Consider the following 230,686-nt stretch of genomic DNA (forward strand, 5'->3'; position numbering starts at 1 on the left):
AGCGTATTGGTCCCTGCATTCCAGGTGTAATTGACCGTTTCTGTGCCAACGGTGCCGCTGGTGCCATTCAGATTGGCAAAGCTGACCGTGCCGCTATCGCCGCCGAAGTCGACCGTGATCTTGCCGCTGTAAATCGCCTCGCTCGCGGTCAGCGGGTTGTCACCCACATTGGCGTCGATGTCATTGGCCGCAGGTGCCGGATTAGCGCCTGCAAGACCATCATCATCTGAAAGTGCGGTTACATTGACCACAGCTGGGGTGGAATCCGGCTGCAGCGTAATTGTCACCGTGGCGGTCGATGCATCACCGTCACCATCAATGATGGTGTAGGTGAAGCTGTCCGAGGTGCTGGTGCTGCCAGCGCCCGCATTGGGCGTATAGGTGAACAGGCCTGTGACAGGGTCGTAGGTTACGACGCCCTGCGATGCCTGAGTGGCTACAAACACATCGGTGATGTCGGTCGTATCAACACCATCGGCGGCGAATACGTCATTGTTTAGCGCATCAATCGTAAATGGCTGATTCTCTGTCGTCTGCGTGGCGGTGTCATTATTCGCGGTTGGCACATCGTCGACAATATTGATGACGATAGTGCCAGTGCCAATCAGATTGCCGAATGTGTCGGTCACCTGATAATCGAATTCTTCAGCGCCATTGATCGCGCCCGACACGGTGTTGCGGCCATCATCACCGGTTGTATCGGTGACGGGTGTGTCGAGCGTGTAGGTATAGGCACCTGTCGCGCTATCCAGCACCAACGTGCCAAATGTGCCATCAGCGGGATCCAGCAGCGTATAGATCAGCGTGCCCGACGCACCTGTGACGATGATCTGGCCGTCTGCATCCACTTCGCTGTCGGTTCCGCCCTGGCTGCCATTGGCGTCCAGACCGGCTTCATCAACCAGCACGTCATTATCTGATACATTGCCCGTAACATTGTCGACCGAGATGGTCAGGGTCTGGGTGGAGGTATCACCATCAGCATCCTGGATCGTGTAAACGAACGTATCGGTCGTGTCGGAATTGGTCGAATTCGCCTTTGAGGCATAGCTGTAGCTACCATCGGAGTTGAGCGTGAGGAAGCCCAGTGCGCTTTCGATGGTGGTTCCCGGTGTTCCGGTTGCCGGCACCGAAATGTCGCTGCCAGCCGCAAAGCCGATAACGCCGCCAGCAGGCGATGTGAGCGTAGGTCCGTCTGCGCCGAAGCTGTCGTCGATGCCGTCTGTCAGCACATTACCGCCGACATTGCTGCCTTCAGTGACCGAATTTGTATCAGCCACTGCAGTCGGCACATCATCATTGAAGGTGATGGAAAGCGTGCCATCGGTGCTGCTATCGCCGTCGCTGTCAGTGGCGATGTAGGCCAGCACCACAGGTGGTGCACTGGTTTCACCATTGCCGGCAGCATGGAGCACATTGTCGATCTGGGTCAGGACGTAATTGCCCGCCGCATCCAGCGATACGGTAAACAGGATGCCGCGTGGGCCAGTGGCCGTCAGCGTATTGGTCCCTGCATTCCAGGTATAATTGACCGTTTCTGTGCCAACGGTGCCGCTGGTGCCATTCAGATTGGCAAAGCTGACCGTGCCGCTATCGCCGCCGAAGTCGACCGTGATCTTGCCGCTGTAAATCGCTTCGCTCGCGGTCAGCGGATTGTCACCCACATTGGCGTCGATGTCATTGGCAGCAGGTGCCGGATTGGCGCCTCCAAGGCCGTCATCATCCGACAAGGCTGTTACATTGACCACAGCAGGAGTGGAATCCGGCTGCAGCGTGATTGTCACCGTGGCGGTCGATGCATCACCGTCAGCATCGATGATGGTATAGGTGAAGCTGTCCGAAGTGCTGCTGCCACCAGCGCCCGCATTGGGCGTATAGGTGAACAGGCCCGTCACAGGGTCGTAGGTTACAACGCCCTGCGATGCCTGCGTGGCCACAAACACATCGGTGATGTCGGTCGTATCAACACCGTCAGCGCCGAATACGTCATTGTTCAGCGCATCAATCGTAAATGGCTGATTTTCTGTCGTCTGCGTGGCGGTGTCATTATTCGCGGTTGGCACATCGTCCACAACTGTAATTTCCAGCGAATCTGTGGCAGTCGAACCATCCGTATCGGTCACGACAACACTGAAGCTGTCCGTCAGCGAAACATCGTCTGCCGCAGTATGCGTCAGCGTATTGTCATCCAGCTGATAGCTGTAGGACACTGTCGCCGCAGTGACGTCACCATTGGCATCGGTGGTCGTCGGCGTCACGCCAGTGATCGTCAACGTGCCATAGGCCGTGCTGAGAGTCTGGCCCGGCACAAACGCGCCGCCAGTGTAGATTGTCGTCCCGCCCACCGTAATCGTGGATAGACCATCAGGCGATGTGAGGTCGAACGACCCGCTTTGGGTCAACCCGGCTGGATCAGGCGACGAGCCGTCCAGCAAATCATCTTCGAACACGGTTTCTTCCGCGCCCTGCCCGTCCAGGCCATTGATGGTCACGCCATCATCTGCACCCTGGATGGTGATGACCAGTGTCGTCGTGCTTTCATCACCATCACCATCACGGATGGTGTAGGTATAGGTTTCGGTCAGCGTTTCGGTGGAATCCAGCCCCTGAACGAGCGGATTATTGTTGTCGAGCACATAGCGATAGTCGCCATTGTCATCGAGAGTGAGCGTGCCATAGGCGCTGACCAGCCCTGTTCCCACAGAACCGCTGGTTGCGCCAAGCGAAACAGCAACCACCGTTGCGCCATCAGCGCCGGGAGTATCAGCCACACCGTCTGTCTGATTAGCGTCGCCCAGGTCAGCGCCAGTAATGACGTTGCCATCAGCGGTCAGCGGGCCATCTTCGGTCACGCTATCTACATCGGCGCGCGCGGTTGGCACATCATCGACAATGTCGATTGTGAGCGTGCCGGGCGTGCTGTCGCCATCCACATCGGTCACCACCACGGCAAAACTGTCTGCCGTGCTATCGCCGTTGGTGTTGGTCGTCAGTTCATAGCTGTAGCCGATCACACCATTGGTGACAGATGTGATGGTCAGCGTGCCGAAGCTGCCGGTAAATGTCTGGCCAACGCTGGCAACAGCCACACCGTTGATGGTGACTGTGGCCGGGCTGTCAGGCGCGGTGAAACCTATTGTGCCAGCAGTGAATTCGCCATTGCTGGCCGCATTGGAACCTGCGGGCAGGCCTTCTTCAAGAACCTGCGTCCCTGCTTCGCCCGTGGTGGGAAGGTCAAGCGTGGTTCCGCTGTCGGCAATTGAAATGACCAGACTGGCCGTGGCCACATCCCCGTCACCATCGGTCACCGTATAGGAGAACGTGTCGCTCACCCCGCCTGGCGTACCAGGATCGCGGGTGTAGCTGAAGTTGCCATCTGTATCGATGGTCAGCTTGCCATAAAGGCCCTGCACGACGCCGCCAGCAAGGCCGGTATCGCCCGCACTGCTGTAGGATGTGACAGCAAAATCATCTGCGCCTGACACATCATTGGCAGTGACATTGCCTGTTACCGGACCGTACAGTCCAGCCGCGATGCCCGCGGCATCATCTGCTGCCGATGGTGCATCATCTGCGATCGCAATTACCAGCGAAGTGCTGGCCGTATCGCCATCGCTATCCGTCACTGTCAGAGCGAATGTGTCACTGTCCGGGTCGCTCAGCGTATTGTCAGCGAGCGTGTAGGCATAGGTGTATTGACCGGCATCGAGCGTAACCACCAAAGTGCCCTTGGCAGTGGTGACACTGCCGCCATTTGTGACATTGACGCCATTGATGACCAGCGAACCGATCGCGTCGCCGCCCGTGGTGATGCTGATGGTGCCAACAGCGGTTTCGCTGTCACTGGCTTCCTGCGAGCCTGCAGGTTCTGCGCCGCGTGCGGGCAGGCCAGCTTCATCAACGGCCCTGTCGCCAGCTGTGTCGATGCTGGGGTTGGAATCCTGGTTCAGCTGGATGGTGACTGTCGCAACCGACACATCGCCATCGCCATCAGTGATCGAATAATCGAAACTGACGGAACCTTCTTCACCCGGTGCAGGCGTATAGGTGAATGTGCCATCGCCATTATAGGCGACTGTTCCACCGCCGGTCAGCGTGCCGGGCACTGCCGCAATGGCATCCAGCTGCACACTGTCTGCGCCCTGGATATCATTGGCAAAGACATTGACTGTGACAGGCGAGTTCTCACCCGACTGCACCGCGCTATCATCCACCGCAAGGGGCACATCATCCACGATGGTGATGGTGAAGGAGCCGCTGTCACTGTCGCCATCCACATCGGTAACAGTCACATCAAACGTGACCGAAGTATCATCACCGCCAGTATTGTCGGACAGCGTGAAAGTATAATCGATCGTGCCAGTCACCGGATCATATTTGGTGATCGTCAGCGTGCCTTCGGGCGTGGTGATGACCTGCCCTGTGGCGGTGATGACTTCACCATTGATCGTCACTGTCGCAGGCTTGTCCGGCGCGACATAGGTGATGGTGCCCGAAGTGGTTTCGGCCGGTGTGGGCGCTTCTGTGCCAGGCGCTTCGTCATCACGGCGCGGCAATCCGGCCTCGTCAACGATGGTACCCGGATCGCCAATGCCCGGAACGGAAATGACCGTAGCAGGGCTGTCACCGATATTGATGGTCAGAACCGCAGTGGCAGTGCTGCCATCGCCATCGGTCAGCGTGTAGGTGAATGTGTCGCTCACCCCGCCCGGCGAACCTGCTGCGCGCACATAGGTGTAGCTGCCATCAGGGGCGATGGTCAGCGTGCCATAGGCGCCGGAAATGATGGTTTGCGCAGTGACGCCGGAAGTTACGCCGGAAGAATTGGCGATGCCGGACAATGAAGCGCCATCCGCGCCAACATTGTCAGCGCCGGCCTGGCCCGTCACCGTGCCTGTGCCGGTAATCACATTGCCACTTTCCGGGCCATATGTGCCCGCGGCAATGGCATCGGAATCGTTGCGCGCAATCGGCGCATCATCAATCACATTGATCAGCAGCGATGCCGATGCAGTGTCGCCATCTGTGTCGATAACGGTGACAGTGAAGAACCCGTCCTGGGTGACCCCGAGCAGATTATCGCCCAGCGTATAGCTGAAACCGATGGCGCCTTCGGCAATGCTGGTAATGGTCAGCGTGCCATCAGGCGAGACAAATTGCTGGCCGATGGCGGTGATCGCCACGCCGTTGATCTGTACCGCAGATGTGCCGTCAGGGGCGGTGTAGCTGATGGTCCCGGTGGTGGTTTCGGACGTGGTTTCCTGCTCTGTCCCGGCAGGTTCGCCATTGCGGGCCGGCAGCCCGGCTTCGTCCACCTCGGCCACAGCGTCAGTTGCGCCCGCCGGGTTGTTCGGCGTGATGACGATGACAGTCGGATCGCGGTCGGCGAGATTGGGAATGATTTCCTGATCTTCAGGCTGCGGGAATGTCAGTTCAGTATAGGGTAGCAAATCGCCCAGGGCGTAAGCTGCCTGAATGTCGCCGGGAGCCGTGGCGAAATTGCCGCCGGAACTCTGGACGCCGGGGCCCGCTGCTGGAACAGGCTCGTTACCGATCAGCAGGGCTGCAAGGTTGAGCGGCGGAACAGTGACACCATCCACCACCAGCTGCGGCACAATGATCGCGCCATCGGGAATGACATAGGTGATGCCGCCTGCCTGAATTATCAGGTTGCGGCCATCAGCAACGATGTTGTCGAACGAAACGCCTTCCGGCAGCGTTACGACATTATTCGCGTCAGGCTGGAGAACGACGGTCCGACCGTTGGCGCTGGCCGGAGACGCATTGGCGCCTTCCGAAGCGTTCACGTCGCTGTCGTTAACATTGTTCCGGTCCTGAAAGTCCATGTTCCCTCGCGCAATCCGCGGTTAATCCGCGACAATACTGGGGGCGCAGGACGGGCCAATATTACGTAACCCCGGCAGGATCATACCTGCCGGTTGTACCGTCATGCGCCCGAATGAAGCAGAACTCTTTTTATGTAGCCGGAAGCTTTAGCGACTCGACTGACGATTCTGCCTGTCCACGAAATAGAACAGCTTGCCGCAAAGGTTTCAAGGTCGTTTACCTTATCGTTTAACCCAGATGCCGTTGGAAACTGGAGTTAATCTCGGCAAAAACCTACCTGCTTATTCAAATTATGCCGACTAATCATTAGCTTACCGGACATCTCTCAGCATTGCGCCTACAAAGCAGTGGCGCGGTCGCAGAATAACAATTCATACGTTAACCATAAATTTCAAAAACTTTGCCAACGTTTCTATGACAATTGCAGCCGGATCAGCCGCCTTTTACTAAGGGGCGGGCTATGGATTTGAGCGCTTCGTAGACGCCGAAAAAAGCATACCGTTTGCTCATTGTCAGGCAGCCAGCCGACAATCCTTGCGCCGGTCTCAGTCCGCCGGGCCTTCATTGCTTGCAAGCAGGAATGTCCGCGTCTGTTCTGCGCGGCTGGTCGAAATCACTTCATCAACGCCCTGAATGGTAATTGCCAGGGCCGAGCTTTCCATGATCTCGATAAAACCTTTCGATTTCAGATACCAAATGTGAAACTCGAACTGCTCCTCTGGGCATGCCAAGGTCTCCTGAAGCAACCACTGCAAAATTCCTGGATCCGAGGCCATTTCCCTTCGCCGCTTATACAGCGTCAACAGGATCCGGTCCTTCATCTCGGCATCAGCGATGGCAGTCTTGTTGTCGACGAGGCCAAACAGATCTGTATGCGTATCAATCGGCGGTTTGCGTGTATCGGGAAAATGTTGCCGATCATAGGCATCGCGCCTGCCCGGGTCCCGGAGCACGTGGTATGCCTCGATTATCTCGCTGAAGCTTTCGAAATCCGCAGTCAGGGGATTGTCAGGATGAAACTTCTTGGCCAGCAAATGCCAGGCAGACTCCAGCTCCCGGAATGAAGACGAAGGAGCCACGCCCAGCTTCTTGTAATAATCGACGAACTCGTGCGAATTGTTCACCGTGGCCCCCTGGCGTTCAGACCTTGCCGCAATGGAGACCGGGCGAGATGCGCTCTGCCGTCTTGCTGTAAGCCGGGGAGCGGCCCTGTCAGGTAGCCGGAACGGCGAGCTGATTTCGATTTCTGACATGCTTCTTCAGCCGCCGTGCTGCAAAAATCGGCACGATAACCGACAGTGCAATGCCGCCCAGCGATGAAACGCCCAACCAGATCGCGGTCCACGTTCCCCCAGCTTGGTACATCCCATAGAGGACTGGCGCTGCCAGGATGATGCCGCGTATCTCGTTGAAGACGAGGCCGAGCGCGCCCAGTTTCAGGACCACGCCGAGAATGGAAGAGATAGAACCCAACATAGGTTCGAATATCTCTTGGTTTGCCTAAAATAACGTTAACCTCCGGGCTCAGCGCGCTGCCAGCGGATCGATGGCACGTCCGTTGTGGCGCATTTCGTAATGCAGGTGTGGTCCGGTAGATCGGCCAGTCGAACCAACAAGGCCAAGAAGTTGCCCGCGAGCAACCTTTTGCCCGTTGCTGACCAGCAGGCGGGATAGATGGCCGAAGCGTGTCTGCATCCCGTTACCGTGATCCACGGCGACCAGCAGGCCATATCCCCCGCTCCAATTGGCAAAGGTCACGACCCCGGCCCCGGTTGCGGACACCGGCGTTCCGGTGGGCGCCGCCAAATCGACGCCGCTGTGCATCCGATAACCGCCGAGGACCGGGTGCGAACGCATGCCGAAGCGGCTGGTCATAGCGCGCGCCGCAAGTGGCATGGCGCTTGGCGTGTCGATAGCGCTGGTTGAACCGATCACACCTACCGATACCTTGGGCCACAAGGCGATCGGCGCGCCAAGGCCATCTCCGGCTTTGCTTACGATGATGATTGGCGCCGCTTCTCCGGACGGGGCCGCAGCCTCATCCTTATGCAAATCCTCCGCATAACCCGCCTGCGCGCTCATCAGGAACGGACCGACGAGCCAAAAGACGCCAGACCGTCGGAAAAGCGCGCGACCATTCATGCAAGCGCGACTGCCAGCAGGCCGCCGAGGCCAATGGCAATTCCGTAAGGAAGCTTGTCAAAATCAGACTGCCCAGCAGATGTGCGGGCGATGCGGCCGCGGCGCTTCATCGAAAACGCGACAAGCAGGACGAGCCCGGCGAGCGCCACGCTGACCAACAGCCAGAGCCCAAGCTGGATAGGCAACCATGCCGCGATTGCCGCGTAGAATTTGGCATCGCCCGCTCCAATCCAGCGGAACGCCGTAAGGATCATCCCGGCGACGAGGGCGACGGCGAAATGCGCAGCAGACCAGCCCAATTGCTCAATCCCGCCAACGGCGAATGCGGCCGACAGTCCGGCGACGAGAGTAACAGCTGAAACCCAATTGGGGATGCGTCGCTGCTTCACATCGGTCCACGACGCATAAGTCACCAGTATGGCGAGCAACGCTAGCAGAGCGCTGGACGATAGGTTGGCTTGGTCAAGCATCGGACGCTCAGCGCGGTGCCAGTTTAATGCGGATCGGATAATCCGGCTTCTGTGCCAGTTTCACGCGGATCGGGTAATCCGGCGCCTGTGCCGTGTTGGCAGCCTGCGTGCGGATACGGATGGCGGTCGCCTGCGGCCTGCGGGATCCCACCTCAATTACCGCCTGCCTCTCTCTGGATGACGAAACGTTCTGCGGCGCAGTCGGCGCATCAGAAATGAACACCTCATTCCGGGACACCCGGCGCATGCGGGTGCCGGCCTGCTCGACCGTGATGCCGCCCCCGCGTGCCACCACGGGCAGCGCCTGCTCTTCAATGGCGACATCAATCGGCGCATCGACGGGAAGCGGGCCAGACGCCAGCAGCGTGGCAAGCGCTGCGCCGGGATCCGCTACGCGCGGGATCGGGTTGCGCGTGTAGAAACGGGCCAGGTTGGACCGATAACGATCATCCTCTGGCGCGAGAGAGACTGCGACTTGAAAATACCGCTCGGTCAGGTCGGCGCGGCCCAAATGGCTGTAAGCGACTGCCAAGCCGTTCGAAGCGGCCGCAGCATGAGCGGGATAGAGCTTGGCCAAATGGAAGCTATCGATGGCGCCCATCGTATCGCCATCCGCAAGGGCCTTGCGGCCAGCGGCAAGTTGCTCTGCGCCAAAGTCGTCGGGCAATCGCTGATCGAGGCTGGAACTGGATGCGAAACCATTGCTCAACCCGAGCATCTTGCATCCTGCCAGCGCCGGTACGACTGCCAGAAACAGCGCGACATTACGCGCACGACTGTATTTCTTGGTCATCATTCTAGCCTCCAGCCATCAACGGAAAGATCCTGCGAACCATCAGAATAGCCGCAGGTAACATGAGCGTCCCGATCATCGTCGGCAGCATGCAGGCGACGAGCGGGATCGAGATAAGCACCGGCAGGCGGTGCGCTTTTTCTTCGGCGCGCATCTGCCGGCGTTCGCGCATTTCGGCTGCGTAGACCCGCAATGTCGTGGCGACGCTGGTACCGAGCTTGTCCGACTGGATAATCAGCGTCGAGAACGAGCGGATCTCGTCGACGGCGGATGCTTCCGCCATCTTGCGAAACGCCTCGTCACGCGACGACCCGGCACGCAGTTGCAATGTGGTGATCGAGAGAAGTTCGGCCACCAAGGGATGCGAATTGACCATTTCCCGCCCCACCCGGTCCATCGCTGCCTCAAGACCAAGCCCGGATTCAACGCAAACAAGCAACAGATCGAGACAATCCGGGAAGCCGTTGATGATTTGCTCGCGGCGCCGGTCGGCCCGCGCACGGACATAGAGGTTGGGAAGATACAGTCCGATCAAAGCGAGGATCGAGCCGACGATATAGACCTTCAGAAACGAGGGCGGATCTTCGCTCGAAAAGGCGAGGACAACGTAAAGGATCGGCAGGACAAAGATCAGCACCAGACGGACAAGGGTGTAGATGCGCGGCGCCGAAGCCGACGTATAGCCCGCCTGACGGAGCAGCTGCGTCATGCGCTCGCTCTTCGTGTCAGTCAGGTTGAGACCGGCTTTCTCCACGAATTCAGCCATCTTCGTCCATGCGGTCGCCGTATCTCGCGAGCGCAGGCTCTGCCCGTGCGTGGTCGCGATCAGGTCCATCGATTCCAGCTTGTCCAGCTGCGCACGTACCGTCATGCGCCGGTTTATTACGGCGAGCGCAACTAGCGAAATCGCGGCGATCAAGCCGAAGATCACGAGCAGAACAAGGGCTCGGAAGGTTTGGTTCTGGGCGGCGAGTTCAATCATGTCAGACCTTTATGTCCACAAGCTTGCGGATCCAGAAGACGCCGATGAAATAGATGATCATCAGCGACGGAAAGCCGATGATGAAGATCGAATCGCGGGCCACGTCGGTGTAGAAGCCGGGGTTGATCAGGAACATGCTGACGAAGGTAATGATTGGCAGGACGGTCAGGATCCAGCCGGTCATCCGCCCTTCCGAACTCAGCGCGCGCACTTTCATGAAAAGGCTGGCCCGGGACCGGATGATGCCCGACAGGTTTTCAAGAATTTCAGCCAGGTTACCGCCGGTTTCCGACTGCACAGCCAGGGACACGACAAACATCCGTATGTCTTCCATGTCCCACCGGTCGGCCATTGCCTCGAGCGAATCGGTCAGTTCCGCCCCGTAGGATATCTCATCGGAAACGATCCCAAACTCGCTGCCGATGGGATCTTCCATCTCGTTGGTCAGAAGATTGATAGCACCGGCCACCGGATGTCCCGAACGCAAGGCGCGCACGAAGATATCGAGCGCAACTGGGAATTGCTGCTCCATCTTCTTGCGGCGGCGTTGGGCGAAAATATTGATGATGACTATCGGCAACCCCACCGCCACGCTCGCAGCAAGAGCCACCACGAGAATGATGACGCCAGCGGTGATAGTCCCGCCGGAAAGCGAGATAAAAATCATCATGCCGACACTGAGCAGGGCAAGGGCAAACGCCATCCAGAACAGCATCTGGCCCAGCGTGAAGCTGACTGCAGAGGCGAACAGCGCTGCCTGCAACGCTCGCAGCGGACGAGCAATGAGCGAGGGGTACCGGGAAAAATCGCTCGGCGCGTTCTTCCGCAATTGGGCGGCAATCGCAGCCCGATCGGACCCGCGTTTGATTAACTGGAGCCGGAGATTGACCGCCGCAACCCGCGACCGGCTTTGCCATGCCGCCCCAAGCACGATCTGCGACACGATGAAGACTGACGCGAAGACCGCGAGCAGAACCGAAAGGCGAAGGATCAGGTCGAACATGTCAGCCCAGCTTCAGCTCTGGCCGAAACAGTTCGGACGGCAGGTCGATACCGGCCGCCGATGCATCTGCAAGCAGTTTGGGCCGGATTCCCGTCGCCTCGAAATGCCCCAGCACGTCTCCGTCCTCGGACCTTCCCGTGGTCTTGAAGCGGAAAATCTCCTGCATGGTAATCGTGCTGCTCTCCATCCCGGTTACTTCGGCGAGGCTGACGATCTTGCGCTTGCCGTCGGCCAGCCGGGCGACCTGGACCACGACTTCGATCGCCGACGCAATTTGCGCGCGCGCTGATGCGGGCGAGATCTCGATCCCGCTCATACCGATCATTTGCTCGATACGGCTGAGCGCGTCGCGCGGCGTGTTCGCATGGACCGTCGTCATTGATCCATCGTGTCCGGTGTTCATCGCCTGCAACATGTCGAATGCCTCGCCAGCGCGAACCTCGCCGATGATGATGCGGTCGGGCCGCATGCGCAGCGCGTTTTTGACCAGGTCGCGCTGCGATACCTCGCCGCGCCCCTCGATGTTGGCCGGACGGGTTTCCAGCCGTGCGATATGCTCTTGCTGGAGTTGAAGCTCGGCCGAATCCTCGATCGTCACGATGCGCTCGCGATCGTCGATGAATGATGACATGGCGTTGAGCAGCGTGGTTTTGCCCGAACCGGTGCCGCCCGAGATGAGGACGTTTTTGCGCGACCGCACCATTGCCTGCATCACTTGCGCCATCTGTTCCGGCAGACTGCCGAATGCGATGAGCTTTTCCATACCAATCGGCTTCTTGGCGAACTTGCGGATTGAGAGCAGCGATCCATCGATGGCCAGCGGCGCGATGATGGCATTGACGCGCGAGCCGTCCGCCAGGCGGGCATCGACGAATGGCGAGGACTCGTCGATCCGTCGTCCAACAGCGCTGACGATTTTCTGGATTATCCGGATAAGATGTTTTTCATCCTGAAAGCGCGTTGCCACTTTCTCGAGCAGTCCGTTGCGCTCGACGAACACCGTCCGATAGCCATTCACCAGGATATCCGTGATGGTGTCATCCTCTAGCAATGGCTCGAGCGGTCCAAGGCCAAGTAATTCGTCGAGCACCTCGACGACGAGTTCCTGGCGTTCCTGCGTATTGAGCACTTCGGTGCGCTCGATCAGCAATTCCTGGACGATGTCGCGAATTTCACTTTCGATCTGCGCGCGCGGCAATTGGTCGAGCGCGGCGAGATTAATCTTGTCTAGCAGTGCGCGGTGGATCGAAACCTTGAGCCCAAGCTTACGCTCGATTGCGGTTTCAACCTTCGTTTCGCTAACGACCGCAGGCAACGTCGCGATGGGGGCTTCGACCGAAGCATTGGTTCTGATGGACCAGATGTTCATTCTATACCCTCCGCAAACGCTGGCACATGCTGTTCGCCAGCGCGTCAATCTGGGATCCGAACCGCGATTTGGCGCCGCCTTCGTAGACGAGCCTGCCTTCGTCCTGAGCTGCCGAAATGGCTTGGCTATCGGACGGCAGGGTGCAGGAAATTGCCGCGCCCAAAACATCGGCGATGGCATCTTCGCTCACTGGCCGGAAAAGCTTCCGCTCCATGCGGTTGATCGCCACCTCGATTTGCGAACCTGGAAAATCAATTTCGCCGAAAAGGCGGATCCGGCGCTTCGCCTGGCGCAGGCTATTGATCGAAGCATCGCTCACCAGCAGAATCCGGTCCGACGCATCGGTCACCGACAGGGACCAGCTGTTCCAGACCGGAGGCAAATCCACCAGGACGTAGTCGAACAAGCTTCGCGCCAATCCCAAAACCGACAACATCTGATCGGTATCAACGCGGTCGATCGGCTTGATATCGTTGGGCGCGGCAACGAGCGAAAACCCGAGATGTGTGTCGATGACGGCACTTCGGAACAGCGCTGCATCAATCCTCGAGCCGGCATCAAGCAGTTCATCAACGGTAACCTTCGGGTTGACGCCGAGGTAAGATGCCGCGTCCCCTCCCTGCAGGTCGAGATCGATAAGGCACACGCCGCGACCGCCTGTATTGGCCTTGGCGATAGCATGCGCGAGGTGGGTTATAACGGTTGTTGCGCCGCATCCACCAGTTGCCCCGGCCACCGCGATCATGGGCGCAAGATCGCCCTTATCAGCGCGCTCGGTTTGGGCCGAGAGCGCGTCGAGAATTTGCGCTGCCAGGTTATCAGGTTGGAAGGGGAGTTGGGCCACGTCGGCCACGCCCTGTCGAATCAGTGTGCGAACGAGCGATACGCTTGCGTCGCGCAGCGCAACAATCAGGGAAATTCCGGGATAATCGATCCGCGTCGTTGCCAGCCGCTGCAGTGAGGCATTGCTTGTCGGATCAACCTCAAGCACCACCACAACCGCGCCTCTGATCTCTCCGGCAGGCAAGGCTTGGTCGGCGGGCAGCGCGAGAAAGCGAGCAGCGGCACCTTCGCCCAGTGCGCCGTCTAACCTCAGTGGAAATAGATTTTCTTCAGACGCAATGATGAGCGCCCCCCCGGAAGTGGTGAGGCTTATACTGTCTCGCAGTTCAAGAGGCAGATGATAATTTCCCATGGTTTTTCCGATTTAGTACGATACTACCCCGTCCCCATCTTCGAGAGTTTGCGAATAGCTGAAGCCGGGCAGAGGTATCCGTCCACCCAGCAGGAACAAGGCGCGCATCTGGGCGCGATTAATGCTGACAGTGACTACCGGAGCGGCATCCGCAAGCGCGTTGCCGCCATCGTCCTTCGATGGGTCACCTGCATATCCGATCCCTGAGCCGCTGTAGGTGATCGAGACCTCATCATCGCGGATTGAAGGATCAACCACCCTCATCCGGGCGAGTATTCGATCGAACGCTGGCTGACTTCCGGCCTCCCCCCCGCATGTCACCGCTTGGCCGGATTTCGTGCATATGAGCGTGGGGACGGCTTCTTTGCAGATCGTGTCACCCTTTTTAATCGGACTGACGTCGATCACACTTCCATCGGTGTCGTAAACCGGGCATTCAAAATCGACGTAGTCGGCAGAGTTTAGTTCCGAGGCCACGACACTGGTGACGACAGCCGTGCGGGTACCCATCTGCACCGCCTTCTCCATGCGGTTCACCGCCCACAGATAGCGGCCCCCATCGATCACGCCGAAGAACAGCAGCAGTGTGGCCGGAAGCACCAGCGCAAATTCGGCCGCCGCGCCACCGCTTTGCGAACGCGCGAAATTAGCCAACCGGTTCACAGTCCAATCCCCGGAGAAACCGAAGTGGCACTGAGGCCAATATCCAGCGGATCAGTGCCATTCCCGCTGATGCCTGACATCAGGCTTCCCAGCATCCCGAACATCCACGGGTAGGCGACATCGTTCGCGGACACGACCAACACCGGCCCCTTGGCTCCAGGATAAATTGCGGAGTATTCGGCATAAAGGCCGGTATCAACAAACTCGGTATTATCGCAGTTGGGTTCGACCGTGACCTGGGCCGCACTCCAACCGGGCACCTTTGGCTGGGCAGCAGCGTTGATGACTTGTCCGGTGCGCGTAAGCAGGATGATATCGTCGCGAATGCCCTGCGACAACACTTCGGTTGTGCCCTCGCAGACTGAGTTCGTCGGAATGCGAGCCGCATAGCGGGCGCCGTCACGTACAGCCTCGGACAGTTTGTGCTGCGTCCAGACGAAATGGCCCGCTTCCATTCCGCCAAAAAGCAGGATCAGCATCATGGGCAGCGTGAGCGCGAACTCCACCGCCGCCGAGCCTTTTTCAGACTTCAAGGCATGCCGGTCGATCATCGCAGCAGGACAGCCTTGCGCCGTCCGTAATACTGGAACGCCGGATCTCTGTCTCCGCCCTTAGCCGCTGGCCCCTTGATCTCGGTGAAGAAATTACGGTCGTCAGCAGTCGTATTTACCGGTTGAACGAGAAACAGATCGACCCAACGAACTATATCCACCACATTTTTCCCATTGAGATTGGTGCAGTCGACAGCAGCCACCGTGATAATCCGCCGGTCTTTCTGATCACCGCCTGATGGCACCCCCGGCGGAGCATTTTTCGGTTGAGGGAATGCGCAATAATGCTTGGTCTGACCATTATTGCCTGCCACCATGCCGAGGTATTTGGGCTTCAGGCGGTTCGCTTTGTCCGCAAGCTCCCATTCATAGACCTCGTAACGCGATAGCTTACCATCATCGTTGAGATCCCATGAGTTACCGCTTGAGTCACTCGTCGCGAGAATCGTCGCCTGCGACGTACCGTGCCATGTGTTGAGCCAAGTATCGGCACTCCAGTTGCCGTCACCGGTCACATTGCAGGGAAGAATGGCGTTGTTAAAACAGTTGTCCTGCGGATAACCCGGCTTGCTGAGGCCTGACGGCGGGGGCTGGAGGCCAGCAGGAGGCTCCTCGAAATCAGTGTTTTTGCCATTGCCTGGCAACGGGTCGCAACTGGCATTCTGCACCTCGAGGACCCGGTTCTTCGTAGTATTTTGTGACGGACAGAAGTCGCCAGTCGCGGGATTGCACGACTGGGTTGGCGCCGGGAAAATGTCGAATCGCGAATTGAGTGCGCTACCTTCGGGCGTGCGGAAACCCGGGTTGCTCTTTGGCGGCTCGCCAGTACAGCCGAGGAAATCGGAATTCAGCCCGGTGGTCGAATTTTGCCCCTTGCCGGCCTTATAATAATCGAGGTCGAGGAAGCCGAAGTTACCCGGCGCCCAGTCGGTTTCGTCGATTGTGTCGTCTTGTGGCTTGTTCGGGTTGTCCTTGACATCTTTGGACTTAAAATGGAGCTTCATGCCGCTACCGATGTCAGTGGCGCGCGGGAAGCTACGGTCCGCGGTGCCCAGAGCAGTGTTGGGAACGCAGAACATCAGCGGAGGCACGTTGCAGGTCGCGGTTTGGAGTGTCGCCATCGCGCTGCTGCGGGCCACGCCGCCGCTGAAAGTTGCCATGACAGGCGTCAAGGCATAGCGTACGGCCCGGTCCTCGACGTTGACGAGTACCACCTTGGCGTCCTCGGGCACGGTCGTCTCGTTGACGGGCGCATCGTCTTCGTAGCCGTTGAAGTACACAAAGCTCAGTCCGCTCGTCGGGATGGCGCGGCCGCCCCCGTCGTTGGCGAAGCGGGTCTGGTTGCCAAGAGCGTTGGCGGCGGCGATCTGCGAATTTGTAATGGCATCAGTGCTGCCATCAAGCTGGGTCGCGGCGGCGAGTGCGGCCTGGTCGGCGGCGTTTTGGAGTTCGGTATCGAGCCCCATCATGCGGCCGTAATCGAATGCGACTCCGGCCATGACCACAAGAGGAAGTATGGCAATGGCATACATCGCCGAAATCGCGCCGCTCTCGTCACTGCGGAAAAAGGTCGAAACGCTAAATGCCATGATCCTCCTCCATCTGTATTAGCTTCCGCCGCCGGGACCTTGCGTGCTTGATGTGCTGACCGGCTGTTTGACCTTATCGGTGCGATAACGTTCAGCAGCCTGACCGGAATGTTCGCCGCTGGTGGGCGGATTGAGCGTGTCATATTGCGGATCGGGATCGACGACCTGCGCGGCCATCGTCATCCGGTTGGCATCGCCGAAATTCGACGCCGCAGGGCCGGGATACGTATGAGTGCACCCGGCAAGGCCGGATACCAGCAGCGCGGCAAGAGCGATCCGGCGAGCCTTAATAATCATATCCGTCTCCATTAAGCTCGGTTGTGGCGCCCTGCTCCAAACCATTTGCTGCAGCCGCGTCGGCCGGCAGTGCGCCCGCGATGGGAGGCAGCTGCACCGGGCGGTAGCTGTCACCGGTGGTGAGCACGTCGATCGGCTGCGGATCGGCGATGCGGTCCGTCGGCAGGCGCACCTGGCTGGGCCGGAGCGGCGCGACCAGACGCGGGGTGATCACTATCAGCAGCTCGGTTTCGCCCTTCTGAAAACTGGACGAGCGAAACAGCGCGCCCAAAATCGGGATGTTGCCCAGCAGCGGAAGCTGACGCACCGTTGTCTGGTAGTCCGAGCGCAGCAGGCCCGCGATGGCGAAGCTCTCGCCATCACGCAGCTCAACCGTCGTACTCGCGCGGCGGGTTTGAAGGCCGGGAACGACCAGCCCGTTCACCGTCACCGATGCCGAAGGGTCGATCGAGCTGACTTCGGGCTCGACGATCAGGCTGATAACCTTGTCGCCCAGCACGGTGGGTGTGAAGGCAAGGCTGACGCCGAACGGCTTGAATTCGACAGTGATCCCATTGCCGCCGCCGGTGCCCCCGCCGCCGTTACCTTGAAGCACGGGAACCGGAAACTCGCCGCCTGCAAGGAACGAGGCGCGTTCGCCCGACAGCGCGACCAGCGTCGGTTCGGCAAGTGTCTTGGAAAGGCCCTTACGCTCAAGGATGTTAAGCGTCGCATCAAGGTTGAGCGAGCCGATGCTGAATGCCTTGCTGAAAATGCCGAAGGCATCGCTGATTGCACCCAGGGTCGCCGGTCCTGCGCCGGTAAGGCTTGCGCCTTCACCCAGCGCGCCGCTGAATGTCCCGCCGTCCGACAGCCCGAAGCCGCTGACTCCAAGCTTCTCGCCCATCTGGCGGTTAATCTCGGCAAATTTCACCTCGAGCATCACTTGCTGGCTGCCGCCCACGGTGATGAGGTTGATGACATTGTCACCGGCATAGGCCTTGGCCAGCTGGGCGGCGCGGTTGGCAGCGCCGGGATCGTTGACCATGCCGGTCAGCAGCAGATTGCCTGCCGAAATCCGCGCTTCGATCGGCTGGCCGGGCACAAGGTCGGCCATCTGCGTGCGCAGCCCCTCGACATCGGGGCCGACTTCCACGTCCATCACCGCGATCACGCGGTTGGCCCGGTCATAAAGGGTGAGGCTGGTGGTGCCGAAAGCCTTGCCCAGGACATAGACCGAGCGTTCCGAAATCGGCACGACATCGGCGATTTCCGCATTGCCGATCATGGCGCGGAAAATCGCGCGTTCGGCAGACACCACCTGGCTCTTGTTCACCGGCACTTCCATGGTGCCTGCGTGGACGCCCTGGTCCTGCGCGATGGCAGGCGTTGCAAGGCAGGTGGAGCCAGCTAGCGTGAGCGCGGCGAGCAGAATACGGGCGGATTTCATCGTGAAACTCCCATCGTGCCGACCTGATAGCTGGTAGGCTCTGTGCCCCGCACGACGGTCATCGAAGGGCCGGTATATGCAGGTGCCACCGCGACCGAAGAAGGTGGGTTGATTGATGCAAAGGCTGGGGCGGGCGGCGCTGCAGCGCGACTTCCGCCGCCGCCACCGCCGCCGCCACTGTTGCCGCTGCCGCCGCCAGAGTTCTTGCGGCCAATAACCAGGCGCGGCAGGCCGAGCTGGCGGCTGGTGGTGGTGCGCGCGGCGCTTGCCACGCCGCCTTCGCCTTCAATGTTGAACTGCGGCTCCATCTTGCGCAGGGTGAGTTGCAGCGTGCCCATGCGGTTGGCAATTGCGAGGCGCGAGGCGTCCTGCGGGGTTGCGGCCACGGTAACGCTGCGGCTGACCTTGGGCTTGCCGGTCTTTTCATCCGCCAGCTGGTCAACCGCGAGAACCTGGACGCTTTCCATGACGAGGTCGGCGCGCTGGTCACTGGCATCGGCGCCGTCGCCTTCGATCTGGCGCAGCAGCAGGATGTCAACCATCATGCCGGGCAGCACGAAGCCGGCCACGCCATTGATGTTGTTGACCGGAATGGTGATTGCGCGGAAGCCATCGGGCAGCAGCGCGGCGAGCGTGGCGCGGCCATCGGTGCCGCTGACTTTGCTGCGCAAAATGGGTTCGCCCGGAACAATCGGGCGAAGCGCCACGCGATTGTCCTTCAGGACGTCCTGAATCGTGAGAAAAGCCCCCTCGGGAACCGAGTTGGACGGGAAATTCTGGAGGCGGATGTTTTCCGCAGTCAGCGGCTGGGCAAATTCAAGCGGCTGTGTCGCGACGACGATGCGGGTAAGTGCCTGCTGTTTAGCAACGGCTGCCTGTTTTTCCTCGACACCCGAAAAGTAGGCGTTCGCGAGGATGACGGCGATAATGCCGAGAACCAGCGCTACGCCGACCATGATCATGTTTCGCCCCTGCACAGTGCCCCTCCCCCGGGTATAATGAAATAATTGAGATTGCCTGGCCACCCTGCACAAAGACAGGGTGACCAGACAACATCGTACTTGATTATGCGGTGCCGCCGGTGTCGGTGCCACCGCCACCGCCAGCTGGTGCGCACTCATCAGTAGCAGACCAAGGCGCCGACACGCCGGTGCCAGTGGCAGTATTACAATCGTTGACATCATTGGCAGCGTTACCAATGGCAGCGGTCACGTTGTTGCCAAGCGCCAGAGCGGCGGCGCCAATACCAACGCCAACGATGGCGATGATCAGAGCATATTCTGCGGCCGAGGCACCCGATTCGTCGGTAAGGAAGTTTTTCAAGAAGGTCATGGTAATATCTCCGGTTAACCACGCTGCGGTGGAATAACCGTAGCGTATGATGTTCAAAGGCCATTCGGGAAAGTAAACCCGGCAAGCCAGCCAGAAGATTGATGTTCGAAGCGACCCTGTTGTTATTTCGATTATCAAACCGAGACTTAAATCCTCGCTTCGACATCACGCTTCGTAACTGCCCTTAGTTTCCCGATAACAGCGGCAAGGGTCAACATAAAACAGTTACCTATAAATTAACGCCGATTCTCAATTGGTTAAACGCGACTAAGATTAATATTTAGCCTTAATGAGTATGCGTCCGTTGTATTTGCGACGCGTCTGAGACTCGGTGGACATACGCGATTTATGCGCCAAAAACGAATCACTGTGGAGTTCCAGTTTCATGGCCGCAAATAGTATTGGCAGGTTTTGGTCGTCATATCGACAGCGCCTTATTGCCCGCAGCGAGGCAATCCCCCGTGCACTCGGGCAACTGACAGTTGCGCTCACAATCGGTTGGGCGGGCATATTTGTGGCATTGGCATCGTTCCGCATCCTCGCCTCGCCGCGATTTGCCAATGATCCGGGCGACTGGCTGGGTTTGCTGGCCCCCTACGCGGCCATTGCGCTGGCCCCGCTCGCCGGTTTCCTGCTGGGTCAGGCGTGCTTCCCGCAAGATGCCCGGCTGAGCCCGCCCGGCGTGCGCCTGTCCACCTGGGGCCGTTGGCGCCAGCTGGCCATCAAGGAGGTGCGGGCCCACCCGCTGTTCGGGCCGGCGGGCTTCATGGCTTCGCTGCTGATCGGTCTGCTGCTCAACGTCGTGCTACGCAGCGTTGAATTCCTGATCGCCATGCCCGCGCTGAGCGCGCAGGCGCCCAGCTGGGGGCGCGAACTTTTTCTGCTGATGGCGGGCGATGTGGGGGTGATGGCGTTTTTCTACATGGTTGCCTTCGCCTTTGCGCTGCATTCCGTCACGCTGTTTCCGCGTATGCTGGCGTTTTGCTGGATGCTGGACATACTGATCCAGCTTCTGATTGCGCGCTACATCGGTGCCTTGCCCGAATTGCCCGCCGATGTGGCCTTGGCACTGGGCGATCTTTTGTGGGGCAACGTTGCCAAGGTGCTGATCAGCGCGTTCGTCTGGCTGCCCTACCTCTTGCTGTCCGAGCGGGTGAATGTCACCTATCGGCACCGGACCACCCACGACCTGCGCCGGTTCCCGATAGACAGCATCGAGGAAGCGGCCGACACCGACCCAGCAGCCAGGCATCAAGGTCCGCCAGCGCCGGGTCGAGGCAGTAAGGATTAAGCGCCGGGATTGCCGATTTCAGAACGGTGAAGGATTTCGCCATTGCGGGATATCAGGCGAGAATGAGCCGCCTGCGAAGTAACCATCCCGGCAAGGTTTTGCGAAAATCGCCAACGACAAACAGGTTGAGCGGGGATGCATCAAAAACGAGAACACCACTATCGCCGCCGCAATGATCTCTGCCAGAAGCACCAGACCCAGCGCGGCGAAGGCCCAGTGATAGCCGCGGAAGAATGGACGGCGGCTTCCCGCTCTTGCAAATTTGAAGTGCCGGGAGATTGCTGAACGCGCTCGTTTTTGCTGTAACGGGCCATGGTCACTGGCCGCGTTGTTCGAGCTGAGCGCGTCCAACTCTATTGCTCCATCAACCAGTGGCAACCGGGCCAGCCGCTTCTTTAGCTTCCCAGCGGCGGCTGAGCGATCATCGTTCGGTCCGCCAGCGGCGCACCGTCTCTTCCAGCAGCGCCGCCCCGGCATTGTCATGCGACCAGCTCGCGCTGAAAACCGGATCGTCCGAAGCGGGTCGTTTGCCCGCTTCGAGGTGGTCGATCATCACCCGCATGGGGATTGGCACGCCTTCGCCGCTGATGATGCATTCGCGGTTGCGCAAGCTGCCGACGGTTCCGGCGATACCGCGCGCACCCTCGGTCAGCGCGGCGACCAGATCGCGCTGGTCGGACTGATTGTTGAGGCGCAGCGACATGATCGTGCCGCATTGCGACAGCGCGGTTTCCGACAGTTCGGACGGACGCTGGGTCACCATGCCAAGGCACACGCCATATTTGCGCCCTTCGCGCGCGATGCGCTCCAGCTGTTTCTCGACCGATCGCGTCGCTGGCGACTTGACGCGCGGCAAGTAGCGGTGCGCCTCCTCGCAGACCAGCAGGATCGGGGCGCGCGTTTCGCGGGGGGCCCAGATGGCATAATCGAGGATCAGCCGGGCGAGCGTGGAGACCACGACGTTGACGATCTCGGTCGGCACACCTGCAAGGTCAATGATGGAGATCGGCTTACCGGCATTGGGGATGCGCAGCAGATCCCCCAGCAGTTGCTGAAGGGATGCGCCGGCATGGTCGGGGTTGAAGATGAAGTTGAACCGCCGGTCGTGGAAGAACTGTTCAATCGTCAACCGCAGGTGGGTATAGCGGTGCGCATCGGCGAGCTTCTCCAGCCTGCCAGCTTCTTCCTCAAGCGCGTCGGTCAAGTCTTTCAGCTGGTAGGATACCGGCGTATCCGCAGTGATCCGGCCCGGCATCTCGGCGTGGATGTTGCGCTGGCGGGCGCGCAGCAGGACCTTGGCCATGATGTTCGCATCGACCGTGCGGTCCTCGCCTGATGTGGCGATGAAGGCATCGCAATGCTCGTCGAGGTTCATCGCCCAATACGGAAGCTTCAGGTTGGATACGTCCCACACCTGTGCCTTGTCACCGAACGCATGGGCATATTCGCCGTGGGGATCGAAGATGACGACATGGCCGTGGTTGGCCTGCGCGACAATCCGGTCCAGCATCAGCGTGACGGTGGTGGACTTGCCCGCGCCGCTCGACCCGACAACCGCGAAGTGGCGGCCCATCAGCATATCGAACAGCACCGGGGCGCGGACGCCCTTGGTCGGGTACACTGTGCCGATCTGGATATGGGGCACGGCAGGCGGTGCGAAAATGACGGCAAGCTCGCTCTCAACCGCGAACCGCAGCCTATCGCCCGGCTGGGGAAAAGCGGTAACCCCGCGCCGGAAGCCGGTCAGACTGCCGTCGGCATCGTGAACGCCTTCCCCGATGTATTCTATCTCGGCAAGCGTTCGGCCATGGTCGGCACCGTCGCTGCCCAATTCGACCAGGACGCCGAATATTGTGTGCTGTTCGACATCGATCCGAACGAAACCGCCGATGGACGTATTGTCCGTCTCGCCAGCGTGGGCCGTCCGTGCGCTGGTCAAACGTTCACGGTCGATGAGGCACATCGCCCTTGACCCGTTGGTTCCAACGACATGTCCGATCGATGCTTCAGCCATCTGTTCCAAGCCCCCCTGTCGCCACGTAAAGCAATCGCGAGGATGCACAAGGTATCGGGCGAACGCAAGGCCGGCCATCCTCCGGTCCGATCATGCGACACGCTCGTCGGGATTTTTTCCCTAGGGCGAATTATCTTCGGCTCTTTTCAAGTATGTAGAAAAGTCGCGATTTGCGGCACTGTGAAGAATGGCGCGCAAACTGGCGGCTGGTGACGGCGGGCGATGCTAGGGGACAGGTTCCCGCGGGTCGGGGTGCTCATGAACATTTCCATGGTCGTTAGCCGAAACTCCAGGCGCTGGGCCACCGCGCTTTTCAGATGCATGGCCTATCTGCACAAGCCAGCAGGCATCTTTGCATTAGTCATCCTGCTGGGATCAGGGAACCTTGGGTAAAATCTGGGAATTGATGTGTAGATCGGCGCTGGCACGGCACTGGTGATATGAAAAGTGTGCCAGCATTTGGCCATATGAGCACTTTCGGCAACTCAGCCCTCGCCGTCCACCACCAGCGCATCCCTGCCTGCATCATAGCGGATTTTCAGGCCGGTGCTGCGCAGGTCATCCACGCTGACAAAGCCGTTTTCGTCCATGCCGGCAGGCACTTTCAGCGCTTTGCCCTGCGCTTCCATCAATGATGCCAGCTGCGCGCCATTCAGATAGATATTGGCCCCGCTGCCAATCTTTACATCAATCCTGCCCGGCGCGCCCTGCCCGATGCGGATGGGTTTGCGCACATCCAGCGTGCCCGCCAATGCCCGGGCAGATTGCACGGTGATATTGCCGGCCCCGCCCCCGCCCCCGCCTGTGCCTGCGCCTGTGCCTGAGCCCCCGCCTGCGCCTATGGCCGTGCCAATGTCATATTCAACCGGCATCACATCACCAAGCCGCTGCGGGTTTGCTTTGCCAGTATTTCCCGGGCCACCTGTGCCGCCCGCCCTGATGCCGGGCTGCGTGCTGGCCGGTTCATTGTCGCGGCGCAATAATGCGTCTGCTGGTGACAGGATGCCGGTGATGGACGGTTTTGCATCGTCAGCCATCGCCCCTGCATCCGCCCCGCCTTCCAGCACCACATCAGCCGCAGGCGCGCCGCGTGTCTGGAAGCGGGCGGCATCTGCCAGGCTGATCAGCTGGCCTGTATGCGGAAGCGCAAACCGCACCGGATATGCGGCATTATTCTGCAGTGGCCAGCCTGCTATTCCTGAAACAGGCCGTGCCACCGCCACCGCCAGAAATGCGGCCAGCAGCACGGCAAGAAGGACGTAGGAACGGTCCATCGAAATTCGCATACCCCTCCTTGTTCTGGCTGCTGCCATGCTTTTGATTCGACTGTTGCAGCCGGAATATACCGCAAAACTATGACCGGTAAATTGCCCCGCCCCGCGTTTTCTGTACAAGCTGGGTGCAGCAGCACAATCGGGCCTGCCGTAAATGGGCCTGAATTTTTGGGGAAGCATTCGTGAACATCAGCGTCGCATCGGTTATTGCCAACATTCTTACTGCCAGCATTTTCAGCAGCGCACTCATGCTCGGCAGTCCGGCCTATTCACAATCTGCCGATGAGGTGGAACCTGAACAGACAGAAGCACCCGAAAATGTCGCGGTTGACCCTGACCCCAATGTTCTGCCGGCACCTGGCAGCGGCATTGCCGCGGCCACCACGCCTGTTGCCAGCCCCACTGCCAGCCCAACTGCCAGCGGCGCTCCAGAGGCCGCCAAATGGGACGTGAACGCGCCCGAAGGCGTTACCTTGCGAAACATTCCGATTGCCGTTGATGAAGGCAGCTGGATGGATGTGGACGTCAGCCCCGATGGCGCCACGCTGGCATTTTCGCTGCTGGGCGATATTTACACCATGCCCGTGGCAGGCGGCACCCCGCGCCGCATCGCCGAAGGGCTGGCATGGGAAGTGCAGCCACGTTTCTCCCCCGATGGCAAGCGCATCGCCTTCACCTCGGACCGGGGCGGCGGCGACAATATCTGGGTGATGAATGCCGACGGGTCGGACAAACGAGCCGTCACCAAGGAAAAATTCCGGCTGCTGAACCAGCCCAGCTGGAGCCCGGACGGGCGATTTATCGCCGCCAAAAAGCATTTCACCACCGGTCGTTCGCTCGGCACAGGTGAAATCTGGCTTTATCACGTATCAGGCGGCGGCGGTGTCAAGCTGGTGGCGCGCCCGAATGAAGTGCACCAGAAAGAACTGGGCGAACCTGTTTATGCGCCTGATGGTTCTGCCATCTATTTCACCCGCAACACCACCCCCGGCCCGATTTTCGAATATGCGCAGGATTCCAACACCGCGCTGTTCGATATTGAACGCTATGACCTCAAAACAGGCGAAACCACCACGGCGGTAACCGGTCTGGGCGGATCGGTGCGCCCGACCCCTTCGCCAGATGGCAAGAAGATTGCCTTTGTGCGGCGTGATGCAGGGCAAACCAAGCTGTATGTGAAGGATATTTCATCAGGCGCAGAGCAGGTCGTTTATGACAGGCTGGACCGCGATGTGCAGGAAACCTGGGCTGTCACCGGCGTCTATCCCAACATGGGGTGGACGCCCAATTCCGCCAGCCTCATTTTCTGGGCGGGCGGCAAGCTGCGGTAGGTATCAGCATCGGGCGGCGCGGCCACCGTCATACCGTTCCGGGTGGACGATACCCGCGCCATTGCCACTGCGCCGCATCCGGTAATCGAAGTGGCGCCTGCAAATTTCACCACCAGAATGCCCCGCTTCGCCAGCATTTCGCCCGATGGCAAGCAGGTGCTGTTTGAAACGCTCGGCAAATTATGGGTCAAACCTGCAGCGGGCGGCACTGCGCGCGCATTGGCGTCGAAGGCGGATGGCGTGGCCCTGTTCCCCACCTGGTCACGCGATGGCCGCAGGATTGCCTTTGTCCAGTGGACCGATAACGGCCTTGGGGAAATTATCACGGCTGATGCCAATGGCGCAAACCGGCGCAAGATCACCAGCCAGCCGGGCCATTACGCCCGCCCGAGTTTCTCGCCCGATGGCCAGACCATCGTGTTTGAAAAACGCAGCGGCGGCGGCCTGACAGACGAAGCATGGTCTGAAAACCCGGGCGTTTACAGTGTGCCTGTCAACGGCGGTACACCCCGCCTTGTTGCGCGCGATCTTGGCTCTCCCCAGTTTGGCGCGGATAATGACCGGATTTTCATGACCGGCAGCCAGGATGGCAAGCTGCAACTGATTTCCGCAAGCCGCGATGGCGAAGCGCGGCGCGTTCATGCGCAGGGCGAACTGATCAGCGAATTCAGCGTTTCGCCCGATGGCCGCTTCATGGCGTTCCGCCAGAATTACGAAGCCTATGTCGCCCCGCTGATGCCGGGCGGACAAGCGGTGGATATTGGCGCTGACAGCAGCGCCCTGCCCGTCACGCGCGCCAGCAAAGGCGGGGCGGATTACCTTGGCTGGTCCGGCAATGGCGCGCAATTGCACTGGAGCATGGGGCCCCAGCTTTACACGGCGCAAAGCTCAGCCCTGTTCCCCTCTTCCCCGCCGGCAGAAGGTGCCAAGGGCTTCGTCCAGCCTGCATCGGGCGTATCCCTCGCCATGACGGTCCCGGCGGCGCGCCACGAAGGCACGCTGGTGCTGTCGGGCGCGCGCATTCTGACCATGGCCGGTGATGCCGCAGGCGTGATTGATGATGGTGTTATCGTCATCAAAGGGGACCGCATCGCAGCCATTGGCAAGCGCGGCGAAGTAACCATTCCGGCAGGCGCCAGGATGGTGGATGCCACAGGCCGCACCATCATGCCGGGGCTGGTCGATGCCCATGCCCACGGGGCGCAGGGCACTGGCGATCTGATTCCCCAGCAAAATTGGTCGATGATCCAGAACCTGGCGTTGGGGACCACCACGCTGCACGATCCATCATCATCAGCCAGCATGATCTTTGCCGCTGCTGAACGCCAGCAGGCCGGCACTTTGCTGGCGCCGCGCATCTTTTCGACCGGCGAGATTATTTACGGCGCGAAATCTCCCAGCGTTTATGCCGAAATCAATTCCTATGAAGATGCGCTGGCCCATGTCCGCCGGATCAAGGCGCAGGGCGGATATTCGGTGAAGAATTACAACCAGCCGCGCCGCGAACAGCGCCAGCAGGTGGTGCGCGCCGCGGCTGCGGAAAACATGCTGGTGGTCGCCGAAGGAGGATCGCTTTTCGGCATGGATATGGCGCTGGTGGCAGACGGCAATTCCACGCTGGAACACAATGTTCCGCTCGAATATTTCTACGAGGACGTGCTGCAATTTTTCAGCAAGAGCCAGACCAATTATACGCCCACGCTGGTGGTGACATATGGCGGGCTGGCAGGCGATCCATATTGGCGCCAGGCCACGGATGTGTGGACCAACCCGCTGATGGTCCACACCCCGCCCAGCCAGTTGCTGGCGGATAATGCACGCCGCGTAAAAGCGCCGGAATGGGCCTTTGTCGATGATGACAATGCGCGGGAAGCCAAGAAACTGGCCGATCGCGGGGTGAAGGTGTCAATCGGCGCGCACGGCCAGCAGGCCGGGATTGGCGCCCATTGGGAATTGTGGTCCTTCGTGCGCGGCGGAATGTCGCCGGTAGAAGCCTTGCGGGCAGGCACGATCGCACCGGCGCAGTCGCTGGGAATGGACCGCGACATCGGCAGCCTGGAAGTCGGCAAACTGGCCGATCTGCTGGTTCTCACGGCAGACCCGTCAGCCGATATCCGCAACAGCGACGACATCGCCCAGGTCATGCTCGGCGGACGCCTGTATGACGCACGGACGATGAATGAAGTGGAAAGCGGAACTGCCCAGAGACTGCCCTATTGGTGGGAATGACACGGCTGGTTCAGTCCTACTGGCGGTGCGGCTGCAAACGGCCTCACCGCTACGGGCCAATATTGGCCGCTGGGTCGCGGTTGATTTGCCCCTGTCTGGCAATGCGCACCCGCCTTTGCTAGAGGACGGCTGATGGACCTGCATGACCTTCAGCTGCGCTATTTCGGCAATCAGGACATGGCGCAAATGCCGCAATCCGTGCTTGAGGCCGGGCTGGAGCGGATGCGGGTCGATTTTGGGCTGGAGAGCGACGCAGGTCGGCGTTTTGCCTTGTGGGCGCTGATGTTCATGCTGGGCGACGCACCTGACCTTGACGTGGCGTTCAAAAATGCGGCCGAGCGCGATGCGGCGCGGAATTTCATGGATCTGGCCGCGGGCCTATCTGAAGAATAAGCTGCGCCTTACCTGCCATTCCGGCGATTTGTATGGGGCAGCCTTTATCGACTGTCAGCCAGTCAGGCCCTAATTGCGGCCATATACGCGGACCCAGTCCACATACATCGCAATATCGCCCTGCTTGATCCGTTCGACCGTGCTGGCAGGAACGCCTGAATATGGTTTTTCGATGCCATTGGTCTTGAACGGATAGGCGCCGCCGACGGCGAAATTCAGAATCACGAATTTGGACGTGTCAAAGCTCCACTTGCCGTAATGGTCAGCCATTATGCGTGTGGCGCGATAGGTGAGTTTGCCATCCACCAGAAACAGTATCTGGTCAGGCGTCCATTCCACCGCATATTCATGCCACTGGGTAACATCGGTTTCCGGCGGGAAAAAATGTTTGTCGACCAGCGGTGTCTCGCCGAAATAGCCTTCGCCATGCAGGGCAACGCCGGTCCAGTCAGCCTCGCCCACATATTCCATGATGTCGATTTCGCCGGTTTCAGGCCATTGGTCATTGCCCAGCAGCCAGAAGGCGGGCCAAACGCCGACGGCATCGGGCATCTTGATGCGCGCAGCCGCGCGGCCATAGGTGAATTCAAATTTGCCGCGCGTGTTGATGCGGCCGGAAACGAAATCCACCTTGCGCCCGTCAGGCGTGGCAAAATCCTTGCGGAACACAGGTTGCAGCGCCAGCACCCCGCCATCGGCGTCCGCTACTTCGCTGTTGTTCCGGAAGCGTACGGTTTCAGGGGCATCGATATAGGCCTGCTGTTCGTTATTGACCCAGAAATCCGGACCGACGACATTCCATTTCGTCCGGTCCAGCTGCCCTGAATTGAACTCGTCAGAAAACAGCAGATCCCTGTCCTGCCAAACCTGCGCCTCAGGTTGCGCCTGGGCCACGACAGGCGCGGGGCTGGCCACTGTCTGGCATGATGCCAGACAGAAGGCTGCTGCAAATGTGGTGGCCATCAGGGGCAGGCGCATATTGAGGTTCTCGTTATCTGAGTGGGTGAATAACGCTGGCTATCAGGCGACTGCAGGCCGGCGTGCATAAATGCCAAAACCGGCAATAATGGCATAGCAGATTGCAGGCAGGATGAGCGCGAAGCCGAGGCTGCCGCTCAGATCGGCAATAACGCCTGTAAGAAGCGGGATCACTGCGCCGCCGAAAATGGCGACATTGATGATGCCTGACCCATCGGCAGCCCGGCTACCCAGCTTTTCGCATGCAAGGCTGAAAATGGTCGGGAACATGATCGCATTCATCAGGCCAATCGCCAGCAGGCTGTAACCCGACAGCATGCCGGTGGTGTTGGTGGAAATGGCGATCAGGGCAATGGCGCCCACCGCCACAAAAGCCAGAACCTTGCCCGGGCTGATTACGCGCAGCACGGCTGAACCGATAAACCGGCCGATCATCGCGCCGCCCCAGTAAATGCCGATAAGTTTGCCCGCGGCCTGTTCCTGCAGGCCCATCACGCCGGGCTGCATCAGGTAATTCACAATCAGCGAGCCAATGGAAACTTCTGCACCAACATACAGGAATATGCACAATGCGCCGTAGCCGAAACGCGGGCGTTTGAGCAGATCTGCGCCGCCAAGGCCCGAGCTGGGCTCGTGCTTTTCGCCCTGCAGCTTGTCACGGAACATCCACACCACAGCGGCGACCAGCGCCAGCGCGATGGCTATGCCGATATAGCCATTCACGATCGCCTGGCTTTCCGCCGTCCGGTAGGCATCCAGTTCCGCGCCGGACAGCTGATCTGCGCTAACAGAGGCAAGACTGCCCAGGATCAGGATGGAACCGGCAATCGGAAAAATGGTCGTGCCAAGCGAGTTGAATGCCTGGGCAAAAGTCAGCCTGCTGTGCGAGGTGGAAGATGGCCCGAGCAGGGAGATGAGCGGGTTCGACACCACCTGCACCAGCACCACGCCGCTGGCCAGCACGAACAGGGCAAACAGGAACAGGGCATAAGTGGCCGTTTGCGATGCTGGAATGAACAGCAGGCAGCCGCACAGCATGATGATAAGGCCCGCGACAGCGCCGCGCATATAGCCGATTTTCTTAACCAGTTTCGCACCGGGAATACCGACCACCAGATAGGCCGTGAAGAAGCAGAATTGCACCAGCATTGCCTGCGTATAATTTAGCGTGAACAATTCCTTCAGCTTGGGAATGATCACGTCATTGAGCGAGGTGATGCCGCCAAAAATGAAGAACAGGGCAAAAACGAAGCCCTGCAGGCCTGGCGCGTTAATGGATGCGCCGTCTTCTTCAATTGGTGACGGATCAGTGCTGCTCGAAATACCAGGTGCCAGTGCCATATTCTCTCTCCCCGCGTGCCCTATGTCAGGTGCACGGCTTTTTGATCAATCAACCGCTTCCGGACAAGCCGCCTGTTGCATAGGGCTATCAATCCGGACCGCCATCAGGGTCAATGCAAGGCCGGCTTCGGCTTCCAGTCGGAAGGCTGTGCCCACATTGGCAAGGTCTGCGCCATCGCGCACGAAACACGCCAGCGGGACGGAAAGATTGCTGATCGTGCCAACCGGTGCATTACGCAGATATTCTGTCAACGACACGCTTTTATCGCCGAAGAACAATTGCGCAGGTGCCGCATTCTTCGCGTCAATCCGCCAGTCGATGCTGAGAACGGCACCGCCGCGAAGCTGCTCTTCCAGATTGGCAGATGGCCCTTCAATGATGACAGAGCCATTGCCATTCCAGATGAACGCCTTGCCATCTTCCTGCACCGTCACATCGACGGAGCGGACCGAAATATCGCCGTTCGGGCTAACCATCGAACTGGCGGCAACGGGCCGCTTTCCGCCGGCATCGGCAATGGACAGGCTCCACGGTGCGCGCGCACGGCCGCCGGAGAAATAGTTGGCAACATTCATGGCCGCCGCAAGATCAATGCCGGGGTCTTCCGACAAGGCGCCCAGTTGCGCCGGTGCCTGATAGGTCATGCCAAAGCCCAAGTCGAACAGCGGCTGAGTGACGGGCGCTGCAGCATCGGCCGGCCAGCGGAATGGCAGCGTACCGGTAAAATCACGCGCCGCCTTGCCAGACCGGCCAGCGATCAGAACATCTGCCACACCGTCACCCTGCGTGCCGGGCAGCCAAGCCGCCACAAATGCGTCTGAGGCATTGATTTCAGGGTTGGTGAACATGGGCCGTCCGGAAAGAAACACGGACACAACCGGTATGCCTTGCGCTTTCAGACGTTTCAGCAGGGCAAGATCCTGCGCCCCTGCCGGCTGATAATCTAACGTGGGCACATCGCCCTGATATTCGGCATAGGGCCGCTCGCCGAACACCACGATTGCCACATCGGGCCGGGCCGCAAAATCGCCGGTGGCAGAAAGGCTGGCAGTACCGCCAGCTGCGCGCACGGCATCGGAAATACCGTCCCAGATGGTGCGGCCATTCTTGAAGTCGGCCTTGGTCACATCAGTGCCCTGCCAGCTGATGGTCCAGCCGCCCGACTGCATGGCAATATCATCTGCGCCGGGGCCGGTGACCAGCACTCTTGCGCCGGGTTTGACTGGAAGCACGGAACCATTGTTCTTCAGCAGCACGAGCGATTTTGCGACCGCTTCGCGGGCCAGTGCCAAATGGTCCGCTGCGCCGATTGCCGCATAATTACTGCGGTCGCGCAGCGGGTTATCCAGCAGATCCAGCTTGATTTTCACGCGCAGGATGCGGCGCACCGCATCATCCAGCCGCGCAGGTGCAATGGCCCCTGCCCGCGCCTGCTGCAGCGTGTTTTCATACAGGCCTTTCCAGCTGTCAGGCGCCATGAACATATCCAGCCCGGCATTGATGGCCTGCGCGCATTGCGTGACGCTGCATTCAGCCACCTGCCCATGGCCATTCCAGTCACCCACCACAAAACCGCCAAAGCCCATCTGCCCTTTCAGCACATCGGTCAGAAGGGATTTGTTGCCGTGGTTCTTGACCCCGTTCCAGCTGGAAAAGCTGGCCATGGCGGTCAGCGCGCCGGCATCGATAGCCTTGGGATAGCCGGCTGCGTGGATGCGGACCAGTTCGGCCTCATCAATCACCGCATCGCCAGTGTCCTTGCCCCCTACGGTGCCGCCATCGGCCAGAAAATGCTTGGCCGTTGCCGCCACCTTGCCAGCATCAAGCGGCGCGCCTGCTGCCAATACGCCCTGCAAGCCGTGAACCATGGCAGCGGCATAGGATGCCACCAGCGCAGGATCGGAGGAATAGCCTTCGTAGGTGCGGCCCCAGCGCGCATCCTGCGGAACAGCAAGAGTGGGCGCAAAAGTCCATTCGATGCCGCTGCCGGCAATTTCAGCCGCAGTCGCCGCGCCGATTTTCTGGATCATGGCGACATCGCGCGCCGCGCCAAGCCCGATATTGTGCGGGAAGACCGTGGCGCCGGGAATATTATTGTGCCCATGAACCGCATCAACCCCGAATATGATCGGGATGGCGACGCCATTGGCCGCAGGCTTCATGGAAACGGTGCGGAATTCGCGGACCAGCCGGTCCCAGTCAGCAGCGCCGGCGCGTTCATTGCCGTAAGGCCCGCTATTGCCGCCCGCCAACAGCGAACCAAGCGGATACCGCTCCAGATCGGCAGGGGTGATGGCGCTGATATCGGCCTGGATCAGCTGGCCAACTTTCTGTTCCAGCGTCATGCGCGCCAGCAGCGCGTCAATGCGCCGCTCGGTCGCTGCATCGGTGAATGCAGACGGGCTGGCGGCGCGCGGCCAGAATGCGGGGTTGGCAGTGGCAGAAGCCGGGGCGGAAGCATAGACCGCTTTATCTGCAACTGCTGCCGGTGAGGGGGATGCGCCTTGCTGTAATGGCCCGCTGACGATTTGATTGTGGCTGCATGCCGCAAGCATCGTGCTGCACGCTATCGCGAGTAATTTTCCCTGCATCCCATCCTCATTCAGAACTTTTTTGTGAACGTTCTCACAATCAGGTCTACACCAGAGGCAGGCAAATGCAAGCGCCTATCGAAGATCGCCAAGTGTCAGAAGCAGAACACAAGCTGCCAGCGTCAGGCAGGCCAGCAACGCCAGCAGGATCGGGAAACCGAACACCGGCACAAGCGCCAGAACAATCCACGGCATGACCAGTGACGGGCCCGTGTTGGTCAGGTTGAACAGGCCAAGATCGCGCCCCCGTCGGTGCGGTTTGGGCAGCACCCGCAATGTCTGTCCGGTGTGCAGCGACAGGAACACGGTGGTCGCCAGCCCGAACACGACATAGGCGGCAATGGCCGTGGTAAGGGAAAAGGACACTGCCATCGCCGCGAGGCCAATGCTGGAAAATGCCGCACACACTGCCAGCGGAAAAATCGGCCTGCCCTGCCGGTCTGCCCATTTGCCCGTGATCATGGCTGCCGGAATGGCCGCCACCAGCACCAGGCTGAGGACCTGCGCGGTGTTGCTGGGGCCCATTGCCGTATCCACCGAACGAAACCAGAAATAAAGATAGGCAAAAAGGGCCGCTTCGGAAATCTGGATCAGCAGCCGTGCCACCCACATCCGCACCACCAGACGGCGCGCGCGTCTGCTTTGTTCTGCCGTCATTTGCACAGGTGCAGCGCTGTCATGCAATTCGGGAAATTTCACTGGCTTGCCGAACAGCAGCACGGGCAGAACGCAGACACACACCAACACCGCCACCAGCCACAGCCGTGTGTCAGGGCCGGCCAGCCCCGGCAGGGTGATGAACGCGCCCGACAATGCGCCAAGCGCGGGTGAAAATGCCAGCAAGCCGCCCAGCATCCCTTTCTGATGGTCAGGAACGCAATCCCCCGCCCACGCGCCCAGCGGGCCCAGCATCATGTTAAGCGATAGCTGCCACGCCAGAATGAGCGCAATCAGCGTATTCAGCCGTTCGACATGCGCAAAATTGACCAGCAGGATGCTCGACAGCACCAGTCCGGCCAAAATCCACATCCGCCGGCTGCCGGTAATATCACTCAGCCAGCCAAAGGCGATATTGCCCAGGCTCGCCGCAATGGCGCCGGTAAATGTCACGTAAGCCAGCCACTGCACGTCGCTGTCACCCGCCATGCCGCTGATGCGCACCGGCAGCAGCACCGTCAGGAAGGGCACATAGGCAATCGCCCCGCCCGCCATGGCAAGCGTATAAAGGGCCATGAACCGGGTGCCCTGATGGGCAGATGTGGCTTTATAGCTCACTTGGCTGGCGGCGCTGTCGATTCCCGCACGATCAGTCCGGCAGGCACGATTGTTGGTCCTTCCGGCAGCGCATCGCCGCGCTTGGCCGCGACAATCCGCTCCACCGCCAGCGCAGTGGTGGCGGCAACTGGCTGGTCAATCGCGGTCAGTGCTGGTCGCGTCAGCATGGTCATGGGCGTATTGTCGAAGCTGACCACGGACAGATCGCGCGGCACCTGCATGCCCATTTTGCGCGCCACATCCACCGTGGCCAGCGCCATATGGTCGCTACTGGCGATGATCGCTGTTGGCCTGGGCCTGAGCGCGAGCAATTTTTGCGCGGCATCGACACCTGACCGATAGCTGAAGTCACCTGCCGCACACAGGCCGTCAAACCCGAGGCCCGCGTCTGCCATTTCGGCCTTCCAGCCGGCTTCGCGCCAGTCGCTGAGTTTATATTCAGCCGCGCCCTTGATAAAACCGATGCGCTGATGGCCCAGATCAATCAGATGGCGCGTGGCGGTGCGCGCCGCGCCTTCATCGCCCATGATCAGCGAAATACCGCCTGCCTCACCAGTGGAGCCAATTTGCGCGAACGGGATATTTTGCCGCCGCAGCAGATCCGTGATCAGCGGATTGTCCGAATGAGGCGGGGTCAGGATCACACCATCGGGTTGCAGCGCGGCGATACACCCCTGCAACTCGCGCTCCACATGGTCGGAATGCGTATCGACCAGCTCGAAAATCAGACGGTAGCCATGTTTGGCACATTCCAGCATGCCGCCCATCAGCATCTGGTCCACCCAGTCAGTGCCTTCACGCGCACGCCAGTCGGCAATAGTCCGCTCGCGGTCATTCAGTGCCAGAATGAGGTAGGAGCGCGATCCGCTCATCCGCTGCGCGGCAATCGACGGGACATAGCCAAGCTTGTCGATCGACGCCTGCACCCGCTCGCGCATGGACGCGCGCACATTGGGTTCCTGATTGATGACACGGCTGACCGTCTGCAGGGAAACCCCCGCATCTGCGGCCACGTGCTTGATTGTGACGGCCTGTCGCCGGCGCACCATTGATCCCTGCCCCCGATTGTAAACGGATGTGAGCGTTAGACAGGTCCGTCAAGCATTGCCAGACCTGCGTCAGCCTGGTTGCGGGTGTCCCTTCCGACACGCGACAGAACGCGCTGGAATGCGCCACACTGCTTGCTGCCAACCACTGCCAAACCAACAGCGGGACCTTGCCTGAACAAGACCCCGCCTGATTTGGTTACAAATTCCAGAAGCCTCTAGAAATCGAAGCGGGCGATGAACGAGAAGCGCCGGTCATTGCGGAATGCCGAACGCGTTACCCGTGTTCCGTCAAAATCGACCACTTGCGAAGTCCGCGTCACTTCGTCGAGAAGATTAACACCCTGGACACCCAGCTTGATATTGTCCGTCACCGCATAGAAGATCGACGCATCAAGCTGTCCGGTCGATTCCTGATAGATTGGCGAGAACGGGAAGATGTCATCGCGTGGTGTGATCAGGAATGCTGACCGCCAGTTATAGGCGGCGCGCATTGCCAGCGGGCCCATCTCGTAAAAGACGGTGGCGTTGACAGTGTGCTTGGACAAGCCAGCGAGCGGTTGCTGGGAGACAAATGCCCCACCACCCAGATCGTTGACCCCTGTGACCACCGAAGGCTGGCCGACTGCGGCCAGGTTCGGGTTCGAGAAGTCGCTTCCGTCTACATAGGTGTAGGTAAGCTGCGAACCCAGGCCACTCAGCAGTCCCGGCAGGAAGTCATACGTCTGCTGATAGGCAATTTCGAAGCCCTTCAGATTGCCGCCTTGATCATTGATCGGGCCTTCGACCTGCACGTCAGCCGATACGCCGCTGTCGCTGATGTAATTCACCGTCTCGAAGCCAGTGTTCACAATACCCTGAATGTCTTTCAGGAACGCGGAAACAGTAATCGAACCGACCGCGTCGAAATACCATTCGGCAGACAGGTCGTAATTCCACGCCGAAACCGGACGCAAGTTGCGGTTACCCGTCTGCAAGGCAAACAAGGGGCCACTTTCCAATGTGTTTGCCAGTTTCAGGGCATTGGTGTTGTCGCCAATGCCGCCACCTGCGCGGAATAGTTGCAGGTCAGGGCGCGAAATGGCTTTCGACGCCGCTGCACGGAACAGCAACCCATTGCCTACATCAAGCTTGGCATTGAAGCTGGGCAGCCAGTTATCGAACCGGATTTTGCGGTTGTCGTTGATAATCTCGCCAGTGAACGCCGAAGCGAACTCCGCTTTGCGGGCAGCCGACAAATCGCAATACCCACGGGGAATCCCCGGCACTGCGGGTCCGGCACAGCTTGCGTCGATTTCCGAGACCTGGACAATGCCGTCACCGTTGCCGAAGCCAGCTGGATTATCGAAGCGATCAGCCGAAGGGAAACCGATGCGGCCACCGCTCGACACCGTTGTTTCGACATATCGCAGGCCAAAATTGCCTGTCAGAGCCATGCCATTGGCAAAATCATGCCCATAGTCGATCCGGGCGTATGCCGCTTTCGTGACTTCTGAAACTGTCGAAACTTCACCGGGGCAATAGACCCCTTCGATATCGCAAGGGATGATCTCGCCAGTCAGCGGATCCTGCCGCGAACGACCGTTTACACCATAATTGAAACGCTCGGGCGACTGGCCGAATTCCTGGATCTCGGCAAATTGCTGATCTGTCAGGCCGGACAGATATTCGGCGAGGAAATCATCGCCGCCAAAGAAATAGCCTGCGCCGTTTTCAATCGGCGTTGGTGCCTTGCCCCGCTGGAAACCATCCGCGAATACATCGCGATACTGCGAGTAATTGGGAAATTCGTCCGTGAATGCGCCGCCGGCAATGGCAAATTCCTGGCCCGGCAGGCCAGTGAACCAGCGCCCGGGAACAAATCCGCCCGTTGCAGCGCAACCGGGGCCTTCATTCCACGGCGCACAGCCGGCACGGCCAGCCCAAGGCGCAGAAAGGTTGCCCCAGGTGCTGAAGTTGGTGTTGCGGGTGGTCCGGTCACGGTCAGCCCATCGTGCGCCGAACCGTGCCTGCTTCAAAAACCCGTCGTCGCTGATGTCATATTCTGCGTCAAAACGCAGGCTGTCCATCTCGCCTTCGTTCTTCTCGCGGCTATCCAGCCCGAACCAGTAATAGGTGCTTTCGCCAGAGGAGAAATAGTCTGCCGGCGAACCTGGCGGGGCAATGAACTGCACTTGCGGCGTCTTGCCCGTAAGATCGAGGTCGACATTGGCAAATGTGCTGAGAGCACCGAAGACGGAATCGCGTCGCAGATCGGAATTGATGCGCTGGGCTTCGAAATTTACCCGGAGGCGGTCCGTAATGTTCCAGTCAGCATCGAAGGAGAAATCCTGGGTCACTGACCGCGCGCCGCGAAGGAAGCGCAGCGAATCAATCGGAATGCCGCCGCGGCCAAATGGCGTTGCATAGGCATCGCCAGGGCGCTGCGTCAGAACGCCTTTCTCGAACACGCCATTTTCGTCAAACTGCCATGTGCTGCCGGCAGCAGGCACAGGGAACAGCAGTTCGTCGTCGACGCGCGAAATCAAGGCATATTCTTCAGTATCAAACGTGGTTTCTGACCGCAGCCATTCAAAGGTTGCGGAAAAATCGCCGGTTGGATCTTCATATTGAACAACCGCAGACCACGCTTCGCGATTACGGTCGAGATTGGTCGTGCGCACGCCTGCACCCTTTGGCACAACAAGTGCGCCTGCGGGCGGGAAGTTCGACGCGTCAAAGTTGGGATCACCGACAAAGCCGCCCGACCCGACGGATACCGCGCGAAGGCAGGGCCCATCAAATGTGCTTACACGGTAGCATGGATCGGCAACCTGCGATGCATCCGTCCGGCTCTTCAATTTGGATTTGGAATAACCAAGCTGGAAGCCGAGATTACCTGCATCGGATTCGTAAGTGGTGGACCCCAGCAAGTTGATTGTCGGCGACCATTCTTCACGCAGATCACCATAGTTCGCTTCGATCGAACCAGCCAGATGCGGGCCCCTGCGATCAAGCGGCTTGCGCGTCACCAGATTTACGGTGCCGGCAATTGCGCCTTCAATTAGGTCTGCGGTGGAATTCTTGAACACTTCGACCCGGCCAAGAAGTTCTGGCGACACATCGTCAAAACTGAGGACCCGCCCGCCTGTTGCCGAGAAGATGTCGCGGCCGTTCAGTTCTGAACGCACATAGGGCAGGCCGCGGATGATAACGCCGGTGCCTTCAACCGAGAAGCGATCAGGGTCAGTGGTTTTTTCAAACCGGCCGATATTCACCCCGGGAACGCGCTGCAGCGCTTCGGCCACCGAACGGTCAGGCAAGGCGCCGATATCTTCGGCAGAAACCACATCTACAAATGTGTCGGCATTGCGCTTGATATTCTGCGCGCTTTCCAGCGCGCCGCGGAAGCCCGACACGATGATGACATTGTCATCATCCACAACCACTTCTTCATCAACCGGCGCATCTTGCGCCATTGCAGGCGCGGCCATAACCGCCGACAGAGCAAGGCCGGAAGCCGTGCTGAGCGCGAGAAAACGGCGCGATGACGCCACTCGAATCGAGTTTGTGTAGAACAAGTAACCCTCCCCAGAGACGAGTATAATACCCGTAAATTTGTCTTGTATGCCTTTTGCCTACCGCATAATGTGAGCGTTCACAAGGGTAAAATGAACGTTCACATTACTCATGTTGGCACTTGGCATTGCGCGCGGTCCGGCCCTTGTATTGGCACTGGCGCGGGCGCGGATGAAGTGCAAGAAGAGGACTGTATGGGGATCGAGAAAATCATTATCGTCGGCGGCGGGACTGCTGGCTGGATGGCTGCAGCAGCGCTCTCGCGGCTGAACAAGCCCGGCCGGGCCCTGTCCATCACGCTGGTGGAATCCGAACAGATCGGCACGGTTGGCGTAGGCGAAGCAACCATTCCCCCCTTTGTGGATTTCAACAGCCTGCTTGGGGTCACGGAACAGGAAATGATGGCCGCTGCGCAGGCCACGTTCAAACTGGGCATCCAGTTCGTCAACTGGGGCAACCAGGGTGACAGCTACATCCATCCATTCGGTGCCTATGGTTACACAATGGGCGGCATTTCCTTCATGCAGGTGTGGCACAAGTTTCGCGAGTTGGGCGACAAACGCCCGATCCAGGTTTTCAACGTTGAAACCATGGCTGCGCATTTCGGGAAATTTTCGCGCACGGCGGATTACACCCGCGATGACCTGCCACCTGTCAATTATGCCTATCATTTGGATGCGGGGCGGTACGCTGCTTTCCTTCGCCAACTGGCACATTCGCGCGGCGTGGTACGCCGTGAAGGGCGCGTAAATGATGTGGCGGTGGACGGCGAAAGCGGGTTTGTCACCTCCATCACGCTGGATGATGGGCACACGCTGGAAGGTGACCTGTTTATCGATTGCTCCGGTTTTCGAGGCCTGCTTATCGAACAGGCGCTGGAAACAGGCTATGAGGATTGGTCCCACTGGCTGCCATGTAACAGGGCCGTCGCCTTGCCATGCAACCGCGACGACGGCAGCCCGCCATCCCCCTTTACCCGCGCCACTGCCCATTCGGCAGGCTGGCAATGGCACGTGCCGCTGCAGCATCGCAACGGCAATGGCCATGTCTATTGCAGCGAATATATGGGTGATGACGAAGCGCATGGCATCCTCGTCGGGAACCTTGCCGGCAAACCCACGGCTGATCCTAATTTCCTTCGTTTTACCACGGGCCGCAGAAAGAAATTCTGGAACAGGAATGTGGTCGCGCTCGGGCTGTCGGCAGGGTTCATGGAGCCGCTGGAATCAACCTCGATCCATCTCATCAACACCGGTATCGACAAGCTGATGGCAATGCTGTCGCTGGACGGCATCACCCCTGCCATGGAAAGCACGTTTAACCGGCTGACCGGCAAGGAATATGCCCGCATCCGGGATTTCCTGATCCTCCATTATAATGCCACACAGCGCGACGATTCCGAATTCTGGAATTACTGCCGGAACATGAGCGTGCCCGACACATTGACCGAAAAGATGGAAATTTTCAGGACCAACGGGCTGGTGTTCCGCGAAGAGGATGAATTGTTCACCGAAACCAGCTGGGCAGCAGTGATGATGGGCCAGGGCATTGCGATGCAGGGCCACAATCCCATGGCCGATGTGCTGGACCCGGCTGCAACCCGCAAGGAACTGGACGAAATGGAAAAATCCATCCGCTTCCTGATCAGCCAGATGCCAACGCACGAGCAATATGTAAGCAAATATTGCCCCGCCCCGCCCTTGTGAAACGCTCGACTAAATTATCCATGCCGCGCACATAGGCGCGTAGATGTTGGCTGGCACGAGCGGCGTCGGCCAGCCGGCCAAAAAGAATCATGTCAGCGGCGATCCGAGCCGTCGAAGCAACGCCTCACGGGCGGCCCGTCATGCACCAGCGGACGCAGAATATTGCAGCGCCGTAACCGGCCGCGCAGTTGTCGCGACTGAACCACCAGATTAGCTCATCTTTGCCCTCGTACGTTCGTGGCGGATAAGACGCACGATGCCGCCCGGAGTTCGTGATTGCAGCGAAGGGGGAAATCGTCTGGCGTAAATCTCGAACGATCCTCAGCCTGCGGCAGGCGGCGCACTAATTATCATAATCGAGTGTAGCACCCACAATTGCATCGCGTCTGGATCAACTGGATTGATCCATGAAAATCTGGCGCAGACGTTGGAATTCTATAAAAGCCGTAAATTATTAAATTCTAAATGCTCTTACCTCCCCATCAGAAAATATACCCTACTTTGTGCCCCAGCATTATTGTTAAATTTTTGGGCCATTTAATTCGGCCATGAGATTTCATCTTTCGTCCGCTCGAAGGCTTAAATTAGCTCAAGGATGATCAAACGGCGGCTTTGTTAGACAATGCTGACGCTCGTTTTTACAGCCGGGACGACGATTAGCACCCGTTCGTTCACATGATGAAAAAACAGTGGCTTGCAACCGTTACGACATTCTGGCTGATTTTGCGAAAAATAAAGACACACCGTCTGGAAGCGACCCAATTCCTGATATTCGCTACCACCGCTCACTTTCCTCGCTCACTCAATCGGGACCATAGGTCTGCCGAACGTATCGCAGGTTGATTTTGGCGACTAGGGTGGTGAACAGCCACAACACGCCGCCGCCAATGAAACCGAGGAAAAGCCAAAGCTCAATGGACGAAAAGACCCACTGAAGCCCTGCCAGTTGATCGACTATCCCAACCAACAGGAGTGCTCCAAACGCTGCGGACCAAATAATGGCAAGACCTTTTATGAAACGGCGGTCACGGCGATACGTTCGCTGCAAATCGTGACTTCGGTTTCACAAATAGATCGGATCCTGTTGCATCTGCTGAGCCTAGTTTTTCTGATGGCGGCTAACCACCCAGTTCTTGCCGCTCAACAGCGTTTTCGAATTCACCAAAATCAGCCTGTCCGCTTATAGCGAGTTTCTGATGGAATCAGACTAGCAGCACTCGAAACATGAGCGGTCGTTCGATCCGAGGTTCAGTTCACAAGAACTGGCCGGGCGCGCCCAACAGATTGCGAACACCGTCATGGAAGTGGTCGGCTGGCGGCTGCTTCAGCCTGAATTGCCGCAACACCACTTCGTCTGCAGCAACGCTTAGTCTGAAGTTCCCGCTCTCCAGCAATTCTGCAATCCACTCGAGAAACTGACCGAGAGAATCCGCAAGCACCACTTTTACATCTTCATCACGCCCGAACAGGATTATCTGGCCTACTCGGCCACCGGGCCATGGGTCGAAATCCAGACCGATGTGGCCACCGGACCCATCTGCCGTCAGCGGTATCCAGCCAGGATTTGTGTAGGCTGGATCCACCGCACCCTGAGGCCACGCCCCGCCGCGAATTGCGTAAGGATTGCCGCCGATATCTGCCAACGTCTTTTTCCACTGCCGCCATTCGGTGGCCGCTTGTTGAAGCGGCAGTATTGGAAGCCCGTAGATATGACCCCAGCGGTCGTCGTTTTCGCCATCGTGCCACCTGTATAATTGGCGATATGAGCGCGGCATTTCAAAGCCGACAACTTCCTGGAACGCATTGATTTGCGCATCATCTGCCGGCGGATTGAACACATATTTGTCCGCTGGCAGATTGGCCGCATACCAAGCGTCCAACCGCGCTAGGACTGGCGCGATATCTTCCTCCAGCTTCGGCTTCGCTTCACCTTCTGGGCGCTTAGGAATGCTGTTCATCGTCATAGCTTCATTTCGGTTGATCTGGCGCATTGTGCAGACAAGAGGTAGCAGCCCACCAATGGTGCACACACCAAGCACGGTGCCGCCGATTATCAAGTTGCGCCTAGTTGGGTCCATGATCGTCTACGTAATCTTTATAAGATGAAATTCCTAATGTCAGCTTGCCACCCAATCTCGGCCGCTTATCGCATGATCTTCCCGGCCTGGAAGCGGTCAATCAGAGCTGTTGAGCGACCGCTTCGTGGGCTAGATTTCACCTCGCTCGGCTAAGAGCAAAGCGTTTTCGAAGTCGACGCCCAGATAGCGCGCAGTGCTTTCGATCTTCGTGTGGCCGAGCAGGATATGGATCGCGCGGATGTTCCAGGTCTTGCGGTAGATCATCGCCGCCTTCGTTCGGCGAAACGAATACGTCCCAAATTTCGCTTTGCGATGTGCGAGCGCAGTGACTCATTTGTCTACGAGTGGTGCAGACTGTCGCGTGCTCACATGGCCCGCCTGGTCGGTGCGGCTACAGAACAGATAATTCCCAATTGATCTGCCTCTACGTTCCAGCCACGCGATCAAGGCAAAAGCGGATCGCCCAAATTTGCGGCTGCGTCGGAGGCCGCTTGGTGCCGACGTCTGGTAGCGCTCCAAGCTGCGCGAGTCTGCATAGCGAGGTCAAATCGTGAGTATCCCATGGTTCACCTCCTCGGCGATGATTGGCCGATTAACGCACGCTGGATTGGCAAGATTTTGGGCCGTTAAGGAACGGTCCGCTTTCAGTACAATGTCGAGGTAAAGCAGCCCTACACCCATCGGAGCAGCATGAGTCCTGGAGGGCAAGGGCGCACCCCCGTCTCCATAGCATCGCCTATCAATCAGGCACGGCGGCAAGTCATCCTGTTGAAGGAATGGCTTTCGGCGAACGGGATCTCGACAATTCGGACTATCGTGCCAGTGGTGCTGATCTCACCAACGTCCAGCATCAGTCGCAAGCATTTGGGCCCGGAAGATCATGTCGTGAAGTCTGATAACTTCGGTCAGTGGTGGAACAAGCAGGCCGACGAAAAGGTCGGAGTAGTAGCGGCTTTTGGCATGCTCGGGCGTCACCTCATAAATGGTATGTCAGAAGAGGATTTGCGCACTCTAGGGACAAAGTTTCGCGACGCACACACTCCGCTGGCACGCGAATGGGAGAAGATACTTCGCTTATCGGGTCCTTTGCCCAAATCGGAAGAAGCTTCAGAGCTGCCACAGGTCATTGAGAGCAAGCTCGGAAACGTAACGATCACCCGGCTTGCCGATGGGCGGCTAACTTTGCGCAACGACCCGGGTGACGAGCTGATCGCGGCGGTAAAGGCGAGCTGCAAGGGGCGCGCTCGCTGGAACCCACGTTTTCGCAATTGGGTCTTCGATCAATCGGCTCTTGCGCAGATCGTCAGCAGCCTGGCAAAACTCCTGCCTAATTGAAGGTCGCGAATTGGGCCGATCGCGGACTGTCGGCTTCTGCGTATCGGACCTGCTAACGCAGTCGTGCCCCTGGAGTTAATCTCGCCAGCGCTATCGCCCACTTTATCTGTGGTTTGAGGCATGGTTTCCTGATGGGTCGGCGACGGTCGGCTTTAGAATGTTCAACGTGATCTCATCGAAGCGGTCCAAGAATATGGATGTCGCGGCGTTCATCGTGTCAGCTATCGCCGCATTGACGTTGCGTTCGATGAGGCATTCGCTCGGACGATTTCGATTCCCGATGGCAAACAGGTTCGGCTGCCCCAAGGCGTTATGTACGTCACCTAATCTAATCTCCGACAAAGCACGATTCAAACGCCAGCCGCCGCCATTTCCTCTGCCTGATTGAACAATGCCCGCCTCGCGCAGGCCGGCCATTGTCCGTCGGAATACGGCAGGATTGGTCCCCATGCTTTTAGCGAGCACCTAAGAGGTCAGCGGTTTATCTCCAGTGGCCATGTGAAGGAGCACGTGCAGCACGTCGGAAAGGCGGGTGTCTCTAACGTACCCGGGCTTCACGATCTGCACCGCATGACGGCCCAGCTGCTCGCCGAGGCGGCGCCGGATGTCGCAGATATCCTGGTCGTTGGCGCAGGCGGAGGGATGGAGATCGCCGCGATGGGCGGCACAAGGCCGAACTGGCGTTTCGTAGGTGTCGATCCATCGGCCGAAATGCTCACCCTGGCTTGCCAAACAACGAAGCTCATCAATGAGCGGGTCGAGTTGATCGAGGGGATTGTGGACGACGTTCCCGTAAAAACGTTCGATGGGGCTACCTGCCTTTTCGTACTTCATCATGTCGAAAGCTCTGAGCAGCTGCGAATTCTTCGGTCGATCCGCCGCAGGTTGCGCCCCGGCAGCCGTTTTGTTTTTTCAGAACATGCGGCGATCGGTGTTAATCCCGAAGTTTGGCTCGCGCGATCAGTCTCGTTCAGCCAGGGTGGGGGAATCGAGAGCAGCGAAGCAGCCGCAAGGGCAGCGATGATGCATCACCGCCTTAGCCTCCATACGCCGAACGAAACCGAAGCGATGCTGCGCGACGCAGGTTTTTGCGACCCGGACATTTTCTACGCGGCCTTCAGCCTCCGAGGTTGGGTCGCCACCGCGTAAAGGTTTGCTGGCCGAAAATGGGCCGTTTGCGAATTGTGCGCTTACAGGCGTTTGGAATGGCAAAGCGGCCGCACGGCTGATGGGCAGCTCGTCCGCTTTTGCTCTATCACGCTAATGCAGGGCGCTAGATATCGGGCAACCCTTGCTCCGCAAAACCCCATCCGGCGAGCGATTTCGCAGCACTGCGATCGATCAGCTGCTGGGCATCGCCGATGCCGAAGGCCTTTGCATCTTTCATCGACGTGAGTTCGTTCCAAGCAATCGGCGCGGCAACCGGCGCCCCACTGCGCGCCCGTGCGGAATAGGGTGCGACAGCCGTACTTCCGCGTTGGTTGCGCAGCCAGTCAATGAAGATACTGCCTTTTCGCTTAGTCTTGCTCATCGTCGCCGTGAAGCGTTCCGGCTCGACCAATGAGACCGCTTCGGCGAAGCGGCGGGCGAAATCCTTGTGCGCATCCCATGAGTGATCAGGTGTCAGCGGCACGATCACGTGCACGCCCTTACCGCCCGAGAGCATGGCGAAACTCGTCAGGCCAAGGTCGGCTAGCCGGTCGCGGATGGTCCTCGCAGCGCTTTTCACGCTGTCAAAATCGACGCTCTCGTCAGGGTCTAGGTCGAAGATCATACGGTCTGGCTTGTCGACCGAATCGCTGCGCGACGCCCACGGGTGGAACTCGATCGTTCCCATCTGCACGCATTGCAGAATGCCGCGCGCGTCTTTAACGGAGATATAATCTGCCGTCCCGCCGCCCTTCTCCTGGATGGGAATGTGATGCACCGCATCGCCGAACGCGCCAGTGTCATGCTTTTGGAAAAAGCATTTGCGAGCGCGGCCCTGGGGACACCGAACCAGGCTGATCGGACGGTGTCCTGCGAAAGGCAGCATGATGTCTGCGACCGCTGCGTAGTAATCGGCAAGATCACCCTTGGTTTGGCGGCTGTCCGGAAAGATCAACCGCTCACGGCTAGAGATTTCGACTCCCCCCTCTGCAGCGGGCGTTGGGGCAGCCTTCTCGGGTTTCACCGCCTTGGCAGCCTTGTCGCGGCGCAGGCCGAGATAGCTGCCGTGGCGAATGTTACCATCTGCGGTAAATTCGGCAAAGGCGACTTCGGCAACCAGCTTAGGCGTTATCCAGGTGACGCCGCGCGCGCTGGCCTTGTCGACTTTGACAGGTGGAGTTTTCCGCTCGAGACGTGCGAACTTGGGACCGAGCTCGTCAAAATCATCGCCGGCAAAACCGGTCCCGACATTGCCTTTGTAGACCAGCTCACCGCCTTCGTGCTGGGCCATGAGGAGTGATGAAAAGGGCCGTGCCCTGGCCGATGACTCTTTCCAGCCGACGATCACGAATTCCTGCCGCCGTGTGCACTTCACTTTCACCCAGGCCTTGCTGCGGGCATGGCGATAGGGCGCGTCCATCTTCTTGGAGATGATACCTTCCTGCCCCAATCCGCAAATCGCCTTATAGAGTTTCTCGCCCGCACCGATGACGTAGTCGGCGAGAAAGACCGGGGGTTCAGTGGTCGACAGCAGCGCCTCGAGCCTTTCCTTGCGTTCGATGTTGGGAAGCGCCGTCAGGTCTTCCCCGGCAAGTTCGAGCAGATCGAAGGCATGGAACTGCAAAGCATCGTCCTTCCCCTGCGAGCCATGGCCGCGCTTAAGCACGCCCTGCAGCGTCGAGAAATCAGGATTGCCTTTGGCATCTGTCGCGACAATTTCGCCGTCGATCAGGCAATCGGGCAGGTCGAGCGCGGCGAGTGCAGCGACAAGTGGCGCGACTTTGTCGGTCCAGTCCTTCCCATTACGGGTATAAATCCGAACTTGTTCGCCTTTTGCCGCGATCATCGCGCGATAGCCGTCGAACTTGATCTCATGCATCCAGCTATTTCCGGTCGGCACATCGTCAACCAGAGTGGCGAGTTGTGGCTTGCGGAATTTCGGCAGCGGCGCAGAGCTGTGATTGTCTCGTTTCTCTTTGCCGGCATTGCGCGAGGACGTCTTCCCGATATGGGCGAGAAAGGCATCGCCCTTCATGCCAGCAGGCAAATATTCGCCCCCTTTGTCCGAAGAAATTTCCGCCATCGAGCGCCCGGTCAATACGCTGGTCAGCGCGCGCTCGACTAGCGCTTCGCCTTCCTTGGCGTGGCCGTCCTGCAGCTTCCGCAGCAGCCAGTTCTCCCGTTTCTCTCCCGGCTTTTTCTTCAGCCGTATCAAAAGCCACTCGCCTTTCATTCGCTCACCATGAAGCGTAAAGTGCAAGTGTCCCTTCTCTAAATCCTTGGCCGACTTACCCGTGATCGGCGACCAGATGCCGCGGTCCCATATCATGACCGTCCCGCCACCATACTCATCCTTTGGGATGGTGCCTTCGAACTCGGCATAGGACATTGGGTGATCTTCGGTCAGAACCGCCAGCCGCTTGACTTCGGGATCCAGGGAGGGCCCCTTGGTTACTGCCCAGCTCTTCAGCACCCCGTCGACTTCGAGACGCAGGTCCCAGTGTAGCCGGGTGGCGTCGTGCTTCTGGACGACGAAGATGTTGCCGGCCTCGCTGCTGCGGGCTTCGCCAGAAGGTTCATTAGTGCGCTTGAAATCACGCTTGGCCTTGTAGGTGGCGAGCGGGTCGGCGCTCTTGCTCATTGCTCATCCAGTTCATCGGCCGCTTCACTGTCGAGGTTTCGGTTTCGACCCTTGGGCTCGACCAGCCGCAGTAACGTGAGCATTACAATGCTGATAAACGCAGCAATGGCGACCAGTGGCCATTGTGCCGCCCCACAAGCGATGCCAATTACCGCAGCGAGCCACAGGTGCGCGGCAGTAGTCAGGTTGTGCACCTGACCTCTGTTGAACACTATCAGACCAGCGCCAATGATGCCGATGAATGATCCTGCTGCCTCGTAGACACGCAACGGATCCATCCGCTGTCCGCCGAGATCGGTATAGAGCGCAAGGATCGATACGGTCATCGCGGCGGCGGAGAAGCAGATTAGACCGTGGGTCCTCATGCCCGCGGCATGACCGCGCAATTCGCGGTCAAGGCCGAGAAGCAGACCGAGCACCGCTGCTATACCGAGCCGCGAGAGCAAATCCCAGTCGAACCAGTGGACGAGGACAGGGTCGTTGAGTTCCATCGGATCAGGCACTTTTTTTGCGTTTGGCGGCCGGCTTTGCGGGAGGCTTCTTCTCACCGACAGATTTCTTCAGCGCCGCCATCAGGTCGATCACGTTTGAGCCGTTCGCAGCGCCAGGCTTGTCCAAATCCTCAATGATCGCCTTCTTGCTCTTCGACTTGGCCTTCTTGTCGATCAGCTTGCGCAGCGCGTCGACATATCGGTCCTCGAACTCGCTCGCATCAAAAGGCGCGGTCCTTTGCTCGATCAGGGTAGTCGCTAAGTCGAGGAGGTCTTTCTTCGGCTTCGTATCGTCGATGTCGGCGAAGAACGACTGGCCTTTTCGCACTTCGTCAGCATAGCGCAGCGTTTCCAACAGCATTCCCTTTCCACATGGCTTGATTGCGACCAGTTTCTCACTGCCGCGCATCGAAAGCTGTCCTAGTGCGACTTTCTTTGCCTTGCGCAGCGCCTCGCGCAACACGATGAACGCTTCCTCGGCCAGTTCGTCCTGTGGTGCGACGTAATAAGGCTTGTCGTAATATAAGGGGTCGATTTCGCAGGTGTCTACGAACTGGACGAGCTCGAGTGTGCGCTTGCTCTCGATCTTGACCGCTTCGATTTCCTCGTCCTCGAGCAGCACGTAATTGCCTTTGGAAACTTCGTAGCCACGGATGATCTCATCGCGGTCGACCGGTCCGATACCGGGAACGACCTTCTCGTAAGCGATGCGCTTTCCGCTCGGCTCGTGGATTTGATTGAAGCTGATCTTCGCGCCGGATTTTGTCGCGGTATAAATCTCAACCGGAATCGATACAAGGGCGAGCCTGATCTGCCCCTGCCAATATGCGCGCGCTGCCATGCCTTCACCTTCTTCGGACTGTGTCAGTTGAGTCAGCGATTGAGAGGCGAAATAGTTTCGCGTGCGTAGAATTGGGCCAAAAGTGGACTGTCCTGCCACCACTAGATTTCAGTGATTACTCTTGGCGTAGACAGCCTTGAGCGATCCCGTCGCTTTTCCGCCAGAAGGCTTCGGTTGGCAGCCGATCTTCGCAAATGACGAGATCGCCTTCTATCGAATGAACGGCTTTGTGTGGGGAACCTGGCTGGCTTCCGCTCTGAGCGAGGACATGCAGCGCGCGAATTCCAGCAGCAGTGCTGCGTTTGCACTCGCACACAATGTAACTGCCAAAAAAAGGTTCAGCCTCTCATTGACCGGTTGGTGGCTGCCTGAGGGACTGAACTTCGCGATGGCAACGCGCGCACACACGGCGGATTTCGTGGCTACGTTTCGGACCCGGACGGCAACAGCGGGGAAATTGCGTGGAACCCAGCATGGTCGATTGACGAGCATGGCTATGCTTCATTGGGTGTCCGAAAGCAGTGGCAAAAATGTGGGTGCCGGGTGCCGCTTTCGCCCACCATCAGACAATCACCCAATCTTCTCCGGCAGGCAGAACAGAGCCATAAATTTCTCGGCGATGAGATAATCGCCCTCGACGCGCACGCCCATCTCCTTAGGCGTCTTTCCGACGTAGAACATCGCTGCCAGCGGCGGGCCAGACGGCGCCACGAAGGTAGCGTCGCAATCTTTGGGCTCTTTGCGCCTCACGGGCATAGCGCCGTCAATAATATCGGCGACGAAAGCGACCTCGGGAAAGTCAAAGCCGATGCGCGCGCTCCAGCCTTTCGCGGCTTCCCTGTTCAACATGGTGCGTAGCGAGAGCATGAAGCTGGTCGGCGAGAGCGGCAGCGTGGGATCATGCTGCGACGACATTGCCGCCCAGCGGCCGAGCTCCTGGATGAGCGGCTCGGCGGCATAGCCCCAGTGGGTTAGTTCATAGACCTGCGCGTTTAAGGGCGGCGGCAGCGTCCGCTTTGCCAGCACGCCTGCCCATTCCAGCTTCTCCAGTCGCTCGGTCAGCACCTTGGCCGAAATCCCGGGCAGGTTGGCTCGCAGCGTCGAAAATCGCAGCGGACCGAACATTAATTCCCGTATGATCAGAAGCGACCACCGCTCCCCCACCAGTTCCATGCCGAAGGCGGTCCCGCAGGCATCATTATACCACTTGCCGTGCACGGCGGGACCCTCTTGGGTTTCTTTTTGTAACTCCATAGTTGCTTTTAGTAACTAAATACCTCATCAATTTCAAGTACTGATTCGCGGCACATAAAGAGGAGCCCGCAGTGACAAAGATGATTTTCGTGAACCTTCCCGTCACCGACGTGGCGAAGTCGACCGCTTTCTACGAGGCGCTGGGGTTCGAGAAGAACGACCAGATGTCCAACGAGCAGGCATCCGGCATGGTGTGGTCCGATGCAATCAACGTCATGCTGCTCGATCATGCGTTCTATTCCACCTTCACGAACAAGACGATCATCGACGCGAAGACCACCAGCGGCGTGCTCAACTGTCTGTCCTTCGACGACAAGGGTGCGGTGGATGCGATCCATGTCGCCGCAAAGGCGGCCGGTGGCAGCGAACCCCGCCCGATCGAGGACCAGGGTTTCATGTACGGCGGCGCCTTTGAAGACCCGGACGGTCACACTTGGGAAACGGTCTGGATGGATATGCAGGCATTTGCCGCCGATGCCGTTCAAAAGGCCACCAGCTAACATATCAAACCAGAGGAGAGCAGCCATGTACGTCAACGGTTTCATCGTTCCAGTCCCCGCCGACAAGAAGGACGTTTATCGCGAAGTGGCGGAGAAATACTGGCCGATCGCGCGCGACTATGGCTGCACCGGTCATGTCGAGGCGTGGGAGGTGGACGTAAAGGACGGCAAGCACACCGATTTCCGGCGCGCGGTGGACATCCAGGAAGGCGAGAAGGTAGTCTTCAGCTGGATGCTCTGGCCCGACAAGTCCACCGCCGACGCTGCGCACGAGAAAATCATGCAGGACGAGCGGATGAAGACCGGGTTTGGTGCTGAGGACGGCAGCGACATGCCCTTCGACGGCAGGCGCATGGTTATCGGCGGGTTCGAAACCATCCTCGACGAAAAGGCCTGAACAACGTCGGAGGATCGCGGAGCCTTCGTCTGGTACGAACTGATGGCCGACGACATCGCCACCGCGCGCGATGCCTGATGCGCAGCGCAGGCGATCGACAACTCATGATTGCGGAGATGCAGAATGGCTGAGATCGCGAAGCTCACCAATGTGCTGTGGTACAATGGTGACGCGGAAGAAGCGGCGAAGTTCTATGCCGAGACGTTCCCTGATAGCAGCGTGGGCACGATTTTCCGCGCTCCGTCCGACTATCCCAGCGGCAAGGCAGGCGATGCGCTGACAGTGGAGTTCACCGTGCTCGGACGCGCCTTTTCCGGCCTTAACGGCGGCGACATGTTCACGCCCAATGAAAGCGTCAGCTTCATGGTCGTTACCGAGGATCAGGAAGAAACCGACCGCTACTGGAACGCCATCATAAACAATGGCGGAAGCCCGAGCGAATGCGGCTGGTGCAAAGACAAGTGGGGTTTCTCCTGGCAAATCACGCCTCGCACGCTGCTCGAATCGCAGCAGGCGGGCGGCGAGGAGGCGAGGCGCGCCTTCGCGGCGATGATGGCCATGCAGAAGATCGATGTCGCGATGATCGAAGCCGCACGAAAGGGGGGGTGAGGCAATGGCAAGAAAGATCACGGGTGCCGCGTTCCTGTCGCTCGACGGGGTCATGCAGGCCCCCGGCGGCCCGACCGAGGACACGCAGGCGGGGTTCAACGAAGGCGGTTGGATGTTCAAGATCTGGGATCCGGGCATCGAGGAAACCCTAGCCGACCTTTTCTCAGGCAATTATGATCTCCTCCTCGGCAGGCGGACCTACGACATCTTCGCCGCCTACTGGCCCTATGCTGAGGAGCCGGAGAACAGGCCAATGCGCGATGCCTTCGACGCGGCGAACAAATATGTGCTGACCCGGAACGAGCAGCAACTCGAATGGCAGAACAGCCACCGGTTGACGGGCGTGCAGGATGTCGCGCGGATCAAGGCCGAGGCTGGCTCCGACATCATCATTCAGGGATCGAGCACAATCTATCCCGCTCTGCTCAAGGCCGGGCTCATCGACGTGCTTATCATCATGACCTTCCCCGTGCTGCTGGGCAGCGGCAAGCGCCTGTTCGGCGAAGAAACGCCCGTCGACAAGCTTGAGATGACGCAGCACACGGTTACCGATCAGGGCGCGGTGGTGGCGCATTACAAGCCGGGTGGCATGCTGCCACCCTACCCACCCGAAGGCCCGATCGCCGCGCAGAGCGAACGCGAAGCGGTGCGCCAGCAGCGCATGCAGGAGGGCAGCTGGTGACGGGTCTTGCGCTCTACGGACACGCGTTTTCTTCCTACACCTGGAAAGCGCTGATCCCGCTCTACGCCAACGGGACCGACTTCGAATTTCGCGACGTCGATCCCGGGCATGCAGACGGGCCCGCCAACTCCGAATTCGTGCAGTCTGTGCATCCTGCGGGCAAGTTTCCGGTGCTGATCGACGGCGACGCGGTGATCGTAGAGGCCACCGCCATCGTCGAGCATCTCCAAGTGCACCATTGTGACACCGCCCCTCTCATCCCGAACAATTCCGCCACTGCCGCACAGGTTCGCATGCTCGATCGGGTGTTCGACAATTACGTTATGGGCAGCGCGCAACGTGTTGTGAATGCCTTTATCGCCGACCCCGACAATCCCGATCCAGCCGAGGTCCAAGCGGGCAAGGTCGGCCTGCTGCGGGCGTATCGCTGGATCGAACAGCGGTTCGACGATCTGCCCTTGCGACCGCATGTCAGCCTAGTAACCTGTGCCGCGGCACCTGCCCTGTTCTACGGCGACTGGGTGGAGCGCATCCCCGGCGACTGCCCCGAGGTGGCCGACTACCGGGCCGAACTGCTGGCCCTTCCTGCGGTATCAAGATGTGTCGAGGGTGCGCGCGCCTATCGCCACTATTTTCCGCTCGGCGCGCCCGACCGGGATTGAACAAAACCCCTGACCGGCAGACAGAAGACTGCCAACGATCTCACCGAAATGCGCAAGGGCCGGGACGGCGACAGCGACGAATATCCTGAAAACTAGCTTAGCCTGCTGGTCGAGGAAATCGACGCCCACCGCAAGGCGAAACTATTTTTCTCCGCAATCTGCCCCCACCCGAGCGAACTGACGAACGACCACTTTTGAGGCTGGGGCAGCGGATACTTGAACGACTGACATGAGGGCGCGAAGCCGACGCCAGATTATCCCCCCCTCTAATGTCTGTTATCGCTCTTAGCCTACGAAACGCGGACTGTCGCAGAACGACCCACTTGCGGACATTCGGCAACGTTTTGCACTTTACCGAAAGCAGACTGTCAGCATCTCGCAGGCTTCTTGAAAAATCCGACCGGCAGCCGGCGATCCCATTTCCGATACCTTCGGACCTATTCGGCTGCTTGCCACTGAACCGCGTTCCCGATAATCGCGGGTAATGACAAAGAGGGCGGAGCCGAAAGTATCAATCGTCGGCGAGCGCGCACTCTACTTCTGGGCGGGCTGCGCTGCGATCAGCGTAGGAGTGCTCCTGCATTTGCCAATGTTGGGGATGGCGCACGAGATGGGCAACCGCCTTGCCGGAATGCCAATGGACGTGAGTATGCATGTGGGCATGGCGCTGATTGCCGTCGGCGCCCCCCTGGCATGCTACGGTGCCTTGCCGAAGAAGCATGCCCCTCATGGCGATTACGCCGGGACGACTTTCGAAGCCCCCGATTCGACCCCGCTGAACCGATGGCACGCGGCTACCCTGCTGGTGCTCACGCTTGGCCTGATTATCGATGTAATGAAGCCCGCCACGCTCGGTTTCGTGCTGCCAGGAATGGCGATGGAATATGGCATCGACCGATCGCAGGTAGCGCTGCTGCCCCTGGTTGCCCTGACCGGGACGACTATCGGTTCGTTTTTATGGGGTTGGCTGGCGGACATTTACGGTCGCCGGGTATCCATCCTGCTTTCTACGATCCTGTTTGTTTCCACCGCCATTTGCGGCGCGATGCCGGAATTCGAGTGGAACCTCGTGATGTGCTTCCTGATGGGCATTTCTGCGGGCGGTATGTTGCCGGTGATTTATACCCTGCTTGCCGAAGTGATGCCGCCGCGGCACCGCAGTTGGGTGCTTGTTCTGATAGGCGGAACAGGACTGGTCGGCGGCTATCTCGCTGCAAGTGGCGCAGCCTATGTGCTGGAGCCGATCTATGGCTGGCGCGCACTGTGGTTGCAAGGCTTCCCCAGCGGCCTTTTGCTCTTGGCGCTGGCGCGGTTCATACCGGAAACGCCGCTTTTTCTGGCCAAGCGTGGCAGGGCTGCGGAACTGGCGGAAATGCAGCGCAAGTTCGGCCTGCAACCCAGGTCCCGTCCTGTTCAAACGCCCGCCGATGCCCCGTCGCCCGCGGGCCATCGCCAGTTGACTGCCGCGCTTTCCGTGACCGCACTTTGCTGGAGTTTTGTGAACTTCGGCCTGCTGCTGTGGCTTCCATCGGACCTGCAAGCGCGCGGTTACAGCGCGGAAATTGCCAGCGGCATTCTCGCCAAATCTTCTCTACTCGCCCTCCCCACCATCCTGCTCGCAGCCTTCTTTTATGCCCGGATCAGCAGCAAATGGACGCTGGTCGGAACCGTAAGCCTGACCCTTATTGGCTTGCTGGGTGCCTTGCTACCCGCCGAATTGTTAAGCTGGGAACCGATGCTGGTTGCAGTCATCGCAATTCTCATTGTGGGTACGAACGGCACGATTGCAGTGCTGCTGCCCTATACGGCAGAAAATTACCCTCTCGGCACACGCGGCAGGGCGACTGGGTTGGTGGCGGGAAGCAGCAAATTCGGTGGTGTCGCCGTGCAGGTCGCCGCTCTGTCTGGTTTCGCACCCACTTTGGTCGGAGCGGCGCTCGCGCTGCTTTTACCTACAGCGGCTTCCGCAGGAATGATCGCATGGGCTGGACGCGAGACACAGGGCCGCAGCCTACGTGAGCTAGAAGCCGAGTAAATGCTGAAGATGGGCGTCCGCCGGTAGACAACTTCTATATCGTGGCTGCTTCCCACCCGGTTTCGGACATTCAGCCGTTTCTTGCGCCACACTGAAGGCAGGGCCGCCTGATGCTGCCCGGGCTTCCCATAGCGTCCTGGTTCATTTGTCGCTTTTACCGATATTGCCGTAAGCTTGCCCAATGCACTGCTCCCACACTTACTTCCACATCGAAACGCGGCTGCGCAGGAACAACAAGGGTTAGCGAGTGCCGAATTAACGGCTAATTCCCTCTACTTTAAAAAAGATTTTGAATGACTGAGGATTGCCTGAAACAGCAACTGGCGGAGACGGTGGGATTCGAACCCACGAAAGAGTTACCCCTTTACACACTTTCCAGGCGTGCGCCTTCGACCACTCGGCCACGTCTCCGCATGCCTGACAGGCTGTGCCCCGGCAAGACGCGCGCCCTAGCTTGGCAGCGGGCAATGCGCAAGCCGATGTATCACCTTTTGTTACAGGCCCTTCCCTGATGCGTTGCGCGGTGGCACAGGTTGTTCATGAAAAACATCGTCATCACCGCCCTCGCCCTGTGTCTATCGGCCCCTGCGTTTGCGCAGGAACAGGCAGTAAAGGACGCGCCCGCCCCGTCAGAAATTGTCGAAGCGGCAAAACCAGCCGAGTGGACTGCCATTGCACCGCAGGACTTGCTGGTGATGACGCTGGCGGCTGATGCTGAAGGCACTGCCCGGCAAGTGATTATCCAATTGCTGCCCGCACCATTCAGCCAGCGGTGGGTCAGCAATATCCGCACTCTGGCAAGCGATCATTGGTGGGACAACACCAGCATCAACCGGGTGCAGGACAATTATGTGGTCCAATGGGGCGACCCCACGGAAGAAAAGCCCTTGCCCGAAGGCATTCTGGCCACATCGAAGGATGGCTATGAGACCGGCGCTGACAGCGAAGGGTTCAAGGCCATCCGCGCCCGGCTGCTGGACACTGCCAGAGAGCGCGCCGCGATAGAAACAGCCAATACAGCATCACGGGCCAAGGCCGCATCAGCGAAACGCGCCAATCCCGGCAAGAACACAATCGTCATTACGCGCCCGATTCCGCCACTGGTCACCGTGCGCAAGGACCCATACGCCGGCGCAGCCACCTTTGAAAACGGGTGGCCAATCGCGCTGGACAAGGACGCTGCCTGGCCGGTGCATTGCTATGGCATGGTCGGCGTTGGCCGGGGCTATGCACCCGATGCGGGCAGCGGGGCTGAACTTTACGTCGTGATCGGCCATGCACCGCGCCATCTTGACCGCAATATTGCACTGGTGGGCCGGGTCATCGAGGGGATCGAGCATATGTCCAGCCTGCCGCGCGGAAAAGGCGGGCTGGGTTTTTATGAAGACCCGTCAAAGCGCGTGCCGATCGTGTCCATCCGGCTGGCTAGCGAATTGGCACCTGTGGACAGGCCGGCTTTCGAATATCTGTCCACCCAGAGCGTCAGCTTCGCCGATTATGCCGATGCGCGGTCCAACCGGCGCGATCCGTTTTTCATTGTGCCTGCTGGCGGGGCTGATATCTGCAACATTCCCGTGCCCGTAAGGCGGATGAGCGCGGACTGAATTGCGCGACAGCAAGCAACATAACCAGCGTTTGGCGTGGGTTACCATGGCGGGACTGGCCCTGGCCGCATTTCTCGGTTTTGGCGGGCTGGACCCTCAGCGGCTGGATTTGTGGCACAGGCTGACCGGGCCGCAACTTGATGGCAGCTGGAAGTTTCAGACGATTGATGGAACATCAGTAGCGCAGCGAAATTTCACCGTCGAAATCCGCTGGGGCAACATCACGAGCGGCCGTGATGATTGTAACAGCTGGTGGCGCAGCAGCGGCGAAGGTGCCAGCATCGTCACCACGCTTGCAGCTTGCGAGGATAGCGCATTGCGCAGCGTCTATAACAAACTGGCACGCGGCCCGTTCACAAGGGCAAGCGCCATGTCACTTTCTGGTCCGGACAGGCTGATCATCACCAATGGCGCGCACAGCGGCACATTATCGCGAAGCGAAACTTAAAGCCGCTGCATCAACTCTATGCGGTTGCCGAACGGGTCGTGAATATCGCACCGTTCATATCCTGCCAGAGGCTTGCCTGCCGCAATGGCGACACCGCGCCTTTCCAGCCGGGCAACCATCTGGCCAAGATCATCCACCAGCAGCGCGGGATGGGCTTTTCTGGCTGGAGAAAACGGGTCCTCCACGCCCAGATGAATGTGCGCGGCGCCGCCTGTAAACCAGCACCCGCCCCGCACGGCCAGATCGGCAGGCTTGGAAACCTCGACCAGACCTAGCACATCGACATAAAATGCGCGTGCCTGCTGTTCGCTGCCTGCAGGCATGGCCAGTTGCACATGGTCAATGCCGATGACCGACCCATCCGTCATATCCGGTCCGCTTGCGCCACGGCATCGCTGGCCCTGAGCGCGCTGGTAATGCGCGTGAGATGCGCCAGATCCTGCACTTCCAGATCAACTTCATAGGTCGAAAAGGGATGGTCCTGCTGGACCTGTTGCAGCATTTTCACATTGGCGACATTCTGGGCAAAAATGCCGGCCATTTCCGCCAGCGTGCCGGGCCGGTCATACAAGGTGATCCGCAGCCTGCCGAGCGCACCTACCGACCGGTTACCCCACGACAGGTCCAGCCAGTCCGCGTCAATGCCGCTGGCCAGGCTGAAGCAGGAAATGGCGTGCACTTCCACGCCCTCGCCCGCTTTACGCAGGCCCACAATCCGGTCGCCCGGAACAGGGCGGCAGCATTCCGCCAGCTGAAAACCGACACCCGGCGTCAGTCCGCGGATGGAAATTACGCGTTCCTGCCCTGACCAGTCCGTCCGGTCGGGCAATTCTGCAGTGCTTCCCGGCACCAGCGCTTCCATCACCTCGCGGTCTTCCAGCTTGGCAGAGCCGATGGCATACATCAGCGCTTCTTCATCTTCGAGACCGAGGCGTTTTACGGCTTCGCGGATGGCTTTCTTGCCGATTTTGGCAGGCAAAAGGGCGGCAATTTCATCAAACAGCTTGCTGCCGATCAGCGCAACTTCGGCCCGTTCCTTCAAACGGACAGACCGCCGGATCGCTGCCCGCGCCTTGCCAGTGACGACAAAGCCCAGCCATGACAGCTGCGGTTCTGCCTTCTTGCCCTTGATGATTTCCACCACATCGCCATTCCCCAGCGGGGTGCGCAGCGGCATATGCCGCCCGTTGATTTTGGCACCCAGCGTCTGAGCGCCAAGATCGGTATGTACGGCAAAAGCGAAATCGACCGGCGTTGACCCCTTGGGCAATTGATGCAGCGCGCCCTTGGGGGTGAAGGCGAAAATCCGGTCCTGGTAAATGGCTAGCCGCGTATGTTCGAGCAATTCTTCCGCGTCATGGCTGGCATCGACAATTTCAATGAGATCCCGCAGCCAGCCCACCGCGCCATCGGGCCTGTCGCCCTGCTTGTATGCCCAGTGGGCAGCAAGGCCGAATTCATTGGTCCGGTGCATTTCGCGCGTGCGGATCTGCACTTCGACGCGCATCGAATTTTCATAGATCAGCGATGTGTGCAGTGAGCGATAACCGTTGTTCTTGGGCGTGGAGATATAATCCTTGAACCGCCCGGGAATGAATTGCCACGTCTGGTGCAGCACCCCCATCGCGCGGTAACAATCCGCCTCGTTTTCCGCGATGACGCGGAATGCCATGATGTCGGTCACCTGTTCAAAGCTGACATGGCGTTCAGCCATTTTGCGCCAAATGGAATAGGGGTGCTTTTCACGGCCCCACACTTCCACTTTCAGGCCCGCTTCTGCCAGCGCCTGTTTGATCGCCAGGGCAATCGAATCCACCTGCCCGCCATCCTGCCGGCGGATCTGTTCCAGCCTGCCGGTAATGGTCTGGTAGCCTTCCGGCTCCACTTGCTCGAATGCCAGCAACTGCATTTCGCGCATATATTCATACATGCCCACACGTTCTGCCAGCGGGGCGTAAATATCCATTGTCTCGCGCGCGATGCGGCGGCGCTTGTCGGGTGATTTGATGAAATGCAGGGTGCGCATATTATGCAGCCGGTCCGCCAGCTTGACCAGCAGCACGCGGATGTCCTCGCTCATCGCCAGCAGGAACTTGCGCAGGTTTTCAGCCGCGCGTTCATCTTCGGGCATGGCTTCGATCTTGCTCAGCTTGGTCACACCATCGACCAGCCGCGCCACTTCCGGGCCGAAATTGGCCCTGATGTCATCAATCGTCGCCAGCGTATCTTCCACCGTATCATGCAGCAATGCAGTGATGATGGTTTCCTGATCCAGCTTCAGATCAGTCATCAGCCCGGCCACTTCGACCGGATGGCTGAAATAGGGATCGCCCGAAGCGCGCTTTTGGGTGCCGTGCTTCTGCACGGTATAGACATAGGCGCGGTTCAGCAGAGCCTCATCGGCATCAGGAGCATAGGCCTTGACCCGCTCTACAAGTTCATACTGGCGAAGCATATGGCCCTAAATGTGCGGATTGTTGCGCGCAGGGCAAGCACAAAGCGCATTGTTGTTGCAGGTTTTGCAACAAAATTACTATCTGGTGGGCATTCCGCTGCGTATCGGAATGGTCGGAAGCGCCCCATTCAGGCGGCGACAGCGCCGTGGCGCCGCGCTGCCTGAATGGGGTAATCCGATTTTCAGTTCTGGAGCGCGGATTATTTTTCGGTCAGAACCAGCCTGTCCACCGTGCCTTGCGTCACCGAATGATAGCCGCTTCGCGTATCGGCATAAATCCGCTTCGCAATGGGCCCGCCCCATTCGCCCTCTTTCATCAAGGTTTCGAACAGGGGCGCGACAAATTTGCGGCGGCCCACCGTGGCGAGGAATTTTTCCGCCACCGGCACAGCCGGTGCATACCGGTTGCCCAGAGCCAGTTCGAGCCAGGCAAACAGGATTTCATTATTGCCCGATTGCGACAGTCCCAGATCAGCATCGAGCGCCGCCAGCTTCTGCTGTGAAAGGTCGCGCGGCAATTTGGCCAGCAGACGCATCCGTTCCGCCGTGGTCCACCCAGCCCAGGCTGCCTTGGACACGCGACCAGTGGCACCATAGGCCGCAGCTGCGCTGTCCACTGCGGCAAAGGCGGATGCCTGCGGGCGCGCCACATTGGCAGGAAGGCCGGGTTCGTAAACCCACGCATCCAGCATCAGTTTGCGTTCAAGATCGGCGTCCCCCTTCACCAGATTGGCGCGGATATCGGCCAGGAACATGGCCGATGTGGCAGGCTGGAACGCGTGCCGGTCAAACCAGCTGCGCAGATAGGCGTCGAATTTCTCGCGCCCGACAATGGTTTCTACAGTGCGCATGAACACTGCGCCCTTGTCATAGATGATGCCGCCAGCTCCGCCATCAGGCGTGGCTTGCGCCGGGGCGAGATGCAGCGCGGTAATGGGGGCATCACTGCCTTCTTCTGCCAGCGCTTCTTCGGCAGATGCAAAGCTGAGGGCAGCTTCCTGCTCGGCACGCCGCGTGCCGTACAGCTTTTCGACGATGCGGTTCTCGAAATAGCTGGTCACACCTTCGTTGAGCCAGCTGTCAGACCAGTTGGCATTGGTTACCAGATTGCCCGACCAGCTATGCGCCAGTTCATGAGCGACAAGGCCGGTCAGGCTGCGGTCACCGGCAATGAATGTGGGGGTCAGGAACGTCATGACCGGGTTTTCCATGCCGCCATAAGGGAAGCTGGGAGGCAGAACGATCATGTCATAGCGGCCCCAGCGATAGGGGCCGTAAAGCGCCTCTGCTGCGTCCACCATCTTTTCGGTATCGGCCAGTTCGGCAGCCGCCCGGTCCAGCATGACAGGTTCGGTCCATACGCCGGTGCGCGGGCCCAGTTCGCGAAAGGCAATGTCCCCTGCGGCAATGGCAATGAGGTACGGCGCGACCGGCTTGTCCATTGTAAAGCGGAAGGCACGGCGGCCTGCGCCAGCGGCAACCGGCGGCGATGCGGTGAGGCCGGACATTACCACCGTCAGCGGCTGCGGCGCGGTAATGCGCGCATCCCATGTCTGGCGGATGCCGGGGCTGTCCTGCGTAGGGATCCAGCTGCGGTTGAGCGTGGGCTGGCCCTGGCTGAGCAGATAGGGATGTTTGCCGCCGGCCGTCTGTTCAGGCACCAGCCACTGCAACGCTTCTGCATTGCGGGCAACATAGGTGATCACGATGGTGCGGGCATCACCCATGGTTACCGTAACCGGCGCGCCCTTGCCCGCCTGCTGCGCGCCCACCGTATAAGGCAGCGCCGTGCCCGAACGATCCTTGACCGAGAGGATTTCCAGCCCGTTACTGTCGAGCACCACCGTGTCGGCACCCGTCTTTGCCAGAATGTCGAGCGCGGCTGTGCCGCTGACCTGCCGCGCGTCAAAATCAAGCGCCAGATCCAGCGCCACATGGGTAACGCGGGCAATTTCAGGCCGGGCATAACTATAGGGGTCTGCCGCATCGGCGCTGGCCAGAACCGGCGAAACCATTGGGGTGGCCTTGGACGAAAGGGGTGCAGTTTGCAGCGTGGCTGCGGGCACCGCACAGGCGCTCAGCAAAAGCAGGGACAACGGGGCCAGATTACGCATCAAATTCTCCGGTAATTAAATGGGCTTCATGCCTGCCACACTGCATCTTTCGGGCAGCTGAAGCCAGTTCAGCCATGGGGATGCCGCACCCAGCCACTGTGCGCAAGTGCTTGCAGTGCCTCACGATTGCCATATGCGGGGTGGGTCAGGCGGTCAGCTCCACACCGCTTCTGGCGGCAGGCTCATCAGGATCGCGTCGATATTGCCGCCGGTCTTGAGACCGAACAAGGTGCCCCTGTCATACACCAGGTTGAATTCGGCATAGCGCCCACGCCACTGCAATTGCTGCAATTTGTCTGCATCGGTAAATTCACTGTCCATGCGCCGGCGCACCAGTTTGGGATAAATGCCCAGAAAGGTCTGGCCCACATCCTTGGTAAAGGTGAAATTGCGTTCCCATGATGCATCATCTGTGCATTCCAGATGATCATAGAAAATCCCGCCCACACCCCGGTGGCACTGGCGGTGGGGGATATAGAAATAGTCGTCAGCCCATTTCTTGAAGCGGTCGTAATAGGTGGGATTATGGCCCGCGCAGGCGGCGCGGAAGGCAGCGTGAAAATCCGCCGTATCCTCTTCGTAGGGAATGGGCGGGTTCAGATCGGCGCCCCCGCCAAACCAGCTTTTGCCCGTGGTCAGGAACCGGGTGTTCATATGCACGGCTGGCACATGGGGGTTGGCCATATGTGCCACCAGGCTGATGCCCGTGGCGCAAAAACCGGGGTTATCCGCGCTGGCGCCGTTTACAGAAGCAGCAAAATCCGGCGCAAAATTGCCCCTTACGGTCGAAACATTCACGCCGACCTTTTCAAACACCTTGCCTTTCATCACCGCGCGCACGCCGCCGCCGGGGTCTTCATTGCCGTCCTCCTCGCGCTGCCACGGCGTATATTCAAAGCAGGCATCGCTGCCAGCTTCCCGCTCGATCTGTTCAAATTCCCGACAGATATCGGTGCGCAGGGTTTCGAACCATTCCTTTGCGCGGACGGTATGCTGAATATCAGGATGGGGGGCTTGGGTCATGGTCCTCAAATCTTTTCAGGTCGGGCGCGGCGCTGGCCGCTTTGCTGGTGCAGACCCAATGCAATTTTACACAAGGACGCACTTTGACGCAGGTCAACTCTGCCTGCTGCCTTGCCAATTTGAAACCCCTGCGGCAAGTGGGGCGCATGGTTCCCCTTTCGTTCGCCAATGAAGAATTTTTCCTGACAGAGGGCCGCGCTGTGTTCTGGCCGCGTGAAAATGCGCTGCTGGTGGCTGACCTGCATCTGGAAAAGGCCAGCTTTTATGCGACCCATGGCCAGATGCTGCCGCCTTATGACAGCCGTGAAACGCTGGAACGGGTCGCATTGGCGATTCGCGAAACAGGCGCACGGCGGGTGTTCACCCTGGGCGATAATTTTCATGATAATGCCGGCACCGGCAGGCTGGAGCCCCATGCCGCGGGCATGCTGGCCGCATTGACCAGGGCGACTGACTGGGTGTGGATTACCGGCAATCACGATCATGCGATGGAAGCGCAGGCCGGCGGAACGCTGGCGCATGAACTGGAAGTGGCCGGTATGGTCCTGCGCCATCAGGCCAAGGCCGGCGAAACCCGCCCCGAATTTTCCGGCCACTATCATCCGCGCCTGCACATCACTGTCCGGCAGCGCCGAATCCGGCGGCCTTGCGCGGTTGTCAGCCGGGATGCTTCGGGTTCCGGCCGCATGATCCTGCCCGCTTTCGGCGCGCTGACGGGCGGAATGGACGCGGCAGATCCGGCAATATTGAAAGCGATGCAGCCTGCCAGCACCATTCATGCCATGCTGCCGGCAGGCGGCAAACTGGTGCAGTTTTCCTTGTGGACCAGCCCCCACCCGGCCGGGGCGGCAGAGGGCGCTGCCAGCGGGGCGTAACCCCAATTCAACAGCGGCAGGAAATCGTGCCAAATTCCGCAGAACCCCTAGCGCTTGGGCCGATTACGCATTAAGTAGCAGCCTCGTTAGAAACAAATTCAGGAGACTGCCCCATAGCCCGTCCACCCCGGCGCTCGATGAGCCCGCCCGTAAAGAGCGGCCCGCGCTACGATAACATGATCCAGTCGGACAAGGTCCGCGTCATTGACGAAACCGGCGAAAACGTCGGCGTGATGTACACGAATGAAGCCATTGAGGCAGCAGCGATGCTGGGCCTTAACCTGGTTGAAGTTTCGCCCAACGCCGATCCGCCAGTGTGCAAATATCTCGATGTCGGCAAGCATCGCTTCGAAGCGCAGAAAAAGGCCAACGCCGCGCGCAAGACGCAGAAGACGCAGGACATTAAAGAGGTCAAGATGCGGCCCAACATCGACACGCATGATTATGACGTGAAGATGCGCAATGTGACCAAGTTCATCGACAATGGCGACAAGGTGAAAATCACCCTGCGTTTCCGTGGACGCGAAATGGCGCATCAGGAACTGGGCATGAATCTGCTCCGCCGGGTGCAGGACGACACGGCAGAAATCGCCAAGATCGAAGCGTTCCCGCGCCTCGAAGGCCGGCAGATGCTGATGGTGCTGTCGCCTAAGTAATCCGGAGTAATCCGGTTGAAAAATTCAGGTTTGAAAAGGGCGTGCCGCAAGGCGCGCCTTTTTTGCATTAACCAACGACATCCCTCTCCCCGCCCCCCTTCTGTCGCCCCATGCGTTGGCCTGCCCTGCTGGAAGGCGGTGGAGCAATCCGGCTTTCTTGTTGGCCCCGTGCCTCGCGGTTGCTAGGCACGGGGCACGGGTTGGGGAGAACACGGGTGACTGCACGCCGCATCGGCTTTATTTTCGGCATCTTGGCGTTTGCCATCACCCTCATTGTGCCGCCCCCTGAAGGCATGCCGCAGGCCGCGTGGCTGGTGGCCGGTCTGGTGGTGTGGATGGCCGCATGGTGGATGACCGAAGCCATCCCCCTCACCGCTACAGCGCTGTTGCCTTTCCTCGTGCTGCCATTTGCTGGCGTATTGTCCGCCAATGAGACTGCCAGTGCCTATTATTCGCCCATCCTGTTCCTAATATTGGGCGGCGCGTTCATTGCGCTGGCGATAGAGCGGACCGGCCTGCACCGGCGGCTGGCCGTATGGATTTTGAACACCATCGGTACCGGCGGCGGGCAAGCGCGGCTGCTGCTGGCTTTCATGGTGGCAGCAGCCATATTGTCGATGGTCATTTCCAACACGTCGACCACGCTGATCATGATGCCCATGGCCATTGCCGTGCTGGCCGGCGGCGGGCTTGCCGATGACGACACCACGGGGCTGGCGGGCGCATTGCCTATGGGCATTGCCTTTGCCGCGTCGATTGGCGGGCTTGGCACCATCGTCGGATCGCCCACCAATGCCATTGCTGTCGGCCTGCTGGACAGCACCATCGGCGTGAAAATCAGCTTTGCCCAATGGAGCCTGTATGGCCTGCCAATCGTGATCGTGGGCGTTCCGGTGGCCGCCTATATCATCAGCCGCGTGCAGAATGTGCGCGCGCATCCGTTCGATTTGTCAGCGGCGCGCGATGCCATTGCAACAGACCGCCAATGGACCACGCCGGAACGCCGGCTGGTGCCGGTGATTGCGATCACGTTTCTGCTGTGGATGACCCAGCCGCTGACCGAACCGCTGCTGCCTGAAGGATCACTGACAGACGGCACCATTGCCGTGGCCGCCGGCCTGATGCTGTTCATCCTGCCCGATGGCACCGGCAGAACCCTGCTGGTGTGGAAAGAAGCGGACCGCGCGCCATGGGGCGTCATCATGATGTTTGGCGGCGGCCTGGCACTGGCCGCGGGCATGGGCGCATCAGGCCTTGCCACCTGGCTTGGCGATGCGCTGCTGCCGCTCAGTGCGGTACCGCTGCTGCTGGTTGCCCTCGCACTGGTGGGCATGGTCATACTGATTACCGAATTTGCCAGCAATGTTGCCACGGCCAGCGCCATCATTCCGGTGGTGGCCAGCCTGGTGGCGGTGCTGGGGGCAGACCCTATCCTGCTGGCCATGCCTGCTGCGCTGGCGGCCAGTTGGGGCTTCATGCTGCCGGCAGGTACCGGCCCCAATGCCATTGCCTGGGCCACTGGCAGAATTGCCCTTCCCCGCATGGTGGGCGCAGGCCTTGTTCTGGACGTGATCGGGGTGTTTCTGATTGTCGCAATCGTGTGGATAGTCGCCCTTCTGGCTGGTTGAACAATATCGTTTCAGGCGATACTACTTGCGCAATATTGGTCGTTGGTGGAGATGCGTTCCTGCGGAGGTTAGGAACCCTGGCCGCCGCGCCCTCATCAGCTTCTGCCTTCCTAGGAGCGTAACACCAGGAAGAACGCGTCCATGACCGATGCAACCGATGCTGTCGAAACACCCACTCCGCGCCGTAAACCCAAGCCTGAAATCACCACCATTGCAGGCCGCCCGCTGAAACCTTCAACGCTGATGATGGGCCATGGTTATGACCCCGCCCTGTCCGAAGGATCGCTGAAAGCGCCGATTTTCCTCACCTCCACCTTCGCATTCGAAAATGCCGCTGCGGGCAAGCGCCACTTTGAAGGCATCACCGGCAAGCGCCCGGGCGGCGCGGAAGGGCTGGTCTATTCCCGCTTCAACGGTCCCAACCAGGAAATCCTCGAAGATCGCCTCGCCATCTGGGATGGGGCAGAAGATGCGCTGTCATTTTCCAGCGGGATGACTGCCATTACCGTGATGCTGCTGGCCTATTGCGAACAGGGCGATGTCATCGTCCATTCCGGCCCGCTTTACGCGGCAACCGAAGGCTTTGTAGCCAAGGTTCTGTCCAAATTCGGCATCACCTACATCGACTTCGCCGCAGGCGCGACGCGCGAGGAAATGGATGATGTGCTGGCAAGGGCCAAGGCGCAGGCAGCTGAAAACGGCGGCAAGGTTGCCATGATCTACCTCGAAAGCCCGGCCAACCCGACCAATGCGCTGGTCGATATCGAAGCCATGCACGGCGCCCGCAATGCGGCGTTTCCAGCTGACGGCCCGCCGATTGCCATCGACAACACTTTCCTTGGCCCCCTGTGGCAGCGCCCGCTGGATAATGGCGCGGATATCGTCGTCTATTCGCTGACCAAATATGTCGGCGGCCATTCCGACCTTGTGGCAGGCAGCATAGCGGGCGCGAAAAAATGGATGGACCCGGTGCGCGCCCTGCGTAACACCATGGGCGGCATTTGCGATCCCAACACCGCATGGATGCTGCTGCGCAGCCTGGAAACGGTGGAATTGCGGATGGAACGGGCTGGCAAAAATGCGGAAAAAGTCTGCGCTTTCCTGCGTGACCACCCCAAGGTCGATGGCATTGGCTATCTCGGCTTTATTTCCGATCCGCGCCAGAAGGATATTTTCGAACGTCATTGTTCGGGCGCCGGCAGCACGTTCTCGCTGTTCATCAAGGGCGGCGAAGCAGAGGCATTCCGCTTCCTCGACAATCTGACCATTGCCAAACTGGCTGTCAGCCTGGGCGGTACGGAAACACTGGCCAGCCTGCCTGCCGCCATGACGCATCTTTCGGTGCCGGATGAACGCAAGGCTGCGCTTGGGATTACGGATAATCTGGTGCGCATTTCCATAGGCATCGAAGACCCGGACGATCTGATTGCCGATTTCGATCAGGCGCTTGGCAAGGTCTGACCGGCTTTCCGGCTTGAAATCGCGCCTCCAAAATGCACCGGCCAGCCATCTGGCCGGTGCATTTTTTGTTGCAAAAGCATCACAAAACCCCGCTCATAATAATATTATTTCGCCAAAGCTGTTTTTGGCATTTGAAAACATCACAAATCTTTTAGTTTTGCCGTCATTAATCTGATGGGGAAATCAAATGCGTTCGTCACTCACTGCAACCTCGCGCGCCACAATCTCGCGCACTACGAGGGTTCTTGGCCTTTCTGCCTCTGCGCTGTGCCTGGTCTGGTCTTCTGCCGGTTTCGCTCAATCTGCTGAAACGCAGGAAGACACGGTTGTCACCACGGGTGATTATGCCGATACAATCGTGGTTCTGGGTTCGCGCCGGACTGACCGGACGATTGCCGACAGCCCCATCCCGATTGATGTGATTGGCGGTGAAGCGCTGCAGAATTCAGGTTCGACCGAAACCAACCGCTTGCTCAATAATCTGGTTCCTTCGTTCAACTTTCCCCAGCCATCGCTGACTGACGGCACGGATTCGCTGCGGCCTGCAACGCTGCGCGGTCTTTCGCCCGACCAGGTTCTGGTGCTGGTCAATGGCAAGCGCCGCCATATGTCTTCGCTGCTCAACCTCAACGGTTCAATCGGCCGCGGTTCGGCAGCGGTGGACATGAACACCCTGCCATCCATCGCGATCGAACAGATCGAAGTCCTGCGTGACGGTGCATCCTCGCTTTACGGTTCTGATGCCATTGCCGGCGTGATCAACGTACAGCTGAAAAAACGCCAGGGCGGACGCGCGGTGGCAAGCTACGGCAAATATGTAACGACCCTGCGCGGTGTGGACGAAGTGGCCAGCGTGGCGCCGACCACCACCGCATCAGGCGATCCCGTCATTACCTTTACCGGCGATGATCGCGAACGCCGCGATGGTGAAACCTATACAATCGCAACCAACATCGGCCTGCCAGTGGGCGGCACCGGCTATCTGAACTTCACTGCCGAATATAAGGATCGTTCGCCAACCAACCGTTCCGGCCCGGATCTGCGGCGTCAATATAGCGGCACGGGTGATCCGCGCGAAACCACCATTTCGCGCTATTTGCACCGGTTTGGCGATGGCGAGTCCAAGGACCTCAACTTCGTCGTCAATGCCGGCGCCGACATCGGTGCGTGGGAACTTTACACCTTCGGCACATATGGCGTGCGCGATGCCAACGGCGCCGGTTTCTACCGCCGCTCGCTGGACGCGCGCAACCGCGATTATGCCAATGGCGCGCTGCCCTATTATGCCGATGGCTTCCTGCCGATCATCGTCAGTGAAATCCGCGATATTTCCGGCGCAGTCGGCATCCGCGGCGATCTGGCTGGATTCAATACTGATCTCTCGGTTGTCTATGGCACCAACCGACTGGATTATGATGTCGAAAACAGCTTCAACACATCGCTTGGCGGGATTGTCAGCCAGCGGCGCTTCGATGCTGGCGGGCTGCGTTCGGGCCAGACTTCGTTCAATCTCGATTTGCAGAAAGACATCGAAATCGGTTTTGCCAAAAGCGTATCTTTCGCGTTTGGCGGGGAATATCGGGATGAAAACTACAAGATCATTCCCGGCGAATTACAGAGCTACATCAACGGACCGTTTTCGTTCACCAATGGTGCGCCGGGTGGTTCGCAGGTTTTCCCGGGCTTCCGCCCCAACAATGCGATTGATGCATCACGCGATTCCATCGCCGGATATGTCGAGCTGGATGCAGACATTACCGATGCGCTGAACATGCAGGTTGCTGGCCGGTTCGAACATTTCTCCGACTTCGGCAATACGGTGAACGGCAAGTTTGCGGCACGCTATGAACCCATTGAAGGCATTGCCCTGCGTGGTTCGGTCTCCACCGGCTTTCGCGCACCTGGCCTTGCCCAACAGTTTTTCTCCACCACATCCACAAACAATGTCGGCGGCCAGCTGATCGAAGTAGGTACATTCCCTGTTGCATCGCCGGTGGCAATCGCATTGGGGTCAGAGCCGCTTGATGCCGAAAAATCGCTTAACTTCGGTGGCGGTGTCGCGATCAACCTGGTCGATGGTCTCAGCCTGACAGTCGATTATTACAACATCCGCATCAAGGACCGCATTACCCTTACCGAAAACCTTCAGGGCAACGATGTCGTCTCCACCCTGACTGCCGCTGGCATCACCGGTGTCACATCGGCGCGGTTCTTCATCAACGGCATTGATACGCGCACACAGGGCATCGACATTGTCGGCAGCTACCGCGTGCCTGACTTTGGCATGGGCGATCTGCGGCTGACAGTTGGCTATAACAAGACCGATACGAAGATCATTGATCGGCGTGAATTTTCAGGCTTCACCGCGCAGCGCCTGTTTGCCCGGCAGGAATCGTTCCGCCTGACTGATGGCCAGCCGAAGGACAAGCTGAACATCGGGCTGGACTGGGATTACGGTATTTTCGGCCTGACTGCGCGCACCAACCGCTTTGGCGATGTGTTCCTGCCATCGGGCGTTTCATCCCCGCAGCGTGATGACATTACCGTGGCAATGGGTGATGCCCCTGGTGACATCACTCTCAAGCCGAAATGGGTTACCGATCTGGAATTGCGGGCTAAACCGTCAGACGTCATCGAACTGGCGATTGGCGCGAACAATCTGTTCGATGTCTATCCCGACCGCCTTCCTTTCGGTGTGGTTGATGGCGTGAATTACGGCCTCAACAATTCATTCCTGCCTTATTCCTCGCAGTCGCCTTTCGGCTTCAGCGGCCGGTTCCTGTATGCCCGTGTGGCGGTCAACTTCTGATCCTGCACAGCATCAGCGCATAAGAAAAGGCGGCGGGGACAATGTCCCTGCCGCCTTTTTCATTACTGGCTTTTTCATTACTGGCTTTTTCATTACTGGCTTTTTCGTTGCGGCCTGTTCCTTGACGCTGCTGCGCAATGGCGGGGCTGGCCCTAGCCCTTCCACTCGCGGCGGTCTTCGGCTTGCTTCAGCACTTCATAAGCCACCTGGATGGCCTGAAACTGGGTTGCCGCTTCCTTGTCGCCTGGCTTCACATCAGGATGGACCAGCTTGGCTTTTGCGCGGAATGCCTTTTTGATCGCTTCAAATTCGACATCGGCTTCCAGTTCCAGCACCGCCAGCGCGCGCATTTCGTCGCTGCTGCGGCTGCCATCGCCGGACCCTGCCCAGCCATAATGGGATGCTTCGGCATAGCCTGAATTATCGCGCTGCTCGTTCGCGGCCCGTTCAGCGGCTTCTGCCTTGTCCAGCCCTTCGAAATAATCCCATTTGGAATTATATTCCGCAGCGTGCTTCTGGCAGAAATACCAGCGGTCAGGGCTGTTGGATGCCTTGGGCGCGGGGCACAGGCCGGGTTCGTCGCACAAGTGGCGATCACACGTGCGCTGCGCTGTGGCGGCCTGTTCGCTGCCATAACTGCGCCAGCGCGGAAAGCCCCAGTCGTTTGATCTGCGGGCACCTACCATGGGGAAATTTTTCTGGTCATAGGGGGCTTATAATAGGGATTGCCGCCTATTTTCGCCACCAAAGGTTTCCATTTACGGGAAACAAATCCGATGTTAAGATTTATGTTGCAGTGCACATAAATGGTGCAATCGCACATTCTTCCGGAAAGTTTTGACCATCATGAGCAAACAGCTTGGCACAGCAGTTGCTTTTTCCGTCATGACAATGGCGGCATTCGCGCTGTTTTTTACCGCAACGCCGCATGCGGCGGGAATTGCGAAGCCTGATGCCGTATCCGCTGGTGCCATGACTGGCGCAGCGGGCAATCCCGCCGCGCCATCCATGTTCAGCCCGCTGAAGTTTCGCTGATCAGTTGATCACCACGGTGACCGCACGGCGGTTGCGCGCCCACGAATTTTCATCGGACCCGATGGCAACCGGGCGTTCCTTGCCATAGCTGACAGTGCCGACGCGGCTGGCAGGGATGCCCAGCCCGACCAGATAATTCTTGGCTGCATTGGCGCGTCGTTCACCCAGCGCAAGGTTGTAATCGCGCGTTCCGCGTTCGTCAGCATGGCCTTCCACGGTGACGGTAATGCTTGTGTGCTGCATCAGATATTGTGCCTGCGTCTGCAGGGCCGCTGCATCCACACTGTCGATATTATATCGGTCTGTATCGAAATAGACGACATTCTGGCCATTCACCGCACTTTCGAAATGCGCCTGTGTGCCAAGCGACGCACCTGTTTCCACTGGCGGCAAGGCATCGGTTTCATCAGGCATCGTGCTTGCCTGCTGCGGCGGCAATTGTTTGGGAGCGGCGGTCTTGCAACCTGCCAGCGCGAACGTGCCGGTCATGATGGCAGCGATTACGATATTGCGGTTCATGGGCTTCTCCTTTGACTTTGTTATCGGCCCGACCTGCCATCTGGCAAGGTCAGTATATTATGGCAGCACCGGACCCCATGCAGGGTCGGAAGCATCAGCAGGCGTCGCCAGACGCCGTTCGTTGCGGCCCGTCAGATCAACCTGCCACAAGGATGTCCGGCCAGAACCGCGTTCCGTGCGGAAAAACTGGACGATGCGGCCATTGGGCGCCCAGGTGGGTGCTTCATCCTGCCAGCTATCGGTCAGATAGCGCCGGTTTGCGCCGGTCGGGCTCATCACCGCGACGCGGAAATCACCGGCGATATGGGTAAAGGCAATCTGGTCGCCGCGCGGGCTCCATTCCGGGGTGGCAGCACGCCCGCCAAAGAAACTGATGCGCTTCTGGTCTGATCCATCCGCATTCATCACATAGACCTGCTGGCTGCCTGAACGGTCGCTTTCAAAGACAATCTTGCTGCCGTCGGGCGAATAGGACCCGCCAATATCAATGCCCGGCGTGGTCGTCAGGCGAACGCTTTGCCCGCCATCTGCCGGCACGCGGTAAATGTCGGTATTGCCTGCAATCGCCATGGAATAGAGAATCCACCGTCCATCAGGCGACCAGCGCGGTGCGAAGGTGGGATTGTTGCTCTGCGTCACCAGCGTCTGTTTGCCCGTGCCAATGTCATAGACATAGATTCGCGGATTGCCGTCGACATAGCTGAGATAGAGCAGGCGGCGATAATCCGGCGAATAGCGCGGTGTCAGCGCGGTGGAACGCCCGGTGGTGATGAAGCGGTGGTTGGCGCCATCGGAATCCATGATCGCCAGGCGTTTTGTACGGTTATCCTTGGGGCCGGTTTCGGCGATATAAGCAATGCGGCTGTCAAAAAACGGGCTTTCCCCCGACAGGCGCGAATAGACAAGGTCAGCACATTTATGCGCAGCACGGCGCCAGTCACGCGGCGGGACAACCCAGCCGGCACGGACCAGTTCATTTTGCAGCGACACATCATAAAGATAGCAGCCCACGGTCAATCGGCCATCAGCCCCTGCCTTCACATAGCCATGCACCAGCATTTCGGCGCTGCGACTGGACCAGTTGGACCATGAAGGCGCGGTAATCTGCGCAAATGCGGGCTGCGGCAAGCCATCAGGACCAGCAGGCTTGAACAGGCCATTGTTCTTCAGATCGGCAGTAATGACGCGGGCCAGTTCCTTGCCCAATGCAGCAGTGCCGCTGGCATTGGCCGCAGTCGGCGCATCGCGGTCCGTGGCAAAGCCGGGGATTGCGATGCCCAGATCCTGCCATTCGCTTTCATCAGAAACCGACCCTGTCAGGCCGCCTTCCTGTTCAATCGTTTCCACCTGCCCGTCAGGCGGCAGAACAGAGCCAAGATCCTGCGCCGCCAGCGGAGCAGCGGCAAGGAATGTGAACAGAACCAGCAATTTTCTCATCGATCAAAGTTTCCTGTCGAACCGGAAAGAAGTGACGCGCTTCCACGCTTCGTAATATTCGGGCGGCAAATCAAACGGTGCTGCCAGTTGCACGGCGCGAATGGCCCGTTCGGCGTGCAAGTCCTTTTGCGGGCTGTTGGAATCGGTCACGCCCGACTGGCTTACCACTCTTGGCCGTCCAGACAGACTGCCATCCTGATTGAGATTGAAGGCCAGAATGGTGACCAATTGTTCCGCATCGGCACCTTGCGGCGCATTCCAGTGCGGTTTCAACTGCCGTGCGATGGACTGAGCCAGAGATGCCTTGGCGCTGGCACCGATTTGCGATGCAGGAACGCGGGTTTCTTTGGTGGCCGTATTATCGCCCGCACCTGGCAGGAAATCGGCCCCGATCCTGGAGCCGGTGGCAGGTTTTGCAGCAGCGGGTTTGGCCGGGGCCGCTTTGGCAGGGGCTGCCTTTGCAGATGAAGCTTTAGCGGGCGAAGTTTTGGCCTGAGCGGATTTCACAGGTGCCGGCTTTGCAGGTGCAGGCTTGGCAGTAGTTTTCGCAAGGGCCGGTTTGGGCTGCACCTGCCGGTCTGGCCGCAACCTTGGGACAGGCGGCGCAGGGGCAACGACGGGTTGCGGCGCAGGGATCAGCTCGGCCGGTTTTTCAACCGGGGGCGCAGGCTGCGGAGCGTCAGAAATGACCGGCGCAACTGCCGCCCTGCTGACCGGCACCGGGTCCGGCGCCGTATCTGCCAGGCTGACTTCGGTCGAAAGAGTGACCGTCATGCGTTCAGGCAGCGGCGCGGCGGTGTCATTTTCCGGCTGCAGGACGAGCGCGGCCACCAGCGCCACATGCAGCACCACGGCAATGCCAAGGCCGAGACGTTCATCAGTGCGGAGCGAATTAAGAGCCATGCAAGGTTGGCCTATGGGTCCGAAACTGAACCGTTGGTGACCAGCGAGATGGCATTGAAGCCAGAGCGATTGAGTTCGCCCATCACGGCCATCACCCGCCCGTATTCCAGCTTCTGGTCTGCCCGCAAAGTCACTTGCGGCAGGCTGCCATCAGGATTGGGCTGGATGTTGGCCAGGCGGTCGGGCAGTTCGCCAACCGCCAGCCGTTCTTCGCCAAGGTAGATGTACCCCTGCCCGTCAATGCTGACCGTCACCGGGTCCTGATCCGGCGCCAGCGCATTGGCGCGGCTTTCCGGCAGATCAATCGGCACCCCTGCGGCCAGTAGCGGCGCTGTGACCATGAAAATGATCAGCAGCACCAGCATCACGTCCACAAAGGGAGTGACATTGATTTCTGCCATGGGCGCACGGCGCCCGCCTCTGGCCCCGCCGCGGCGTCCGCGGGCGCCGCCCGATGATCCCCCTGATACGCCCATAGCCATCAGCCGCGTTCCAGCTCGCGGCTGAGACTGGCATGGAACCGGTCAGCAAAGCGGTTCAATTTGGCCTCGAAGGAATTCACCGAATGGCTGAACCGGTTATAGGCAATGACTGCCGGTATAGCGGCAAACAGGCCAATGGCCGTGGCAAACAGGGCTTCGGAAATACCCGGCGCCACCACCGCGAGCGAGCTGTTCTGCTGCATGCCGATCTGGAAAAAACTGTTCATGATGCCCCAGACCGTGCCGAACAGGCCTACAAAGGGGGCCACAGAGCCGACCGTGGCGAGGAAATTCAGCCGGTCTGCAAGGCTGTCTGCTTCCTGCGCGACCTGGCTTTCCAGCGCGCTGGCCAGCCGCTGGCGCGTGCCATCCCGGTCCAGCGCTTTGCCGCGGGTGGAATTGCGCCATTCCGCCATGGCCGATGATGCGACCCGCGCCGAAGGGATATCGCGCCGGCCGCGTTCTTTCATGAACGCATCGAAATCATCGACTTTCCAGAATTCGTCCTCAAACTTGGCCGACCGCCGTTTTACCCCGGCAAAGCGGACGCTGAACGCAATGATGATGGTCCACACCCACACGCTGGCAAGAAGCAGCCCTGCCATCACCACTTGCACGACGATATCGGCATCCAGAAACAGTTTGAGCGGGTCCAGATGGTCGGATGCGCCCGCAAGCGCAGGGGCCGCAGCCAGCAGGGAAAGTTCGGTCATTGGGGTGTATCCGGGGAAAGAACGGAGGGGAAAACAGGGGAAAGAACAGGCAAAAAGGCATCGCGCCATTCCTGCGGCTGGCGGCGGGGCCTGCCATCAGGGGCGACAAAACCGACCCGCAATTGCGCCTCGGCCAGTAATTCGGAGCTGCGAAATGCACGCTGGTGCATCCGCACAGAAGCGGCGCGCAATTGGGTGCAGCGGCTTTCAATCAGCACATCATCATCCAGTCTGGCCGGACGTGCATAGCGGATATGGAGGTCCGCCACTGCATAGGCGCCTTCGCCCGCTTCGATGGCGGCGCGCTGGTCAATATCCAGCACGCGCAGCATATCGGACCGCGCCCGTTCAAACCAGCGAAGGTAATTGGCATGGTAGACAATGCCGGAAAGATCCGTGTCTTCGTAATAGACACGCACCGCAAACTGGTGAAGTGGCCCATCGAAACGGCCGCCTTGAGGCGTGAGGGATTTATCCATGTCAGACAGGCCCCTTAGCGGAAGCGTGTTTGGCAGGGCAATACATTGCCGCGCACTGCCCTCGCTTGTCGCCCACTCGTGCCGATTTCGCGATTATCTGCGAACAATCATGGGGCCCAGCAGCTGCCCGCCAAACAGGTGGACATGCAGATGCGGCACTTCCTGTCCGCCATGTCCGCCAATATTGGCCAGCAGGCGGTAGCCCGGCTCAACCAGCCCATGTTCGCGTGCCACATGGCCTACTGCGCGGATGAACCCGGCGATTTCCTCGGCCGGGGCAGCAGCTGAAAAATCATCCCAGCTGACATATGCGCCTTTGGGAATGACCAGAATATGCAGCGGCGCCTGCGGATTGATGTCGGGAAAGGCATAGGCCCATTCATCCTCGTATATTCTGGTCGACGGAATTTCACCGCGCAGAATTTTGGCAAAGATGTTCTGGTCATCATACGGCCGGGTCGCGTCAATCGCCATCGTTGGCCCCCGCTGCGGAATTATCCTGGTTTTCTGGCTGCCGGGTGGCCTTTTCATCAAGCCCGGACGTACCTTCGCGGCGATCCAGTTCAGCCATCACTTCTGCCAGCGGAACGCCTTTTTCCGCCAACAGCACAGTCAGGTGAAACAATACGTCGGCAGCCTCGCCGACCAGTTCCGCTCGATCGCCGGAAAGGGCGGCAACCACCATTTCGACAGCTTCTTCGCCCAGTTTACGGGCCATGACCGGTAGCCCTCGCGCATGAAGCTGCGCGACATAGCTGCTGCCTGCATCTGCGCCGAGGCGCTGTTTGACAGTGGTTTCGAGGCGGGAAAGCGTATCCATCGGCCATCCATGAATGGCCCTGCCTGCGGGGTCAATACCGGCTTGATGAGGACCTGCTCGATCAGGGCCATCTAGATTAGGGCCATCTAGATTAGGGTCTGGCGGAATGATCCGCGCGGCGGACCCGCGAACGGGCCGCGCGGCGGCCAATGACCATGCCGGCAATGCCCAGCGCCATCAGCGCCAGATTGCTGGGTTCGGGAATATCCGCGAAACCGGCGGCATTTGCCGCAGATGCCCACGACACTGCGACAAACAACTGGATGAACAGGCAAAGGCGGGCAATCAGACGGACGGGCATGGGGGCGCTGTGTGCGAAATGGTAAATTCTGCAATAACCATTTTTCATGAGTCCCGCAGCGGGACCAAACTCAGCCGCGCGCAGGCAGGCCTGCTGCGCGCAGGGCGCTATGTGCCTCGGCAATTGTATAGGCGCCAAAATGGAAAATGGACGCTGCCAGCACTGCACTTGCGTGCCCTTTGGTTACGCCTTCCACCAGATGATCCAGCGTACCCACACCGCCGCTGGCAATGACTGGCACGGAAACCGCATCGGCAATGGTTCGGGTCAGGTCGAGATCATAGCCCGCCCTGGTCCCGTCACCATCCATCGAAGTGACCAGCAATTCCCCCGCGCCCAGCCCGGCCAGGCTGATGGCATGTTCAACTGCGTCAATCCCGGTGGCCTGCCTGCCGCCATGGGTGAAAATTTCCCACCGGCCCGGCGCAGTCTGGCGTGCATCGATGGATGCGACAACACACTGGCTACCGAATTTCTCCGCGATTTCCGCCACCACTTGGGGCCGCGCCACTGCCGCGCTGTTGACCGCAACCTTGTCCGCGCCTGCCAGTAGCAAGGCACGGGCATCTTCCGCCTTGCGGACACCGCCGCCCACCGTGACCGGCATGAAGCAGACTTCTGCCGTGCGCCGCACAATATCGAGCAATGTCCCGCGCCCTTCGTGAGTGGCCGATATATCGAGGAAACATAATTCATCCGCTCCCGCCGCATCATAGGCCTGCGCCTGTTCCACCGGATCGCCAGCATCCTTGAGGTCAACGAAATTGACGCCTTTGACCACGCGGCCATCGGCCACGTCGAGACAGGGAATGACGCGGATACGGACAGTCATGATACGCTCTAGGCCTGGCCGGACCCTGCCCGGCCCGCGCTGGACCGGCCCGCGTTGGACCGGCCCGCGTTGGACCTGCCCGCCATCGCCAGGGCCGCCGCCAGATCCAGCCGCCCGTCATACAGGGCGCGGCCGGTGATCACGCCTTCGATCCCTTCATGCGCGTGGATGGACAGCATGTGGATATCATCCAGCCCCTTGACCCCGCCGCTGGCGATCACTGGCATATCGGTGCGCCGCGCCAGTTCGACCGTGGCGTCGATGTTGCAGCCCTTCAGCAGCCCGTCGCGGCCAATATCGGTGAACAGCAGGCTGGCAACGCCGGCATCTTCGAACCGGCGGGCCATATCCTCTATTCTCACATCGGACACTTCTGCCCACCCTTCGGTGGCGATCAGGCCATCACGGGCATCCACTGCAACCACGATGCCGCCGGCATATTCCTTCGCCATGTCCTTGACGAATTGCGGGTCTTTCAACGCCGCTGTTCCCATCACGATGCGGGACACGCCAAGCTCGAACCAGCCTGCCACAGCTTCGCGGGTGCGGATGCCGCCGCCCAGTTGCACATGGCCGGGGAATGCCTCGACGATTGCTTCTACCGCGGCGCGGTTTTCAGCCCGCCCGGCGAAAGACCCGTCCAGATCGACAACATGAAGATGCTGCGCGCCAGCCTCCGCAAACAGCACTGCCTGCGCCGCCGGATCATCGCCATAAATGGTCGCTCGGTCCATATCGCCTTCGGCCAGCCGCACGACTTGACCCTGCTTGAGGTCGATGGCGGGAAAAACAATCATGCCAGAACTCTTTTCATGGTTTCCATTCCAGAAAGCGTGTGAGCAGGGAAAGGCCGTAAGACTGGCTTTTCTCCGGGTGGAACTGCACGCCGACGATATTATCCTGCGCCACTGCCGCGACAATGCCGCCGCCATGGTCGGTCATGGCGGCAATGTCATGGCCGTTTTCCGGCACGAAATGATAGGAATGGAGAAAATACGCCTCCCCTTCCTCGATCAGCCCGGCCGAACGGTCATGCGCTGGCAGGGCGACATCATTCCACCCCATATGCGGGACTTTGATCGCAGGGTCGGTTACTTCGATGGCGCGCACTTCGCCTGCAATCCAGCCCAGCCCGCTGGTCGCGCCATGTTCCAGCCCGCGGGTGGCAAGCAATTGCATGCCCACGCAAATTCCCAGAAACGGCGTGCCATCACGGCGGACCCGTTCATCCAGCGCATCCACCATGCCCTCTATCGCGCGCAGCCCATTCGCGCAGGCACCGAATGATCCAACGCCCGGCAAGACAATTCTTGCAGCCTTGCGGACCACGGCAGGATCGGCAGTCACGGCAACATCGGTGCAGCCTGCAGCTTTCAGCGCATTATGCACCGAATGAAGATTGCCAGCACCGTAATCAATGAGGGCGATCTGGTCAGCCATGCGCGGGATCAGCCACCAAGCTGGCCCTTGGTGGATGGCACAGCGCCTTCCTTGCGCGGGTCAAGTTCCACCGCGCTGCGCATCGCGCGGGCGAAACCCTTGTAGATCGCTTCGCAAATGTGGTGGTTGTTGTGGCCGTACAACAGTTCAATATGCAGCGTGATGCCCGCTGCCTGGGCCACCGAATGAAACCAGTGTTCAATCAGTTCGGTATCCCATTCGCCCAGCTTTTCCTGGCTGAAGCCTGCACGCCACACCAGATATGGCCGCCCGGAAATGTCCAGCGCAACCCGCGCCAGCGTTTCATCCATCGGGGAATAGACGTTGCCATATCTGCCAATGCCGGCCTTGTCGCCCATCGCCTGTGCCAACGCCTGACCCAGCGCAATCGCACTGTCTTCGGTGGTGTGGTGCTGGTCAATATGCAGATCGCCATCCACCTTCATGGTGACATCGATCAGCGAATGGCGGGAAAACTGTTCGACCATATGGTCAAGAAAGCCGATCCCGGTGGAAATGTCATACGTGCCATTACCATCGAGATTCACTTCGATGGCAATCTTCGTTTCGGACGTATTGCGGGCTATTCTGGCGGTGCGCATGGGTAGCGGGCTATACGCATGGCTGGCATTCGCGCAAGCGTCTGCTGGCGGCAAAAACAAACCTTTCGGACAAAACTCGGCTATTCCGGCTTGACCACAGGCCAACTGGACGCCACCTAGCACCCGATATGAGCGACGATGCGCCAGACAGCCTGATACCGTACGACGAGATCGTGCAGGAAGCCCTTCGTGCCGTGGTTGGCCGTGTCCTGGGAGAAATCCGTGACAATGGCAGCACCTTGCCGGGCAACCATCATTTCTACATTACGTTCAAGACAGCGGCGCCCGGCGTATCGATCCCGCAGCATCTGCGCGAACGTTTTCCTGATGAGATGACCATCGTGATCCAGAACAAATTCTGGGATCTGGGCGTCGATGAGGACGGCTTTACCGTGGGCCTCAGTTTCAACCAGATGCCTGCAAAACTGGACATTCCCTATTCCGCGATCACGGCCTTTGTCGATCCGGCAGTGGATTTTGGCCTGCAGTTTCAGGCGACCGTGTCTGACATGGCGCCGGAAGTTCACGACGATGCCGAGAATGATTTGTCGGAACAGGGCGGCGATGAAGCCGTTATTGGCAGTGAAGACGGCTCCAATGTCGTCACGGTTGATTTTGGCCGGAAAAAATAATCTGCAATGCCAGCATGACGTGCCGGCGGGCGCAGGATGGGGCAAAAATGAAAAAACACATTACTGACAAGGCAGCAGGCAAGTTCAACAAGGCAGCCCGTAAAGTAAACGGCCCGTCCAATGAAATCGCTGGCCCCAGCACCAACCCCAGCACCAATCTGATCATCAACGATATCATGCTTCGCAGTGTCGGCCGGCTTGCGCGCCAGACGGTGGAAAAGGGCATTCTGCGGCGGCGTTACGACCCCGCCAAAGCCAAGGCGATTGTCGAAAACCGCTCGCTGCTGCACACTCTGGCAGCTTACGGCGTGACGAAACTGGCCACGCGTTCCCTTCCCGGTGCGCTCGTCGTTGGCGGCGGATTGCTGGCCAAGACCCTGTTCGATCGCAGCCAGTCACGCCGGTCCTCCCGCAGGGCCGGTGAAAAGGCGCTGGACAAGCAGTCCGAAGAATAAACACCCGGCTGGCATTGCCACGGGGTTGATTTTGCATGGCTGCTCGTCGCAAGAGCAGCCATGACCTCACCGAATCCCGATACGCTGCAACGCCGCGGCCTCATGTTCATTCTGTCGTCCCCCTCCGGGGCAGGCAAAACGACCATCGCGCGGCGTATTCTTGCACAAGATGACGAAATCCGTCTGTCAGTCTCCTACACCACGCGCCCGATCAGGCTGGGTGAAGTGGAAGGGAAGGACTATTACTTTTGCGACAAGGCGGAATTCGAACGCAAGGTGGAAGCGGGCGATTTCCTGGAATGGGCCGAAGTATTCGGCCATTTATACGGCACCCCCAAGGCAGAGCTGAAAGCGGGCCTTAAATCGGGCCATGACTATCTGTTCGACATTGACTGGCAGGGGACCCAGCAATTGTATCAGCGGATGGAAGTGGACGTTGTCCGTGTTTTCCTGCTGCCGCCCAGCATTGGTGAATTGCAGCGCAGGCTGGCATCACGCGGCACGGACAGCGCCGATGTCGTGGCCGCACGCATGGCCCGCGCCCGGTCTGAAATCAGCCATTGGGACGGATATGATTACGTCGTCATCAATGATGATATCGACGCCTGTTTCGACAAGGTAACCGGCATTTTGCATTCGGAACGCATGCGCCGCGCCCGCCAGACGGGTCTGGTCGATTTCGTGCGGGAATTGATGCGCTGAACACAATTCCGCCGCGCTCCTTTACGCAAAGGAACGCGGCGGCAGGATTTGGAAATTAGGTTCAGCCGTTACGGCTTGGCAAAATGGCTTGGCAGATGGGCGTTTACGATCCCGCCATCAATCGCCAGCGTTTCACCGATCACATAATCGCCCGCACGGCTGGCAAGGTAAATCGCGCCTGCTGCCATGTCTTCGGACGTGCCGACACGCTTGGACGGAATGCCCGCCGCCGATTCGTCCGCATGGTCACGCGCAGCCCGGTTCATGGAACTGGGGAATGCACCCGGCGCAATGGCAGTGACGAAGATATTGTCCTTCACCAGCCGTCCGGCAAGCCGGCGGGTCAGGTGGATGATGGCCGCCTTGGACGCCTGATAGGGGTAGGTTTCCCACGGATTGATCCGCAGACCATCGATGCTGGCGATGTTGATGACCTTGCCCGGACGCTCTGCCGTGGCTGCTGCCTTCAACAGCGGATACAGCTTCTGCGTCAGGAAGAACGGCGTTTTCACGTTAAGGTCCATGGTGCGGTCCCAGCCCGCTTCGGAAAATTCCTCGAATTCCTGGCCCCAGGCAGCGCCTGCATTGTTGACCAGAATATCCAGCTTGTCTTCCCGCTCTGCAATCTGGTCCGCCAGTTGCTGGATGCCTTCCATGTTGGAAATATCGCCTGGCAGGCCAATCACCCTGTCGCCGAATTCTTCGACCGTGGCGTTGATTTCATCAACCTTCCGCGCGGTGATGTACACCCGTGCGCAGCCAGCGGCGAGGAAGCCTTCGACGATCATCTTGCCAATGCCGCGCGAACCGCCTGTCACCAGTGCAACGCGCCCTTCGAGGCTGAAAAGTTTACCGATATCCATCATAATCTCTCTCCGAAATGCCTCAATAACCGCTAATCTGGGCCACGCGTTCGGCGTGATAATAGGCATCACCCAGAAATTCCTGCAATGCCCGGTCGCGCTTCATATACAGGCCGATGTCATATTCATCGGTCATGCCGATGCCGCCGTGCATCTGCACGCCTTCGCGCACCGCCAGCCCCGCAACCTTACTCACCTTGGCCTTGGCAACCGACACCATCAGTTCTGCGCTTGGCGCATCAGCGTCCAGCAATTGCTGGGCCTTGATCACCACTGCGCGGGCAATTTCGACTTCGGAATAAAGATGCGCTGCACGGTGCTGCAATGCCTGGAATTCGCCAATCAGCTTGCCGAACTGCTTGCGCTGCTTGAGATAATCGATCGTCATGTCCATCGCGCCGCGCGCCACGCCCGCGCCTTCTGCGGCGGCACCGATGCGGCCTGCGTTGAGCATCCGGTTGAGGATTTCGCGGCCACCATCGACTTCGCCAATCACGGCGTCGCCATCAAGGTCCACCCCATCCAGCGTGAGATGCGTGGCCATGGAACTATCCACCAGCCGCACGGCAACCTGGCTGAGGCCAGCTACGTCCTTCGGCACGGCGAACAGGGTGATGCCGTCTGCATCATCATCAGCGCCCGAAGTGCGCGCCGCCACCACGATCATGTCTGCGCTGGCGCCATGAATGACAAAATCCTTCTTGCCCGAAAGCCTGAAGCCATTGCCGGATTTTTCCGCGCGCGTTTTTATCCGTTCGGGCCGGTGCTTTGCACCTTCATCAATGGCGACGGCAAAAACGCTGTCACCCGACACCAGCCCTGGCAGATAGCGGCCGCGCAAATCATCGCTGGCTTGCCCCAGGGCGGTTGCCGCCAGCACGGAGCTGGTCAGGAATGGCGACGGGGTCAGGTTGCGGCCGATTTCCTCCAGCACGATACCAGCTTCGACATGGCCCATCCCCAGCCCGCCATCATCTTCGGCAACCAAAATGCCAGTGAAGCCCATTTCCCCGAACTGCTTCCACAATTCATGGCCGAAACCATCCTTGCAGTCGCGGTCGCGCCAATGGCGCAGCTGCTTGTTGATCGACCCTTCTTCGGCCATGAACTGGCTGGCGCTATCGGCCAGCATTGCCTGATCTTCGTCGTGGTACAGTGGCATTCCATTTTCCCTAATGTCTTCAATCCGGAGTTGGTCCGGTATTGCGAGCGGCCGCAGCCGCCCGTTATCGCGTCGTCCGGGCACCGGCCCGGGGCACATTGCCGGATACTAGCTTCCCGGAAGGTCCAGGATACGCTTGGAAATCACGTTCAGCATGACTTCGCTGGTGCCGCCTTCGATGGAATTGGCCTTGGTCCGCAACCAGCCGCGCGATGGCTTGCCGCCGCCTGTTTCTTCACTATCCCATTCAAGGCTGCGGCTGCCGCCTGCCGACATCATCAACTCGTGCCGGCGCTTGTTCAGCTCTGTGCCGGCATATTTCATCGTGTTGGGCTGTGCGGGATGCGCCTTGCCCACCTTGATTTCATCGAGGAATTTTTCGCCCATCGCAGAATAGGCCAGTGCATCCACGTCGAACATTGCCAGTTCGGCGCGCAGCATCGGGTCCAACTCGCCCGCATGGCGCAGCATGGCCGCGCCGATGGCCGCCGTGCGGTCCCCGCCGCCTGCGCCCGAAATCATTTCCCGTTCATGGCCGAGCAGATATTTCGCCACGTCCCAGCCGCGGTTTACTTCACCCACGAACTGGTCCTTGGGCACCTTCACATCATCGAAGAAGGTTTCGCAGAACGGGCTGTTGCCGCTGATGAGCAGGATTGGCTTGGTCGAAACGCCCGGTGTCTCCATGTCGAACAGCATGAAAGTGATGCCCTGATACTTGTTCGTCTTGTCCGTCCGCACGAGGCAGAAAATCCAGTCCGCCTGATCGGCGTAGGATGTCCACACTTTCTGGCCGTTGACCACCCAGTGATCGCCCTGGTCTTCGCCATAGGTCTGGAGCGAAACCAGATCGGAGCCGGAACCTGGCTCGGAATAGCCCTGACACCAGCGGATTTCGCCGCGGGCAATCTGGGTCAGATAATGTTTCTTCTGTTCTTCCGTGCCGAAATGCAGAAGCGCAGGGCCGAGCATCCAGATGCCGAAGCTGGACAGCGGCGGGCGCGCATTGATGCGGGACATTTCCTCGCGCAGCACCTTGGCTTCGCCAGCGTCCAGGCCAGCGCCGCCATAATCCTTTGGCCATGCAGGCACGGTATAGCCCTTGGCAACGCAGGCTTCGAACCAGGATTTTTGCGCCTCATTCTTGAACGTCGCGCGGCGGCCGCCCCAATATACGTCTTCCTCATCGCGGACCGGCTGGCGCATTTCTTCAGGACAATTGGCCTCCAGCCATGCGCGTGTCTCGCTGCGGAATGTATCCAGATCTGCCATTTCAGTTTCCTCTCGACTCGGCGGCAGTCCGTCCAAAACGGCTGCTCAATTGCCGCTTACGTTAAAGGCAAAACGGCCGATGCCGCAAGCATGTCGGTGACTTTGCCCTGTGCCGTAGCGTCAACACGCTTCGCATTGACGGGGCGGATGCCAAGCCTAAGCTGCACGGTATAAAAACAAGCAGGAGTGGATGATGCGATTCTCGGGAAAAACCGTGATTATCACTGGTGCAGCGTCAGGAATTGGCAAGGCAGCAGTCATGCTTTTTGCCGGTGAAGGCGCCCATGTCTTTGCTGCTGACATCGATGAAAAAGGCGGCACTGAACTGGCTGCCCAGTCCAACGGATCGATCACATTCCAGCATTGCGATGTCACCTCCACTGAAAGCATCAAGGCGCTGATGGACCGCGCGGCGGCAGACACTGGCGGCATCGATATTGTCTTCAATAATGCCGGTGCCGGCGGCGACATGGCCCCAATCGACGAAATCGAACCGGATGGCTGGGACTGGACGATGGACCTGCTTTTGAGGTCAGTCGCATTTGGCATCCGCTATGCCGTGCCGCACATGATCGGGCGGGCCAATCCATCCATTGTCAACACATCCAGCGTGGCCGCCGTGGGGCCGGGATATTCGCCCAATGCCTATGCCGTGGCCAAGGCCGGCGTGCTGCATCTGACCAAGACATCCGCTGCCGATCTGGCCAGGCACCAGATCCGCGTGAATGCCATCCAGCCCGGTTTCATCAACACCAACATCTTCACTTCGTCGCTGGAAATGCCGGCTGAAATGGTGGGCGATGCCAAGGCAGTAATTGCCCAGATGTCGCAAGCGGCACAGCCTGTGGCCCGCGGCGGCCAGCCGGAAGACATTGCCAAAGCGGCCGCATTTCTGGCCAGCGATGATGCGACCTTCATCAATGGCACCTCCATCATCGTCGATGGCGGCCTGACCATTGGCCCCCGGCACAGTTGGGATCCGGCGGAACCTGACCTGTTCGAAGCGCTTCGTGTCATGCGCGAGGGCGCTGCGTGAAGAACGAAGGATCAGCCACGGCAAATGGACTTTTACCCCTCAGGCTGAAACTGTATCACGGCTTTGGCGCCGTTGCTTTCGGGGTCAAGGATAACGGCTTTTCCGTATTCCTGCTGATTTTCTACAATCAGGTGCTGGGCATGGATGCGGGGCTGGTCAGCGCTGCGCTGGGCCTGGCGCTGATCATCGATGCCATGATTGATCCCATGCTGGGCAACCTGTCTGACCGCACCTATACGCGGTGGGGGCGAAGGCTGCCGTGGCTGTATGCAGCCGCGCTGCCGCTGGCAATTGCATGGGCGCTGTTGTGGTCCCCGCCGATTGACGGGCCGCCCAGTTTCCTTGGTCTGCTGATGGTGTGCGTGCTGGTGCGGATGCTGCTGTCGGCTTGCGAAGTGCCCTCGGTGGCGCTGGTGCCAGAACTGACCAGCGATTATGTCGAGCGCACGACATTGTTCCGCTATCGCTATCTGTTCGGGTGGAGCGGCGGGCTGATCATGCTGCTGCTGGCGTATATCGTGTTCCTGCCTGGCGACGAGATGCTGCAGCGCGAAGGTTATGTCAGCTTTGGCGTGCTGGGCGGGGTTCTTATCTTCCTGTCCGTGGTCATCTCGGCGTTGGGACAGCATAAGCGCGTGGCGCATCTGCCAACGCAGAAACCGCCACCATTTTCGCTCAAAGTGGCCTTTTCGGAAATTTACGAAGCATTTTCAGAGCGCGCATTTCTCATTCTCGCTGCGGGCGCACTGGGTGCCTTCATCAGCCAGGGCATGACATTTGCCATCACCAACTATCTATATCTGTTCGTGTGGGAATTTACCCAGACAGCTTTCATCATTTACCCGCTGGTCCTGTTTGTCAGCGTGCTGATCGTGTTCCTCACCATCGGCAGCCTGCACGAAAGGTTCGGCAAACCGCGAACCGCCTTTTGGGCAACGCTTGTATCGCTGACCTTATGGACCACACCCTATGTGCTGAGGCTGGCGGGCGCGTGGCCGGAAATTGGCGGGACTTTATCGACTGCGCTGATCCTGGGCTTTGTCCTTGTCAGCAATGTCTTTGCCGTCACGGTGATGATTTCTGCGTCTTCCATGGTCGCTGAAATTGTCGAGGCATTCCAGGTTCGCACCGGACGAAGGGCAGAAGGCTCGTTCTATTCAGGAAACTGGTTTGTGCAGAAATGTGCAACAGGCGTGGGCATTTTTCTGGCCGGCATGATGATCAAACTGTCAGGAATGCCTGATAATGCGAAGCCCGGCGAAGTGGCGGCTGCTGTGCTCGATAATCTGACAATCTATTATATCGCCGCGTCGATAGGTCTGGCACTGTTCTCCGCATATTGGCTGCGGCGTTTCCCCATCACCCGCGATGATCACGAAGCGACCCTGAAAACTCTTGATGCTGCGGCCCGCGGCAACATCGACGCAGGCGGCGTAGTTCCCTGAATTCTTTCAAACCAACAGAGGATATCAAATATGGATTTCGATCTTACCGACAGGCAAACGCACTGGCGCGACCAGGTGCGCCATTTCATCGATGCCCATGTCCGCCCACGCCATGGCGAATACAAGCAGCAGAAAGCCGAAGGCGAACGCTGGAAAGTGCTGCCGGTGATCGAAGAGGAAAAGGCCCGCGCCAAGGCGCAGGGCATCTGGAACCTGTTCATGCCGCCGCAGGCTGGCCGCAGCCACGTGGATGACAGCTTCGAATTCGAAGGTCCGGGCCTCACCAATCTCGAATATGCGCTGTGTGCAGAAGAAATGGGCCGCATTGGCTGGGCCAGCGAAGTGTTCAACTGTTCCGCGCCTGATACCGGCAATATGGAAGTATTCCACCGGTATGGCACGCGCGAGCAGAAGGACACATATCTGGCCCCGCTGATGAACGGCGAAATCCGTTCCGCCTTCCTGATGACAGAGCCGGACGTGGCCAGTTCCGACGCGACCAATATCGAATGTTCGATTGTCCGCGAAGGCGACGAATATGTCATCAATGGCCGCAAATGGTGGTCTTCGGGCGCTGGCGATCCGCGTTGCACCATTTCCATCGTCATGGGCAAAACCGATTTCGAAGCCAAGCGCCACCAGCAGCAATCGATGGTGCTGATGCCGCTGGATGCCGAAGGCGTGGTGATTGAACGCCATCTGCCGGTGTTCGGTTATGATGATGCACCCCATGGCCACATGGAAATCGCGCTGAACAATGTTCGCGTTCCGGTTTCGAACATGCTGCTGGGCGAAGGCCGCGGTTTCGAGATTGCGCAGGGCCGCCTCGGGCCTGGCCGCATTCATCACTGCATGCGCACCATTGGCGTTGCCGAAGAAGCGATCGCGAAAATGGCGAAGCGCCTTCAGTCGCGCACGGCATTCGGCAAGAAGCTGTATGAACATTCGGTTTGGGAACAGCGCATTGCGCAGGCACGGATCGACATCGAGATGACTCGCCTGCTGTGCCTCAAGGCCGCAGACATGATGGACAAGGTCGGCAACAAGGCCGCGGCGCAGGAAATTGCCATGATCAAGGTGCAGGCCCCCAACATGGCTCTGCGTATTCTTGACGATGCAATCCAGGCGCATGGCGGCGGCGGTGTGTCCGATGATTTCGGCCTGGCCGAAGCCTATGCCCATCAGCGCACCCTGCGCCTTGCCGATGGTCCCGATGAAGTTCATGCGCGCGCCATTGCGCGGATGGAATTTGCCCGTCACGCCCCCGCCCCTGATGCCGATGCCGGTTTCAGTTCAGGCGATATGGGTGCCACCCGCTGAATAAACGCCTCTGGCAACGGGGGCAGACAAGACAAGAAGGACTATCATGAAAGCTGCCATCCTCGAACAGCCAGGCAAGCCACTCGTCATTTCAGAAGTGACGATTGCCGAACCTGGCCCGCATGAAGTGTTGATCAAGACGGCGGCCTGCGGGCTGTGCCATTCTGACCTGCATTTCATTGACGGCGCCTATCCCCATGCATTGCCCGCAGTTCCGGGCCATGAAGCGGCAGGCGTGGTCGAAGCGGTGGGCAGCGAAGTGAAAACGGTAAAGGTGGGGGACCACGTGGTCTCCTGCCTTTCCGCTTTCTGCGGCCATTGCGAATTTTGCGTGACGGGCCGCATGGCGCTGTGCCTGGGCGGTGACACCCGCCGGCAGGCAGGCGATGGCGCACGCCTGATGGGCAGCGACGGGCAGGTGGTGAACCAGATGCTCAACCTGTCCGCCTTTGCCGAGAAAATGCTGATCCACGAACATGCCTGCGTTGCCATCGACAAGGATATGCCGATGGACCGTGCGGCCCTGCTGGGCTGCGCTGTCACCACGGGCGCTGGCACCATTTTCAACGCCTGCAAGCTGGTGCCGGGTGAAACCGTGGCTGTGATCGGCTGCGGCGGGGTTGGCCTTGCCGCTGTCAATTCAGCCATGATTGCCGGTGCCGGCCGCATCATCGCAGTAGACCCGATGCCGGAAAAGCGGGAACTGGCCAAAGTCCTTGGCGCGACCGATGTGATTGACCCCGGTGCAGATGGCGCTGTAAAACAGATCATCGCCATGACCGGCGGCGGAGTCCATCACGCGATCGAGGCAGTTGGCCGTCAGGCCTCTGCCGATATGGCAGTGCAGATCCTGCGCCGCGGCGGCACCGCCACGATTCTGGGCATGATGCCGCTGGATTGCAAAGTGGGTCTGGGCGCGATGGACCTCCTCAGCGGGAAAAAGCTGCAAGGCGCGATCATGGGCATGAACCATTTCCCCGTGGACCTGCCGCGGCTGGTGGATTTCTACCTGCGCGGCCTGCTTGATCTCGACACCATCATTGCCGAACGGATCACCCTTGATCAGGTGAATGAAGGTTTTGACGCAATGCGCGCTGGCCGTTCAGCCCGTTCGGTCATCGTATTCGATACGTAAGGACAGGGCCGGATAATGGATTACGAAAAAGAAATGGTCGGCACTGTCGAAGTGCCGGAAAAAGACCGGCTGGACGAAGCAAAGCTGACCCCGTGGATGGAAGCGAACGTCGAAGGCTTTGCCGGCCCCATGACCATTACCAAGTTCAAAGGCGGGCAATCCAACCCCACCTACCGGATTGATACGCCGGCGCAGTCCTATGTGCTGCGCCGTCAGCCGTTCGGCAAATTGCTGCCTTCTGCCCATGCGGTGGACCGGGAATATCGCGCCATGGCCGCGCTCTACCCCACCGGCTTTCCAGTGCCGCGGGCCTATGGCCTGTGCGAAGATACAGACGTGCTGGGTTCCAAATTCTTCATCATGGGGCTGGCTGATGGCCGGTCGCTGTGGAACGGTTCCCTGCCCGGTTGCGAGCCCAACGAACGCGGCGCCATTTATAACGCCATGATCGATACAATCGCCGATCTTCACCTGAAAAATCCGGATGATATTGGCCTGTCCGATTTCGGCAAGCCCACGGATTACTGCGCACGGCAGATTTCGCGCTGGTCAAAGCAATATAAGCTTTCCGAAACCGAGAGCATTCCCAAAATGGACCGGCTGATTGAATGGCTGCCCACGACCATCCCGCCGCAGCATGGAAATGGCATTGCCCATGGCGATTACCGGCTGGACAATATGATTTTCCATAAGACAGAGCCTCGCGTTATTGCCGTGCTGGACTGGGAATTATCCACTCTGGGAGATCCGATTGCGGATTTCTCCTACCTCATGCTGAACTGGATCAGCCCGGTGGACGGGCGCGCCGGCATTGGCGGGCTGGATCACCAGGCATTGGGCATTCCGACCATGGAAGAAGCGGTGGACCGCTATGTTACGCGCACCGGTTTTCCGGTGCCGCCGATGGATTGGTATTTTGCCTATAATCTGTTCCGGCTGGCAGGCATCATCCAGGGCATCAAGAAACGCGTCATCGATGGCACGGCATCAAGTTCGCATGCCCGGGAAATGTCCGAACGGGTGGGTCCGCTGGTGGACCGCGCCTATGAATTTGCGATCAAGGCCGGGATGCCCGCCACTGCCGGGCTGGACTGACGCGATCAGAAATCGCGCGTCCATCTGACGGCCACACCGCTATCGTCAGGGCCCGCGCTGTAATGTCCCGGGTCCTTGCGATAGAACAGGCTGGCCGCAGCATTGCCGCCCATCAGCGGCCCGCGCCAGGCAATTTCGCCCATCATTTCGCGGCCCTGCGGGGCCAGCGACAAGCGGCGAATGCCGAAACCGGCGGTTTGCGTGCCATAATCATAGGACACCGGCAGGTTCAGATTGAGCCCGCCCCCGCTGACGCGCAATGGCTGTGATAGGCGCAGGCCCAGCGTATCGCCCGGAACAAACAGGGCCGCACGCGTGATGTCGAATGACCAGCCGTTGCTGGCAAAGTCGGATCCACCGGCGACCAGTCCGCTTTGGCGAGCGCGGGTAATGCCCTGGCGGTAGGCAGCGCCAAGGCGCCATTGCGGCGCGAGCGACAGGCTGGCGCTGGCATCGGCAAACATCGTATCTGCCCCTGATGCGCCCAATGCGCGGTGGAAATAGGCGCCCAGAACCGTGTCGCTTTCCGCCATCCAGCCAAGGCCCAGCGCGGCTTCGACTGGCCCGAACCGGCGATCTGCGGACAATGCGAAATTGCGGACGTTGCGGTCTTCCGGCTGCTGCAAGGCAGGCGTTCCGGCGCGCTGGCGCGTCAGCACGGCAGCACCGCTTTCCGCGCTGAGGGTGAGGCCCCAATCTCCCACCTGGCGGCGCAGGGCGAAAGATGCGTCAGCACTTTTTACAAATCCGTTGTCGCCGCTGGCGCTACTGGCAATCATGAATGCCGGGCGTTCCTGCCCCTGCACTTGCGCCACCAGCCCATCAGCGCTTTCGGCAAAAGCGAAGCCGAGCATGGTCGCAGGGTCGATCTGCAATGCCACACGGGCCGCCAGCACACGCGCGGCATCTGCACCCTCCGGCGTCAGGCGCAATTGGCTGACCGCCGAAACGCTGCTCTGTTGCTGGCTTGTATCGCTGATGGTGAAGGCCATGGACAGACCTTTGGTAGATGCTGCCACGCGCCGCCCGCGTGTTTCCACCGCCGCCAGCAGCCGGGGCCGCAGCGATGCGCCGGTCAAGCCCGCGCCCAGATCATAGGCGTAGGCGCGGTCATATTTGTCGGTCATGATGGTTTCAATCCCGACATTCAGCATCGCATCCCCCATGGGCGAGGATGCCTGACCGGTATTGTCTGCCGGGGCCAGCGCGGTTCCGCTGCCGGCCAGCCGCGTGGTTCCCTGCGGGGCAAAGGCACGCGCAATGTCCAGAATGCCGCGGCCATAGGTGGCATCAATGCCTGCGGCCCCCGCATCGCGCGCGGAGGTGAGCAGGATTTCGACAATCTGCCGCCCGCTCAGATTGGGGAATGCCTGCGCCAGCAATGCCACCGCGCCTGCCACTTGCGGCGCGGCAAAGCTGGTGCCGGAAATGACCGTCACAAACCGGTCGCCACTGGCGTCTGTGGTGATGCGTATCTGGCCGTTGTCATAAACGCAGCAGATCTGTTCGCCCCGCGCCGACAGGAACGATACCGCATTATTGCCAGCCCGGTTGCTGAAGGCAGAAAATTCGCCCGCTTCTGTCACTGATCCCACGATGATGACATTGGCCCCGCCCGCCGCCAGCAGGCCACTGGCGAAGGGATCGGGCTGGGCAGGATCGATCCCCGCTTCGGTGGAATCGCCATCATTGCCCGCTGACACCACGATAACCACGCCAGCAGCCGCGGCCCGGCTGATGGCGTCTGTCACCACGCGGCTGGGGTTTCCGCCGCCCAGGCTGAGGTTGATGACTTTGGCGCCCAGGCTGACCGCGCGGTCCACGCCGGTAGCAATATCGCGGTCATCAAACAGGCAGCCATCCAGCGCTTCGGGCGTTTCGGACGCACAGCTGCCCGGTTCATCCGCCCTCAGCGCAAGGATATTGGCGCCATAGGCAATGCCGACAATGCCGGTGTTGTCCCGCGCTGCCGCGGCAATCATGGCCACATTGGTGCCGTGGTCGTCTTCTGCGTTCACGCCGCGATTGCTCGCCACATCGGCCGACCCTGTATGCACGCGGCCGGCAAATTCAGGGCTGTCGATGTCGATCCCTGTATCAATGATGGCGATGGTCGCGCCCGCGCCGGTAATTCCAGCAGTCCATGCGGTTACCGCATTATGGAACCCGGGCCCGTCTGACCGGCGGAATTCCGCCGTATCGAAATTGGTGGGGGGCGGAGTGGGCGTAGGCGTTGGGGCCGGAGTAGTCGTTGGCGTCGGAACAGGGGTCGGGGCCGGAGCGGGATTGGGCGTGCTGATCACATTTCCGCCGCCGGACCCGCCCCCTCCGCCGCAGGCAGACAGACTAACCAGCACGGCAAGCGCGCAGCCAAGGCGCAGCCGCGCCGATACACCATCAATTGCAGCCATATTCCGGACCCTCAGCTTTGACGCGTAGATATAGGAAGCAAAAGGTAACTACTGCCTGAACAAACCCCCACGCACCGCACGGCTCCTTGGGAGTGATGAGGAACCTTGCCCGCAGTGCCATGGGCGGGTAGCAGCTGCAAAACGCCTGACAAGACCAATGCGGAAGCTGCCATCATGACCAACGAACTTGAAACCGCCATCGAAGCTGCATGGGAAAACCGCGCAAATGTCACCCCTGCCAGCAGTGATGTGGCAGCCGTGGTCAATGACGCGCTGGAATTGCTGGACAGCGGCACGGCACGTGTCGCCCAGCCCGATGGCAATGGCGGCTGGCAGGTAAACCAATGGCTGAAAAAAGCGGTGCTGCTGTCATTCCGCCTCAATGACAATGTCATCATGGACCATGGGGCGGCGGGCGCGCCTGCTTTTGACAAGGTGCCATCCAAATTTGCAGGCTGGGGCGAAAACCGTTTTCGCGATGCCGGTTTCCGGGTGGTGCCTGGCGCAGTGGCGCGGCGCGGCAGTTACATTGGCAAGGGCGCGGTGCTGATGCCCAGCTTCGTCAATATCGGCGCCTATGTTGATGAAGGCACCATGGTGGACACCTGGGCCACAATCGGCAGCTGCGCGCAGATTGGCAAAAATGTGCATATTTCGGGCGGTGCCGGCATTGGCGGCGTGTTGGAGCCGCTGCAGGCAGGCCCAGTGGTGATCGAGGATGGCGCCTTTGTAGGCGCCCGTTCCGAAGTGGCCGAGGGCGTCATTGTCGGCCAGGGCGCGGTGCTTTCCATGGGGGTGTTTCTGGGCGCGTCGACCAAGATCATCGACCGGGCGACGGGCGAAATTCACATTGGCCGCGTGCCGCCCTATGCCGTGGTCGTGCCCGGTTCGCTGCCCGGCAAGCCCTTGCCAGACGGCAGCATGGGCCCATCGCTGTATTGCGCGGTTATTGTTAAGACAGTGGACGCGCAGACGCGGGCCAAGACCGGCATCAATGAATTGCTGCGAGACTGATCGCAGGTTGGCCTGGTGGAACATTCTGCCAGCAAGAACGTAAATGCGACATAATCCGGATCGCGATTAATTTAGGGGACCATTCCGATGGAACGGCAAGGCGACGAAGTTCACATAGAAACAGATGAAGTGCGCGGCGGCGAAAGCACCGGCGTAATGCGCTATGTGCTGGGCATCAGCCTGGTGCTGGCAATCGTGCTGCTGTCAGCCATCTGGATGTTCGGCGCTGCATCGCAGGACGATGCGGAAAGCGAAATCACCGCAAGCGGCACCATGGCCGCGCAGGAAGCGGAAAATGACGGCACGGACAGTATTGTCAGCGATGATGCCAAAACGGTTGGCGATGTTGGCAGCAACAATGACGACGGAAATGCGCCGGTCGGCACCATCGAAAACTGATTTTATGACGGCTCGCTGACTGCGGGCAATGGCGTTTCGACAGGGGGCTGACGGCTTTGCGCAGCAGCGTAGGCTTCAGCCCCTTTCAGCACGCGCATGATGTTGCGTGACGCAATTTTTTCAAGATCAGCCTGCGAATATCCGCGCCGCGCCAGTTCGGTGAATAATGCGGGGTAAGATGCCACGTCCTCCATCCCGACCGGCACAATATCCATCCCGTCATAATCCCCGCCGATGCCGATATGGTCCATGCCTGCCATGGTGCGGATATGGTCGATATGGTCCGCCATATCCGCAATGGTCGCTTGCGGCTGCGGATTGCTTGCCAGCCAGGCAGTGATGTTCGTTTCAACCATGTCCGGTTGCCCCAGAAACAATGCCTTCAACCGTGCGCTTTCGGCAGCCAGCCTGCTTTGCCATTGGCGCAAATCCTCGTCCACAAACGGGGCGTAGCCCACCACCATCACCACGCCGCCATTATCCGGCAGACGGCGCAGCACGCTGTCCGGCACATTACGCGCGTGCCCGTTTACGCCGCGCGCGCCGGAATGGCTGAAAATGACAGGCGCAGCGGCCACATCCAGCGTATCATGCATGGTTTTTTCGCTCACATGGCTCAAGTCCACCAGCATCCCCAGCCGGTTCATTTCGCGCACCACATCGCGGCCAAACGGCGTCAGCCCGCCATGCGCCGGGACATCGGTTGCGCTGTCCGCCCAAGGCGTGTTTTTGGAATGGGTCAGCGTCATGTAACGTGCGCCCAGCCCGTACATCTGGCGCAGGACTGCCAGGCTTGAACCAATCGAGTGCCCCCCCTCCATTCCCAGAAGAGATGCAATTCTGCCTTTGGCCATTGCCGCTTCCACTTGGGCAGAACTGCGCGCCAGCATCAGATCGTCAGGATAGCGGGCAATCAGCCGGTCCATTACATCAATCTGTTCAAGCGTCGCCTGGACAGCCTCCGCTTCGGGCAGACCCGCAGACACGTAGACCGACCAGAATTGCGCGCCGACCCTCCCTTTGCGCAATCGCACAAGATCAGTGTGCATTGCCGCGTGATCGGGCGTTTGGGTGGCGATGCCGCTGGTATCGCGGAAATCGAAATCATCGATCATGTTGCGATATCGTATGCGTAATTGTTCGGGCACGTCATTATGCCCGTCCCACACTGGCGTTGCGGCCAATGCCGCCTGCGCCACCCTGTCCGCACGCTCCGCGTCTGTTGCCTTGGAGGCAGTCTGCGGTGCTGGTTCCACGTTCTGGGACAGGGCAGGCGCTGCCAGCAAAGCCATGAGCAGAAATGCAGCTGTATTTTTCATATCGGACACTCTGCTGTAAGGTGGCGCGGGCAGGACGGATCAATCGAGTGCTATTGGTAACCGTCTTCAGTGCAGCAACAAGGAAATAAGTGCATGATGCAGGCAATGTGGAATGGGCAGGTCATCGCCCGGTCCGATGCGACCGTGGTGGTTGAAGGTAATCATTATTTCCCCGCTACCGCAGTTGATATGGATTTCCTTCGCCCCAGTGACACGGCCACTGTCTGCCCGTGGAAAGGTACAGCGCAATATTACTCGCTGGAAGTGGGCGGTGAAACCAACCGCGATGCCGCGTGGTATTATGCTGAACCCAAGGATGCAGCGGCACAAATTCGCGGGCACATCGCTTTCTGGAAAGGGGTAGAGGTTACGCAGGCGTGACCGCAGGGCAAACATTGGCCCTCAGGCGGGAAGGCCGGGCACATGGCTGGCTCCAAAGGCATACTTTATGATCCGCACGGTCACAAGAACAGTGCTCGCGGTGATTTATGCCATTGCCGGATATCTGCATATCTATGCGCCAGATGCGTTTTTGAAGATCACGCCGGCATGGGTCATGTGGCCCGACGCGGTGGTCTTCTGGACCGGAGTGGCAGAGCTTGTGGGGGCTGCAGGATTGGTCCAGCCCTGGTCGCTGCGCCTCAGGCGCGCGGCGGCCATCGGCCTTGCTTTATATGCGCTGTGTGTGTGGCCAGCCAATATCAACCATTTCGCGATGGACATGGCACGCGCCGATAGCGGGCTTGGTCTTGGCTATCATGTGCCACGGATGATCGCACAGCCGGTGATCATCTGGCTTGCCCTGTGGGCGGGCGGAGTAACCGGGTGGCCATTCCGCCCGCGCAGCAGGTGAAGGGCAGCATCACACCGCCCCCCTTTTGATTATCAGGTGAGGTGCTTGGACACAGCAGCCGTCATCTTGAACATGGAAATCTGTTCTTTGCCGATAACGGCGCCCAACTTGTCATCAGGGTTGATCTGGCGCTTGTCCTTGGCATCCTGAAGATCGTTCGCCTTGATATATTCCCATACTTTCGAGGTTACCTGAGCGCGTGTCAGCGGGCCTTTGCCGATGACATTTTCGAGCTCCGGTGAAACCGTGACGGGTTTTTGCAATGCGTTGTTCTTGCCAGCCATTATTTAGGTCCTTCCTTGTTTGGTAATATCAGCCTGCCATCGCTCCCGTTTCCGGGCCGTGCGCTATCAGGCGTCTTCGTCGTCTTCATCCCACGCGTCATCATCGTCCTCATCCCGGGCGTAGGTCCCGGTAAGCACGGCAGTGCCGATGACATGCCCTTGCATGGCAGCCACCAGTTCCTTTCGCCCGGCGCCCGGCATCAATGTCAGCGGCAGGTCGAGAGCGAAAATCTGGAACACGTAATCATGAGCATCATCGCCCAGCGGCGGGTCAGGCAGCAACCATTCGGAATTCTTCCGGGCATTCTTGCCCACGCGCGGGGGCGCTTCGCCTTCCAGCAATTTGCCCTTTTGCGGGGCCAGCCCCCATACCAGCCAGTGGCACAATGGCTCGCCGCCCGACATGGCATCGGCATCTTCGACAATGATGGCCAGTTCCTGCGTGCCGGCAGGCGGCGCGTTCCATTCCAGCGGCGGCGCAACGGCATCTTCTTCCTGCGCTGTAAAGCATGGGTCCAGTTCGGCACCATTGGCAAATGCAGGGCTGGTCAGGGCAAATCCGGAACGGCCGAGATCACGTTCACTGGCAAGCTGCGCCACAGTCAGCTTGCCATGTCCTGCGCGGACATTTTTGAGCGCGGCAGCAAGCCATGCAGGGACGTGTTCGGGCATTTGAGGCATTCTCCTTACTTATCCACACACTAGGCCCATCAAAGCAACCCGGCGACCCTCGGAGACCCAAAAAACTAGGGTTTTCCACCACAGAGGCCCCGATTTACGCATAATCTGGCGCTTCCTTCATCCGTAAACCATCAAAATTGGTGGAAGTTTCCGACAAAGCCTTGCCCGGCACAATTTACAGCGGCATCTTCCCACGGCAGACAGGCGATGAAATACTGCAGGTCGGGTAGCGGAGAAAGCATATGGGTCTCAGGCAGATAGCGCGCACTTCCATCAGCCTTCTGGTCGCTGGATCGCTGGCCGCGTGCGGCGGCGGCGGCGGTAAAAGCAGCTCCGGCCCCATATCCGGCGGCGGCGGCGGGGTAACGCCCACACCCACGCCCACCACGTCACAATGTTCGCTGGCAAACCGGCAGCAATTTGTCGTTGATGTGCTCAACGAATGGTATCTCTTCCCCGAACTGCTCGACCTTTCGGTAAACAGGTCCAATTACACCCAGCTGCAGGATTATATCGATGCCCTGGTTGCCCCGGCACGGGCGCAATCGAAGGATCGCTTTTTCACCTACATCACCTCGATCAAGGAAGAAAACGCCTTCTTCAATTCAGGCTCCAGCGCAGGTTTCGGCTTCCGCTTGGGTTATGACACCAGCGCCAACCGCGTGTTTATCATCGAGGCGTTTGAGCAAGGCCCCGCATTGGCGCTGGGCTTTGATCGCGGGGTTGAACTTCTGGCGGTTGGGGTCAACGCAGGCACATTGCAGGATATTTCCGCCCTGATGGCGTCAGGCGGACCGGAGGCCGTGATCAACGCCCTTGGGCCTTCCACGCCGGGCGTGAGCCGCGTTTTCCGCATTCGCGACAATTCGGGCATTGTTCGCGAAGTCAGCGTGACCAAGGCGGATTATTCGCTGGATCCTGTATCGAACCGATATGGCGCCAAGGTGCTGAATGATGGTGGCAAGCTGGTTGGCTATGTCAATCTGCGGACATTCATCGACACAGCCGAACCTGATCTGCGCGCTGCATTCGCAGATTTCAGGGCCAAGGGCGTAACCGAAGTCATCGTGGATTTCCGCTATAATGGCGGCGGGCTGGTCCGCATTGCAGAATTGATGGGCGATCTGATGGGCCGCGACAAGGTTGGCCAGGTGTTCAGTTACACCACCCTGCGCCCGTCCAAGGCGAGCGAGAACACGACCGATCTGTTCGGAACCCAGCCGGAAGCAATCGCGCCCACCAAAATCGCCTTCATCGGCAGGGGCGGCACAGCCTCGGCCAGCGAACTGGTGGCCAATGCCTTCATTCCCTATCTTGGCTCCAATATGGCACTGGTCGGGACCAACACATTTGGCAAGCCGGTGGGCCAGTATGGGTTTGATCTTGCCGCCTGCGATGACCGCCTGCGCGCCGTGGTATTCAAGACCGAAAACGCCGATCGTCAGGGTGAATATTACACCGGCCTTGCATCGGTCGTGCCGCAGACCTGCAGCGCGAATGATGACATCAGCGCGCAATTGGGCGATCCTGCCGAGGCATCGGTGGCATCAGCGCTGACCTATCTGCGCGGCGGGGTCTGCACGCCCATTACGGCCACTGCGGGCAAGCAGGGCGCACAGGCCGTAACCCCGCGCCGGGAGATTCTGCAGCCCAAGGCTCCCTCACCCGCACAGCGCGAAGTGCCCGGTCTTTTCTGATACCGGGCCGTATCTGATTACGGGCCTATTTTGGGTTAGGGATAATCGGCCGCACGCCAGATTTGCTCTGCAAGGCCATCCTGGCCTTGGGCGAGAGCGCAAAAGTTGGGTGCTGAAACGCCGGCGCTAAAAAGCTGGCGCTGAAATGCTGTCGCTGAAAAGCTGGGCGCTAAATGAATTCGCGGTAAGTTGGCTCCAGCGCGGGATACCGCGCCGGATGCAGTCTTATTCAGCCAATTCTGCAGCAGCGGCACGCTCTTCAGCGGCCTGGGCTTCTGCTTCGCGCCGTTCAGCGCGCGCCTTATCGGCAATTTTGCGTTCGCGATCGGTTTCGCGGGCACGGTCGGCCATATCACGCCATGCGGATTCGGACCGAAGTGCGCGTTCACGCACATTTTCAAGAGTCGCTTCCTTGGCTTCCTTCGCGGCAGCTTCGGCACGTTCCTGATAAAATTCGAAAGACTGGCTCATCGGTACTTTCCCGGCAGGTGGCAGTTCAAGGGGTAGGCAAAGGTGGTGGGGCCGCAGCGCAATGCCGCAGCCCCAGACCTGTCAAAACCGATTAGGCGTTCGTCAGGTTGACCGCAGAGGTCTTGCCGTTACGACCTGTTTCCAGTTCGTAATTTACGCGCTGTTCTTTATCCAGCGTCTGCATTCCAGCAGCGTGAACAGCAGTGATGTGCACGAATGCGTCATCGCCGCCATCTTCAGGCTGAATGAAGCCGAAGCCCTTGTCGGTATTGAAGAACTTGACTGTTCCAGTAGGCATAGTGGTTTCCCTTCGAGAAACGTAGTGTGCCCGCACGCAGAATTGCGGGGCGGGAGTGCTTATGGTCGTTTCGAAAAAGGAAGTCGTCGCTGTTGGCCCGATGTTTAAACCGGGCCGGTATCGTCGAAGTCCGTCGTGTATTCGACGTCAGCACGGAGTATGTAGCACGCCTTTGCCCAAAACCATAATTTTAAAAGATTCGCGCCTCTTGCCCTGCTTTGAAAGGGCGCGCCATTTGTCGTGACAGAGATTTCATTTACCTTGCCGGTGCTGGACAAAAGGATGAATGACATGGTTGCAAAAACGCATGGTAAAATAACCGGCGGCTGCCTGTGTGGGGCGGTTTCGGTTACCCTTGCCGAGCCGAAATCTGTGGCTGAGATTTGCCATTGCACCATGTGCCGGCAGTGGGGCGGCGGTCCATTCATGGGCGTAAGCAGCTGTTCTTACGCGATAAATGGGCATGGCTTTGTGACGGTCTATCAGTCCTCATCATGGGCAGAGCGTGCGTTTTGTTCCATTTGCGGCAGCAACCTCTATTTCCGATTTTTGCCATCTGATCATTACAGTTTCTGTGCTGGGCTGTTCCCGTTTGACGCTGGGGTCCAGATGGGCAAACAGATATTCATTGATGAGAAGCCGGATTTTTACGACTTCAGCCAAGAGACGGATAAACAGACTGGCGCGCAGGTGATTGCAGAAGCGATCGCGGCCGGTTTCACCTTTACGAAAAGCGAAAACGAATCATGAGCAATGCCGCCGACGATGATTATGTCTATGACGAAGCGACCGGCGAATGGCTGCCAGCCAGCGAAGCGGCAAAGACAGGGGCGGACACTGGCGATGATGCCATTGTCGTGCGCGATGCGGTGGGCAATGTGCTGGCAGACGGGGATCAGGTGACACTGATCAAGGATCTGACGGTGAAAGGCGCCGGCCAGACACTGAAGCAGGGCACCGTGATCAAATCGATCCGCCTGACGGGCGACGAACAGGAAATCGACTGCCGCTACCCCGGCATAAAGGGGCTGGTGCTGCGGGCGGAATTTGTCCGCAAACGCTAGGTCAGAATTTTTTTAAATGCGGGCGGGACTGCAATATCGCTGCCCCGCCCTTGCACTGTAGCAAATTTTGCCAATGCCTGCCGGTACACCGGCAGTCAGCAAAATTTACCGGGTCACGCTGGCATGACAAGCGTGTCGATCACGTGGATAACGCCGTTTGATGCGGCCACGTCAGTCGCAGTCACGGTGGACTTGCCGCCTGCTGCATCGGTCAGGACGACCTTGCCGGCTTCCACTGCCGCAGTCAGCTTGCCGCCGGCAACCGTGGTCAGTTCAGCCTTGCCGCCATTGTCTTCGATCATCTTGGTCAGGGATGCGGCATCCACATTGCCGGACACCACGTGGTAAGTCAGGATGCCGGCCAGCTTTTCCTTGTTTTCCGGCTTGGTCAGTTCGGCAACCGTGCCTTCAGGCAATTTGGCAAAGGCGGCTTCTGTAGGCGCAAATACGGTAAACGGGCCAGCGCCCGACAGGGTCGTGCCCAGATCGGCCGCGGTCACTGCTGCCACCAGCGTGGCAAAGTCAGGATTGCCGCTGGCCACATCCACGATGGTGCCGGCTTCATTGGTCATCGTATCAGCCATGGCAGTTTCGTCGGCCTGGGTATTTTCAACAGGGGCAGGTTCGGAACAGGCCGCCAGCGATATTGCAGCAACAGATGCGAATGCGAGTGAAGAATATTTCATGGTAAGTCCCTTGGATCAAAATTATGTCGAGCGCAGAAAACCGGTCCTGCAGGTAAAGATACGCAACTGGCCGCCTTGCGGATGCACTGGCGCATTCTGTTTCTGCCGCTCTGTTTCTACGGGTGTGCTTTTATCGCAGATAATCGTACAAGGCTGCTGCTACCCTGCGCGCTGCATGGCTGGCTCTGCCTGTCAGAAATGGCTGTAAAGCTGCTTGACCCGGCGCGGCACACTGCCATGCTGGCCTGCATATGCCCCCACAATCACCCCCCACCCCCTCAGGCGCTATCGCTATTCTGGTCGATGCTGATGCGTGTCCTGTAAAGGATGAAATTTACCGCGTGGCCCAGCGCCGCCAGATACCGGTATGGATTGTCAGCAACAGTTTTTTCCGCGTTCCCGACAGCCAGCTTGTCACCCGCATCACGGTATCGGACGCATTTGATGCCGCTGACGACTGGATTGCCGAAGCCGCCAATCCGCGCAGCGTGGTCATCACTTCGGATATTCTGCTGGCCGACCGTGCGCTGAAGGCGGGTGCCAGCGTGCTGGCCCCCACCGGCAAGCCCTTCACCCCGGCATCCATCGGCGGCGCCATTGCCACGCGGGCGATCATGGCAGATCTGCGCGCCGGCTGGGATATCATCGGCGGCCCACCCCCGTTCAGCAAGGCTGACCGGTCCCAATTCCTTCAGGCGCTGGATCTGGCGCTGGTAAAACTGGCGCGCATGCCATGATGTGAACGGCTGTGCGGCTGGGTTGAACGGGCGACACTTATTGACCGCCAGCTTGACCGCCAGCGCCGCGCAGGACATCAACCAGGACGATGTATCTGCAACTTCTTGTATCCACGGTGATGGTGCTCTCGACAGTGGCTTTCCACGGCACGGGGCTGACGGTGCTGCGGCGGATGCTGCGCGAGGAAGCACAGGAAGAACGCGCCCAGCATGTTCCTGAACTCTCCTTCCGCACGCTGTCGGTAACGCTAACCCTGGTGATCGGCCTGTTCGTGCTGCACGGAATGGAAATCTGGCTTTACGCGTTTCTATTTCACTGGATCGGTGCTGTTCCCGATCTTGAGACTGCGGTGTATTTTTCGACGATCAGTTATGCCGGGATTGGGTATGATGACCGCTATATTTCAGAAACATGGCGGCTGGTCAGCGCGATCGAAGGGATAAACGGCTTGCTGCTGCTTGGCTGGTCCACGGCCTTTTTTGTGACCATGGCTTCACGTTTGGCCCGTAAATAGCAGCTACGCTCCATGGAACAGCCTGCACTGCGGCGCATTGTCAGGGTGAACACATTTTACCCAAGGACAATATCCCATGAAAATTCTGATGGTTCTCACATCGCATGACGAACTCGGCGATACCGGTGAAAAAACCGGCTTCTGGCTGGAGGAATTTGCCGCGCCCTATTATGTTTTCAAGGATGCAGGTGCCGATATAACGCTGGCATCGCCTGCTGGCGGCCAGCCGCCGCTTGACCCCAAAAGCGACGCGCCTGACGCGCAGACGGATGCCACGAAACGCTTCAAGGATGATGTAGAGAGCCAGAAGGCACTGGCCAGCACGCACAAGCTGGATGGCATCACCGTGACGGATTATGACGCGGTCTTTTACCCCGGCGGCCACGGCCCGATGTGGGATCTGGCGGAAAGCAAAACCTCCATCGCCCTTATTGAAGGCGCCATCGCCGCTGACAAACCTGTCGCGCTGGTGTGCCATGCACCGGCAGCCTTGCGCCATGTGAAGGCAGCCGATGGCTCGCCGCTGGTCAAGGGGCGGAAGGTTACAGGCTTTTCCAACAACGAGGAAAAGGCAGTCGGCCTGACCGACGTGGTGCCGTTCCTGCTGGAAGACATGCTGGCCGAAAAAGGCGGCACCTATTCCAAGGGTGAAGACTGGTCATCCTATGTGCTGGAAGATGGCCTGCTGATTACCGGCCAGAACCCCGGCTCATCCGAAGAAGCCGCCGAAAAGCTGCTGGCGCGCGTCAAGTAAGACCAGTTGAAAATATGCGCGGCGGCAAGTGGCGAGAACAATCTGGCCACTTGCCGCCATCGCCTTAACTATTCGGGCGGTTTTTTGGCGGTAATCTTGATTTCCACCAATCCGGCCGGTTCATAAAGGCTGGAAATGCCCAGCGCAGTCCAGGCCGGAAACGGGGCCTTGATATAGCGGTTTTTCACTTCCACAAATTCATCCAGCTGCCCGCCAAGATCCATGTGGAACGTGTTGAATTCCACCACATCCTCCCACCCTGCACCTGCGCGTGCCAGGGTGATGGCCAATCGGTCGAACGCGCGGGTGAAAGCAGGCGCCATGGTCGTCTCGCCTTCCTGCGGCACCGCGACCACGCCTGACAGATAGATCATCCCATCCACGATAACCGCGTCGGAAAATCCCACGGCCGTCTGGAATTCCAGCGCTGCGGCATCGTCCGGCATGATGGTATGCCTGCCTTCCTGAGCGCTGCTTGCATTTGGCAGTGCTACCAGCCACCCGGCCAGAAGGGCTGGCACCAGATTGCGATATTTCCTCCGCGCCAGACCAATCATGCGGCGGCGTTGGCGGCAGTTGCCCCACCCCGTGAAAGCACGCCCAGCACCAGTGCCACCAGCAGCAATGCCGGGACATCGCCCAGCAAATGGCCGGTGTGCATTGGATCGCCCATGGCTTGCACCGCCATGATCAGGGCATGGACCACGCTGGACCAGATGGTGAACTGGATCAGCGACCTGTGCGCTGACGGATTGCCTGCCGCCCGGATCAGGAAAATGCCCAGCGTTGCGTAAACGCCCACGATCATCATGTAATATTGGGACACATAGGGCGCGCCTTCGTGCCACTTCCATCCTGCGGGCCACACCAGCCCAAGTGGATAGATCAGGCAGAAAATTGCGCCGAATACCAACAGCGCGACTTGCAGATAGCTATATTTGCCAAGCATGATTGAACCCTCCCCCTAAGGAGCGACCCGGTCAGGTTCATACTCCTCTATTGGCAGGCGTGCAAATCACGGCGGCAGCAATCAGGGCTGGGCATCGCCGCTAAAGGGCTGGCTATCAGTCCAGCCGCAGCCCCGGCGGGTTTCATCCGCGATCCGCAGGGTTACCACAAAAGGATATTCGCGGTCGGACATGCCATCCCCGCAACTGCCCGGTGTTATGGCCATGTTGAACGGCGCACCGTCCAGCGTGCCTGTAAAACCAAGCCCACCATTACCGGCAAAACGGTCCACCAGAAAGGCCGTGCCTTCGGGGTTTTCCGGGGTGGAATAGGTCAGCATCGCGCCGGCGATTGTGCCGCCCCAAAACGGTTCTGTTCCGGCAAAATGCACCGTGTCACCTTCTGCAATCCCGTCATAGGCAGCAGTCGCCGCGCCGCCGCCCGGCACATTGGCCGAAGATCCGGCATCCTGCTGGCACGCTGCCAAAAAAGCCATGGCAGCGCCAAGGCCCGCATAGCGCAAGAAGGAGCCGGCACGCATGGTCAGGTGGTCTTCTTGGCTTTATGGGCAGCAATCTTTTCATCGATTGCGGCAATCCGCTCGCGTTCCGGCGTGTCTTTCGCCAGCCCTTTCAGGCGGCAGGTGGCCCATAGCGCCTTGCGCTCGGATTCCAGGTTCTTGAGATAGAGGTCTGCCATGTGATGTCCTGTTGATTGGCCCTGCCCTATAGGGCCAGTTGACGCTGTGCGATAGAAGGTATGGCTCGTCAGCCTGCTCCTTCACCCTCGCCCGTCACTCTGGCCCGTCACTCTGGCCCGTCACCCTGATCAGGCATGGTCGGAAATACAGGCGCTGCGCCTGTTTCCACCCAATGCTGCTTGCTCTTGCCCCAGATGTGCATGGCAGGGGCAAAGCCTGCGGTATCATCCAAGGTGCCGCTTTTCACAAACACCATGCCCGGCGCATTATCCACCAGGCTGAACAGCGGCGATCCGCAATTGCCGCAGAACTGGCGAATTACCGCGCCGCCGCTGTCGCCAGTGTCGGCATAGGTGCTGGGCGCGCCGTGAATGGTGATATTGCCTTCCGGCACGCCGATGATGGTGGAAAAGGCGCTGCCCGACTGTTTCTGGCAATGGGTGCAATGGCACACGATGGACATGGCCGGATCGCCAGTGATTTCATAGCGGATTGCCCCGCATAGGCAGCCGCCTTCGCTTGAATGTGTCATTGCACGCTCTCCTCAACAGGGCGGCTGGTTGCTAGCAGGAATCAGCCGTCCATCATCACCCTATCCCGGCGATACTTGCCCGCATCGGCCTGTTTGGCAAGGCAGGTGCCATTGCAGCGCCCTGCCCTATTGCACTCATTGTCATTTGCATTTCGGTAATTGCCGTGCATTATCAGACAGTCATGCCGCCCGAAATTATCGCCCTGATTGACAAGCCCTGGCTCCTCGCCGCTGTTCTGGCGGTGGGCGCAATTTGCCGAATGGCGGTGGAGCGGGTGGCTGAAAACATGAAACGGGCCGAACGCCGCGCCTATTGGAAAGGCCGCAATTCAAAGCCGAAAGGGGACAGGAAAGTCGTCCCCATCAAACCTGTAAAGCCAGAACCGACCGATATTGCCGCCGACCAGTTGCGCCACGTAATGCGCGCTCAGTTCACCGCCCGCCCGCTATTGAACAAGGGCGAGCAACGCCTGCTGACCGTGCTGGACAAGGCGCTGGCCGAAGAAAGCCCCGGCTGGCGCGCCATGGGGCAAGTGTCTCTCGGCGAAATCCTCGCCAGCCCCGACAAGGATGCCTATTTCGCGGTCAATTCAAAACGGGTGGATTTGCTGATCGTGGATGCGCTGTGCAAGCCCCTCCACGCGGTCGAGTTTCAGGGCAAAGGCCACCACACCGGCGAAAACACCGCCGCCCGCGACGCCGTAAAACGCGAAGCCCTCCGCCGCGCCGGCATCGGCTACGTCGAAGTCGTCAGCGGCGATACGCCTGCTGAGGTTCGCGAGATGGTGCGGAAGTTGGTGGGGCGGGTTGGGGTTTAAAAAAGCGAAACAGGCGTTGTTTCGGTGCCCCTCTTCTGACAAAATAAAAACCCAAAACCCTGCCAAAGTTGATCGCAAGATCAATGGACTGACGTTAATCCCATCTCCTTTGCTACCATTGAAACTGCACTATCCTCGTCACCTCGGAATATAGGCATAGGGAGGCGGCGGTTCTGTGCGCGTTGGAATTTCTTTCGGCTTATGCCCTTCATTTCAGCGTCTTCGATGACGCCAATAACTTTAAAATCGGAACGATTTTGAATCTGCATTTCTTGCCAAGCCAGAAGGGCCTCGTTCAGTTTGTCATTGGAGTTGATGAGATAGATAGCCGCTGGGTAGCGGCCTAATTCCGCTTTGGGCCGAAAAACCAAATCGGGCGGGAATTCAGAAAAATCTCGAGTGACCGGCCCCTCCTCATCCACGATTATGAAGTCTTCCAAGCGCTCTCTCGACTGCGATAAAAAATCTTCCCGAAAAGTTGACCGAACATTTTCACGACTCAGCAATTCAAGATCACGAACCCGCACAAGCGAGGATAAGAAAGGTACAATTTGGGAGGAAAGCCTACTTTTTTCAACAGTTTCCGATCTGATTTCAAACGTTTCCTGATCCCAATGCGCACCACCTTCAGCCAAAATCCCATCGAGAAGAGTGGACCTTATCCCATCCATGATTGGAACATCGCGCGCGATTAGACCAGCCAAATAGTCGCCATCGTCTTCCAAACGCCAGCCATCATTGGTCTCGACCGCATAGAACGAAATCCGATCTCCCGACGCGTCGGAAAAAGCCGTTGAGATGGCAAGGCCAGAAGGGACATTCCGAACGGTAATTTCTTCGCAAAATGACCGACATAGAAGACTAGAAAGTTCCGAAGAGTTCAAGGTTTCCTCCTTCCGGATCATCATCTCTCATGCGAAAAAATTTCTTCATCGCCGTCCAAAATGATATTTCAGTCCAAGCGTTTTCACGTCTGTGGCGGTTGCCTAAAGGCGGAAACCTATCAAGGCCATCCATTCCGACAGCGCCGATTTCGATACCACTACGTTTGCAGTGGCTATGAACATGCAATCCAGGATGACTATCATGATGCTCAAAACGAGCGACGACGGAAGGGCCATTAGGCGCATTTAATATCAAAACAGCTTTCCAGTTTCCTCGCCCCGAATTTACTTGGGCAACTGCCGTGAAGTCGCCGAATGGGCTGGTCGCGTGCGCTGCTCGCCAATGCCAGCCGCCCCTTATAGGTCGCGTCTTGGAATTGATTGGGCACCACCTAGGCGGCATGTCCTTGTCCGACCACTTCGAAGTGGTAGTGATGACCTTCGTCTCGGTAATTAATTTTCGTACACGCATAGACGATATCGCTCCCCGCTTCGCGTATGCCTGACGGATGATTGAAGACAAACAAGTTTTGTAACCTTGGCCCCTTCGCGTCCACAATCAGCACGACACATTCCCCCCTATCCCCCCGCTCCCACATCGTGCATCCTCCCCGCATGACCAAACCCCACACTCTCCTCGCCCCAACCTTTCCCGTCCGCACTACACTGCTGCCCTTGCTGCTAGCCGCAACGCTGGCGGGGTGTGTCAGCACGCAGTCTTCCGCTCCGGCTCCGCCAACACTCTCCCAGCAGGAGGCGTTTTTCGAGGCGCTCGCGGCGCATTGCGGGAAGGCTTATGCGGGCGCGCTGGTGTCCGATCAGTCGGCGGATGCGGATATGCGCGGGCGGCCCATGGTGATGCATGTGCGCGAATGCAGCGAAACGCGGATCGCGGTGCCGTTCCATGTCGGGAACGCCGATGGCAGCTGGGACCGCTCGCGCACCTGGCTGGTTACGCGCGGCGAAACCGGACTGCGGCTGAAGCACGATCATCGGCATGAAGACGGCACGGCGGACGCGGTGACATTCTATGGCGGGGACACGGCAGCCCAAGGCACCGCGCAGGCGCAGGAATTTCCGGTCGATGCGGAAAGCATCGCGATGTTCCGGGCGAACGATCTGACCGCTTCCGTCACCAACGTCTGGCGGGTGGAAGTGGACCCGGCGGGCGCGGCGGACGGGCAATTCGCTTATCAGTTGCAGCGGCCCGGACGCCTGTTCCGCGTGGAATTCGACCTTACCCGCCCGGTGGCCCTGCCCCCCGCGCCGTGGGGTCACGAATAGCGGTCAACACCGCGCCGTGTACGGAGTAGATCAGGCGGCGTGTACCCGATCCACCGCTACCATGTAATTATGGCCGAAGCTTTCCGCGCATTGGGGACAGGTGGTGTAGAAGACGTAGCTTTCATCCGCCGCCGCGCCCTGCGCCTCCAGTTCCTTCGCGAAGTCGGCGAGCCGGGCCGGGGCTTCCTCGTATGGCGCGTCGAACACGCGGGTGCGAAAATCGCCCGACAGGCGGACCATTTCCTCGCCCTTCACCGGGCCGGTAGCGGCGAACAAATGCTCGGTCTGGTCGGCAGACAGATCGCGGGACAGGACCAGCGGGTGCTTTTCGTCGAGCGCGCCGTCTTCCGCCATGCCGTCATACACGCGGCCGAACACCTCGGTCATGTCCAGCGGCACATGATTTTCGCTGCGGGTGGTGGCGCGCACGAACAGCTTGTTGTCAAAATGCAGTAATTGCTCGTCCCACCCTTCCGGATTGAAGCGTGGGCAGCACCCGGTGGGATTATCGGCCGGATCGATGGCGGGCGTGGAATTCGTTTCCATGCGCTGGAATATGCGCGCGGCGGGGGCGGCGACGCCATACGGAATGGTCCGTAAAACGCCGCTTCGCCATCGCGCAATGCCCGATCATCTCACCCCCGGGAAAGCCGCTTCCGGTTCGCCCGCACCCGCTTGCGATACGGCAGTAACGCCGCGCTGGCGGCGGCGGCAGGGGTCATTGTGGCCGTCAACGGCAACCGGGTGGCGGCTTCAATGTTGGCGGCGATTTTCTCGGTTACCATTTTTTCCGCTTCCCGCGTGGCCGCGGCGCCGCCGGTCATCATGGCCAGCGTGCGCATCTGGATCACGGCGGCGGATTCCATGTAGAGGCTGCCAGCCTGACCCATGAACCGCGCCCATTCGACGTAGGAACTGCCGAAGGCGCTTTTGCGGCGGCTCACTTGGCCTCCTCTGCCGGAAGATACAGATTGTCGCCCTTGTCGTGGTACACTTTGGACATTTCGCGCATGCCTTCCTCGGCTGCGGCCTTGCTGGCAGCGGCCGTGTCTGCGCCCCATTTTTCTGCCGCCAGGAAGCCATCGGCGGTCTGGTTCTGCTTGGCGGCAAAGTCCCGCACTTCCTGGCTGATCTGCATCGAGCAGAATTTCGGTCCGCACATAGAACAGAAATGCGCTGTTTTCGCGCCTTCGGCGGGCAGGGTCTGGTCGTGATATTCCTCTGCCGTATCAGGGTCGAGTGACAGGTTGAACTGGTCGCGCCAGCGGAATTCGAAACGGGCGCGGGACAGGGCATCATCCCGCATCTGCGCGGCGGGGTGCCCCTTGGCCAGATCAGCCGCGTGGGCCGCCAGCTTGTAAGTAACCACGCCCACTTTCACATCGTCCCGGTCAGGCAGGCCCAGATGTTCCTTGGGCGTGACGTAGCAAAGCATGGCCGTGCCATACCAGCCGATCTGCGCTGCGCCGATACCGCTGGTGATATGGTCATACCCCGGCGCAATATCGGTCACGAGGGGCCCCAATGTATAGAAAGGCGCTTCGCCGCAGACCTGCAGCTGCTTTTCCATATTCTCCTTGATCTTGTGCATGGGCACATGGCCCGGCCCTTCGATCATCACCTGCACATCGGATTTCCATGCGCGGTGGGTCAGTTCGCCCAGGGTGTACAGCTCGGCAAATTGGGCCTCGTCATTGGCATCCGCAATGCTGCCGGGGCGCAGGCCATCACCCAGGCTGTAGGCAATGTCATAGGCCTTCATGATCTCGGTGATTTCGTCGAACTTCTCGTACAGGAAGCTTTCCTTGTGATGCGCCAGGCACCATTTCGCCATGATGGAACCGCCGCGGCTGACAATGCCCGTCACCCGCTTGGCCGCCATCGGCACATAGGGCAGGCGCACCCCTGCGTGGATGGTGAAATAATCCACGCCCTGTTCCGCCTGTTCGATCAGCGTGTCGCGGAAAATGTCCCACGTCAGGTCTTCCGCCACGCCGCCGACCTTTTCCAGCGCCTGATAGATGGGCACGGTGCCGATCGGCACAGGGCTGTTGCGGATGATCCATTCGCGCGTGTCATGAATGTTGCGACCGGTGGAAAGATCCATCACCGTATCCGCGCCCCAGCGGATGGACCAGACCATCTTGTCCACTTCGGATGCAACGTCGGATGCCACCGCGCTATTGCCGATATTGGCGTTGATCTTGACCAGGAAATTGCGCCCGATGGCCATCGGTTCACATTCCGGGTGGTTGACGTTGGACGGGATGATGGCGCGCCCGCGTGCCACTTCGTCACGAACAAATTCAGGGGTGACGTTGAGCGGAATGGACGCACCCCAGCTTTCGCCGCCGCTCGATGCCTCGCGCGCGATGGCGCGGCCCAGGTTTTCACGCGCGGCGACATATTCCATTTCCGGCGTGATGATGCCGCGGCGGGCATAGTGCATTTGGCTAAGGTTCGCGCCGGCCTTGGCGCGCAGCGGACGGCGCAGCGCGGTGGGAAATGGCGGGACACCGCCGGACCGGTCAGGGCCGAGCTGGCCGTTATCTTCCGGCTTCACATCGCGGGGGGCATATTCCTCAACATCGCCGCGATCCAACTGCCACTGGCGGCGCAGCGGGGCAAGGCCGGCCTGAATGTCAATTTGCACATCAGGATCGGTGTAGGGGCCGGATGTGTCATAAACGCGCAGCGGTGGTTCGCCGCTGGAAGGTTCCAGATCAATCTCGCGCATGGCGACATTATATGGGCCGACATGAACCTTGCGGCTGCCCCTGATGGGCCCCGTGGTCACGCCTATTTCAAGCTTTGAATTGATGTCGGCCATGCGCGCATTCTCCAGCAGGCGGAAAAAAGGCGGATGCCCCGGATCACATCTGGATCACCGGCCCGCTCCCTCCGCCGATGTTAGTCGGTTCAGGTTCAACGGGTCGGACGGCGTTACCCGTCCCTCTCAGCCTTGCCAGATTCGGCAACGTGGCTCCCCGGGGATGGCGATGGGATTAGACTAATGCGCCAGCCGGGGCAATGTGCACATGGATTTGATTTGGCACTATCGCCGTTTTTGCGGTTAGACATTGGCCGTGTTGGAGTAGATTTACGGGAGAGAGTAAAATGCCGTTCCGGATGACAGAAATGGTGGGCTGCGAATTTCCGCTATTTGCATTTTCGCATTGCCGCGATGTGGTCGCAGCCGCCAGCCGGGCAGGCGGTTTCGGCGTGCTGGGCGCGGTCAGCTATACGCCGGAACAGCTGGAACACGAACTGGCCTGGATTGACGATAATGTGGACGGCAAACCCTATGGCATCGATGTGCTGATCCCGGAAACACAGGCGGTGGGGCGAACGGTCAGCGGCGATGAAATAATCGCCCAAATACCGCCGCAATACCGGGATTTCACCCGCGCTATCCTGCGCGATGCAGGGATCGGCGCCGATGAAGGCGCACCGCATGGCGGATCGCAGGCGCCCAATACGTCGCTGGGTCAGGAACTGCTCGAAGTCAGCTTCAACCATCCAGTGCGCCTCATCGCCAATGCGCTGGGCACTGCGCCGCCGGAAATGATCGCGGCGGGCAAGAAGCACGGCATCCCCGTGGCCGCATTGGTGGGAGCAAGGGAACACGCCCTGAAACAGGTGGCGGCAGGGGTGGATATTATCGTGGCGCAGGGCAGCGAGGGCGGCGGCCATTGCGGCGAAGTGGCCACGGTGGTGCTGGTGCCCGAAGTGATCGCCGCGATTGAACAGGCGGGCGCGGACATACCTGTCCTTGCGGCAGGCGGCATCATGACCGGCAGGCAGATGGCAGGGATGATGGCCATGGGCGCTGCGGGCGCATGGTGCGGTTCTGTCTGGCTGGCATCACCCGAGGCGGAAACCAGCGAAGTGTTCCGCCAGAAAATGGTCGAGGCCGGTTCGCGCGATACCATCCGGTCAAAACACCGGACCGGAAAATACAGCCGGCAGCTGCGGACCAGCTGGCATGACAGGTGGGAAAAAGCGGGCCTGGCCGCCCTGCCCATGCCGCTGATGAGCCTGCTGGTCGAACCTGTCTTGCGCACGATTGATCAGGCTGCCGTCGGCGGAAACGCGGCCGCGCAGGACCTTGCAACCTATTGGGTTGGCCAGGGGCTGGGACTGGTCAATGACCAGCGCGGCACCGCCACCATCGTGCAGGATTTCAAGCAGGATTTCGTGGCCGCGTTCGAAAATCTGGCGGCCAATCTGGACTGATACGCAACCGCTTCCCCGCAACCTGTTTGACGCGGTTGCGGGGAACACTGGCTTTCGAGCAGACTTATTTCTGGCTACCAATCCAATCGTCGATTTTCTTTTCAAGGACTGGCAGCGGCAATGCGCCGGTGCCCAGAACCTGGTCGTGGAAATCGCGGATGTCGAATTTCGCACCGAGCGCGGTTTCTGCTTTCTGGCGCAGCCGCTGAATGGTCAGCGCGCCCACCTTATAGGCCAACGCCTGCGATGGAATGGCAATGTAGCGTTCCACCTCGGCTGTGGCATCGGTTTTGCCCATCGGCGAATTGTCGAGCATGTACTGGATCGACCGGTCGCGCGTCCAACCCTTGGAATGGAGGCCGGTATCCACCACCAGACGCATGGCGCGCAGCATTTCATCGCTCAATGTGCCCATCCGCTGATACGGGTCCTTGAACAGACCCATAGGGTAGCCCAGCGTTTCCGAATAGAGCGCCCAGCCTTCGACATAGGCCGTGTTCCCGCCAAAGCGCATGAAAGCCGGCAATGCCTCGTTTTCCTGCGCCAGGCTGATCTGGAAATGATGGCCCGGCGCGCCTTCATGCAGATACAGCGTGGTGTTGCCCATCAGGTTGCGGCTGGGCAAATCATAGGCATTGAAATAAAACGTGCCGGGGCGCGAGCCATCAGGCGTGCCGGACTGGTAGGAACCTCCCGCCTCGAATTTCTCTCGGAATTCCTCATAGGGTTTGATTTCCAGCGGAGCCTTGGGCAGCACCTTGAAATATTCCGGTGTTTTCTGCGCCACGATCTTGCCGATGCGGTAATAATCCTGCGTCAGCGCGTCGCGGCTTTCGGGCTGCAATTTCGGGTCTGCCCGCAGCGCATCGAAGAACTGTGCCAGCGTGCCGTCAAAGCCCACTTCGGCCTTCACCGCTTCCATGTCGCTGGTAATGCGCGAGACTTCCGAGAGGCCGAGATTGTGCAGGTAATCTGCCGTCAGCGGCAGGGTTGTCGTGCCTTCGATCAGGTGCTGATACAAGGCCGGCCCGCCCTTCATCTGCGCAAGGCCCACGCTGCTGCGCGCAACCGGCAGATATTCATCGCGCAGAAAATCACGCAGACGGCGGTTGCCAGCGTAAATCTCGCCCAGAGCGACGCGATATTCACTGGTCAGGCGGGTCTTGTCAGCTTCCGAAAAATCAGCCGGCATCATGGTGATCGGGCCCCAGAAGGGGGATTGTTCTAGCGGCAGGTCAATCTGCGTGGTCAACTGTTCAATCACATTGCTGATGGTGAGCTGTGTTTCCAGCACGCCAGACGCCATCCCTTCACGGAAACGGCCAATCGCCCGGTCGCCCAGGGCGACATATTCGGCATGGCGTTTCAGATTGTTTTCGTAATCCGTCACCGTCTTGAACGGTGCTGCGCTCTGCCCGCTGGCAAAGGTGGGATAGAACGTATGAAATCCGCTGAAATGGTTGATTGGCCGGACATCATTTACCGCCAGAATTTCGGGCGTCAGGCCTTTGATCTGTTCTTCCTGATTATACTGGAACACATCATAGGCAATCTTGTCAGTCGCGTTCAACGCAACGCGGTCAATGGATTTCAGTGACGCCAGATTGGCCTTTGCAGCGCTGCGTTCGGCATCATTATAGGCATCGGTCATATAATCGCCCAACCGGTCAGCATAGCGCTGATCACCGCGGAACAGGGCATTGAGCGGGTTGCGCTTGAGGCTGGCTTCATCATCGGCTGCGAAAATGGCAAACAGCCGGTCATGCGCGGCCTGAGACGATATTGCCACCGCAGTCGGGCTGGCTGCAACAGATGGCGCTGTGCTTTCCATGCCCGCCTGACCAGCGGCGCAGGCCCCCAGCGACAGTGCAGCAGTGGCAAGCAGAATATGACGCAGTGCGGTCATGGCGAATCCCCTTTTTTCGTTTTGATATCGTTGTTCTGAAATTTCAGTCGTTTTCAATGTCCGGCGGCGCATGGGTCGACATCGCCCGCATCTTGCTGGCTGTTTGATACAGGGCAAATGGCCCTGCACTGTATCCCTTCGACCAATCACCATGCGGCATCGACCGACGGTAGCAGCCTGCGGCACCGCGATCACAGCATTGCAGTCGCTTTAGCGGTCCCTCTAGAACGTGTAACCGATGCCGACTGCCGTAAAGAACTGGTCTGCACTGCCGCGAATGCTGGTGTAGGGCGTGTTTTTCGCCTCCCCCAGCATGCGCGAATATCCGCCAATGAGCACGGCTGCAAAGCCGCCATTTTCCAGATTCCCGTCCAGATCGAAGCCCAGCAACAGATTGGTGCCGACCTTGTTGAAGCCGCCATCTGCCTGATAGGCTGGCAGGCCGCTGGCCAGACTTTGCGTCGGGGTTACGGTGTAATAATAATCGTTGAAATCATCGCTGGCATATTCCGCGCTGAAAGAAAGCGATGCTGCCACGCCCCGGTTGAGCGGGGTGAAATAGGAAACCGATGGTTCAACCACCATGCCGCCATGCGCGCCGGCCACGTCCCAGCGCACGTCGCTGCTGACACTCAGGCTGTCATAGGGGTTCAGCACTGCGGGGAAGCTTATGCCGGCAGCAGCACCCACTTCAAATGCGGCGTCCAGTTCGCCGGCAGCCTTAACTACCGGGTCCTTGATCTGGCTTGACCGGTTGGCCCGGTAACGCAGCGATGGACCAAAGGAGAAATCAGGACCGGACGCTGCACTGGGAAGAAGATCAAAAGCGATGCCCGCAGGCCGCGGCTTGATGCCGATCCCGCCGACACTGCCCTGAATGAGCGGGGCAGGAAAAGCGGCGTAATCGTCAGAGCCGTCATAGCTGGGGCCATAGCCAACGCCTATGCCAAGGCTGATCCAGTCGCCATCATACACACTGCCCGGCCGCGCCGCATCCTCTGTCGCGGGGCCAGCAGTGGTGGTGTCTTCCTGCGCCAAAGCAGGTGCTGCGGCCAGAAAAAATAATGCGCTGGCCGCCACAGAGGCGACCACGCCCAGATTACGCTTTGTCATAAAAATCCCTCGGTCTGTCGTGCGCAAAACGAATGCCTCGCCCCTTCGTTCCTGATCAGCGGTCAACATCGGCAAGGATGATCCCATGCGCCTCGTCATTTCGCCATAACCGAAGAAGATCGGCGAATTATTACGCTACTAGTTCGCAACCCCGCCTTGGCCATGCACCGCCGCTTGAAGCACAGGTTTTCCACCCGCCTTCCCCAGCCTTATCCACCACAGCTATGGAAAAAGCGACTGGCCAACTGCCGACACCCGATTGCGACGTCCGCCGCCAAGACTTCCTGCGGCTTACATCATCCTGAAGTTCTCAAGCACACCTGCTGGTGAGCGCCGATTGTCCGCATTTGGCGAAACTCACCAAATGCTGAATGTCCGTAACTGGGTGGTTTTGCGACTGTCCGCTTTTGACGAACCAAGCACTTGACGTTTATGATAGATATTGAGGTCAAGAGGAGACGGGCAATGTCGAAGATCTTTCGAGGGTATTGGTTTTATTGGCTGCTCGTTCCCTGCCTGCTCGCGGCGTGGCAATTGTCGCTGACGCCCGAAGCCCTCGCTGATCCGTTGACCTTGGAGCGCGTCTATCTGATCGACTGCGCCTTGCTGCTCCCAATCCTGTATTTTCTTTATCTCCGCTCGCGTGCCACGCTCAAAGCAGCAGTCTTCCGGTCTTTAGCGCTTGGGGCTGCTGCTTTGAGTTATGCCGCGTGGCTGATGCCAGAGGGGACGGGGCAGGTGTTGCCCTCCCTGAGTTTGCTGCGCTGGACGGCTTTACCGCTTATCATCGCAATTGAACTTGTCGCGTTCGTTGCGCTCATGCGCTATCTCTATGGATCTGAGCCTAAAGAAGAAGAACTCGTAAATCAGGGTATTCCGCCGCTAGTTGTCAAGCTCCTACTCATGGAAGCCCGTTTCTGGAAGCGCGTGTTCCGCCTGATCACCGGCAAGAGCGACTAGATCATCTCATCCTCATCCAGCTCAGCCATGGTCAACGCATGTTCGGGATTTCTGGCTGAAGACTTCGATGATTATGTGCGTCATCAAGGCGCAAAGTCGACGCGAAATTCTATCGCCTGAACGCCCGCTTCCGGCGAGCCTAGCGTTTGGTCTTATTACCGACTTGGGGTCGCTTTCGGAATGGCGGGAATTGCGCAGCCGTAAGGCAAAGCCGCATGGTTGCTTTCGGGAGCGGGCATTGGATCCGCTGAGAGCCGCAGGTGGGGTGGAAAACCGCCATTAGCATTACCGCGGTTAGTGTGACAGACTGCCCAACTTTGGTGGGAGTGAAAGCGATGAACTGGTTCTGGTTGGCCGCGGCGGGCATGGCTTTCCTCACCTTTGCCATTCATACTTTCGTCGGGACCGGATTTGCCGTGCCGCCTTTATGAGCCGCCACGGCGCATGTCCCAATAGCCACGATCTGGCTCAATTACCTGTGTTGGCACATCGTTACCGGCGTCCTGTTGCTCTTGGCTTTCGGCTTCTTAGCGGTCGGTGCAGGGGGCGCGGACAGCGATGTCGCGATCCTCTGCACCGCTTCATTCGCCTGCGTTTCGGTGGTCAGCGTAACCGCCACGCTCAAGGGGGGAATAGCCGTTCACCGATTTCCTGCCAGCTATCTGGGCGCGACGACGGCGGCGCTCGGCCTTGCGGGATTTATACCGTGATCACCTCGCTACTTATCGCCAACCGGGGCAAACTGGATGCCGGGTGATCCACACCGCGCGGCGGCCTGAAATCCTAATGTCTGCAGTTGGGTCGTTAGCTGACAGTCAGCTTTTTTCCGGGGAACGCCCGAACCGGACAGCTGGCTTCAGGCGCTCGCCGGGCAACCGATGACCATCTCGAAGTAATTAACATTGCTTTCTCCGCGTTCTGTCTGACATCTTGGCAGCGCCCAGTGCTGTAATTTCAAAGTGCCCAATTGTAGAACACACTCGTTTGTGCAGCTTGCGGGTCTGCCTCGTGTCCGCTGCTGGCCAGGGTGTCTTGCCCCCCACACCATTGCGCCTTAGTGCGGCTTGTGATGAGCGGGCGCAGAACCGATGTGGCGATAATAGGCGGCGGCTTGTCCGGCGGGCTGATCGCGCTTGCGCTGAACAGGCAGCATCCTGCCATGGAAGTGACGCTGATCGAACAGGGCGAAAACCTGGGCGGAAACCACAGGTGGAGCTGGTTTGACAGCGATCTTGACGCCGCTTCCCATGCCTTGCTCCAGCCGTTTTTCACCACCTGCTGGCATGGCTATGACGTGAAGTTTCCTGCCTATTCGCGGCAGCTTTCGTCACCGTACAAATCCCTGTCATCGCAGGATTTCGATAGCGGCCTGCGCCGCGAACTGGCAGCTGACACTATCTTGACCGGCACGGCGGTTGCCGCGCTGGATGCGCATGGCGTGGCTTTTGCCGATGGCACGCGCCTGTCAGCCCGCATCGTGCTGGATTGCAGGGGCGCTGTCCCCAGCGCGCATCTGACAGGCGGCTGGCAAGTGTTCATGGGCCGGCATATCCGGCTGGCCCACCCGCACGGCCTGGACCGCCCTGTCATCATGGATGCGGCGATCAACCAGCATGGCGCATACCGCTTTGTCTATGTCCTGCCCTTGTCGACCACTGACCTGTTCATCGAAGATACGTATTATGCGGACGAACCGGCGCTTTACCGCGATATTTTGTCCGCCCGCATTGATGCCTATTGCCGCAGCCATGACTGGAAGGGCGACATTATCGGGGTTGAAACGGGTGTCCTGCCGGTCATCACGGGCGGCAATTTTGCCGCCTATCAGCAGGACCAACGGATAGATGGCGTGGGCATGGCTGGTGCGCGGGGCGGGTTTGTCCATCCGCTGACCAGCTATACCCTGCCATTTGCGGTGGAAACCGCGCTGGCCATCGCCAGCAATGCGCAATTGCCCGGCCCAGGGATGGCGCAGATGCTGGAACAGCGGGCGCGCCAGCACTGGTCCGCCACGGCGTTTTATCGCCTGCTGGGCACCATGCTGTTCGGCGCTGCGCTGCCGGAAGAACGGTACAAGGTGTTTGAACATTTCTACCGGCTGCCTGAAAATCTAATCGAACGGTTTTATGCGGCCCACTCCACTTTGCCTGACAAGGCCCGCATCCTTGTCGGGAAACCACCCGTATCTGTCGCAAAGGCGATTGGCGCCCTGATCGGCCGGGGGCGGCCACTGGTGGCCCCGCAGGAGAATATTTGATGACTGCCACCACCACGCATACGCTGTCGCCGGAATTGGGCATGCAAATGGGCACGGCCACGGCCCCCTTGGCAAAACCTGCGCCCAAACCGCCCACGGGCAAGACTGCCTGCGTTATCGGATCGGGCTTTGGCGGGCTGGCGCTGGCGATCAGGCTGCAATCGGCAGGCATCGCCACCACCGTGATCGAAGGGCGCGACAAGCCCGGCGGCCGCGCCTATTTCTGGGAAAAGGACGGCTTTACGTTCGATGCCGGCCCAACTGTCGTCACCGACCCGCCCTGCCTCAAGGAATTGTGGGAACTGACCGGGCATGACATGGCAGACGACGTTGAACTGATGCCGGTCATGCCGTTTTACCGGCTGAACTGGCCCGATGGCGTCAATTTCGATTATTCCAACGATGAAGCGGGGCTGAAAGCGGAAATCAACCGCGTCGCGCCGGGCGATCTGGCCGGATATCAGGAATTTCTGACTTACAGCGCGGGCGTGCATGATGAAGGCTACGTCAAGCTGGGCACCGTGCCGTTTCTTGATTTCAAATCCATGATCAAGGCAGCGCCAGCATTGGCCAAATATCAGGCATGGCGCTCTGTCTATTCGATCGTGTCCAAATATATCAAATCGGAAAAGCTGCGCGAGGCATTGTCCTTCCACACCCTGCTGGTGGGCGGAAACCCGATGAAGACCAGCGCCATTTACGCGCTGATCCACAAGCTGGAAAAGGATGGCGGCGTCTGGTGGACGCGCGGGGGCACCAATCGCCTGATCGCCGGCATGATCCGCCATTTTGAACGGCTGGGCGGCACCATGATGGTGGGCGATCCGGTGGCGCAGGTGCATACAGTAGGCAATATGGCGTCCGAAGTGGAAACCGAAGGCGGCTTTCGCCAGCGGTTTGATGCCGTGGCCAGCAATGCCGATATCATGCACACCTACCGCGATCTTCTGTCCGGCACCAAGCGGGGCAAGGATTATTCCAAGAGCCTATCGCGCAAGAAATTCAGCCCCGGGCTATTTGTTGTGCACTTCGGGCTGGAAGGCACCTGGCCCGGCATTCCGCACCACATGATCCTGTTCGGCCCGCGCTATAAGGGCCTGCTGGACGACATTTACGACAATGGCGTGTTGCCGCAGGATTTCAGCATCTATCTGCACCACCCCACCGTGACTGACCCGAGCATGGCACCGCCGGGCAAAAGCACATTCTATGCGCTGGTTCCGGTGGCCCATATGGGCAAGCTGGCAGTGGATTGGGACGAAGTCGGCCCAATTCTGGAAAAGCGCATTCTTGACGAAGTGGGCCGTCGCCTCATCCCCGATATTCACGACCGCATCGTGACCAAGTTCCATTACGCGCCCAAGGATTTCAACGCCGATCTCAACGCCCATCTGGGCAGCGCGTTCAGCCTGGAGCCTATACTTACACAAAGCGCGTGGTTCCGCGGCCATAACCGTGATGACAAGATACCCAATTTTTACCTGACCGGTGCAGGCACACATCCCGGCGCCGGCATCCCCGGCGTGGTCGGCAGTGCCAAGGCAACGGCAGGCCTGATGATCAAGGATCTGACTGAATGAATACGCCTATCAAACGTCTGGCAGTCTATTGCGGTTCAGCCAGCCCTGCCGACCCGCGCTATATCGACTTGGCCCGCGAAGTGGGCACGGTGCTGGCAGGACGGGGCATCGGCGTCGTTTACGGCGGCGGCAGGCTGGGCCTGATGGGCGCCGTGGCTGCAGGCGCGCTGGATGCTGGCGGCGAAGTCATCGGCATCATCCCCGAAGCGCTGGCGGGCAGCGAAGTTGCTAATAATGACTGCACTGAACTGCACATCGTTTCCGGGATGCACGAACGCAAGCAGCGTTTCACCGACCTGTCCGACGGGTTTGTCACCATTCCCGGCGGGGTCGGCACGATGGACGAATTGTGGGAAGCCATCAGCTGGGCGCAGTTGGGCTATCATACCAAGCCGGTCGGCCTGCTGAATGCGTTTGGCTTCTACGATCACCTGATCGCCTTCAATCGCCAGATGGCGGATGTCGGCTTTGTCCGTCCGGCGCATCAGGGCATCATGATTGCCGACGAAAGTCTGGACAAACTGCTGGAGCGGATGGCAGCTTATGTGCCGCACACACCGATATTCAAAATGAAGGCGAGCGACCTCTGAGCCCCCCGAAGCAATCCCGTCCACGCCTGTTGGCGCCATCGCGCATCATGCGGTCCACCCCTGCACAGGCAGGCGGTGGCCGTAACCGTGCTGCGCTGGTGGAAAAAGCGCACCAATCCATCATTCGTGGTTCCCGCAGCTTTGCCTTTGCATCATCGCTGTTTGACCGGCCAACGCGTGAAAAGGCGTGGCTGCTATATGCTTGGTGCCGGCGCTGCGACGATATTGCCGATGATCAGGACCATGGCGGGGAACTTGGCCGCCAGTCTGGCGCGCATTCCGGTGCGAAAGACCGGGTGAAGGGCATCCGCATCCTGACCAACCGTGCGCTGGAAGGGATGCCGACTGCGGATATCGGTTTCGATGCGCTGGGCATGTTGGCTCGTGAATGCCCCATCACCCAGGATATGACAGACGATGTCATTCGCGGGTTCGCGATGGATGCGGATGAATGGCGCCCCCGCACCGAAGGCGACATGATGCGCTATTGCTACCACGTGGCGGGCGCAGTGGGCGTGATGATGGCGCATGTGATGGGCGTGGACAGCCGGGACAGCGACACTTTTGACCGCGCCTGCGACCTGGGGCTGGCTTTCCAGCTGGCCAATATCGCCCGCGATGTGGTGGAAGATGATGCCGCCGGGCGGTGCTATCTGCCGGTGGAATGGCTCGTGGAAATGGACCTGTCGCCAGGCCAGCACTGCAAACCTGCCAACAGGTTCGAACTGGCATCGCTGATGCCGCGCATGATTGCGCTGATGGACCATCATGCGGATGCCGCGCGGATTGGCGCTGCACGGCTGCATTTTCGCCAACGCTGGGCCGTGCTTTCCGCGGCGCGCATCTATACCGCCATCGGCCACAAGGTTCTGCGCCGCGGGCAGAAAGCATGGCACAACCGCGTGGTTGTCGGTCCGCTGGCCAAGCTGGGCCATGTCATTGCCGCCTTTTTCGAAGCGTTGGCCAATTCGCCGCCTGTGCTGGATGAAATGCCGCGCTGGACGCGTGCCGAATTGCGCCCGGTAAAAGGCTGGTAGTACGCACTCCTGCTTGAAGCGATCGGGTCGGCAGGCTAGCGCAGCTTCCATGATCAATTCCCTGCTTATCGCCAATCGCGGCGAAATTGCCTGCCGCATCATCCGCACCGCGCGAGAGATGGGTATTCGCACCATTGCCATCTATTCCGATGCCGATGCCAAGGCGCTGCATGTGCGGATGGCGGATGAAGCGGTGCACATCGGCCCCAGCCCTGCTGCCGAAAGCTATCTGATAGGCGAAAAGATTATCGCCGCAGCCCGCCAGGCCGGGGCTGAGGCCATTCATCCAGGCTATGGCTTCCTGTCGGAAAATGCGGATTTTGCTGCAGCGGTGCAGGATGCCGGAATTGTCTGGGTCGGGCCAGACCCTGACAGCATCCGCGCAATGGGCCTGAAGGATGCAGCAAAAAAGCTGATGCAGGATGCCGGCGTGCCGGTAACGCCGGGCTATATGGGGGAAGACCAGTCGCCCGAACGCCTGCAACAGGAAGCCGATGCAATTGGCTATCCCGTGCTGATCAAGGCTGTTGCCGGCGGCGGCGGCAAGGGCATGCGCAAGGTTGATGCTGCGCCGCAATTCGTTGAAATGCTTGAAAGTTGCCAGCGGGAAGCCAGCGCCAGTTTCGGCAATACGCATGTGCTTCTCGAAAAATGGATCACCAGCCCGCGCCATATCGAAGTGCAGATTTTCGGCGACAGTCACGGCACGGTCGTTCACCTGTTCGAACGCGACTGTTCGCTGCAAAGACGCCACCAGAAAGTGATCGAGGAAGCCCCTGCACCGGGCATGGATGACGCCACGCGGGACGATTTATGCTGCGCAGCAATTCGTGCAGCAAAAGCGGTCAATTACAAGGGTGCCGGAACGGTCGAATTCATTGCCGATGCTAGTGAGGGCCTCCATGCCGACCGCATCTGGTTCATGGAAATGAACACCCGCCTTCAGGTTGAACATCCGGTGACAGAGGAAATCACCGGTGTCGATCTGGTGGAATGGCAATTGCGGGTCGCCAGCGGGGAGGCAATCCCCCTGCAGCAGGACGAAATCGTGATTGACGGCCATGCCATTGAAGCACGGCTTTATGCAGAGGATCCGACACGGGGTTTCCTGCCCAGCACCGGCACGCTGGACCATCTCGACCTTGGCGATGATGGCCGGATTGAAACCGGCGTGGAAGAAGGCGATGCCATATCGCCATTCTATGATCCGATGGTGGCCAAGCTGGTGGCATGGGGTGAAGACCGGGACGATGCGATAGAACGTCTGACGCAAATGGCTGAAGATGCCGAAGTCTGGCCCGTGCGCACCAATGCCGCCTTCATCGCCAATGCCCTGGCGGATGATGATTTCATTGCCGGCAGGCTGGATACGTCATTTATCGAAGCCAAGGGCGATGCGCTGATACCGCCTGCCGAGCCTGATGCAGCCGTATTGCGCGGCGCGGCGCAGATCGCGCTGGCCGCCAATGAAGACCATCCTGCGGAACTCGCCGGTTTCCGCCTCAATGCCGCGCCGCGCCTCGGCGTGGCACTGGGGCAGGCAGGCAACTTCACCAATGTCGCCCTGACCGAGACGCAATTGGAACCCACCATGACCGGCTTTGCCGACGGTCCGCAGATTGTCGTGTTCGACAAGGGACAGGCGCATGGGTTCACAATGGATGCGCGCGGTTCTGGTGCCGGTGCTGTGTCCGACGGAGCGATCATCGCCCCGATGCCGGGCAAGGTCATTGCGGTGGATGTGGCCGAAGGCGATCACGTTACTGCAGGCCAGCGGCTGATGGTGCTCGAAGCGATGAAGATGGAACACGCCCTGACCGCTCCGTTCAATGGCGTGGTGGCCGACATGACCGCCAGCCAAGGCGCGCAAGTGCAAGTCGAGGCGGTGCTGGCGCGGATTGAAAAGGCCGAAGAATGAGCTGGAAGCCCGAACTGGACGAGCTGGCACATCGCCGCGCCCTTGCCGAGCAAATGGGCGGCGCTGACAAGGTCGAACGCCAGCACGCCCGGGGCAAACTGGATGCGCGCGCACGGCTGGCAGGGCTGGTTGATGCAGGCTCCTTCCGCGAAATTGGCAAGATTGCCGGCAAAGGCACCTATTCGCCAGAGGGCCAACTGGAAGCGGTCATGCCGGCCCCGTTCCTGTTTGGCCGCGCCAATATTGAAGGGCGGCCGGTGGTTGCCAGTGCGGATGATTTCACCGTGCGCGGCGGCGCGGGCGATGCCGCCATTTACCGCAAGATGACCCAGTGCGAGGCCATGGCCAACCAGATGCGTCTGCCGCTTATCCGCATGATTGACGGAACGGGCGGGGGCGGCTCGGTGAAAACGCTGGAAACCATCGGCGCGACCTATGTGCCCGCCGTGCCGGGGTGGAGCGATGTCGTCACCAATCTCGATACCGTGCCGGTGGTGGCATTGGCGCTTGGCCCCACGGCAGGCCTTGGCGCGGCGCGGGTGGTGGCCAGCCATTATTCGGTCATGGTCAAGGGGCTGAGCCAATTGTTCGCCGCTGGTCCCGCCGTGGTCGAAGCGCTGGGCGAAGCATCCGACAAGGAAAGCCTGGGCGGCAGCGAGATACACACGCGTAACGGCGTGGTGGATGATGAAGTGGCGAGCGAGGCGGAAGCCTTTGCCGCAGCCCGGCGTTTCCTGTCCTATCTGCCCGGCCACGTCGGCGCGCTGGCGGCCCGCACGCCGCCGCACGATCCGGTCGATCGGCGCGAAGAAGCCTTGCTGGAACTGGTCCCGCGAGAAGCAAAGCAGGTCTATTCCATGCGCCGCGCGCTGGAGATGATTTTTGACCGTGGCAGCACGTTTGAAATGGGCCGCCTGTGGGGCCGCGCGGCCATCACTGCCTTTGCGCGGCTGGATGGCTATCCGGTGGCAGTGCTGGCCAGCAACCCCAGTTTTCTGGGCGGTTCGTGGGAAGCGAAGACGTCGGAAAAAGTCACGCGTTTCGTAAGGCTGGCTGACAAATTCCGCCTGCCAATCGTGCATCTGGTGGACAATCCCGGCTTCATGATCGGCAAGCTGGCAGAAGAAACCGCCACCATCCGTTACGGGGTGGAAACGATGAATGCGATCTATCAGGCGAACGTGCCGCTGGCATCGGTCATCATCCGCCGCGCCTATGGCATTGCCGGCAGCGCGATGAGCAATGCCGACCAGTTCCAGTACCGGTTTGCCTGGCCATCGGGCGATTGGGGCAGCCTGCCGATCGAAGGCGGCATCGAAGTGGCCTATAAGTCAGAGATTGAAGCCGCCGACGACCCTGCCGCGCATCTGGCCGCCATTCGTGACCGTCTCAACAAGGTCCGCAGCCCGTTCCGCAGCGCAGAACGCTTCAGCGTGGAAGACATCATCGACCCGCGCGACACGCGGCCCTTGCTGTGCGAATTTGCCGACCTGGCCTGGCGCAAGCTGGAACAGCGCGGCTAGGCCGCAGCAGGCCCAGCCCGCCTTCGGGCTAGATCACATCATGCATGGCGAGATATTTGCGCGCCTGCCGCGGGCGGCGGAACAAGGTGCCCCGTTCGCTGAACAGCACCAGTAGCAGGGCTGCAAAGCTGGATAGAAGCAGCGCCAGTGCCAGCGGCAACGCGCTGTCATTATACGCCTGCCCGATCAACATTCCGATACCGGCACCCATAACCATCCGAATGAAGGACTGCGCTGACGAAGCAGAGCCAGCGGTCGTTTCAAACGGCTGCATCGCGATGGAGCCGAAATTGGCCCCCATGAAGCCCAGCAGACACAGGTTTGCCGACATCAGCGGCACAAACCAGTAAAGCGAGCCCCCGTGGAACAGTGCCGCATAGACCTGCAACGCCGACACCACCAGAAAGACACAAAGTGCCGCATGCGACACCCGCCGGGCGCCAAACCGTTCCACGATGCGGCTGTTGGCAAAACTGCTGACCGCCAGCGTGGAAGCGGTGGCACCGAAGATAAGTGGGAAATTCTCGTCCTGACCGAAATGTTCGCCAATCAATTGCTGCGCGCTGTTGATATAGCCGAACATGGCCCCGAAAGTGAGGCCGCTGCCCAGCACATAGCCAATGGCTTCGCGGGTCCGGAATGTCAGCGGTAGATTGTGCAGGATGGTCCTGATGTCGATTTTCTGCCGGTCCTTGTCAGCCAGCGTTTCGGGCAGACGCACCCAGGCCCAGGCCCATACCGCCCCTGCCAGCACCGCCATGGCCACGAACACCCACCGCCAGTCCGCCACCAGCAACACTGCCTGCCCCAGGCTGGGCGCCAGCACCGGCACCACCATGAACACGATGAAGATGAGCGACATCAGCTTCGCCATCTGGTCGCCTTCGAACCGGTCACGAATGATGGCAGCGGGCAGGACCGACAGGCCCGCTGTGCCAAAACCCTGCACCACGCGCAGCGCCAGCAAACTGTCGAAACTGGGCGCAAGCGCGCATAATAGCGATGTAACGACGTAAAATCCCAAGGCGACAAACAGCACCCTGCGGCGCCCGAACCGGTCCGCGAAGGAGCCGGGCACCAGGCAGCCGACGCCGCTGGCGAGCAGATAAAGCCCGACGACAAGCTGCCGCTGATTAGGGTCTGCCACGCCAAGATCTGCGGCGATTTCATCCAGCGCGGGCAACATTCCGTCAATCGCCAGCGCGCCCAATGACATCAGGGCGGCCATCAGAACGACAAATTCGCGCCGCCCGACGGCGCGCGCGGTGCCATCTGCTGAAGATATCGATAAATCCATCGCGCGGCCATGCCCGCTGCGGCGCAGCATGAAAAGCGATTTGTCAGCAGCTACGGGCATAAGCATGGCCCAGGGCCACAAGCGTGCTTCACCCGCGCGGATGATGGGCGTAACATGGCATGATGGAAGACGCAGACCAGGGCGATAATGATGATCTGGCCCATGAGGAGGGCCATGAGGAGGGCCATGAGGAGGGCCACGAGGAAGCCCATCAAGCAGGCATCGATCCGGACCGGGTTCAGGACGAGGATGGCGAAGCGCCGGGCCTGCGAAAAATCATCCACGTCGATATGGATGCATTTTTTGCCAGTGTGGAACAGCGTGACAACCCGGAATTGCGCGGCAAACCGGTGGCAGTTGGCGGTGCCGGCGGGCGCGGTGTGGTGGCGGCGGCCAGTTATGAAGCGCGTAAATTCGGCGTGCGGTCAGCCATGCCCTCTGTCACCGCCAAACGCCTGTGTCCCGATCTCGTCTTCTGCAAATCCAATTTTGACACATATCGCGAGGTGTCGGGGCAAATCCGCGAAATTTTCCGCGAATTTACGCCTCATGTCGAACCATTGAGCCTCGATGAAGCCTATCTCGACGTGTCGGACGACATTCTCGGCATCGGGTCAGCCACGCGCATTGCCGAATTGATCCGGAAAAAAATAGCCGCTAGAACAGGGCTGACCGCCAGTGCCGGCGTCAGTTACAATAAATTCCTGGCAAAGCTGGCCAGCGACCAGAACAAGCCCGATGGCATTTGCGTCATTCGTCCGGGCGAAGGCGCCGCCTTTGTCCAGTCCCTGCCGGTTCGGCGGTTTCACGGCATTGGGCCGAAAGGCGCTGAAAAGATGGCCCGGCTGGGCATCGAGACAGGTGCTGATCTGGCGGCGCGGGACATTGCATTCCTGCGGGCCAATTTCGGAAGTTTTGCAGATTATCTGTTCCGCGCCGCCCGCGGGATTGACCTGCGCCCGGTGCGGGCCAATCGGATCCGCAAATCTGTCGGCGGTGAACGCACATTCAGCGAGGATATTTCATCAGGCGCGGCGCTGCGTGATACGCTGGACCGCATTGTCGATATCGTATGGGAACGCATTGAAAGGTCGAAGTCGCAGGGGCGCACGGTGACCCTGAAACTCAAATATACCGACTTCACCCTGGTCAGCCGCGCAAAATCGCTGCCTCGCAATGTGGCAGGGAAGGCGGAATTTGCCGCATTGGGCAGTATGCTGCTGGAAGAATTGCTGCCCCTGCCCCTGCCCATCCGCCTGATGGGTCTGACCCTGTCCAATCTGGAAAGGCCCGGCTTGCCATCAGGGCCAACGCCGGAGAAAAAACGGGATACAGCGCAATTATCGCTTCTTTGACTGGTCCCGCCACATCGCCAGCCGGCGGCGGGTTTTTTCGGTAATCGGTTCTGGCAGGGAATGAAGCGGGAAAAACCGCGCTTCCATCACTTCGCGCCGGTCCGCTGTGGGCTGGGCCGAGATTCTGGTGGCAAAAACATGCACCGTGTTCCGGGCCCCGTAAAGCTGTTCATCTTCAACCCCCAGCAGGATCATGGCGTTGGCATCGCAGCCCGTTTCTTCCCGAAATTCGCGCCGCGCTGCTGCCTCTGGCGTTTCGTTGCGGTGGATGCCGCCAGAAGGCAGGCTCCATGCCTGCGAGCCATAACTCAACCGGACCAGCAGCAGTCGGTCCTGCAGATCAATCGCAACGACCGAACAGCCGACCAGATGGGGCTTGACCAGTTTCCACCATCTTTTCCTGATGCCATGCGCGGCGCGGTAGGCCGCCCGGTGCAAGGGCGCAGGGATCAGACGAAGCATGTTACGCTTTGTTCAGCAGCGCCCAGCAGACGGGCCACGGGCAAGGTGTTCTGACCCGCGGCGGCGGCGTCAAACACAGCGCGCTTGTCATCGCCGCGGATGACAAACATCAGCGCGTCGCTGTCGAGCAAGGCAGGGATGGTCAGCGTAATCCGGTCAAATGGCGCTTCTGGCGGCAGCGGATCGGGCGTGAGGCTGCGGATTTTCTGCGTATCATCCACTTGCGGGTCGGTATTGGGAAATAGCGAGGCGATGTGTCCGTCTGCGCCCATGCCAAGCCATGCCAGCGCAAAATGCGGCACCTGTTCCATCGTGCCGAGAGCGACCACCTTGGCGCCAACAGGTTCAAGAGCCGCGCGGATGCGGCCGGTGTTGCTGGCCGCATGGTCTTCCGGCACAACCCGGTCATCACCGGGCCACACGATGATCCGCTGCCAATCAAGATCTGACCGAGCAAGTTCTTCCAAGATCGGGAAAGGCGTGGAGCCGCCAGGAATGGTGATGGAAATCGGCCCGTCCCCCGCGCCAAGCGCTGCAACGAGGCGCGCCTTGATCCAGTTGGCAATGGCGCTGGTGTCAGCGTTTTCGATGATGGTTGGCTGCTGCATATCATACCACATAGCAAAAAGGCCGCCCGCGCATAGACAAGTCCATGCGGCAAAGCGGCCTTTCCGGGGGAAATCCTGTCGCGCTGGGGCTGCGGATTACCTTGTGAGCATTATTTGCTGGTCTGGTTGAGGAACCACACGCGTTCTTCGGCAAAGTCGATCCATTCATCCACAATGCCATTGGTGGCGTTGTCGCCCGCCGCTTCTGACGCGCTTTTGACGTCTTCTAGGCGTTCCAGCAGCTTTTTATTATCATCGCGCAGTTCAGCCACCATCGCATCCGGGCTGATGGTTACATCATCCTGGTCCTTGATATTGGTTACGGCGCCGATATTGGCGATGGAGGTGACGGTATATTCGTCATTCTTGCGAACCCGTTCGCCAATCGCGTCGGTCACGCCGATAATTTGCGCTGCCTGTTCGTCAAACATCAGATGCAGATCGCGGAAGCGCGGGCCAGCCACGTGCCAGTGGAAATTCTTGGTCTTGATATACAGCGCCAGATGGTCTGCCAGTGCGCCGTTCAAAGCCTCGACAAGTGCCTTTTTCGAATTGCTGCCCGATTTCGATTTGGTGTCAGCCATGATGTTTTCCCGTTTGAATGATCAGTTTCATGCCACCAACGGGCCAAAGGGGGGCCGGTTTCCGCGAAACTGGCCATGATACAAATCGGAAAAATCGATCAGCCGAGCAAGCCTCTGATAGATAGAGCGATTAGCGCGGCGGCCAGCAACAAGGCGAACGCGAGTATTTTTCTGGCCCAGCCAAGCGGCGCGGCGGCAAGGCGCTGGTCCCCGGCAATCCAGCCCAAAGTCAGCGCAGCGCCGCCCCCGATTGCGCCGCCCATGGCAACCAGCGCTGCTGCAAGTGGTGTTGCAGGCGCAGCGGCAGCAATGGCAAACACCAGAAAGCGCCCCGCATCACTCATCTGGCGCGCCAGCAGCACCGCGCTGATTGCGAACAGGGAGCGGGTGGGTTCCCGGGCTGTAAACGGGCGAATTTTCCAGCCCAGCTCCGCTGCAGCCAGCAGCAGCGCCATGGCCACCAGCATCGATTTGGCCGACGGTGCCAGCATTACGCCGATAGTATGGCCCGCCCACGCCATCACGCCTGCCGACACGGTGGAAACGGCCCAGCCAGTGACCAGCAAGCCAGTGCTGCGCCCCAGCCTGCCTGCCAGAGACGCCACCAGCAACTGGTCACGGCTGCCCAGCGATGTGGCCAGAACAGCCAGAAAGGCGAGAAAGAAGGATGGCATTGCCGGATTGCAGCCCTAGTTTTGGGGCCAAGGTTTCAAGCCCCGTTCAGGCCAGCCCCGTTTAGGCCAGCCACGGCCCGGTAATCGCCACCGTGGTCGCCGGGCGATAGGAATTGAGGAATAAAACCTTGCCATCGGGCGAGAAACACGCGCCCGCAGGCTCTGTCTGCACGCGCAGGCGGGCCAGCGGATAGGCAATGCCATCGGGCGTTATGCCGCGCAGATGGTTGTCCACCACATCGGTATACTGGTCTTCGCACACCACCAGATGGCCATTGCCTGCCACGGTGAGATTATCGCCATAATTGAACTGGTCGGGCGAGGTGGATTCGTAAAACAGCGAAATCCCGTCCGGTCCGCCAGCCTTGCCCGGACGCAGGCGGAAAATCTGCCCCAGCTTGGCAGCGCCGCCATTGGTGCAGCAGAAATACAGCTCCCCATCGCCCATGTGGATCCCCTCGCCGCGGGCAAAGATTGCCGCGCCTGCCGCTGCGCCGCGGGTGCGCAGATCATCCTGGGGGGCTTCCACATCATCAAGGTCGATCCAGCGGGCTGCGTGCATTGTGCCTGCCTTCATGGCTGCGCTGTCCCAGTTGCGGGTGTCAGCAGGGCCGCCATCCACCGCCAGTGCCTGCAACTTTCCGCCCAGCGCCAGCTTGCCGGCCACCGTGGGAAGGAAGCGATAGAGCAGGCTGTCGCCGCGGTCTTCTGTCAGATAGACAATGCCGGTGCGCGGATCGACTGCGGCGGCTTCGTGGTTGAACCGTCCCATGGCCTTGAGCGGCACGGCATCCACCAGCCCGCCTGCATTGGCGGGCACTTCAAACACCCAGCCATGCGCTTCGGCATTGCGCGCGCTGGGCGAGACCACGGCTTCCTCGCAGGTCAGCCAGCTGCCCCAGGGGGTTGTTCCGCCGGCACAATTGCGAATGGTGCCCGCCAGCGAGCGATATTGCTTTTCCACCGTCAGCGTTGCAGCATCCAGCACAATCGTCGTGGTGCCGCCCGGCATCACCATTTTGCCGTCTATCCGGTCGAACCCTGATGGAATGGTTCCGCCCGCGCCATCGGTTGGCACCAGTTCATGGTTGCGCACCAGCGCAATCTTGCCGCCTCCAAGGTCAAGACAGCCCATGCCGTCAGCCTTGTCCGGCACGGTCAGCCCGTCATCCATCATGTCTCCAAGCCTGGAAATGATGCGGTAGGAAAAGCCCTGCGGCAAATCGAGCAGACCGGCCGGGTCTGCCACCAGCGGGCCGTATCCGGCAGGCCCGGCAGGTGCCCCGCCCATGCGCGCACCGGTGGTGCATCCGCTGGCGGCCAGTGCGGCAAAGGCGCTGGCAGTGGCGTTGAGAAACTGGCGGCGGTGGAGTGCGGCGGTCATGGTCAGGCTCCGTCTGGATTGGCGTATCACGGGCTTGCGATAGCAGCGTGAAGGGAACATGACACCTGCGAATATACAGCGGGAGAATGATGCGATGAAACTGGCAAGCAGAATGGCAGCAGTGGTTACCGGCGGGGCATCCGGCCTTGGCCATGCCAGCGTCAGGGCATTGGCGGGGGCCGGTTTGAAAGTGGCGATATTCGATATCAATACAGATGACGGGCCAGCCATTGCAGCAAGCGTGGGCGGCACGTTTCACCATGTCGACATAACCGACGAACAATCCGTGGTGGACGGATTTGCCGCTGCCCGTGCCGCGCACGGGCAGGAACGCGTGACGGTCCATTGTGCCATGGCCAGCCGCCGCGGCAAGACGGTGGGGTTCGACAAGGAAACCGGCGGTTACAAGCGGCTGTCGACGCAGGATTTCGCATTTGGCACGGAAGGCATTCTGGTGGCCAGCTACCGCGTGGCGTCCCATTCTGCCCTGGGCATGGCCAATGCCGAGCCGCTGAATGAAGATGGCGAACGCGGCAGCATCATCCTGACTGCATCGGTCGCGGCGCAGGATGGGCAGATTGGCCAGGTGATATACGGGTCGGCCAAGGCAGGGGTGAATGGTATGGTGCTGCCGATGGCGCGGGATCTGATGGACCTGGGCATCAGGGTCAATTCCATCATGCCAGGCATTTTCGCCACGCCGCTGATGCTGGGCATGAAGGACCGCAATCCGGCCATGTGGAACCAGCTAAACGCTTCTGTCCCCTTTCCCAAGCGTCTTGGCGATCCGGATGAATTTGGCAGTCTGGTGCTGGAACTGGCGCGCAACACCTATTTCAACGGCCAATGCCTGCGGCTGGATGGCGCAATCAGGATGCCGCCGCGCTGACCGGTCAACTCCACCGCACTCATAATTGCCTTTGACGGCGCCCCCAACATGATAGACCTTCGCCTACAAACGTGAAGGTGATGGAGAAAACAATGGCAAATGCGACGAATGAATATCCGGCCAAAGGCTATGCCGCCACGGCACCTGAAAGCGGCATGGCGCCATTTGCCTTTAACCGGCGGGGCCTGCGCGATGATGATGTGCTGATCGACATCAGCCATTGCGGCATTTGCCATTCAGACCTGCACGCATCACGCAATGACTGGGGCCGCACCGTTTACCCGATTGTGCCGGGCCACGAGATTACCGGCCATGTCGCTGCCGTGGGCGACAAGGTGACAAAACACGCCGTGGGGGACCGCGTGGCAATCGGCTGCATGGTCGATAGCTGCATGGAATGCGACCTGTGCAAACAGGGGCTGGAGCAATATTGCAAAAAGGGCATGACCGGCACCTATAATGGCAAGGACCGTCGCGATGGCAGCACCACTTTTGGCGGATATTCCGATAAAATCGTGGCGCGTGAGGAATTCGTCATCAAGGTGCCTGATGCGCTGAGCATGGCCGATGCAGCGCCGCTATTATGCGCCGGGATCACGTCCTATTCCCCCTTGCGCAACTGGAAGGTCGGCCCCGGCAGCAAGGTCGCGGTGGCGGGCCTTGGCGGGCTGGGCCATATGGGCGTAAAATTTGCTGTCGCGATGGGCGCAGATGTCACTGTCCTCAGCCGCAGCGAAGACAAGCGCGAGGATGCACTGGCGCTGGGCGCGGTCGACTTGCTGCTGACCACGGACAGGGATGCGATGAAGGCGCGCTCCGGCTATTTCGATCTTGTGCTCAACACCATTCCCGTCAAGCATGATGTCGCGCCTTATGTGATGCTGCTGAAAGTGGACGGCGTGCAAGTGCTGGTCGGCATGATCGACATGGTGCCCGAATTCCATTCCGGCCTGCTGCTGATGGGCCGCAAGGTGCTGACCGGGTCGGGCATTGGCGGCGTGGCCGAAACGCAGGAAATGCTCGATTTCTGTGCCGAAAAAGGCATCACCCCCGATATCGAGATGATTGCCATGGGTGATGTGAACAAAGCCTATGACCGGATGGAAGCCAGCGATGTAAAATATCGCTTCGTGATCGACATGGCGACGCTGGGAGACTGAGTACTACCGCACCGTGGGCCGGTTTTGCAGGTCCAGCAAAAAAGGGAAAGTCAGATGGCAATGTTCCGAATTTTCCTGGGTGCGGTTTTCGCTGCCATTGCGATTTATACCATCATCACCGGCACCAGCCACGGATGGAACCTGGTGCCGGTCTTTTTCGGTGACATGGCGGCGATGAACTGGCCGGGCCAGTTCAATTTCGACTTCTTCACTTTCCTGCTGCTGTCAGGATTGTGGCTGGCGTGGCGTCACCATTTTACCCCCGCAGGCCTGCTGCTGGGCATCATAGGGGTGTTTGGCGGAATGCTGTTTCTGTCCGCCTATCTTCTGGTTGCGAGCATCCGCGCCAAGGGCGACATTGCCGAAATCATGCTGGGCCGCGCCAGAGCCTCCGCCATCGGCAAGCAGTAAGCCTGCGCTAAGTGCTTTGATGCGCGGGATGACGCCTGCGGCCTATTCGATCCGGTAATCCAGCACGGTGAACCGCGCAGGCCCCGTCGCAAAGACACCGTGCCCGCGGCCCGACGTGCCGCCGAAGGTGAAACCGACAGTCGCGGTCTGGCTGATGGCGGCGTCAAAGGCCTGCGGAAGGGCCCTGGCATCACCGCCCATCATGGCAATCCACGGTTCGTCCAGATTGATCGAAACGGTATGCGTGCCAGGACGCAGCGGCATCACCCGGTTGACGGGCGAATACCAGCGATGATGCGGCGTGCGCGCCGACCACCTGTCACCCCCGCGCTGGAAATAAAGCGATAATGTGCCATCGCCGCCCGGGCTTTCCTGCGCCAAAAACCGCGTGCCCGGTTTGGCATCAATCCGGTACCGCAGCGTAATCCGCCGCGCCCCTTCGAGCGAGCGCACCGGCACGGTCACATAATGGACATGGCCATTGGCCGCAGTGGGATAGGGGAAATCAAACGCTGGCCCATCGCGGGTGTCAGACAGCGTTGCCGGCATATTTACAGAATAATTGCGGCCTCTGATAATCGGCCCGATTTCCCATTGCGAAGCAGCAGGCCCATCGGAAGAACCAACAGCGGAACCAGCAGCATGCGCGGCCACATTGGGCAGAACGGCAGCAGCGGCCAGTGCAGCAGCACCAAGAAAGATGTTTCTGATCATTCCCGATTGATAGCGGGCGGCCGATTGCACATGGCTGAACGCCGCTGCAATGTTGGCGAAAGGCTGGGTTGGCGAAAGGCTGGGTTGGGCTATCATATCAGCTCGTGACCGCGGCAGAGCGAAGAAGGGTGCAGAGGGGTGCAGAAGCGTGCGCCCGGCCACCTCGCTTGCCGTGCCAATCTCCCTTGTCTAAAACCGGGCGGTCTAAATTTTTCGAGTCGCCGATTTGCCTTCACTCGCCTACCCTCCCGGTGTCGAAGAAATCTTTCAGCGCAGCTCTGTCGCGCTCAGCCTGGCTGACCCCGGGCGGCCGGATATGCCGCTGATCCTGGTGAACGACAGGTTCTGCGCGGTCACCGAATATGCGCGCCAAGATGTGCTGGGCCACAATTGCAGGTTTTTGCAGCCACCCGGCGGGGCCGGACCGGTGCGCCAGCGGCTTCGCCAGTTTCTGGGCGATCAGAACGCAGGCAATGCACGGTTCGTGATTCCTAACCAGACGCGGGAAGGCGAGCCGTTTCTCAATCTTCTGTTCATGGCCAAAATCCGCAGCCCAAATAGTAGCACCTTGATTTTAGGTTCACAATTTGCTGTTGGAACAGGTAGAGAACGCGCGGCATCATACCAGCAAGCGCTCGGCGAAGATCTGCAATGCCTGTCCGCTGTATTGAAGGATGCAGACTGGATGTTGCTTGGCAGCATGGAAACCATCGCCAACACAGTCGCGCTGCTGGTCCGCCATCAAGCTGAAGATTGGTCGTAAATTCATGACAGAAAGCAAAGGGCAGGTCCTGCCAATCGTCGGCATCGGAGCGTCAGCTGGCGGGCTGGAAGCGTTGCGCGAATTGTTCAAGGGATGCGGTGACAAGCCGGGCATCGCTTTTGTGGTGGTCCAGCACCTTGATCCCAATCACGATTCACTGATGGCGCAATTGCTGGAACGCTTCACCGAAATGACGGTGACGCAGGCCGCAGGCGGCGAAATGATCGAGGGTGACCATGTGTATGTCATCCCGCCCGGGCATGGCCTCGCGATTGAAGATGGCACGCTGCGTCTGACAGAATTTACCGATCCGCGCGGATTGCGCCGCCCGATTGATGATTTCTTCGAAAGCCTGGCCAATGAACGCGGCAACAAGGCCGGGTGCGTGATCCTGTCCGGCACTGGCGGCGATGGCAGCCGCGGTTTGCGCGCAATCAAGGAATTTGGCGGCCTTGCCGTGGTGCAGGAACCGTCAACCGCCCGCTATGACGGCATGCCGGTATCGGCCATCGCAACCGGGCTGGTGGATATCGTCCTGCCGCCCGCCCAGGTCATCGAAGCGCTGCGTAACTTCTTTGACCGGGCTGACAGTATTGCCCTGGACGAAGCGCATGAAGCTGCCGACCATGTGGACGAGATGTGCACCGCGCTGCGCGAAGCAGTGGGGCACGACTTCAGCGGTTACAAACGCTCGACCCTGTCGCGCCGCATTGCCCGCAGGATGCAGGTGATCGACGTTTCCACAAGCGATGAATATCTCGCCCGCCTCAAGGCTGATGCCGGCGAATGTCAGGCATTGTTTCGCGATCTGCTGATCAATGTGACCAGATTTTTCCGTGACCGCGAAGAATTCGAGAAGCTGGAAAGCCTGGTCATCGACCCGATGGTGGCCGCCAGCCGCGATGCTCATGAATTGCGCATCTGGGTGGCTGGCTGTTCTTCTGGCGAAGAAGCCTACACAATTGCAATGCTGGTGTCTGACGCAATGCGCCGCCACGAACGCCACCCCTACGTCCAGATTTTCGCCACCGATATTGACGAAAAGATGCTCGAAATCGCACGCGGGGCGACATATCCGCTGGCCGCGCTGCCCGACATTCCGACCGAATATCAGAGCCATTATATCGATATCGGGATGGAACATTTCACCATCGCGCCGCGCGTGCGCGACATGGTGCGGTTCAGTTCGCACAATCTGGTGCGCGATCCGCCCTATTCCAAAATCGATCTGCTGTGCTGCCGCAACCTGTTGATTTATTTTGACGAGGATTTGCAGCGCGAAGTGATGCCAGCCTTCCATTTTGCATTGGCAGAACAGGGCAAGATGTTTCTCGGCTCGTCAGAAAGCATCGGCCGTTTCGAAGATCTGTTCACCACGCTGGACCAGCGCGCACGGCTGTTCGAAAGGCGCGACACACCCACACGCTACCCTCTCAAATTCAGCGCGCAGCCCGCCAAGAGCCGCCGCCTTCGCCAGCCTGCGGCCAAGATCGAGGATCGGCCCCGCTCGCTTGATCTGGCAGCGCTTACCAAGCTGGCGGAACGCCATGCCCCTGTCAGCATGCTGGTCGATGCAGAAGGCATCCTGCTCAACCAATGGGGCGCGGTCAGCCGTTATCTCAGCTTCCCTGACCGTAATGACGGGCAGATCAATGTCCTGCGGCAGGTGAAACCGGGCCTTGGCGAATTGCTCGGCCCTCTGCTGCGCGAAACGGTGCGCGACAATGTTCCCAAGATCGCGCGCAACATTCAGGCGGAAACAGATTTCGGGCTGTTGCCAATGAACGTGATGATCGATCCGATCGGTTCAGGCGCATTCCTCATCGTGTTTCGGGAAACCGGTGCTTTAGCTGTGCGCGGACCGGATGATTATCAGGAATACGAACGCGGCGACGGGGAAATGCAGTTCCTGCAGGAAGAACTGCAATCCGCCCGGCTGCGGCTGCGTACCACGGTGGAGGAGCTGGAAACCGCGAACGAGGAGTTGAAAAGCTCCAACGAAGAAATGATGTCGATGAACGAGGAGCTGCAATCGACCAATGAAGAACTGACGACCGTCAATGACGAGCTGAAAGCCAAGGTCGATCAGGTGACAACCGCGCATTCGGATCTGAAAAACTTCTTCGATTCCACCGAACTGGTGGTGTTGGTGGTTGATGCCAATCTGAACCTGCGCAGCTCAACCGATGCTGCCGACACGCTGTTCAGCGTTGGCCCCGGCCATGTCGGCCTGCCGCTGGCCACTTTGCCAACCACGCTGACGGACAGGAAATATGTCAGCCTCGCCGCTGATGCGGCAAGGGCCGGCCATGTCGGTGAATACCGCACCTCATCCGATGATGGCTCGCAGCAATATGTGGCCCGTGTGCTGCCATACCGTCTGCTGGACGGGTCGCTGGCCGGTGCAACGCTGGTCTTCACCGATGTGACCCAGGCGCTCAAACTGGAAACTGCGCTGACCGAGGAGCGCGCACGGCTGAGAATGGCGCTGGATGTCGCGCGCATTGGCATCTGGGAATATGAACCTTCCACCGGGCGCACGACACTGGACGAGATGGAGCGCGGGCTGATGGGTATCGCATCGGAACCGGAAGGCGAATTCATGGACCCGATCCTGGCGCGCCTGCCCTCTGAAGATCGTGACCGGGTGAACAGCGCCCTGCGGCGCGCAATGGATGGCACGCATGCCTATGATGAAACCTTCCGCGTCATGCTGGACGATGGCAGCGTGCGCTGGCTGCACGGGCTGGGCCGCAAGGTTACCGTGGGCGATACCGACAAATTCATCGGCGTATCGTACGATGTGACGGCAGAACGCGAACAGTTGGTCCAGCGGGAACTGATGCTGCGCGAAATGAACCACCGGGTCAAAAATCTGTTCGCCGTCATCACCGCGCTGACAAAGATGAGCGCACGCCATGCCGATGATGTGGACCGTTTTGCATTGGAACTGTGCGACCGCATCCACGCACTGGGCCGGTCGCATGCCATGACGGTGGATGTCACCAATGGCAGCGCGGAACTGCGTTTGCTGCTTGAAGCGGCATTGAAACCTGCCTCTGGCCGACAGAAAATCACTCTCGACGGCCCTGACGTGCATATTGCGAACAGCGCCATCACACCGGTGGGCATGATTCTGCATGAATGGGCGACAAATTCGACAAAATATGGCGCGCTGTCAGTAGATGAAGGCAGGCTTGTGGTCGAATGGTCAACCAACGACGCAGGCCGGATCGCGATTGACTGGCGGGAAACCGGCGGCGGCACAAGCAGCGTCGAAGGAACCGGTTTCGGTGTCCAGCTGATCGAAGCAAGTGCCAGGCAGATTTCCGGCAAGGCCACGGGGCAATCTGTGGAAGGCGGGTATCAGCGCACGCTGGAACTGAGCGCCGCAGACTAGCTTGAAGCGGCGATTATCGTCTCGACGACTTGCAGCAATTCCGTATCGGAAATTGGTTTCGTCAGCCGCGGTATATCGGCAAAACGCGTTCCCAGTTCCGGATGGTGCAAGTCGGCAGTGACAAAGGCAACCGGAACGCCCCGCGCCCGCAGCGTGTCAGCAACGCTCCACACCGTATCGCGCCCCAGGTTCACGTCGAGCACTGCGGCCGAAAGTTCTTCGCTCGTCGCCAGCGCCTGGGCACTTTCAAGACAATGGGCCGGGCCTATAACTTTGTAGCCAGCATCTTCCAGTGTCTGGGTTTCATCCCAGGCCACCAGTACCTCGTCCTCGACGACCAGCACGCAGATTTCGGAGGTTTCGGAGGTTTCATTTTGCACTCTGGCTAAAGCCACGATCGCATGCAAAGGTTCCGATTATTGTCAAAGCGAGCCAGTACAGATGCCCCTGCCGATTGACGCCGCTGTCGCGCGTATTCCGCAGTTGTGGAGCGGGTGAAGGGAATCGAACCCTCGTCGTCAGCTTGGGAAGCTGCTGCTCTACCATTGAGCTACACCCGCATGGTGTTGAAATACATCAACTTTATCTGTGATATGCCATGCATGCTGCGCGCAGGGTTGTCGCCCTTTGCCAAATGCGCCCGGCGCTTGCCACGATAATGCCGTATTGGTCAACGTATGATGTGCAAATCGTGGCCGGATTGCGGTGGCTGCGGCAGTGGCGATAGTGCGGAGCGAGAAGCCGTTATTCATCCAAGTCGGGCCTTGCGCGATGTCTGCGCTAAGCTAGAGGGGTGACCATAAAAGTTACAGGAGAAACCGGATGCGCCAGATCGATCATTTCATTGTCGGCGGTGCGGGCAAGACAGCGGCCCGTCACCACGATATTTTTGACCCCAACCAGGGCGAAGTGCAGGCGCAGGTTGCGCTGGGCGATGCAGCCTTGCTGGACCGGGCCGTGGCCGCAGCCATGGCGGCGCAGCCCGAATGGGCCGCCACCAACCCCCAGAAACGCGCCCGCGTCATGTTCGAATTCAAACGGCTGGTCGAAGCCAATATGGACGAACTGGCCCATCTGCTCAGTTCCGAACATGGCAAGGTGATTGCCGATGCCCGCGGCGATGTGCAGCGCGGGCTGGATGTGATCGAATTTGCCTGCGGCATCCCGCACGCGCTGAAGGGTGAATTTACCCAAGGTGCCGGCCCCGGCATTGATGTCTATTCCATGCGCCAGCCGCTGGGCATTGGCGCGGGCATCACCCCGTTCAATTTCCCCGCCATGATCCCGATGTGGATGTTCGGCGTCTCCATCGCGGTGGGCAATGCCTTCATCCTGAAACCGTCAGAACGTGACCCGTCCGTGCCGGTGCGGCTGGCGGAACTGATGCTGGAAGCAGGCGCGCCAGAGGGTATTCTGCAAGTCGTGCATGGCGACAAGGAAATGGTCGATGCCATTCTTGACCATCCCGATATTGCCGCTGTCAGTTTCGTCGGATCATCCGACATTGCCCATTATGTCTACAAGCGCGGCGTTGCCGCCGGCAAGCGTGTGCAGGCCATGGGCGGCGCGAAGAACCATGGCATCGTGATGCCGGACGCTGACTTGGACCAGGTGGTGAACGACCTGAGCGGCGCAGCCTTCGGCTCGGCTGGCGAACGCTGCATGGCGCTGCCTGTGGTGGTGCCGGTGGGTGAAGATACCGCTCAGCGCCTGCGCGAAAAACTGATCCCTGCAATCGAGAAAATGCGCGTGGGTATCTCCACCGACAGCGATGCGGATTATGGCCCGGTGGTTACCGCAGAACACAAAGCCCGCGTGGAAGGCTGGATTGCCACGGCTGAAAAGGAAGGCGGCGAAATCGTCATCGACGGGCGCGGCTTCAGCCTGCAGGGCCATGAGAAGGGCTTCTTTATCGGCCCCACCCTGATCGACCATGTCACGCCCGACATGGAAAGTTACAAGGAAGAGATTTTCGGCCCCGTACTGCAAATGGTGCGCGCCGCCAATTTCGAGGAAGCCCTCGCCCTGCCCAGCAAGCATCAATATGGCAATGGCGTCGCCATCTTCACCCGCAATGGCCATGCTGCGCGTGAATTTGCCGCACGGGTCAATGTCGGCATGGTCGGCATCAATGTGCCGATTCCCGTTCCGGTTGCCTATCACAGCTTCGGCGGGTGGAAACGCAGCGCGTTTGGGGACACCAACCAGCACGGCATGGAAGGCATCAAGTTCTGGACCAAGGTGAAAACCATCACCCAGCGCTGGCCCGATGGCAGCGGCAGCGATGAAGGCAATGCCTTTGTCATTCCGACGATGGGGTAACATTCATGAGGCAGCACGTTTCGTCTGGCTCCCCGTATGAAGATCAATTCGGTTTCTCACGCGCAGTGCGCGTGGGAGGCCGAATTATCGTCGCAGGCACCGGACCGATCGAGGATGATGGCACCACGACCAGCGGCGATGCCGCAGCGCAGGCGGCCCGCTGCTGCACATTGATTGTCGCCGCAATCGAGCAACTGGGCGGCAGCGCGGCGGATGTTGTGCGCACCCGGATGTTCCTGACCGACATCAGCCAGCAGGATGCCATCGGCGAAGTGCATGCGCGCTTTTTCGGCATGGCCCGCCCGGCTGCCACCATGGTCGGCGTGGCGGCATTGTGCCGCACTGAATGGATGGTGGAAATAGAAGCAGAAGCCGTAGTAGAGGCAAGCGTATGACAGACCAGTTCCAATTGAATGAAGACCAGCTTGCGATCCAGGAAATGGCGCAGCGGTTCACTGCCGACAACATCACGCCCTTTGCGGCGGAATGGGACGAAAAGAAGATTTTCCCCCGCGATGTGATCAAATCCACCGCAGAGCTGGGCTTTGGCGCGATTTACGTGTCCGAAGAAAGCGGCGGCATCGGGCTTGGCCGGCTGGAAGCCGCGCTTATCATGGAAGCCATGGCCTATGGCTGCCCCGCCACCAGCGCGTTCATTTCCATCCACAACATGGCCGCATGGATGATCGACCAGTTCGGCGGACAGGAGTTGAAGGACCGATACCTTCCAGACCTCGTCACCATGGAAAAAATCGCATCCTACTGCCTGACAGAGCCTGGCTCCGGTTCCGATGCGGCCGCGCTCAAGACCACGGCAAGGCTGGACGGCGACCATTATGTGCTGAACGGCACCAAGCAATTCATTTCCGGCGCCGGGGTGAACGATGTTTATGTCACCATGGTCCGCACCGGCGAGCACAAGTCGAAAGGCATCACCTGCCTGGTGGTGGACAAGGACACGCCCGGCGTATCCTTCGGCGCGCCGGAACGGAAATTGGGCTGGAATGCTTCCCCCACAGCGCAGGTCATCTTTGAAGATGCGCGTGTGCCAGTGGCCAACCGCGTGGGCGATGAAGGCGAAGGTTTCCGCTTTGCGATGATGGGGCTGGATGGTGGCCGCCTCAACATCGGCGCCTGTTCACTGGGCGGCGCGCAACGGTGTCTGGATGAAGCGATTGCCTATACCAAGGACCGCAAGCAGTTCGATACGCCAGTGGCCGATTTCCAGAACACCCAGTTCATGCTGGCCGATATGGCGACCGATCTGGAAGCAAGCCGTGCGCTGCTGTATCTGGCTGCGGCCAAGGTCACGGCCAATGCGCCGGACAAGTCGCGCTTTTCCGCCATGGCCAAGCGTCTGGCGACGGACAATGGCAGCAAAATCGTCAATGACGCGCTGCAATTGTTTGGCGGTTACGGCTATCTGCAGGACTATCCGATCGAACGCTTCTGGCGCGATCTGCGCGTCCATTCGATTCTCGAAGGCACCAATCAGGTCATGCGAATGATCGTGGGAAGGGACTTGCTGCGCCAATGACCGATCAGATCAATATCCACACCCACGGTTCGGCCGGGCATCTCTCGCTCAACCGGCCCAAGGCGCTACACGCGCTGACGCTGGAAATGTGCCATGCGATGAGCGGCGCGCTTGCCACATGGGCAACCGATGATGCGGTCAAAACCGTCATCATCGACCATGCCGAAGGGCGCGGTTTCTGTGCCGGCGGCGACATTGCCTTCCTGCGCAATTCCGCGCTGAACGATGGCGGCACCAGCGGGCGCCAGTTCTTCCATGACGAATATCAGCTGAACCACCAGCTGTTCACCTATCCCAAGCCGGTGGTCGCCTTCATGGATGGTATCACCATGGGCGGCGGTGTCGGCATCAGCCAGCCAGCCAAATACCGTGTCGCCACCGAACATACCAAATTCGCCATGCCGGAAACGGGCATCGGCCTGTTTCCCGATGTTGGCGGCGGCTGGTTTCTTTCGCGCCTTGGCGGGCGGATGGGCCAGTTTCTGGCGCTGACCGGCGCACGGCTGGATGGTGCGGAATGTCTGTGGTCCGGCCTTGCCACGCATTATCTGGCGAGCGAAAACCTGGCCGAAGCCAAGGCCCGCATCGCCGCAGGCCACGAGGCAGGCGGCGTGCTTGCCGCTTTGTCCGAAACCCCGCCGCCCGCACGGATCGAAGGCAATGCGGTCAGGATTGCCAGGCATTTCGCGTCCGACCGGTTCGAGGATATTCTGGCATCGCTGGAAGCCGAAGACAGCGAATGGTCGATCAAGGAACTGGCGACCTTGCGCACCAAAAGCCCGCAGACCTGCAAGGTGGCCCTGCGCCAGCTGGCGCAAAGCGCGCAGCTGAGTGATTTTGCCGAAAATATGCGCATGGAATATCGCATCGCCAGCCGGGTGCTGACCCGGCCCGATTTTGCCGAGGGCGTGCGCGCTGTCATCGTGGACAAGACGGGCAATCCGCAGTGGAACCCCGCCACACCCGAAGGCGTGACCGACGATCTGATCGACGCGATCTTTGCGCCCCTGCCCGAAAATGAAGAATGGAAGCCCCTATGAGCTATGAAACGATCCTGACCGAAAAACGGGGTGCAGTCACGCTGATCACCCTCAACCGGCCACAGGCGCTCAATGCACTTAGCAGTGTGGTGCTGGACGAGTTGATCGAAGCCTTCGCCGCTTTTGAAGCGGATGACAGCCAGCGATGCGCCGTGCTGACCGGATCGGGCGAAAAGGCCTTTGCCGCAGGGGCCGATATCAAGGAAATGTCGGACAAGCAGGCGGCAGATTTCTACCTCGAGGATTTCTTTTCCAAATGGACCAGCCATCTGGTCAAGGCCGTGCGCAAACCATGGATTGCGGCAGTCAACGGCTTTGCACTGGGCGGCGGCTGCGAGCTCGCCATGATGGCGGATTTCATCATCGCGTCCGACCAGGCGAAATTCGGCCAGCCGGAAATCAAGCTGGGCGTGGCGCCGGGCATGGGTGGCAGCCAGCGCCTGACCCGCGCCGTGGGCAAATCCAAGGCCATGGAAATGTGCCTGACCGGGCGCATGATGGGCGCAGAAGAAGCCGAACGGTCCAATCTGGTCGCCCGCGTTGTGCCGCATGATGAACTGATGACCGAAGCGATGAAAACCGCCACCACCATCGCTTCGATGCCGCCCATGGCAGCCATGGTGAACAAGGAAATGGTCAATTCCGCCTTCGAAACCGGCCTTGATCAGGGCGTGGCACTGGAACGTCGCCTGTTCCAGATCCTGACCGCCAGCGAAGACAAGGCCGAAGGCATGGCCGCCTTCATCGAAAAGCGCGAAGGCAAGTGGCAGGGGCGGTAATGCTCGACACCACCGGCATGGCCCTGCCTTGTTCATAATCGGAGAGACACAATGAGAATTGCATTCATCGGCCTTGGAAATATGGGCGCCGGCATGGCTGCCAATCTGGTGAAGGCAGGCCACAATGTGCGCGCATTCGACCTTAGTGAAGTGGCGCTGGGGCAGGCCAAGGCCAATGGCTGCGAAACATTCCCGACCGCACGGGAAGCTGTTCAGGGCGCAGAAGCCGTGGTTTCCATGCTGCCCAATGGCGGCATTGTGAAACGTGTCTTCACGTCCGATGTCATCGGCCATGCCCCTGTTGATGCCATCCTGATGGACTGTTCGACCATCGACGTGGCGACAGCTCGCGAAGTGGCGGAAGCTGCCGCAAATGCCGGTTATGACATGGTCGATGCGCCCGTATCGGGCGGCATCGCAGCTGCCAGCGGCGGCACGCTCACTTTCATGGTCGGCGGCAGCGATGATGCATTCAAGCGCGCCGAACCGGTCCTGTCCGCAATGGGCAAGGCCGTCATCCATGCAGGCCATGCAGGCGCCGGGCAGGCGGCCAAAATCTGCAATAACATGCTGCTGGGCATCCAGATGATCGGCACATGCGAGGCCTTCACCATGGCGCAGAAGCTGGGCCTCGATCCGCAGACTTTCTACGATATCAGCTCCGTCAGTTCAGGCCAGTGCTGGTCCATGACCAGCTATTGCCCTGTCCCCGGCGTTGGCCCGCAAAGCCCGGCTGACAATGATTACCAAGGCGGCTTTGCGACAGCGCTGATGCTCAAAGACCTCAAGCTGGCGATGGAAGCCGCCGAAACGGCAGGCGCGGACACGCCCCTGGGCAACCATGCAAAGCAATTATACGAGGCTTTCTCGCAAAATCACGGCGGCCTCGATTTTTCCGCCATCATCAAATCGCTCTAGCCTTCGATGGCGGCAATAATGCCGCCCAGCCAGTCGCTCGGGGCCTGCCTGCGGCCGATATCGGCCACGAATTCCTGCCCCCGAGCCACGCTTTGCAGACGGCTGCCGCGCAGCCAGCGGTCCGGTCGGTCGTGATAGGTCAAACCGCCCTGCTTCAGCCATGGGGGCCGGTGCCACAGGCTGGGCGGGCCGCCTTCCACGGTCAGGCGCAGAGCGGGCTGAGCTGAACGGGCCGTGCTGCCCCGCCCGCAGTAAATCACATCATTCCGGCCATGCATCCCCAGCGCATGGGGGTGGCCGATGTCTGCCAGCGCCTCACGCACCGCATCGGGGCAGGTCGCGAGGTCGATAAGCCCCTCAACTTTCAGAAAACCGAAAATCCGGTGATGTGCTTCGCCCGTCGCTTCTTCGCGGAACAGGCCGAAAAACACGAATATATCGCCCATGCCGACCTGCTGGTTGGCCAGATGCGTCTGCGCCGCACCGCATTGGCCGAACAGGCACGTGCCATCAGCCCGAAACATCGGATCATGGTGGCACAAGTCATCAGCACTCAATCTGCCCCTGCTGGCCGCACCCGCAAGAGCGCCAAGGCCCAGATCGCCATAGGTTGTGCGCGAAAAGCCGCCGCCGGGGATCGGCAAGCTGACCGGTGTGCCGCCCACAATGGGCGATGCACCGCCGCCCGCCGCGCTGTCAAAGCCCTTGCGGCTGAAGATAATCCGCATGATGCCGCCCTTTTCCGCCAGAACACGCCAATCTGGCCAAGCCATGACAAGTCTTGCGTAAAATGAACACGGCTTTAGGGAGCGTTGCTGTGAAAGTTACAGCCCTGATCCTTGCCGGAAAACGATCCGGCGTCCTCGACCCGCTGGCCGCAAATGCCGGTGTGGCGCAGAAATGCGTCGTTCCTGTGGGCGGAAAGCCGCTTATCGAACATGTCGTGACTGCCCTGGCCGCGTGCGACCGAGTGGCCGAAATCCGCATTGTCTCGCATGAGCCGGACGAAATCGAAGCCATCGCATTGGTGAAGCAACTGAAGGACGAAGGCCGGCTGGTCTTCCGTCCGGGTGCGTTCAATCTGGTCGACAGCGTGTTTTCCGGTGCCGAGGGCGCCGAGTTTCCGATTATGATCACCACTGCCGACAATGTGCTGGTGACCCCGGAAGGCTATGCCGAGTTTATCGACAAGGCGCTGGCCGCCAAGGCCGGGGCCGCCGCGGCCCTTGCCCGCAAGGAAGATGTGCAGGCCGCTGATCCCGATGGCCAGAAACGCTTTTACGAATTTCGCGATGGCGGTTTTTCCAACTGCAACACTTATTGGATCGGCTCGCCAGAGGCGCTGTCTGCTGCGGAAATATTCCGCAATGGCGGCCAGTTCGTGAAATTCCCCCGCCGTATTGCCAAGGCATTCGGCATAATGAACCTCATCCGGTTCCGCCTCGGCTGGGGCGCGATTGATCCGCTGTTCGCCAAATTGTCCCGCCGCTTCGGTTTCAAACTGAGCGCGATTATCATGTCGAAAGGCGAATATGCGATCGATGTCGATAACCAGCGCACTTATGACGTGACCGAAAAGATGCTGGCAGCCCGCGCTGCAACTGCGGCTGCGGCTTCAGCTGCGGCTGGGGCCTGAACGGCCCGGGGGCCAACGCCATGCGCCGCCTTATGCGCAATATCGGATGGCTGCTGGGTGGGCGCGGCTTCAATGCTGTCCTCAGCCTGGTCTATCTGGCGCTGGCAACGCGCACATTGGGGCTTGAAGGGTTCGGCTATTTCGCGCTGATCGTGGCGCTGGGCCAGACTGTCACCGGCATTGCCAATTTCCAGACGTGGCAATTTGTCATCCGCTGGGGCGCAGAAACGGAAAACGCCGGTGAAGCAACCGGCTTTGCCATTGCGCTCGACATGATGAGCCTGCTGCTGGGGGCAATTCTTGCCACCGGCCTTGTGTATTCAACCAGATTCTGGCTGCCGCTGCCCTCTGAATTGCATGGGCTGGCGCTGTGTTACTGCCTCGTGTCGCTTGCTTCCATCCGCAGCACACCCACGGGCCTTCTGCGCCTGCGCTTCAAATATGGGCTGGCAACAGCCGCTGATGCTGTCCAGCCGATCGTGCGGGCGGCAGGCGCGGTCCTGGCAGTGCTGTATATGCCCGATGTGACGGGTTTCATCCTGGCCTGGGCAGCATCGGAAGTCGCCGTGGCGGCGGCCTATTGGATCATCGCGGCGCGGGACCAGAAAATCGATTTTTCGCAGATCAGCCTGTTTCGCATTCCCCGCCATCATCCCGAAGCATGGCGTTTTGTCTGGTCCACCAACATGTCCGGCAGCCTTGCAGTGGGCGGCAAGCAAGTGATGATCCTGCTGGTCGGCGCGATTGGCGGCGAGGCCTTTGCGGGCGGGTTCCGTGTGGCATCACAGCTGGGTCAGGCGCTGGTGCAATTAGCCCAAACAGTGTCCAAGGCGATCTATCCTGAACTGGTGCATGCGCAGGACAATGCAGTCGCAATCGCCCGGCGCATGGCGCAGCTGGCACTGGTTGGCGGCATTGTGGCAGTCGGCATTGCCATCCTGTTTGGCCGCTGGGGGCTGGTTGCCATTGCCGGGCCGGAATTCCGCATTGTATATTGGGCCATGGTCATTCTGGCTGTGGCAGGCGCGATTGAACTGGTCGGGGCCAGTCTGGAATCGCTGCTGGTTTCAGCCGGACGGGCAGGCACAGCCTTCCTCACCCGCGCTGCCCCCACCTTGCTGGCCATGGCGCTGCTGCCTACGGCGATGGAATGGAACGGGCTGAAAGGCGCGGCGTTCACCATTTTGGGGTCAAGCGCGCTGGCCGTGATCGGATTTTACGTGGCGGTTCTGTCGCTGGCGAAAATCCGCATCACCATTGAACCTGCAGAAACACCGCAGCCAAAAGTTTAGGCTTACTGCGCTAAATCGCTGCGTGTGCTGTTTGCGCTGCGTTCGCGGTCGATCCGCGCCACCAGTTTTGCAGTTTCAATCGCATTCGCCGCGCCCACCTGTTCAATAGTACGGCGCAGATTGGTGTCCCATACTGCGCCCGGCGGCGTATCCTTGAGCAGCCCCAGCCAGTCATCCAGCGCGCCCTGATGATTGCCATCATGATTCTTACGAACCGCCAGAAAATAGCGCGCTCGCGGATCGGACGGGTCCAGATCGGCCGCTTTTCTGAAAGCAGTCAACGCATCACCGGGCAATGGATCGCTCTCGCTTGCCATCACCCGGGCTTCGCCCAGCGCAGACCAAAGCTCTGCATTTTGAGCATCATTTTCGATGGCCTGCTTATAGGCTGTGGCGGCTTCGCCATAGCCGCCAGCTGCAAAATGCGCGGCCGCCAGTTCCTGCCATACCGCGGCGTTTTTAGGCTCACGTTCAGCGCGGGCCTGCATCTGCCTGATCGACAGCGTCGGCGCATCCGCGCTGGCCACCGGTTCCACCTTGTGTTGTGCAGTAATCGCGCGGTAGCCTATCGCCGCTGCCACCAGCGCCGTTCCGGTGATGAATACCAACAGGCCCAGCCGCTTTTTTGCTGGCACTGCTCCCGCGGTATGCGGCGAAAGGCCTGCCGATGATGTGTTTTTGTCCATCACCGGCAGCTATCACTGATAAAATCGTTCGACAACGCCCCGACAACGCATTGTAATGCGCCAGCAAGCAAGGTTTACTCCGCGGCAGGTTCAGCCCAGGCCAGCACTGGCTTGCGCGCCGCCAGCGTTTCATCCAGCCGCCGGCGCGGGGCATAATGCGGCGCGGTTTTCAGCGTTTCATCGCCGGCAATCGCTCGCTCCGCCACGCTGCGCATCGCACCGATGAACTGGTCCAGCGCGGCCTTGCTTTCGGTTTCTGTCGGCTCGACCAGCATCGCGCCATGCACCACCAGCGGGAAATACATGGTCATCGGGTGGTAGCCTTCGTCGATCAGACCCTTGGCCAGATCCAGTGTGGACAGGCCCTCGGCAAAACCTTTGTCGCCAAACAGCGCTTCATGCATGCACGGGCCGCTATCGGCAAAAGGTGCGTGCAGCACATCTTCCAGTTTGCGCAGGACGTAATTGGCGTTCAGCACGGCATCTTCGGCCACTTGCTTCAGCCCGTCAGCGCCGTGGCTGAGGATATAGGTCAATGCGCGGGTGAACATGCCCATCTGGCCATGGAAGGCAGTCATCCGTCCAAAGCTGTTGGAATGGCGATCACCAGCGGTTTCTTCTTCTACCAGCACGAAGCCATCATCGTTTTTTTCGACGAAAGGCAACGGCGCAAACGGTGCCAGAGCTTCGGAAAAGACGACCGGGCCGGACCCTGGTCCGCCGCCGCCATGCGGGGTGGAAAATGTCTTGTGCAAATTGATGTGCATCGCATCCACGCCCAGATCACCGGGGCGAACACGGCCAACGATGGCGTTGAAATTGGCGCCATCGCAATAGACCAGCCCGCCCCCAGCGTGAACCGCATCGGCAATCTTGCGGAAATCGCGTTCGAACAGGCCGCAGGTGTTGGGATTGGTGATCATCACCGCGGCCACATCCGGCCCCAGCCGTGCTTCCAGCGCAGCCAGATCGACCCGGCCTTCCGGCGTTGCGGGAATATCTTCCACTTCGTATCCGGCGAAAGCTGCCGTGGCAGGGTTGGTGCCATGCGCGCTTTCAGGGCACAGAACCACCTTGCGCGCATCGCCGCGCGCTTCCAATGCGGCGCGGATTGCCAGAATGCCGCATAATTCGCCATGCGCGCCGGCCTTGGGGCTCATCGCGACAGCAGGCATTCCGGTCAGCGTTTTCAGCCATTCGCCAAGTTCATGAATGACCGCCAGCGCGCCTTGCGTGGTGGTGCTGGGTGCCATCGGGTGCAGATCGGCAAAACCGGGCATCCGCGCGACTTTTTCATTGAGGCGCGGATTATGCTTCATGGTGCAACTGCCCAGCGGAAACAGGCCCAGATCAATGGCGTAATTCTGGCGGCTGAGGCGCGTGTAATGGCGCACGGTTTCCGGTTCTGACAGGCCGGGCAGGCCAATTCTGGCATCCCGATCCAATCCGCCCATGCGGCGCGGGGCCGATAAATCGGGCGCGGGCAAGTCGACACCGGTGGTGTCCGTCCCGCCAATTTCGAAAATCAGCTTTTCTTCCAGCATCAGGGCGCGGTTGCCCGTGTGGGTCGCTGGCCCACCGATGCTTTCGCCATCAGCATTCATCGCAGGCTTCCAGCCGGACTTATTGGGAGCGTTCATGCCAGCGCCTCCTTCAGCGATGCGGCAAGGGCGTTGATATCGTCCTCGCTCGTGGTTTCGGTAATTGCGACAAGCAGCCCGCCGGCAAGATCTGCTTCATCAGGATAAAGCCTGCCCAGCGAAACACCGGCAAGAATGTTCTTGTCCGCCAGATCCCGCACCACTTCGCGGGCATCACCGTCGATCTGAATCGTGAATTCGTTGAAGAACGCATCGTTGAGGACAGTCACGCCCGGCACTGCTGCCAGCGCATCTGCGGCCACACAGGCAAGCCGATGGTTTTCTGCCGCCAAAGCGCGCAGGCCCTTTTCGCCCAGCAGCGTCATGTGGACGGAGAACGCCAGCGCGCACAGGCCCGAATTGGTGCAGATGTTGGATGTCGCCTTTTCGCGGCGGATATGCTGTTCGCGGGTGGACAAGGTGAGCACGAAGCCGCGCTGCCCTTCGGCATCCACGGTCTCGCCGCACAAGCGGCCCGGCATTTGCCGCACATATTTCTGACGGGTCGCGAACAGGCCCAGATACGGCCCGCCAAATTGCAGGCCCACGCCGATCGACTGGCCTTCGCCCACCACGATGTCCGCGCCCATTTCACCCGGCGACTTGATCGCACCGAGGGCAACCGGCTCTGTCACCACGGCAATCAGCAGCGCCTTATGCGCCTGCGCCTTTTCGGCAATGGCGGACAAATCGCCGATGCGGCCCAGAATGTCAGGATATTGGACCACGACACAATTGGTATCGTCATCGATCGCATCCAGCATGGCGGCATAATCAGGCGCAGCATCCATCACAGGGGCAGTGTATTGGATTTCATCACCGGTAAAGCGCGCCATTGTCTTGATGACGGATACATAATGCGGGTGCAGGCCGGACGACAGGATTGCGCGTTTCTTGCGCGTAATGCGCCGCGCCATGCTGATTGCTTCCCAGCAGCCGGTTGACCCGTCATACATGCTGGCATTGGCCACATCGCAGCCATACAGCCGCGCCACCTGGCTCTGGAATTCAAACAGCATCTGCAACGTGCCCTGCGCGATTTCCGGCTGGTAAGGCGTGTAGGCCGTCAGGAATTCGCCGCGCTGGATGATATGGTCGACACTGGCCGGAACATGGTGGCGATATGCCCCTGCGCCCAGGAAAAACGGTGCGTCACCGGCGGCAAGGTTCTGTTTTGCCAGCCGCCCCATATGGCGTTCCACTGCCAGTTCGCTGGCATGCATCGGCAGGCCGCGGATCGGCCCGTCCAGCTGGGCTTCAGCCGGAACATCCACGAACAACGCGTCAATATCGGGCGCGCCAATGGTTTCCAGCATTGCCGAACGGTCGGCATCGGTCAGGGGGAGGTAACGCATCGTTGTTTTTCCTCGCAATCCTGCAGGGGCAGGATCAATGCAGCATCATTCGCCGTTTGGGGCGCGACCCTTACAGGCCTGCGACAAATGCCTTGTAGCCAGCTTCGTCCATCAACCCGTCCAGTTCGCTCTTGTCAGCCACTGTCAGTTTGAAGAACCAGCCATCTGTTTCAGGGGCGGTGTTGACCAGCGCAGGGTCTTCTTCCAGCGCCGGATTACCTTCCAGCACGGTGCCGGCGATGGGGGCGTAAACGTCTGACGCCGCTTTGACCGATTCCACCACAGCAGCATCTGCGCCCTTGGTCACTTGCGTGCCGGCTGATGGCACTTCGACAAAGACGATATCGCCCAGCTGGCTTTGCGCGTAATCGGTGATGCCGATGGTGGCAGTATCGCCTTCGATTTCGATCCATTCATGTTCGTCGGTGAAATAACGGCTCATTTGGTGTCTCCTGACAGGGAAGTTGGGCCACGATAGTAATTCTGGGGCACGAAAGGCATCGGCGCGACACGCGCATCCAGCCGCTTGTTGCGCACTTCTATCTGCAAATCCGTGCCAAGGGCGCAATGCGCTGCATCGACATAGGCCATGGCCACCGGATGGCCGAGCGTGGGCGAAAAGCCGCCCGATGTGACCCTGCCCACCTGCGTATCGCCGGAAAATACCAGCGCGCCTTCGCGGGCAGGCAGCCGCCCTTCCAGCACCAGCCCCACCCGTTTGACAGACGGGCCTTGCGCCAGCAGGCGGACGACATTTTCATGCCCCATCCACCCGCCAGTTTCGCGCCGCTTTTTCGTCAGCGCAAACAGCAGATCGGCAGAAACAGGATCGGTATTTGTATCAAGGTCATGGCCATACAGCGGCAGGCCTGCTTCCAGCCGCAAACTGTCGCGCGCGCCCAGCCCGGCGGGCTTTACACGGGCGTCTGCCACCAGCGCATCGGCCAATGCTTCGGCCTTGTCGGCAGGAACGGAAATTTCAAAGCCGTCTTCCCCGGTATAACCGGCGCGGCTGACCCATAGAGGCGTGCCATTCCAGTCGAACGCGCCAGCGGTCATGAACACCAGTTCGCCCACGCCGGGAAGGATCGTTTCCAGAACCGCGGCAGCTTCGGGGCCCTGCAATGCCAGCAGAGCCTGGTCGGCATGGTGCTTCAGGGTGATTTCATCGGGCAGATGTTCGCGCAGATGGGCGATATCGTCCCATTTCATCGCGCCGTTCACCACCAGACCCAGATGCGGGCCGACATTGGTGACGATCAGATCGTCCAGCACGCCGCCATTATCATCCAGCAGCAGAGAATAGCGCATCCGGCCCGGTTTCAGCCCGGCAATGTCGCCCGGTAGCAGAGTTTCCAGTGCTTCTGCCGCGCCGTCACCTTCCAGCGATAGCTGGCCCATGTGGCTGACATCAAACAGCGAAGCATGGCCGCGCGTCCAGTCATGTTCGGCAACAATGCCTTCATATTGAATGGGCATCTGGTAACCGGCGAAATCGACCATCCGCCCGCCTTTTGCGCGATGCCACGCATCCAGCGGCAGCACCTGCACTTCGGGCATGTCGTCAGGATGGGTTTCGGTCTGGTCTTCGGTCATTGGGCAGTTCCCGGCAGATATGGCGCAACTATGGCGCAGATACGGCAATACTCCTGCGAAGAAGCACCTTCACCATACCCCCTCTGTCGGGAAACCTGAGAGCTTCGCCCTGCACGCCTGTAACAGGCAGCGCCGGATTACCCCTTCGGTGGAACGGCAGCCGTCATTCGATGGCCGAAATTCGCTTTCCAGAGTGTCTGCCACATCGCGGTCCGTTTGCCTGAGAGTTTCCGGGGCGGTTGCTCCTTCGGCGCCATGTGCCGGCAAAAGCACACGATCTCTCCCGCGATATGGCCGGGGAATCACTCCCCCGGCGACAAATTTGCTTTGGTCGATTGTCCAGTCCCGGTCAATCGAGATTGGCCGTCAATCACGATTAGTCATCAATCCAGATTAGGGCGCAGCCAGCGTTCGGCGGTGGCAATATCCACCCCGCGCCGCGCTGCATAATCTTCCAGTTGATCGCGGCCAATCCGGGCCACGCCGAAATAGGATGCTTCGGGATGGGCGAAGTAAAAGCCGCTTACCGCTGATGTGGGCCACATGGCGTAGCTTTCCGTCAGCGTCAGCCCGGCATTGGCAGGTGCATCCAGCAGGTCGAACAAGGCAGGCTTCAGGCTGTGATCAGGGCAGGCCGGATAGCCCGGCGCGGGGCGGATGCCGCGATATTGTTCCTTGATCAGCGCTTCATTGGTCAGCTGTTCGTGCGGGGCATATCCCCACAGATCGGTGCGGACATGCTGGTGCAGCCGTTCTGCCATGGCTTCGGCAAAACGGTCAGCCAGCGCTTTCAGGAGAATGTCGGAATAATCGTCATTGTCCGACTGGAACCGGGCTGAATGTTCGTCAATTCCGTGAATGCCCACGGCAAACCCGCCAATCCAGTCCCCCGCCGGATCGATGAAATCGGCTAGGCAATAATTGGCGCGCCCGCGTGATTTGCGTACCTGCTGGCGCAGGAATGGCAGCACCACATGGTCTTCTGTCTGCAGATGGATGGTTACATCATCACCATCACGCGCACAGGGCCAGAACCCGCACACAGCCTTGGCAGTCAGCCATTTCTCGTCAATCATCCGGTCCAGCATGGCATGTGCGTCAGCAAACAGGGACCGCGCGCTTTCGCCCACCACGTCATCCTGCAAAATGGCCGGATAGGTGCCATGCAGTTCCCAGGCGCGGAAAAACGGCGTCCAGTCGATAACTTCGCGCAGATCTGCCAGCGGCCAGTCGTCAAACACATGCACACCCGGCTTTACCGGCGGAGCCGATTTGTCGCTCATGTCGGCGGCAAAGCCATTGGCCCGCGCATCGTCAATGCTCAGCAATTCGCTTTGCGTCTTGCCGGCCCGCACATCACGGACATGGGCATAATCCGCTGCGGTTTCGGTGACAAAATCATCCCGCAGCGTATCGGACAGCAATTTGGACGCCACGCCGACAGCGCGGCTGGCATCCAGCACATGGATAACAGGGCCGGTATAGGCAGGTTCGATCCGCAGGGCTGTATGCACCTTGCTGGTAGTGGCCCCGCCGATCAGCAGCGGCATGGTCATGCCTGCCCGCTGCATTTCTTCGGCCACGGTCACCATTTCATCCAGCGAGGGTGTGATGAGGCCGGACAGGCCAATCATGTCGACATCCTCGGCACGCGCGATTTCGAGGATTTTGGGCCATGGCACCATCACCCCAAGGTCGATCACTTCATAGCCATTGCACTGCAACACCACGCCGACGATATTCTTGCCAATGTCATGCACGTCGCCTTTCACGGTCGCCATGATGATCTTGCCCTTGGCTTTGGCGCCGGCTTCCTTTTCCGCCTCGATGAAGGGGATGAGGTGGGCCACGGCCTTTTTCATCACGCGAGCGGATTTGACGACTTGCGGCAGGAACATCTGGCCGCTGCCGAACAGGTCGCCCACCACATTCATGCCGTCCATCAACGGGCCTTCGATTACTTCGATGGGGCGCCCGCCGCGCTGCTGGATGAGGCCGCGCATTTCTTCTGTATCAGACACGATATCGGCATCGATGCCCTTGACCAGCGCGTGTTCCAGCCGTTTTTCGACGGGCCACCCGCGCCATTCCGCGGCTTGTTTCTCCGCCACCGGGTCCTTGCCCTTGTAACTTTCGGCCAGTTCGATCAGCCGTTCGGTGGCGGTCATTGCGCCTGCCACCGGCCGCATCAGGATTACATCTTCGCACGCATCCCGCAACACAGGGTCGATCTGGTCATAAATATCCAGCTGCCCCGCATTGACGATGGCCATGTCCAGCCCGGCGGGGATCGCATGATAAAGAAACACCGAATGCATGGCGCGGCGCACGGTTTCATTGCCGCGGAAGCTGAAGCTGAGGTTGGACAGCCCGCCCGATGTCTTGGCATGGGGGCACCGCAATTTGATTTGGCGCACGGCCTCGATGAAATCCAGACCATAGCGGTCATGGTCCTCGATGCCGGTGGCCACGGCAAAGATATTGGGGTCGAAGATGATATCTTCGGGCGGAAAGCCGATCCCGGTCAGCAATGCATAGGCACGGCTGCAAATTTCAATCTTGCGTTCTTTGGTGTCGGCCTGCCCGGTTTCATCAAACGCCATCACCACCACGGCAGCGCCATAATCGATGCATTTGCGCGCCTGTTCCAGGAAAGCGTCTTCGCCTTCCTTCATGGAAATGGAATTCACGATCGGCTTTCCCGAAACGCATTTCAGGCCCGCTTCGATCACATCCCATTTGGAACTGTCGATCATGAAGGGGACCCGCGCAATATCGGGTTCTGCGGCGATCAGCTTCAGAAAAGTGGTCATGGCATGGACAGCATCGAGCAGCCCTTCATCCATGTTCACATCAATGATCTGGGCACCATTATCGACCTGCTGCCGCGCGACTTCCACGGCCGCGGCATAATCATCGGCCATGACCAGTTTCTTGAACCGGGCGGAACCGGTGACATTGGTGCGCTCGCCAATATTGACGAATTGCGATCCTGTAAGGGCAGTCATGGGTCTATCCTGTCGCCTTCAGGCGGCCAAAGTAAAAGGTTCAAGCCCGGCGAGCCGGGTAAAGGTATCAGCCTGCGGAATGGGGCGCGGTGCCAGCCCTGCAACCGCCGTGGCCATGGCCGCAATATGCGCAGGCGTGGAACCGCAGCATCCGCCCAGCACATTCACCTGGCCATGTTCGGCCCATTCGCGCACCAGGCCCGCAGTGGTCTGCGGCTGTTCGTCATATTCGCCCAGTTCATTGGGCAGACCGGCATTGGGATAGGCCAGCAGAAGCGTATCCGCGATCCGGCTGAGAAGCTGGATATGCGGGCGCAATTGTTCCGCGCCGAACGAACAGTTCAGCCCGATGGTCAGCGGATTGGCATGGCGCACGGCATACCAGAATGCTTCCACCGTATGGCCCGACAGATTGCGGCCAGACAGGTCCGTCAGCGTCATGGACAGCATGATCGGCACATCGCGACCCAATTCGCGGGCCAGCCTGCGAATGGCGAAAATGGCTGCCTTGGCATTCAGCGTATCGAAGATGGTTTCCACCAGAATGAAATCCACCCCGCCTTCGATAAGGGAGGCTGCCTGTGCGTGATAGACATCGACCAGATAGTCGAAAGTGATTTCACGAAAACCGGGGTCTTCCACGTCTGGCGATAGCGACAATGTCTTGTTGGTCGGCCCGATCGCCCCTGCGACAAACCGGGGGCGGCCATCTTTTGCGGCATATTCATCTGCCAGTGTGCGCGCGATGCGGGCCGAAGCGATGTTGATTTCCGCCACCAGATGTTCCGCTGCATAATCGGCCTGCGAAATGGTGTTGGCAGAAAACGTATTGGTGGAAACCACGTCGGAACCGGCATCAAAATACGCGCGGGTGATATCGGAAATGACATCAGGCCGGGTCAGGGCGAGAATGTCATTATTGCCCTTCTGGTCCGCCTTCAGGCCAAGATCGCCCGCATAATCGGCTTCCTGCAGTTTCCGGTCCTGGATCTGGGTGCCAAAGGCGCCGTCGAAAATCAGCACCCTTTTGGCCGCTTCGGCCCTGAATTTTTCACGTGCGGTCATTGGTTTTCCCCAGCCGGGCGCATGCCGAGCAGATGGCAGATGGCATATGCAAGATCAGCCCTGTTCAACGTGTAGAAGTGAAACTGGCGCACCCCGCCTGCATAAAGCCGGCGGCATAATTCGGCAGCGACTGTGGCCGCCACCAGTTGGCGCGCAGCAGGCCGCGCATCCAGCCCGTCAAACAGGCCATCCATCCACGGCGGGATGGCAGCACCGCAGGCACTGGCAAATTTGCGCGCCTGGGCCACATTGGTAACCGGCAGGATGCCGGGCAGCACCGGCGCATCAATACCCTTGGCAGCCAGCTTGTCCTGAAACCTGAAAAACACTTCCGGTGAAAAGAAGAATTGCGAAATTGCCCGGCTGGCGCCTGCATCCAGTTTGCGCTTGAGGTTATCAATATCGCTGTCGGGGCACTGCGCATCGGGATGCGTTTCGGGATAGGCAGCCACCGAAATGTCAAAATCGGCGATGGTCTTGAGACCGGCGACCAGTTCCGCGGCGCTGGCGTAGCCATCGGGATGGGGCACAAATGGCGCACCAGGTTCACCGGCATCGCCGCGCAGTGCAACAATATGCCGCACGCCTGCTTCCCAATATTGCTCGGCCACTTCGCGAATTTCTGCCTTGGACGCATCGACACAGGTCAGATGGGCGGCTGCAGGGATATGCGCTTCGGCAATGATCCGCGCGACAGTATTATGCGTCCGCTCACGGGTGGAACCGCCGGCGCCATAGGTGACGGACACAAAATCCGGGCCGAGCGGTTTCAGCTGTTGCACGGCATCCCACAGCATCGCTTCCATTTTCTCGCTCTTCGGCGGGAAAAATTCGAACGATGCTGAAATGTCGCCCGGCAGGGACGCAAACAGCGGATTATCATGCGCGGTTCTAGCTTCCTGCGCCAGATCGAGGGAATGGGTCATTTTACACTCTTCGTTTGGTCGGCAGATATTTGATTGGCGCGGCGTGAACCCATCCAGATCTTGACCATCAGTTCGCCGCCATCCAGCGCGATGGGCGGGGCCGGCTCGAAGCCTGCCTGCGCCATCATGGCAGCAAGCGCAGCGTCGGTAAAACCAAGGCGCACATGGGCATAACGGTCGCGCAGTTCTTCATGCCCGTGACTGGCAAAATCGATGATGACGATGCGGCCACCATCGCGGGTAACCCGGGCAGCTTCCATCAATGCGGCAGCAGGATTGAGCGCAAAATGCAGCACCTGATGCAATAAGACAGTGTCGAAGCGCTGCGGGGCAAATGGCAGCGCCGCAAAATCGCCCTGCACCAGTTCAACCGCATCTGCGGGCAGATGCTGCAATTTAGCGCGCGCCACTCTCAACATGTCGAGGCTTTTGTCCAACGCCACAATCGAACCTGCGCGCGGGGCAAATAATTCCGCCATGCGCCCTGTGCCAGTGCCAATATCCAGTACAGCGCCAAGGGCATGATCGCCCAATGCCGCAATCAACCGTTCTTCCACCAGTTGATCGGGGCTGTGCAGGCTGCGCAACTGGTCCCATTCTTCGGCATGAGCGGCAAAAAAACTGGCGGCGTGTTCTTCACGAGATGCCCGGATCGCGGCCAGGTGGCGGCGGTCATCAGCGCAAGCAGCGGCGAATTCAGGATCCTCGCGTTCCGCTGTAGCCAGAAGATGAGCCACTGCCTCGCCCATCGGGCTGCCCCGGTCGCGGCCAGCACGGGCGCGAAGAAAAACCCAGCTCCCTTCGCGATTTCGCTCGGCCAGACCGGCATCACACAGAATGCCGACATGGCGGGAAACGCGTGGCTGGCTTTGACATAGGACCTGAGCCAACTCGCCAATGGCAAGTTCGATCACGCCGATGAGTCGCATGATTCTAAGGCGGGTGGGGTCGGCCAAAGCCTTTACGATTGGTTCGATATGCATACGAAGCAGCATATAAAGATATTTTTATATCTGCAAGCGAGGTTTTTTGGACCGCCTTGTATATTTGCCGGGCATTGTTGGAGCGCCGCCCGACATACACCAAGCAGTTATTCGCTCTCGAACTCGTCGGACCTAGCTATTTCACGCTTCCGCGCTCCAACAAACGCACCGGAACCCGCCGTTCGGCTACGGGACGCGCTGCCGTCCCCATAGCACTGGCCCCCAGCACATTGGCCACCAGCATGGCCCCTGCGACATCGAAATCAGGTTCGATGGATGTCAGCGGCGGGGAAGTATGGATGCCGGCACGAACGCCGTCAAAACCAACCAGTCCGCATTGTTCGGGGACAGAAATGCCGCTGGCCCGCAATTCCTCCATCGCGCCGAGGGCAATCGAATCGCACGCCACAAACAATGCATCGAACGGATCTCCGGCATCCATCAGGGCGCGGATGGCCTTGTGACCCTGTGTCGCGCGGTCATCGGTGTAATCCACTTGTTGCAGGCGCGGCTCAAGGCCCGCTTCGGTCATGCCTTGGGCATATCCTTCATACCGCTCCCGGAACTGGCGCTGCGGCGAATCGACCGCGCCAAGATGGACGATATTGCGGTAACCCGCCGCGATCAGATGGCGCGCGGCAATCAGGCCCCCTTCGTAATTATCCGACCGGATCCATTCCAGATCGTCAAATGGCGAGCCCCAGAAAACCACCGATCTGTTATCCGCGCTGATGCTGCGAAAATATCGCCATGCCGCATCATTGGAAGTGGTCCCTATGACAATGACCCCGTCGGCCTGCCCGCTTTCCTCATATTTGCCGAATAATTGATCCGCCGAAGCCTGGAACGACACCAGCGTCTGGTAGCCCTGGCCCGATGCTGCGGCGCAAACACTGCCCAGCAGGGAGAAATAGAACGGATTGATTTCGCTTGGCGGCTCGTCCGGGCGGCAGATGACCACCACGGCCAGCGTGCCGGTGCGCCCTTGCCGCAGCTGCGCTGCCCGTGCATCGACCATATAGCCAAGTTCTTCGGCAGATTTGATCACCCGTGCGCGCGTGGCTTCGGTAATGGCGCTGGAATTGGCCAGAGCGCGCGACACGGTTGACTGGCTGACACCTGCATGTTCGGCAACGTCGAATGATGTCACGCGTGCCCGCGGTCTGCGATCCGGCAATTTGAATGACCCCCTCAAGACGGTGTGGCTGTATATGCCTTGGCATGTCTGCGGTGGCAATGCGCCACAAAAAGCGGCCCTTTGCCCATGTCTTTTCGCAGTTGCACAAAACAGTTGAAGCCAAACGGGTGATAAGTGTGTATGGGCGCATGAATTGACCGGTCGGCACTGGCGGTAGCGCGCCTTTAAACCTTGGTCTTCGCAGGCAACCTGCGACAAGCCCGGCCCGTTCCCTACCCAGTCGCTGATGCGACCCCTGATGATGCGAGTCCCATGAATTTTGACAATCTCCCGCCATTTCTTGGCGAAGCGCTGGCCGAACGCGGCTACGAAAAACCCACTGCCGTACAGGCCGCTGTAATCGAAGCAGAAGCCGCTGGCCGCGACCTGGTCGTATCGGCCCAGACCGGCTCTGGCAAAACCGTGGCTTTCGGCCTTGCCATGGCCGAACAATTGCTGGCTGAAGACGGCACCGTGCCGCAGGCCAATACGCCGCTGGCTCTGGTTATCGCGCCGACTCGCGAACTCGCCTTGCAGGTCAGCCGCGAATTGATGTGGCTGTATGGCAAGGCAGGCGCCCGGATCGCCACTTGCGTCGGCGGGATGGATGCATCCAAGGAACGCCGCGCACTGCGTGGCGGCGCGCAGATCGTGGTCGGCACACCGGGCCGCCTGCGTGACCATCTGGAACGCGGCGCGCTGGAACTTTCCGCATTGCGCGCAGTGGTGCTGGATGAAGCGGACGAAATGCTCGACATGGGCTTCCGCGAAGATCTGGAAGAAATTCTCGACGCCACGCCGGAAGGCCGCCGCACCCTGCTGTTCAGCGCCACCATGCCGCGCCAGATCGTGGCACTGGCCAAGCGTTACCAGCGCGATGCCTTGCGCATTTCCACCGTGGGCGATGATCGCGGCCATGGCGACATTGCCTATCAGGCAGTGACCGTATCACCGTCCGAAATCGAAAACGCCGTGGTCAATCTGCTGCGTTTCCACGAAGCGGAAACCGCCATGCTGTTCTGCGCCACGCGTGACAATGTGCGCCGTCTTCATGCCACCTTGCAGGAACGCGGTTTCGCCGTGGTGGCCCTGTCGGGTGAACATTCCCAGTCGGAGCGTAACCAGGCCATGCAGGCCATGCGTGACCGCCGCGCCCGCGTTTGCGTGGCCACAGACGTTGCCGCCCGCGGCATCGATCTGCCCACGCTCAGCCTGGTCATCCATGTGGAAATCCCGCGCGATGCAGAAGCCTTGCAGCACCGTTCGGGCCGCACCGGCCGTGCCGGCAAGAAAGGCACCGCCGTCATTCTGGTGCCTTACCCCCGCCGCAAGCGTGTGGAATCCATGCTGCGCGGTGCCAAGATCAACGCTGACTGGATCAACGCCCCCACCCCGCAGGAAATTCAGAAGCAAGACCGTGAGCGTTTGCTGACCGCCCTTCTGGCCCCTGTCGAAGTGGACGAGGAAGACCGCAATCTGGCGGCCAAGCTGATGGCGGAACGTTCGCCCGAAGATATTGCCGCAGCACTGGTCCGCGCCCACCGGGCCGCCATGCCGCAGCCTGAAGAACTGATCGAAAACACGCCCGAAGCACGCAAGGCAGCCCAGCAGGACCGCCACCGCCCCGGTTTCGAAGATACGGTCTGGTTCCGGATGGACCTAGGCCGCCGTCAGAATGCCGATCCGCGCTGGATCCTGCCGCTATTGTGCCGCCGCGGGCATATTACCCGCAATGAAATCGGTGCCATCCGGATTGGCCCTGCAGAAACGTTTTTCCAGGTTCCGCGGCCGATTTCCGACAAGTTCGAAGATGCCATCAAGCGCACTGCCAATGCCGAAGGCGATGACGAGCCGGTTCACATCGAACGTTCCGAAGGTGGCCCCCGCGAACAGGCGCGCAATAACAGCAAGCCCCACCGCAAAGGCCCGCCACGCGGAGCGCCGAATAGAGATGGTCCAAACCGTGATGGCCCCAATCGTGATGGTCCGCGCCATAGTGGCCCACGCGCTGAAGGGCCCACCGGCAGGGGCGGACCACGCGTCCACGCCAAACCATTCAAGGGCGGCAAGAAACCGCGCGGTTAAACCACTGCACGCAGCTTGATCGCTGCCCTATCCGACAAAACGCCGCCAGTCCCCACCAGGGCCGGCGGCGTTTTGTTTTTCACGGTAGGCACGCCCCCAAACAAGTGGGCACACACGCGGGCGGATAATCCTCGCCATCAACTCTCTTGGCGGCCTGCTGCGGATATTGTAACATCATCCCGGTCGCGCAATTGAGGATGGTGTTTGGAAGATATTTTCCTTTCCTACAATCGCGGCGATCAGGCATCAGCCGACCTGTTCGTGCGCGCTTTTGAAGCGGCAGGCCTGTCGGTGTGGTGGGACGTGTCGCTTCGCGCTGGCCAGGTTTATGATGAAGTGACGGAAAAAGCCCTGCGCGATGCACGCGCAGTGGTGGTCCTGTGGTCCGGTAATTCTGTCCAGTCACGGTGGGTCCGCGCCGAGGCAACGCTGGCGCAGCGGGCGGGCACATTTGTGCCTTGCATGATAGGGCCGTGCGAACGGCCGATCATGTTCGAACTGACCCAAACGGCAGATCTGACCAATTGGAACGGCGATGCAGAAGATCCGGCATGGCAGCATTTTGTCAGCCATGTGCGCGAATTCATCGGCCCGATGCACCGCGCGCGGCAGCCCCGATCACCCGCTGCCCCACCATCTGCTGTGCCATCATCTGGGCCATCTTCTGGGCCATCTGCAGCCCCATCTGCTGGGCAAATGCCCGGCGCTGCACCCCACGTAATTGCAAAACAGCATTTGCGGCATTCTGCCCCTTCCAGCGAAAGGCGGCAGATAACATTTCTGGCTGCCAGATTGTCCAACGGGCGCGAACTTGCATCGTCGATGGACCCGGAAGACTGGCACGAAATCCTGTCGTCCATCCAGCCGCCGCTCAACGCCATTGTCCAAAGTTTCGGCGCCACTGCGAAATGGGACGGCCACACCATCACCGCCCTGTTCGGCTATCCCGCAGCGCAGGAAGACGCTGCCCAGCGCGCCATCCGCGCGGCTCTCAGCCTGGTGGACCGCACCGCCACGCTGATGTCTGACCTTGTGGCGCAGACCGGCACCGCCATGCAGTTGCAGGCCGGTATTCACACCAGCGATGTGCTGGTAACAGCGGACCCCAGCGGCGAAACCGAAATGTTCGGCGATGGATCGGCCATTGCCAAAACCGCGCGCGATCTGGCCGGTGCTGGGACGGTCGTGGTGACCGAGCCTGTCCATCAACTGGCAGCGCGGGCATTCGCGCTGGAAAAAACAGGCGACCAAACCGGCCCCACGCAGTTTTACACCGTGGCCGGTGCGCGCAGTGGCGGCAGCACCATGCGCGGCTGGGCATCCAGCCTTGCCACCGGCTTTTTCGGCCGCGAGGACGAACTGGCCCAGATCCAGCGCCGCTGGGCAAAATCACGCAGCGGACAAGGGCAATTCGTGCTGGTCAGCGGCGAGCCGGGAATTGGCAAGACGCGGCTGATTGACGAATTCAGCGCATCGCTGGCGCCAGATGATCATTACTGGGTCACGCTGCAGGGCGCATCGCTGTTCCCCAACACGCCCTACCATGCCATCGGGCAAATGCTGCTGCACCTGGCGCAAGAACGCAGCAGCCATGACGACACGAGTGATCCGGCAGCGACGCTGGCCGATATTTTCGTAGAACTGGGCCTGCCTGCCCGTCTGCTGGGGCTGATTGCGCCGGTAATCGGCCTGACCCTGCCAGATGATGTTCCCGCGCCCAATATCACGCAGGAACAGCAGCGCAGCCAGCTGCTGTCCTCGCTGGTGGAAGCCACCTTCGCGCTGGCCAGAACAAAGCCACTGGTGCTGCTGGTGGATGATTGCCAGTGGATCGACCCGTCCAGCATGGAAATCATCCAGATGCTGGTGGAACAGTCCGACGATGACCGCCTGCTCATCATCGGCACGGCAAGACCGGAATTTGCTGCGCCCTGGTCGGAACGGGAAAACCACAGCCGGATCAATCTGGGCCGGATGGCCCAAGCTGAAATTCGCGCCATCATAACCGAAGCGGCGGGCGACGGCGGCATTGACACAGCAACCATCGAGACGGTGCTGGACCGCGCTGATGGCGTGCCGCTATTTGCCGAAGAACTGGCGCGGCTGATTGCCACCAGCCACGGCGAAGGTGGTCAGGCTGCAATTCCCCCCACCTTGCGCAGCCTGCTCGCCGCGCGGCTGGACAGGCTGGGGCCAGCCCGCGAATTGCTGCAGATCGCGGCCATTTTGGGCCGTGATTTTCCCCATGCCCTGCTGGCCGCCATCAGCGACCATCCAGAAGCTGAAATGGGCGTTCTTCTGGCGCAATTGGCTGATGAACAATTGCTGTTCATGCGCGGCGCGCCGCCCAATTCCACCTACCGGTTCAAACATGCGCTGGTGCAGGATGCCGCCTACGATACGTTGCCCAAACGCCGTCAGCGCGAATTGCATGGCCTTGCTGCCCGCACCATCGTGGACCACTTTCCCGCCATTGCCGAAACCCAGCAGGAATTGCTCGCCACCCACTGGACCCGTGCGGGCAATGTGGCGCAAGCGGTGGCCGCATGGCAGAAAGCGGGCCTTGATGCGTATGATCGCGGTGCCTGCAAGGAAGCGGCCGCCCATTTCCGCCATGGCCTTGCGGTGCTGGAAAAACAGCCGGCCGGCCCTGCGCGCGACGAGCAGGAAACTGGCCTGTGGAGCGCGCTTAACCGCGCCTTGCAGCAAACCCATGGCTATGCCGATCCGGTTACGGTGGAAGCCGCCAGCCGCGCGCTGGCGCTGGCGAAACAGGCCGGAATGCTGGGCAAGGTGCTGGTGGAGGAATCCCAATTGTGGCGCGCTGTCATCACCGCAGGCGATTACCAGCAGGCAGACGCCATAACCCAGCGGGTGATGAGCCTGAGCAAGGAAACTGCCGCAGGCGAAGAGATACCGTGGCTGTATTATTTCCATGCCAATGCGCGCATCCAGACCAGCTTTTATACCGGCCGGCTGCGGGATTTTGAAACAGATTATGCCGGTTTGCAGCAGGTCATCGGCAAACAGGGGGTCAGCCATTCCCCGAGTGACGATGTGGTGGCCATTGGCGTTGCCGCGCTTGCCGCGTGGGTATCGGGGCGGTCCGATCTTGGCGCCCAGCGTATCGCAGCGGCAATCCAGATCTCTGATAATGGCGGCCAGCCTTACGCAGCAGCGGTGGCCAATCATTTTGCTGGCACATTTTCCGCCTTTGAAGGCGATTATGAAGCGGCCATCGCGCATACCAGAACCGCGCTGGATGTGTGCGAGGAAAACGGCTTTGCCTATATCGCCCACCTGGCGCGGGCAAAATTTGGCTGGATTTCGGCGGCGGGCGGGTCGGGCGAAGATGATATTGCCACCATGCGCAACACCATCGACCAGATGGCCAAAGCCAATGCGCTGGTCGGGCTGACAATCAACATGAACCGCATGGCCATGGCGATGGAAGCCCATGGCCGGTTGGATGAAGCCCTGGAAACGGTGGAAGAAGCGCTCATCGCCAATCCGCAGGAACGCGTGATGCGGCCCCAGAGCCTAGAAATTCGCGCCAGACTGAAACTGGCCGCAGGTGATGAGGGCGCTGCTGAGGCGGATTACCGCAGCGCCATCAGCATGGCGGCCGAAATGGGCGTGCTGGCGCTGGAATTGCCGCCAGCCATCCAGCTATCCCTCCATCTGGCCGATGGTGGCCGCCGCAGCGAAGCGGCGGATATTCTGCAAACCACGCTGGGCCGTGCGGGCCCGGACACGAACACTCCGGCGCTGGCGCCCGCGCGCGATGCGCTGGCGCAATTATCGGGCGCGCTCACCAGTTAGGCGCGGTTTACCGGCGGGATAATTCGCGGGTATAATCCACCAGTGCAATCAGCACGGACGCGTCCCTGGTGTGGATTTGCGCTTCCCATTTGGCCTCCACTGCCAATTGGTCGAGATGGGCGTCAGCGGCGGGAAGCTGGGCAATCATGGCCTGCGAAATGGCCTGCAATTCGTCGTCAGTCGGCTCTGCCTTGCAAAACATGTCCCTGATCGTTTCATCCTGAATGGCGAGCGCTGCAGGCAGCGTCAGGATGCCGTCGCGCAAATCTTCCTCGCCCCCGCCGCCAAGCGATGTCAGCCCCTTCACATCGCCCACATCATCGCAGCCATGATACAGCATCCCCAGCAGCCGGCCGAATTTTCGCAAGGTTTCATCGCGGGTGGCAAGGCAGGCGCAGGTTTCGAACATCGATCCTGTATCCTCGCCCGCAATGCCTTCCCAGTCGGCCACGCCCAGTGGCTGGCGCCGCAGCCGCCACTGCGCGCATTCCGCCACCCCCAGACGTTTGATCAGATCGGCAAACAGACGGATATCGTGCGGATCATCCGCTGACATGGCAAAACCGTCTGCCACGATGAAGCCGGATGCCATCAGCGCCGGAAGCATCCCGAATTTGGAATGCATGGTCGGTTTGCCGCGCCGTTCGTCCGACTGGTCCAGAATATCATCAACCACCAGCGACATATTATGCATCATTTCCAGCACGGCGGCAGACCGGATGATGGTGTCGGGAATGGGCTGCTGGTAACTGGCCCGATAACAGCCAAAAACGGTCAGCGGCCGGAAATATTTCGACCCTGCATCAAACTGCCATTGCAGGAGCGGCTGCAGGTCACCTGCTGCCTCGGCAATCCAGCCATCCAGCAGGCTGCGCAACTTTGCCATTTCATCATCGAAGCCCAGTTGTGCCACGATCCCGGCTGTAATTGTGTCCACAAAAAACCCCCTGATTACCCTTTTGTCACCCCGCATCCGGCACCTGGCGCGTGGCGCTTTTAACGCTTGGCGCGCCAGCGCCTGATATAGGGATCGGTGGCGGACCCGCCCTGCTTCTGCAGGGCCGAAATGATCGTGCCACCAATATTGGCCGCTGCGCCCAGCACCGACCCTGCCGCTGCAACGGCCGGGCTGACCGGCGTGCCATCTGCCTTCTTCATATCGCCCGACAAATGCTTGGAAGCGTAACTGGCGCATTCCCCCAACGCCATCAGCGTGGCAGCCCCCAGATCGATGACATGATCTTCATGCCCGTCATCACCAGCATGCAGGCCTGCCGCATCTCCATCCGCAGCACCAGTCTGTCCGCGATGCTCTCCGTCGCCATCACCAACTGGCGGCAATGCTTTGTATAATATCCCCGTTTTGAGAGGGTCATCCTCACCCCCGTCGGACAGGGCGCGGACCAGCCAATAGGCACCTTTCAACCAGTCCATCGTAAATTGCATCGGCACCAGCAGCAGATATTCCGATAGCGAAAATTCCGCCTTGCCCAAGGGTGTTGCGCCTTCGGCGAGATGCGCTTTCCACTGGTCATATGCGGTCATTGCCAGCGCGCCATAGGCCAGCGGCATCAGCATCAGCTTGGCCGCGCGGAAACTGGCGGTGCTGTAGGTGGTGTGCGCAATCACGCGGATTTCTGGCCCCCGAATGCCCTTGCCAGTCAGCGCCGCATCGCGTTTCTGCAACGCCTTTGCTGCCTGGAAGCCTGACTGCACCGCCCCTTCGACAGTGGCCATGTCGACATCGGTCCGGCACAGGTCGCCGGCGAAGAAAACCCGCGGCATGGTGTTAGGATAGGCCGCTTCCGGCCGCCAGCCCCAGCTGCCGACACTGTTGAGAAACAGCGGATAATCGACATTGCTGCGCGCATTGGTGCGGTGCCAGTCAATATCGCAATCAGGGTCGCGCCAATGTTTGCCAATGTTGATGCCGGGGTAGAATTCCTTCAACTCCTGCAGCATCAGCCACCCCTGCCCGTTGCAACTGGCCGACGGGATGGACGCTGCATCCGATGCCGCGATGATGATGGCGGTTTTGCCGTCAAAATCATGGTCGGACCAGAGCTGGGAGATATCCAGAACAGTGAGGCCATATTTCGATCCGCCAAGGCCAACGTGATCCTTGGGAAACAGATCCAGCTTGTGCTTGAAATACACATCCACCACCGGGATCGGCACGGCTGACATACGCTGCAATTGCGATAGCGATTGTTCGCAGGAAATCAGCCGCTTGCCCTCGGACGTGTGCTCATCCCCGCCCATCACCAGACTTGTGAGCGCGGCTGGCCCCACGGCCATGACCAGATAATCATAGCTGTTCACATGCGCCCGCTTGTCAGCAGGATTGCGTTTCCAGCGGATTTTCGGCCTGTCATCGCACAGCCGGACAGTGGACACAGTGGCGCCGGTTTCAATCCTGCATCCGCGCTTTTCCAGCTCTTCGCGCAGCGGCGCAATCAGCTGTTTGTCCAGACTGCCTTTCAGCAACCACGAAAAGGGCGAATTATCCGGGAATTTGAAACAGTGGCGCAGGAAATTCTGATAGGTCGCCGCTGCTGTTTCCTCGCTCTGGATCGACCAGATCAGCGTCAGGATGTAATTTTCCATCTCTGCCACATTCTCGGTCGAATAGCCGCGCGAATAGATGAAGCCGTTGACGTCCAGCTTGTTCAGCTGGTCAAAACTGCTGCGGTCAAACGGATGGGCCGCCAGATCCAGCATCGAATAGCCAAGCAGGAAGGTTTCTGCCGGTGACAGAAGGCCCGATTGCATATTCTCGACCAGCGCTTCCATCGATGTGTTGTTCAGCAGCCGGGAATATTGAGCATCGCCTTTCCTGAGCATGCTGACGCCCTGGCGCGGCGAAAAATAATCGTCCCGTTTGCGGCCCAGATCATGTTCATAAAGATCCCAGAAATTATCATACCAGTCACAGAACATATGCGGGTAGACGTCCTGTTCAATCGCGGTTTTGTCGGCATTTTGCTGATCGGTTTTGGGCGCATTTTCGCCCGGCACCACGCGTTTGATTGACGATGCATTGCCGCCCAGCCGGTCATGCGCTTCATACAAGGTCACATCGAAGCCTGCGCTGCACAGCCGCATGGCTGCGCTCATCCCTGCCAGCCCGCCGCCAATGATGGCGACCGTGTTGCCACCATCAGCAGGTTGGGCAGTGCCACGCTTTGCGGAATGTACACGTGCACCTGTCATACAGCTTCCCCTTCATGTGCAAACGGCCCGCGCAGTCGCGGATTTTCAGCCATCCGCAACGAGGGACCAAGGCGCGACGCCGATCGAACGATATCCTTCAGCCAGGCCAGATGCCATGCCGGATCATCTGCCATGGAGGCCCGCCAGCCGCGCTGCCAGGCGGCAAAATCACCCGCCACCGGATTGGCGCTGACTGGCCTTCCGGTAACCGCGCTGGCAATCATGGCGGCGCCATTTTGCGCCAGATGGCGCGCAATGCTCCACCAGATTTGACCGGCCATGGCCAATGGCTGGACATTCAGCCCGCCAAAGGCGGTGCCGGAAATTTCCCCGAATGCACGGTCATGCTGCGCCTTTTCAAACCCCTGCCGCGTCGAACTGAAGCCGAATTCGGAAAAATGCCGGTTACGCAAAATGGTCGCGCAAAAGACCAGATATTGCATCACCGGGTCAAAATGGGCGCGAAAATCGCGATCATATCGGGCCATGTCCGCCTGTTCGAATTGGCCGCTTGCCAGTGCGGCGGCCACCGTGCGCGCGCCAATGATGGCTGATTCCATGCCCTGCGTGATGCCTTCGCCTGTCATCGGATCGACAAAGCCGCCGGCATCGCCCACCAGAATGCCGCCCGCAAAATGGTTGCGGGTGATGCCGCCATACATATGCACCGCCCCGCCCAAAGGCTTGCTGGCAATGCGCGCATTGGCACAGCCGGGATGGCGGATACGCAGGCGCTCCACCGCATCGCGGAAACTTTCCTGCACGGACAGGCCGAACCGGTCGCATGTTTCACTGAGCAGGCCCACACCCATGTTGGCGCGGCCCCCATGCATCGGAAACATCCAGCCATAACCGGGGTAATGGTCTTCATCGAACCAAATGGTGGCTTCGCCCTCGTCCACTTCCACCCCTTCGATATAGACCCGCTGCGATACGCCGATATGGCGCCGGTCGGTACGGCGCAGGCCTGCACTATGGGCAACCATGGACTGGACGCCGTCTGCACCCACCACGATGGGCGCGGTCAATTCGCTGGTGCCGCCATGTTCCTTGATCGTGACGTGCATCAGCCCGCCCCTGCGTTCGACCGAAGACGCCGCGGTTGACCGGAACACGGTAGCGCCGGTTTTTTCCGCATTGGCTAGCAGCACAGTATCCAGCTCATGACGGGGGATGATGAACCCGTGGCCAGGCATTCCGTGGGCGCCATCATAATAGGGAATATCGCCGCGATAGGGCATATGCGGGCCGAAATAGACCCGGTTATGGGTAATCGGCAGCCTGCTGCCGAACGCCAGATCACCGGTGCAGCCCATGGCTTGCAGAATGCGCAGACCGGCAGGTTCGACAAAATCGCCGCAGACTTTTTCACGCGGAAAACTGGCCCGTTCAATGACGGCAACCGAAATGCCCCGCCGCGCCAGCGACCACCCCATGGCAGAGCCAGCAGGGCCACCGCCGACGACTATTGCGTCAAACCGGCTCAATCGTGCCATTCATTCCCCCAACATACATCAAAATGCGCGCTGGACCCGCCCGCAGACTGTTCGCCGCGGGGCGGGATTGCAAGTGTTACTTCTTGCGCAAAGGAAACTGGGCCATAGTATGGTGATCCGGGGAGGCGGACCGATGGCGGCAACATTGTCTCGAAACAGCGATCAGCGCAGATTCCTGCTGCGGTGTCCGTGCCTGCCCAATGGCGGCCGCATCAGGCCCACAGGTGCCACCCGGCCATGATCGCGGTATTCATCTCCATCGTTCTGGTCGCGGCGACCATCCTCATCCATTATGAAGCATTGCGGATGACGTCGCGCAGTTTTGTCCATTGGAAAATACCGGTCAGGGCGCGCATTATCGTGGTGCTGGCGGTGGCGCAGATGTCCCATGCGTTGCAGGTGTTGCTTTATGCGTTGGTCTATCTGTGGCTGCACCATCTTGATGGGAACGAATTCATTTCCGGCGCGGAAAATTTCAATCTGGAAAATGCGTTCTATTTTTCCATTTCATCCTACACCACGTTGGGCATTGGCGATCTGGTGCCGCAGGGGCAGCTGCGGATAATCTCCGGGGTCGAGGCGCTGAACGGGCTGGTCATGGTCGGCTGGACGGCATCCTTCACCTATCTGACCATGGAAAAATTCTGGCACCTTCACCGGCACTAGACGCAGGCGATATTTGCCTGCACCCTGATGCCCCTCCCCATGATAAAGCTGGCCCATGACGAAGCCGGCTGACAAACCTGCCGAAAATCTGCCCTAGTTGGAAAATTGCATGAGCCCTGATCCTGAAAATGTGCCGGTCATTGTCGGTGTCGGACAAATCAACGACCGTCCGGACACACCGCAAGGCGGCCTGCATTCCGGCGAGTTGATGGTGGCGGCGCTTGAGCGGGCTGATGCTGATGCAGGCGGCAACTGGCTGGGCGATTGCCAATCGCTCGCACTGGTGGACCAGATTTCGTTCCGCAGCCTAAACCCGCTGACAGATTATGTGGCCGATGCCTGCGGGATGACACCCGTCATTGCCTATCAGAGCAAGGGCCCCAATGGCGACAGCCCGATCCTGCTGCTGAATGAAGCTGCGAATCGCATCGGGTCGGGCGAAATCAGCATTGCCGCCGTCACCGGCGGCGAAGCCTTGCGAACGGCGATGCAACTGGCGCGGGCTGCTGCGGCAGACAAGCATGCCGAAACCAATGCCGTGCGCGCTGTGTCCAGCCGCAAGACGCCCGGCTACCGCCAGACCTATGGCCTGTCCGCGCCGGTGGATTTCTACCCGCTTTATGAAAACGCCGGACGCGCAGCCTATGGCCAGACATTGGCAGAAGCGCAGGCCGAAAGCGGGGCCATCTGGTCGCAATTTTCAGAGGTGGCCAATGCCAATCCCCATGCCTGGATTCACCAACCGCGCAGCGCGGCTGAAATTATTGAACCCACGGCTGACAACCGCCCGATTGCGCACCCCTATACCAAGTTGATGGTCGCCAATTCCTCGGTCAATCAGGGCGCTGCATTCATCATTGCCAGCCTGGCCGAAACGCGCCGGCGCGGCGTGCCGCAAGAACGGCTGATCCATATCGGCTATGGCGCAGCTGCGCATGAAAGCGACGATTTTCTGGCGCGTGACCGGTATGACCAGTCGCCCAGCATGGAGGTTTCCCTGCTGAAAACGCTGGAACTGAACCGGCTGTCGGTGAGTGATTTTGACCATGTGGAACTTTACAGCTGTTTTCCCTGCGTGCCGAAAATGGCACGGCGCATCATAAACTGGCCATTGGACAGGCCCGCCAGCGTGTTCGGCGGGCTGACATTCGGCGGCGGGCCAATCGGCAATTATATGAGCCATGCGGTGGCCAGCATGGTCGATTGCCTGCGGGAAACCGGCGGCAAGGGGCTGCTATTCGCCAATGGCGGCTATGCCACGCATAATCACACAATCGTGCTTTCAGCACAGCAGATGGACGGGGTCAGTTTTCCGCAGGACTTTGACTTTCAGGCCGAGGCCGATGCAGCGCGCGGCCCGGTGCCGGAACTGGAAAAGCATTATTGCGGGCCTGCCACCATTGAAAGCTACACCGTCATCTACGCGCGCGACGGTACGCCGGGGCATGGCGTGATTGTGGCGCGCACCCCTGGCGGGCAGCGCACCCTTGCCAATGTTCCTGCAAGTGACACGCAGGCAATTGCGATACTGACATCCGGAATGCACGAACCTGTCGGCATGGCGGGCCAGATCAGCGCCCAAAATACCGATGCCGAAAACAGCATCCGGAACTGGTCCTTCACTGCATGAGCGCAAATGCGCCCGCTGTGGATGGTGAAGGCGGCGCAGTGACAGGGCGGCCGCTGGCAGGCATCCGGCTGCTTGAACTCACGCAAGGGGCGATGGCTGCCATTGCGCGGTATTTTGCGGAATTGGGCGCTGACGTGATCCGGCTGGAACCTGCAAAGGGCGCAGCCGACCGGCGTGAAGGAATGATGGCGGCAAGCCCTTTCTCAGACGCCGCCAGCATCCCCTTTCACGCCGCCAATCTGGGCAAGCGGTCCGCGCCGGACACCTGTTTCGATACGCTGGTCGCGGATGCTGACATTCTGGTCATGCCGCACGGCGCGCGAGATGCCGAGGCGTTGCGCAAGGCGTATCCCCGGCTGGTCATCCTGTCCGTATCCGATTTTGGCGATACGCCGGGTTTTGCCCATTGGAAGGGGTCGGGCCCGGTCTTTCACGCCTTGTCGGGTGAATTGTCACGGTCTGGCCTGCCGGGCCGTGCGCCGCTGTTGCCGCCCGGCGATCTGGCAGTGGAATGCGCGATTGTTCAGGCTGTCTATGTGACCATGGTTGCCTGCTGGCAGGCATTGCAGACCGGGCGCGGCGACCATGTGGATTTTTCCATTCTGGACGGCGCGGTGCAAGCGCTGGACCCGGGATATGGCGTGGGCGGCAGCGCCGCGGCAGGGGTGCGGCCCAGCGCTTTGCCGCGCGGGCGCCCGAATGCGGCGCATCTGTATCCGATCCTGCCGTGCAAGGATGGTTTTGTCCGCTTTTGTGTGATGGCCCCGCGCCAATGGCAGGGCCTGCTGCGCTGGATGGGGGAGCCTGCCGAATTTGCCGACCCTTCTTTCAATGCAATCACCACGCGCTATGGATCGCCTGATCTGGTTCCTGCCATGGCCCGCTTTCTGGCCGGCATGACACGGCTGGAGGTAGAAGCAGGCGCACAGCAGCATGGCGTTCCGGCAGCGGCCCTGCTTGATCTGGACGAAGCGCTGCAAAGCCCGCAAATGACAGCGCGCAGCCCGTTCAAACCGGTGGAAATTGCACCGGGCCTTGCCGCCCCCTTCCCCGATGGGGTGATGGAAATTGACGGGTGCCGGATGGGTATTCGCAGCCCCGCCCCCTCGCTGCCAGACCGTAGCACAGTCTGGCATGAAAGCCCGCCGATGCCGCGCGGCAATGCGGCACCGCAGCGGCCCCTGAACGGCATCAAGGTGCTGGATTTTGGTGTCATCGTGGTGGGATCGGAAGCCGGACGGATGCTGGCGGATCAGGGCGCGGATGTGATCAAGGTGGAATCCTCCACCTATCCCGATGGCCTGCGCCAGACAGCCGGGCCTGAACCTGTCTCTGCCTCCTATGCCTCGGGCAATCGTAACAAGAAAAGTATCGCGATCAACATCAGGGACCCGCGCGGCAAGGCGCTGCTGCTGGATCTGGTGCGGCAATCCGATGTCATCCTGTCCAATTTCAAAGGTGGCACGCTGGAATCGCTCGGGCTTGACCATGCCGCGCTCAAACATATCAATCCGCGCATTATCGTGACTGACAGTTCCGCCTATGGCCCGACCGGCCCCTGGGCGCGCCGGATGGGCTATGGGCCGCTGGTGCGCGCGTCTGCCGGGCTGACCATGCAGTGGCGCTATCCCCATGAAGAGACGAGCTTTTCAGACGCAATCACCATTTATCCCGACCATGTCGCTGGCCGGATTGTCGCAATTGGGGTGCTGGCCTTATTGATCCGGCGGCGGCGCACCGGGCGCGGCGGACGGGTCAGTGTGAGCCAGGCCGAGGTTATGTTATGCCATCTGGGCAAGCAGATTGCTGCCAGGGCGCTGGGACTGGCGGGCGCGACGATTACCAATGCGGACGAACATTCGCAGGTCTATCCCTGCGCAGGTGACGATGATTGGTGCGTTGTCACCATCCGCGGTGATGCCGACCGGCAGGCAATTTCCCGTGTGACAGGTGATGTTCCCCTGAACCAGTGGCTGGCGCACAGGCCCGCCAGCGAAGCGATGCAGAAGTTGCAGGAGGCGGGCGTTGCCGCAGGGGCAATGCTGCGAATATCCGAGCTTCCCGATTTTGCCTATTTCAAGGCGCGCGGTTTTTTCCGCAGCACGCGACATCCCCATATCGCCGAAGCCGTTATCATGGAAAACGCGCCCGCACGCTTTGCGATGATGCCCGACCCGGCAGATGGCCCGGCCCCGCTTCTGGGCGAACATACGGAGGAATTGCTGCGCGAACGCCTTGGCATCAGCGATGATGAATTGGCAGACTTGCTGGCACAAGAGGTGGTGGAACAGCACGCGGGAGGGTGAGATTGAGCCATCCCGCGCACTTTCCGGCTGCTCAGATGGAGCGGCTGATGACTTCCTTCATGATTTCGCTGGTGCCGCCGAAAATGCGGGTCACGCGGGCATCGCGCCACAGGCGGGCAATCATATATTCGTTCATATAGCCCGCGCCGCCATGCAGTTGCAGCGCCGCATCGCACACGCGGCCCTGCAATTCGGTGTGCCACAGCTTGGCCGATGATGCTTCTGCGGTGGTCAGTTCGCCAGCGATATGCCGCTTCAGCGCCCAGTCGATATGCGCCCAGCCAACCTGCAATTCCGCCGCAATACCGGCAAGGGTGAATTTGGTGTTCTGAAATTCGAACACGGTCTGGCCAAAGGCCTTGCGTTCCTTGGTAAACGATACCGCTTCATCAAAAGCGCGCTGCGCCCCTGCCTGGCAGCCGATGGCGATGGAAATGCGTTCCTGCGGCAATTCTTCCATCAAGTGAATAAAACCGCGCCCTTCCTGGCCAAGCAGATTTTCCTTGGGTACGCGGACATCGGTGAAGAACAGTTCGGACGTATCGGCCGAATGCTGGCCGATCTTGTCCAGATTGCGTCCGCGCTCGAAACCGGGGGTGCCCGCATCCACCAGAATGAGCGATGTGCCCTTGGCGCCCTCTGCCGGATTGGTCTTGGCGACCACGATCACCACGTCGCAATTCTGGCCATTGGTGATGTAGGTTTTGGACCCGTTGATGATGTAATCATCCCCGTCCCGCTTCGCCGTGGTCCGCACGCCTTGCAAATCGGACCCTGCGCCCGGTTCGGTCATGGCGATGGCGGTGATGATATCGCCGGAAATCATGCCCGGCAGATATTTCGCCTTCTGCTCTGGTGTGCCCAGCCGTTCGAAATAATTGGCCGTAATGTCGTTCTGCAGGGTGAAACCAGCTGATGATCCGAGGTAGGACAGTTCTTCGGCAATGACGGCATTATAGCCGAAATCGAGGCCCAGCCCGCCGTTTTCTTCCGCCACCGTAGGGCACAGCATCCCTGCTTCGCCCAATGCTTTCCACGCCTCCCGCCCGACGATGCCTTCGGCTTCGTGCTGTTCCAGATAGGGCGTCATATGTTCGGCAAACACCTTGCGCACGGTATCGCGGAACATGTCGTGGTCTTCATTATAGGCAAAGCGTTTGGACATATCGAGCATGGGGAAATTCCTGTCTTGAACCTGTTCAGGCAACGGCACCTGCATCACGCAGGCGGGCAATTTCTTGGGTGTCCAATCCGATGGACGCAAGCACGGCATCCGTGTCGGTGCCTGCTGCTTTTTCAGCCACCGGTGCCGGCGCCGCCGTGCCGCTGAAACGCGGTGCCGGGGCGGGCTGCGTATCGCCTGCCACCTTCACAAATGTCCCGCGGGCGGCATTATGCGGATGGGCGGGCGCCTCGGCCATGGACAGGACGGGCGCGAAGCACACATCGGTATGTTCCATGGCCGCGCACCATTCCTCGCGCGTTTTCGTCCTGAACAGCTGCGTCAGCCGGTCTTTCAGCGCGGGCCACGCCGCAGGGTTCATTTGCGCGTCAAATTCAGCATCGTCCGACAGCCCCGCAATCCGCCGCAATTCGGCGTAAAACTGCGGTTCGATCGACCCGATGGAGATATATTCGCCATCAACACATTCATAAGTGTCATAGAAATGCGCGCCTGTATCGAGCAGATTGCCGCCGCGCGTATTGGACCATGTGCCGGCATTGCGCATCCCCCAGATCATGCCCATCAGCAGGGCCGATCCATCGGTCATGGCTGCATCCACAATCTGGCCAGTGCCGCCGCGCGCCACATTCAGCAGCGCGCTGACCATGCCGAATGCCAGCACCATGCCGCCGCCGCCAAAATCACCCACCATATTGATCGGCGGGGTCGGTTTCTCCCCCTTGCGGCCATAATGGTACAGCGCGCCGGACAGGGAGATATAGTTGATGTCATGCCCGGCCGCCTTGGCATAGGGACCATCCTGCCCCCAGCCTGTCATTCGGCCATAGACCAGCCTGGGATTATCAGCGTGGAGCACTTCCGGCCCCAGCCCGAGCCGTTCCATCACGCCAGGGCGATAGCCTTCGATGATGCCATCGGCACTGGCGCACAGCTTGCGCGCAACGGCCACCCCTTCGGCTGATTTGAGATCGAGCGCGATGGACTGGCGTGACCGTGCCAGCACGTCCTTGCCGCCCATTGAACCCACGCCGCCGCGCTTGCCTGCGGGCCGGTCAATGCGGATGACTTGTGCACCGTGGTCCGCCAGCATCATGCCGCAAAACGGCCCCGGGCCAATCCCTGCAAATTCGACGATCCGCAGCCCTGCCAATGCACCTGCCATGCTCGCGCCCCGCCCTACTTGCCAGTCCAGTTGGGGGCGCGCTTTTCGGCAAAGGCGGCTGCCCCCTCGCGCGCGTCGGGTGACATGAAGACCTGCGGCAGCAGCTTGGCCTGTTCCTCATATCGCTTGTCGAGCGGCCAGCCGCGCGATTCGTCCATGATCTGCTTGGAAACCCGCACGGCAATGGGGCCATTGGAGGTGATAGACCGGGCCAGTTCAATCGCGGCATCCAGCGCCGGGCCGTCTGTGACGCGGTTGATCATGCCCAGGTCATAAGCGCGCGCGGCATCAATGAATTCGCCTGTCAGCGCCAGTTCCATCGCCACCTTGTGGGGGATGATATCGGGCAGGACCATCAGGCCGCCTGCCGCTGCGGCAAGCCCGCGTTTCGCTTCCGGAATGCCGAATTTGGACTTGCTGTTTGCCACCACCAGATCGCACGCAATCATCAGTTCCAGACCGCCTGCTAGCGCATAGCCTTCGACCGCGGCAATGAGCGGTTTCACCGGTTTCTTTTCGGTCAGACCGCCAAAACCGCGGCCGGGAACCGACGGGCTTTCACCGCGCAGGAAACCCTTGAGGTCCATGCCGGAACAGAATGTGCCGCCAGCCCCTGTCAGAATGCCGACCCGCAGATTTTCATCGGAATCGAGCCGGTCCAGCGCCGCCGCGATGCCTTCCGCAGCCGCCTTGTTCATGGCGTTCTTCGCTTCAGGCCGGTTGATGGTGATGATGAGGATGCCGTCTTCCTCGCGCGTCAGCAGTTCGTCGCTCATGCAAATCCACTCCGTATCAGGGGAAATCCCGCCATTCCTTGCGGCTCTTGCCGCAGGCATTTTCCCAACATATATAACTAGGACGACGACCTTGTCCATTCACTAAGGAAACCAGAATCATGGCCGAAGCCTATATTATCGACGCGGTCCGCACCCCACGGGGCATCGGCAAAGTGGGCAAGGGATCGCTTGCTGCGTCGCATCCGCAGCATCTGGCGGCGACGGTTTTGAAAGCCATTGCAGAGCGTAACCACCTCGACACTTCGACCGTGGATGATGTGATCTGGTCCACTTCCACCCAGCGCGGCAAACAAGGCGGCGACATGGGCCGCATGGCCGCGCTGGATGCCGGCTATGACATTGCATCATCGGGCCTTACGCTGGACCGGTTCTGCGGCGGCGGCATTACCACCGTCAACCTGGCAGCAGCGCAGGTGATGAGCGGGATGGAAGATTGCATCGTGGCGGGCGGCACCGAAATGATGAGCCTGACTTCGCAAATGGCGCAGGACGACATGGCCGAAGGCAAGGCGCCGCAAATGATGGGTTCCGGCAACAAGCGGCTGCAAACCGTTCACCCGCAATCGCATCAGGGCATGTGCGGCGATGCCATCGCTTCCATGGAAGGATACAGCCGCGAAGATCTGGATGAAGTGGGTTTCCGCAGCCAGCAGCGCGCCGATGCCGCGATCAAGGCGGGCAAGTTTGCCAAAAGCCTGATCCCCGTGCTGGATGATGAAGGCAATGTCATTCTGGACCATGACGAATATCCCCGCCCCGAAACCACCCGCGAAGGGCTGGCAGAACTGAAGCCTGCTTTCACCAAGATTGCCGATGTGCCGCTGGACCAGGATGGCACCACCTTCCGCAAGCTGATCAACCAGAAATATCCTGATCTGGAAATTCAGAACTTCCACCATGCGGGCAACAGTTCCGGCGTGGTGGATGGGGCAGCGGCAGTGCTGGTGGCATCGGAAAATTACGCCAGAAAGCACGATCTGAAGCCGCGTGCGCGCATTGTTGCCACCGCCAATATGGGTGATGATCCGACATTGATGCTGAATGCCCCGGTGCCGGCAGCAAAGAAGGTTCTGGAAAAGGCTGGCCTGACCAAGGATGATATCGACTTGTGGGAAATCAACGAGGCATTTGCCGTTGTTGCCCATAAATTCGTCACTGACCTGGGGCTGGATTGGGACAAGGTCAATGTCAACGGCGGCTCCATCGCGCTGGGCCACCCCATTGGCGCAACCGGCTCCATTCTGATCGGCACCATTCTCGACGAGCTGGAACGCACAGGCGGCCGCTACGGTCTGGTCACCATGTGCGCGGCAGGCGGCATGGCCCCTGCCATCATTATCGAGCGGGTGGAAGATTTCGCCTGATCTGAAAGCTGGCCCGCAAGGGCTGGCATTTGCCACGCTGCTGCGGCCATTTTCCGGATGCGGGAAATGGCCGCACTGCTATCAAGCCATGCTTCAGACCATGCAAAATTCATCAGGAACGGTTGCGAGCCTGCGGGCATTGCTGCATGGCGACAGCGACCTTTCGCATTGATGAAAACAGACTGGATTACGATGGCAAGCACAAGTGCAGGCAAAAGCGCATTGCAGGGCAAGCTGGTGGTGATGACCGGTGGCAGCGGCTTTTTTGGTACGCATATCGCGCAGGCATTGCTGGAATGTGGCGCCCGGTTGCGGATTGCCAGCCGCCATCCTGAAAAAGCGCTGAAGCTGAAGCCGCTGGCCAATCTGGGCCAGTTGCAATTCGCCCGCTGCGACGTGACCAAGCCTGCCAGCGTTGCAGCCGTCATGCATGGCGCGGATGCGGTCATCAATCTGGTTGGCGCGTTTGATGGCGATTTGATGAAGCTGATCGCAGGCGGCGCGGAAAATGTCGCCGCAGCGGCCACGGCTGCCGGCGCGCAGGCAATGGTCCATGTCAGCGCCATTGGTGCGGATCTTGAATCCGAAGCCGAATATGCCCGGGCCAAGGCACAATCGGAAATTGATGTGCTGGCCGCGTTCCCGCAGGCCACCATTGTGCGTCCATCGCTGCTGTTTGGCGAAGAAGAAGGCCTGCTGCCGATGTTTGCCGGGATGATCTCGGCATTGCCCGTGCTGCCGGTGTTTGCGCCGCACGCCAGAATGCAGATGCTGTTTGTGGATGATGCCGCCAATGCGGTGGTCAACGCTTTGGCCAATCCTGCGCAATCTGCCGGCAAGACTTATGAAATTGCCGGACCGGAAGCCATCGGCATGCTGGACCTGCACAAAAGGATTGCCGCAGCACAGAACCGCAAGCGTCACTTCATCGAAGTGCCCGATGCCGCCTCAGCCATTTTTGCAGCGCTGCCGCTGACCCCGATGGGCCGCGACCAGTGGATTTTGCTGAAACAGGGCAACACCCCGTCCGGCAAATTCCCCGGCATTGACCAGCTGGGTGTGGAACCGCGCCCGCTGGACCTGTTTCTGGAACGGTGGATGCAGCGCTATCGCAGGCATGGCCGGTTCACGCAGAAGGTCACTCTGGCGAACTGACCGTTTGCCCGGCCCTGTCTACGGCCCGGTCGACGGCCCCGTACGGGCCTCTGCAGTCAGGAAGCGGGTGATCCTGTTTCGTCGCGCGCAATCAAGTCAACCGGTTCCACCAGCAATTTCGTGCCGTCGCTGCCGATGATGCGGACCCGCGCGCCCACGGCCAGATCAGGCCCGCGCGCGATCCATTCCCCATCGCCGAAACGCACACGGCCACTGCCGCCATCCAGCGCCTGTGTCACCACCGCTGTCTGGCCGATCATCCGGCCGCTGCGGTTGTTCATCAGCGGATCGATGCTTTCAATCGGCCGGTCCTGCAGGAACCGCTTGGCAGAATAGACCGCGATCAGGGACAGGAAGATGAAATTGATCACCTGCACCACCAGCCCCAGATCCAGCACAAATGTCAGCAGGCCGGTGATCAGTGCAGCAACCGCCAGCCAGATCAGATAGACGCCCGGCACCACCAGTTCCAGCGCACCCAGCACCAGACCGATGGTCACCCAAATCCACGGAGCGTCCACAGAACCCAGATCGCCCATGATCAGCTATCCTTGCTGCGCGGAACAGAAGGCCGGGAAACAGCAGGCCGGGGAACGCGCACTTTTTCCCGCGGATCAACGGGGGGCAGCTGCGCGGATGCGGCCGTGGAACCCGTTCCCGGCTTCAGCGCACCGCCCAGCAATTCGCCAATTCCGCCCAACGATCCGACCAGCTGGGTCGCTTCGATCGGGAACAGGATGGTCTTGGCATTGGGGCTGTCGGCGAATTTGCCAATGGCTTTGGTATATTCCTGCGCGATGAAATAGTTGATCGCCGCATTGCCGCTTTCGGCAATGGCATCGGACACCATCTGCGTGGCGCGGGCTTCGGCTTCTGCGGCACGTTCGCGCGCTTCTGCATCGCGGAAGGCTGCTTCGCGCTTGCCTTCGGCGGACAGGATGGCGGATTGCTTTTCACCTTCTGCGCGCAGGATGCGGCTGGCGCGGTCGCCTTCTGCCTCAAGAATTTCGGCACGTTTCAGGCGTTCCGCCTTCATCTGGCGGGCCATTGCTTCGGAAATATCCAGCGGCGGGCGGATATCCTTGATTTCCACGCGGGTAATCTTGATGCCCCAGGGCGAGGTCGCTTCATCCACCACCACCAGCAGGCGGGCGTTGATTTCATCGCGTTTGGACAGGGTTTCATCCAGATCCATCGAGCCCATGACAGTACGCAGATTGGTCGTTGTCAGCGCCATGATCGCGCCATAGAGGTTGGACACTTCATAGGCTGCCTTGCCCGCATCCAGCACCTGGAAGAACACCACCGCGTCCACGCCGACCATGGCATTATCCGCCGTGATGATTTCCTGGCCCGGAATGTCCAGCACCTGTTCCATCATATTGACCTTGTGACCAACCCGGTCGACAAATGGCAGCAGGATATGCAGGCCCGGCTGCGCTGCCAGAGTATATCTGCCCAACCTTTCAACGGTGTAGACATAGCCCTGCTTGACCACCCGCACAAGGCTGAACAGCAGCATGATCAGTAAGGCCAGCGCGCCCAGTAATACAATGTAACCCATCATTCCAAACCCCTAGTTGCCGGTTGCACAATAGCGTGCCGGGCAGGCGGGGGGAAGGAAATCCGGCGTCTTGCCCCCACAAACAAAAAGGGCCGCGCTTGCGCACGGCCCCTTTCAAATTCAGCACATTAACAATTATGCGCTTACTGGATCGTCATTATCATCAGCAATCAGAATGATTGCGACGACAACTGCAGCCGCTGCCAGAAGATACAGCACGATCGAATTTTCGCCTTCGAGATTGCTGGCTTCTTCAGTGACAGGCGCTGCAACGCGTGCAGGCGCAGCCTGGGCAGCAACCGGTGCTGCAACAAGAGTAAGTGCGGCTGCAGCAGCCGCGATGTTTGCAAATTTCATTAAAAACTCCCTGGTTTTAAACCTTCATACACTTTGTGTAGCCAGCGCAGCTACAGCGGCGACCCGAGCTTCAACCAACGCTGAAGTAACTGACTACTGCCAAACTGTGACAATTTCAAGTTCCCTCGACTTGGCACACGGCAGAGAAACCCCACAAATCTGCGGTTTTCCTCAGAAGATATGGCCATTTCGGGTGCTTTGCCGGCCAATAGTGACAATCATGCTACAGCAAGCAACTGGCATTGACCCCCGCGAGTTCTATTAAAGTCTCGAATAGAGCTTCATCTTGTCAGCATAGGCTTCTTCTGCTGCTTGCTTGGCGTATGCCGGACTGTCGATCACGGTCCAGCCATGGTCGCCTGCATAGACTTTCGTGACGGCGGTGCGCTCTGCTGACCGGGCGGTATCGCGCAGCACGTTTTTGGCATCCGGTTCCTTGGCATCGTCATTCTGCGCAATAGCAAACAGGAAGCTCGATTGTGTCTGGCCAAGCAATTTATGCGGGCTCATCCCGCTGTCTGAAACAAGGCCGCCCCCGTGGAACGATGCTGCGGCGCGCATCCGTTCCGGCATTCCTGCCGCGCTCCACACGGTGAACGGCCCGCCCATGCAATAGCCTTCTGCTGCCACGCCGCGCAATTTATCGACGCTGGCCTGCATATCCAGCCACGGGATGATGGCCTGTGTGTCACGCATGATGGCAGGGGCGTCCAGCTTGCCGCGCCACGGACCCACTTTTGTAAATCCTTCGGCAGAACGGAACGCCGCAAAATCCGCAAATTGCGGGGCCGGCAGATCGCGGTAATATGGGTTCACCACCAGCACTGCGTAACCTTCTGCGGCAGTGCGCCGGGCCATCATTTTGAATGCATCACGCAGGCCGGCAATGTCGGGCCAGCAAATCACCGCAGGATGTTTGCCGCTGGATGGGCGGACGAAGAATGCGTCCATCGTGCCATCCATGGTCTTGAATGTGACATTGTCTTCCTTCAGCCCGCCAGTACCGGCTTCCATGCCGGCACAGGCAGCCAGTGTTGCAGCCGCCCCCATTGCGCCCATGGCGCCGAACTGCCGGCGGTTTATTCCACCTGACAGCAACGCATCGCGGCGCCAGTTGGCGTTGGCGTTCTGGAATTCAGCAAGGTTCTTCTCATCACACATGGGTTTCTCCTGACAGGATGGGGAGCAATTCAGATCACCGGTTGATGGTGAATTTCCAACAACCTAGCAGCACCGGCCCCGCAGTCCAGCCAGCACTTTTCATAGGAGTGATGGACAAGTGCGAAAATGCGTAGCAGACTGCAATCTAAGTGACGCCAATGCACCAAGAACATCGGCGCGCCGGGGATGATTGGGAGAGAATCGGATGGCTAACCGCAATTGGATTGCGACATTGACCGCGCTGGCGCTGGCGGCATGCAACAGCGCTGGCGATGCGCCGACGCAGTCTGCCCTTGCCACCACCGGCGTTACCGATGCCATGCTGGCGGCCGGTGTGGGCGATGAATGGCTGTCTTACGGTGGCGGTTATGATGAACAGCGGTTCAGCCCGCTGACGCAGATTTCCGACCAGAATGTGGGCGAGCTGGGGCTTGCCTGGTTTGCCGATCTGGATACCGCCAGGGGCCAGGAAGCGACCCCGCTGATGCATGATGGCACGCTGTATGTCTCCACCGCGTGGAGCATGGTGAAAGCCTATGACGCCAAGACAGGCGCGCTTAAATGGTCTTACGATCCGCAGGTCCCGCGTGAAACGCTGGTCCGGGTGTGCTGCGATGCCGTAAACCGCGGCGTCGCCCTGTATGGCGACAAGGTTTATGTGGCCACGCTGGACGGCCGGCTGGTGGCGCTCGACATGAAAACGGGCAAGGAAGCCTGGTCGAAAATGACCGTACCCGATCAGGAAAGCTACGCCATCACCGGCGCGCCGCGGATTGCCAAGGGCAAGGTGCTGATTGGCAGTGCCGGTTCTGAATACCGGGCGCGCGGCTATATTTCTGCCTATGATGCCCAGACCGGCGAGATGGTCTGGCGGTTCCACACCGTGCCGGGCAATCCGCGTGACGGGTTTGAAAATGATGCCATGGCCCGCGCTGCCAAGACATGGGAAGGCAAATGGTGGGAATTTGGCGGCGGCGGCACCGTGTGGGATTCCATCACCTATGACCCCGGCACCAACCTTGTCTATTTTGGCACCGGCAATGCCGAACCATGGAACCCCAAGACCAATGATCGCGGCCTTGGTGATGCGCTCTACACATCTTCCATCGTGGCGGTGAATGCCGATACGGGCGAATATGCATGGCATTTCCAGGAAACGCCGGAAGACCGCTGGGATTTCGATTCCAATTCGCAGATTACCATTGCCAATCTTGACGTGGACGGCGCCCAGCGCCGCGTGGTCATGCACGCGCCCAAGAACGGCTTTTATTATGTGCTGGATGCCAAGACTGGCAAGTTCCTGTCCGGCGAACCTTTTGCCCCTGTAAACTGGGCAGATGGGCTGGACCCTGTGACCGGGCGCCCGAACATCCGGCCCGAAGCACGCTATGAACAGACCGGCGAAATGTTCCTCGGGACACCTGGCCTCTATGGCGCGCATACATGGCACCCGATGAGCTTCAGCCCGAATACCGGCCTGATGTATATTCCGGCCAACAATACCGCCCAGCCCTATCTGGCGGACGAGAATTTCGAAGGGTCCGACATTGGCGGGCAAATGGGTATCGACGGGGCATCGGTTTCCTTGCCTGCCGACAAGAAGGCACGCGCTGATGCCATGGCGGCCACAACGGGCCATCTGCTGGCATGGGATCCGGTGACGCAAACCGAGAAATGGCGGGTGGAATATCCCGGCCCGTCCAATGGCGGCACCATGTCCACTGCGGGCAATCTGGTATTCCAGGGCACGGCGGGCGGTGAATTCCGCGCCTACTCGGCCGATGCCGGCAAGCAATTATGGTCCTTCCCCGCACAGACGGGGATCATTGCCGCGCCCATGACCTATGCCATTGATGGCGAACAATATGTTGCCATTCTTGCTGGCTGGGGCGGTTTGTGGGATATTTACCCCGGCCTGCTGTCCGGTAAATCCGGCCCGATGCGCAATATCAGCCGGCTGCTGGTGTTCAAACTGGGTGCCAATGGTAAACTGCCGCCAGCCCCGCCGATGAACAAGATGGTTCTGGATCCGCCGCCATTCACCGGCACGCAGAAGCAGGTTGATCAGGGCAAGGCGCTGTTTGCGCGTTACTGCAGCGGGTGCCACGGTGATGCTGCAATTTCTGGCGCGCTCAACCCTGACCTGCGCCATTCAGGTGCCATCGCCAGCGCCGATACCATCAAGGCCGTGGTGCTGGACGGTGCGCTGAAACATAATGGCATGGTGTCCTTCAAATCGGCCGTGAAAGCTGCCGATGCAGAGGCCATCCGCCAATATCTGATCAAACGTGCAAACGAGGACAAGGCGCTGGAAGGCACATAGGCCGCCAGCCGGAAACACACGGCAACCCACCGCTTTTGCGCTGCATCTACGCGCCGCAAGGAGTAGATTTTTTACAGAACGATGAATTCGATTCGCGCCTTTCCAGCGCGGCGACCCAACCAGAAACGGAGAATTCCATGGCTGAACTTTATCATAATCTCATCAATGGCGAGATGATCGAAACCGGCGAGTGGCTGGATGTGGTCAACCCCGCCACCGAAGAAGTGATCGGCAAGGTGCCAGCTTGCGGCAAGGATGAACTGGACAGGGCAGTTGCCGCCGCGCGCGCCGCATTCAAGACCTGGTCCAAAACCCCGATCGAGGAACGCCGCCAGACCATCCAGGGCATCGCCAAGATCATTCAGGACAATCACGAGGAACTCTACCGCCTGCTGACCTCCGAACAGGGCAAGCCGCATGAACAGGCCAAGGGTGAAATCATGGGCGCTGCCTATATGGCCGCCAGCCAGGCCACGCTGGCGCTGGACGATGTCATCAATGAAGACAGCGATGCACGCCTTAGCCGCACGCGCCGCGTGCCGGTGGGTGTGGTGGGCGGCATTGTGCCGTGGAACTTCCCTGTGATGATGGCGATGCAGAAAATCGCGCCCGCCATGCTGTCGGGCTGCACCATCGTGCTGAAACCATCGCCCTTCACTCCGCTCACCACCCTGCGGCTGGCGGAACTGATGAAGGACGCAGCGCCCCCGGGCGTGGTCAACATCATCACCGGCGAAGATACGCTGGGCCCGCTCATCACATCGCATCCCGATATCAACAAGATCACCTTCACCGGATCAACCGCGACCGGCAAGAAGATCATGGAAGGCGCATCCAAGGATCTGAAGCGTATCACGCTGGAACTGGGCGGCAATGATGCCTCCATTGTGCTGCCCGATGCCAATGTCGAAAAGGTGGCCGAACAATTGTTCTGGTCCAGCTTCTCCAACGCGGGCCAGATCTGTGTCGCGGCCAAGCGCATCTATATCCACGAGGATATTTATGACGAATTGAGCCAGGCCATCGCAACCTATGCCCGGACCGTAACCGTCGGCGATGGGTCGCAGCAAGGCACCGGCGTGGGCCCGATCCAGAACAAGAAGCAGTTCGACCGCGTGTGCGAACTGATCGAGGATGCCAAGGACAATGGCTACAAATTCCTGGTCGGCGGCGATGTCGACCCGTCAGGCTCGGGCTATTACGTGCCGATCACCATTCTTGATAACCCGCCTGAAGATGCACGCATCGTGGCGGAAGAACAGTTTGGCCCGGTCATGCCGCTGATGAAATTTTCGACCGACGAGGAAGTGATCGCGCGGGCGAATAATTCCGAATATGGCCTGGCCGGCGCAGTGTGGACCGGTGACACGGACCGCGGCGTGGCCATTGCCGAACAGTTGGAAACCGGCACGGTGTGGATCAATGAATATCTCCACCTGTCACCCTTCGCGCCGTTTGGCGGGCACAAGCAGTCCGGTTTCGGCGCAGAATATGGCGTGGAAGGGCTGAAGGAATTCACCTACGCGCAGGTAATTACCGTGAAAAAGGACGCCATGGCCTAAACCATCGGCGCCATCAGAAGCGCAAGGAGAGGGGGCCAGGCAAGCCCCCTTTTTTTGGGTCAGATGAAAGGTGTTTCCAGTCGTGTCAGCGCCGGTCCAGCGCCGCTTCGCACTGGCTCATCAACTGCGCGATAATGTCGGCCACGGGCTCTTCTTCCTTGACCATGCCGACTGACTGGCCCGCCATCAGGCTGCCATTTTCCACGTCCCCATCAATCACCGCGCGGCGCAAAGCGCCGGCCCAGTAATGTTCGATCTGCAGTTGGGCTTCCATCATTTCCAGCCCTTCACTGTCGAGCATGGCGGCAACTTCGCGCTGCTTGGCAGTGAATTCCTCTGTCCCCTTGTTCTTCAGGGCGCGCACGGGGATGACCGGCAGGCGCGGGTCCACCTGGACAGAAGCCACCGCATCGCGCGCATTGGCGCGGAAGAAGGCTTTCTTGAAGTTGGGGTGGGCAATGCTTTCTGTCGCGCAAGCAAAGCGGGTGCCAAGCTGAACGCCAACCGCGCCCATTTCCAGATAACCTGCAATCGCTTCGCCCCGGCCAATGCCGCCAGCTACGAATACAAGGTGGTCTTCCGACAGTTCCGGCAGAAATTCCTGCGCCAGCACGGATGTGGACACGGGGCCGATATGCCCGCCTGCCTCCATCCCTTCCACCACCAGCGCATCCCCGCCTGAACGCAGCAGCTTTTTCGCCAGTGCCAGCGTGGGCGCGAATACGATGACCTTGGCGCCAAATTCCTTGATCGCTTCCACACTGCCCTTGGGCGGGATGCCGCCTGCCAGCACCACATGGGTGACGCCGTGTTTTTTGCACACCTCGATCAGATTGAACAATTGCGGATGCATGGTGATAAGGTTCACGCCGAACGGTTTTGCCGTCAGCGCCTTGGTCGCGGCGATCTCCGTATCCAGCAATTCGGGTGTCATGGCCCCGCAGGCAATCACCCCGAAGCCGCCCGCATTGCTGATGGCAGATACCAGCCCGCGTTCCGAAACCCAGCTCATGGCCCCGCATAATATGGCATATTCACTGCCGAGAAATTCGGTGCCACGTTTCATCAGGGCGGAAGTCTTGGGGAAAGCAGTCATCGGTACTCCGGGAGAAAAATGTGGTTTTCGCCTTAGGACGGTCAAACTTTGCGAGCAAGCTATGGTGATGGGAGCAGACTGCGTGCCTCATCGGGCAAATCGATTAGAGTGATGCTATTAATCGGTTCGAGTAATATCCGCATGTCTGGTAGGAAAGTGCATAAATCATAACAGGAGAGAACTCATGGCCGAAGCAGACCCACAGATTTCCGGTTGCCCATTCAGCAGCGCGAGCGGCAAGCAGCGCAAACTGACAGGGCGGGGAAATGCCGATTGGTGGCCTGATGCCCTGCAACTCGACATACTGACACAGAACGGCAAATCGCCCGACCCGATGGGACAGGATTTCGATTATGCAGAGGCGTTCAACGCCCTCGATTACAACGCGTTGAAGGCAGACCTGACAGCCTTGATGACGGACAGCCAGCCTTGGTGGCCTGCCGATTATGGCAATTATGGCCCATTCTTCATCCGCATGGCATGGCACGCCGCCGGCACCTATCGCACATCCGATGGCCGCGGCGGTGCGTCGAGCGGGCAGCAGCGGTTCGCGCCGCTCAATAGCTGGCCTGATAATGGCAATCTGGACAAGGCGCGCCGCCTGCTATGGCCGATCAAGCAGAAATACGGCAAGCATATCAGCTGGGCGGATCTGTTCATCCTCACCGGCAATGTCGCCATCGAAAGCATGGGCGGCCCGGTGTTCGGCTATGGCGGCGGGCGCAAGGACGTGTTTGCGCCAGAGACCGATATTTACTGGGGCACGGAAGAGATGTGGGTCGACCAGGGCGCAGGAACGCGCATTGACCCGGACAAACAGCTGGATCTGGAAAGCCCGCTGGCGGCCATCCAGATGGGCCTCATTTACGTCAATCCGGAAGGGCCGGGCGGCAATCCCGACCCGCTATTGTCCGCCCGCGATATGCGGATGACGTTTGAACGCATGGCCATGAATGACGAGGAAACCGTCGCTCTCACCGCGGGCGGTCATGCCTTTGGCAAGGCGCATGGTGCAAAGCCATCGGACACGTTCCGCGGTGCGCCGGAATCCGAAGCGATGGAATTGATGGGCTTCGGCTGGCTCAATGATCAGGACGAAATCAACCAGGGGCACATCACCACATCGGGCATCGAAGGCGCATGGACACCCAACCCCACGGCATGGGGCGGCGATTATTTCCGTCTGCTGTTCAAATATGATTTTGAACTGGTCCACAGCCCGGCAGGTGCCCAGCAATGGCAGCCGATCAATCCTGATCCGGAAGACATGGCGCCAGATGCACGGGACCCGTCCAGGAAAGTGCCGACCATGATGACCACGGCCGACATGGCGCTGAAAATGGCCCCGGAATATCGCAAGATTTCCGAACGGTTCCGCGATGATCAAGCAGCGCTGGACAATGCCTTTGCCCGCGCATGGTTCAAACTGTGCCACCGCGACATGGGGCCAAAGGCGCGTTATCTCGGCCCCGAAGTGCCAGCGGAAGATCTGATCTGGCAGGATCCGGTGCCGGCTGGAAGCGCGCCATCGGATAATGATGTGTCGGGCTTCAAATCGGCCATTCTGTCGAGCGGCCTGAGCACGGCTGAATTGGTCAAGGCGGCCTGGGCATCGGCATCCACCTACCGCCAGTCGGACCATCGCGGCGGTGCCAATGGTGCGCGTGTGCGCCTTGCCCCGCAAAATGGCTGGGCGGTCAACGACCCGGAAGAATTGACCCGGGTACTGGGCAGGATCGATGCGCTGCGTGGCAATCTGTCGATGGCCGATGCCATCGTGCTGGCGGGCACGGCCGCAGTCGAAAAAGCGGCACATGATGCCGGGTTCGACGTGACCGTGCCGTTTGCCGGCGGACGCGGGGATGCCAGCGCGGAACAGACCGATGCCGACAGCTTCGATCCGCTGGAACCGCAGGCGGATGGCTTCCGCAATTATCTCAAGACGAAAATGAGCGTGAAAACCGAGGATATGCTCGTCGACCGCGCCAATCTGCTTGGGCTTTCCATCCCGGAAATGGCAGTTCTGGTGGCCGGCCTGCGGGTGCTGGGCGCCAATGCCGGCAACAGCAAACATGGTGTGCTGACAGACCGCCCGGGCCAGTTGACCAATGATTTCTTCGTCAATCTGCTCGACATGAAGACCGCGTGGAAAACGGTCGACACCAGCGGTGACGAAGAATTTGTCGGAAGCGACCGGGCAAGCGGCGAACAGAGGTGGACGGCCACCCGCACCGATCTCGTCTTCGGGTCAAATTCCCAGCTTCGCGCAGTCTCGGAAGTCTATGCGGAACGCGGCAATGAAGCCAAATTCGTGAACGACTTCATCGCCGCGTGGAACAAGGTGATGAACGCCGGCCGCTTCGACTAAGGGCCGGGCGTCAAAAACCTCCCCGTGCCCATCGGCATGGGGAGGTTTTTTCATGCGCGATCAGTCGCCGCGCACCGCTGCAGAAATCAGGCTGCCTCGTCGCTGGCATCCAGCCCATATGCAGTGTGCAACACGCGCACGGCCAGTTCCGTTTCATCCTCGTCGATCATTACGCTGACCTTGATTTCAGACGTGGTGATGGCCTGGATGTTAATCCCGCGATCCGCCAGCGCCTTGAACATGGTGGCAGCAACGCCCGCATGGCTTTTCATGCCAACACCCACAACACTGATCTTGGCGATCTTGCTGTCGGTGATGATGCGGTTGAAGCCGATGGCGCTGCGCTGGTCTTCCAGCAATGCCTGCGCCCGCGCCAGATCGGTCTGGGGCACGGTAAAGGTTACGTCGGTCTCACCCTTGTCGCGGCCAACGTTTTGGATGATCATGTCCACATTGATCGACGCATTGGCCAGCGGTTCGAAAATATGCGCCACCGCGCCCGGCTTGTCCGGTACGCGGGTCAGAATGATCTTCGCCTCGTTCTTGTCATGCGCGATGCCGGTGACGTGTTGGCGTTCCATTTCCCCATCCTCTAAAATCTGTTCCATCTCCGCTTCGGAGACAATCATGGTTCCGGGCAGATCATCTGCCGACGGGCTGTCTTCATCAATGAAACTGGACAGAACCTGCACGCGCACGCCTTCCTTCATCGCCAGCCCGACAGAGCGGGTCTGCAACACTTTCGCGCCGACAGACGCCAGCTCCAGCATTTCTTCGTAGGTTACAGCCTTCAGCTTGCGCGCCTTGGCCACGATGCGTGGGTCGGTCGTGTAAACGCCGTCCACATCAGTATAGATATCGCAGCGATCAGCGCCGATAGCAGCCGCGACTGCCACTGCGGATGTATCGGACCCGCCACGCCCCAGCGTGGTGATGCGCCAGTCAGAAGACACACCCTGGAAACCGGGAATAACGGCAATTTCGCCTGCATCCATCGCTGCGACAAGCGCAGATGCATCAATCGTATCGACCCGCGCCTTGGCATGGGCCTCGATCGTGGCGATTGGCATTTGCCAGCCGAGCCAGCTGCGCGCCTTGCATCCCAAGGATTGCAGCGTCAGCGCCAGCAGGCCCGAAGTAACCTGTTCGCCGCTGGCCACCACCACGTCATATTCGGCAGGATCATACATGGCGTTGGCTTCGCGGCAGAAATTCACCAGCCGATCAGTTTCCCCCGCCATGGCGCTGACCACCACGGCCACGGAATCGCCAGCAGCCTGCTGGCGGCGCACGATATTGGCCACCCGGCGAATACGCTCGGTGCCGGCCATGGATGTGCCGCCAAATTTCATCACAATGCGGGCCAATGTATCCGTCGCCTCTTTGCTGGAACCTGTTGCCACAGGCTGTTAAGGGGGAGCCATGCCCGATGCAACTGTATCAAGTGAAACCATCCGCCCCGACGAAGCCGCGCATTTCGGTGCGCTGGCCAAAGACTGGTGGGACCCTGCCGGCAGTTCTGCCATGCTGCACAGGCTGAACCCCGTGCGGCTGGGCTTTATCCGCGAGGCGATTGACCTGCATTGGGGCGGCGATATCGAAAGCGTCCGGCCACTTGCGGGCAAATCCGCGCTGGATGTGGGCTGCGGTGCCGGCCTGTTGTGCGAACCGCTGGCACGGCTGGGCGCCCAGGTAACCGGCGTGGATGCGGCGGCAGAAAACATCGCTGTCGCATCCGCCCATGCCGCCGGTTCCGGCCTAGAAATCGACTACCGCGCAGGCGAATTGGGCACGCTGGGCCTCGGCCAGTTTGATCTGGTTACCTGCCTGGAAGTGATCGAACATGTGTCGGACAAGCAGCGCCTGGTGGATGAACTGGCGCGCCATCTGGCGCCCGGCGGGTTGATGGTGCTGTCCACTCCCAACCGCACCGCCAAGTCACGCCTGCTGCTGGTGCAGGGCGCAGAAACACTGGGCATGGTGCCAAAGGGAACGCATCACTGGGACGATTTTATCGCGCCTGACGATCTGGCAGTGCTGGCAGCAAACGCGGGGCTGGAAATGCACAGCCCGCGCGGCATCGCTTTCACCCCCATGCAGGGGCTGCATCTGTCCGATGATATGTCGCTCAATTACATTGCCGCAGTGACGCGCCCTGCCTGAACCATCGGCGCCCATGGTCAGGCCTTGATTATTCAGGCAGGCCCTATTTATTGGCCTGCTTGTCTTCCGGCACATCATCGTCCGGCCCGAAATACAGCGCAGCGCATTCTGCCGCCAGAATGCCGCCGTCCATGGTCAGATCCTGCTTATAGGCATCGCGGATGTAATCCATGGTCGAAAGATGGCGGTCTTCGAAATACATTTCATGCACATCATCGCGCCCCGCCCCGTGGACTATGCGGCTGACCCCTGCCCAGATGGAGGCAAAGGTGCACATTCCGCATGGTTGCAACGTTGAATAGAGAGTTGCGCCGTCGATCTTCATATCGCCCACGGCTTGCCCCGCAGCGCGCAGGGCCATCACTTCGGCATGGGCGGTGGCATCGCAATTTTCCGCAGTGCGATTAACACCGCTGGCAATGATTTTTCCATCGCGCACAATGATGGCGGCGATGGGCGTATTGGCAGGGTTGGTGCCCTTTTCCTGCGTTGCCAGATCAATCGCGCGCCGCATCCATTCCGCATCATCAGCCAAGCGTTTTCTCCCATTCATCGCTGTCGAACCCTACGATCAGCCCGCGGGTATGTTCCACCACCGGACGTTTGATCAGCGACGGATTGGCCGCCATCAGCTTCACCGCCTTGGCCGTGTCGATATCGGCCTTGTCGGCATCATCCAGCTTGCGAAAGGTCGTGCCACGCTTGTTCAGCAGCATTTCCCAGCCGATCTTATCTGCCCAGCCCTGCAACCTTGCAAGATCGATGCCCTGCTTCTTGTAGTCATGGAAAGCATATTCAACGCCATGCGCATCCAACCACACCCGCGCCTTCTTCATCGTGTCGCAGCCGGGAATTCCGTAGAGAGTCATTTTTGTCATTAAAATCGCCGCTTTGCTGAAGATGTCAGGACTATTGGCAAGAGAATGCGGCAAACCGGAACCAGTTACCACCTGATTTTGGCGCGGACGAAAAACGCAGGCGACCTCTGCAACCTGCATTTCTACTTGATGCAAATTTAAGGCCGGAGCAGACTGGCCGCGAAATCTCACTCGCGCAGGTCAGAGCCCGTCATCCCACCCAAGAATTGGAGGGGTGGATGAATGCGTCGAACACTTGGTCAAAGTCACAAGATCAGATCGGATAGAACACATCAAATTTCGCAACGGCATAATCCAGAGTTTCGAACCAAAATTCAGATCTATTGCAAAGGATTGCGATCGGTATTTTAATGCTCTTTTCGACCTCAGCGAACAGGGGTTGATCGACACGAAGAACGTGGCTCAATACAGCGCCACAGGCTCGCTGTGGATATGGTACCAATATATTGAAAACGGCTTTCTCGACCTCGTCGAAGCGCAGCTGGAACGCGATGTGACATCACGCGATTTTTACGGGCCCCTGTTTGAAAACACCACGCTCGTGCTGGCGCGCCTGTGGGAAAAGCAAGAGCCACAACGTGTCCTGTCAATCTACAAATCCGCGCTTGTTCATCGGTTGAAAGCGATACGGGCTGAAAGTGCGACATCGAAAGATGTCGCTAAAGGCAGGACTGCGCGACTGGCTTCTGAAAACTGGCTCAAGCATTATTTACCAGCGTTTCAGGGCATCATCGCGGAGTATGAAGCGCTGTTGAAAACAGCCAATACAGGGGATGACGAATTGGAGGATATGAGGGACGCCGGACGATCCTGTGATCTGGGGCTTTAATCAAGGACGCTTGTGGTTTCGCTTCATTGAACGGCCTGCTTAAGTCGTCTTGCCGCCCAAATGCGCGCTGGCGATGGCCACGGCCAGGGCATCGGCAGCGTCGGAGCCGGTGATTTGGGCGCCGGGCAACAAGATCTTCAGCATCGCCTGCACCTGCGTCTTGTCGGCAGCCCCTGTGCCGACGACCGATTTCTTCACCTGCCGCGCTGAATGTTCCGACACGGTCAGGCCCGCCATCCCGCAGGCGGCCATAATGGCGCCGCGCGCATGGGCCAGTTTCAGGGTGGATTGCGGGTTCTTGTTGACGAACACTTCTTCTGCCGCGCCCCGGTCGGGCTGATAGGCGGCAATGACCGCTGCCACGGCATTCTGCAGCATCGCCAGACGCAGCGTCATGGGTGTTTTGGAATCGGTCGGGATCTGGCCATTGGCGATATGCACCAACCGGCTGCCTTCCGATTTCACCACGCCCCAGCCGGTGCAGGTAAGGGAGGGATCGAGGCCGAGAATGATCACCGCGCGGCCCCTCCCCTTTCTGTCAATATAGGTTCTATCAATTCCGGCCGATCAATCCTGGCCAAGCTTTTCCATGATCTCGTCGGAAATTTCGTAATTGCCCCACACCGTCTGCACATCGTCATCATCATCCAGCACGTCGAGCAATTTGTAGAGCGTGCTGGCACCGGCTTCATCCATTTCCACCGTGATGTTGGGTTTCCATGCCAGCTTGACCGTTTCCGCCTCGCCCAGCGATTTTTCCAATGCGCTCGACACTTCGTGCAGATCGTCCGCGGCGGTCCAGATTTCGTGTTCTTCATCGCCCGACTGGATATCTTCCGCGCCCGCTTCCATCGCGGCTTCAAGCACCTTGTCTTCACTCCCCACGCTGGCGGGATAGACAATCAGGCCCAGCCGTTCAAAACCGTGGGCAACAGAGCCTGACGCGCCAAGATTGCCGCCATGTTTGGAAAAGGCGGTCCGCACATTGGTGGCGGTGCGGTTGCGATTGTCCGTCAGGGCTTCCACGATGATGGCAGAGCCGCCGGGGCCATAGCCTTCGTAGCGGATTTCCTCGTAATCATCGCCTTCATTGGCCGATGCCTTGTCGATGGCGCGCTGGATATTGTCCTTGGGCATCGATTGCGCCTTGGCGCTGTTGACCGCCAGGCGGAGGCGCGGGTTCATGTCCACATCGGGCGCGCCCATCTTGGCTGCAACCGTGATTTCACGGCTGAGCTTGGAAAACATTGCCGAACGCTTCTTGTCCTGCGCACCCTTGCGGTGCATGATATTTTTGAATTTGGAATGGCCTGCCATGGGTATGTCCACGTAATATGACTAAAGTATGGGGGCAGCATTAGCCGCATGAGTGGGAAAGTCTCAAGCCCTGACAGCCATCAGGGCGGACATTTGATTCAGGCAGAGTGGCACAGTTTCACCGCTTTTGTTCGAAAGCCGGTTCTTCCTGCCCGTGCGAGCGGCTTTTCAGGCCCCGCTGCGGCATCTGTGCTGCGGCTGTTCATGCTCGATCTTATCCTGATGACAGTGCTGATCGGCGCAGCGCTGGCAGCGTCCAGGCTGGGCTTTGCGATGCCGGATACTGCCCTTGGCAATATGGAATTGAGCCTGCCGCTGATCGCGCTGGTGGTGCTGGGCGCGCCGGTGGTCGAGGAATTGGTGTTCCGCGGGTGGCTGTCTGGCCGGCCCGCGCATGTTGCACCGTATCTGGTCGGGATTGCCGCAGCCCTGCTGGGGGCGGTCATCATGCGCGCATCAGGCTGGCCGCAGCCTTATGTGGCAGCAGCGTTGGGCATAGCGGCCATTATTGCGGCCGCAGTCGGCGCGTGGGCGTTGCGCGGCAGGCCGCCATTTGGCTGGTTCCAGCGGCATTTCCGCTGGTTCTACTACCTGTCCACCATCGCTTTTGCGGCGGTGCATTTGTCCAATTATGACGAATCCAGCCCATTTGTGCTTCTGCTGGTCATACCGCAGGCGCTGGCCGGGCTGATCTTCGGCTTTGCCCGCGTAACTTACGGATTATGGGCCAATATTGCGCTGCATATATTGCACAATAGCACGTTCATTTCGCTGGCGCTGATCAGTGCGGAACTGACCTAAATTACCACTGCGGTGCCGCTGGCGCTGACCATCAGCATGGACCCGTTCTGGCCCAGCACTTCATAGTCGATATCAACGCCCACCACCCCATTGCCGCCCAGCGCCATCGCTTCGGATTTCATTTCCGCCAGCGCTTCCTTGCGGGCGCGGGCCAGAACGTCCTCATATTTGCCGGACCGGCCGCCAACGATGTCGGTAATGCTGGCAAACAGATCGCGGAACAGGTTGGCGCCCACGATCACTTCGCCGGTCACGATGCCCAGATACCCTTTGACAGGATGCCCTTCCACCGTTGGCGTGGTCGTCACGATCATGCCGCTTGTTCCATCCTGCGCCTTGTTTCCCCAGGGGCTGGCCATTGTGTAATCTCCTAAAGTTGCACAGGATGGAGTGTAGCTGCGCTTCAGCCGAGGCCAAGTGCCGATTTATACACGTCGAGAATGGTTTCCATCTCGCTGCGGTCATCGGGCTTCATCTTCCGCAGGCGAACGACCTGGCGCATGATCTTGGGATCATAACCCACGGCCTTGGCTTCGGCGTAAACATCGCGAATATCGTCGGCGATGCCCTTCTTTTCTTCTTCCAGCCGCTCGATCCGTTCGATCAGCAGGCGCAGGCGGTCATCGGTGGCTTCGGCCATCGTCATTACTCCAGGTGGTTTGAGAATCGGTTGGCCAGTGCTCTAGCCAGCATCGCGGGGCCGGTGAAGGTGGCGCCCGAAATTTATTCGCTATTGCGCATTCTTCGCCACGCTTTCCTGCATCCGGGCAAGCTGCTGCGGCGTGGCTTCCTGCTGATAATGCGCCTTCCATTGGTCCATCGGCATTCCGTGGATAAGTGCGCGGGCATCCGCCTTGTCGCCATCAAAGCCTGCATCCATGATCCAGTCCGCCAGGCAATTGCGGCAGAAGCCGGAAAGACCCATCAAATCGATGTTCTGTGCATCATGCCGTTGCTGCAAATGGCGGACCAAACGGCGAAACGCTGCGGCGGCCACGGCATCGGGCAGGTCGTCCACAGAGCGGGTTGCATTCGTATCCATTATCATCGTCCTTGTGCTGTCGCGCGGCTCTGGCATAGGCACAGCATATGGCAAAGCTTGATCAGCGCAAACTCGCTCCTCGTGGCCGCAAGGTCAAAATCCTCGCAACGGTAGGTCCGGCCAGCCGCGATCCCGAAATGCTCCGCAAACTGCTGAAGGCAGGCGTCGACGCGTTCCGGGTGAACATGAGCCACGGCGAACATGAAGGCCATGCCGAAACCATCCGCGCCATCCGTGCGATGGAAAAGGAATTCAACCATCCAGTCGCCATTTTCTGCGATTTGCAGGGGCCGAAACTGCGGGTGGGTAAGTTCAAGGATGGCAAGGCCGTCATCCGCCATTCGGGCCATTTCACCCTCGATCGGAACCCGGAACCGGGTGACGATACCCGCGTGGAACTGCCCCACCCCGAATTGTTCGGCCTGCTGGAAAAGGGCCAGCGCCTGCTGATCAACGATGGCAAGATCCAGCTGAAGGTGATCCGGGCGGATGCGGATTCCATCCTGTGTTCCGCAGTGGTGGGCGGGGTCATTTCAGACCGCAAGGGCGTGAATGTGCCGGATGCGGAAATCCCCATCCCTGCCCTTACTGAAAAGGACCGGCGGGACCTGGCCTTTGCCGTGCAGAACGGCGCGGACTGGATTGGGCTGTCCTTTGTGCAGCGCCCTGAAGATCTGGCCGAAGCGCGCAAGCTGATGGGCAGTTACGGTGCGCTATGCGCCAAAATCGAAAAGCCGATGGCAGTGCGCCGTCTGGATGAAATTCTGGAATTATGTGATGGCGTAATGGTCGCCCGCGGCGATCTGGGCGTGGAATTGCTGCCCGAAGAAGTGCCCCCGCTGCAGAAGAAAATCGTCAACAAGGCCCGGATGCTGGGCAAGCCGGTCATCGTCGCCACGCAAATGCTGGAATCGATGATCGAAAGCCCCGCCCCTACCCGCGCCGAAGTGTCGGACGTGGCCAATGCCGTCTATGATGGCGCGGATGCGGTGATGCTGTCTGCCGAAACGGCGGCAGGCGAATGGCCCGAAGAAGCCGTGACCATCATGGACCGGATTGCCGCGCAGGTGGAAAATGACGAATCCTATCTGTCGCGTGTCCGCTTTCTGGAAACACCGCCCGATGCGACCACCGCCGACGCATTGAGCCATGCCTGCATGACCATTGCCGACACCGTGCCGATTGCCGCAATTACCGTATTTACCGGCTCCGGCTCCACCGCGCGGCGCGTGGCGCGTGAACGGCCATCGGTGCCGATGCTGGTGCTGACACCCTCTGTCCGCACCGCGCGGCGCGTGGCGCTGCTGTGGGGCGCCCATGCCGTCACCACCAAGGATATCGGCAGTTTTGAAGAAATGATCGCCAAGGGCAAGCGTATGGCGCTGCGCCAGGGCATCGGCAAGGCGGGCAGCAAGCTTATCGCCCTTGCCGGCGTGCCGTTCGGAACGCCCGGCTCCACCAACCTGCTACACGTCGTGACGCTGGCGGGTGACGAGCTGGAGAAGCACGAGCGATAGGTTCGCCAAGGCCCGTTCAGGGCCAGATTTGCGGCGGGATCATACAGGGCGCCAACAGCGCTTCAGGCTTGTGATCCCGCCACCAAGCGCCTCAGGTTGGAATGCCGATCAGAGCGCCGCCCGTTCTCATCCACCAATCTGTGCCCCAAAGCAGCTGCACCGCAATGGCTGTCGGCACCATGACGATGGCATAGACCCAATAGGCGCGGTGGATGGAATGGCTACGGTACACATCCCACAAGAACATTGGGGCGATTGCCAGAAGCGGCCACAGGTTCATCGTGAGGGGCGATTCAGGCAGGGTATGATACAGGAATGGCATCCGGTCGAACGCTGCTGGCAGTGGAACCGTGGTTGCCAGTATGATGAGGCGTTTGTGCAGCCCTGAATCCCGTTTTCTGGCCGCAAGCGCCAGGACCACCAGCAGAAGAAAGCATGCTCCTGCGCGGATCTGGGCCAGCGCGATATTGGTCATGAATTGCAGGAATCCATTGATTTGTGCCTGTGCTTCAGGGGGCGAGCCAGCCGCAAACTGGGTGAAGGACTGGATGTTGGTCGGCACCAGAACCAGCCCCGCTATCACAAGGGCAGGCGCCAGCACCATGCCTGCCACCCCCAACTTCATGTGATGGGTTTTGCGGCCTGTCGCCATCAGCGTGGTCTGCGCCAGAAGCAGCAGCATCCATGCTCCCATCAAGACTGCATGCAGATGCATGGCCAAGGGGAATGCCGGGCGCTGTCCGGCACTTACTGCCGAGATTTTCTGGATGGAATCGGGTATGAAACCGACCAGCACAATGGCGATGAGAAAGACCGCCATGAAGACATAAATCCACCGGTCAACAAATGCGCCGACCGTTGCTGGACTTTGGCTGTGGTCAGCCGGTGACAGTGATTGGTAACGCGTGGCCATGCAGTTCCCCCTCTCGGAAACGCGACCTTGCAGGCACCATAGCGCAAATAGGCGTAAAGAAAAACCAGCCCGTTCCTGCAGGAGGATATGTGGATGTGGACTTACGCGCCGCGCGTATCGGACTGCATCGCGCCTTGAGGGCGCAGATCAGCCACCGGTTCTAAGCCGTGGGAGCAAATGCGGGATGTAATCTGCCTTGCCCAGCGCCACACCTTGGGCGCGCAGAATGGCATAGGCGGTCATCACATGAAAATAAAACTGCCCGATCGCCCAGTCCCGGGCATATTCTTCCGCAGTAAGGTCAAAAACCATCCCGTTCGCCAGCGTGTGGACGACCGGACTTTCAAGGTCCATATCCAGATCAGCCGGGGCGAGGCTTTCCAGCATTGCCACGGTTTCCTCGATACGTGCCTGCGCCGATGCCATTGAACCGGGGGCTTCCCCACCGGCACGCCCTTCATCCAGCAATTCATCAATCACGGGCGGGAACTCGGCACCGCGCAGGCGGCAGGCGGCTTCGTGTGCCTGCACACAGGCAAAGCGGATCTGTGTCGCCAAGGGAAACATGTCAGGGGCCAGCCGCGCAGCCAGAAGGGCATCGGCAGCGCCGGGTTCAGCGTGCGCCTCAGTCTTGCTCAGCCAGCCAGACAACGCCCGCAGCATTTGCGTGAAAGTCGGCACGGTCAGACTGTGTAGAGACATGTATTTTCCTCATGGCTTGGCGCACTGGCGCTCAGGCGCTGGCACGTTCCAGACGGCGGCGCGCGATGTCTTCGCCCAGCACCGGCAACAATTCACCCATGTCGGGGCCGTGGTCCATGCCGGTCAAGGCCTGGCGCAGCGGCAGGAACAGCGCCTTGCCTTTACGGCCGGTGCTGTCCTTCAACGCGGCAGTCAGCGCGTGCCACGGGTCGGCAGCGGTGAAATCCAGCGCGCTGGCGGCCTGTGCCAGAAAAGCGCGATCCTCGTCTGAAAATTCAGGCAGTTCGATCGGGCCGGTGACGATCTGCCACCACTGGGCCGCATCCGCCACGATGGCCAGATTGGGCCGGATCGCGTGCCATGCCGCTTCGTCCATGCCTTCCGGCAGGCGCTGCGCCACTGCTGCAAAGTCCATCTGATGGACAATAGCAGTGTTCACCCGGTCAAGATCAGCGTCATCAAACTTGGCCGGAGCGCGGCCGAAAGTGCCAAGATCGAACCCGTCGATCAGCGCCTGCCGGTCAGCAATGGGTTCAACCGGCTGCGATGTGCCAAGCCGTGCCAGCAGGGCGACAATGGCTTCAGGTTCAATACCCCGCGCGCGGAAGCTGTCACAGCCAAGCGAACCCAGCCGCTTGGACAATTTGCCTTCCTTGCCCATCAGCAGCGCTTCATGCGCGAAACGCGGCGGCGCGGCGCCCATGGCTTCAAACATCTGCACCTGCACTGCGGTATTGGACACATGGTCCTCGCCCCGAAGAACGTCTGTGATGCCCATTTCCACATCATCCACCGCGCTCGGCAGCATATACAGCCACGACCCGTCTGCCCGGCGGATCACCGGGTCGGACAATTGTGCAGGATCGAATTTCTGCGGGCCCCGCACGCCATCATCCCAGGTGATCGGCGTGTCATGGTCCAGCCGGAAACGCCAATGCGGGGAAACGCCCTCGGCTGATTTGGCGATGTGATCGGCCTCGGTCAGTTGCAGGGAAGCCCGGTCATAAATGGGTGGCAGGCCGCGCCCCAGCTGCACCTTGCGCTTCAGGTCCAGTTCCTGCGCGGTTTCATAGCAGCGATAGACGCGGCCATCGGCTTTCAATTTCTGAAAGGCTGTCTCGTAATGATCCAGCCGCTTTGACTGGCGTTCTTCCCCGTCAACATCCAGCCCCAGCCACGCCAGATCCTGCCGGATTGCGGTGACATATTCCTCGCGGCTGCGTTCGGCATCCGTGTCGTCGATCCGCAGCATGAACTGGCCGCCAGCCTTGCGGGCCAGAAACCAGTTGTGCAGCGCGGTGCGAATGTTGCCGACATGAAGGTTGCCCGTGGGGGACGGGGCAAAACGTGTGATGGTGGTCATGCTTTGCAGGTAGAGGGCGGCAGCGCGGCGGGCAAGCCCGCATCGGATTTCATGACGCGGCAGCGCCGCATGCGCAGACGCGTTCCTGTGCCTGTTGCGGGCCATACGAAAATGCGGGCGAAAGGGGATTTGCAGCGGAAAATGGCCACTTGCACGTCGCCCAAAAAAATGGCCCCACCGGATCGCTCCGGCGGGGCCATTCTTGCGTATTCGCCGTCAGGCTTATTCGGCAGTGTCGTCGCCAGCTTCCTCTGCTGCGTCGGCGCTACCGTCAGTTGCGTCCTGAACCGGCTCGGTTGAGGCAGCGTCGCCGCCTTCCTTCGCTTCTTCAGTCAAGTAATCGCCCGCATCGGCATTGGTGCCGTGGGTTTCACCCTCGACCGCGGCCAATGGGTCATCACCAATTGCAGCTTCGGGGCCCTGGGCGAGTTCCGCCGCGTGCTCTTCTTCTGCAGTATTGGCCATGATGATGGCGTCCTGGGCCTTCTTCCAAGAAGCGCGCAAAGCGGCATCGCGGCTGGTGGCAGTGACGCGCATCCGGTTCATGCCCGCACCGGTACCGGCAGGGATGAGACGGCCAACGATCACGTTTTCCTTCAGACCGATGAGCGAATCCTTTTTGCCTTCGACAGAAGCCTGCGTCAGCACCCGGGTCGTTTCCTGGAAGGACGCTGCCGAGATGAAGCTGCGTGTCTGCAGGCTCGCCTTGGTGATGCCCAGCAGGATCGGAACGCCTTCAGCCTTCTTCTGCTTCTTGTCGAGCTTGGCGTTATATTCGTCCATCTCTTCCCGATCGACCTGTTCGCCCGGCAGCAAGGTGGTGTCGCCGCCCACGGTGATTTCAACCTTCTGCAGCATCTGACGAACAATCGTCTCGATGTGCTTGTCGTTGATTTTCACGCCCTGCAAACGGTAAACTTCCTGGATTTCATTGACGAGATATTCGGCAAGAGCCTCAATCCCCATCACTTCCAGAATGTCATGCGGGTTCGGACTGCCCGAAATCAGCGTATCGCCCTTCTTGACGAAATCGCCTTCCTGCACGTCGATCACCTTGGTCTTGGGGATCAGATATTCGACTGGTTCACCCTCTTCCGGGATAATCGCGATCTTGCGCTTGGCCTTGTATTCGCGGACGAATTCGATCTTGCCGGAAATCTTGGCGATGATCGCATTGTCTTTCGGAATACGGGCTTCGAACAGTTCGGCAACACGCGGCAGACCGCCGGTGATGTCACGCGTCTTGGCCGCTTCACGGCTGGCACGGGCAAGAATGTCACCGGCTTCAACCTGCTGACCGTCTTCGACCGACAGCGACGTACCCGGGGCGAGCATATAGCGCTGCGCTTCGGTTTCGCCATCATCGTCAAGGCTTTCACCTTCGCCAAGCAGGGTCAGACGAGGACGCAGGTCCTCCTTCTTTTTCCGGTTGGCGGAACGGTCTTCGACAACCACACGCTGGGCAATGCCCGTCGCATCGTCGACGCGTTCTTCCATGGTCTTACCGTCGACAAGATCCTGGAAGCGCACAACACCCGACTGTTCGGTGATGATCGGCAGGGTGAACGGATCCCACTCGGCAATCCGGTCGCCTTCCTTAACCTTGGAACCATCCGGCTGCATCAGCACGGTACCATAAGGCACCTTGTGAATTTCACGCTCGCGGCCTTCGGCATCGATCACGACCAGTTCACCGGTCCGGGCAAGGGAGAGCAGACGCCCCTTCTTGTCCTTGATGGTGGGCATGTCGCGATATTCGATCTTGCCGTCCGAAATCGCTTCCAGATGGCTGGTTTCATTGATCTGCGCAGCACCGCCGATGTGGAAGGTACGCATGGTCAGCTGGGTGCCCGGCTCACCGATGGACTGGGCAGCGATAACGCCGACCGCTTCACCGATATTGACCGGAGTACCGCGGGCAAGATCACGTCCGTAGCACTTGCCGCACACGCCCTGGTCAGCTTCGCAGACCAGCGGTGAACGGATCTTGGCAGACTGCACTTCAGCCGCTTCGATTTCGGCGACCATCGCTTCGTCCAGCAAGGTGCCGGATTTGACGATCAGTTCCTGCGTCTTGGCATTGACCAGATCTTCAGCCGTGGTGCGGCCAAGGATACGTTCGCCAAGTGTTGCGATAACCGAGCCACCCTGAACAATCGCACGCATTTCCAGCATGTTATCGGTCTTGCAGTCTTCCATGACGATGACGCAATCCTGCGACACGTCCACCAGACGGCGGGTGAGGTAGCCGGAGTTTGCCGTTTTCAACGCCGTATCCGCAAGGCCCTTACGGGCACCGTGGGTGGAGTTGAAATATTCAAGAACGGTCAGACCTTCCTTGAAGTTGGAAATGATCGGCGTTTCGATGATTTCGCCCGAAGGCTTGGCCATCAGGCCGCGCATACCGGCAAGCTGCTTCATCTGCGCTGGCGAACCACGCGCGCCCGAATGGCTCATCATGTAGATCGAGTTGATCTGCGCTTCCTTGCCGTCACTGTCGATCGGGCGGGCTTTAATTTCGTCCATCATGGCATCAGCCACCTGGTCGCCGGTCCGGCTCCATGCGTCGATTACCTTGTTGTACTTTTCCTGCTGGGTGATGAGGCCGTCCTGATACTGCTGCTCGTAATCGGCAACCAGGCTCTTGGCGGCTTCGATCATGCCTTCCTTGGAATCAGGGATGATCATGTCATCCTTGCCGAAGGAAATGCCAGCCTTGAACGCGTGGCGGAAGCCCAGCGTCATGATCGCATCGGCAAACAGCACCGTGTCCTTCTGGCCGGTGTGACGGTAGACCTGATCGATCACATCGCCGACTTCCTTCTTGGTCAGAAGACGGTTGACGATGTCGAACGGCACCTTGTGGCTTTGCGGCAGGCATTCCCCGATCAGCATACGGCCCGGCGTGGTGATGAACCGCTTGAGGACAGTCTTGCCCTTTTCATCGGCCTGCGGGACGCGGGTGATGATCCGCGAATGCAGCGTGACAGCACCAACGTGAAGCGCCTGATGCACTTCGGCCATATCGGCAAAGCGGGGCAGCTTCTCGATCTTCTCGCCATTTTCGTCTTCGACGAATTCGGGGGTCTTTTCCTGACGGTCCATCGACAGGTAATAGATGCCCAGCACCATGTCCTGCGAAGGAACGATGATCGGCTTGCCGTTGGCTGGCGAAAGGATGTTGTTGGTCGACATCATCAGCACGCGCGCTTCCAGCTGGGCTTCCAGCGAAAGCGGCACGTGGACGGCCATCTGGTCACCATCGAAGTCGGCGTTAAAGGCCGAGCAGACGAGCGGGTGAAGCTGAATGGCCTTGCCTTCGATCAGCACGGGTTCGAACGCCTGGATGCCAAGACGGTGAAGCGTTGGTGCACGGTTCAGCATCACCGGATGTTCGCGGATCACTTCGTCCAGAATATCCCAGACTTCCTTACGTTCCTTTTCGACCCACTTCTTCGCCTGCTTCAGGGTCATGGACAGACCCTTGGCATCAAGACGGGCGTAGATGAACGGCTTGAACAGTTCGAGCGCCATCTTCTTGGGCAGGCCGCACTGGTGCAGTTTCAGTTCCGGACCGGTCACGATGACCGAACGGCCGGAATAGTCGACGCGCTTGCCCAGAAGGTTCTGGCGGAAGCGGCCCTGTTTGCCCTTGAGCATGTCGGACAGGGATTTGAGCGGGCGCTTGTTGGCGCCGGTAATCACACGGCCACGGCGGCCGTTGTCGAACAAGGCGTCAACCGCTTCCTGCAACATGCGCTTTTCGTTGCGGACGATGATGTCCGGTGCGCGCAGTTCGATCAGGCGCTTCAGACGGTTGTTCCGGTTGATCACGCGGCGATAGAGATCGTTGAGATCGGACGTTGCGAAACGGCCCCCATCCAACGGCACCAGCGGGCGCAGTTCGGGCGGAATGACCGGCACGACTTCAAGGATCATCCATTCCGGGCGGTTGCCGGAATCAATGAAGCTTTCAACGACCTTGAGGCGCTTGATGATCTTCTTGGGCTTGAGCGTGGATTTGGTAACCCGCAGCTCTTCCATCAAATCATCGCGTTCCTGCTCCAGGTCGAGATCCATGAGCATGGTCTTGACCGCAGCAGCGCCGATGTCGGCGGTGAAGGCATCTTCGCCATATTCGTCCTGCGCTTCGACCAGCTCGTCCTCGGTCAGCAGCTGGAATTTTTCCAGCGGCGTCAGGCCCGGTTCGGTGACGATGTAGCTTTCGAAATACAGCACGCGTTCCAGCTGCTTCAGCTGCATGTCGAGCAGCAGGCCGATGCGGCTTGGCAGCGATTTCAGGAACCAGATATGTGCAACCGGCGCGGCCAGTTCGATGTGGCCCATCCGCTCGCGGCGGACCTTGGTCACGGTCACTTCAACGCCGCATTTTTCGCAGACGACGCCCTTGTACTTCATCCGCTTGTACTTGCCGCACAAGCATTCGTAATCCTTTACCGGACCGAAAATGCGGGCACAGAACAGGCCGTCGCGTTCAGGCTTGAACGTGCGATAGTTGATGGTTTCAGGCTTCTTGATTTCGCCAAAGGACCATGAACGGATGCGCTCTGGCGAGGCAATCCCGATCTGGATCTGGTCGAATGTATCCGGCTTTGCGAGCTGGTTGGTGAATTTTGTCAGGTCGTTCATTTTGTCATCCCTTGTGGGGTGAAATCATCAGGTGGAAAGGCCGGGGCGACGCCGCAGCGCCGCCCTGCCGATTATTCCGCAGCGATTTTGAGGCCGTCGTCATCTTCGCCATTATCGATCGAAGACAGTTCGATGTTGAGGCCAAGGCTGCGCATTTCCTTCACCAGCACGTTGAAGCTTTCCGGAATGCCGGCTTCGAAGGTGTCGTCACCCTTGACGATCGCTTCGTAAACCTTGGTCCGCCCGATCACGTCATCGGACTTCACGGTCAGCATTTCCTGCAACGTATAGGCAGCACCATATGCCTGCAGCGCCCAGACTTCCATTTCACCAAAGCGCTGTCCACCGAACTGCGCCTTACCGCCCAGCGGCTGCTGGGTGACGAGGCTGTAGGGGCCGATGGAACGCGCGTGGATCTTGTCGTCAACAAGGTGATGCAGCTTCAGCATGTAGATGTAGCCCACGGTAACCTTACGGTCGAAAGCTTCGCCCGTGCGGCCATCATGCAGCGTCACCTGGCCGGAACCTGGCAGATTGGCCAGATGCAGCATTTCGGTAACGTCAGCTTCGCGCGCACCATCGAATACAGGGGTGCCCATCGGCACGCCGTTCTGGAGGTTGCCCGCCAGTTCGATGATGTCGGAAGCCGAACGGCTGTCCAGTTCTTCGTGATACTGGTCGCCGTAAACATGCTTGAGGGTTTCCACCACCGCAGCAGGCGGCTTCATGCCTTCGTAATCTTCGCCCACATCAGGGTTTGCTTCACGCCATTCGTCCAGCGCCGCAGTAACCTGCTGGCCCAGACCGCGCGCGGCCATGCCCAGATGGGTTTCAAAGATCTGCCCGACGTTCATGCGCGAAGGCACGCCCAGCGGGTTCAGCACCACGTCAACGGGGGTACCGTCTTCGAGGAATGGCATGTCTTCGGCAGGAAGGATGCGTGAAATCACACCCTTGTTACCATGACGGCCAGCCATCTTGTCACCTGGCTGAAGCTTGCGCTTCACGGCAACGAAGACCTTGACCATCTTGAGCACGCCCGGCGCGAGTTCGTCGCCCCGTTCCAGCTTTTCACGGCGATCTTCAAACTTGTCCTCGATGATCTTGACCGCATCGTCATATTGCGACTTCACGGCTTCGATCTGGGTCTGGCGGTTGTCATCAGCGACAGCAAACTTGAACCATTCGAACTTTTCGAGATCATCCAGCAGCGCTTCGTCGATCTCCACGCCCTTCTTCACGCCCTTGGGCGCTGCAGACGCAGTCTGGCCGAGCAGCATTTCGCGCAAGCGATTATAGGTCGCCCGGTTGAGAATGGCGCGTTCGTCTTCGCTATCCTTGCGCAGACGTTCGATTTCCTCGTTCTGGATCGCCCGCGTACGGTCATCGATTTCGATACCGTGACGGTTGAACACGCGAACTTCGACAATCGTGCCGGCAACACCTGGCGGCAGACGCAGCGATGTATCGCGCACGTCCGATGCCTTTTCACCGAAGATGGCACGCAGAAGCTTTTCTTCCGGCGTCATCGGGCTTTCGCCCTTCGGCGTAATCTTGCCGACCAGAATATCGCCCGGATGCACTTCGGCACCGATATAGACGATCCCGGCTTCGTCGAGGCTCCGCAAGGATTCCTCGCCGACATTGGGAATGTCACGGGTGATGTCTTCCGGCCCAAGCTTTGTGTCGCGGGCCATCACTTCGAATTCCTCGATATGGATCGACGTGAATACGTCGTCCTTCACGATGCGTTCGGAGATCAGGATGGAGTCTTCGTAATTGTAGCCATTCCACGGCATGAAGGCGACGAGGCTGTTACGGCCCAGCGCCAGTTCGCCCAGATCGGTGGACGGACCGTCAGCGATAATATCGCCGGGCTCGACCACGTCATTCACCTTCACCAGCGGACGCTGGTTGATGCAGGTGTTCTGGTTGGACCGCTGGAATTTCTGCAGCGTATAGATATCGACGCCGGACTGGCCGGGTTCCACATCGCCCACCGCGCGGATCACGATACGCGTGGCGTCAACCTGGTCGACGATACCGCCGCGCGTTGCCGAAATGGCAGCGCCGGAATCGCGGGCCACGGTTTCTTCCATGCCGGTGCCGACAAATGGCGCTTCAGCGCGCACCAGTGGCACGGCCTGACGCTGCATGTTGGAACCCATCAAGGCGCGGTTGGCGTCATCGTTTTCCAGGAATGGAATGAGCGATGCTGCCACCGAAACCAGCTGCTTGGGCGAAACGTCCATCAGGGTGATCTGATCGTTGGGAAGCATCACGAATTCACCGGATTCGCGGGCCGAAACCAGTTCTTCGACGAAGCTGCCATCAGCGTTCAGTTCAGCAGAAGCCTGCGCCACGGCGTGCTTCTGTTCTTCCATCGCCGACAGATATTTCACTTCCGAAGTGACCTTGCCGCCCTTGACCAGACGGTAAGGCGTTTCGATGAAGCCATATTTGTTGACGCGGCTGAACGATGCCAGAGAGTTGATCAGACCGATGTTCGGGCCTTCCGGCGTTTCAATCGGGCAGATACGGCCATAATGGGTCGGGTGAACGTCGCGGACTTCGAAGCCGGCACGTTCACGCGTCAGACCGCCAGGCCCAAGCGCCGACACACGGCGTTTATGCGTCACTTCGGACAGCGGGTTGGTCTGGTCCATGAACTGCGAGAGCTGGCTGGAACCGAAGAACTCGCGCACGGCAGCCACGGCGGGCTTGGCGTTGATGAGATCGTTCGGCATCACGGTCGATACATCGACGCTGCTCATGCGCTCCTTGACCGCACGTTCCATGCGCAGCAAGCCGACACGGTACTGGTTTTCCAGCAGTTCGCCCACCGAACGGACACGGCGGTTGCCAAGGTTGTCGATGTCATCGACTTCGCCCTTGCCGTCCTTCAGGTCGACCAGTTCCTTGACCACGGCAAGGATGTCTTCCTTGCGCAGGGTGGTCACGGTGTCTTCAGCGTCCAGTTCAAGACGCATGTTCAGCTTCACGCGGCCAACAGCCGAAAGGTCATAGCGTTCGCTGTCGAAGAACAGGCCTTCGAACAGGGCCTCTGCAGTTTCCTTCGTTGGCGGTTCGCCCGGACGCATCACCTTGTAGATGGCTTCCAGACCTTCATCGCGGTTTTCAGCCTTGTCGACTGCCAGCGTGTTGCGGATCCACGGGCCGATGTTGACTTCGTCAATGTCCAGCAGGGCAATCTGGTCCACGCCGGCATTGTCGAGCACTTCGAGATGCTCAGCCGTCACTTCGTCACCAGCTTCGATATAGATGCGGCCGGTTTTCTCGTCGATCATGTCATGCGCTGCATAATGGCCGAGGATTTCCTCGGTCGGGATCAACAGCGTGGTCAGACCGTCCTTGGCCGCCTTGTTGGCAGCGCGCGGGCTGATCTTTTCCTTGGCGGCGAAGATTTCTTCACCGGTCTTGGCATCCACCAGGGCAAAATCGGGCTTCAGGCCGCGCCATGCTTCGGGGTTGAATGTGATCTGCCAGCCATCGCCCTTCTTGCCGGACACGCGGTCCCACGTGACGGTTTCGTAGAAGTGGTTGAGGATGTCCTCAGCCGATAGGCCGAGCGCATAGAGCAGCGCCGTAACCGGCAGCTTGCGCTTGCGGTCGATCCGAACGTTGACGATGTCCTTGGCGTCGAATTCGAAATCGAGCCACGAACCACGGTAAGGAATGACGCGGGCAGCAAACAGCAATTTGCCCGACGAATGGGTCTTGCCGCGGTCATGGTCGAACAGCACACCTGGCGAACGGTGCATCTGCGATACGATGACGCGTTCCGTGCCATTGATGATGAACGTGCCGTTCCCCGTCATGAGCGGCATGTCGCCCATATACACGTCCTGCTCCTTGATATCGAGCACGGAGCGGGTTTCGGTCTCCTGATCCACTTCGAACACGATCAGACGCAGCGTCACTTTCATCGGCGCTGCATAAGTGATGCCGCGCTGGCGGCATTCGGTCGTGTCATATTTCGGAGGTTCGAGTTCGTAATGTACGAAATCAAGCTCGGCAGTGCCGGCAAAGTCGCGAATCGGGAACACCGAACGCAGGGTCTTTTCCAGGCCGGAAACATAATCGATCGACGGGTCAGAACGGAGGAACTGTTCGTAGCTCTCGCGCTGCACTTCGATCAAGTTCGGCATTTTCACGACTTCGTGAATGTCGCCGAAAATCTTGCGGATACGCTTCTTGGCAGTACCGGTGTTGCTGTTCCGGGATACTTTGGGTGCCTTAGCTTTGGTCGCCATGGAGGTTTGGTGCCTCTTTCAGATTGGCCGGCACCGCAAAGGGCAACCGGCGGAAAATTCATACCACACGCTGGTTCGTGCCCTGATCGGCGGCCCTGAGGCCGGAACGCAAAAAACGCCGCAGCAAATGACCACTCCATCCAATAGTGGATGAAGGGTGGCTGCAGGCGTGTGCGTCGCGATCATGGATACCGATGCTTCCTTTCGTGGCAGACCCCCGCGCAAGGGTCCGTCTTGCTCGAAGCAACCGGCAGGGGGCTCATATAGGTGTATGATCGCCGTGTGTCAAACCTCCCCGCGCAGCACAAAACCCCCTTTCCAGCTGCCCCATCCATCGCAGAACGATAAGAGCAATATTCTTTTACGATATTATCGATTGACAATAAGGCGGATCGCACATATTGAATATCGATATTTAGATTATTGGAGAACGACAAATGACAAATGTACTGGGAAATACATTCGCTCTGGTGATGGCCATGCTGGTTTCGGCCGCGCTGCTGAGCCCGGCCGCTTCCGTACCAGCAGATGCGCCCACGCTGACTTACGAAATCGCCTGACCCACGATCGACCGGCAAGAAAGGGAATAGACATGACCCGCATATTCAATGACCCGCTGCTCAACATCGCACGATTTTTCATCGTTTTGGTGATGGCAATCTTCGTCGTCGCTCTGCTGGCGATCATCATCGCCCTACCTGCAATCGGTATGTATCACAGCCAGGTCATTGCCGCATTGGCAGAAGATGGCGCACCTGCCGCCGCGCTATGGGCGATTGTCGCCCTGATGCTGCTGGCTGCTGCTGTCATCTCCTTATGCTGGCTGTTCCTGCGGCATATGAAACGCATTATCGATACCGTCGCAGCGGGCGATCCGTTCGTGCCTGAAAATGCCAACCGCCTGCGCGCCATGGGCTGGCTGGTGCTGATAATCTACCTTATCGGCATACCGCTGGGCGCGATTGCCATGTGGATGGCCTCTGTCACCGAAGGCGCTGACATCCGCTTTACCGGCGACTTGGGAGGTGGCGGAATTGTCCTGTGCCTGACGCTGTTCATCCTTGCCCGCGTCTTCCGCAAGGGCACTGAAATGCGCGAAGAACTGGAAGGAACCATCTGATGGCCATAACCGTGAAACTGGACGATCTGCTGCACGAACGCCGCATGACCCTGACCGAACTGGCCGAACGCGTGGGCCTGACGCTGGCCAATCTTTCCATTCTGAAAACCGGCAAGGCCAAGGCCATGCGGTTCTCGACGCTGGACGCCATTTGCAGGGAGCTAGGTTGCCAACCCGGTGATTTGCTGGGATATGAGCAGGCGTAGTCCACACGGCAGGGTCGCGATCCTGCCGCCTGCATGGCTACACGGCAGGCCTTTGCCGAGGCATCATCGCCCGCACAAGGCCGCCTTTCACAACAGAGGGAAACACTTATGAAGAAATTTGCATTCGCCATTCTCCCGCTCGCCATGATGGCTGCAGCCTGTGATGGCGCCAAGGAAGATCTCGGCGAAGAAATGGACGATGTCACCGAAGCGCAGGCAGAAGTGATGGATGAAAAATCCGACGTTCTCGACGCCCAGGCTGACCTCGCCACCGACCCGGCCGAAGAAGCCGCGCTGGAAGCCGAAGCGACCACGCTGGAAAATACAGCCGACGGCATCTGATTTTCCGTCAGTAGCCAGAATTTGTAGATTTTGAGGCCGGCCGGGAAAAACCCGTCCGGCCCTTTTCATGTTGTGGCCTGCCTGGTCGAGCTCCGGCCAACCAGGCTTCATGAGGTCGCCAACTTTCGATAGCGCTAATTTCTCTTGGTTTTGCAGCCCCTTGCGCTATTCGATAGCGCGAATGCTTTGGGGAAACTGCATGAGATTCTGGGGCGGCCTGAAATATACCTACCGCGAAAGTTGGGCGTTCCTGTGGGCCTGCCCACTGCTGGCGCTGATCCCGGTTTTGGCGGAATTTGCCCAGCATGCCGCCGAAATGCACCTTGGGATGTATGCCAGCCTCGAAGCGGCGCAGGCGGCCGAAGATGATCCGCTGCGGATGGCTTTCGGCTTCATCAAGACCTTCGCTCTGTCATTGCCGGGCTATTGGGTCATTCGATATCTGGCGGGAAACCGGGATACACAGGCAGCGCGTAGTTTCGATCGCCGGTCAGTCACGCTTTATGCCGTGGTCATGCTGTTCAATAGCGCGCTGGTCGCCATTCAACTTTTCGTTCTGCCGCGATCAGGCGCTGCGCTGATTGCGGGAATGGTGGGTGGTTTGCTCATAACGCCGCTGTTGCTGCGCTGGTTCGTGGCCGCGCCTTTGGGCATATTCATCAGTCCTGCGGCATCGGCCAGGGTGATGCTGCCGCAAGTGCCTTTTGCTATTGCCTTCTCTCTCGCCGTGATGCTGCCGCTGATGGTGCCCCATTACGCGCTGGGCGCGGCGGCAATCTTCGCGCCAGCTTATGTGCTGAAGTGGGCCATTCTCATCGCCGATTCGCTGCTCGTCGGCTGGATGGCGGCGGCTATGATGGCGGGCAGCTGGGCCCTCGCCACCCGCAAGATGCCGATCACTGCTTGACATATGGCGGCGCGTGACGCAGATGCCGCCCCGTTCACTAGGCCGACGGGTCTAGTGGACATCCGTCCGAGACAGCCGGTGCAGGCAATTTGGCCTGCTTAATTTCCAGCCTAGACGGGGACAGAGATTTTTCGCAGCACAGCAATGTGCTTGCAATCGTGCCACTCCCATGATGGATCTGGCGCACCTCCTTCCCCCTCAACGGACCCGCCCACGCCGATATATCGGCATGGACAAACGTAGCCGGTCGTGTGGCCCTTTGCCCTGTTGGTAAAAGGCTGGCGACCAATTTGAAGGAGTAAGGCATGGATCGTTCGCAAAAAGCCGACGCGGTTGCAGCCCTAAGCTCGACCTTTGCAGAGAGCGGCGTCGTGGTTATCACGCGCAATCTCGGCCTGACGGTGGCACAGTCCACCGATCTGCGTGCAAAGATGCGGGACGCAGGCGCATCCTATAAGGTTGCGAAGAACCGTCTTGCCAGACTCGCCCTGAAAGACACGGATTACGAAGCCCTTGGTGACATGCTCACCGGGCCGACTGCTCTGGCTACATCGACCGATCCGGTTGCTGCTGCCAAGGCTGCCGTGGAATTCGCCAAGACGAACGACAAGCTCGAAATCGTCGGCGGATCAATGGGCGGGCAGCTGCTCGACGAAGCTGGCGTCAAGGCTCTTGCCTCGATGCCTTCGCTCGACGAATTGCGTGGCAGGCTGGTGGGTCTCGTTAATGCCCCTGCGACGAAAATCGCACAGGTCGTCAACGCCCCCGCTGCAAAGCTCGCTCGCGTCTTCGGTGCCTACAGCACCAAAGAAGCAGCGTAAGCGGTTTTTCATCGAATCTATCTGGCACCGGAACGCCGTTCCGGCCGGACCAAGTCATTTAATGTGGAGTTATAAATCATGGCCGATATCGCCAAGCTCGTAGAAGAACTTTCGAAGCTGACCGTCCTTGAAGCAGCTGAACTTGCCAAGGCACTTGAAGAAGAGTGGGGCGTTAGCGCCGCTGCTGCTGTTGCTGTAGCCGGCCCTGCCGCTGCTGCAGAAGCTGTCGAAGAGAAGGACGAATTCGACGTCATTCTCACCGGCGACGGTGGCAAGAAGATTCAGGTGATCAAGGAAGTCCGTGCCATCACCGGTCTCGGTCTGACTGAAGCCAAGGCTCTCGTCGAAGGCGCGCCTAAGGCCGTCAAGGAAGGCGTGAACAAGGCTGAAGCTGAAGAAGTCAAAGCGAAGATCGAAGCTGCCGGTGGCACCGTCGAACTGAAGTAAGCTTCAAAAAGTTTTGCGAATGTCTTGAAGCATTCGCAGATGGGAGGGCGGTACCGCAAGGTGCCGCCCTTTTCTTTTGCCAGTAACTGGGCCTTTAACAACTCTGGCAGCTGCCTCGGTAGCGCCAATCTGCAACAGGGTGCTTCAGGCTTTCTTGGGGAAGTCCCGCTTCATGCAGACCGCCGCGCGCCAGTAACAGAAAATGGCCAGAGGCGTGACGCAGGCCACGATCAGCAAGGCATAGCGCAGCGATTCGTTGCCATAACGCGGCACCAGCAGGTCAGACAGCACGCCAACCATCGTTGGCCCAAGGCCAAGGCCGATGAGGTTGATCGCCAGCAAAGTAATCGCCGCCCAGACCGACCGCAGCTTCACCGGTGCCAGCGTCTGGATCAGCGAGAATGTTGGCCCCAGATAGCTGGACTGCAGCAGCGCGGCGAAGAAATAGACACCCACCGCAACCGGCGCGCTTTGGGCCAGATAAAACCAGATCAGGAATGGCAGCGCGGCCAGTTTCAGGCCTGCCACCATCAGCGGCTGCGCGTGCATTCCGTGCTTTTCTGCCAGCCGGTTGGCCAGCCACCCGCCGCCCAGCCCGCTCATCACCCCGGCAACCGCCAAGAGCGGCGCGACGATATTGCCCACCTGCAACGTGTTGAGTTCAAAAATGCGGATCAGATAGGCCGGGGTCCAGCCGGTGAGCGCGTAACCAATCATCGAAGTCAGCGTTACCGCCGCCACCAGCCACACTGCTGAGCGATTGGCAAAAATGGTGCGGAAACCGTCCTTGATGGATGGCTGGCCTTCATCGGTTGCAGCGCCCGGTTCGGCCCGCCGCATAGGTTCTGTGGCGAACATTTTGACAATCACGGCCAGCGCCACGCCCGGCAGGCCAATGGCGATAAAGGCTACGCGCCAGTCGAAATAATAGGTCAGATTGCCGCCGAACATCTGCCCGGCAGCAGCGCCCAGGGTGACCCCAAGCGCGTAAATGGACAGGGCCAGCGCCCGTTTGTTGGCCGGATACAGATCTGCGATGATGGAATGGCTGGGCGGGCTTGACCCTGCCTCACCCACACCCACACCGATGCGGGCGGCCAGCAAATGGCCGAAATTCTGCGCCAGACCGCAGGCCGCGGTCATCGCGCTCCAGATCGCCAGCGAAATGGAGATGATGTTGACGCGGTTCATCCTGTCCGCCAGCGCGGCCACCGGAATGCCAAGCGTGGCGTAGAAAATGGCAAAGGCAAAGCCGGACAAAAGGCCCAGCTGCGTATCACTGAGCAGGAGGTCTGCCTTGATGTCTTCCAGCAGAATGGCCAGAATTTGCCGGTCCATATAGCTGAAGAAATAGGTGACAGTCAGCAGCAGCAGCGTAATTTTGCGCGCTTTCGCACTGACCTCAGGTGATTGGGATACAGCGCCCGGTGCAGCCCCGGTCGCGCCTGCGCCAGCCGCTATCGCTGCGCTATCTGCCATGGGTTGAACCATCCGGCATGTCTGCTGATTGCGCTGTCATCTCTTCTGTCTCCCCGGCCAACAGGTGGCATGTTCGCCCGGCGGTGTCCACATTGAACGGCTGCGGCTTTTGTTTTGCGCCAACATCCCATATGCTTATACCGGCAGGCCTCGTAACCGGAGCGGACATGATGCTGTTATTGACCACACTGCTTGCGGCAGCGCATCCGCTGCCAGCCACCACTGCGCCCTCCACCACCACCGTCGCCACCGCCAGCGTTACTGCAATCGAGACGCAGGGACCGCAAGGCGCGCTTTCAGGCACGCTTGTCCGACCGGAGAAGTCTGATGCGCCGGTGGTTCTGATCATTCCGGGGTCGGGGCCGACTGACCGGGACGGCAACAACCCGCTGGGCGTAACGGCATCAACCTACCGGCTGATTGCCGAAGGGTTGGCGCAGCAGGGCATTGCTAGTGTGCGGATCGACAAGCGCGGCATGTTCGGCAGTGCGGCGGCGGCCGACGCCAATGCGGTTACGATAGACGCCTATGCCGATGATACGCAGTCATGGGTCGATGCCATCCGGCAGGAAACCGGCCAGCCATGTGTCTGGCTGTTGGGCCATAGCGAAGGCGGGCTGGTGGCGCTGGCCAGTGCAGCACGGCAGGCAGACGATATTTGCGGGTTGATACTGGCTGCAACACCGGGCCGCCCCGTGGGCGATGTGATGAAAGCGCAATTGCGCGACAATCCGGCAAACGCGCCGCTGCTGGATAGTGCCACAGACATTATCGACACGCTGGCACGCGGCAACACCGTTGCTGCGGGCGACATACCTGCACCGCTTGCCGGCCTGTTTGCGCCAGCGGTACAAGGCTTCCTCGTCAGCCTGTTTTCCTACGATCCGGCCCAGCTAGCGGCATCTGTTGACCGGCCAATTCTCATTCTGCAGGGCGCGCGCGATCTGCAAGTGACACTGGCTGATGCCGATGCGCTGGCCGCAGCGCAGCCTGCCAGCGCGCATTTCACCCGCATCACGCTGGCCGATACCAACCATGTCCTGAAATCCGTGACCGAGGATGGCATGGGCCCTAATTTCGCGACTTACGCCAATCCGGACCTGCCATTGGCGCCGGGAGTAATTTCTTCCATTGCCGAATTTATCGGGGCCAACAGCCGCTGAACAAACCGGCCATCATGGCCGCGTTACATCGCCAGATTCAGACGCACGCCCATCATGTCGATACCCGGGTTTTGCTGCGAATTGAAAATCTGCGCGTGGCTGATGTGAACCCAGCTGGCTTCCACAGAAACGCGCTCCGAAACGCGCGCGCCAATCGCGATCTCGGGTTCAAACAGCACTCTGCTGCCAAGGTCGGTGCGCCTGCCGGTGGCAGGGTCAAACCGGCTTGATGGGCCGTCATGCACGATGATCCCGATGCCGGGGCGCAGATAGACCGGCCCCTTGCCCACTTTCCAGCTCAGGCCGCCGCCCACAAAACTGGTGTCGCCAGCGGTGTTGATGGAAGCAAGCATGTAAGGCTGCGGCTTACCCAGAAATGACAGGCCTTCTGCTGGCGCGAAACGGTAGCCCAGTTCCACATCGGCGCCGCTTTCATTCACGGCAAAGGTCAGCGGTGTTTCCACCTCATGCACATAGACCCCGGCAAATACTTCCTGCGCCGCGGCAGGCGAAGCAATGAACATGGCAGGGGCAGCAACCAGCAGGCTGGCGAGAATGGGCAGTTTCACTATGGGGCAACTCCGGCAAGGTACACAATTGCCACACCTTTTATCCCCCTGTGCTTTCCCTAGGCTGAAGGGTGTTATGCCCCCGCCTATGCCCCGGCGCCGCCATAGATGGGCAAGGATCCTATTGTTCGGTGCCAACGCCCGGCATGAACCGTTCCTTTTCGGCATGCAGATCGCCTTCGACCAGTTGCGCTGACAGCCGCGCCGCGTCGCGCGAACGGAAAATATCTTCCGCCCGCTCAATCTCCTGCAGGCTGAGACCAAGCCCGCCCAGGGCTTCGCGGCCCATGCCCACTGCCGATTCGATCAATTCGCGCGCCATGTAATCCACCGGCGCGCCGCGCAGCTTGATGACGGTGCGCCGGTCATACACCCGCACATACAGGCCCGCCTGCGGGAACGCTTCCTTGATGCCGTGCAGCATTTCTGCCGATAGCTGGTCCTTGTCGATGCAGAACGCGATGACCGTGGCTTCCGCCGCGCCGGCCTGGCGCAGCAGATCCATCCGGGTGCCATCGCCATAATAAACCTTTGCCCCGAATTCGCCCGCCACGTCGATCTGATCCACATCGCTGTCGATCAGGGTCAGCCGCACGCCTGCTGCCTGCAACATTTGCGCCACGCCCTGCCCGAACCGTCCAAAGCCGATGATCAGCGCGCTCGCCCCGTCGCCATGTGGTGCTTCGCGCTCCGCAGATGCGCGGGCTGGCTGGCGGAACCGGCTGGCGGCCATCATCAGAAAAGGCGTGGTGGCCATGGACAGGGTGACAATCGCGCCAAACAGGCTGGCAGCTTCTGCGCTGATCAGCCCGCCATCCTGCGCCTGCGAAAACAGCACAAACCCGAATTCGCCGCCCTGACTGAGCAGCAGGCCCAGCGCCAGCGCTGCGCGCCACGCCATGCCAACGGCCAGACCGATGCCCAGGATAATCAGCGTTTTGACCACGATCAGCGCCGCCGCCATGGCAATGACAAATACCGGGTTTTCGGCAATTGCGCCCAAATCCAGCATCATGCCGACAGCCAGGAAAAACAGGCCCAGCAGGATCGAGCGGAACGGTTCGATATCGGCTTCCAGCTCGTGCCGATAAGGCGTGCTGGCCAGCATCACGCCGGCGATAAAGGCACCCAGCGCGGTCGACAGGCCGAGCAGCTCCATCACGAATGCGGATGCCAGCACCGTAAACAGGCTGGCCACCACAAACATTTCGCGTTCGTTCAGATTGCCGATCAGGCGAAACAGCGGGCGCAGGAAAAACCGGCCAGCAGCGATAAGCCCGGCAATCGCTACCAGTGTCAGCAGGGCCAACTGCCAGCCCGGAACGCCTGCTTCGCCGCCCTGGTCGGCGCTCATGGCGGCAACGATTGTGATCAGCGGAATGATCGAAAGATCCTGAAACAGCAGGATGGCAAAGGCCCGTTCGCCAAATGGGGTCCGCAGCCGGCCGGAACTTTGCAACATCGGCAAAACCTGCGCGGTGGAGGAAAGACCCAGCGGCAGACCCAGGGCAAGGGCCGCTGCGAGGGGATAGCTGGCAGCAAGATAGATCACCGCCGTTACTGCCAGACCGCATGCGACGACTTGTGCGAGGCCCAGCCCGAAAATGGCGTTTTTCATCCGCCACAGGCGCGCCGGATCAAGTTCCAGCCCGACCACGAACAGCAGCATGACAATGCCCAGTTCGGCAATTCCGATCATCTGGTCTGCCCCGCCGACAAGGCCCAGCACTTGCGGCCCAACCACGGCGCCCGCCACCAGATAGCCCAGCGTTGCCCCGAGGCCGAAACGGCGGAAAAGCAGTACGAATGCCAGCGCGAAGCCCAGCATCAGAACGCCGTCCCGCAGCAGTGATGCCCCTTCATGCGCCATGGAAATTACCCCCTGACAGGACCGTGATCGCCCGGTCCATCATTGCGTTTTCAGAAATTCGATAATCTCGGCGCGCTGGCCTTCATCGCGCAGGCCCGCATAGGACATTTTCGTGCCCGGAACAGCAGCGCGCGGATTGGCCAGGAACGTGTCGAGCGTAGCTTCATCCCAGGTCAGACCTGACCCGCGCATGGCCGCGCTATAGGCAAAATCGCCCACATGGCCCGCTTTTGCACCAAAGACGCCTGCCAGCGATGGGCCAATCCCGTGTCGCCCCGGCTTTGTCTGGTGACAAGTGCCGCATTGCACGAATGCCAGTGGCGGCTGTGACCTGTCAGTTGCCGATGCGCCCTCTGCCCCATCAGGCGCGGCCGCAGAACCGCAGGCGGAAAGGCCAATAATGAGGAAAACAGGGATCAGACGCATGCGATGTCGGTCCTCCAGTCAGGCGGGCAGGCGGGCACAGGCTGTGCTGCTGGCTGAACTGCGGCCTGTGCCGCGGCCTTTGCCTCTGCCCCTGCCTTCGCGCCTAGCCTGCCTGCTTGCCGAGTGAAAGGGGCAACACATGAAAGGTAGAGTGCCCGCGCTGTTCAACTAACACTATGCGGCATTGCCCCTGCGGCCTAACCAGACCCGCTTCATGTCGCGCGGTTCAATCCTGTCTGGCCTTACGCCGCACCAGCTTCGCCCATGGCGTGCTGAAATGTCAGCCACATTGCAGCTGGCATGGCCACTGGCGGCTGCCAATCTGCTGCAGATGCTGGTCCATGCTGTCGACGTTATTTTCGTGGCGCGGCTGGGCGAGGCGGAACTGGCAGCATCCAGCCTGGCAATTGCATTATTTGGCCTGGTGTTATGGGGCCTATCCGGCCTGACCGGCGCGGTTGCGCCGCTGATTGCAGCAGAAGTGGGCCGCCGCAAACATGCGGTGCGCGAAGTGCGCCGCAGCGTTCGCATGGCCCTGTGGCTGGCGGTGGGGGCAGGCATATTGGGCATGCTTGCCTGCCTGAATGGCGAACGCCTGATGCTGCTGACCGGGCAGGATCCCGCAATTGCGGCCATGGCCGGGTCATTCATGGGGATCATCATCTGGGCCATCGTCCCCTCGATCATGGCCAATGTCCTGCGTATTTTCGTGTCCGCCCTTGGCCGGCCAATTTTTGCGACCATGATCATCGCCTCGGCCATCCTGGTCAGCATTCTTGCCAATTACATGCTGGTGTTTGGCAATTTTGGCGCGCCGGCACTGGGCCTTGAAGGTTCGGCGCTGGCCAGTGTGGTGACATCGCTATTTATTCTGGCCGCTTACGTCATTGCTATATCGTGGGACAAACGCCTGCGCCGGTATCGCATTTTCGGCAATTGGTGGCGTACGGAATGGAGCCGGATGCAGGAAATCATCCGCATTGGCACCCCCATCATGGGGACCATTTTTGCCGAAGCGGGCCTGTTCAGCGGGGCCGCATTCCTGATGGGGCGGATCGGCCCGTCACAGCTGGCCGGGCACACCATTGCATTGCAAGTGGCCGCGCTTGCCTTCCAGATCCCCTTCGGCATCGGGCAGGCATCCACCATCAGGGTGGGTTACCATTATGGCGCGGGTGACCGCGATGCGATGGGCCGCGCCGGCTGGGTGGCACTGATGATTGCGGTCGCATTCAGCATGGTCACGGCATCAATCATGCTGTTCATGCCGCGCACCGTGCTGTCGATCTATGTCGATACCGATGCGGCCAAGAATGCGGCCATGGTCGGTTTCGCCGTCCAGTATCTGCTGTGGGCCGCCATTTTCCAGCTGGTTGATGCCGTGCAGGCCGTTTCGGCAGGCAATCTGCGCGGGTTGCAGGATACGCGCATGCCCATGGTGATTGCCATCATCAGCTATTGGGCCGCCGGTTTCGGCGTCGCCATCTGGCTCGGGTTCCGCACTCCGCTCAGCGGGACAGGCATCTGGATCGGGCTTGCTACCGGGCTGACGGTGGCTTCCATTCTGCTCACCTGGCGGTGGGCCAGACGGGGCAGCATCGGGCTGGTCTAGTGCCATGCACAGTTCAGCCCACTGACGGGCCGTGGTCGAAACTTTTTCTGGGCCTGACCCGTTGACTCCATGAACGCGCATACACATATGCGCCCCGTTGGCACTCTAACCCCTAGAGTGCCAAAACACACTATTTACTCATCTTGAAAGAAGAGGTCAGACATATGGCATTTCGTCCCTTGCACGACCGCGTTCTTGTCCGTCGGATTGAAGCCGACGAAAAGACCGCAGGCGGCATCATCATCCCCGACAGCGCCAAGGAAAAGCCGAGCGAAGGCGAAGTTATCTCCGTCGGCACTGGCACCAAGGCCGAAGACGGCAAGATCACCCCGCTCGACGTAAAAGCTGGCGACCGCGTGCTGTTCGGCAAATGGTCTGGCACCGAAGTCAAGCTGGACGGTGAAGATCTGCTGATCATGAAGGAAAGCGACATCATGGGGATCATCGGCTGAGCCGACTGACCCATCTGCTTTTCTCAACTCACACAACCAAAGGAATTTTATCATGGCAGCCAAGGACGTAAAGTTCTCGCGTGAAGCACGCGAAGGCATCCTGCGCGGCGTGGACACACTCGCCAACGCAGTTAAAGTGACGCTCGGCCCCAAAGGCCGTAACGTTGTAATCGACAAGAGCTTCGGCGCACCGCGCATCACCAAGGACGGCGTTACCGTCGCCAAGGAAATCGAACTGAAAGACAAGTTCGAGAACATGGGCGCGCAGATGCTCAAGGAAGTTGCGTCCAAGACCAACGATCTCGCCGGTGACGGCACCACCACTGCCACTGTTCTGGGCCAGGCCATCATTCGCGAAGGCATGAAGTCTGTTGCAGCCGGCATGAACCCGATGGATCTGAAGCGCGGCATCGATCTGGCTGTGACCAGAGTTGTCGAAAACCTCGTCAGCCGTTCGAAGGACGTAGCCGGTTCGGCTGAAATCGCCCAGGTCGGGATCATTTCCGCCAATGGCGACCGTGAAGTTGGCGAGAAAATCGCTGAAGCCATGGAAAAGGTCGGCAAGGAAGGCGTCATCACCGTCGAAGAAGCCAAGGGCCTCGAATTCGAACTCGACGTTGTTGAAGGTATGCAGTTTGATCGCGGCTATCTGTCGCCTTACTTCATCACCAACCCCGACAAGATGACGGTCGAGCTTGAGAACCCTTATGTTCTTATCCACGAAAAGAAGCTGTCGAACCTGCAAGCCATGCTGCCGATCCTCGAAGCTGTGGTCCAGAGCGGCCGTCCGCTGCTGATCATCGCGGAAGACATCGAAGGCGAAGCGCTGGCAACCCTGGTGGTCAACAAGCTGCGCGGCGGCCTGAAGATCGCTGCGGTCAAGGCACCTGGTTTCGGTGATCGCCGCAAGGCCATGCTGCAGGATATCGCTATCCTGACCAAGGGCGAAATGATCTCCGAAGACCTCGGCATCAAGCTGGAAACAGTGACGCTGGGCATGCTGGGTGAAGCCAAGCGCGTTTCGATCGACAAGGACAATACCACCATCGTCGATGGTGCCGGTTCGGCTGACGAAATCAAGGCACGTGTGGGCGAAATCAAGGCGCAGATCGACACCACCTCGTCCGATTACGACAAGGAAAAGCTGCAGGAACGTCTTGCGAAACTTGCTGGCGGCGTAGCCGTGATCAAGGTTGGCGGCGCTTCTGAAGTGGAAGTGAAAGAACGCAAGGACCGCGTCGACGATGCGCTGCACGCAACCCGCGCGGCCGTCGAAGAAGGCATCGTCCCCGGCGGCGGTACGGCGCTTCTCTATGCGACCAAGGCCTTGGAAGGCATGAAGGGCGCCAATGACGACCAGACACGCGGTATCGATATCGTGCGTCAGGCCATCCTGGCACCTATTCGCCAGATCGCCCAGAACGCTGGCCATGATGGCGCAGTGATTTCGGGCAATTTGCTGCGCGAGGGCGACGAAACGCAGGGCTTCAACGCAGCGACAGACCAGTATGAAAACCTGGTTGCTGCCGGTGTTATCGACCCGACCAAGGTTGTGCGCATCGCCCTGCAGGACGCCGCGTCTGTTGCTGGCCTGCTGATCACCACCGAGGCAGCCATTGCCGATACGCCTGAAGAAAAGGGCGCCGGTGGCGGCATGCCCGACATGGGCGGCATGGGCGGTATGGGCGGCGGCATGGGCTTCTAAGCCTACCACTACCCACTACGGACCAAAAGAAGGCCCGGCGGAGCGATCCGCCGGGCCTTTATTTTTGCCTGCCCGAAAGGTGCGGAGCAGACTTCGCGATCAGCGCGTTATTTTGCGGGCATTGCCGCCGCCAGCACTTCTTCTGGCCAGGTGACCGGATATTGCTGCTGCGGGTTGAAGGAACCGCCCTGATCTGCCGCTTCTGCGGCGGCGATTTCAGTAGCGGTCAGGAACTCGCTCGGTTCCAGCGCGAATACGTCCAGCCCGCGAGTAATCTCGGTCGCGTAAATGCGGCCCTTGTACCAATAGGCTGACCAGTAACCGCCGGTTACCAGCTGGTCCTTGTCAATCGGGCCACGATCAAAATAGGCGATTTCGACCGGATTGGCAGAATCGGTGAAGTCCATGATCGAGATGCCGCCCTGATACCACGCCTGCACCATGATATCGCGGCCCGGCACGGGGATGATCGAACCATTATGCGCGACGCAGTTTTCCTTGTCGCTCTGCGGGGCGGGCAATTTATACAGGCTCCGGAATTTCAGCTTGCCATCGACAATGTCGTAGATGGCGTCAGCGCCCCAGTTGCGCGGGTCCGATGCCTGGCAGCGCGGCCGTCCGCCGCCGCCCCATTCGTCCGTGAAGACAACCTTGGTGCCATCATTGTTGAAAGTGGCGGAATGCCAATAGGCAAAGCCCTTGTCGACCACTTCGTCGATCCGTTTCGGCTTGCGCGGGTCGGAAATGTCGAAAATGATGCCATTGCCCGAACAGGCCCCGGCCGCCATTTTCAGGGTCGGGAATACGGTGATGTCATGGCACTGATCGGTCCGGCTGGTGTCCTGCGTATCATCGCCGTGGTCGCCGCCCTGCCACAGGCCGCCAAGACGCCCGGTCTCGGGGTCTGCGAACACGGTCGGGCTGTCGATAATGCGCGATTTTGACGGGTCCGCCAGCGGAATCTCGATGACGTCGATGCGAAACAATGCGGTGCGGTCATCACCTGGCACATCGCCGATGCAGCCTGCCAGTTCCTTTTCATCACGCACGCGCGATGTGCCGGAATTATAGACGATGAGCGATGTATCGGTCCGGTCAGCAAGCGTATGGGTGTGCGACCCGCGGCAGGTCTGCACCTGGCCCACCTGGACAGGCCGGCTGATATCCGAAATGTCGAATATCCGCAGCCCGCGGAACCGTTCCTCGCTGACCTTTTCTGCTACCCCCTGAAGGCCGCAATCAACGCGCCCACGGGCATCTTCCACGCTCATCAGCAGCAAGTCGCCAATGATGGACACATCGCCCTGCCCGCCGGGGCACACCACGGAACTCACCAGTTCCGGCTTGCCATCTTCGGCAAGCTTATAGGCGTTGAACCCGTGGTAGCTGCCAGCCACCAGCATATCGCCGGAAAAGGCCATGTCGGTATTGGCAAAGTCGAGCAGCGGCGAACGTTTGGAAAATTGAGGCTTTGCGTCTTCTGCTTCCGGATCGGCATTTTTTACGGATTTTTTCCTGGCGGCCTTTTTGGTGTCGCCCTTCTCATCATCGCCCTTCCTGGGCTTGAGAGGTTGCAGATCGCCCGGGTTTTCCGTGTTGAAGAAGCCTGCCGGCTTTGGCAGCGCCGTTACCAGCCGCAGATTGCTGATGGCCTGCCCGGCATCGTAAAGCCCCGCTGTCAGCGTGGCCCGCGGGTCGGTTGACAGGCTTCTGAGCACCGCATTCATGCGCTCTATTTCCGCATTCTGGTCATTTGTAACATCGTCGGTAAATTGCAGCATCACCGGATCATAGGCCGTGCCGGGCAATGCGATCAGGTCTTTCACCATGTCCACAGCGCCGGTGTGGTGGGCAATCATCAATTCCAGAAAAAGCCGGTCAAACGCGGCGCCATCCAGCGCGGCCAGACGCTGCATCTGGGCCGGGGTTGCCATGCCATTCATGCCCATGTGGCCCGCATGGCCCATGCCTGCCATTTGCGCAGGCTCGCCATGGTCGGCGAGCCATTTGGTCATGAAGTTGATTTCATCTGCCTGCGATGCATCGATGCGTCCGGCAACTGCCTGTATTTCTTCGCGATTGGTGCGTTTTCTGACCAGCGCCGCCATTTCGACTGCCTGCTGGTGATGCACGATCATATTCTGCATGAACGCCGCATCGGCTGGCGAATAGCCCCTGCTTGCCAGGGCCGTCGCATCCTGCGCGGACAGGATTTTGGGCGCTTGCCCCGGCGCGCCGGGCTGCACGATGGTCACATCCTGCGCGGTCACAAGTGACGAACTGGACAAAAGCAATGCGAGCAAGGATGCGCGCGCCATTAAGCGCGCGCCGGATGTGTGCGTGATCATGCGTAATGCGTCCCCGGGATTAAGCGTGTTTGCAGCAGGGGCATCAAAACGGTCCATCCCGTCAAGCATTTTTTAATCGCGCAGCGCGTCACATCGTCCGGGTTGGCGATGGCATGGGCTTGAACGGCGCGGTCAGGGATGCTTCCAGCGCTTCATCCGCCAGTGCCGCCGCATCGTCCACGCCAATGACGATGTCCTGCGGGGCAATATCGCTGCGGAATGTGCCGTGCAGCCGGTCCCAGAAACTGAACCCGCTGGTCCAGTTGCTGTCCCGCTGCTGTTTCACGCTGGAATGATGGATGCCATGCATTTCGGGCGTGGTGAACACCGCAGACAGGCGCTTGTCCCACCCGGCGGGCAGCCGCAGGTTGGAATGGTGGAACAGGATGGATGCGTTAAAGAAATGCCGCCACAGCTTCAGGCTTTTGGGGCTGACGCCGGACAGGCGCACCTGCACCAGCCGCCACGGCAGCGACACCAGCATATCGGCAGCGTGAAACCGCACTGCGGTAGAAGCATCCATATCCGCATCGAGATGATGGACCCGGTGGAAACGCCACAGGAACGGTATTGTGTGGGTCGCCACGTGCCACAGGTAAAAACCGTAATCCATGGCCAGCACACCGCCAATGATCCGCAGCGGCGCCGGCAATTTGCGGGCAAAGCCGGCGGTGTTTTTGAGGTTGGCGGCGGCAATTTTCTGCGTCAGCGGTTCTTCCGCCACCGCGATAATGGCTGCGCAGCTGGCGCCCATGACGGCATTGCGCAGCGTGCGCGGGATGGTTTTGCGCCTGCGCTGGCGCAGCGGGCGTTTCTGTTCCGCGACAATCACGCCCGCCACTGCGGCAACAGCGATGACGGCAAAGGCGATCCGGCGAAGCGACATGGATGCACTCTGGCCTATGGCGGCGTCCACGTCGAGCGGCTAGTGCAGGGCCATGCCGTCACTGCCCGCCCCTGTCCGCTTGGCAATTTTCGCCCGCTATCCGCGCCCGGGCGAGGCGAAGACCCGGCTGATCCCCGCATTGGGCGCGGATGGCGCGGCGCTGGTCTACCGCCGCTTGCTGGAACGCACGGTCACTGCTGCGCGGCAAAGCGGGCTCAGGTTCGAACTGCGGGTCACAGGCGCTGCCCCGGCCCGCTTTCACGAATGGCTGGGTGATGACCTTGTCATTGTCCCGCAAGGCTTAGGCGATTTGGGCGAACGGCT

Annotated in this window: 210 protein-coding genes, 2 tRNA genes, 3 pseudogenes and 1 riboswitch (1 of these 216 cut by a window edge); of the genes and pseudogenes, 91 read left to right on the top strand and 124 right to left on the bottom strand. The window is 59.6% G+C overall.

Annotation, left to right across the window (positions count from 1 at the left end; translation table 11 throughout):
• The 17 genes from GRI44_RS08330 to GRI44_RS14130 all read right to left on the bottom strand — a co-directional run.
• Window positions 1–5,846 (bottom strand): beta strand repeat-containing protein (locus GRI44_RS08330; RefSeq protein ID WP_160601377.1); only part of this gene is annotated, 5,846 nt, incomplete at its 3' end.
• A 546-nt stretch (window positions 5,847–6,392) separates the two neighbouring features.
• Entirely contained in the window at window positions 6,393–7,100 is a 708-nt protein-coding gene (locus GRI44_RS08335) for a J domain-containing protein (protein ID WP_160601378.1), read from the bottom strand.
• Entirely contained in the window at window positions 7,060–7,323 is a 264-nt protein-coding gene (locus tag GRI44_RS08340) for a hypothetical protein (RefSeq protein WP_160601379.1), read from the bottom strand. The genes GRI44_RS08335 and GRI44_RS08340 overlap by 41 nt, the downstream gene beginning before the upstream one ends.
• Before the next feature lie 48 nt (window positions 7,324–7,371).
• Entirely contained in the window at window positions 7,372–7,929 is a 558-nt protein-coding gene (locus GRI44_RS08345) for a M23 family metallopeptidase (RefSeq protein WP_202386280.1), read from the bottom strand.
• A gap of 56 nt (window positions 7,930–7,985) precedes the next feature.
• On the bottom strand, window positions 7,986–8,459 hold the full coding sequence (locus GRI44_RS08350) for an A24 family peptidase (RefSeq protein ID WP_160601381.1): 474 nt from the start codon (window positions 8,457–8,459) through the stop codon (window positions 7,986–7,988).
• 7 nt (window positions 8,460–8,466) lie between these two features.
• A complete protein-coding gene (locus GRI44_RS08355; protein WP_160601382.1) occupies window positions 8,467–9,255 on the bottom strand; it encodes a hypothetical protein in 789 nt (262 codons plus the stop codon).
• A 1-nt stretch (window position 9,256) separates the two neighbouring features.
• Window positions 9,257–10,234, bottom strand: a complete 978-nt coding sequence (locus GRI44_RS08360) for a type II secretion system F family protein (protein ID WP_160601383.1) — start codon at window positions 10,232–10,234, stop codon at window positions 9,257–9,259.
• Window position 10,235: 1 nt separating this feature from the next.
• Complete coding sequence (locus GRI44_RS08365) at window positions 10,236–11,237, bottom strand: type II secretion system F family protein (RefSeq protein ID WP_160601384.1); 1,002 nt, start codon at window positions 11,235–11,237, stop codon at window positions 10,236–10,238.
• A gap of 1 nt (window position 11,238) precedes the next feature.
• Window positions 11,239–12,606, bottom strand: a complete 1,368-nt coding sequence (locus GRI44_RS08370; protein WP_160601385.1) for a CpaF family protein — start codon at window positions 12,604–12,606, stop codon at window positions 11,239–11,241.
• Window position 12,607: 1 nt separating this feature from the next.
• Window positions 12,608–13,801, bottom strand: a complete 1,194-nt coding sequence (locus GRI44_RS08375; protein ID WP_160601386.1) for an AAA family ATPase — start codon at window positions 13,799–13,801, stop codon at window positions 12,608–12,610.
• Between the two features lie 12 nt (window positions 13,802–13,813).
• Entirely contained in the window at window positions 13,814–14,464 is a 651-nt protein-coding gene (locus GRI44_RS08380; protein ID WP_160601387.1) for a TadE/TadG family type IV pilus assembly protein, read from the bottom strand.
• Window positions 14,461–15,015, bottom strand: a complete 555-nt coding sequence (locus GRI44_RS08385) for a TadE/TadG family type IV pilus assembly protein (protein ID WP_160601388.1) — start codon at window positions 15,013–15,015, stop codon at window positions 14,461–14,463. The genes GRI44_RS08380 and GRI44_RS08385 overlap by 4 nt, the downstream gene beginning before the upstream one ends.
• Complete coding sequence (locus tag GRI44_RS08390) at window positions 15,012–16,604, bottom strand: TadE/TadG family type IV pilus assembly protein (RefSeq protein WP_160601389.1); 1,593 nt, start codon at window positions 16,602–16,604, stop codon at window positions 15,012–15,014. Before GRI44_RS08390 ends, GRI44_RS08385 begins: the two co-directional genes overlap by 4 nt.
• Window positions 16,605–16,622: 18 nt before the next feature.
• A complete protein-coding gene (locus tag GRI44_RS08395) occupies window positions 16,623–16,901 on the bottom strand; it encodes a hypothetical protein (protein ID WP_160601390.1) in 279 nt (92 codons plus the stop codon).
• Entirely contained in the window at window positions 16,891–18,228 is a 1,338-nt protein-coding gene (locus tag GRI44_RS08400; RefSeq protein WP_232843079.1) for a type II and III secretion system protein family protein, read from the bottom strand. The genes GRI44_RS08395 and GRI44_RS08400 overlap by 11 nt, the downstream gene beginning before the upstream one ends.
• A gap of 98 nt (window positions 18,229–18,326) precedes the next feature.
• On the bottom strand, window positions 18,327–19,292 hold the full coding sequence (gene cpaB / locus GRI44_RS08405; RefSeq protein WP_160601392.1) for a Flp pilus assembly protein CpaB: 966 nt from the start codon (window positions 19,290–19,292) through the stop codon (window positions 18,327–18,329).
• Window positions 19,293–19,395: 103 nt separating this feature from the next.
• Complete coding sequence (locus tag GRI44_RS14130) at window positions 19,396–19,719, bottom strand: Flp family type IVb pilin (RefSeq protein ID WP_332872389.1); 324 nt, start codon at window positions 19,717–19,719, stop codon at window positions 19,396–19,398.
• 457 nt (window positions 19,720–20,176) lie between these two features.
• Here GRI44_RS14130 and GRI44_RS08415 point away from each other — a divergent pair, with 457 nt between their 5' ends.
• On the top strand, window positions 20,177–20,953 hold the full coding sequence (locus GRI44_RS08415; RefSeq protein WP_160601393.1) for a DUF2569 domain-containing protein: 777 nt from the start codon (window positions 20,177–20,179) through the stop codon (window positions 20,951–20,953).
• An 18-nt stretch (window positions 20,954–20,971) separates the two neighbouring features.
• On the opposite strand, the gene GRI44_RS08420 is transcribed toward GRI44_RS08415, so the two are convergent.
• The 3 genes from GRI44_RS08420 to GRI44_RS08430 all read right to left on the bottom strand — a co-directional run bounded on the left by GRI44_RS08420 (window position 20,972) and on the right by GRI44_RS08430 (window position 24,253).
• A complete protein-coding gene (locus tag GRI44_RS08420) occupies window positions 20,972–21,304 on the bottom strand; it encodes a hypothetical protein (RefSeq protein ID WP_160601394.1) in 333 nt (110 codons plus the stop codon).
• A 70-nt stretch (window positions 21,305–21,374) separates the two neighbouring features.
• The gene (locus GRI44_RS08425; RefSeq protein WP_160601395.1) at window positions 21,375–22,967 is read right to left on the bottom strand and encodes an ATP-binding protein; all 1,593 of its coding nucleotides are present in this window, start codon (window positions 22,965–22,967) and stop codon (window positions 21,375–21,377) included.
• Window positions 22,968–23,452: 485 nt separating this feature from the next.
• Entirely contained in the window at window positions 23,453–24,253 is an 801-nt protein-coding gene (locus GRI44_RS08430) for a hypothetical protein (RefSeq protein ID WP_160601396.1), read from the bottom strand.
• Window positions 24,254–24,489: 236 nt separating this feature from the next.
• Here GRI44_RS08430 and GRI44_RS08435 point away from each other — a divergent pair.
• Window positions 24,490–27,801 (top strand): annotated as a pseudogene (locus tag GRI44_RS08435) (amidohydrolase family protein).
• Between the two features lie 132 nt (window positions 27,802–27,933).
• Window positions 27,934–28,194 carry a hypothetical protein gene (locus GRI44_RS08440; protein ID WP_160601397.1) on the top strand — a complete coding sequence of 87 codons (261 nt, stop codon included), beginning with the start codon at window positions 27,934–27,936 and terminating at the stop codon, window positions 28,192–28,194.
• Between the two features lie 69 nt (window positions 28,195–28,263).
• On the opposite strand, the gene GRI44_RS08445 is transcribed toward GRI44_RS08440, so the two are convergent.
• The 6 genes from GRI44_RS08445 to GRI44_RS08470 all read right to left on the bottom strand — a co-directional run bounded on the left by GRI44_RS08445 (window position 28,264) and on the right by GRI44_RS08470 (window position 38,899).
• Window positions 28,264–29,157 (bottom strand): glycoside hydrolase family 16 protein, encoded by an 894-nt coding sequence (locus GRI44_RS08445; RefSeq protein ID WP_160601398.1) that lies wholly within the window; start codon window positions 29,155–29,157, stop codon window positions 28,264–28,266.
• 57 nt (window positions 29,158–29,214) lie between these two features.
• Entirely contained in the window at window positions 29,215–30,513 is a 1,299-nt protein-coding gene (locus tag GRI44_RS08450) for a sugar MFS transporter (protein WP_160601399.1), read from the bottom strand.
• A 45-nt stretch (window positions 30,514–30,558) separates the two neighbouring features.
• Window positions 30,559–33,069, bottom strand: a complete 2,511-nt coding sequence (locus GRI44_RS08455) for a glycoside hydrolase family 3 protein (protein WP_232843080.1) — start codon at window positions 33,067–33,069, stop codon at window positions 30,559–30,561.
• Window positions 33,070–33,180: 111 nt separating this feature from the next.
• Window positions 33,181–34,380 carry an MFS transporter gene (locus tag GRI44_RS08460; RefSeq protein ID WP_332872390.1) on the bottom strand — a complete coding sequence of 400 codons (1,200 nt, stop codon included), beginning with the start codon at window positions 34,378–34,380 and terminating at the stop codon, window positions 33,181–33,183.
• Entirely contained in the window at window positions 34,377–35,429 is a 1,053-nt protein-coding gene (locus GRI44_RS08465) for a LacI family DNA-binding transcriptional regulator (RefSeq protein ID WP_160601401.1), read from the bottom strand. The genes GRI44_RS08460 and GRI44_RS08465 overlap by 4 nt, the downstream gene beginning before the upstream one ends.
• A 215-nt stretch (window positions 35,430–35,644) precedes the next feature.
• The gene (locus GRI44_RS08470) at window positions 35,645–38,899 is read right to left on the bottom strand and encodes a TonB-dependent receptor (RefSeq protein ID WP_160601402.1); all 3,255 of its coding nucleotides are present in this window, start codon (window positions 38,897–38,899) and stop codon (window positions 35,645–35,647) included.
• 279 nt (window positions 38,900–39,178) lie between these two features.
• On the opposite strand from GRI44_RS08470, the gene GRI44_RS08475 reads away from it, so the two are divergent.
• Together GRI44_RS08475 and GRI44_RS08480 are read left to right on the top strand one after the other, a co-directional pair.
• Window positions 39,179–40,690 carry a tryptophan halogenase family protein gene (locus tag GRI44_RS08475; protein WP_160602286.1) on the top strand — a complete coding sequence of 504 codons (1,512 nt, stop codon included), beginning with the start codon at window positions 39,179–39,181 and terminating at the stop codon, window positions 40,688–40,690.
• 946 nt (window positions 40,691–41,636) lie between these two features.
• A complete protein-coding gene (locus tag GRI44_RS08480; RefSeq protein ID WP_160601403.1) occupies window positions 41,637–41,876 on the top strand; it encodes a hypothetical protein in 240 nt (79 codons plus the stop codon).
• Between the two features lie 67 nt (window positions 41,877–41,943).
• On the opposite strand, the gene GRI44_RS08485 is transcribed toward GRI44_RS08480, so the two are convergent.
• Together GRI44_RS08485 and GRI44_RS13965 are read right to left on the bottom strand one after the other, a co-directional pair.
• Entirely contained in the window at window positions 41,944–42,648 is a 705-nt protein-coding gene (locus tag GRI44_RS08485) for an SMI1/KNR4 family protein (protein WP_160601404.1), read from the bottom strand.
• Between the two features lie 249 nt (window positions 42,649–42,897).
• Window positions 42,898–43,032 carry a site-specific integrase gene (locus GRI44_RS13965; RefSeq protein ID WP_232843081.1) on the bottom strand — a complete coding sequence of 45 codons (135 nt, stop codon included), beginning with the start codon at window positions 43,030–43,032 and terminating at the stop codon, window positions 42,898–42,900.
• Window positions 43,033–43,536: 504 nt separating this feature from the next.
• Here GRI44_RS13965 and GRI44_RS08495 point away from each other — a divergent pair.
• Entirely contained in the window at window positions 43,537–44,103 is a 567-nt protein-coding gene (locus GRI44_RS08495) for a hypothetical protein (protein ID WP_160601405.1), read from the top strand.
• A gap of 102 nt (window positions 44,104–44,205) precedes the next feature.
• Here GRI44_RS08495 and GRI44_RS08500 read toward each other — a convergent pair whose 3' ends face one another.
• Window positions 44,206–44,520, bottom strand: a complete 315-nt coding sequence (locus GRI44_RS08500) for an Rrf2 family transcriptional regulator (protein ID WP_232843082.1) — start codon at window positions 44,518–44,520, stop codon at window positions 44,206–44,208.
• Here GRI44_RS08500 and GRI44_RS08505 point away from each other — a divergent pair.
• Window positions 44,488–45,252, top strand: coding sequence for a class I SAM-dependent methyltransferase (locus GRI44_RS08505; protein ID WP_232843083.1), 765 nt, complete (start codon window positions 44,488–44,490; stop codon window positions 45,250–45,252). The genes GRI44_RS08500 and GRI44_RS08505 overlap by 33 nt on opposite strands.
• A 124-nt stretch (window positions 45,253–45,376) precedes the next feature.
• Here GRI44_RS08505 and ligD read toward each other — a convergent pair whose 3' ends face one another.
• The 3 genes from ligD to ku are packed head-to-tail and all read right to left on the bottom strand — an operon-like array spanning window position 45,377 to window position 49,225.
• Window positions 45,377–47,893 carry a DNA ligase D gene (ligD, locus tag GRI44_RS08510; RefSeq protein WP_160601407.1) on the bottom strand — a complete coding sequence of 839 codons (2,517 nt, stop codon included), beginning with the start codon at window positions 47,891–47,893 and terminating at the stop codon, window positions 45,377–45,379.
• On the bottom strand, window positions 47,890–48,384 hold the full coding sequence (locus tag GRI44_RS08515) for an MgtC/SapB family protein (protein WP_160601408.1): 495 nt from the start codon (window positions 48,382–48,384) through the stop codon (window positions 47,890–47,892). Before GRI44_RS08515 ends, ligD begins: the two co-directional genes overlap by 4 nt.
• A 4-nt stretch (window positions 48,385–48,388) precedes the next feature.
• Window positions 48,389–49,225 carry a non-homologous end joining protein Ku gene (gene ku / locus GRI44_RS08520; RefSeq protein WP_160601409.1) on the bottom strand — a complete coding sequence of 279 codons (837 nt, stop codon included), beginning with the start codon at window positions 49,223–49,225 and terminating at the stop codon, window positions 48,389–48,391.
• Window positions 49,226–49,361: 136 nt separating this feature from the next.
• Between ku and GRI44_RS08525 the strand changes: the two genes are divergently transcribed.
• Window positions 49,362–49,853 carry a VOC family protein gene (locus GRI44_RS08525; RefSeq protein WP_202386284.1) on the top strand — a complete coding sequence of 164 codons (492 nt, stop codon included), beginning with the start codon at window positions 49,362–49,364 and terminating at the stop codon, window positions 49,851–49,853.
• Here the strand turns inward: GRI44_RS08525 and GRI44_RS08530 are convergent.
• Window positions 49,796–50,479, bottom strand: a complete 684-nt coding sequence (locus tag GRI44_RS08530; RefSeq protein WP_232843084.1) for a winged helix-turn-helix transcriptional regulator — start codon at window positions 50,477–50,479, stop codon at window positions 49,796–49,798. The genes GRI44_RS08525 and GRI44_RS08530 overlap by 58 nt on opposite strands.
• Window positions 50,480–50,559: 80 nt before the next feature.
• Between GRI44_RS08530 and GRI44_RS08535 the strand changes: the two genes are divergently transcribed.
• The 6 genes from GRI44_RS08535 to GRI44_RS08560 all read left to right on the top strand — a co-directional run bounded on the left by GRI44_RS08535 (window position 50,560) and on the right by GRI44_RS08560 (window position 55,364).
• Entirely contained in the window at window positions 50,560–50,979 is a 420-nt protein-coding gene (locus tag GRI44_RS08535) for a VOC family protein (protein WP_202386346.1), read from the top strand.
• 25 nt (window positions 50,980–51,004) lie between these two features.
• The gene (locus tag GRI44_RS08540) at window positions 51,005–51,376 is read left to right on the top strand and encodes a DUF1428 domain-containing protein (protein ID WP_160601411.1); all 372 of its coding nucleotides are present in this window, start codon (window positions 51,005–51,007) and stop codon (window positions 51,374–51,376) included.
• Window positions 51,377–51,499: 123 nt separating this feature from the next.
• Complete coding sequence (locus GRI44_RS08545; RefSeq protein ID WP_160601412.1) at window positions 51,500–51,985, top strand: VOC family protein; 486 nt, start codon at window positions 51,500–51,502, stop codon at window positions 51,983–51,985.
• 4 nt (window positions 51,986–51,989) lie between these two features.
• Entirely contained in the window at window positions 51,990–52,667 is a 678-nt protein-coding gene (locus GRI44_RS08550; protein WP_160601413.1) for a dihydrofolate reductase family protein, read from the top strand.
• Complete coding sequence (locus GRI44_RS08555; protein ID WP_160601414.1) at window positions 52,664–53,329, top strand: glutathione S-transferase family protein; 666 nt, start codon at window positions 52,664–52,666, stop codon at window positions 53,327–53,329. Before GRI44_RS08550 ends, GRI44_RS08555 begins: the two co-directional genes overlap by 4 nt.
• A gap of 484 nt (window positions 53,330–53,813) precedes the next feature.
• Complete coding sequence (locus GRI44_RS08560) at window positions 53,814–55,364, top strand: MFS transporter (RefSeq protein ID WP_232843085.1); 1,551 nt, start codon at window positions 53,814–53,816, stop codon at window positions 55,362–55,364.
• Window positions 55,365–55,685: 321 nt separating this feature from the next.
• On the opposite strand, the gene GRI44_RS08565 is transcribed toward GRI44_RS08560, so the two are convergent.
• Window positions 55,686–55,775 (bottom strand) — tRNA-Ser (locus GRI44_RS08565).
• 128 nt (window positions 55,776–55,903) lie between these two features.
• On the opposite strand from GRI44_RS08565, the gene GRI44_RS08570 reads away from it, so the two are divergent.
• Complete coding sequence (locus tag GRI44_RS08570; protein WP_160601415.1) at window positions 55,904–56,968, top strand: peptidylprolyl isomerase; 1,065 nt, start codon at window positions 55,904–55,906, stop codon at window positions 56,966–56,968.
• 46 nt (window positions 56,969–57,014) lie between these two features.
• Entirely contained in the window at window positions 57,015–57,416 is a 402-nt protein-coding gene (locus GRI44_RS08575) for an META domain-containing protein (RefSeq protein ID WP_160601416.1), read from the top strand.
• Here GRI44_RS08575 and GRI44_RS08580 read toward each other — a convergent pair.
• The 4 genes from GRI44_RS08580 to hemF all read right to left on the bottom strand — a co-directional run bounded on the left by GRI44_RS08580 (window position 57,413) and on the right by hemF (window position 63,008).
• The gene (locus tag GRI44_RS08580) at window positions 57,413–57,784 is read right to left on the bottom strand and encodes a VOC family protein (protein ID WP_160601417.1); all 372 of its coding nucleotides are present in this window, start codon (window positions 57,782–57,784) and stop codon (window positions 57,413–57,415) included. The two genes, GRI44_RS08575 and GRI44_RS08580, sit on opposite strands and share 4 nt — an antisense overlap.
• Complete coding sequence (locus tag GRI44_RS08585) at window positions 57,781–59,871, bottom strand: RelA/SpoT family protein (RefSeq protein ID WP_160601418.1); 2,091 nt, start codon at window positions 59,869–59,871, stop codon at window positions 57,781–57,783. Before GRI44_RS08585 ends, GRI44_RS08580 begins: the two co-directional genes overlap by 4 nt.
• Before the next feature lie 200 nt (window positions 59,872–60,071).
• Window positions 60,072–61,985 (bottom strand): M1 family metallopeptidase, encoded by a 1,914-nt coding sequence (locus GRI44_RS08590; RefSeq protein ID WP_160601419.1) that lies wholly within the window; start codon window positions 61,983–61,985, stop codon window positions 60,072–60,074.
• Between the two features lie 153 nt (window positions 61,986–62,138).
• Entirely contained in the window at window positions 62,139–63,008 is an 870-nt protein-coding gene (gene hemF, locus GRI44_RS08595; RefSeq protein ID WP_160601420.1) for an oxygen-dependent coproporphyrinogen oxidase, read from the bottom strand.
• 146 nt (window positions 63,009–63,154) lie between these two features.
• Between hemF and pdeM the strand changes: the two genes are divergently transcribed.
• The 6 genes from pdeM (at window position 63,155) to GRI44_RS08625 (ending at window position 70,437) form a co-directional block, all read left to right on the top strand.
• The gene (gene pdeM / locus GRI44_RS08600; protein ID WP_160601421.1) at window positions 63,155–63,883 is read left to right on the top strand and encodes a ligase-associated DNA damage response endonuclease PdeM; all 729 of its coding nucleotides are present in this window, start codon (window positions 63,155–63,157) and stop codon (window positions 63,881–63,883) included.
• Between the two features lie 137 nt (window positions 63,884–64,020).
• Complete coding sequence (gene infC / locus GRI44_RS08605; RefSeq protein ID WP_160601422.1) at window positions 64,021–64,539, top strand: translation initiation factor IF-3; 519 nt, start codon at window positions 64,021–64,023, stop codon at window positions 64,537–64,539.
• Between the two features lie 215 nt (window positions 64,540–64,754).
• On the top strand, window positions 64,755–66,167 hold the full coding sequence (locus GRI44_RS08610; protein ID WP_332872392.1) for an SLC13 family permease: 1,413 nt from the start codon (window positions 64,755–64,757) through the stop codon (window positions 66,165–66,167).
• Between the two features lie 141 nt (window positions 66,168–66,308).
• Entirely contained in the window at window positions 66,309–67,628 is a 1,320-nt protein-coding gene (locus GRI44_RS08615; protein ID WP_160601424.1) for a cystathionine gamma-synthase family protein, read from the top strand.
• The gene (locus tag GRI44_RS08620) at window positions 67,615–67,803 is read left to right on the top strand and encodes a hypothetical protein (RefSeq protein WP_160601425.1); all 189 of its coding nucleotides are present in this window, start codon (window positions 67,615–67,617) and stop codon (window positions 67,801–67,803) included. The genes GRI44_RS08615 and GRI44_RS08620 overlap by 14 nt, the downstream gene beginning before the upstream one ends.
• A 12-nt stretch (window positions 67,804–67,815) precedes the next feature.
• A complete protein-coding gene (locus GRI44_RS08625; protein WP_160601426.1) occupies window positions 67,816–70,437 on the top strand; it encodes a TonB-dependent receptor plug domain-containing protein in 2,622 nt (873 codons plus the stop codon).
• Between the two features lie 152 nt (window positions 70,438–70,589).
• On the opposite strand, the gene GRI44_RS08630 is transcribed toward GRI44_RS08625, so the two are convergent.
• Complete coding sequence (locus tag GRI44_RS08630; protein ID WP_160601427.1) at window positions 70,590–71,123, bottom strand: J domain-containing protein; 534 nt, start codon at window positions 71,121–71,123, stop codon at window positions 70,590–70,592.
• A gap of 160 nt (window positions 71,124–71,283) precedes the next feature.
• On the opposite strand from GRI44_RS08630, the gene GRI44_RS08635 reads away from it, so the two are divergent.
• On the top strand, window positions 71,284–71,472 hold the full coding sequence (locus GRI44_RS08635) for a hypothetical protein (RefSeq protein WP_160601428.1): 189 nt from the start codon (window positions 71,284–71,286) through the stop codon (window positions 71,470–71,472).
• On the opposite strand, the gene pal is transcribed toward GRI44_RS08635, so the two are convergent.
• From pal to hisB, 13 genes and pseudogenes are all read right to left on the bottom strand, one after another.
• Window positions 71,473–71,991 (bottom strand): peptidoglycan-associated lipoprotein Pal, encoded by a 519-nt coding sequence (gene pal, locus GRI44_RS08640; protein WP_160601429.1) that lies wholly within the window; start codon window positions 71,989–71,991, stop codon window positions 71,473–71,475.
• A 57-nt stretch (window positions 71,992–72,048) separates the two neighbouring features.
• A complete protein-coding gene (gene tolB / locus GRI44_RS08645; protein WP_160601430.1) occupies window positions 72,049–73,428 on the bottom strand; it encodes a Tol-Pal system beta propeller repeat protein TolB in 1,380 nt (459 codons plus the stop codon).
• Window positions 73,429–73,431: 3 nt separating this feature from the next.
• Window positions 73,432–74,331 (bottom strand): energy transducer TonB, encoded by a 900-nt coding sequence (locus GRI44_RS08650; protein WP_160601431.1) that lies wholly within the window; start codon window positions 74,329–74,331, stop codon window positions 73,432–73,434.
• Window positions 74,332–74,342: 11 nt separating this feature from the next.
• Window positions 74,343–74,813, bottom strand: coding sequence for an ExbD/TolR family protein (locus GRI44_RS08655; RefSeq protein WP_160601432.1), 471 nt, complete (start codon window positions 74,811–74,813; stop codon window positions 74,343–74,345).
• Window positions 74,813–75,526 (bottom strand): protein TolQ, encoded by a 714-nt coding sequence (tolQ, locus tag GRI44_RS08660; RefSeq protein WP_160601433.1) that lies wholly within the window; start codon window positions 75,524–75,526, stop codon window positions 74,813–74,815. The genes GRI44_RS08655 and tolQ overlap by 1 nt, the downstream gene beginning before the upstream one ends.
• Window positions 75,523–76,005: a YbgC/FadM family acyl-CoA thioesterase gene (locus tag GRI44_RS08665; protein WP_160601434.1), complete on the bottom strand. Its 483-nt coding sequence runs from the start codon at window positions 76,003–76,005 to the stop codon at window positions 75,523–75,525. Before GRI44_RS08665 ends, tolQ begins: the two co-directional genes overlap by 4 nt.
• A 93-nt stretch (window positions 76,006–76,098) precedes the next feature.
• Window positions 76,099–76,479: a histidine triad nucleotide-binding protein gene (locus tag GRI44_RS08670; RefSeq protein ID WP_160601435.1), complete on the bottom strand. Its 381-nt coding sequence runs from the start codon at window positions 76,477–76,479 to the stop codon at window positions 76,099–76,101.
• On the bottom strand, window positions 76,469–76,825 hold the full coding sequence (locus tag GRI44_RS08675) for a phosphoribosyl-ATP diphosphatase (RefSeq protein ID WP_160601436.1): 357 nt from the start codon (window positions 76,823–76,825) through the stop codon (window positions 76,469–76,471). Before GRI44_RS08675 ends, GRI44_RS08670 begins: the two co-directional genes overlap by 11 nt.
• A 91-nt stretch (window positions 76,826–76,916) precedes the next feature.
• Window positions 76,917–77,126, bottom strand: a complete 210-nt coding sequence (locus GRI44_RS08680) for a PEP-CTERM sorting domain-containing protein (protein WP_232843087.1) — start codon at window positions 77,124–77,126, stop codon at window positions 76,917–76,919.
• 70 nt (window positions 77,127–77,196) lie between these two features.
• Window positions 77,197–77,958, bottom strand: coding sequence for an imidazole glycerol phosphate synthase subunit HisF (hisF, locus tag GRI44_RS08685; RefSeq protein WP_160601437.1), 762 nt, complete (start codon window positions 77,956–77,958; stop codon window positions 77,197–77,199).
• Between the two features lie 80 nt (window positions 77,959–78,038).
• Window positions 78,039–78,755, bottom strand: a pseudogene (gene hisA, locus GRI44_RS08690) (1-(5-phosphoribosyl)-5-[(5-phosphoribosylamino)methylideneamino]imidazole-4-carboxamide isomerase); the annotation flags it as partial.
• Window positions 78,756–78,768: 13 nt separating this feature from the next.
• Window positions 78,769–79,398 carry an imidazole glycerol phosphate synthase subunit HisH gene (hisH, locus tag GRI44_RS08695; RefSeq protein WP_160601439.1) on the bottom strand — a complete coding sequence of 210 codons (630 nt, stop codon included), beginning with the start codon at window positions 79,396–79,398 and terminating at the stop codon, window positions 78,769–78,771.
• An 8-nt stretch (window positions 79,399–79,406) separates the two neighbouring features.
• Complete coding sequence (hisB, locus tag GRI44_RS08700; protein ID WP_160601440.1) at window positions 79,407–80,000, bottom strand: imidazoleglycerol-phosphate dehydratase HisB; 594 nt, start codon at window positions 79,998–80,000, stop codon at window positions 79,407–79,409.
• 128 nt (window positions 80,001–80,128) lie between these two features.
• On the opposite strand from hisB, the gene GRI44_RS08705 reads away from it, so the two are divergent.
• Genes GRI44_RS08705 through gmk form a run of 3 tightly spaced genes read left to right on the top strand, consistent with a single transcriptional unit; the run spans window position 80,129 to window position 81,789 of the window.
• Window positions 80,129–80,632, top strand: coding sequence for an SspB family protein (locus tag GRI44_RS08705; RefSeq protein WP_160601441.1), 504 nt, complete (start codon window positions 80,129–80,131; stop codon window positions 80,630–80,632).
• Window positions 80,633–80,679: 47 nt separating this feature from the next.
• Window positions 80,680–81,087 carry a hypothetical protein gene (locus GRI44_RS08710; protein WP_202386286.1) on the top strand — a complete coding sequence of 136 codons (408 nt, stop codon included), beginning with the start codon at window positions 80,680–80,682 and terminating at the stop codon, window positions 81,085–81,087.
• Between the two features lie 60 nt (window positions 81,088–81,147).
• On the top strand, window positions 81,148–81,789 hold the full coding sequence (gmk, locus tag GRI44_RS08715) for a guanylate kinase (protein ID WP_232843088.1): 642 nt from the start codon (window positions 81,148–81,150) through the stop codon (window positions 81,787–81,789).
• 68 nt (window positions 81,790–81,857) lie between these two features.
• On the opposite strand, the gene GRI44_RS08720 is transcribed toward gmk, so the two are convergent.
• The 3 genes from GRI44_RS08720 to GRI44_RS08730 all read right to left on the bottom strand — a co-directional run bounded on the left by GRI44_RS08720 (window position 81,858) and on the right by GRI44_RS08730 (window position 85,086).
• Entirely contained in the window at window positions 81,858–82,652 is a 795-nt protein-coding gene (locus GRI44_RS08720) for an SDR family oxidoreductase (RefSeq protein WP_160602291.1), read from the bottom strand.
• Between the two features lie 22 nt (window positions 82,653–82,674).
• Window positions 82,675–83,814 carry an acyl-CoA dehydrogenase family protein gene (locus GRI44_RS08725; RefSeq protein WP_160601442.1) on the bottom strand — a complete coding sequence of 380 codons (1,140 nt, stop codon included), beginning with the start codon at window positions 83,812–83,814 and terminating at the stop codon, window positions 82,675–82,677.
• Window positions 83,815–83,922: 108 nt separating this feature from the next.
• The gene (locus GRI44_RS08730; RefSeq protein ID WP_160601443.1) at window positions 83,923–85,086 is read right to left on the bottom strand and encodes an acyl-CoA dehydrogenase family protein; all 1,164 of its coding nucleotides are present in this window, start codon (window positions 85,084–85,086) and stop codon (window positions 83,923–83,925) included.
• 193 nt (window positions 85,087–85,279) lie between these two features.
• On the opposite strand from GRI44_RS08730, the gene GRI44_RS08735 reads away from it, so the two are divergent.
• The 5 genes from GRI44_RS08735 to GRI44_RS08755 are packed head-to-tail and all read left to right on the top strand — an operon-like array spanning window position 85,280 to window position 91,117.
• The gene (locus GRI44_RS08735) at window positions 85,280–86,122 is read left to right on the top strand and encodes an SDR family NAD(P)-dependent oxidoreductase (protein WP_160601444.1); all 843 of its coding nucleotides are present in this window, start codon (window positions 85,280–85,282) and stop codon (window positions 86,120–86,122) included.
• The gene (locus tag GRI44_RS08740) at window positions 86,119–87,567 is read left to right on the top strand and encodes an MFS transporter (RefSeq protein WP_160601445.1); all 1,449 of its coding nucleotides are present in this window, start codon (window positions 86,119–86,121) and stop codon (window positions 87,565–87,567) included. Before GRI44_RS08735 ends, GRI44_RS08740 begins: the two co-directional genes overlap by 4 nt.
• 30 nt (window positions 87,568–87,597) lie before the next feature.
• Window positions 87,598–88,887 carry an acyl-CoA dehydrogenase family protein gene (locus GRI44_RS08745; protein WP_160601446.1) on the top strand — a complete coding sequence of 430 codons (1,290 nt, stop codon included), beginning with the start codon at window positions 87,598–87,600 and terminating at the stop codon, window positions 88,885–88,887.
• A 43-nt stretch (window positions 88,888–88,930) separates the two neighbouring features.
• Complete coding sequence (locus GRI44_RS08750; protein ID WP_332872430.1) at window positions 88,931–90,022, top strand: Zn-dependent alcohol dehydrogenase; 1,092 nt, start codon at window positions 88,931–88,933, stop codon at window positions 90,020–90,022.
• Between the two features lie 15 nt (window positions 90,023–90,037).
• On the top strand, window positions 90,038–91,117 hold the full coding sequence (locus GRI44_RS08755) for a phosphotransferase family protein (RefSeq protein ID WP_160601448.1): 1,080 nt from the start codon (window positions 90,038–90,040) through the stop codon (window positions 91,115–91,117).
• 5 nt (window positions 91,118–91,122) lie between these two features.
• Here the strand turns inward: GRI44_RS08755 and GRI44_RS08760 are convergent, their stop codons facing one another.
• Complete coding sequence (locus GRI44_RS08760; RefSeq protein ID WP_160601449.1) at window positions 91,123–93,528, bottom strand: S8 family peptidase; 2,406 nt, start codon at window positions 93,526–93,528, stop codon at window positions 91,123–91,125.
• 174 nt (window positions 93,529–93,702) lie between these two features.
• Between GRI44_RS08760 and dapD the strand changes: the two genes are divergently transcribed.
• Together dapD and GRI44_RS13885 are read left to right on the top strand one after the other, a co-directional pair.
• Window positions 93,703–94,542: a 2,3,4,5-tetrahydropyridine-2,6-dicarboxylate N-succinyltransferase gene (gene dapD, locus GRI44_RS08765; RefSeq protein ID WP_160601450.1), complete on the top strand. Its 840-nt coding sequence runs from the start codon at window positions 93,703–93,705 to the stop codon at window positions 94,540–94,542.
• An 87-nt stretch (window positions 94,543–94,629) separates the two neighbouring features.
• Window positions 94,630–94,941, top strand: a complete 312-nt coding sequence (locus GRI44_RS13885; RefSeq protein WP_202386288.1) for a hypothetical protein — start codon at window positions 94,630–94,632, stop codon at window positions 94,939–94,941.
• Window positions 94,942–94,943: 2 nt separating this feature from the next.
• On the opposite strand, the gene GRI44_RS08775 is transcribed toward GRI44_RS13885, so the two are convergent.
• Window positions 94,944–96,260 (bottom strand): dipeptidase, encoded by a 1,317-nt coding sequence (locus tag GRI44_RS08775; RefSeq protein WP_160601451.1) that lies wholly within the window; start codon window positions 96,258–96,260, stop codon window positions 94,944–94,946.
• Between the two features lie 93 nt (window positions 96,261–96,353).
• Between GRI44_RS08775 and GRI44_RS08780 the strand changes: the two genes are divergently transcribed.
• Both GRI44_RS08780 and GRI44_RS08785 read left to right on the top strand, forming a co-directional pair.
• Window positions 96,354–96,641 carry a DUF427 domain-containing protein gene (locus tag GRI44_RS08780; RefSeq protein ID WP_160601452.1) on the top strand — a complete coding sequence of 96 codons (288 nt, stop codon included), beginning with the start codon at window positions 96,354–96,356 and terminating at the stop codon, window positions 96,639–96,641.
• A 67-nt stretch (window positions 96,642–96,708) separates the two neighbouring features.
• A complete protein-coding gene (locus GRI44_RS08785; protein ID WP_160601453.1) occupies window positions 96,709–97,113 on the top strand; it encodes a DoxX family protein in 405 nt (134 codons plus the stop codon).
• A gap of 32 nt (window positions 97,114–97,145) precedes the next feature.
• Here the strand turns inward: GRI44_RS08785 and GRI44_RS08790 are convergent, their stop codons facing one another.
• Both GRI44_RS08790 and GRI44_RS08795 read right to left on the bottom strand, forming a co-directional pair.
• Entirely contained in the window at window positions 97,146–97,397 is a 252-nt protein-coding gene (locus GRI44_RS08790; RefSeq protein ID WP_160601454.1) for an SWIB/MDM2 domain-containing protein, read from the bottom strand.
• A gap of 66 nt (window positions 97,398–97,463) precedes the next feature.
• A complete protein-coding gene (locus GRI44_RS08795; RefSeq protein WP_160601455.1) occupies window positions 97,464–98,069 on the bottom strand; it encodes a YbhB/YbcL family Raf kinase inhibitor-like protein in 606 nt (201 codons plus the stop codon).
• 251 nt (window positions 98,070–98,320) lie between these two features.
• Here GRI44_RS08795 and GRI44_RS08800 point away from each other — a divergent pair, with 251 nt between their 5' ends.
• A complete protein-coding gene (locus tag GRI44_RS08800; RefSeq protein ID WP_160601456.1) occupies window positions 98,321–99,775 on the top strand; it encodes a S41 family peptidase in 1,455 nt (484 codons plus the stop codon).
• 225 nt (window positions 99,776–100,000) lie between these two features.
• On the opposite strand, the gene GRI44_RS08805 is transcribed toward GRI44_RS08800, so the two are convergent.
• Both GRI44_RS08805 and GRI44_RS08810 read right to left on the bottom strand, forming a co-directional pair.
• A complete protein-coding gene (locus GRI44_RS08805) occupies window positions 100,001–100,246 on the bottom strand; it encodes a hypothetical protein (RefSeq protein WP_160601457.1) in 246 nt (81 codons plus the stop codon).
• Window positions 100,247–100,337: 91 nt separating this feature from the next.
• On the bottom strand, window positions 100,338–100,544 hold the full coding sequence (locus GRI44_RS08810; protein ID WP_160601458.1) for a cold-shock protein: 207 nt from the start codon (window positions 100,542–100,544) through the stop codon (window positions 100,338–100,340).
• Between the two features lie 240 nt (window positions 100,545–100,784).
• Between GRI44_RS08810 and GRI44_RS08815 the strand changes: the two genes are divergently transcribed.
• Entirely contained in the window at window positions 100,785–101,294 is a 510-nt protein-coding gene (locus GRI44_RS08815) for a GFA family protein (protein ID WP_332872393.1), read from the top strand.
• Window positions 101,291–101,608: an alkylphosphonate utilization protein gene (locus GRI44_RS08820; protein ID WP_160601459.1), complete on the top strand. Its 318-nt coding sequence runs from the start codon at window positions 101,291–101,293 to the stop codon at window positions 101,606–101,608. Before GRI44_RS08815 ends, GRI44_RS08820 begins: the two co-directional genes overlap by 4 nt.
• Before the next feature lie 113 nt (window positions 101,609–101,721).
• Here GRI44_RS08820 and GRI44_RS08825 read toward each other — a convergent pair whose 3' ends face one another.
• Entirely contained in the window at window positions 101,722–102,294 is a 573-nt protein-coding gene (locus GRI44_RS08825) for a fasciclin domain-containing protein (RefSeq protein ID WP_160601460.1), read from the bottom strand.
• Between the two features lie 251 nt (window positions 102,295–102,545).
• Between GRI44_RS08825 and GRI44_RS08830 the strand changes: the two genes are divergently transcribed.
• The 3 genes from GRI44_RS08830 to GRI44_RS08840 all read left to right on the top strand — a co-directional run bounded on the left by GRI44_RS08830 (window position 102,546) and on the right by GRI44_RS08840 (window position 104,300).
• A complete protein-coding gene (locus GRI44_RS08830; protein ID WP_160601461.1) occupies window positions 102,546–103,031 on the top strand; it encodes a YaiI/YqxD family protein in 486 nt (161 codons plus the stop codon).
• A gap of 89 nt (window positions 103,032–103,120) precedes the next feature.
• On the top strand, window positions 103,121–103,546 hold the full coding sequence (locus GRI44_RS08835; RefSeq protein WP_160601462.1) for an ion channel: 426 nt from the start codon (window positions 103,121–103,123) through the stop codon (window positions 103,544–103,546).
• A 76-nt stretch (window positions 103,547–103,622) separates the two neighbouring features.
• Complete coding sequence (locus GRI44_RS08840; RefSeq protein WP_160601463.1) at window positions 103,623–104,300, top strand: type 1 glutamine amidotransferase domain-containing protein; 678 nt, start codon at window positions 103,623–103,625, stop codon at window positions 104,298–104,300.
• A 68-nt stretch (window positions 104,301–104,368) separates the two neighbouring features.
• Here GRI44_RS08840 and GRI44_RS08845 read toward each other — a convergent pair whose 3' ends face one another.
• The 5 genes from GRI44_RS08845 to GRI44_RS08860 all read right to left on the bottom strand — a co-directional run bounded on the left by GRI44_RS08845 (window position 104,369) and on the right by GRI44_RS08860 (window position 106,480).
• A complete protein-coding gene (locus GRI44_RS08845; RefSeq protein WP_160601464.1) occupies window positions 104,369–104,857 on the bottom strand; it encodes a Rid family hydrolase in 489 nt (162 codons plus the stop codon).
• Entirely contained in the window at window positions 104,854–105,249 is a 396-nt protein-coding gene (locus GRI44_RS08850; RefSeq protein ID WP_160601465.1) for a DUF6632 domain-containing protein, read from the bottom strand. Before GRI44_RS08850 ends, GRI44_RS08845 begins: the two co-directional genes overlap by 4 nt.
• 81 nt (window positions 105,250–105,330) lie before the next feature.
• Entirely contained in the window at window positions 105,331–105,744 is a 414-nt protein-coding gene (locus tag GRI44_RS08855) for a COG3650 family protein (protein ID WP_232843089.1), read from the bottom strand.
• A gap of 47 nt (window positions 105,745–105,791) precedes the next feature.
• Window positions 105,792–105,947: a hypothetical protein gene (locus GRI44_RS13890; protein ID WP_202386290.1), complete on the bottom strand. Its 156-nt coding sequence runs from the start codon at window positions 105,945–105,947 to the stop codon at window positions 105,792–105,794.
• 107 nt (window positions 105,948–106,054) lie between these two features.
• Window positions 106,055–106,480, bottom strand: a complete 426-nt coding sequence (locus tag GRI44_RS08860) for a GFA family protein (protein WP_160601467.1) — start codon at window positions 106,478–106,480, stop codon at window positions 106,055–106,057.
• Window positions 106,481–106,644: 164 nt separating this feature from the next.
• Between GRI44_RS08860 and GRI44_RS08865 the strand changes: the two genes are divergently transcribed.
• Entirely contained in the window at window positions 106,645–107,298 is a 654-nt protein-coding gene (locus GRI44_RS08865) for a DUF2726 domain-containing protein (RefSeq protein WP_332872394.1), read from the top strand.
• 80 nt (window positions 107,299–107,378) lie between these two features.
• Here GRI44_RS08865 and GRI44_RS08870 read toward each other — a convergent pair whose 3' ends face one another.
• Window positions 107,379–108,182: a DUF1828 domain-containing protein gene (locus GRI44_RS08870; protein ID WP_160601468.1), complete on the bottom strand. Its 804-nt coding sequence runs from the start codon at window positions 108,180–108,182 to the stop codon at window positions 107,379–107,381.
• Window positions 108,160–108,654, bottom strand: a complete 495-nt coding sequence (locus GRI44_RS08875) for a hypothetical protein (protein ID WP_160601469.1) — start codon at window positions 108,652–108,654, stop codon at window positions 108,160–108,162. Before GRI44_RS08875 ends, GRI44_RS08870 begins: the two co-directional genes overlap by 23 nt.
• Before the next feature lie 143 nt (window positions 108,655–108,797).
• On the opposite strand from GRI44_RS08875, the gene GRI44_RS08880 reads away from it, so the two are divergent.
• A complete protein-coding gene (locus GRI44_RS08880; RefSeq protein ID WP_160601470.1) occupies window positions 108,798–109,466 on the top strand; it encodes a hypothetical protein in 669 nt (222 codons plus the stop codon).
• A gap of 30 nt (window positions 109,467–109,496) precedes the next feature.
• Here GRI44_RS08880 and GRI44_RS08885 read toward each other — a convergent pair whose 3' ends face one another.
• The 3 genes from GRI44_RS08885 to thiC all read right to left on the bottom strand — a co-directional run bounded on the left by GRI44_RS08885 (window position 109,497) and on the right by thiC (window position 112,296).
• Window positions 109,497–110,012, bottom strand: coding sequence for a hydrolase (locus GRI44_RS08885; protein WP_160601471.1), 516 nt, complete (start codon window positions 110,010–110,012; stop codon window positions 109,497–109,499).
• A gap of 89 nt (window positions 110,013–110,101) precedes the next feature.
• Window positions 110,102–110,410 (bottom strand): hypothetical protein, encoded by a 309-nt coding sequence (locus GRI44_RS08890; protein ID WP_332872395.1) that lies wholly within the window; start codon window positions 110,408–110,410, stop codon window positions 110,102–110,104.
• On the bottom strand, window positions 110,407–112,296 hold the full coding sequence (gene thiC, locus GRI44_RS08895; RefSeq protein ID WP_160601472.1) for a phosphomethylpyrimidine synthase ThiC: 1,890 nt from the start codon (window positions 112,294–112,296) through the stop codon (window positions 110,407–110,409). The genes GRI44_RS08890 and thiC overlap by 4 nt, the downstream gene beginning before the upstream one ends.
• Before the next feature lie 287 nt (window positions 112,297–112,583).
• Between thiC and GRI44_RS08900 the strand changes: the two genes are divergently transcribed.
• Window positions 112,584–113,702 (top strand): NAD(P)H-dependent flavin oxidoreductase, encoded by a 1,119-nt coding sequence (locus tag GRI44_RS08900; RefSeq protein WP_160601473.1) that lies wholly within the window; start codon window positions 112,584–112,586, stop codon window positions 113,700–113,702.
• Window positions 113,703–113,766: 64 nt separating this feature from the next.
• Here GRI44_RS08900 and GRI44_RS08905 read toward each other — a convergent pair whose 3' ends face one another.
• Together GRI44_RS08905 and GRI44_RS08910 are read right to left on the bottom strand one after the other, a co-directional pair.
• A complete protein-coding gene (locus GRI44_RS08905) occupies window positions 113,767–115,608 on the bottom strand; it encodes a DUF885 domain-containing protein (RefSeq protein ID WP_160601474.1) in 1,842 nt (613 codons plus the stop codon).
• A gap of 222 nt (window positions 115,609–115,830) precedes the next feature.
• Window positions 115,831–116,721: a MipA/OmpV family protein gene (locus tag GRI44_RS08910; protein ID WP_160601475.1), complete on the bottom strand. Its 891-nt coding sequence runs from the start codon at window positions 116,719–116,721 to the stop codon at window positions 115,831–115,833.
• Window positions 116,722–117,186: 465 nt separating this feature from the next.
• Between GRI44_RS08910 and GRI44_RS08915 the strand changes: the two genes are divergently transcribed.
• The 7 genes from GRI44_RS08915 to GRI44_RS08945 all read left to right on the top strand — a co-directional run bounded on the left by GRI44_RS08915 (window position 117,187) and on the right by GRI44_RS08945 (window position 126,586).
• The gene (locus GRI44_RS08915; RefSeq protein ID WP_160601476.1) at window positions 117,187–117,681 is read left to right on the top strand and encodes a hypothetical protein; all 495 of its coding nucleotides are present in this window, start codon (window positions 117,187–117,189) and stop codon (window positions 117,679–117,681) included.
• A gap of 1,069 nt (window positions 117,682–118,750) precedes the next feature.
• Window positions 118,751–119,938 carry a lycopene beta-cyclase CrtY gene (crtY, locus tag GRI44_RS08920; RefSeq protein ID WP_160601477.1) on the top strand — a complete coding sequence of 396 codons (1,188 nt, stop codon included), beginning with the start codon at window positions 118,751–118,753 and terminating at the stop codon, window positions 119,936–119,938.
• 47 nt (window positions 119,939–119,985) lie between these two features.
• Complete coding sequence (locus tag GRI44_RS08925; RefSeq protein WP_160602295.1) at window positions 119,986–121,518, top strand: phytoene desaturase; 1,533 nt, start codon at window positions 119,986–119,988, stop codon at window positions 121,516–121,518.
• 8 nt (window positions 121,519–121,526) lie between these two features.
• Window positions 121,527–122,108: an LOG family protein gene (locus tag GRI44_RS08930; RefSeq protein WP_160602296.1), complete on the top strand. Its 582-nt coding sequence runs from the start codon at window positions 121,527–121,529 to the stop codon at window positions 122,106–122,108.
• Between the two features lie 47 nt (window positions 122,109–122,155).
• Window positions 122,156–123,145 carry a phytoene/squalene synthase family protein gene (locus GRI44_RS08935; RefSeq protein ID WP_160601478.1) on the top strand — a complete coding sequence of 330 codons (990 nt, stop codon included), beginning with the start codon at window positions 122,156–122,158 and terminating at the stop codon, window positions 123,143–123,145.
• A 49-nt stretch (window positions 123,146–123,194) separates the two neighbouring features.
• Window positions 123,195–125,063, top strand: a complete 1,869-nt coding sequence (locus tag GRI44_RS08940) for an acetyl/propionyl/methylcrotonyl-CoA carboxylase subunit alpha (RefSeq protein WP_160601479.1) — start codon at window positions 123,195–123,197, stop codon at window positions 125,061–125,063.
• Window positions 125,060–126,586, top strand: coding sequence for an acyl-CoA carboxylase subunit beta (locus GRI44_RS08945; RefSeq protein WP_160601480.1), 1,527 nt, complete (start codon window positions 125,060–125,062; stop codon window positions 126,584–126,586). Before GRI44_RS08940 ends, GRI44_RS08945 begins: the two co-directional genes overlap by 4 nt.
• Before the next feature lie 28 nt (window positions 126,587–126,614).
• Here the strand turns inward: GRI44_RS08945 and GRI44_RS08950 are convergent, their stop codons facing one another.
• A complete protein-coding gene (locus tag GRI44_RS08950) occupies window positions 126,615–127,949 on the bottom strand; it encodes a multidrug effflux MFS transporter (protein ID WP_332872396.1) in 1,335 nt (444 codons plus the stop codon).
• Between the two features lie 53 nt (window positions 127,950–128,002).
• Between GRI44_RS08950 and dinB the strand changes: the two genes are divergently transcribed.
• On the top strand, window positions 128,003–129,238 hold the full coding sequence (dinB, locus tag GRI44_RS08955) for a DNA polymerase IV (RefSeq protein ID WP_269800995.1): 1,236 nt from the start codon (window positions 128,003–128,005) through the stop codon (window positions 129,236–129,238).
• Here the strand turns inward: dinB and GRI44_RS08960 are convergent.
• The 5 genes from GRI44_RS08960 to GRI44_RS08980 form a co-directional block, all read right to left on the bottom strand.
• Window positions 129,224–129,700: an NUDIX domain-containing protein gene (locus GRI44_RS08960; protein ID WP_160601481.1), complete on the bottom strand. Its 477-nt coding sequence runs from the start codon at window positions 129,698–129,700 to the stop codon at window positions 129,224–129,226. The genes dinB and GRI44_RS08960 overlap by 15 nt on opposite strands.
• Window positions 129,688–130,308 carry a 6-phosphogluconolactonase gene (locus GRI44_RS08965; protein ID WP_160601482.1) on the bottom strand — a complete coding sequence of 207 codons (621 nt, stop codon included), beginning with the start codon at window positions 130,306–130,308 and terminating at the stop codon, window positions 129,688–129,690. The genes GRI44_RS08960 and GRI44_RS08965 overlap by 13 nt, the downstream gene beginning before the upstream one ends.
• Window positions 130,309–130,418: 110 nt before the next feature.
• Entirely contained in the window at window positions 130,419–130,892 is a 474-nt protein-coding gene (locus GRI44_RS08970) for a Dps family protein (RefSeq protein ID WP_160601483.1), read from the bottom strand.
• A gap of 98 nt (window positions 130,893–130,990) precedes the next feature.
• Window positions 130,991–131,566, bottom strand: coding sequence for a hypothetical protein (locus GRI44_RS08975; protein WP_160601484.1), 576 nt, complete (start codon window positions 131,564–131,566; stop codon window positions 130,991–130,993).
• A 61-nt stretch (window positions 131,567–131,627) separates the two neighbouring features.
• Complete coding sequence (locus GRI44_RS08980; RefSeq protein WP_160601485.1) at window positions 131,628–132,950, bottom strand: alkaline phosphatase PhoX; 1,323 nt, start codon at window positions 132,948–132,950, stop codon at window positions 131,628–131,630.
• Window positions 132,951–133,044: 94 nt separating this feature from the next.
• On the opposite strand from GRI44_RS08980, the gene GRI44_RS08985 reads away from it, so the two are divergent.
• From GRI44_RS08985 to GRI44_RS08995, 3 genes are all read left to right on the top strand, one after another.
• Window positions 133,045–133,839 carry an SDR family oxidoreductase gene (locus tag GRI44_RS08985; protein ID WP_160602299.1) on the top strand — a complete coding sequence of 265 codons (795 nt, stop codon included), beginning with the start codon at window positions 133,045–133,047 and terminating at the stop codon, window positions 133,837–133,839.
• Window positions 133,840–133,931: 92 nt separating this feature from the next.
• Entirely contained in the window at window positions 133,932–134,999 is a 1,068-nt protein-coding gene (locus GRI44_RS08990) for an NAD(P)-dependent alcohol dehydrogenase (RefSeq protein ID WP_160601486.1), read from the top strand.
• Window positions 135,000–135,059: 60 nt separating this feature from the next.
• Window positions 135,060–135,410 (top strand): hypothetical protein, encoded by a 351-nt coding sequence (locus tag GRI44_RS08995; protein WP_232843090.1) that lies wholly within the window; start codon window positions 135,060–135,062, stop codon window positions 135,408–135,410.
• 42 nt (window positions 135,411–135,452) lie between these two features.
• On the opposite strand, the gene GRI44_RS09000 is transcribed toward GRI44_RS08995, so the two are convergent.
• Entirely contained in the window at window positions 135,453–136,220 is a 768-nt protein-coding gene (locus GRI44_RS09000) for a hypothetical protein (protein ID WP_232843091.1), read from the bottom strand.
• A gap of 220 nt (window positions 136,221–136,440) precedes the next feature.
• On the opposite strand from GRI44_RS09000, the gene GRI44_RS09005 reads away from it, so the two are divergent.
• The gene (locus tag GRI44_RS09005; protein WP_160601488.1) at window positions 136,441–136,887 is read left to right on the top strand and encodes a PAS domain-containing protein; all 447 of its coding nucleotides are present in this window, start codon (window positions 136,441–136,443) and stop codon (window positions 136,885–136,887) included.
• A 4-nt stretch (window positions 136,888–136,891) separates the two neighbouring features.
• Window positions 136,892–140,287: a CheR family methyltransferase gene (locus GRI44_RS09010; RefSeq protein ID WP_160601489.1), complete on the top strand. Its 3,396-nt coding sequence runs from the start codon at window positions 136,892–136,894 to the stop codon at window positions 140,285–140,287.
• Here GRI44_RS09010 and GRI44_RS09015 read toward each other — a convergent pair.
• Together GRI44_RS09015 and GRI44_RS09020 are read right to left on the bottom strand one after the other, a co-directional pair.
• Entirely contained in the window at window positions 140,284–140,667 is a 384-nt protein-coding gene (locus tag GRI44_RS09015; protein WP_160601490.1) for a response regulator, read from the bottom strand. The genes GRI44_RS09010 and GRI44_RS09015 overlap by 4 nt on opposite strands.
• Before the next feature lie 106 nt (window positions 140,668–140,773).
• Window positions 140,774–140,847 (bottom strand) — tRNA-Gly (locus tag GRI44_RS09020).
• A 262-nt stretch (window positions 140,848–141,109) separates the two neighbouring features.
• Between GRI44_RS09020 and GRI44_RS09025 the strand changes: the two genes are divergently transcribed.
• Genes GRI44_RS09025 through mmsB form a run of 6 tightly spaced genes read left to right on the top strand, consistent with a single transcriptional unit; the run spans window position 141,110 to window position 146,883 of the window.
• Window positions 141,110–142,609, top strand: a complete 1,500-nt coding sequence (locus tag GRI44_RS09025) for a CoA-acylating methylmalonate-semialdehyde dehydrogenase (protein ID WP_160601491.1) — start codon at window positions 141,110–141,112, stop codon at window positions 142,607–142,609.
• Window positions 142,610–142,614: 5 nt separating this feature from the next.
• Window positions 142,615–143,004, top strand: coding sequence for a RidA family protein (locus tag GRI44_RS09030; RefSeq protein ID WP_160601492.1), 390 nt, complete (start codon window positions 142,615–142,617; stop codon window positions 143,002–143,004).
• The gene (locus GRI44_RS09035; RefSeq protein ID WP_160601493.1) at window positions 143,001–144,146 is read left to right on the top strand and encodes an acyl-CoA dehydrogenase family protein; all 1,146 of its coding nucleotides are present in this window, start codon (window positions 143,001–143,003) and stop codon (window positions 144,144–144,146) included. The genes GRI44_RS09030 and GRI44_RS09035 overlap by 4 nt, the downstream gene beginning before the upstream one ends.
• Window positions 144,143–145,186 (top strand): enoyl-CoA hydratase/isomerase family protein, encoded by a 1,044-nt coding sequence (locus tag GRI44_RS09040; protein ID WP_160601494.1) that lies wholly within the window; start codon window positions 144,143–144,145, stop codon window positions 145,184–145,186. The genes GRI44_RS09035 and GRI44_RS09040 overlap by 4 nt, the downstream gene beginning before the upstream one ends.
• A complete protein-coding gene (locus tag GRI44_RS09045) occupies window positions 145,183–145,965 on the top strand; it encodes an enoyl-CoA hydratase-related protein (RefSeq protein WP_160601495.1) in 783 nt (260 codons plus the stop codon). The genes GRI44_RS09040 and GRI44_RS09045 overlap by 4 nt, the downstream gene beginning before the upstream one ends.
• Before the next feature lie 51 nt (window positions 145,966–146,016).
• Entirely contained in the window at window positions 146,017–146,883 is an 867-nt protein-coding gene (mmsB, locus tag GRI44_RS09050) for a 3-hydroxyisobutyrate dehydrogenase (protein ID WP_160601496.1), read from the top strand.
• Here the strand turns inward: mmsB and GRI44_RS09055 are convergent.
• Window positions 146,880–147,656 (bottom strand): Nmad3 family putative nucleotide modification protein, encoded by a 777-nt coding sequence (locus GRI44_RS09055; protein ID WP_232843092.1) that lies wholly within the window; start codon window positions 147,654–147,656, stop codon window positions 146,880–146,882. The genes mmsB and GRI44_RS09055 overlap by 4 nt on opposite strands.
• Before the next feature lie 44 nt (window positions 147,657–147,700).
• Here GRI44_RS09055 and GRI44_RS09060 point away from each other — a divergent pair, with 44 nt between their 5' ends.
• Both GRI44_RS09060 and GRI44_RS09065 read left to right on the top strand, forming a co-directional pair.
• Window positions 147,701–148,519: an NTP transferase domain-containing protein gene (locus GRI44_RS09060; protein ID WP_332872397.1), complete on the top strand. Its 819-nt coding sequence runs from the start codon at window positions 147,701–147,703 to the stop codon at window positions 148,517–148,519.
• 20 nt (window positions 148,520–148,539) lie between these two features.
• A complete protein-coding gene (locus tag GRI44_RS09065; protein ID WP_160601498.1) occupies window positions 148,540–149,811 on the top strand; it encodes a lipopolysaccharide biosynthesis protein in 1,272 nt (423 codons plus the stop codon).
• A gap of 2 nt (window positions 149,812–149,813) precedes the next feature.
• On the opposite strand, the gene GRI44_RS09070 is transcribed toward GRI44_RS09065, so the two are convergent.
• The 10 genes from GRI44_RS09070 to GRI44_RS09115 form a co-directional block, all read right to left on the bottom strand.
• Complete coding sequence (locus tag GRI44_RS09070) at window positions 149,814–150,497, bottom strand: tetratricopeptide repeat protein (RefSeq protein ID WP_160601499.1); 684 nt, start codon at window positions 150,495–150,497, stop codon at window positions 149,814–149,816.
• Between the two features lie 74 nt (window positions 150,498–150,571).
• The gene (gene gcvPB, locus GRI44_RS09075; RefSeq protein WP_232843159.1) at window positions 150,572–152,101 is read right to left on the bottom strand and encodes an aminomethyl-transferring glycine dehydrogenase subunit GcvPB; all 1,530 of its coding nucleotides are present in this window, start codon (window positions 152,099–152,101) and stop codon (window positions 150,572–150,574) included.
• 32 nt (window positions 152,102–152,133) lie between these two features.
• Complete coding sequence (gene gcvPA / locus GRI44_RS09080) at window positions 152,134–153,492, bottom strand: aminomethyl-transferring glycine dehydrogenase subunit GcvPA (RefSeq protein ID WP_160601501.1); 1,359 nt, start codon at window positions 153,490–153,492, stop codon at window positions 152,134–152,136.
• Between the two features lie 70 nt (window positions 153,493–153,562).
• Window positions 153,563–153,934 carry a glycine cleavage system protein GcvH gene (gene gcvH, locus GRI44_RS09085; RefSeq protein WP_160601502.1) on the bottom strand — a complete coding sequence of 124 codons (372 nt, stop codon included), beginning with the start codon at window positions 153,932–153,934 and terminating at the stop codon, window positions 153,563–153,565.
• A complete protein-coding gene (gene gcvT, locus GRI44_RS09090; RefSeq protein ID WP_160601503.1) occupies window positions 153,931–155,088 on the bottom strand; it encodes a glycine cleavage system aminomethyltransferase GcvT in 1,158 nt (385 codons plus the stop codon). Before gcvT ends, gcvH begins: the two co-directional genes overlap by 4 nt.
• Before the next feature lie 198 nt (window positions 155,089–155,286).
• Window positions 155,287–155,384: riboswitch (glycine riboswitch) on the bottom strand.
• 87 nt (window positions 155,385–155,471) lie between these two features.
• Window positions 155,472–158,096, bottom strand: coding sequence for a methionine synthase (gene metH / locus GRI44_RS09095; RefSeq protein ID WP_160601504.1), 2,625 nt, complete (start codon window positions 158,094–158,096; stop codon window positions 155,472–155,474).
• 18 nt (window positions 158,097–158,114) lie between these two features.
• Complete coding sequence (locus tag GRI44_RS09100; RefSeq protein ID WP_160601505.1) at window positions 158,115–159,161, bottom strand: homocysteine S-methyltransferase family protein; 1,047 nt, start codon at window positions 159,159–159,161, stop codon at window positions 158,115–158,117.
• A complete protein-coding gene (gene metF / locus GRI44_RS09105) occupies window positions 159,158–160,087 on the bottom strand; it encodes a methylenetetrahydrofolate reductase [NAD(P)H] (protein ID WP_160601506.1) in 930 nt (309 codons plus the stop codon). Before metF ends, GRI44_RS09100 begins: the two co-directional genes overlap by 4 nt.
• Window positions 160,084–161,070 carry an ArsR/SmtB family transcription factor gene (locus tag GRI44_RS09110; RefSeq protein ID WP_160601507.1) on the bottom strand — a complete coding sequence of 329 codons (987 nt, stop codon included), beginning with the start codon at window positions 161,068–161,070 and terminating at the stop codon, window positions 160,084–160,086. The genes metF and GRI44_RS09110 overlap by 4 nt, the downstream gene beginning before the upstream one ends.
• 136 nt (window positions 161,071–161,206) lie before the next feature.
• A complete protein-coding gene (locus GRI44_RS09115) occupies window positions 161,207–162,220 on the bottom strand; it encodes a LacI family DNA-binding transcriptional regulator (RefSeq protein WP_160601508.1) in 1,014 nt (337 codons plus the stop codon).
• 300 nt (window positions 162,221–162,520) lie between these two features.
• Here GRI44_RS09115 and GRI44_RS09120 point away from each other — a divergent pair, with 300 nt between their 5' ends.
• Both GRI44_RS09120 and GRI44_RS09125 read left to right on the top strand, forming a co-directional pair.
• Entirely contained in the window at window positions 162,521–164,332 is a 1,812-nt protein-coding gene (locus tag GRI44_RS09120; protein ID WP_160601509.1) for a DEAD/DEAH box helicase, read from the top strand.
• Between the two features lie 204 nt (window positions 164,333–164,536).
• Window positions 164,537–168,154, top strand: coding sequence for an AAA family ATPase (locus GRI44_RS09125; RefSeq protein WP_160601510.1), 3,618 nt, complete (start codon window positions 164,537–164,539; stop codon window positions 168,152–168,154).
• 7 nt (window positions 168,155–168,161) lie between these two features.
• Here GRI44_RS09125 and GRI44_RS09130 read toward each other — a convergent pair whose 3' ends face one another.
• Genes GRI44_RS09130 through GRI44_RS09140 form a run of 3 tightly spaced genes read right to left on the bottom strand, consistent with a single transcriptional unit; the run spans window position 168,162 to window position 172,863 of the window.
• Entirely contained in the window at window positions 168,162–169,091 is a 930-nt protein-coding gene (locus GRI44_RS09130) for a polyprenyl synthetase family protein (protein WP_160601511.1), read from the bottom strand.
• 59 nt (window positions 169,092–169,150) lie between these two features.
• The gene (locus GRI44_RS09135; RefSeq protein WP_160601512.1) at window positions 169,151–171,367 is read right to left on the bottom strand and encodes an FAD-dependent oxidoreductase; all 2,217 of its coding nucleotides are present in this window, start codon (window positions 171,365–171,367) and stop codon (window positions 169,151–169,153) included.
• Window positions 171,364–172,863, bottom strand: coding sequence for an NAD(P)/FAD-dependent oxidoreductase (locus GRI44_RS09140; RefSeq protein WP_160601513.1), 1,500 nt, complete (start codon window positions 172,861–172,863; stop codon window positions 171,364–171,366). The genes GRI44_RS09135 and GRI44_RS09140 overlap by 4 nt, the downstream gene beginning before the upstream one ends.
• A gap of 237 nt (window positions 172,864–173,100) precedes the next feature.
• Between GRI44_RS09140 and GRI44_RS09145 the strand changes: the two genes are divergently transcribed.
• The 3 genes from GRI44_RS09145 (at window position 173,101) to GRI44_RS09155 (ending at window position 177,465) form a co-directional block, all read left to right on the top strand.
• Window positions 173,101–173,529, top strand: a complete 429-nt coding sequence (locus GRI44_RS09145) for a potassium channel family protein (protein ID WP_160601514.1) — start codon at window positions 173,101–173,103, stop codon at window positions 173,527–173,529.
• 109 nt (window positions 173,530–173,638) lie between these two features.
• A complete protein-coding gene (locus GRI44_RS09150; protein ID WP_160601515.1) occupies window positions 173,639–175,159 on the top strand; it encodes an acetyl-CoA acetyltransferase in 1,521 nt (506 codons plus the stop codon).
• A complete protein-coding gene (locus GRI44_RS09155) occupies window positions 175,156–177,465 on the top strand; it encodes a CaiB/BaiF CoA-transferase family protein (protein ID WP_160601516.1) in 2,310 nt (769 codons plus the stop codon). Before GRI44_RS09150 ends, GRI44_RS09155 begins: the two co-directional genes overlap by 4 nt.
• A gap of 31 nt (window positions 177,466–177,496) precedes the next feature.
• On the opposite strand, the gene GRI44_RS09160 is transcribed toward GRI44_RS09155, so the two are convergent.
• The 3 genes from GRI44_RS09160 to GRI44_RS09170 are packed head-to-tail and all read right to left on the bottom strand — an operon-like array spanning window position 177,497 to window position 180,589.
• Window positions 177,497–178,639, bottom strand: coding sequence for an acyl-CoA dehydrogenase family protein (locus GRI44_RS09160; RefSeq protein ID WP_160601517.1), 1,143 nt, complete (start codon window positions 178,637–178,639; stop codon window positions 177,497–177,499).
• A gap of 25 nt (window positions 178,640–178,664) precedes the next feature.
• Window positions 178,665–179,813 (bottom strand): CaiB/BaiF CoA transferase family protein, encoded by a 1,149-nt coding sequence (locus GRI44_RS09165; protein ID WP_160601518.1) that lies wholly within the window; start codon window positions 179,811–179,813, stop codon window positions 178,665–178,667.
• Between the two features lie 14 nt (window positions 179,814–179,827).
• On the bottom strand, window positions 179,828–180,589 hold the full coding sequence (locus tag GRI44_RS09170; protein ID WP_160601519.1) for a crotonase/enoyl-CoA hydratase family protein: 762 nt from the start codon (window positions 180,587–180,589) through the stop codon (window positions 179,828–179,830).
• A gap of 119 nt (window positions 180,590–180,708) precedes the next feature.
• On the opposite strand from GRI44_RS09170, the gene GRI44_RS09175 reads away from it, so the two are divergent.
• Window positions 180,709–181,974 carry an acetyl-CoA C-acetyltransferase gene (locus GRI44_RS09175; RefSeq protein ID WP_160601520.1) on the top strand — a complete coding sequence of 422 codons (1,266 nt, stop codon included), beginning with the start codon at window positions 180,709–180,711 and terminating at the stop codon, window positions 181,972–181,974.
• Between the two features lie 192 nt (window positions 181,975–182,166).
• The gene (locus tag GRI44_RS09180; protein ID WP_160601521.1) at window positions 182,167–183,129 is read left to right on the top strand and encodes an SDR family NAD(P)-dependent oxidoreductase; all 963 of its coding nucleotides are present in this window, start codon (window positions 182,167–182,169) and stop codon (window positions 183,127–183,129) included.
• A gap of 56 nt (window positions 183,130–183,185) precedes the next feature.
• Here GRI44_RS09180 and GRI44_RS09185 read toward each other — a convergent pair whose 3' ends face one another.
• From GRI44_RS09185 to GRI44_RS09200, 4 genes are all read right to left on the bottom strand, one after another.
• Window positions 183,186–183,668, bottom strand: a complete 483-nt coding sequence (locus GRI44_RS09185; protein ID WP_160601522.1) for an NfeD family protein — start codon at window positions 183,666–183,668, stop codon at window positions 183,186–183,188.
• A gap of 2 nt (window positions 183,669–183,670) precedes the next feature.
• The gene (locus tag GRI44_RS09190; protein ID WP_160602302.1) at window positions 183,671–184,693 is read right to left on the bottom strand and encodes an SPFH domain-containing protein; all 1,023 of its coding nucleotides are present in this window, start codon (window positions 184,691–184,693) and stop codon (window positions 183,671–183,673) included.
• 135 nt (window positions 184,694–184,828) lie between these two features.
• On the bottom strand, window positions 184,829–185,050 hold the full coding sequence (locus GRI44_RS09195) for a hypothetical protein (RefSeq protein WP_160601523.1): 222 nt from the start codon (window positions 185,048–185,050) through the stop codon (window positions 184,829–184,831).
• Between the two features lie 261 nt (window positions 185,051–185,311).
• On the bottom strand, window positions 185,312–186,211 hold the full coding sequence (locus GRI44_RS09200) for a dienelactone hydrolase family protein (RefSeq protein WP_160601524.1): 900 nt from the start codon (window positions 186,209–186,211) through the stop codon (window positions 185,312–185,314).
• 205 nt (window positions 186,212–186,416) lie between these two features.
• Between GRI44_RS09200 and GRI44_RS09205 the strand changes: the two genes are divergently transcribed.
• Both GRI44_RS09205 and GRI44_RS09210 read left to right on the top strand, forming a co-directional pair.
• Window positions 186,417–188,534, top strand: coding sequence for a PQQ-dependent dehydrogenase, methanol/ethanol family (locus GRI44_RS09205; RefSeq protein WP_160601525.1), 2,118 nt, complete (start codon window positions 186,417–186,419; stop codon window positions 188,532–188,534).
• A gap of 137 nt (window positions 188,535–188,671) precedes the next feature.
• On the top strand, window positions 188,672–190,096 hold the full coding sequence (locus GRI44_RS09210) for an aldehyde dehydrogenase family protein (protein ID WP_160601526.1): 1,425 nt from the start codon (window positions 188,672–188,674) through the stop codon (window positions 190,094–190,096).
• Window positions 190,097–190,181: 85 nt separating this feature from the next.
• Here the strand turns inward: GRI44_RS09210 and GRI44_RS09215 are convergent, their stop codons facing one another.
• The gene (locus GRI44_RS09215; protein ID WP_160601527.1) at window positions 190,182–191,192 is read right to left on the bottom strand and encodes an NAD(P)H-dependent flavin oxidoreductase; all 1,011 of its coding nucleotides are present in this window, start codon (window positions 191,190–191,192) and stop codon (window positions 190,182–190,184) included.
• A 184-nt stretch (window positions 191,193–191,376) separates the two neighbouring features.
• Here GRI44_RS09215 and katG point away from each other — a divergent pair, with 184 nt between their 5' ends.
• Window positions 191,377–193,560 (top strand): catalase/peroxidase HPI, encoded by a 2,184-nt coding sequence (gene katG, locus GRI44_RS09220; RefSeq protein WP_160601528.1) that lies wholly within the window; start codon window positions 191,377–191,379, stop codon window positions 193,558–193,560.
• An 86-nt stretch (window positions 193,561–193,646) separates the two neighbouring features.
• Here the strand turns inward: katG and GRI44_RS09225 are convergent, their stop codons facing one another.
• A complete protein-coding gene (locus GRI44_RS09225; protein WP_160601529.1) occupies window positions 193,647–194,927 on the bottom strand; it encodes an aspartate kinase in 1,281 nt (426 codons plus the stop codon).
• A gap of 55 nt (window positions 194,928–194,982) precedes the next feature.
• On the opposite strand from GRI44_RS09225, the gene ubiG reads away from it, so the two are divergent.
• Window positions 194,983–195,723 carry a bifunctional 2-polyprenyl-6-hydroxyphenol methylase/3-demethylubiquinol 3-O-methyltransferase UbiG gene (ubiG, locus tag GRI44_RS09230; protein ID WP_160601530.1) on the top strand — a complete coding sequence of 247 codons (741 nt, stop codon included), beginning with the start codon at window positions 194,983–194,985 and terminating at the stop codon, window positions 195,721–195,723.
• Between the two features lie 43 nt (window positions 195,724–195,766).
• Here the strand turns inward: ubiG and GRI44_RS09235 are convergent, their stop codons facing one another.
• Both GRI44_RS09235 and GRI44_RS09240 read right to left on the bottom strand, forming a co-directional pair.
• Window positions 195,767–196,237, bottom strand: a complete 471-nt coding sequence (locus GRI44_RS09235; RefSeq protein WP_160602304.1) for a nucleoside deaminase — start codon at window positions 196,235–196,237, stop codon at window positions 195,767–195,769.
• Between the two features lie 13 nt (window positions 196,238–196,250).
• The gene (locus GRI44_RS09240) at window positions 196,251–196,592 is read right to left on the bottom strand and encodes an ArsC family reductase (RefSeq protein WP_408609203.1); all 342 of its coding nucleotides are present in this window, start codon (window positions 196,590–196,592) and stop codon (window positions 196,251–196,253) included.
• Between the two features lie 388 nt (window positions 196,593–196,980).
• On the opposite strand from GRI44_RS09240, the gene GRI44_RS09245 reads away from it, so the two are divergent.
• Window positions 196,981–197,430 carry a hypothetical protein gene (locus GRI44_RS09245; RefSeq protein ID WP_160601531.1) on the top strand — a complete coding sequence of 150 codons (450 nt, stop codon included), beginning with the start codon at window positions 196,981–196,983 and terminating at the stop codon, window positions 197,428–197,430.
• Between the two features lie 39 nt (window positions 197,431–197,469).
• Here the strand turns inward: GRI44_RS09245 and ruvC are convergent, their stop codons facing one another.
• Complete coding sequence (gene ruvC / locus GRI44_RS09250) at window positions 197,470–197,946, bottom strand: crossover junction endodeoxyribonuclease RuvC (RefSeq protein WP_160601532.1); 477 nt, start codon at window positions 197,944–197,946, stop codon at window positions 197,470–197,472.
• A gap of 51 nt (window positions 197,947–197,997) precedes the next feature.
• Entirely contained in the window at window positions 197,998–198,747 is a 750-nt protein-coding gene (locus GRI44_RS09255) for a YebC/PmpR family DNA-binding transcriptional regulator (protein WP_160601533.1), read from the bottom strand.
• 93 nt (window positions 198,748–198,840) lie between these two features.
• Here GRI44_RS09255 and GRI44_RS09260 point away from each other — a divergent pair, with 93 nt between their 5' ends.
• Entirely contained in the window at window positions 198,841–199,548 is a 708-nt protein-coding gene (locus GRI44_RS09260) for a CPBP family glutamic-type intramembrane protease (RefSeq protein ID WP_160601534.1), read from the top strand.
• Here the strand turns inward: GRI44_RS09260 and GRI44_RS09265 are convergent.
• From GRI44_RS09265 to GRI44_RS09275, 3 genes are all read right to left on the bottom strand, one after another.
• A complete protein-coding gene (locus GRI44_RS09265) occupies window positions 199,545–199,862 on the bottom strand; it encodes a heavy metal-binding domain-containing protein (RefSeq protein WP_160602305.1) in 318 nt (105 codons plus the stop codon). The genes GRI44_RS09260 and GRI44_RS09265 overlap by 4 nt on opposite strands.
• Window positions 199,863–199,951: 89 nt before the next feature.
• Entirely contained in the window at window positions 199,952–200,188 is a 237-nt protein-coding gene (locus tag GRI44_RS09270; RefSeq protein ID WP_160601535.1) for a DUF2312 domain-containing protein, read from the bottom strand.
• Window positions 200,189–200,278: 90 nt separating this feature from the next.
• On the bottom strand, window positions 200,279–200,590 hold the full coding sequence (locus tag GRI44_RS09275) for a DUF1244 domain-containing protein (protein WP_160601536.1): 312 nt from the start codon (window positions 200,588–200,590) through the stop codon (window positions 200,279–200,281).
• Between the two features lie 47 nt (window positions 200,591–200,637).
• Between GRI44_RS09275 and pyk the strand changes: the two genes are divergently transcribed.
• A complete protein-coding gene (gene pyk / locus GRI44_RS09280; RefSeq protein ID WP_160601537.1) occupies window positions 200,638–202,107 on the top strand; it encodes a pyruvate kinase in 1,470 nt (489 codons plus the stop codon).
• 91 nt (window positions 202,108–202,198) lie between these two features.
• Here pyk and GRI44_RS09285 read toward each other — a convergent pair whose 3' ends face one another.
• From GRI44_RS09285 to rpoB, 5 genes and pseudogenes are all read right to left on the bottom strand, one after another.
• Window positions 202,199–203,020, bottom strand: a complete 822-nt coding sequence (locus GRI44_RS09285; protein ID WP_160601538.1) for a hypothetical protein — start codon at window positions 203,018–203,020, stop codon at window positions 202,199–202,201.
• Window positions 203,021–203,167: 147 nt separating this feature from the next.
• A complete protein-coding gene (locus tag GRI44_RS09290; RefSeq protein ID WP_160601539.1) occupies window positions 203,168–203,722 on the bottom strand; it encodes a DUF1993 domain-containing protein in 555 nt (184 codons plus the stop codon).
• A 31-nt stretch (window positions 203,723–203,753) separates the two neighbouring features.
• Window positions 203,754–205,085: a glutamate--tRNA ligase gene (gene gltX, locus GRI44_RS09295; protein ID WP_160601540.1), complete on the bottom strand. Its 1,332-nt coding sequence runs from the start codon at window positions 205,083–205,085 to the stop codon at window positions 203,754–203,756.
• Between the two features lie 408 nt (window positions 205,086–205,493).
• Window positions 205,494–209,735 (bottom strand): annotated as a pseudogene (gene rpoC, locus GRI44_RS09300) (DNA-directed RNA polymerase subunit beta'); the annotation flags it as partial.
• A gap of 71 nt (window positions 209,736–209,806) precedes the next feature.
• Window positions 209,807–214,009, bottom strand: a complete 4,203-nt coding sequence (rpoB, locus tag GRI44_RS09305; protein WP_160601542.1) for a DNA-directed RNA polymerase subunit beta — start codon at window positions 214,007–214,009, stop codon at window positions 209,807–209,809.
• A gap of 437 nt (window positions 214,010–214,446) precedes the next feature.
• On the opposite strand from rpoB, the gene GRI44_RS14070 reads away from it, so the two are divergent.
• The 7 genes from GRI44_RS14070 to rplL all read left to right on the top strand — a co-directional run bounded on the left by GRI44_RS14070 (window position 214,447) and on the right by rplL (window position 217,852).
• A complete protein-coding gene (locus tag GRI44_RS14070) occupies window positions 214,447–214,569 on the top strand; it encodes a hypothetical protein (protein ID WP_269800997.1) in 123 nt (40 codons plus the stop codon).
• Between the two features lie 32 nt (window positions 214,570–214,601).
• Entirely contained in the window at window positions 214,602–215,129 is a 528-nt protein-coding gene (locus GRI44_RS09310) for a DUF2975 domain-containing protein (RefSeq protein WP_160601543.1), read from the top strand.
• Window positions 215,129–215,335, top strand: coding sequence for a helix-turn-helix domain-containing protein (locus GRI44_RS09315; RefSeq protein WP_160601544.1), 207 nt, complete (start codon window positions 215,129–215,131; stop codon window positions 215,333–215,335). The genes GRI44_RS09310 and GRI44_RS09315 overlap by 1 nt, the downstream gene beginning before the upstream one ends.
• Window positions 215,336–215,443: 108 nt before the next feature.
• A complete protein-coding gene (locus tag GRI44_RS09320; RefSeq protein WP_160601545.1) occupies window positions 215,444–215,677 on the top strand; it encodes a hypothetical protein in 234 nt (77 codons plus the stop codon).
• A gap of 199 nt (window positions 215,678–215,876) precedes the next feature.
• Window positions 215,877–216,584, top strand: coding sequence for a hypothetical protein (locus GRI44_RS09325; RefSeq protein ID WP_160601546.1), 708 nt, complete (start codon window positions 215,877–215,879; stop codon window positions 216,582–216,584).
• Window positions 216,585–216,889: 305 nt separating this feature from the next.
• Window positions 216,890–217,405 (top strand): 50S ribosomal protein L10, encoded by a 516-nt coding sequence (rplJ, locus tag GRI44_RS09330; RefSeq protein ID WP_160601547.1) that lies wholly within the window; start codon window positions 216,890–216,892, stop codon window positions 217,403–217,405.
• A gap of 78 nt (window positions 217,406–217,483) precedes the next feature.
• Window positions 217,484–217,852 (top strand): 50S ribosomal protein L7/L12, encoded by a 369-nt coding sequence (gene rplL / locus GRI44_RS09335; protein ID WP_160601548.1) that lies wholly within the window; start codon window positions 217,484–217,486, stop codon window positions 217,850–217,852.
• A gap of 144 nt (window positions 217,853–217,996) precedes the next feature.
• On the opposite strand, the gene GRI44_RS09340 is transcribed toward rplL, so the two are convergent.
• Window positions 217,997–219,331 carry a spinster family MFS transporter gene (locus tag GRI44_RS09340; RefSeq protein WP_160601549.1) on the bottom strand — a complete coding sequence of 445 codons (1,335 nt, stop codon included), beginning with the start codon at window positions 219,329–219,331 and terminating at the stop codon, window positions 217,997–217,999.
• 131 nt (window positions 219,332–219,462) lie between these two features.
• Here GRI44_RS09340 and GRI44_RS09345 point away from each other — a divergent pair, with 131 nt between their 5' ends.
• Complete coding sequence (locus GRI44_RS09345) at window positions 219,463–220,494, top strand: alpha/beta hydrolase (RefSeq protein ID WP_232843093.1); 1,032 nt, start codon at window positions 219,463–219,465, stop codon at window positions 220,492–220,494.
• Between the two features lie 23 nt (window positions 220,495–220,517).
• Here the strand turns inward: GRI44_RS09345 and GRI44_RS09350 are convergent, their stop codons facing one another.
• The 3 genes from GRI44_RS09350 to GRI44_RS09360 all read right to left on the bottom strand — a co-directional run bounded on the left by GRI44_RS09350 (window position 220,518) and on the right by GRI44_RS09360 (window position 223,359).
• The gene (locus GRI44_RS09350) at window positions 220,518–221,063 is read right to left on the bottom strand and encodes an acyloxyacyl hydrolase (protein WP_160601550.1); all 546 of its coding nucleotides are present in this window, start codon (window positions 221,061–221,063) and stop codon (window positions 220,518–220,520) included.
• A gap of 121 nt (window positions 221,064–221,184) precedes the next feature.
• A complete protein-coding gene (locus GRI44_RS09355) occupies window positions 221,185–222,933 on the bottom strand; it encodes a cation:proton antiporter domain-containing protein (protein WP_160601551.1) in 1,749 nt (582 codons plus the stop codon).
• 39 nt (window positions 222,934–222,972) lie between these two features.
• Window positions 222,973–223,359 carry a c-type cytochrome gene (locus GRI44_RS09360; RefSeq protein WP_160601552.1) on the bottom strand — a complete coding sequence of 129 codons (387 nt, stop codon included), beginning with the start codon at window positions 223,357–223,359 and terminating at the stop codon, window positions 222,973–222,975.
• A 214-nt stretch (window positions 223,360–223,573) separates the two neighbouring features.
• Here GRI44_RS09360 and GRI44_RS09365 point away from each other — a divergent pair, with 214 nt between their 5' ends.
• From GRI44_RS09365 to groL, 3 genes are all read left to right on the top strand, one after another.
• Complete coding sequence (locus GRI44_RS09365) at window positions 223,574–224,971, top strand: MATE family efflux transporter (protein ID WP_160601553.1); 1,398 nt, start codon at window positions 223,574–223,576, stop codon at window positions 224,969–224,971.
• Between the two features lie 164 nt (window positions 224,972–225,135).
• Window positions 225,136–225,423 (top strand): co-chaperone GroES, encoded by a 288-nt coding sequence (gene groES, locus GRI44_RS09370; RefSeq protein ID WP_160601554.1) that lies wholly within the window; start codon window positions 225,136–225,138, stop codon window positions 225,421–225,423.
• Window positions 225,424–225,475: 52 nt separating this feature from the next.
• Complete coding sequence (gene groL / locus GRI44_RS09375; protein ID WP_160601555.1) at window positions 225,476–227,128, top strand: chaperonin GroEL; 1,653 nt, start codon at window positions 225,476–225,478, stop codon at window positions 227,126–227,128.
• Window positions 227,129–227,235: 107 nt separating this feature from the next.
• Here the strand turns inward: groL and GRI44_RS09380 are convergent, their stop codons facing one another.
• Together GRI44_RS09380 and GRI44_RS09385 are read right to left on the bottom strand one after the other, a co-directional pair.
• Complete coding sequence (locus GRI44_RS09380; RefSeq protein WP_160601556.1) at window positions 227,236–229,476, bottom strand: DUF305 domain-containing protein; 2,241 nt, start codon at window positions 229,474–229,476, stop codon at window positions 227,236–227,238.
• Between the two features lie 88 nt (window positions 229,477–229,564).
• On the bottom strand, window positions 229,565–230,392 hold the full coding sequence (locus GRI44_RS09385; protein ID WP_332872398.1) for a sterol desaturase family protein: 828 nt from the start codon (window positions 230,390–230,392) through the stop codon (window positions 229,565–229,567).
• Window positions 230,393–230,414: 22 nt separating this feature from the next.
• Here GRI44_RS09385 and GRI44_RS09390 point away from each other — a divergent pair, with 22 nt between their 5' ends.
• Window positions 230,415–230,686 carry the 5' portion of a TIGR04282 family arsenosugar biosynthesis glycosyltransferase gene (locus GRI44_RS09390; RefSeq protein WP_232843094.1) on the top strand. 319 nt of this gene lie beyond the right edge of the window, so the window shows 272 of its 591 coding nt (coding positions 1–272); its start codon is at window positions 230,415–230,417; its stop codon lies off the right edge, out of view.

The sequence above is a fragment of the Allopontixanthobacter confluentis genome (genome assembly GCF_009827615.1).
Taxonomy (GTDB): Bacteria; Pseudomonadota; Alphaproteobacteria; order Sphingomonadales; family Sphingomonadaceae; genus Allopontixanthobacter; species Allopontixanthobacter confluentis.

Excerpts from the sequence above, each read along its gene's own strand:
- GRI44_RS08400 (WP_232843079.1), bottom strand. The coding sequence starts at position 18,228 with ATGGAAGTGCCGGTGAACAAGAGCCAGGTGGTGTCTGCCGAACGCGCG.
- GRI44_RS08780 (WP_160601452.1), top strand. The coding sequence starts at position 96,354 with ATGATGCAGGCAATGTGGAATGGGCAGGTCATCGCCCGGTCCGATGCG.
- GRI44_RS08995 (WP_232843090.1), top strand. The coding sequence starts at position 135,060 with ATGTTCCGAATTTTCCTGGGTGCGGTTTTCGCTGCCATTGCGATTTAT.
- GRI44_RS08575 (WP_160601416.1), top strand. The coding sequence starts at position 57,015 with ATGGCGGGACTGGCCCTGGCCGCATTTCTCGGTTTTGGCGGGCTGGAC.
- GRI44_RS09150 (WP_160601515.1), top strand. The coding sequence starts at position 173,639 with ATGAGCCCTGATCCTGAAAATGTGCCGGTCATTGTCGGTGTCGGACAA.
- hisF (WP_160601437.1), bottom strand. The coding sequence starts at position 77,958 with ATGACTGTCCGTATCCGCGTCATTCCCTGTCTCGACGTGGCCGATGGC.
- GRI44_RS08960 (WP_160601481.1), bottom strand. The coding sequence starts at position 129,700 with ATGCTTCGTCTGATCCCTGCGCCCTTGCACCGGGCGGCCTACCGCGCC.
- GRI44_RS08635 (WP_160601428.1), top strand. The coding sequence starts at position 71,284 with ATGAGCAAACAGCTTGGCACAGCAGTTGCTTTTTCCGTCATGACAATG.
- GRI44_RS08945 (WP_160601480.1), top strand. The coding sequence starts at position 125,060 with ATGAGCTGGAAGCCCGAACTGGACGAGCTGGCACATCGCCGCGCCCTT.
- GRI44_RS08950 (WP_332872396.1), bottom strand. The coding sequence starts at position 127,949 with ATGCTTATGCCCGTAGCTGCTGACAAATCGCTTTTCATGCTGCGCCGC.
- GRI44_RS09365 (WP_160601553.1), top strand. The coding sequence starts at position 223,574 with ATGTCGCGCGGTTCAATCCTGTCTGGCCTTACGCCGCACCAGCTTCGC.
- rplJ (WP_160601547.1), top strand. The coding sequence starts at position 216,890 with ATGGATCGTTCGCAAAAAGCCGACGCGGTTGCAGCCCTAAGCTCGACC.
- katG (WP_160601528.1), top strand. The coding sequence starts at position 191,377 with ATGGCCGAAGCAGACCCACAGATTTCCGGTTGCCCATTCAGCAGCGCG.
- tolB (WP_160601430.1), bottom strand. The coding sequence starts at position 73,428 with ATGAGAAAATTGCTGGTTCTGTTCACATTCCTTGCCGCTGCTCCGCTG.
- GRI44_RS08975 (WP_160601484.1), bottom strand. The coding sequence starts at position 131,566 with ATGCCATCCTTCTTTCTCGCCTTTCTGGCTGTTCTGGCCACATCGCTG.
- GRI44_RS08775 (WP_160601451.1), bottom strand. The coding sequence starts at position 96,260 with ATGAAAAATACAGCTGCATTTCTGCTCATGGCTTTGCTGGCAGCGCCT.
- GRI44_RS08705 (WP_160601441.1), top strand. The coding sequence starts at position 80,129 with ATGAGCGACGATGCGCCAGACAGCCTGATACCGTACGACGAGATCGTG.
- GRI44_RS08720 (WP_160602291.1), bottom strand. The coding sequence starts at position 82,652 with ATGGATATCGGTAAACTTTTCAGCCTCGAAGGGCGCGTTGCACTGGTG.
- GRI44_RS08800 (WP_160601456.1), top strand. The coding sequence starts at position 98,321 with ATGGGTCTCAGGCAGATAGCGCGCACTTCCATCAGCCTTCTGGTCGCT.
- groES (WP_160601554.1), top strand. The coding sequence starts at position 225,136 with ATGGCATTTCGTCCCTTGCACGACCGCGTTCTTGTCCGTCGGATTGAA.
- GRI44_RS08580 (WP_160601417.1), bottom strand. The coding sequence starts at position 57,784 with ATGACGGATGGGTCGGTCATCGGCATTGACCATGTGCAACTGGCCATG.
- GRI44_RS09325 (WP_160601546.1), top strand. The coding sequence starts at position 215,877 with ATGAGATTCTGGGGCGGCCTGAAATATACCTACCGCGAAAGTTGGGCG.
- GRI44_RS08835 (WP_160601462.1), top strand. The coding sequence starts at position 103,121 with ATGTATCTGCAACTTCTTGTATCCACGGTGATGGTGCTCTCGACAGTG.
- GRI44_RS08845 (WP_160601464.1), bottom strand. The coding sequence starts at position 104,857 with ATGATTGGTCTGGCGCGGAGGAAATATCGCAATCTGGTGCCAGCCCTT.
- GRI44_RS08395 (WP_160601390.1), bottom strand. The coding sequence starts at position 16,901 with ATGATTATTAAGGCTCGCCGGATCGCTCTTGCCGCGCTGCTGGTATCC.
- GRI44_RS09255 (WP_160601533.1), bottom strand. The coding sequence starts at position 198,747 with ATGGCAGGCCATTCCAAATTCAAAAATATCATGCACCGCAAGGGTGCG.
- GRI44_RS08725 (WP_160601442.1), bottom strand. The coding sequence starts at position 83,814 with ATGCCACTGTACCACGACGAAGATCAGGCAATGCTGGCCGATAGCGCC.
- rpoB (WP_160601542.1), bottom strand. The coding sequence starts at position 214,009 with ATGGCGACCAAAGCTAAGGCACCCAAAGTATCCCGGAACAGCAACACC.
- hisB (WP_160601440.1), bottom strand. The coding sequence starts at position 80,000 with ATGCGCACCGCCAGAATAGCCCGCAATACGTCCGAAACGAAGATTGCC.
- GRI44_RS08810 (WP_160601458.1), bottom strand. The coding sequence starts at position 100,544 with ATGCCTACTGGAACAGTCAAGTTCTTCAATACCGACAAGGGCTTCGGC.
- GRI44_RS09210 (WP_160601526.1), top strand. The coding sequence starts at position 188,672 with ATGGCTGAACTTTATCATAATCTCATCAATGGCGAGATGATCGAAACC.
- GRI44_RS08475 (WP_160602286.1), top strand. The coding sequence starts at position 39,179 with ATGGGGATCGAGAAAATCATTATCGTCGGCGGCGGGACTGCTGGCTGG.
- GRI44_RS09360 (WP_160601552.1), bottom strand. The coding sequence starts at position 223,359 with ATGCGTCTGATCCCTGTTTTCCTCATTATTGGCCTTTCCGCCTGCGGT.
- mmsB (WP_160601496.1), top strand. The coding sequence starts at position 146,017 with ATGAGAATTGCATTCATCGGCCTTGGAAATATGGGCGCCGGCATGGCT.
- GRI44_RS09315 (WP_160601544.1), top strand. The coding sequence starts at position 215,129 with ATGGCCATAACCGTGAAACTGGACGATCTGCTGCACGAACGCCGCATG.
- GRI44_RS08965 (WP_160601482.1), bottom strand. The coding sequence starts at position 130,308 with ATGCAGCAGCCAACCATCATCGAAAACGCTGACACCAGCGCCATTGCC.
- GRI44_RS08830 (WP_160601461.1), top strand. The coding sequence starts at position 102,546 with ATGCCCCCACAATCACCCCCCACCCCCTCAGGCGCTATCGCTATTCTG.
- GRI44_RS08650 (WP_160601431.1), bottom strand. The coding sequence starts at position 74,331 with ATGGCTCTTAATTCGCTCCGCACTGATGAACGTCTCGGCCTTGGCATT.
- GRI44_RS09345 (WP_232843093.1), top strand. The coding sequence starts at position 219,463 with ATGCTTATACCGGCAGGCCTCGTAACCGGAGCGGACATGATGCTGTTA.
- GRI44_RS09175 (WP_160601520.1), top strand. The coding sequence starts at position 180,709 with ATGGCCGAAGCCTATATTATCGACGCGGTCCGCACCCCACGGGGCATC.
- GRI44_RS08710 (WP_202386286.1), top strand. The coding sequence starts at position 80,680 with ATGAAAAAACACATTACTGACAAGGCAGCAGGCAAGTTCAACAAGGCA.
- GRI44_RS08540 (WP_160601411.1), top strand. The coding sequence starts at position 51,005 with ATGTACGTCAACGGTTTCATCGTTCCAGTCCCCGCCGACAAGAAGGAC.
- thiC (WP_160601472.1), bottom strand. The coding sequence starts at position 112,296 with ATGGCCGACATCAATTCAAAGCTTGAAATAGGCGTGACCACGGGGCCC.
- GRI44_RS08980 (WP_160601485.1), bottom strand. The coding sequence starts at position 132,950 with ATGACCGCCGCACTCCACCGCCGCCAGTTTCTCAACGCCACTGCCAGC.
- GRI44_RS08860 (WP_160601467.1), bottom strand. The coding sequence starts at position 106,480 with ATGACACATTCAAGCGAAGGCGGCTGCCTATGCGGGGCAATCCGCTAT.
- dinB (WP_269800995.1), top strand. The coding sequence starts at position 128,003 with ATGATGGAAGACGCAGACCAGGGCGATAATGATGATCTGGCCCATGAG.
- GRI44_RS08570 (WP_160601415.1), top strand. The coding sequence starts at position 55,904 with ATGAAAAACATCGTCATCACCGCCCTCGCCCTGTGTCTATCGGCCCCT.
- GRI44_RS09200 (WP_160601524.1), bottom strand. The coding sequence starts at position 186,211 with ATGTGTGATGAGAAGAACCTTGCTGAATTCCAGAACGCCAACGCCAAC.
- GRI44_RS08445 (WP_160601398.1), bottom strand. The coding sequence starts at position 29,157 with ATGGCCACCACATTTGCAGCAGCCTTCTGTCTGGCATCATGCCAGACA.
- GRI44_RS09005 (WP_160601488.1), top strand. The coding sequence starts at position 136,441 with ATGCCGCTGATCCTGGTGAACGACAGGTTCTGCGCGGTCACCGAATAT.
- GRI44_RS09165 (WP_160601518.1), bottom strand. The coding sequence starts at position 179,813 with ATGGCAGGTGCATTGGCAGGGCTGCGGATCGTCGAATTTGCAGGGATT.
- GRI44_RS09035 (WP_160601493.1), top strand. The coding sequence starts at position 143,001 with ATGACAGACCAGTTCCAATTGAATGAAGACCAGCTTGCGATCCAGGAA.
- groL (WP_160601555.1), top strand. The coding sequence starts at position 225,476 with ATGGCAGCCAAGGACGTAAAGTTCTCGCGTGAAGCACGCGAAGGCATC.
- GRI44_RS08730 (WP_160601443.1), bottom strand. The coding sequence starts at position 85,086 with ATGGCAGATCTGGATACATTCCGCAGCGAGACACGCGCATGGCTGGAG.
- GRI44_RS13965 (WP_232843081.1), bottom strand. The coding sequence starts at position 43,032 with ATGATCTACCGCAAGACCTGGAACATCCGCGCGATCCATATCCTGCTC.
- GRI44_RS08805 (WP_160601457.1), bottom strand. The coding sequence starts at position 100,246 with ATGAGCCAGTCTTTCGAATTTTATCAGGAACGTGCCGAAGCTGCCGCG.
- GRI44_RS09240 (WP_408609203.1), bottom strand. The coding sequence starts at position 196,592 with ATGACTCTCTACGGAATTCCCGGCTGCGACACGATGAAGAAGGCGCGG.
- GRI44_RS08585 (WP_160601418.1), bottom strand. The coding sequence starts at position 59,871 with ATGCTTCGCCAGTATGAACTTGTAGAGCGGGTCAAGGCCTATGCTCCT.
- GRI44_RS09065 (WP_160601498.1), top strand. The coding sequence starts at position 148,540 with ATGCGCCGCCTTATGCGCAATATCGGATGGCTGCTGGGTGGGCGCGGC.
- GRI44_RS08590 (WP_160601419.1), bottom strand. The coding sequence starts at position 61,985 with ATGCGTAATCTGGCCCCGTTGTCCCTGCTTTTGCTGAGCGCCTGTGCG.
- GRI44_RS08825 (WP_160601460.1), bottom strand. The coding sequence starts at position 102,294 with ATGAAATATTCTTCACTCGCATTCGCATCTGTTGCTGCAATATCGCTG.
- GRI44_RS08820 (WP_160601459.1), top strand. The coding sequence starts at position 101,291 with ATGAGCAATGCCGCCGACGATGATTATGTCTATGACGAAGCGACCGGC.
- GRI44_RS08900 (WP_160601473.1), top strand. The coding sequence starts at position 112,584 with ATGCCGTTCCGGATGACAGAAATGGTGGGCTGCGAATTTCCGCTATTT.
- GRI44_RS08440 (WP_160601397.1), top strand. The coding sequence starts at position 27,934 with ATGGACCTGCATGACCTTCAGCTGCGCTATTTCGGCAATCAGGACATG.
- GRI44_RS13890 (WP_202386290.1), bottom strand. The coding sequence starts at position 105,947 with ATGGCAGACCTCTATCTCAAGAACCTGGAATCCGAGCGCAAGGCGCTA.
- GRI44_RS08360 (WP_160601383.1), bottom strand. The coding sequence starts at position 10,234 with ATGATTGAACTCGCCGCCCAGAACCAAACCTTCCGAGCCCTTGTTCTG.
- GRI44_RS08345 (WP_202386280.1), bottom strand. The coding sequence starts at position 7,929 with ATGAGCGCGCAGGCGGGTTATGCGGAGGATTTGCATAAGGATGAGGCT.
- GRI44_RS08340 (WP_160601379.1), bottom strand. The coding sequence starts at position 7,323 with ATGTTGGGTTCTATCTCTTCCATTCTCGGCGTGGTCCTGAAACTGGGC.
- GRI44_RS09285 (WP_160601538.1), bottom strand. The coding sequence starts at position 203,020 with ATGGCCACGCGTTACCAATCACTGTCACCGGCTGACCACAGCCAAAGT.
- GRI44_RS09140 (WP_160601513.1), bottom strand. The coding sequence starts at position 172,863 with ATGGCACGATTGAGCCGGTTTGACGCAATAGTCGTCGGCGGTGGCCCT.
- GRI44_RS09120 (WP_160601509.1), top strand. The coding sequence starts at position 162,521 with ATGAATTTTGACAATCTCCCGCCATTTCTTGGCGAAGCGCTGGCCGAA.
- rplL (WP_160601548.1), top strand. The coding sequence starts at position 217,484 with ATGGCCGATATCGCCAAGCTCGTAGAAGAACTTTCGAAGCTGACCGTC.
- GRI44_RS09275 (WP_160601536.1), bottom strand. The coding sequence starts at position 200,590 with ATGGATACGAATGCAACCCGCTCTGTGGACGACCTGCCCGATGCCGTG.
- GRI44_RS08785 (WP_160601453.1), top strand. The coding sequence starts at position 96,709 with ATGATCCGCACGGTCACAAGAACAGTGCTCGCGGTGATTTATGCCATT.
- GRI44_RS09195 (WP_160601523.1), bottom strand. The coding sequence starts at position 185,050 with ATGAAATTTGCAAACATCGCGGCTGCTGCAGCCGCACTTACTCTTGTT.
- cpaB (WP_160601392.1), bottom strand. The coding sequence starts at position 19,292 with ATGATCATGGTCGGCGTAGCGCTGGTTCTCGGCATTATCGCCGTCATC.
- GRI44_RS09215 (WP_160601527.1), bottom strand. The coding sequence starts at position 191,192 with ATGACTGCTTTCCCCAAGACTTCCGCCCTGATGAAACGTGGCACCGAA.
- GRI44_RS09135 (WP_160601512.1), bottom strand. The coding sequence starts at position 171,367 with ATGACAGGTGCACGTGTACATTCCGCAAAGCGTGGCACTGCCCAACCT.
- gcvPA (WP_160601501.1), bottom strand. The coding sequence starts at position 153,492 with ATGCGTTACCTCCCCCTGACCGATGCCGACCGTTCGGCAATGCTGGAA.
- GRI44_RS09160 (WP_160601517.1), bottom strand. The coding sequence starts at position 178,639 with ATGCTCGATATGTCCAAACGCTTTGCCTATAATGAAGACCACGACATG.
- GRI44_RS08530 (WP_232843084.1), bottom strand. The coding sequence starts at position 50,479 with ATGGAGTTACAAAAAGAAACCCAAGAGGGTCCCGCCGTGCACGGCAAG.
- GRI44_RS08550 (WP_160601413.1), top strand. The coding sequence starts at position 51,990 with ATGGCAAGAAAGATCACGGGTGCCGCGTTCCTGTCGCTCGACGGGGTC.
- GRI44_RS08680 (WP_232843087.1), bottom strand. The coding sequence starts at position 77,126 with ATGCCCGTCCGTCTGATTGCCCGCCTTTGCCTGTTCATCCAGTTGTTT.
- GRI44_RS09340 (WP_160601549.1), bottom strand. The coding sequence starts at position 219,331 with ATGGCAGATAGCGCAGCGATAGCGGCTGGCGCAGGCGCGACCGGGGCT.
- GRI44_RS08335 (WP_160601378.1), bottom strand. The coding sequence starts at position 7,100 with ATGTCAGAAATCGAAATCAGCTCGCCGTTCCGGCTACCTGACAGGGCC.
- gcvT (WP_160601503.1), bottom strand. The coding sequence starts at position 155,088 with ATGACCGAAGACCAGACCGAAACCCATCCTGACGACATGCCCGAAGTG.
- GRI44_RS08925 (WP_160602295.1), top strand. The coding sequence starts at position 119,986 with ATGGGCACGGCCACGGCCCCCTTGGCAAAACCTGCGCCCAAACCGCCC.
- tolQ (WP_160601433.1), bottom strand. The coding sequence starts at position 75,526 with ATGACCGAACTTTCCCTGCTGGCTGCGGCCCCTGCGCTTGCGGGCGCA.
- ubiG (WP_160601530.1), top strand. The coding sequence starts at position 194,983 with ATGCCCGATGCAACTGTATCAAGTGAAACCATCCGCCCCGACGAAGCC.
- GRI44_RS08675 (WP_160601436.1), bottom strand. The coding sequence starts at position 76,825 with ATGGATACGCTTTCCCGCCTCGAAACCACTGTCAAACAGCGCCTCGGC.
- GRI44_RS08370 (WP_160601385.1), bottom strand. The coding sequence starts at position 12,606 with ATGAACATCTGGTCCATCAGAACCAATGCTTCGGTCGAAGCCCCCATC.
- GRI44_RS08885 (WP_160601471.1), bottom strand. The coding sequence starts at position 110,012 with ATGGAAACGAATTCCACGCCCGCCATCGATCCGGCCGATAATCCCACC.
- GRI44_RS08655 (WP_160601432.1), bottom strand. The coding sequence starts at position 74,813 with ATGGCTATGGGCGTATCAGGGGGATCATCGGGCGGCGCCCGCGGACGC.
- GRI44_RS08935 (WP_160601478.1), top strand. The coding sequence starts at position 122,156 with ATGCGGTCCACCCCTGCACAGGCAGGCGGTGGCCGTAACCGTGCTGCG.
- GRI44_RS09025 (WP_160601491.1), top strand. The coding sequence starts at position 141,110 with ATGCGCCAGATCGATCATTTCATTGTCGGCGGTGCGGGCAAGACAGCG.
- GRI44_RS08850 (WP_160601465.1), bottom strand. The coding sequence starts at position 105,249 with ATGCTTGGCAAATATAGCTATCTGCAAGTCGCGCTGTTGGTATTCGGC.
- GRI44_RS13885 (WP_202386288.1), top strand. The coding sequence starts at position 94,630 with ATGGAACGGCAAGGCGACGAAGTTCACATAGAAACAGATGAAGTGCGC.
- gcvH (WP_160601502.1), bottom strand. The coding sequence starts at position 153,934 with ATGAGCCGTTATTTCACCGACGAACATGAATGGATCGAAATCGAAGGC.
- pdeM (WP_160601421.1), top strand. The coding sequence starts at position 63,155 with ATGGTTCCCCTTTCGTTCGCCAATGAAGAATTTTTCCTGACAGAGGGC.
- GRI44_RS08615 (WP_160601424.1), top strand. The coding sequence starts at position 66,309 with ATGACCGATGCAACCGATGCTGTCGAAACACCCACTCCGCGCCGTAAA.
- GRI44_RS09185 (WP_160601522.1), bottom strand. The coding sequence starts at position 183,668 with ATGGGCGATCTGGGTTCTGTGGACGCTCCGTGGATTTGGGTGACCATC.
- GRI44_RS09320 (WP_160601545.1), top strand. The coding sequence starts at position 215,444 with ATGAAGAAATTTGCATTCGCCATTCTCCCGCTCGCCATGATGGCTGCA.
- GRI44_RS09205 (WP_160601525.1), top strand. The coding sequence starts at position 186,417 with ATGGCTAACCGCAATTGGATTGCGACATTGACCGCGCTGGCGCTGGCG.
- GRI44_RS09000 (WP_232843091.1), bottom strand. The coding sequence starts at position 136,220 with ATGATAGCCCAACCCAGCCTTTCGCCAACCCAGCCTTTCGCCAACATT.
- GRI44_RS09290 (WP_160601539.1), bottom strand. The coding sequence starts at position 203,722 with ATGTCTCTACACAGTCTGACCGTGCCGACTTTCACGCAAATGCTGCGG.
- crtY (WP_160601477.1), top strand. The coding sequence starts at position 118,751 with ATGAGCGGGCGCAGAACCGATGTGGCGATAATAGGCGGCGGCTTGTCC.
- GRI44_RS08670 (WP_160601435.1), bottom strand. The coding sequence starts at position 76,479 with ATGGCGATTGACGCGACCCGGCCGTATGATGACCAGAACATCTTTGCC.
- GRI44_RS08500 (WP_232843082.1), bottom strand. The coding sequence starts at position 44,520 with ATGGCCGGCCTGCGCGAGGCGGGCATTGTTCAATCAGGCAGAGGAAAT.
- gmk (WP_232843088.1), top strand. The coding sequence starts at position 81,148 with ATGACCTCACCGAATCCCGATACGCTGCAACGCCGCGGCCTCATGTTC.
- GRI44_RS09055 (WP_232843092.1), bottom strand. The coding sequence starts at position 147,656 with ATGGCTTGGCCAGATTGGCGTGTTCTGGCGGAAAAGGGCGGCATCATG.
- GRI44_RS09010 (WP_160601489.1), top strand. The coding sequence starts at position 136,892 with ATGACAGAAAGCAAAGGGCAGGTCCTGCCAATCGTCGGCATCGGAGCG.
- ligD (WP_160601407.1), bottom strand. The coding sequence starts at position 47,893 with ATGAGCAAGAGCGCCGACCCGCTCGCCACCTACAAGGCCAAGCGTGAT.
- hemF (WP_160601420.1), bottom strand. The coding sequence starts at position 63,008 with ATGACCCAAGCCCCCCATCCTGATATTCAGCATACCGTCCGCGCAAAG.
- GRI44_RS09265 (WP_160602305.1), bottom strand. The coding sequence starts at position 199,862 with ATGATCGTGACGACCACGCCAACGGTGGAAGGGCATCCTGTCAAAGGG.
- GRI44_RS08905 (WP_160601474.1), bottom strand. The coding sequence starts at position 115,608 with ATGACCGCACTGCGTCATATTCTGCTTGCCACTGCTGCACTGTCGCTG.
- metH (WP_160601504.1), bottom strand. The coding sequence starts at position 158,096 with ATGACTGCCCTTACAGGATCGCAATTCGTCAATATTGGCGAGCGCACC.
- GRI44_RS08365 (WP_160601384.1), bottom strand. The coding sequence starts at position 11,237 with ATGTTCGACCTGATCCTTCGCCTTTCGGTTCTGCTCGCGGTCTTCGCG.
- infC (WP_160601422.1), top strand. The coding sequence starts at position 64,021 with ATGAGCCCGCCCGTAAAGAGCGGCCCGCGCTACGATAACATGATCCAG.
- GRI44_RS08940 (WP_160601479.1), top strand. The coding sequence starts at position 123,195 with ATGATCAATTCCCTGCTTATCGCCAATCGCGGCGAAATTGCCTGCCGC.
- GRI44_RS09100 (WP_160601505.1), bottom strand. The coding sequence starts at position 159,161 with ATGACCGCACGTGAAAAATTCAGGGCCGAAGCGGCCAAAAGGGTGCTG.
- GRI44_RS09070 (WP_160601499.1), bottom strand. The coding sequence starts at position 150,497 with ATGGACAAAAACACATCATCGGCAGGCCTTTCGCCGCATACCGCGGGA.
- GRI44_RS08515 (WP_160601408.1), bottom strand. The coding sequence starts at position 48,384 with ATGGAACTCAACGACCCTGTCCTCGTCCACTGGTTCGACTGGGATTTG.
- GRI44_RS08880 (WP_160601470.1), top strand. The coding sequence starts at position 108,798 with ATGACCAAACCCCACACTCTCCTCGCCCCAACCTTTCCCGTCCGCACT.
- GRI44_RS08385 (WP_160601388.1), bottom strand. The coding sequence starts at position 15,015 with ATGATCGACCGGCATGCCTTGAAGTCTGAAAAAGGCTCGGCGGCGGTG.
- GRI44_RS08535 (WP_202386346.1), top strand. The coding sequence starts at position 50,560 with ATGATTTTCGTGAACCTTCCCGTCACCGACGTGGCGAAGTCGACCGCT.
- GRI44_RS08560 (WP_232843085.1), top strand. The coding sequence starts at position 53,814 with ATGACAAAGAGGGCGGAGCCGAAAGTATCAATCGTCGGCGAGCGCGCA.
- GRI44_RS14070 (WP_269800997.1), top strand. The coding sequence starts at position 214,447 with ATGACAAATGTACTGGGAAATACATTCGCTCTGGTGATGGCCATGCTG.
- GRI44_RS08795 (WP_160601455.1), bottom strand. The coding sequence starts at position 98,069 with ATGCCCGAACACGTCCCTGCATGGCTTGCTGCCGCGCTCAAAAATGTC.
- GRI44_RS08790 (WP_160601454.1), bottom strand. The coding sequence starts at position 97,397 with ATGGCTGGCAAGAACAACGCATTGCAAAAACCCGTCACGGTTTCACCG.
- GRI44_RS08450 (WP_160601399.1), bottom strand. The coding sequence starts at position 30,513 with ATGGCACTGGCACCTGGTATTTCGAGCAGCACTGATCCGTCACCAATT.
- GRI44_RS08755 (WP_160601448.1), top strand. The coding sequence starts at position 90,038 with ATGGATTACGAAAAAGAAATGGTCGGCACTGTCGAAGTGCCGGAAAAA.
- GRI44_RS09170 (WP_160601519.1), bottom strand. The coding sequence starts at position 180,589 with ATGAGCGACGAACTGCTGACGCGCGAGGAAGACGGCATCCTCATCATC.
- GRI44_RS08855 (WP_232843089.1), bottom strand. The coding sequence starts at position 105,744 with ATGGCTTTTTTGGCAGCGTGCCAGCAGGATGCCGGATCTTCGGCCAAT.
- GRI44_RS08545 (WP_160601412.1), top strand. The coding sequence starts at position 51,500 with ATGGCTGAGATCGCGAAGCTCACCAATGTGCTGTGGTACAATGGTGAC.
- GRI44_RS08430 (WP_160601396.1), bottom strand. The coding sequence starts at position 24,253 with ATGCGAATTTCGATGGACCGTTCCTACGTCCTTCTTGCCGTGCTGCTG.
- GRI44_RS09310 (WP_160601543.1), top strand. The coding sequence starts at position 214,602 with ATGACCCGCATATTCAATGACCCGCTGCTCAACATCGCACGATTTTTC.
- GRI44_RS09355 (WP_160601551.1), bottom strand. The coding sequence starts at position 222,933 with ATGGCGCATGAAGGGGCATCACTGCTGCGGGACGGCGTTCTGATGCTG.
- GRI44_RS08455 (WP_232843080.1), bottom strand. The coding sequence starts at position 33,069 with ATGCTTGCGGCATGCAGCCACAATCAAATCGTCAGCGGGCCATTACAG.
- GRI44_RS08375 (WP_160601386.1), bottom strand. The coding sequence starts at position 13,801 with ATGGGAAATTATCATCTGCCTCTTGAACTGCGAGACAGTATAAGCCTC.
- GRI44_RS09190 (WP_160602302.1), bottom strand. The coding sequence starts at position 184,693 with ATGGGTTACATTGTATTACTGGGCGCGCTGGCCTTACTGATCATGCTG.
- GRI44_RS08350 (WP_160601381.1), bottom strand. The coding sequence starts at position 8,459 with ATGCTTGACCAAGCCAACCTATCGTCCAGCGCTCTGCTAGCGTTGCTC.
- GRI44_RS09040 (WP_160601494.1), top strand. The coding sequence starts at position 144,143 with ATGACCGATCAGATCAATATCCACACCCACGGTTCGGCCGGGCATCTC.
- GRI44_RS09235 (WP_160602304.1), bottom strand. The coding sequence starts at position 196,237 with ATGCGGCGCGCGATTGATCTGGCAACGCAGGAAAAGGGCACCAACCCT.
- hisH (WP_160601439.1), bottom strand. The coding sequence starts at position 79,398 with ATGGCTGACCAGATCGCCCTCATTGATTACGGTGCTGGCAATCTTCAT.
- GRI44_RS08625 (WP_160601426.1), top strand. The coding sequence starts at position 67,816 with ATGCGTTCGTCACTCACTGCAACCTCGCGCGCCACAATCTCGCGCACT.
- gltX (WP_160601540.1), bottom strand. The coding sequence starts at position 205,085 with ATGACCACCATCACACGTTTTGCCCCGTCCCCCACGGGCAACCTTCAT.
- GRI44_RS09030 (WP_160601492.1), top strand. The coding sequence starts at position 142,615 with ATGAGGCAGCACGTTTCGTCTGGCTCCCCGTATGAAGATCAATTCGGT.
- dapD (WP_160601450.1), top strand. The coding sequence starts at position 93,703 with ATGACCAACGAACTTGAAACCGCCATCGAAGCTGCATGGGAAAACCGC.
- metF (WP_160601506.1), bottom strand. The coding sequence starts at position 160,087 with ATGACCCATTCCCTCGATCTGGCGCAGGAAGCTAGAACCGCGCATGAT.
- GRI44_RS08875 (WP_160601469.1), bottom strand. The coding sequence starts at position 108,654 with ATGCGTGTACGAAAATTAATTACCGAGACGAAGGTCATCACTACCACT.
- pal (WP_160601429.1), bottom strand. The coding sequence starts at position 71,991 with ATGAACCGCAATATCGTAATCGCTGCCATCATGACCGGCACGTTCGCG.
- GRI44_RS08485 (WP_160601404.1), bottom strand. The coding sequence starts at position 42,648 with ATGAACAGCATTCCTAAGCGCCCAGAAGGTGAAGCGAAGCCGAAGCTG.
- GRI44_RS08745 (WP_160601446.1), top strand. The coding sequence starts at position 87,598 with ATGGATTTCGATCTTACCGACAGGCAAACGCACTGGCGCGACCAGGTG.
- GRI44_RS09180 (WP_160601521.1), top strand. The coding sequence starts at position 182,167 with ATGGCAAGCACAAGTGCAGGCAAAAGCGCATTGCAGGGCAAGCTGGTG.
- GRI44_RS09380 (WP_160601556.1), bottom strand. The coding sequence starts at position 229,476 with ATGATCACGCACACATCCGGCGCGCGCTTAATGGCGCGCGCATCCTTG.
- GRI44_RS08910 (WP_160601475.1), bottom strand. The coding sequence starts at position 116,721 with ATGACAAAGCGTAATCTGGGCGTGGTCGCCTCTGTGGCGGCCAGCGCA.
- GRI44_RS08665 (WP_160601434.1), bottom strand. The coding sequence starts at position 76,005 with ATGGATAAATCCCTCACGCCTCAAGGCGGCCGTTTCGATGGGCCACTT.
- pyk (WP_160601537.1), top strand. The coding sequence starts at position 200,638 with ATGGCAAAGCTTGATCAGCGCAAACTCGCTCCTCGTGGCCGCAAGGTC.
- GRI44_RS08630 (WP_160601427.1), bottom strand. The coding sequence starts at position 71,123 with ATGGTAGGTGCCCGCAGATCAAACGACTGGGGCTTTCCGCGCTGGCGC.
- GRI44_RS09045 (WP_160601495.1), top strand. The coding sequence starts at position 145,183 with ATGAGCTATGAAACGATCCTGACCGAAAAACGGGGTGCAGTCACGCTG.
- GRI44_RS08990 (WP_160601486.1), top strand. The coding sequence starts at position 133,932 with ATGGCAAATGCGACGAATGAATATCCGGCCAAAGGCTATGCCGCCACG.
- GRI44_RS09155 (WP_160601516.1), top strand. The coding sequence starts at position 175,156 with ATGAGCGCAAATGCGCCCGCTGTGGATGGTGAAGGCGGCGCAGTGACA.
- GRI44_RS08760 (WP_160601449.1), bottom strand. The coding sequence starts at position 93,528 with ATGGCTGCAATTGATGGTGTATCGGCGCGGCTGCGCCTTGGCTGCGCG.
- GRI44_RS09270 (WP_160601535.1), bottom strand. The coding sequence starts at position 200,188 with ATGGCCGAAGCCACCGATGACCGCCTGCGCCTGCTGATCGAACGGATC.
- GRI44_RS08840 (WP_160601463.1), top strand. The coding sequence starts at position 103,623 with ATGAAAATTCTGATGGTTCTCACATCGCATGACGAACTCGGCGATACC.
- ku (WP_160601409.1), bottom strand. The coding sequence starts at position 49,225 with ATGGCAGCGCGCGCATATTGGCAGGGGCAGATCAGGCTCGCCCTTGTA.
- GRI44_RS08985 (WP_160602299.1), top strand. The coding sequence starts at position 133,045 with ATGAAACTGGCAAGCAGAATGGCAGCAGTGGTTACCGGCGGGGCATCC.
- GRI44_RS08970 (WP_160601483.1), bottom strand. The coding sequence starts at position 130,892 with ATGGCTGACACCAAATCGAAATCGGGCAGCAATTCGAAAAAGGCACTT.
- gcvPB (WP_232843159.1), bottom strand. The coding sequence starts at position 152,101 with ATGAATGCTGATGGCGAAAGCATCGGTGGGCCAGCGACCCACACGGGC.
- GRI44_RS09145 (WP_160601514.1), top strand. The coding sequence starts at position 173,101 with ATGATCGCGGTATTCATCTCCATCGTTCTGGTCGCGGCGACCATCCTC.
- GRI44_RS08735 (WP_160601444.1), top strand. The coding sequence starts at position 85,280 with ATGCGATTCTCGGGAAAAACCGTGATTATCACTGGTGCAGCGTCAGGA.
- GRI44_RS08465 (WP_160601401.1), bottom strand. The coding sequence starts at position 35,429 with ATGGTGCGCCGGCGACAGGCCGTCACAATCAAGCACGTGGCCGCAGAT.
- GRI44_RS08915 (WP_160601476.1), top strand. The coding sequence starts at position 117,187 with ATGTCGAAGATCTTTCGAGGGTATTGGTTTTATTGGCTGCTCGTTCCC.
- GRI44_RS08355 (WP_160601382.1), bottom strand. The coding sequence starts at position 9,255 with ATGATGACCAAGAAATACAGTCGTGCGCGTAATGTCGCGCTGTTTCTG.
- GRI44_RS08390 (WP_160601389.1), bottom strand. The coding sequence starts at position 16,604 with ATGGCATTTAGCGTTTCGACCTTTTTCCGCAGTGACGAGAGCGGCGCG.
- GRI44_RS08425 (WP_160601395.1), bottom strand. The coding sequence starts at position 22,967 with ATGGCTGAAGCATCGATCGGACATGTCGTTGGAACCAACGGGTCAAGG.
- GRI44_RS08470 (WP_160601402.1), bottom strand. The coding sequence starts at position 38,899 with ATGGCCGCGCCTGCAATGGCGCAAGATGCGCCGGTTGATGAAGAAGTG.
- GRI44_RS09110 (WP_160601507.1), bottom strand. The coding sequence starts at position 161,070 with ATGCATATCGAACCAATCGTAAAGGCTTTGGCCGACCCCACCCGCCTT.